Genomic DNA, 228,554 nt, shown 5'->3' with positions numbered 1-228,554 from the left:
CTGCCCCGCCAAGGCGGAACGGCGGCGGCGTACTGACATCTGCAGCGGCGTACTCGACCGGCCACAACGCTGAGCACAAGGAGAGCAGCACAGCGACCAAGGTCACCACGACAGCCACGCGGCGCCACGACAGTGACAGGGTCCGACCGTCGGGGAAGCAGAAGACTGCCCAGGTCAGCGCAGCGAGCGTGACCGCCAACGGCCAGACACCGATCCACCCCCACCACGAAGCGCCGTGGACCGTGGCGTCGTGTGCTGCCTGACGCCCGAGGAACACCACGCTCTCAAGCACCCCCACAACGGCGAAGAGCAGCGCCTCGCGGTGATGGTGCCGCACCAGCAAGGTCCACGCCGCCACGCATCCGAAAGCGAGAGCGAGGAGGCCGTTGTGCAGGTTCGCCAACCACAGGCCACGCGCGGCACCGGCGGCGACCAAGGCGACGACAGTGCCAAGAACCAACAGTGGTGCCAGAAGTTCCGCCGGGCGGTCACGGACGGATCGATCTGTGCTCACCCATCCATCGTTGCGCACTGAGCGCTTCCCACCGCACAGGGGAAACCCTGGAATCCGCGCCGAACGCATCTCCAGGGTCATCCCCGGAGCGGGAGGGGTACGAAGATGCCGACGCTGGTGGCCCACCCAACCGAGAGGAACGCCGTCATGACCACCTCGACACCAGCGCCGACCATCGCCATTGCCGATCCCAGTCCGGTTGACCGACTGCTCGACGCATCCTTGCTGCTCGCGCCCCTGGCCTACCTGGTCGTGGACAGCTGCTACGCCGTCCGCGGATGGGACGACGGTATGACCGCCGCGCTGCACATCGTCGCCGCCGGTCTGTACGGGCTCGCCGCACTCAAGCTGGTCAGCCTCACCTCCGGGCGCACCCAGGCTGCGCTCCTGGTGATCGCGGTGCTTGGGGTCATCGGCAACGCCGGCGTCGGCGAGAACACCCTCCACATCGCAACCGGAGGCAACGACCTCTTCGACGAGCACGGACCTGCGAACCTGTTCAAGGCAATGGGCTTCTTCTTTCCCCTCACCTTCTTGGTCACGGCCGTCGCGCTACGACGACGTACCCCTGCATGGTGGTCACCGCTGCTTGCCCTCGGGGCCGTGCTCTTTCCCGCTGCGCACGTCACCAACACCGGGTGGCTCGCGGTCACGGACGCGGTTGTCATGCTTCTCGCGTTGGGAGCCTGCGCACGCGTCATCGACGACCCCCAGGACTAGAACGGAATCAACGGCGCCCACGAGAAGGTGCAGCTCGACGACGACATCGACATCGACGCACCCACCGACCGGCAAGTTGCACTTTCAAGCATCGTTGTGGTCTGCGCCACTGTCCGCTAGACCTGTGTTTGACGGAGCGCCCAGGATCCCTCACTTACGCAGTCGAGTGTTTCCGGGCGCTTCGTCGACTACCTGGGACCTCGCGTTCTGATCGTGCAGCAGGCTCTGATTCAGGCCGAGGCCAGCCACTTGTCCGGCCCGAAGACCTCGTAGTGGATGTCGTCTTCGCCAACGTGCCGCTCAATCAGGGTGCGGCGTACGGACTCCATGAAGGGCAGCGGACCGCACAGGTACACCTGCGCGTCTGCTGGGATCTTCACCAGCCCGAGGTCGACCCGACCGGCGCTGAGGACGTCTCGGGTCGGCCGTACGCCGAGGTCCTCGTACCAGCGGTGCAGCGTGGCAGAGGGCAACGCAGCCACGAGTTCCTTCAGCTCCTGGCGGTGCGCGTGCCGGGCAGGCGAACGGTCGGCATGCAGGACCAGCACCTGACGCTTCGAACCGGTGCCGGCCAGGTAGTGCAGGATGCCGATGATCGGGGTGATGCCGATGCCGGCAGAGATCAACACCAGCGGGTCCTCGGAGTCCTGCAGGACCAGGTCGCCGAAGGGCGCCGACACCGAGATCTCGTCCCCCTCGAAGAGCTCCTGATGCAGGAAGTTGGACACCTCACCTGCCGGCACGGTGGCGCCATCGTCGCTTCGCCGTGCTGGGACTGCCTTGACCGAGATCCTCCATTCGCTGGCGTCCGGAGCGTGGGTGAGGCTGTACTGCCGAATCTGACGGGCGCCGTCGGGCAGGGTCACCTGCACGGAGACGTACTGGCCCGGACGGGACTCCGGCAGCGGGCTGCCGTCGGCGGTCCCGAGGACGAAGGACACCGTGTCGGGTGACTCCTGAAGGCGACTCCGTAGAACCAGCGTGCGCCAGACAGCACCGTCCGCCACGCCCGTCTCGGCGTACAACCGCTTCTCGATCGTGACCAGCGCACCGGCCATGTGCCAGTAGACCTCGTCCCAGGCGGAGGCGACCTCGGGGGTGACTGCGTCGCCGAGCACCTCCACGATGGCGGCGAAGAGGTGCTCGTGGACGATCGGGTACTGGTCCTCGGTGATGCCGAGGGAGGCGTGTTTGTGCGCGATGCGCCCCAGCACGTCGAGCGGGTCGCGTCCGTCATCGGCCACCAGGAGCGTCGCGTAGGCGGCGATCGCACCCGCAAGCGCGCTCTGTTGGTCCCCCTGGGCCTGGTTGCCCCGATTGAACAGGTCGCGCTCGAGCTCAGGATGGGCAGCGAACATTCGCTTGTAGAAGATCGGGGTGATGTCGCCGACGGCGGCACCGATGACGGGCAGCGTGGCCTTGACGACCTGGGCGGACCTGGTGGACAGCATGGGGCTCCGTGGGGTTTGTCGGGAAGCGTGAACGGATGCGCGGTCGCAAAGGGACGGCGTCATGTCCCTCACTGGAACACCCGCCGTCTGGCCCAGGTCAGTGCCAAAGGTCCCCAACAGGCTGCGATACGTCCTGCGCCGTGCAGTTCCACGCCGTGCTACGGAGCGCGTCCTACCGCCGCCACAGCCCGGACTCCGTCGCCGATCTGACGCCCGCGCGCCGCCCTATGACAGCCGGCTCGCGGGTCAGGCTTTGGTGACTCGGTCTCGGGCGATCTCAGCGGCCGACTCAGCGGACGTGATCATCATGGTGACGAAGTCGGCGATCAGTTGCTCCTTGTCGAGCTTCAACTGGCCGCCGACGAAGCTGATCATCAGCTCGATGAAGCCCCCGGAAAGCACGGAGGCGACGACATCGATGTAGGTGTCCTCCTCGGGCCAAGGCGCGAAGCTGTCCCGGGCCATGGCGGCCAGCAGGTCGGCGGTGGAGCGCATGATGGCCAGTCGGCGCTGCATGAGCGGTTCGCTTCCGAGCGCTTCCATGAACGCGAAGCGTGCCCTGCGCGGGTCACGCGTGAACTCCTCGACCAGCGCGCTCATCGCTGCGGTCGCTCGGTCCGGGAGGGTGCGGCCGGCTTCGGCGATGGCTGCGAACGCTGCCGTCATCGCCTCTTCGACGAGTTCGTCGAAAAGTGCCACGGCGAGGGCGTCGAGGTCGGTGAAGCTCTCGTAGAAGAAGCGTGAGGACAGCCCGGCCTCGCGGCAGACGCCACGCACGGTGGTGTTCGCCCACCCCTCGCCACCGATCAGCGCAAGGCCTGCGGCCATCAGTCGCGAACGTCGTTCCGCCTGTCGGTCGCTTGCGGAGACCCCGCCGTAGACACCGCTTGTCGTCTGGGTCACGTCGCTCCTCCCGCTGGTGGCAAGCCGTTGACAAAGTATCGCACCTTCGGAGACGATCGTATCCGGATACGTGCGTATCCGCACTTGGCAGTGTCGCCGAAGGAGTCATCATGACGCTCACCCAGGAGCAGCCCATCTCCCTCGCCCGAGAGTGGGGTCTCCACGAGCCGCTGCTCACCGAGCACGACCTGTCCGACATCCAGGTCGACGGCACGATTCCCAAGGACCTGGACGGGACGCTCTACCGGATCGGCCCGGGCAAGCTCCAGGTCGGCACCACGCTCCTGGACAACATCTTCGACGGCGACGGCATGATCAGCCGGTTCAGCATCCAGAACGGACGGGTCGACTTCCGCAACCGCTACGTCCGCACGCAGCACTTCCAGCACGGCCAGACCTCGGACCGGGTCAACTACCGCGGGATTGGAGCGATGCGCCCAGGCGGTCCGCTGGCGAACTTCCTGCGCCTCCCGGCGAACGTGGCCAACACCAACGTGATCCTGACCGGCGACGAACTCCTGGCGCTGTGGGAGATCGGGAAACCGCACCGGGTGGACCCCGACACCCTGGAGACGCTCGGCACCGAGGACTTCGACGGCACCTTGAAGTGGCTGGGCGCGTTCTCGGCCCACCCGAAGTGGGATCCGCACACGCAGGAGATGTTCAACTTCGGGCTCGACGTCCTGCCGTATCCGCAGATCCGCTGCTACCGCCGCAAGCGCGGCCGTCCGTTGGAGCAGTTCGCCACCGTCCCCATGCTCGACCTGCCTTGGAACCACGACATGGCGCTGACCGAGAACCACCTGGTCTTCGTGCTGGACCCGATCATGCCGAACCTGCGCAAGCTCGCCCTGTCACGCACGTCGTACCTGGACGCCCTGGACTACAAACCGCAGAAGGCCACCCGCTTCGTGCTGGTCCCGAGGAACGGCGGAAAGCCCCGCATCGTCGAGCACGACGCACTCATGCACTTCCACGTGACCAACGCCTACGAGGAGAACGGCGACATCGTCGTCGACCTCGTCAATTTCGGCCCCGATGCCTGGGACCGCCTCAAGGTCAACATCGGCGACGCCCGCAACGAGCACCCCTACCCCGAGAACAGGCTCACCCGCTACCGAATCACGCCCACCGGCCGAGTCATCGAACAGCAGCTCATCGACGGCACCGGCGAGTTCCCGCAGTACGACTGGCGATTGACCACGCGGCGCCACCGCTACAGCTACCTGAGCGGCTACAGCGCATCCATGCAGGACGGCAGCATCGTCAAGGTCGACAACGACACCGGGGCGGTCTCGAGCCACGTCGTCCCCGGCCACTCGTTGGGCGAGGCGCTCTTCGTGCCCCGCTCCCCCGATGCGGCCGAGGACGACGGCTGGCTCCTCGCGATGGCCCACGACAAAGCCGAGTCGCGCTCCAAGCTGCTCGTGCTCGACGCCCGCGACCCCGAGAAGAATGCGATAGCGACCATGCACCTGCCCTTCAACGTCCCGCTTGGCTTCCACGGCATGTTCACCCGTCGGCCGGTGAAGGCATGAGTGCGCCGACGCTGTCGTTCGGGATCGACGCCCCGGTGGCCGAGGTCATGTCGACGATGCGGGCGATGCGCAAGCTCAAGCCCGACCCGGTGCCCGAAGAACTCCTGGTCCAGCTCGTCGAGGCGGCCACTTGGGCACCGAGCGGGAGCAACGCCCAGGCCTACAGCTTCGTGGTCGTGACCGACCGGCAGAAGATGGCCGAGCTCGCCCGCCTCTGGGACGTGGTGGCCAACTTCTACCTCGGCACCGCCGGTAAGGCCGTGCCCGACAGCATGACCGAGGCGACGTACGAACGCATGCGCGAGGCGCTCCGCTTTCAGCGCGACCACTTCGCCGAAACGCCCGCGGTGATCGTCCCCTGCTACGACCTCGGCCCGTGGAGTCGCAAGGTCATGCGCAATGTCACTGAGCTCCGCAAGGCCACCTTCGAGCTGGGGCCTCGCCGCGCGATCAGCGTCGGACGCAACTACCACCACTTCAGCTCGATGGGAGCCGCGGCCAGCGTCTACCCCGGCGTGCAGAACCTACTGCTGACCGCTCGCGCCCTCGGACTCGGCGCCACCATGACCACCTGGCACCAGCTCATCGAAGACGAGTTCAAACAAGTCCTCGACATCCCATCCCACGTCCAGACCTTCGCCATCATCCCAGTCGGCTACCCGCGCGGGAACTTCGGTCCGGTCTCCCGCAAACCCGCAGCCGAGTCCATCCGATGGAACCACTGGGAGGCATAGAGCGCCCGCCTGCCACCCGCGTCATAGCGCCGCGATTCAGCGTCTCGAGAACTACGGGCATCAAGGCGACTTCCTGCGTTCGCCCACGAAACACCAATAGCCAGCCCTACGCTCCCGAGCGACTGCACAACTACTCTTGGGAGGCGACTTCGCCGTGACGCAGCTTTCGAACTACCCCGGTACGTGGATCAGCATCTTCACCCTGGGCATCGCCCGGGCAAGCTGGATTTCCTCGACCAACAAGACGCTGGGCCGTGGAGGCGCTGGCTTCCTCTTCGCCTGGTTCTTCATGGCGTTCGCGCAGTACGGCGTGACTGGCCGACTCAACGAGGCACTGGCCGCGGCGGGCTCGGCGCACCGCGAGTCACCGATCCTCGTCTTCCTGCTGACGGGCTTCCCGTTCATCGGCTCCAAGAAGCGCCTGCGTCGCGCGACGTCGTTCTACAACGACGCCCAGGCTGTCCGCAGCACCGGAGCCCCTGCTCCGGCCTGAACCGAGGAACGCACTCCGCGTCGGGCACACTGCACGAGTGTCCGACCCGCTGCGCAACCTGCTCGCCGCGCCGCCCGACCTCCCGGTCACCGCGGGCCTGGCTGCCCTCGACGAGACACTTCGTACGCGCGGAGTCGCGGTCGTCCAGGCACCGCCCGGTACCGGCAAGACGACCTTGGTGCCGCCTGCGGTTGCCGGGGTCGTCGCCGGACGGGTCGTCGTCACGCAGCCCAGCCGCATCGCGGCCCGGGCTGCTGCCCGTCGGCTGGCGCACCTGCTGGGCGAACCGGTTGGGGAGACGGTCGGATACTCCGTACGCGGAGACCGGCGCACCAGTCGGCGTACACGGGTCGAGGTCGTCACCACTGGCCTGCTGCTCCGGCGGATCCAGCACGATCCCGAGCTGGCCGGCGTCGGGGCCGTCGTACTCGACGAAGTGCACGAACGCCACCTCGATGCCGACCTGACCCTGGCGCTGCTGGTCGACGTACGGGCCAATCTGCGTGAGGACCTTGCCCTGGTGGCGATGTCGGCCACCATCGAGGCCGAGCGGACGGCCGCCCTGCTCGGTGGGAGCGGCGCTCCGGTGATCCGCGTCCCGGGTGCGCTTCACCCGGTCCAGGCTGTGTGGTGCCCGGTGCCTGCGGGAGTACGCCGTACCGACGACCGAGGAATCACCCCGGCCCTCCACGACCACGTCGCGGCGACGGTACGGCGCGCGCTCGCCGAGCACGAGGGTGACGTCCTGGTCTTCGTGCCCGGTGTCGCGGAGGTCGACGCGACGGTACGACGCCTCGCCGGCGTGGACGCGGACGTGCACGCCCTGCACGGACGGCTGTCCGGCGCCGAGCAGGACCGTGCGCTCAGCGAAGGGCCGCGCCGACGGGTGATTGTCTCGACCGCGGTCGCCGAGTCGTCGCTGACGGTGCCCGGGGTACGGGTCGTGGTGGATGCCGGATTCTCGCGCGAGCCACGTACCGACCACCGTCGCGGACTGGCTTCTCTCGTCACCGTCGCGGTCAGCCGGGCAGCGGCCGAGCAGCGGGCGGGACGGGCCGGGCGGCTGGGGCCGGGCGCCGTACTGCGTTGTTGGTCCGAGGCGGAGCACGCGCACCTGGCTGCTCACCCGGAGCCCGAGATCGCGACCGCCGACCTGACGGCCTTCGCCCTGGAGGTGGCGTGCTGGGGCAGTCACGACGTGCGCGACCTGGCGCTGCTCGACCAGCCACCGGCGCACGCGCTGTCGACAGCCAACGCGGTGCTGGTGGACCTGGGGGCGATGACCGAGGACGGGAGAGCGACCTCGCGCGGGCGGCTGATCGCCGGCGTACCGGCCGATCCCAGGCTGGCCCGTGCCCTCATCGACGGGGCCGGTCTCGTCGGGACGCGGCGGGCCGCAGAGGTGGTCGCGATGCTGAGCGAGGACGTGCGCGCTCCCGGCGGCGACCTGGTTGCTGCGCTCCGGTCACTGCGCTCTGACCAGCGGGCGGGCTCGTGGCGCAGCCAGGTCACCCGGCTGGAGAAGATCGTGGAGAAGGACGGCACCCCCGGCGGCCGGAAAGGGGCGTCGGACGCCCGAGCTCTCACCGATGACGTCGCGGTCGGGCTGGTGGTGGCCCTGGCGCATCCGGACCGGATTGCGCGCAAGCGCTCCGGTACGTCGAGCTACCTGATGGCGGGCGGTACGGGCGCGGCACTCGATCCGCGTGCCCCGGGCCCCTTGGCCGGACTCGAGTGGCTCGCGATCGGGGACGCGGATCGGCGGCCGGGGGAACGTGAAGCCCGGATCCGAGCGGCGGCCCCGCTCACCGAGGACCTCGCGCTCGAGGCGGCGGCGTCCCTGTGGACCGAGGTGGACGAGGTCACCTGGACGGGCGGGCGGGTGGTGGCTCGCCGACGTACGTTGCTCGGCTCGATCGAGCTCAGCTCCGTCCCGCTCAGCGATCCACCGGCGCAGGCCGTGAGCGATGCGATCCGAGAAGCCGTGGCGAACGAGGGAATCGCCCTCTTCTCCTGGTCGGAGGCAGCCACGGCGTTGCGCGCCCGCCTCGACTTCCTGCACCGCGCGCTCAGCGACCCGTGGCCCGACGTGAGCGACGTGGCGCTGACGCAGAACCTCCAGGCGTGGCTCGGTCCGCAGCTCGCGCGGGTCCGCTCGGCGCAGGACCTTCGTCGTATCGACATCGTTGCCGCGCTGCGGGCGACGGTGCCGTGGCCGCAGGCGGGCAGGCTCAACGACCTGGCTCCCGAGCGCGTGGAGGTCCCCAGTGGGTCGAGCGTGCGGATCGACTACTCGCAGGAGCAACCGGTGCTCGCCGTACGGCTGCAGGAGGTGTTCGGCTGGACGGCAGTGCCCGTCCTCGCCGACGGCCGGGTCCCGCTCCTGCTGCACCTGCTCTCCCCCGCGCGACGTCCCGCAGCGGTCACGGCAGACCTGGAGTCCTTCTGGGACAACGGGTACCCGGGCGTGCGTGCTGACCTGCGCGGGCGCTATCCGAAGCACTCGTGGCCCGAGGATCCTCGCAACGCGCCAGCGACCGCACGGACGAACAGGCCTCGGCCGCGAAGCTGAGTGCTGGCGCTGGCTCCTGCCAAGGCGCCGCAGCGCAAGGTCAGATCAGCGTGCCGACGTCGTTGCGCACGATGTTGTCGAGAGCGCGTTCGGCGACGGCGGCGATCGTCATCGACGGGTTGCACCCGGCGGTCGTTCCCGGGATCAACGCACCGTCCAGGACGTAGAGCCCCCGCTGACCCAGCACGCGGCCGTCGAGGTCGCAGGTCGTACCCATCGAGGCACCGCCGAGCGGGTGCCAGGTGCTGGGTACGACGAGGTGCGTGTCCAGCACCGGACCCGTGAGCCCGGCGGTCGCGCGGATCCGCTGCCCGATCCGTCGGTGAACTGCGGTGTCGCCGTTCGCCGGCCAGTCGAGGACGGCACGACCGGTCAGGTCGTCGTACCGGAACTGTCCGCGGCCCTCGCTGACGCCGAATCCGACGAGCATCGTGGCGACGTTGGTCGCCAGCGGCACCGGCGGGATCGACGCCTGGATGATCGTGTTGGCCAGCGCCGGGTCGGCCCATTCCTTCGAGCCGTAGACGACCGGGCCACCCTGGGCTGCGCCGAAGTTGTCGATCAGATCGGTCCAGACGTAGATGCGGTCACCGTTGGTGCCCCAGTCGGTGCCGAGCTCGTCGGGCAGGTCAGTGACGGTCCCGCGGGCCCGAGCCTCGACGAGCAGCCGAGTCGTGTTCATGGTGCCGGCGGCCATGATCAGCGCACCGGTGGTCATCTCGATCCGCTCGAGGACCTTGCCGGACTCGTCGGTCCGGTTGACGGTGAGCACCCACGACCCGTCTGCCGACCGGGCGACCCCGGTGACCTCGTGCAGGGTCCGGACCGTGACGTTGCCGGTCGCGATGGCACTGTCGATGTAGGTGACGTCGACGCTGTGCTTGCCGCCGTTGTTCACACCCATGGCGCCCGCGCCGTTGGTGTACGCCGGCGTCATCTCGCCACGGAGCTCGGCGAGCGCATAGTCCCAGTCGATCGGCATCGGGATCTTCTCGACGCTGAACCCGGCCCTCTCCGCTTGCCGCTTGAACACGCGCGGCGCCTTGTAGTTGGGGGTGTTGACCAGCTCGTCGGGCGCAGTCTCGACCTGCAGCATCTGCGCGACCCGGGGGTAGTAGGTCCGGTCCATGAGCTCGTAGTCGAGACCCCCGGGCATGACCTGCTCGAAGACCTGGGCGGCAGGCTGCAGCGTCATGCCCTGGTAGACGAGTGAGCCGCCACCCACACCCGCGGCACACATGGCGAGCATGTTCTTGCCGAGGACCGGCTCGACGAGTCCGACGTACGGACTCACGTCGAGCAGGCCGCCCGTCGCCGGCCCCAGGGCGCCACCGAGCAGTCGCAGCGTGGCCTGCACCGCTTCCGGCGTGGTGCCGTGCCAGAGGAGCTTCTTGTCGGGCGCGAGCACGTTGGGGAACGTGATCGAGTTCGGCCCGGTGCGCCACCAGCGGCCGCGCTCGAGCACGGTGACAGGAACGCCCGCCTGGCTGAGCCGCAGCGCGCTCACGCCGCCACCGAAGCCGGACCCGACGACGATGACGCGGTGTCGCTCCTGGACGACGGGCACCGACCCTTCGGCTGCGCGGGCCGGGGCGACCGAACCCGTCGTGGCGGCCACGGCTGCAGCCACGGCACCGGTGAGGAAGGTACGACGAGAGGGGTGCATGGAGTCTCCGATGGAGGAGTAGCGGCATGGGAGCACGCTGAGTGTCATTCGGTGACCTGAGTGACACTCAGTGCCAGCACAGGCTAGGGCATGTCCCTGCCGAGCACCACGACCCGCCGGTACGGTGACCCCCATGTCCGAGCCCGCCGACTCCACCCTGCGCACCTTCGCGCGCGGCGCGATCCGGGGCCACGTGCTCGAGCAGGCGTGGTTGTTGTTCGCCGAGCACGGGTTCGATCAGGTCACCGTCGAACAGATCGCCACCGCCTCGGGCATGTCGCGACGCACGTTCTTCCGCTACTTCCCGAGCAAGGATGCGCTGCTCGGCGAGTTCCTTGCCGACGTCGGTCAGCAACTCGCCGACCAGATCGAAGCCCAGCCCGCCGAACAGCCAGCTTGGACCGCCCTGAGCGTGGTGCTGGTTGACCTGGCTCGCGTCGCGGACGACTCCCCCAGCCTGGCTGCCCAGGTCCTGGACATGCTCAAGCCCGCCTCCACCCGGGCCTTCGTCGAGCAGCGCCGCCAGCGCTGGATCGACTTGTTCGCTCCCCTGGTCGGCGCCCGGCACCCCGACCTCACACCGATGGCGCAGGTGGCCATTGCCGCCTGCGCGGTCGCCTGCCTGGATGCGGCGCAGGAGCACTGGCGCGCCAACCCCGGCAGCTCCTACGCGGACTACCTGGACGAGGCGCTGCGATCGATGGCGCCAGTACTGCCCTGACACCAGCCAGTTCCCCAGTCTGTCCTGGGTGAGGCTGCAATCCGCCGCGTCTGCACTAGGTCGGAACCGCACGCACATGCCTGCGGGCTGGCTGCTGGGACAGCCGCCGGGTCGATCGCCCACCGCGGCCTGACGTCTCAGCCCGGTTGGGCGGAATCGGCGTCCGGAACGGCCTGGACTGCGCCATTTCTGCCCAACCGGCGGAGTGCGATCACCGTCATAAGGAGGACCGCACGGATCTGCCTCTGTCGGCGGTATTGAGGAGTTGAGGGTCTCTCGATGTGGTGCGGGTCTGTTGGCCGCGAGTCCCTGCGCCGCCCGCCATACTTGGCGTGCGAATCGACAAAGCTGCCAAGAAGGGACGGTCCGCCCGCTGTGGCATACCCCGCTGATGATGATCGGTCGGTGCATTACACGCTCAGCGCCTTCAAACGAGCCGGGTTCGTAGGTGGCGGCAGGTTGCTGTGGCTCGACACCTCCGACGACTGGGCCACGGCACGCGATGCGCTGGCGGATGTCCTTGCGCACGAGATCTGGCCGCTCTTGGGCGAACTCGAAGACGACCACAAGCTCTACCTGCAGATCGCCGAGCCCGTCCCGGGGCCACGAGGCCCCCTCGCAGTGGTCGACGAGTGCGAGCCCGCGAAGGCGTTGACCCACCTGCTGGAGGTTCTGGCTGCCGGGCTGTATCAGCGGGGCGTGTCGGGAACGCTGCGACCAGCCAAGGACGAGAGCCACCCCTACTTCGACAACCGCTCGAAGCCCGCGCTCAGCGCGATGTTCGTGCTTCCGATCGACGTCGAGGCCTACTTCACGTCGATGCCCTACGAAGGAGGTGTACCCCGAGAGGGTTGGTGGGTCGAGGCAACGGCGACGCGAGAGGCCTTGGCGCCGATCGTCGATTGGGTGATTCAAGGCGGAACCGACTACTGGATGACCATCGACTCAGCGCAGTTCCACATCGATCCCACAACCGCGTTGGACATGCTGTGCTCGACCCTGGGGCACGGCAAGTCCAACCGACTCCGGTTTCGAGCAACGAGCGGCGACACAGCTCTGCGGCAACTGCACACCCAAGACACCGGCCTGATCATCGCGACCGAGTACGAACGCTCGGTCCCACGCGAGGACCAACTGAGCGACGTGAGAGGTCTACTCGAGGCCGTCGGCCCGCTGGCATCAGTCAGCTTCGTCAAAGGCTTGAGCACAATGCCAAACGACCGGGGCGACGTATTCGCCCGATTTTGGCCACCCGCACCGATGACAGCCAACGACAGGTACGCCCGACTCGGATTCCGTGCCCGTCATCTGCTCGCCGACCATGTCTTCGACGCGTACGTCGACCAGGTCCTTTCCACCAGCCAACTCGAGAAGACCCGCCTCGATCGCACCCACTGGACAACCGCTGACCTGGGCAACGGCTTCCACCGGGTCACTCATGTCGACCCGACAGCATGGTTCGCACCAACGGACGACATCGGCGAAGCCCTTGCTTGGAGGATGGAGCCCACGATCCTCAAACAGGCGCGATCAGAGTTCGGGCAAGCGATCATCACACCCCAACTGATCTTCGAGAACCCACCGCCGATGCCGTCCGGGTACTTCGAGGCCTTCTGCAAGACGTTCAACTTCGACCCGGATCCGTCGGCCGACAACGACCACTAATGGCCCGTTTGATGTCCGACACCGAGAGGCGTTCAGTTCCGAACGCTCGACCATGCCGCCGATCGGTCGCTCCGAGTCCAGTCCGATCAGGAGCGTGGGGTGTAACCACCAAGATGCCTGCCAGCAAGCCGCCACCAGCGAGTCAGCAAGACGCCGGCCAGCGTGGCGAGGCCGAGCACGGCCCAGGCGAACATCCTTGCGTCAGCCGCGTGGTCGCTGCGTCCGTTTGTTGCAACAGCCAGCCAAAGCAAGGCAGCAAGAAGAGCCAGCACAGCGCTGACATATCCACTCTTCATCAGCACCCGATGGTGGCCACGACGTGCGGCCGACGAGGGGCGGCGAAACGCGGACTCCTTGGCGCTCCTCGTCGCAGCGTCACCTGCGACATTCAGGAGTGTGTCCAGAAGTAGGTACCCGACGCCAGCAACCAATAACGCGGCGGCGGCCGCGACAGGGGGCCAGGTGTCCATGTCGCAAGAGTGTCATGGCGTCGTCTGCAGCCTCGGCGATCCGCACTCACACGCCGCGTTCAGCTCTGTCCTGCCGATGAGCGAGCGTGCCAACTCCCGCACCCTAGACTCGCGCGGTGCCTGACTTTCTGCCGTGTGACGATGTGTGTGGTGCGCTTGAGGAACACGTCCGGCGCTTCTTCGCGGGGCGCACGATCGAAGCCTTCACCTGGCACGCTGGTCCGATCCTCGAGCAGAACCCGCACTTTCGAGTGTTGCGCATGGCCCCGTCGACTCCCGCCGACGTGTGGGTCTATGCATCGGTCGGTGGCTGGGCCGCGACGGCCGACAAGAATTTCGGGTTGGAGTTCGTGATCTGCACAGCCAACGCGGATGACCGTGCCGTTGAACTACTGGCAATGACCGTGTTCTACCACCGTGGTGGACGTCTCGACCTCGGACACACGATGCCCATCGGCGAACCATGGCTTCCCGGCGCGACGTGTGATCACCTCTTGGTCAGTCTGCCGTACCCCTTCGGTCCGGATCTCCAGACCTGCCACGTCGGCGACCGACACGTCGAATTCCTGTGGCTCCTGCCGATCAGTGAGGCGGAGCGGTCGTTCAAGGTGGCACAGGGGGTCGAGGCCCTGGAGACTCGATTCGACGAGGCCGGGCTTCACTATTGGAAGGTCGACCGAGACTCCGTGGTCTAGGCGACCGCCCTGACCTGCTGCGCCCCGCGGTCGAGGCCGGTTGGTCGGTAGCCTCCGTGTGTGGCCGCTGACGCAACGGAATGTGACTGGCGCGCGACCGACCCCGTGACCGGCGAGTTTCGCACGCGACAGGAACGGACTGATGCCCTGGTGTTCATCGAGCGAGTGGAACTTCTCAGCCAGGTGGGGACGGGATACGCAGAAGTGTCACTCGCAGGCCGCGTGTTTCCCATGCTTGCGCTCTCGTTCAGTGGCGACAACGGCGTGGTCCATCAATTCGCGTCAGCCGAGCGCACCCTTCTCTTGCGCGGGGGCGGCTCAGTGAATGGTGATGTCGCGGTCGAGGTTCCCATCCTCGAGGGGAGTCATCCCTTCACCGGCGACTTCGTCTCTACCGCCCGGCGTGCGCGCAAGATCGTCGAGGACTTCGTCGCAGGTGTTGAGCCCGCGTCGCTTGGTCAGTGGGACGAGCTCTAGCCGGGTCCAGCAAGAGCTCACTCATGCCGCGTTTAGGCGCCGGGCCAAGCTTCGCGGAACTCGTCAAGCCAAGTGGCGAAGTCCTCGGTTCCATAGAGGTACGTGCTGGGTCCCGTCTGTGCGTCGGCGATCGCGAGAGCTGAGAGCGCGTCCTCGGTCGCTTCGTTCCATGACGCGGGGTCCGGCGCCTCATACAGACGTCTCACTACCCAGGTGCTGGCCTCCGCGGGTGATGTGGTGCCTCGGAGCAAGCCTTCTAGAACCAACTTGATCTCGTCGCGGGTTGGAATGGGCACGCTCCAGTCTCCATCACCGACGCACTGACATGCCGCCTTTCACTCTCCCACGGAAGCCGGCCGGTGGGGCTACTCGTCCGCCATGAGCGTGTTGAGAACGTCCGTGAAAGCAGGGCCTGCGTGGATGGCGATCGCGCCCGTTCCATCGATGCGGGTGAGCTGCTCGTAGCCGGACCCGTCCCACCAGTAAACGTGCGGACTGACGGGGCCGGGCGAGTCACTGAAGCCCATCACGGTGAAGTGGGCCATGCCGTTCAGAGCGGTGATGACAGAGCTGTCGCGGATCATGTGCCACACGACCTGGTGACGGTTCGGAACGCTCATCAACCATCCGAAGTCGGACACGTCCTCTCCGGTCAACTGCGTTGCGAGTCCCGGGAGAAGCAGGGCCCGGCTCCCCGTGTAGACGGAGTCGCCCAGCAGCGCGGTGAACCTTCCACCACCCGGCCCATCCAGGGTCTCGAGCCTCTCCGCTGGGAGCGCGGCCAGGTTCGCCACCCCGTGCGCCCGGATGCTCTCCCAGTTGCCGAGCCTGGCGGCGTTCTCTCGATTGAAGACCGCGACGGTCTCGGGCAGGTCGAGCGCGAGCATCTCGACGATTCCGGGGGCGAACTGACTGTGCGGGTAGTCCTCAAGAGAAGGAAGTGCATCGTCGGGATACAGGCGTGCGAATGTGCGGCTGGCGGCTTCATCACGATCGATGCCCTCGAAAGGATCCGGAGCATCCAGGCTCGCGACCACTCGGCGTACGTGCTCACGAATCAGACGGCGCCACTCTGGGCGCCGCTCGTCTGCGCACTGGGTGGCGATGTTCCAGAACCCGAACTGGCGGCCGGTGTCGTCAACGGCGTGGTCGGGGTGGATCACCACTTCGAGCCCGAGCTCGGCAAAGGCCACACGTACGAGTGAACGGAACTCGTTGGCCTCTGATGCGGTCAGGACAGTCAGTGCGTCATCGGGTTGTTCCGGTTCGACAGATCGCTTCTTGAACAGGCCCACGTCAGCTCCCGATCGTCTGATTGGCGCTGGCCGCCGACCGGCCAGTCGCACGCAGCATTGCAGAACCGGAGGGATCCCTCGGTCCGAACCGGCTGCGTCAGCGCCGGTCGAGCACGTGCGCCGTACGCGCGGTCTCGGACCTGTTCCCAGCGTTGTCGGTAGCGCGGACCCGGACAGCGATCCGGCCCTGGGTCAGGCCCACGACCGGCGACTTCCAGACGCCGTTGGTGACGGCGACGGTCCGCGGGGTCGCGACGTTCCAGGCAGCAGTGGTCGAGCTCGTCCTGACCCAGCGGCCGGTGCTCGCCTGGTAGCCGTACCAGCCGGTGCCGCGCTTCTCGATGACGCGGACGCTCACGTTCTTCACGCCGTCGCCGGAGTCGCGGGCCGTGCCGGTCAGGGTGCGCCAGGATGCGACGCGGTAGGCCGCAAGGCCCCTGGGGACGGTGATCGTGGCGGTCGGTCGGACGACATCGGTCAGCAGCACGCTCAGCGTGAGCTCGAGGGAATCGGTGAACGGCACGTCCTGCGCGTCACTCACCTCGAAGGTGACCGCGCCACCAGAACTGACGGCCGTCGGCGTACCGGAGAGGGCACCGTCCGGCGAGAGGGTCATGCCGGGCGGAAGGCTGCCGGCGGTGACGTGCCACGTATACGGGCCGAGACCGTCCTCGGCGGTCAGCTGCGCCGAGTACGGCGATCCGGTCTGGCCGCCGGGGAGTGAGGTCGTCGTGACGTGGACCGGCTTGTGGGCCACGGCGTACGTCGTACCGAACTCGGCCGGGGCAAGGAGCACGTCGCCGGAGTAGGTCGCGACCACGTCGTGGCTCCCGGGTGCCAAGGCAGACGTCTCGCAGACGGCCTCGCCCGCGACGAGAGCAACCGCTTCGCAGTCCGGGATCGTCGTCTCGCCGTCGGTGAACGCGACCGTGCCGGTCGCCGTCGCCACGGTGCTGGTGACCTCCGCAGTGAAGGTGACGCTGTCGCCGTCAACGCTGCCGCCGTCCGGGGCAGCGGTCAGTGCCGTCTCCGGAGCGGGGCGGTCGTAGGTCACCGTGACCACGCCGTCGCCGTTGCGGACACCGGTCTCGGCAACGACATCGGTCGAGGCCGGGTCAGCAAAGCCGGAGCCACCGGCGCCACCGTGGAAGGCACCACCGCCGCCTCCGCCGTAGTAGCCGCCACCGCCGCCGGCACCGCTGAAGTACGGGTTGTAGGGGCTGTATCCGCCACCGCCACCCTGGCCCGGGGCACCGGCGTCGGCCGGACCGCCGCCCGCCGTACCGAAGGCGAAGTGGGCCTCGTTGCGTCCGCCGGCGCCACCGGCCGTCGGCGAGGCACCCTGCGCCCCCGAGTCGCCGTACTCGGTCCAGACGCTCTCGACCCCGCCGTTGCCACCACTCTGGGCGGCGCCGGCTCCGTCACCACCCTGGATGTTGGATCCTCCGCCACCCCCACCGCCGGCGGCCACGAGCAGGTCACCGTCAGCGTCGAAGACGAACGAGCCGCCGCCGCCCGAGCCGAGGTAGCTCTGGCCACCGCCCGAGGCACCACCACCGCCGTACGTGGCGCCGGTCCCCGGCGATCCGGACTGGCCGACGAGAAGGTCGACGTGGTCTCCCGGCGTGACGGCGAGCGTGGCCGCCGTACGACCGCCCTTGCCGCCGTAGGAGCTGTTGTACCAACCGTTGTTCGAGCCCTGCGCGCCGTACACGTCGAGGTCGACCGACGTCACGCCCACCGGGACAGTGAAGGTGGCCGGGCCGCCGGTGTGGTCAAAGGTCACCGAGCAGGACGCCGTCGTCGACGAGCAGACCGGCGTCGGGGCGGGCAACGGGTCGGCCGAGGCCGGCGTCGCGGCCATGGCCACCAGCCCGCCCACCGTCAACGACGTGGAGACGACCAGCGCGGGCAGACGGAAAGATGACGAGCTGAGCACGGGGTCCTCCAAGGGACACCTGGGCTTCCCCAGGCGCGCGACTCGGCGGACGAGTTCCACCGGCACCTGAGTGCATCGGCCGTCAGCACCGATTCATGACCGGTACTGCTCAGTGCGTCGACGCCCGCAGCACGCAGAACTCGTTGCCCGACGGATCCGCGAAGTGCCGCCACGGCAGCTCGCCCCAGTCGAACTGCAGCTCGCGGCCGCCGTGCTCGGTGATGCCGCGGGCGACCTCGTCCTCGTCGTCGCCGGGCTCCAGCCGGACGTCGAGGTGGGTCCGGTTCTTCGCCGCCCCCTTCGGGCCCGCCTCCGCGGACAGCTCGAGCAGCGGACCGTACAGCGAGGGATGGCGCAGGCTCATCAGGCCGCTCCCCCGCACCGGAACCCAGCCGGTCAGCCACTCCCAGAACTCGACGTCCCGCTCGGCATCGGCCACCTGGAGCGTCAGGCCCGCAACCGGCCCCGTGCCGTCGTACGACGACCGCTCCTCGAGCACGCAGAAGGCATTGCCCGCGGGGTCGGTGAGCACCACCCACGGCACGTCCCCCTGGCCGACGTCCGCGGGGCTCGCCCCCAGCGAGATCAGACGCTCCACCACCGCAGCCTGCTCCGCGCCGCCGTACAGGTCGAGGTGGAGGCGTTGGGGCTCGACGGGTTGGTCGGGCACTCGCTGGAAGCAGAGGTCGAGCACCGGGCCGTCCGGCACGGCCAGCCGGGTCTCGAATCCCTCGGCCACGTCGGTCAGACGCTCGGTACCGAGCGCGGCCTCCCAGAACCGTCCGAGTGCCTGCGGGGCCGTGGCGTCGAAGACGACGTTCTCCAGGAACATGGCGCCACCGTAGGCACGCCGCTCAATCCCGCGGCTGCACCTCGGCCTCGCCGACCGGTGACTCCGCTGCCTCGGCCGCTTCGCGCGCCGCTCGCTCGGCCTCGCGGTTGAACAGGTACACCTGTCCGCAGACGGGGTACTCCGTCGGCGGCGGGACGGCCTGAGCTGCCGCTGCGCGCTTCGCCTTGCGTCGTCCGAACATGCCGTTCCTCCTCCGACGAGGGTACGGGTCTCGAGACGGTTGCTGCGCAACCTCCTCGACCAACGGGCGACGGTTGCTGCGCAACTCCTCGACCAGCGAGAGCCTTCCCGGCGGGTCGTCGCGCTGCTAGTTTCGCGAGATGGTCGAGTCTGCTGATTTCGTCGTTGTCGGTGCGGGTTCAGCAGGAGCGGTGGTGGCCGCGCGACTCTCCGAGGATCCGGCCACCCGGGTCATCCTGATCGAGGCAGGCGGTACACCGCCGCCTGCGGAGCTCATGCCCGCGGCGTGCCCGGTCCTGCAGGTGAATCCCGAGACGGACTGGATGTTCACCGCCGACGCCGGCGGGTGCGGACTGGGCCTGGACGGCGGCCGGATGATGGTGCCGCGCGGCCGGATGCTCGGTGGCTCCTCCGGCATCAACTACATGGCCTACGTCCGCGGCCACCCCGGTGACTTCGACGCGTGGGCCGAGGGCGGCGCCACCGGCTGGAGCTACGACGAGGTGCTGCCGTACTTCCGCAAGAGCGAGGGCCTCGTCGCGTCCGACGACATCACGATCGACGCCGAGGCCCACGGCACCGAGGGCCCGCTCGGGGTCGCCGTACGAGCGCCCGTCGTGGCGGGGGCCAGGGCGTTCGTCGACGCGGCCGTCGCAGCCGGCATCCCGGAAGGCGACTACAACGGCCGCGACCGCGGCGGTCCCGCGGGCCTGGTCTCGCTGCTGCAGACGACGACGCAGGCCGGCAAGCGCGCCAGCACGTACCACGCGTTCCTCGAGGGCAAGCCCGAGATCCGCCCCAACCTGATGGTGATCACGCACGCCCAGGTGACCCGGATCGTGCTCGAGGGCGAGCCGGGTGCGCTGCGCGCCACCGGGGTCGAGTACGTCGACGAGGACGGCGCCACGCAGGTCGCCGGAGCCCGCAACGAGGTGATCGTCAGCGCCGGCGCCATCGCGTCGCCGCAGCTGCTGATGGTCTCGGGCATCGGTCCGCGCGAGCACCTCGAGTCGCTCGGCGTCACCTGCCAGGTCGACGCCCCCGACGTCGGCCAGCACCTCAAGGACCACCTCCAGTTCGGGCTGTTCGTCCCCGCGCCAGGACTCGGCGTCTCGATGGTGAGCATGGGCATCGCGATGGGACCGGACGCGCTGCGTGCACCGGCCGGTCCGCTGCCCGCCGACCCGGCGGACGACGTCTCCCTTCCTCCCGAGCTGGAAGGACTCCGCGCCGAGGCGGTGCGCCAGGTCACCGAGTGGGCCACCGAGGGCACCGGCCTCGCCTCGTCCTCCCTGTACGACGCCAGCGCGTGGTTCTCCACCGGCCTCGGCGACCCGCACACCCACGACGCGCAGATCGGGCTCTTCGCGTGCGGCTACAACGCGCCCATCTGGCAGGGCGTGCTGCGGGTCGACCCGGCGACGTACTTCGCCGACCCGGAGACCACCCTCTCCCCCACCGCCGAGAGCCTGCTCGTGCTCGCCAACCCCGTGCAGCCGCACAGCGAGGGCGAGATCCTGCTGGCCAGCCCCGACGCGCGCGTCGCGCCCGACATCCGGATGAACTACTACGGCGACCCACACGACATGGCCGTGATGATCGCGGTCGTCCGCCGGACGCTCGACATCGTCGACAAGCTGCGCGAGACGCACGGCGTCGGCGACGTGCTCGTCCCGCCCTTCCTGGCCGACAAGCACGGCCACACCGCCGGCGGCGAGCTGAGCGACGCGCTGATCGAAGACCTCGCACGGCACTACTCGTTCACCGTCTACCACCACACCAGCACCTGCCGGATCGGCTCCGTCGTCGACCCGCAGCTGCGCGTGCTCGGAGTCGACGGCCTGCGCGTCGCCGACGCGAGCGTGATGCCCAACGTGGTCAGCGGCAACACGAACGCCGCGGCGATCATGATCGGCGAGAAGGCGGCCGAGGTGATCGCGAGGGAGCACGGGTTGTCGTTGGAGGAGTTCGTCGGCGCTTGACGTCCCCGTTCCCCAACCATACATTCACGTATCGGATGTATGGCTGAAGGGATTCAGGATGCAGGGCAGGACAGCGGTCGTCCTTGGCGGCAGCGTGGCAGGACTGTGTACGGCGGGCGTGCTCGCCGGGCACTTCGACGAGGTGATCGTGCTCGAGCGCGACCTGCTCCCGGCCGACGCCGAGCACCGCCGCGGCGTACCCCAGAGCAAGCACCCGCACTTCCTGCTCAACTCCGGCCGCCGCGCGATCGGCGAGATCTTCCCCGGCTTCGAGGAGTCCCTCATCGCCGCCGGCGGGATGAAGCTGATGCCGTCCATGGACGCGGCGTACTGCGAGGACGACGGCTGGGCGCCGCGGAAGTCCGGCTCGATGACCATGGTCTACAGCTCGCGCGTGCTCATCGAACGGGTGATTCGCGACAAGGTCCGCGCGGTCCAGAACATCGAGGTCCGGGAGGGGATCACGGTCACCGGACTTCGTTCGCACGACGGCGGCACCACCCACGGTCGGGTCGAGGGCGTCGAGCTCCGCACCGCCGAGGGCGAGGAGCAGTACGTCGCCGCCGACCTCGTGGTCGACTGTCAGGGCCGCGGTTCGTCGGCGATCGACTGGCTCGCCGCCGCGGGCTGGACCGCCCCGGAGGAGAACACGCTCGACGCGAAGGTCACCTACACCTCGCGCTGGTACGACCTGCCGCCCGTCGACGAGCGGCCGGCGAGCTGGTGGTGGAAGCACCTGGTCATCACCCCGACCCAGGACACCGGCGACCACCCCGAGGAGCACGAGTTCCTCAGCAACTTCTTCCCCATCGAGGGTGACCGCGCCATCGTCTGCATGGGGTCCTGGGGCATCGAGATGCCGCGCAAGGTCGACACCTTCGAGGCGTCCGTCGACCGGGTCCGGGCCACCGCCTTCGGTGACGCGATGCGCGCCTGCACGCCGACCTCCGAGGTGCACCTGACCCGGTCCACCGGCAACAAGTGGCGCCGGTTCGACCTGCTCGACGTACCCCCGATCGGGCTGCTCACGATCGGTGACTCCATCTGCGCGTTCAACCCGTTCTACGCCCAGGGCATGAGCTCGGCCGCACGATCGGCGCTGATCCTCAAGGAGATGCTGGCCTCGGGCCAGGCGCTGGACCTGGCCTTCCACGAGGACTTCCTCGCCCGACAGAAGGAGTCCCTCGACGTGCCGTGGATGCTGGCCATGGCCCGCGACCAGGCCTACGACTTCGCGACCGGCACCGAGACCGTCGCGCCGTGGCGCCGCAAGCTCGTCGCCCGGTTCAGCTGGCCGATCTTCAACGCGATCAACGCCGCCAGCCGCGAGGACCCCTATGTGGAGCAGTCGTTCGCGGAGGTGTTCAACCTCGACAAGTCGCTGAAGCAGATGATGCGTGACCCACGCTTCTGGTTCGGGATCGTCCGCTACCGGATTCGCGAGAAGCTCGGCCGGACCGTCGTACCCGCGGGCTTCGACCAACGCCAGGACCCGCCCGGCACCGACTGGTCCGACCCCGCGAACCCGGTGGAGCACGCCGGATCCACGTCCGCCCCGACAGGAGCCCTCCAGTGAGCTACACGTGCGAGTCCGCCGCCGAGAAGGTCGCGGCCGGCCTCGGGTTCGACTGCCATGACCGGAACCCGTTCGCCAGCCTGCGCAACCCGTTCGACCTCGAGAACGCCACCATGCCGTTCCTCGAGCTGCTCATCATCGGCGGCGCGATCTGGGCGCTGGTGCACGCGTGGCGCCGGTGGCGGCGCGACGGCGACCCGGTCGGCATCTCGCTGTGGTTCGCGTCGCTCGTCTACCTCGCCGTGGTGGAGCCGCCGCTCTACTTCCCGTCGTGGTTCGGGCTGGAGGAGCACGTCGGCTTCATCTTCAGCCACAACGTGTTCACGGTGCAGTTCATGTACGACCGGCTGCCGCTCTACATCGTGGCCTTCTACCCCGCGATCACGACGCTGGCCTGGGAGCTGGTACGCGCCCTGCGCGTCCTCGAACGCCGCGGCGCGGTGGCGGCCGCGCTCGCCGTCGCATTCGTGTGCCAGGTGTTCTACGAGATCTTCGACCAGCTCGGCCCGCAGCTGAAGTGGTGGGCGTGGAACATGGACAACCGGCAGATCAACCAGCCCGCGCTGGACTCCGTGCCGATGAACAGCATGCTGCTCTTCGCGTCGGTGTCGTTCGCGGCGATGGCCTGGCTGGTCATCCGCTTCGTCGGGCCGCGCGAGGGCCGCGCGTCGCTCGGCGGCGGACAGGTTGCCTGGCGCACCGTCGTGGCCGGCGTCCTCACACCCTTCGCGATGATGGTCGTCAGCGCCCCGACCGGATCGCTCCGCGGAGACGACCAGATCGACATCCAGCGCGCGATCCTCTGGGTCGAGCTCGGCATCGTCTGGGCGATCGGGATCTGGCTGCTCGTCGATGCCTTCCGCGCGATCGCCGCAGGGCAGGTCTCCCCGGTCGACTCCCCCACCTTCGCCCGGGTCTACCCGGCGATCTACCTGGGCGTGCATGTCGTGCTGTGGGTGACTGCGCTGCCGGCGTACTTCGCTGCGACCGACGGCATCACCGAGGACGGCACCCCCATCGGCAGCCTCTGGTACGTCGTCGCGTGCAGCGTGGCATCGCTCGCGATCATCGCTGCGGCTCTGCGGGCAACCGCGAAGCAACCCGCACTGGAGCCCGTGAAAGCCTGAACCCATGGCACAACACGGCTGGGGAGGTCGCCCGCCCGCGACCGAGCTCGAGGCGCGGCAACGGATCGTGGACGCGACCGCCGCGTGCATCGACCGGGTCGGCATCCAGAAGACAACACTGTCGGACGTCGCCGCCGAGCTCGGCGTGATCCGGCAGACCGTCTACCGGTACTTCCCGAAGCTCAGCGACATCGTCGCGGAAGTGGCCGCCCAGGGCGCGGAGACCTTCGTCGACCAGATGGTCGAGCACCTGCAGGGCTCCGCGAGCCCGGCCGAAGCCGTCGTCGAGGGGATCCTCTTCTCGGTGCGCACGATCCCCACCGAACCGCGCCTCAGCCTGCTGCTCCAGATCAGCGACGAGGGTGCGTTCGGCCGGGGTGCGACCTCCGCGCTCGCCGTGCAGTACGGCGCCGAGATGCTGCACCGGTTCCCGGTGGACTGGAGCGAGGCCGGCCTCGGCGAGGACGACCTCGAGGGGCTGGCCGAACTGATCATGCGACTGCTGACCTCGCTGCTGGAGAACCCGACCCAGCCGGCGCGGAGCGATGACGAGCTGCGCGGCTGGTTGCGGAAGTGGATAGCCCCGGCGCTGGCCGTTCGGCCGCCGATCAGTTGATGATCTCGCCGCGCTCGTCAGCGCGCAGCACCGCGAGCCGTTCGCGCCACCCCTGCAGGGCTTCAGGTGTCAGGCGGGTCCAGTCGGTGACCTCGCCGATCACCCGGAGCGGGTCGCTGCTGCGGTACGACCGGGTCGGGTTGCCGGGGAACTTCTTGTCGGTCACGTTCGGGTCGTTCTCGAACGGCCCGGTCGGCTCCACGGCGTACACCCGTGGAGCGGCGTCGCCGGGCGCGAGCTCGGCCGCGAGGCCGGCGCCGTCGACGAGCGCGGTGAAGTAGATGTGGTTCATCACCACCTCGGGCCGGTAGTTCGACCGGAAGCCCGCGGTGAGCAGGTCACCGTCGCGCAGGTCTGCCTTCGTGCCGTGGAAGAACGGCCCCTCGTCCAGCACCTCGGTCACCGATCCAGCCTAGACGGGTCTCGAGACGGTTGCTGCGCAACCTCCTCGACCAACGGACGGGCCCTAGGGTGAGCGCATGCCGTCGTACACCGAGCAGGGCAAGGCCTTCGACCGGGACATGAACTACATCCCGGACCGGATCACCCTGGACCCCGGGCACTCGCAGGACCCGTACGGCGGCGCCGAGCTCGACGCACCGACCTGGCCGGCGGAGCCGGGTCGCTACCGGCTCGTGGCAGCAGCAGCGTGCCCGTGGGCGAACCGCTCGATCATCGTGCGCAAGCTGCTCGGGTTGGAGGACGTCATCTCCCTCGGCCTGACCGGGCCGACGCACGACGAGCGCAGCTGGACGTTCGACCTCGACCCCGGCGGCGTGGACCCGGTGCTCGGGTACGAGCGGCTGCAGCAGGCCTACTTCGCGCGGTACGCCGACTACCCGCGCGGCATCACCGTGCCCGCCGTCGTCGACATCGCCACGAAGGCCGTGGTCACCAACGACTTCCCGTGGATCACCCACGACCTCTACTTCGAGTGGCGCGAGTGGCACCGCCCCGACGCCCCGAACCTCTGGCCGGACGACGTCCGCGAGGAGATGGAGACCGTGATGAAGCGGATCTTCACCGAGGTCAACAACGGCGTGTACCGATGCGGGTTCGCCGGTTCGCAGGAGGCGTACGACGCGGCGTACGAGCGGCTCTTCGACGCGCTCGACTGGCTCGAGGAACGGCTCACCGACCGGCGTTTCCTGATGGGCGAAGCGATCACCGAGGCCGACGTACGACTGTTCACGACGCTGGTCCGGTTCGACCCCGTCTACCACGGCCACTTCAAGTGCAACCGCAACAAGCTGATCGAGATGCCGGCGCTGTGGGGCTATGCGCGCGACCTGTTCCAGACGCCCGGGTTCGGCGAGACGATCGACTTCGAGCAGATCAAGCGGCACTACTACGTCGTGCACGAGGACATCAACCCGACGGGGATCGTGCCGCTCGGGCCGGATCTCTCCAACTGGCAGACCCCGCACGGGCGCGAGCGCGTCTGACCCGCTCGCGCCCGGACACTCAGGCCGCGACCGGTACGTCGTCCTCGCGCCACGCCTTGCCCGCCCGCGGCGCGTTGTAGGCGTCCTCGTCCAGGATGCCCTCCCGCTTGGCGACCAGGGTCGGCACCAGCGCCTGCCCGGCGACGTTGACCGCCGTACGACCCATGTCGAGGATCGGGTCGATGGCAAGCAGCAGGCCGACCCCCGCCAGCGGCAGGCCGAGCGTGGAGAGCGTCAGGGTCAGCATCACCGTGGCGCCGGTGACTCCGGCGGTGGCCGCCGAGCCGATCACGGACACGAAGGCGATCAGCAGGTAGTCGGTCAGGCCCAGGTCGACACCGAAGAACTGCGCGACGAAGATCGCCGAGATCGCCGGGTAGATCGACGCGCAACCGTCCATCTTGGTGGTCGCCCCGAGCGGCACGGCGAACGAGGCGTAGGCACGCGGAACACCCAGGTTGCGCTCGGTGACGGACTGCGTGACCGGCATGGTGCCGACCGAGGAACGCGACACGAACGCCAGCGAGATCGCCGGCCAGGCGCCGGAGAAGAACTGCTTGACCGACAGCCCGTTGGACCGCAGCAGGACCGGATAGACCACGAACACGACGAGCGCCAGGCCGCCGTAGATCGCGGCCGAGAAGGTGGCCAGCGAGCCGAGGGCGTCCCAGCCGTACGACGCCACCGCGTTCCCCAGCAGGCCGACCGTGGCGATCGGCGCCAACAGGATGATCCACCAGAGCACCTTCTGGACGATCGCGAGCGCCGACCGGACGAACACGAGGAACGGCTCGGCCGCGTCGCCGACCTTGAGCGTGGCGATGCCGATGGCGATGGCCACGACGAGGATCTGCAGCACGTTGAAGGACAGTCCGACCGAGCCGTCGCCGCCAGCACTGGCCTGGAGACCGAGCACGTTGTCCGGAACCAGCCCGGTGAGGAAGTCGAGCCACGAGCCGGTGCGGCTGGGATCGGCGGCCGCGTCGGCAGAGACACTGGTGTGGTTGCCCGGCTGGAGCACCAGCCCCAGCACGATGCCGATCGTGACAGCGATCAACGCGGTGATGGCGAACCAGACCAGTGTCTTCCACGCCAGTCGCGCGGCCCCGGTGACCTCACGCAGGTTGGCGATGGAGGCCACGATCGCCAGGAAGACCAACGGCGGTACGACGGTGCGCAACAGCGTCACGAACGTGTCGCCGACCGTGGTCAGCGTCTCGGTCAGCCAGTTCGGGTCGACCTCGCCGGTCGCGGCGTCGGTGCCGTCGGCCCCGATGGAGCGCGCGACGAGGCCGAGGACCACGCCGAGCGCGAGGCCGAGCAGGACCTGGACGCCGAACGACGGGAGCCGGTCGCGCCAGGTGGCGGGCTCGGCAGTGCGGGTGGAGCTCATGGGGACATGCCTTTCGATGCGGCCGCGCGGCGCACCTGTGGCACACCGCGGCCGACTGTGGATCGAGGAGGATCGGTGGAGTCGGTGGGGACGAGAGGAGGAGTGCCCGCCGGTCAGGTGGGCTCTGCGCACGCCGAGAGGGCGCGGGTCCTCAACGACAGCGGGTGCTCTTCGTCCGCTGGAGGTCCACCACGAGGCGTCGGGTCAGCGACTCACCCTCGGTCCACGGCTCACTGCACACACTGGGGCGAACCGGCGTCGTACCGGGGATATTCCGTTGGCCGTCTGACGTTTTTCACACAGGTCTGGCCACACACTTGTGGTTCGAACACTTGTTCGATAGGATGGACGCATGTCCTCCACCGCCGCACTCGACAAGGCCGCTGCTGCGGTCGAGAGCGCCGCGGAGCTGGCTCAGACCCAGTGGGACGACCTCGCTGGTGCGGACGCCCCAGAGGCCGCGGCCAGGATCGCCCAGGCGAAGGCGATGCTCGACGCGGCCATGCTCGGCGTCACTGCGCGGCTCGAGGAGACGCACGAACCGGAGAAGCTCGGCTGGGCCTCGACGAAGGACTTCCTCACCCACGTCACCGGCGGCCACAAGGGTGCGGGCGGCGGCCTGGTGCGCGCGGTCGACCAGCTGCGCGACCTGCCGGCGGTCGGCGATGCCCTCAAGGTGGGCGCCATCTCGCTCACCCAGGCGCGCGCCATCGGAAGCAAGGTGACCACGCTCCCCCGAGTGCCGAAGTTCCGCACCGCCGTTGCCGACCGGATGCTCGATCTCGTCCACACGAACGGGTACGACGCCACCGACCTCCAGGTCGCGTTCGGCGACGTCGCTCGGGAGCTCGATGTCGACGGCACCCTGATCAAGGACGACCGGTCCCGGGAGCGGCAGGAGCGCGCAGCACATCTCGCGCGCCACCTCGGCTTCTCCCAGGACGGAATCGGCGGCGAGTACCTCCGTGGCTACGGCAGCGAGGAGGAGTCCGAGCTGATCAAGTCAGTCCTGATGCCGCTCGCGGCACCGGTCACCACCGAGCCGGGCGCGTGCGGTGGCGTTCCCACCGACCCGAACGCACCGTTGCTCGACGAGAACGGCCACCCCACGGGCACCCGCTGCCCCGACCCGACGTGCGCCCACGACGGCAAGGACCCCCGCGACCACGGACGCCGGTTCTGGGACGCGCTCGTCGAGGCCTGCCGCCGGCTCCAGTCGACCGACCAGCTCCCCCACGACCACGGCGCCAGCGCCCGGATCATCGTGACCATCGACCAGGAGAGCCTGCGCCAGAAGGTGATCGACGCCGGCCTGGCCCGCGACGGCAGCCTTCCGTCCGACCAGCGGCTCTCGGCGAACGCCGTACGACGCCTCGCTTGCGACGCCGAGATCATCCCCGCCGTCCTCGGGTCCGACGGCCAGATCCTCGACGTCGGCCGCGCCCGCCGTCTCGTCACGCCGGCGATCTGGCTCGCTCTGGTCCTGCGCGACCGCCACTGCGCGTTCCCCGGCTGCACCCGGCTGCCCATTGCCTGCGACGCGCACCACGTCGTCCACTGGGCCGACGGCGGGGCCACCAGCCTCGACAACCTGATGCTGATCTGCCGCAAGCACCACACGCTCGTCCACAACACTCCGTGGACCGTCCGCATCGATCCCGCCACCGGGAGACCGGTCTGGACCCGACCACCACCGATCGATCTGCGAGACCGGCTCCGCTACTCACCACCACGGACCGCCGAGGAGATCGCCGCTGCCTACGAGGCAGATCGAGCAGCTGGGCGACCACCACCACGAGCCGCCTGATCGCGGTCACCGCTGACGACCGCCGTACCCGCCTTCCTCACCCTAGGATCGCGGCATGGCCGACGAGCCCCCGAACTGGCAGAACTACCCGGCACCGAGCGACGAACCGCCTGCCGGCCAGCTCGCCGAGCCGCCCGCCGACACGCCACCCATCTCGTTGTACCCACCGGGCGGCAGCTTCCCGGTCTACCACGCACCCACCGAGCAACGTCGGGTACGACGCCGGATCGGCGCGCTGCTGACGACGGGCGCAATCGTGGTCGGTGGAGCGGGGTTCGCGGTCTGGACGGCCGTCGATGCGATGAGGGGTGAGGACCAGCCGGCGACGTCGACCCACACCGTGACCGAGCCCGACATCGATGTCGACGTCGAGGTCAACAGCTCGGGCGCGACGAACCTGCTCACGGCCGCCGGCATCGCCGACCTGAACGCCGCCCTTCGTGCGGAGACCGGTTCGACGAGGGTGTTCGAGGTGGCGATCTTCCGCAACACCGCTGTCGTGACCGTCCCGGACCAGGACGCCCCCGACGGCGCCCGCGTCTACCAGTGGGACGGGACCCTGACGGCGCTGGCGGAATCGATGTCGGTCCGCAAGCCGTTCGACTTCACCAAGGTGAAGGGCGACGTGCTGGCCCGGCTCTGTGGCGACTCCTCGGAGCAGTGCACCGTCGTCGTGGGAAGGCCGCTCGGCGGCGACAAGGCCTGGCTCACGGTCGTCGGCAGTGAGGGACCGAAGCGGACCGACCTCAGCGGCAATCCGGTCTGATCAACCGCCGGCAAAGGCCCTCTCGAAGGAGCGGAGCCGGACGCTGTGCAGACCCAGGATGCCGAGCAGCACGACGAGGTGGACCGCGAACGCGACCAGGAGGACCACGTCCTCCGCCTCTCGCACGACCGTCACCACCACCGCCACCAGCAGGACGGCAGCCTCGGCGGCGGTCCAGAGCACTGACACGATCGACATCCGGCCGCGGAACAGCGTGAACGCGGCGAGCACCGCGAAGAGCACGTGCACGACAGGCGGCCCGAAGTCGGCGTCGGAGGAGAGGGCGAGGACCCCGAACAGGGCCTCGAAGGCGAGGCCGACAGCGAGCGCGACACCGGCCAGCTTGTACGACGTCGCGATCGGCGTCACCGGGACGTACCGCGAGTCGTCGGCTGTCTCCTGCTCATCCGTCTCGACCACCTCGACCACCCCAGGAGACACCTCGTCGCCCGGGAACCCCCACTGCAGCTGGTGAAACTCCTGGTTCATCCAGGCATCGTCGAGCCCGACGCCCGTGACCCGGCCGAACACCGCCAGCATCCCGTCCTCGGTGAACTGCTCCTCGTCAAGCGCCGTCTCCTCCGGCCACGGCTCCCCCGACGACTCCACGGTCTCGCCCTCGTGGACGAGGCGCTCGCGCACCCGGTCGCCGTCGCGCAGGTGCAGCAGGTGGAAGTCCGCCGTGCTCCCGAGCACGATCCCCGCCATCCGCGCACCGAGCTGCACGGCAACGGCCTCCACCGACTCGACCAGCCGCGGATCCGCGCACGCGAAGAGCAACTGGCCGTGACGTACGGCGACGTGCGGCTGCTCCTCAGAGAGCGCCTCGTCGCCAGTCGTCGTGCGACCCGTGGTGGTGATCCCGATCCGGGCAAGGTCCTCCAGCCCGATGCCGGTCAGCGCAGCAACGGCGCAGTCGTGGCCCATCAGAACGAGCTGCCGTCGACCTCGTTGAACAGCTGGTCCCCGCCCGCCAGCAGGTCGAGCATCGGCCCGACCTTCGGCAGCTCGTGGGTGAAGAAGTACCGGCCCGCGGCGCGCTTGCCGTCGTAGAACTCCCCCGTCCTGCCGTGCGCCGCCAGCAGCTGCTCAAGCCAGATCCAGGCGACGACGACGTGGCCTGCGGCCTCGAGTCCGGCGGTCGCGTTGGCCAACGCCGCGCGCGGTTCGCCCGACTCCCACGCCGACGCGACCGCCTGCACCAGGCTCTCCACCGCACCCGACAACCGGAACGCGTACTCCCTCAGCGTCGGGTCACCCGCGTCGCCGGCCAGCCCGATGGTCGCGTCGATGGCTTCCCGCAGCACGAGCAGGCCGCGGCCGCCGTCCAGCATGAGCTTGCGGCCGATCAGGTCCTGGGCCTGGATGCCGTGGGTGCCCTCGTGGATCGGGTTGAGCCGGTTGTCGCGGTAGAGCTGCTCGACGCCGTACTCCCGCGTGTAGCCGTAGCCCCCGTGCACCTGGATCGCCAGGTCGTTCGCCGCCAGGCACCACTGCGACGGCCAGCTCTTCACGATCGGGGTGAGTACGTCGAGCAGCGCGCCCGCGCGCGCCCGGGCCTCGTCGTCCGGGTGGGTCCGCTGGTCGTCCAGCAGCAGTGCCGCCTTCAACGTCAGGGCCAGCCCGCCCTCGACGTACGACTTCGAGGCCAGCAGCATGCGGCGTACGTCGGCGTGCTCGATGATCGCGACCGGTGCGGCCGCCGGGTCCTTGGCGCCGAGCGGCCGTCCCTGCACGCGTTCGCGGGCGTAGGCGAGGGCGCGGCGGTAGCCGGTGTAGCCGAGAGCGACGGCGCCCGCACCGACGCCGACACGTGCCTCGTTCATCATGTGGAACATCACCGCAAGGCCGCGACCCTCGTCGCCGACCAGCTCGCCGACCGCACCCGACTGACCGGCCGGCTGGTGCCGGCCCTCGCCGAAGTTGAGGACCGTATTGACCGTGCCGCGGTAGCCCATCTTGTGGTTGATGCCGGCCAACGTGACGTCGTTGCGCTCCCCGCGACTGCCGTCCTCGCCCACCACGAACTTCGGCGTCGCGAAGAGGGACAGGCCCTTCACACCCGGCGGAGCGCCCTCGATCCGGGCCAGGACGAGGTGGACGATGTTGTCGCCCATCTCGTGGTCGCCGCCGGAGATCCACATCTTGTTACCGAAGACCCGGAACGTGCCGTCGGGCTGGCGCACGGCGCGGGTCGCGATGTCGGCCAGGGACGAGCCGGCCTGCGGTTCGGACAGGCACATCGTCCCGAACCACCGGCCGTCCAGCATCGGCGGCACGAAGCGCTGCACCTGCTCCGGCGTCGCGTGCGCGAGCAACAGGTTGGCGTTGGCCATCGTCAGCATCGCGTACCCGGCGGTCGCCGTGTTGGCGGCGGCGAACCACGCGAAGCACGCCTGCTGGATGACGTACGGCACCTGCACGCCCCCGACCTCGGCATCCATCGCCGCCGAGATCAACCCGGCGTCGGCGAACGCCCGCAGCGCGGTCGCCACCTCCGGGATGATCGTCACCGTCTCGCCGTCGAACTGCGGCTCCTGCTCGTCACTCGTCGCGTTGTGCGGCGCGAAGTACTCCGCCGCCAGCGACGACGCCAGGTCGAGCACGGCGTCGAAGGTCTCGCGGCTGTGCTCGGCGAACCGCTCTCGGTTCGCGAGGGCGGCGACGTCCAGCCATTCGTGGAGCAGGAAGTCGAGGTCACGGCGCGAGAGCAGCAGGTCCGGGTGCACGACACCAGCCTGCCCGACCGGAGTTGGTCGGGTGAGAGTGACCTCTGGGTCACTCTCACCCACCCAACTCGGCGTGAACCTCTGGCATGCTCGCGCCATGCCGAACTTCGCCGACTTCAACATGGGCATCTACCTCACCGGGCTGAGTGGCCAGAAGCCGCCGTATCCCGTGACCTTCGCGGAGCTCGAGGCACAGGCGAAGGAGCTCCTCGACCCCGTTCTCTTCGACTACGTCGTCGGCGGCGCGGGCGACGAGGTCACGCAGCGGGGCAACGTCACGGCCTTCGAGCGCTGGGGCGTCGTACCCCGGATGCTGTCGGGCGCCGTCGAGCGCGACCTGTCGGTCGAGCTGTTCGGCCGGACCTACCCCACGCCGCTGCTGATGGCGCCGATCGGCGTCGTCGGCATCATGCACGACAGCCAGCACGGCGACGTCGAGGTCGCGAAGGCAGCGGCCGCGACCGGCGTACCGATGGTGGCCTCGACCCTGACCCAGGACCCGATGGAGGACGTCGCCGCAGCACTCGGCGAGACCCCCGGTTTCTACCAGCTCTACACGCCCAACGACCGCGAGCTCGCGGAGAGCTTCGTACGACGGGCCGAGGCGGCCGGCTACGCGGGCATCGTCGTCACCCTCGACACCTGGACCCTGGGCTGGCGGCCCCGCGACCTGCAGCACGCCGCGATGCCGCAACTGCAGGGACTCTGCCTCGCCAACTACTTCTCCGACCCGGTGTTCCGCAGCTGGTTGGAGAAGACGCCCGAGGAGGACCCGGCGGCTGCCACGTTCGCGTGGGCGCTCACCTTCGGCAACCCGGCGATGTCGTGGGACGACCTGGCCTGGCTGCGGGGTCTCACTGACCTGCCGCTGCTGCTGAAGGGCATCTGCCACCCCGACGACGTACGACGCGCGCGGGATGGCGGTGTCGACGGCATCTACTGCTCCAACCACGGTGGTCGCCAGGCCGCCAGCGCGCCGGCGCTCGGCTTCCTCCCCGGCGTGGTCACTGCGGCCGAGGGGATGCCAGTGATCTTCGACTCCGGTGTGCGCACCGGGGTCGACGTGGTGAAGGCGCTCGCGCTCGGCGCGACCGCAGTCGCCGTCGGCCGTCCCTACGGCTGGGGCGTCACGGTGGGCGGTGCCGCCGGCGCAGAGCACGTGCTCCGCTGCCTGCTCGCCGAGGCCGACCTGACGATGGGGCTCAACGGCTACCGCTCGATCGCGGAGCTCACGCCCGACGTACTCGTGCGCGTGCCCTGAGCGTCAGGCCTCTCAGGCGTCGGGGCTGAGCAGCGCGTCGACGTTCGGCAGGGCCTGGAACGTCGAGACCGTGCCCGCGTCAGCGAGCTCACGGGCGGCGTCGAGGAATCCGCTCCACGCCGTCTTCGCGAGCGTGCCGCCGACACTGATCCGGCGGATGCCCAGGTCCGCCGCCTCGGCGACCGTGATGAACGGGGCGTTGATCAGCAGGTTGACCGGCTTCGGAGCCACCGCCGCCACGACGGCCTTGATGTCCTCGATCCGTTCGATCCGCGGGGCGTAGAGGCAGTCGGCGCCCGCGTCGGCGTACGCACGAAGCCTGCGGATCGTCTCCTCGATGTCGGGGCGCCCGGCGACGAAACCCTCCGACCGACCCGTGAGCACGACGCCGGTCCCGGACTCGTCGATCGCCTGACGCGCCGCGCGGATCCGCTCCACGGAGAGGTCGAAGTCGAACAGGGGCTCGTCGGCGTCCATCGAGGAGTCCTCGATCGAGAGCCCGGCGATCCCGGTCGCGGCCGCCAGCTTCACGTTCGCCGCAACGCCTTCCGGCTCGACCGCGAAACCGCCCTGGAAGTCCGCGTTCACGGGGATCGTGACCGCGCCGGCGATCGCGCGGAGGTGGTCGAGCGCCTGCTCGAGGGAGAGCTCGTTGTCAGCGAGGCCCAGGGTCCAGGCGGCTCCCGCACTGGTCGTGGCCAGCGCCGGGAATCCCAGCTGCTCGAGCACCCGGGCGCTGCCGATGTCCCACGGGTTCGGCATCACGAAGCAGCCGGAGGCGTGCAGGTCGCGGAAGGCGAGGACCCGTTCGTCGTACGCGCTCATCGCACACCCCACGCATAGGTCTGCTTGCGCAGCTTCAGGTAGACGTGGGTCTCGGTGGACACGACACCCTTGATGGTGCGGATCCGCCGGGACACGATCTCGAGCAGGTGGTCGTCGCTCTCGCAGACGACCTCGACGAGCAGGTCGTAGGACCCGGCCGTGATCACGACGTAGTCGATCTCGTCAATCGCGGCGAGCGCGTCGGCGATCGGTTCGAGCTGGCCGGTCGCCTTGATGCCGATCATCGCCTGGCGGGCGAACCCCATCTCGGTGGGATCGGTGACCGCCACGACCTGGACCACGCCGCCGTCGACGAGGCGCTGCACGCGTTGGCGCACGGCCGCCTCGGAGAGCCCGACGGCCTTGCCGATGGAGGCGTACGAACGGCGGCCGTCCTCCTGGAGCTCGGCGATGATCGCCTTCGAGACGTCGTCCAGCACGACCGAGCGGGATTTGTTCACGAGCACGATCCTCACAGGGTTCAGGCACCCCACGCAACATGCAGGTGCGGATTTCGTTGCGTTCGTGTCAACTGACCACGGAATCCCTTGTCACTGGTTCCTTGTCGTGCCACGATGCGCAGAACTTGATCGGAGGTGGCAGGCGTTGGTCTCACCCCAGCTGAGTCGCAGGACGATGCTGCGCGGCGGTTCCGGGCTGCTGCTCGGCGCGGGCGGGCTCGCGGCCCTCCCCCTGTTCGGGACGCCGGACCGCAAGCAGGATCCCTCGCAGTGCACGACCCGCGACCTGTCGGAGTCCGACAAGCGCCTCATCGTGTCCAACTGGCCCGGCTACCTCGACGAGGACGACGGCGAGTACACCTCGACCCTCACCGACTTCCAGAAGGCGATGGGCATCGAGGTCAGCTACACCGCCGACGTCAACGACAACCTCGAGTTCTTCGCCAAGGTCGTCAACCAGCTCGGCTCGTGCCAGTCCTCGAAGCGCGACCTGTTCATGCTCACCGACTGGATGGCCGCGCGGATGATCCAGGTCGGGTGGATCCAGCCGCTGGACAAGGCGAAGGTCCCCAACCTGCACGCGAACCTGATCGACTCCCTCGCCGGCGTCGGCTGGGACCCCGACCGCACCTACTCCGCGCCCTGGCAGAGCGGACTCACCGGCATCGCCTACAACAAGTCGAAGGTCAAGGAGGTCCGCTCCTTCTCCGAGCTGCTCAGCCGCCCCGACCTCAAGGGCCGGGTCTCCCTGCTCACCGAGATGCGCGACACCATGGGCCTGATCATGCTCGCGGAAGGCGCCGACCCCGCGAAGTTCACCGACCGCGACTGGGACACCGCCCTCGAGCGGCTGCGCAAGGCCCGCGGGGACGGACAGATCCGGGCCTTCACCGGCAACGAGTACATCCAGGACCTCGCTGCCGGCAACGTCGTGGCCTGCGAGGCCTGGTCCGGTGACGTCGCCGCGGCCGAGGACGAGAACCTCGTGTTCGTCACGCCCGAAGAGGGCCAGATGATCTGGGCCGACAACATGCTGGTGCCGAACCTCGCCACCCACAAGGGCAACGCCGAGAAGTGGATCAACTACTACTACGAGCCCGAAGTTGCGGCGAAGCTCGCGGCGTACGTCTGGTACATCTGCCCGGTCAAGGGCGCCCAGGAGGCGATGGAGAAGGTCGACCCGAGCCTCGTCGACAACCCGCTGATCTTCCCGACCGCCGAGTCGCTGGCCACCACGCACTCGTTCATGGCCCTCGAGGAGTTCCAGATCCGCGCCTACGAAGGAGAATTCGCCGATGTCATTGGCGGCTGACAGCTCGCGGAGCCTCCGGCTCACCGCGCTCACCAAGGAGTTCAGCACCTTCACGGCGGTGAAGGCCCTCGACCTGGAGATCCCCGCAGGGAAGTTCTTCGCCCTGCTCGGCCCGTCGGGGTGCGGGAAGACCACCACCCTGCGCATGGTGGCCGGCCTCGACGTACCGACCTCGGGCACGATCCACCTCGGCGACGACGAGATCACCTACGCGAAGCCGTACCGCCGCCCGGTCAACACCGTCTTCCAGAACTACGCCCTGTTCCCGCACCTCGACATCCACGAGAACGTCGCCTTCGGCCTGCGGCGACGCAAGGCCAAGGACGTCGACGAGCAGGTCAGGGCCATGCTGGAGCTCGTCGAGCTCGAAGGTCAGGCCCGCAAGAAGCCGCCGATGCTCTCGGGTGGCCAACAGCAGCGGGTGGCCCTGGCCCGGGCGTTGATCAACCGGCCCGAGGTGCTGCTCCTCGACGAACCCCTCGGCGCGCTGGACCTCAAGCTGCGCCGCGGGATGCAGATCGAGATCAAGCGGATCCAGACCGAGGTCGGCCTCACCTTCGTGCACGTCACGCACGACCAGGAAGAAGCGATGACGATGGCCGACACGATCGCGGTCATGAACAGCGGCGAGATCGAGCAGATGGGGTCGCCTGCCGAGCTCTACGAGAACCCGCGCACCACCTTCGTCGCCAACTTCCTCGGCCAGTCCAACCTGATCGCCGGCACGGTGAGCAACGCCGGCAGCGACGTGGTGAAGGTCGACATGCAGGGCACCCAGGTCTCGATCCCCGCCGACCGGGCCCACGTGACGAGCGGCCCGGGCTGGGTCGGCATCCGGCCGGAGAAGGTCCTCATCGCTCCCGAGGGCGAACCGATCGACGCACCCGGCAACCACATGCAGGGCGGTGTGGTCACCGACGTGAGCTTCGTGGGGGTCAGCACCCAGTACCTCGTCCGGATGCCGTGGGGCCAGGAGCTGATGTCCTTCGAGCAGAACACCGGGGCGCGCGGCATCATCCCCCGGGGCACGGCGGTCGACGTGTCGTGGCGCCCAGAGTTCTCCTTCCTGCTGCCCGCGAGCCAGGACGTCAACGCCGGCGCGGTGGAGGAGTCCTGATGCGGAGGGGGCGGTTCACCGGCTACTGGTTGATGCTGCCGGCCGTCGTCTGGCTCGGGTTGTTCTTCGTCATCCCGTTCCTGTCGCTCCTCGCGACCAGCCTCTACGACCCCGAGGGCTCGGTCCTGACGGGGTACGACGTCACGTACCGCTTCGCGAACTTCACCGATGCGCTCGGGGAGTTCTGGCAACCGCTCTGGCGCTCCCTCTGGTACGCCGGTGTGGCGACGGCGATCTGCCTGGTGCTCGGCTACCTGCTCGCCTACGCCATCGCCTTCAAGTCCGGACGGTGGCGCACCCTGCTGCTGGTGCTGGTGATCGCGCCGTTCTTCACCAGCTTCCTGGTCCGCACGCTGTCGTGGAAGCTGATCCTGGCCGACGACGGGTTCATCGTGGACGCGCTGCAGACGGTGCACCTGATGGGCGAGGACGGCCGGCTGCTGGCCACGCCCGTGGCCGTCATCGCCGGTCTGGTCTACAACTTCCTGCCCTTCATGGTGCTCCCCCTCTACGCCAGCCTGGAGAAGATCGACGGCCGGCTCATCGAGGCAGCCGGCGACCTCTACGCCTCCCCGACACGCGGGTTCCTCAAGGTGACCCTGCCGCTGTCGATGCCGGGAGTGGTCGCCGGAACCCTGCTCACCTTCATCCCCGCAGCCGGCGACTACATCAACGCCCGGCTGCTCGGCAGCCCCAACCAGCGGATGGTCGGCAACGTCATCCAGGACCTGTTCACCAGCACCGGCGACTACGCGGCGGCCGGCGCACTCTCGGTGATCCTGATGGTCATCATCGTGGCGATGGTGATGGTCTACATCCGCAAGGCCGGGACGGAGGAGCTGTTGTGAACCACCCCACAAAACCACTCGCTGCGCTCGCGCTTTCGCAGGGACCCCGATGACCGGGCTGCAACGGGCCGGGCGGTGGATCGGCGACCACCTCGTGATGGCCGCGGGGATCCTCGTCCTCGTCTACATGTTCGTGCCGATCGCCGTCGTGATGCTGATGAGCTTCAACGACAACAGCGACTCACGGAACGTCTACGCGTTCCGGAGCTTCACGCTCGACAACTGGGCCAACCCCTGCAAGCCCGACGGCATGTGCGACGCGGTGCTGCGCAGCGTCGAGATCGGGCTGCTCGCCACCGTCGTCGCCACCCTCCTCGGGACGCTCGCGGCCTTCGCCCTCGTGCGGCACAGCTTTGCCGGCCGCTCGGCGATCAACACGATCATCTTCCTGCCCATGGCCTCCCCCGAGATCGTGATGGGCTCCTCACTGCTGGCGCTCTTCGTGTCCGCCGGCTTCGGCGGGCGCCTCGGGTTCTGGACCATCTTCATCGCCCACGTGATGTTCTGCCTGTCCTTCGTCATCGTGACGGTCAAGGCACGCCTGGCCGGACTGGACGAGAACCTCGAGCAGGCCGCGATGGACCTCTACGCCAACGAGTCGACGACGTTCTGGCGGATCACGTTCCCGCTGGTCTTCCCCGGCATCGCGGCCGCGGCCCTGCTGAGCTTCTCGCTCTCCTTCGACGACTTCATCATCACGAACCTCAATGCCGGCCAGACCGTCACCTTCCCGATGTTCGTCTGGGGCGTCTCCCAACGCGGCATCCCGATGCAGGTCAACGTGGTCGGCACCGCGATGTTCCTGATCTCGATGTTCCTGGTGCTCGGCAACATGCTCGCCACCCGCAAGCGCAAGCTCGTCGAGTAGTGGGGTGATGCCGGGAATCTCCCCACGGGACTCCCGGCACCCCGTCCCCTACAGGAGCTCGAGCGCTCCGGTCAGCACGCTGCGGAGCTTCTGCTCGATCTCGTCGAAGTGCTCCTGGCCGCAGATCAACGGCGGCGAGAGCTGGATGACCGGGTCGCCGCGGTCGTCGGCGCGGCAGTAGATGCCGGCGTCGTACAAGGCCTTGGAGAGGTAGCCGCGCAGCAGGCGCTCGGCCTCCTCGTCGTTGAAGGTCTCCTTGGTCGCCTTGTCCTTGACGAGCTCGATGCCGTAGAAGAAGCCGTCGCCGCGGACGTCGCCGACGATGGGCAGGTCGAGCAGCTTCTCCAGGGTCGCCCGGAAGTCACCCTCACGGGCACGGACGCCCTCGTTGATGCCCTCGGTCTCGAAGATCTCGAGGTTCTTCAGCGCGACCGCGGTGGAGACGGGGTGGCCGCCGAAGGTGTAGCCGTGGGCGAACATCTCCGCGCCGTGGGCGAACGGCTCGTACAGGCGGTCGCTGGCGATCATCGCGCCGAGCGGGGCGTAGCCGGAGGTGATGCCCTTCGCGCAGGTGATGATGTCGGGCTGGTAGCCGTAGCGCTCGGCGCCGAACATGTGGCCCAGTCGCCCGAACGCGCAGATCACCTCGTCGGAGACCAGCAGGACGTCGTACTGGTCGCAGACCTCGCGGACCCGCTGGAAGTAGCCGGGGGGTGGTGGGAAGCAGCCGCCGGCGTTCTGCACCGGCTCGAGGAAGACCGCGGCCACCGAGTCGGGACCTTCGTTCTCGATCTGTACGGCGATCTGGTCCGCCGCCCAGCGCCCGAACGCCTCGGGGTCGCCACCGTCGGCCTGGAACCGGTCGGGCGCGCGGTAGAAGTTGGTGTTCGGCACCCGGAAGGTGGACGGGACCAGGGGTTCGAACTGCTGCTTGAGTCCGGGCAGGCCGGTGATCGAGAGCGCGCCGTGGGTGGTGCCGTGATAGGCGATGGTCCGCGAGATCACCTTGTGCTTCATCGGCTTGCCGACGAGCTTGAAGTAGTTCTTGGCGAGCTTCCAGGCCGACTCGACCGCCTCGCCGCCACCGGAGGTGAAGAAGACCCGGTTGAGGTCACCGGGGGCGTACGACGCGACCTTCGCCGCCAGCTCGATGGCGGTGGGGTGCGCGTAGGACCACAGCGGGAAGAACGCCAGCTCGGAGGCCTGCTTCGCGGCGACCTCGGCCAGGTCCGTGCGCCCGTGCCCGAGCTGGCTGACGAACAGTCCGCCGAGCGCGTCGAGGTACTTCCGCCCGTGGGCGTCCCAGATGTACGCGCCGTCGCCCCGCACGATCACCGGCACCTCGGCCGTGTCGTACGACGACATGCGGGTGAAGTGCATCCAGAGGTGGTCGCGCGCGGACTTCTGGAGGGCTGCGTGCTGTTCGGAGTCGTGGGCCACCCGCTCATCTTGACCCGTTCATCCGCTGCGAGCAAGTGAATCCGTCGCCAGTTCACCTGATGGCAACGGATTTCGTTGTTCGAGTGCTTCCGAACTGCCGGGATGCTGGCTAGGCTCCCGGCCATGACCCCCCTGCGGAACCTGATCAACGGTGAGCTCGTCGACGCGGCCTCCGGCGCCACCTACGACGTCGTCAACCCGTCCACCGGGGCTGCGTACGCCACCGCGCCGGCCAGCAACGCCGAGGACGTCGACCGCGCCATGCGCGCCGCCGACGCCGCGTTCGAGACGTGGGGCGACACGACGCCACGCGAGCGCCAGGAGGCGCTGCTGCGGATGGCGCAGGCACTGGAGGACCGGGCCGACGAGTTCGTCCGGGTCGAGTGCGAGAACACCGGCAAGCCGATCGGCCTCACTGCCGAGGAGGAGCTGCCGCCCGCCGTCGACGAGCTCCGCTTCTTCGCCGGTGCGGCGCGGGTGCTCGAGGGCCGCAGCGCGGGCGAGTACCTCAAGGACCACACCTCCTGGATCCGCCGCGAACCGATCGGTGTGGTCGCCCAGGTGACCCCGTGGAACTACCCGCTGATGATGGCCATCTGGAAGATCGCACCGGCGCTCGCCGCCGGCAACACGGTGGTCCTCAAGCCCAGCGACACCACCCCGGCCAGCACGGTCCTGCTCGCGGAGCTCGCGAGCGAGTTCCTGCCGCCGGGCACCCTCAACGTCGTCTGCGGCAACCGCGACACCGGTCGCGCCCTGGTCGAGCACCCGACCCCGCAGCTGGTCGCGATCACCGGCTCCGTGCGGGCCGGGACGGAGGTCGCCGCCTCCGCGGCAACGGACCTCAAGCGGGTGCACCTCGAGCTCGGCGGCAAGGCCCCGGTCGTCATCTTCGACGACGCCGACCTCGCCGCTGCCGCGGAGTCGATCGCCACCGCCGGCTACTTCAACGCCGGCCAGGACTGCACCGCCGCGACCCGGGTCCTGGTCGCCGACGGAGTCCACGACGAGTTCGTGGCGGCCCTCGCCGAGCAGGCCAGGAACACCCGCACCGGCATGCCCGACGACCCCGACGTCCTCTACGGAGCACTGAACAACCCCGACCAGCTCGCCCGGGTCGCCGGCACGGTCGACCGGCTCCCCGACCATGCCGCGATCGCCGCCGGCGGTGCCCGCGCCACCGTCCTCGGCGGCGAGGGCGGCTACTTCTACGAGCCCACCGTCGTCTCCGGCCTGCGCCAGGACGACGAGGCGATCCAGCAGGAGATCTTCGGTCCGGTCATCACCATCCAGCGGTTCAGCGACGAGGGCGAGGCGCTCCGCTTCGCCAACGGCGTCCAGTACGGCCTCTCCTCCAGTGTCTGGACCAGGGACCACGGCCGCGCGCTGCGGATGTCGCGCAAGCTCGACTTCGGCGTGGTCTGGATCAACACCCACATCCCCTTCGTCTCCGAGATGCCGCACGGCGGCTTCAAGCACTCCGGCTACGGCAAGGACCTCTCGATGTACGGGCTCGAGGACTACACGCGCATCAAGCACGTCATGTCGTACATCGGTGAGTGACATGAGGATCCTGCTGGTCGGGGCCGGCGGCGTCGGTGGTGCGTTCACCGCGATCGCGGCCCGTCGCGACTTCTTCGAGACCGTCGTCATCGCCGACTACGACCCGGCTCGGGCCGCGACGGCCGCCGCCACCGACGATCGGTACGTCGCCGCGCAGGTCGACGCGTCCTCGGCGGAATCGGTGACGGCGTTGTGCCGCACCCACCGGATCACGCACGTGATGAACGCCGTCGACCCGGTCTTCGCCATGAGCATCTTCAACGGCGCGTTCGCCGCCGGTGCCGACTACCTCGACATGGCGATGTCGTTGTCGAAGCCACACCCCGAGTCGCCGTACGAGAAGACGGGGGTGAAGCTCGGCGACGAGCAGTTCGCCGTGGCCGGGGACTGGGAGGCCGCCGGCCGGCTCGCCCTCGTCGGGATGGGCGTCGAGCCCGGCCTGTCCGACGTGTTCGCGCGGTACGCCGCCGACCACCTCTTCGCCGAGATCGACGAGCTCGGCACCCGCGACGGCGCGAACCTCGTGGTGACCGACGAGGCCGGCAACGAGATCTTCGCGCCGTCCTTCTCGATGTGGACCACCATCGAGGAGTGCCTCAACCCGCCGGTCATCTGGCAGGACGGCGGCTGGCACACCACCGCGCCGTTCAGCGAACCGGAGGTCTTCGACTTCCCCGAGGGCATCGGGCCGGTCGAGTGCGTCAACGTGGAGCACGAGGAAGTGCTCCTGATGCCGCGCTGGATCGACTGCAGGCGAGCAACCTTCAAGTACGGGCTCGGCGAGGAGCTCATCACCATCCTCAAGGTGCTGCATGCCCTCGGCCTGGACCGCACCGAGAAGGTGCGGGTGAAAGGGGTCGAGGTCAGCCCGCGCGACGTGGTCGCTGCCGTGCTCCCCGACCCGGCCACGGTGGGACCCCGGATGACGGGCAAGACCTGCGCGGGGCTCTGGGTCACGGGCACCGGCAAGGACGCCGACGGCAACCCGACGGGTCCTCGGTCGACGTACCTCTTCCACGTGGTCGACAACGAGCAGACGATGGCCGAGTACGGCCACCAGTGCGTCGTCTGGCAGACCGCGATCAACCCGGTCATCGCCCTCGAGCTGCTGGCAACCGGCGTGTGGCAGGGCGCCGGCGTGCTGGGGCCGGAGGCGTTCGACGCCGTGCCCTTCCTCGACCTGCTCACTGCCTACGGATCGCCGTGGGGCCAGCGGGAGCAATGACCACGCATCCCGCCCACGCACGGGCCGACGCGGCGGCCCCGCGACCACTGTGGCTCGACACCCCGCTCCGGCCGGAGGCACGCCCGTCCGTGGGTGACGAGGTCGTCGACCTCCTCGTGATCGGCGGCGGATTCACCGGGCTCTGGACGGCGCTGCGCGCGAAGGAGCGCGACCCCGACCGGTCGGTCCTCCTCGTCGAACGGGACCGGATCGCCGAGCACGCGACCGGCCGCAATGGCGGGTTCTGCGAGGCCAGCCTGACCCACGGGCCAGCCAACGGGAAGGATCGCTGGCCCGACGAGTACGACGTCCTGGACCGCCTCGGTCAGGAGAACCTCGACCAGATCGAGGAGACCGTACGACGCCACGGCATCGACTGTGACTTCCGCCGGTCCGGGCAGCTCGAGGTGGCCACCCGACCGCACGAGGTCGCCCAGCTCGAGCCCGACGTGGGGGGCTTCCTCGACGCGGACGCCGTACGAACGCTGCTCGACTCCCCCACCTACCTCGCCGGGCGACTCGACGCGGACGGCTGCGCGATGGTCGACCCGGCCCGACTGGCCTGGGGCCTCGCCGACGCGGCCGAGTCCCTTGGTGTCCGGATCGCCGAGAACACCGCGGTCACCCGAATGCGCCGCCGGGGCGACCTGGTCGAGGTCCGCACCGCCCACGGGACGATCCGCGCCCGACAGGTCGCGCTCGCGACCAACGTCTTCACCTCGCTGTTGCGCCGCCTCGGCCAGCGGGTCGTCCCGGTCTACGACCACGTGCTCGCGACCGAGGCGCTGTCGCCGGAACAGCTGGCGTCGCTCGGCTGGAGCGAGCGGTTCGGTGTGGCCGACAGCGGCAACCTCTTCCACTACTACCGGCTCACCGAGGACAACCGGATCCTGTGGGGCGGCTACGACGCCGTCTACCACTTCGGCAAGGGTGTCGACGCTCGCCACGAGCAACGACCGGAAACCCACCGGTTGCTGGCCGAGCACTTCTTCACGACCTTCCCCCAGCTCGACGGACTGGGCTTCTCCCACCGTTGGGGAGGCGTGATCGACACCTGCTCGCGGTTCTGCGCCTTCTTCGGCCTGACCCGCAAGGGACACGTGGCCTATGCCACCGGCTTCACCGGCCTGGGCGTGGGCGCCTCCCGGTTCGCCGCCGACGTGATGCTCGACCTGCTCGAGGGTCGTCCCACCGAGCGCACCCGGCTGGCCATGGTGCGCGAGAAGCCGACGCCCTTCCCGCCCGAGCCCTTCGCCTGGGTCGGGATCCAGCTCACCCGATGGGCGTCGGCCCGCGCCGACGTGACCGGACGACGCAATCTGTGGCTGCGCACCCTCGACCGCTGGGGCCTGGGCTTCGACTCCTGAGGAAGCATCCACGGGTTCGCCCATTTCGCCTCCACGTGGTCTGGACCGGGACTACCGTCCGACCTGAAGGGGGCCTCGGTGATGATGCGACTTCTCGCGCGCTTGTTGGCAGCAGTTCTGTTCCTGACCCTTGCGGTCGACGCCAGTGCAGCGGAGGCGGCGACCCGTCCGTCGGCGCCACGGTCGGTCCGGGCGACACCGTTGAACCTGGCGGTCAAGGTCACCTGGGCTGCTCCGTCGTCGAACGGCGGCGCCAGCATCGACCAGTACGCCGTCCAGCGACGCACCAGTACGACGGCGTCGTGGGTGACCGTGAAGCGCACGTCGGCCTCGGCGCGGTCCTGGACCAGCACCGGGCTGACCAACGGCAGGAAGTACTACTTCCGGGTCCTCGCCCACAACCGGCGCGGGTACGGCACGGCCAGCGCGACCGTCAGCGCGACACCGCGGACCGTGCCGTCATCACCGCGCGACCCCGCTGCGACCACCCGCCTCCTGAGCTTCAGCTTCACGTGGACCGGGTCGGCCAACAACGGGGGCGCCGTGATCGACTCCTACCTCACTGAGATCTCCACCGACGGCGCGACCTGGACCACGCCGAAGATCTGGAAGCCGGGCAACCCGGCGCCCTTGTTCACTGGCCTCATCGCGGGCAAGGAGTACTACTTCCGAGTCCGCGCCCACAACGCCGCCGGGTACAGCGTCGGGACGAACGCAGGCCCCTATCGCGCCTACCTCGCGCCCAGCCCGGTCACCGGGCTCGACGCAGTCAGTGGCAACAGCCAGGTCGCGCTGACCTGGGTCAAACCAGTCTCTGGTGCCGAACAAGGCCTTCCCGCTCCCTCGCTCTACAAGATCGAGAAGAGCAGCAACAACGGACCGTGGACCGAGGTCGGCACGACGAGCAACACGTTCTTCACCGCCACCGGTCTCTACAACGGAACGACGTACGACTTCCGCGTCAGCGCACGTTCGTCGTCGTCGAACCTCGGGTACGGACCGGCCGACACGGCCTCGGCGACGCCGACCGGCCCGCCCACCGTGCCGCAGAACATCGTCCTCGGCTGGGACGAGATCAGCGGGCAGAACCGACTCAGCTGGGACGCACCACTGAACGACGGCGGCCCAGAACTCGTTCGCTACGAGGCCCAGCACTGGAATGAGGGCACTCCACTCCCGTACGACGTGACGAATCTCCTTCCCGACGCCACGAGCGCACCAGCTCCCTTCGCCGAGACCGACACGATGCACATCCGGGCCTGCAACGCCCTCGGCTGCGGCCCCTGGTCAGCTGACATCGGCCCGATCCCCGGCGGCGTCCAGAACGCCAGCGCCACGGACACGAGCGATGGCACGGCGGCGAGCGTGACGCTCGACTGGGACCTGCCGGCCAATGATGCGGTGGCCCCGCCGACGTCGTACACGGTCTCCCGCAGCACGGACGACGGCCTCATCTGGACGGTGCTCGGCCCGACCACCGAAACGACATTCGTCGATGACACAGCGGACTACGGGACCACCTACAAGTACCGGGTCGTCGCGAACGGCGCCAACGGCTCAGGCACCTGGGTGTTCACCGAGGTGACCACCCAACCGTCCTACGTCCTCGACACGTCGACGACGGCGCTCCAGGTGACCGAGGGCGGCGACAACACCTTCCAGGTGACCCTCGACCCGGTCGTCCAGGCCGACACCGTGATCACGGTGTCGTCGTCGAACCCCTTGGCTGCTTCCACCGATCCGACAGTGACGATTCCCATGGGGTCGTCGTCAGCGAACGTGACGATCGACGGGGTCCCTGACCTGAACCTGACCAACGAGTCCGTCACGATCACGCTCCAGTACGGCACCCAGACGAAGCAGGTCACGGTCACCGTGAACGACGACGACACCCAGGCGATCGTCGTGGACGACTCCACCGTGACCGTCACGGAAGGCGGCAGCCAGATCGTCGGCGTGTCCCTCGCGTTCAAGCCGACCGGCACCGTCACCGTCAACGTCGGGTCTGACGACACCGACACCGCCACGGTCTCGCCCAGCTTCGTGACGTTCACACCGGGGAACTACAACGTCCCTCAGTCGGTGACCATCAACGGTGTGGCAGCCGGTCTCGCCGCGATCTCCCTGACGTCGACCGGCGTGACGACCACAACCGTCGACGTCACCGTGGAGAGTCCCTAGCTACGGCGCAGCTTGCGTCGTACCCACGCCAAGGGGACCAGGCAGAACGGCAACCCGAGTCCCAGCAGGATCAGGGGCAACCCCAGCGACCGGCTGTAGAGCTCGTCGCCACGGAGGGTTGCGGTGACCGTGTCGCCGACCTCGTTGTCACCCGAGCCCTGGATCGGGCCGGTGTGCACGACGCCGTCGTGGGTCCAGCGGGCAGTGCAGTACTGCGACGACCTCTTGTAACCCACGTCGAGGTCGCAGCTCAGCACCTCGGCCTCGACCTTCTCGCCAAACTGTCGCTGCCCGAGCAGCCACAGTCCGGATCCCACCAGCACCAGCGGGATGATCATGATCGCGGCGACGAGGATGTTCACCACGATCTTCATCGGGAGCGATTCGGGAGGGCGCTGCACCTCGGTCATCCACCGAGCATGGCACCGCCGTCGCGGGCCGGGAATGGCGCGAACGGACTAGTTCGGACCCTTGGACTCCGGGTCATCTAGCATGATCGCGATCCCCATGACGACGTCTCCCTCGCGACCGCGCCAGCGCAGGCTGCTGCTCGCCGTGGACGCCCCGTCGCTGCTGCACCGCAACCACCACGCGCGGGCCCACACCCGGCTCGCGGACCGTTCCGGCCGTCCCGCGTGGGCGCTGCACGGGATGCTGCGCCAGATCATCGAGTCCATCGACGGGTTCGCGCCCGACGCCGTGATCTTCGGGCTCGACGACCGCACCGCCTCGCTGCGCCGCGACTTCTACCCCGACTACAAGGCCGGCCGCGCGGAGAAGGACGACCAGCTCGTCGAGCAGCTCGACCGGGCGGGCGCCCTGCTGGACGCCCTCGGCCTGGCCACGCTCACTCCCCCGGGGCTCGAGGCCGACGACGTCAACGCGTCCGCGGCCACCTGGGCCGAGGCGAACGACTGGAACTGCGTCATCATCACGTCCGACCGTGACGCCTTCGCCCACATCAGTGACCACACCTCGATCCTGCGGCTCATCGACGGCGGCATCAACGGGTCGCCGCTGCTCACCCCCAGCCGCCTCAAGATCATGTACGGCGTCGCGGCGGAGAACTATCTCGAGTACGCCGCGTTGCGGGGCGATGCCAGTGACAACCTGCCCGGTGTCACGGGAATCGGCGAGAAGTCGGCGTCCGCTCTGCTCTCCTACATGGGCTCCATGCAGGCGGTGTGGGCCGACATCGAGCACAACGAGGGCGCGGCCCTGCTCGCGGCGTTCGACAGCTGGGCCGAGGAGACGGGTGCCCGCCGGATCGGCGCCGGCCTGCTCAAGCGCCTCACCGCCGAGGGCGCACGTGAGCGGTTCGAGTTCAACGTCCGGATCATGTCCGGGCGCACCGACCTCGACCTCGGCCTCACCCCGGACATCCCGGGCACGCCCGGCCTGCTGCCCCTCGACATCGATCGCGTCGCCCGCGTCGTCGGCCACCTCAACATGGAGGCGACCACCGAGCTCGCGCTCCGCGTGCTGACCGGCATCCCCGCATCCGCTGGGCGATGATGGCCCGGTGACCGAGGACGCACCCGCGCAGGGACTCACGGAGGTGCTCGCGCGGCGCTTCCTCACCACCGACGCCGCCCGGAGCGAGAAGGTCGACCGCTGGCACGGCCGCGGGCGTCGTACCGCCCGGGAGAACATCGCCGACCTCGTCGACGAGGGATCCTTCGTCGAGTACGGCCGTTTCGTGACCGCCGCACAGGAGACCCGCCGGCCGCTCGCCGAGCTGGTCGTCGAGGCACCGGCGGACGGGATCATCGGCGGCACCGCGACCATCGACGGCCACCCGTGCGCGGTGCTGTCGTACGACTACCTGGTGATGGCCGGCACCCAGGGCATGCGCGGGCACCGCAAGTCGGACCGGTTGATCGAGCTGATCGGCCGGATGGGCCTGCCGACGGTCTTCTTCACCGAGGGCGGCGGCGGTCGTCCCGGCGACACCGACCTGCCGCTCGTCTCCGCGCTCGACGTCGGGTCGTTCGCGCTGTGGGGTGAGCTCCAGGGCGTGGTCCCGCGGATCGCGGTCGTCTCCGGCCGGTGCTTCGCCGGCAACGCCGTGCTGGCCGGGTGTGCCGACCTGCGGATCGCCACCCCGGACGCGAACCTCGGCATGGCCGGCCCCGCGATGATCGCCGGCGGCGGCCTCGGCCAGTTCGCCGCTGAGGAGATCGGGCCGGTCGACGAGCAGTTCGCCAACGGTGTCCTGGACGTGGTCGTCGACGACGAGGCCGAGGCCGTCGACGTCGTACGACGCCTGCTCTCCTGCCTCCGCGGTCCCCTCACCGACGGGGCCGGTGAGGATGCCGGGGACCAGGACACCCTGCGCACGCTGCTGCCCGAGAACGACCGCGAGGGGTTCGACGTCCGCCCGGTCGTCGAGACCCTCGCGGATGCGGACACGCTGACCTGGCTGCGCGAGGGCTGGGCGCCCGAGCTGGTGACCGCGATCGGACGCATCGGTGGCATCCCGGCTGGCTTCGTCGCCAACCAGTCGACCCACCTGGCCGGTGCCCTGACCGCGGATGCGTCGGCGAAGGCCGCCGACTTCCTGGAGCTGTGCGAGCGCTGGGAGCTGCCGGTGGTCTCGCTGGTCGACACCCCGGGCTTCATGGTCGGACCCGAAGCCGAACGCACCGGGCTGGTGCGCCATGCGTCGCGGATGGTGACGGCCGGTGCGGTACTGACGGTTCCGCTCATCGGCGTCGTGCTGCGCCGCGGCTACGGTCTCGGCGCCCAGGCGATGCTGGGCGGCAGCACCCACCGACCGCTGCTGACTGTCGCGTGGCCCGGCGCGCACCTCGGCGCGATGGGGCTGGAGGGCGCCGTCCGCCTGGCGATGGCGCACGAGCTGGCCGCGCTGCCGGAGGGCGAGCGGGAGGCCACCGTCGCCGAGCACACTGCCCAGCTCCGCGAGCACGCGAAGGCGCTGAATGCCGCGCGGATGTTCGAGATCGACGACGTGATCGACCCCGCGGAGACCCGCGCGCTCATCGTCGCGACCCTGCAGCGGGCCACCGCGCGCCGCTGACCAACCTCAGCGGTCAGACTCGGCAGCTCTGGTCACCACGGACCCGCCGGCGTCAGACTCGGACCACGTTTCACCTGCCGCCTTGAACTCGGCCTCGAGATCCAGGGCCTTGCGGGCGGCATCGATCCGCCCGTCCCATGCCGTCCGCACGACTGCTTGTTCCGGGTCGGCGAGAGTGTCGTACGACAGTTCGCCGGCGAGAACCCGCTCAATGTCCCGATGGCTCATGTCGCGTCCTCCAGTCCTACTTGTCGAGCTTCTTCTTCAGGAACCAGGCGCCCAGACCGATTGCGGCCGCACCCGCCGCGATCGTGCCCGGCCGGTTCTGCCAACGCGTGTACTCGTCGGCGACCTGCGGCCAGGCCTCGCCGATCACCGCAGCGGCGTCCTCGGGCGTCGCCTTGAGGCCCTCGACCGACACGGGCGTGCCGAAGACCATCCGGACCTTGCGCGGCAGTGGCCAGCGCCGCTTCTCGGTGCCGGTGATGGTGGTCGGGATCAGCGGGGCTCCGGCCTCGATCGCGAGCCGGGCGGCACCACGCTTCGGCGCACCGAGGCCCTCCTCACGGACCCGGGTGCCCTCGGGGAACAGGGCGAGCGCATCACCACGGGCGAGGATCGCGCGGGCGGTCTCGAGGGCTTCCTCGTCGGACGAGCCACGACGGACAGGGAAGGCGCCGAGGCGCAGGAAGATGCCGGCGAGCGGGCCCTCGAAGTGCTCGGCCTTGCCCATGAAGTGCACCGGGCGGCGCAGCACGATCGCCACGAAGAACGGGTCCCAGAAGCTCTTGTGGTTGGGCACGATCACGACCGGCCCCTTCTTGGGGACGTTCTCCTTGCCGGTCGCGGTGAACCCGCACACGATCCGCAGGATCAGCGCCGCGGTGTACTTCACGACCAGGTAGAGCGGTCCGCTCACACCCTTCTCGCGCGCGATCCGGTGGGCTTCTTCGTTCGTCGTCGGCACGAGTGCCATCTTGGCGCGGGCGACCCGATCCGGGAAGTGGCTCGCCGCACGACCGCTCACGAACGGCTCAGTGGATGAGCTCCTGCCAGTTCGCGGGTACGCCGCCGCGCGGGCCCGGCGCGGGCTGGTCCTCGGGGTGCGCGGTCGGTGCCGCGAGCGGCGGGCCGTCGTAGTAGTCCTCGGCCACGTAGTCCCAGAACCAGTCCTCCCCCGGCTCGAAGGTCTGGACCAGCTGGTGACCGGTCTGCTTGAAGTGGGCGGTCGCGTGCTGCCCCGGCGAGGAGTCGCAGCAGCCGACGTGTCCGCAGGCGGCGCACCGGCGCAGGTGCACCCACCAGCCGCCGGCCGCTGTGCACTCCTGGCAGCCGGGCCCGCTCGGTGCTGCGTCGACGTCGATGGCCGGGTTCTGGTCGCTGGTCACAGCGCGACGCTAACGGGGCTCGCGCGTCGACACCAGCCCTTCCGCCGAGCGCCTACGCTCGACCTGTGGAGCCCCTCGGCCAGTACCCCGACCCCATCCACGTGGTCGCGCACCTCAGCGACCCGCACCTGCTCGCCACCTCGCTGCAGTACGGCGTCGTCGACACCGCCGCCCACCTGGAGCTCGCTTTGGCGCGGCTCTCCCGCCTGCCGATGCCGCCACAGGCGCTGGTGTTCACGGGTGACCTCGCGGACAAGGCCGAGCCGGCGGCGTACCGGAAGCTGCGCGAGGTCGTGGAGCCGGCGGCCGCGGCCCTGGGCGCCGAGGTCGTGTGGGTGATGGGCAACCACGACGAACGAGAGGCCTACTCCCGCGAGCTGTTCGGGGACGAGAGCGACGCGCCCCAGGACCGCGTCCACGACATCGCCGGCCTGCGCATCGTCGCCCTCGACACGAGCGTCCCGGGCTGGCACCACGGCGAGCTCTCGGACGACCAGCTCGTCTGGCTGGCCGACGTCCTCGCCGAGCCGGCGCCGCACGGCACCCTGCTCGCGATGCACCACGCGCCCATCCCGGTGCCGATGCTGCGCCTGGCCGAGCTGATCGAGCTGCACGACCAGGAACGGCTCGCAGCGGTGGTCGCCGGCTCCGACGTACGAGGGATCCTCGGCGGCCACTTCCATTTCACGTCGTTCTCCACCTTCGCCGGCGTCCCGGTCTCGGTCGCCTCGGCGACCTGCTACACCTCCGACATCGCGCCCGACCAGCGGCTGCTCTCCGGCGTCGACGCCCACCAGGCCTTCACGATGCTCCACCTGTACGACGACCGCGTGGTCCACTCCGTCGTACCGGCTTCCGACGGCCTGGAGGTCAGCGGTCACGGCCTGGACATGCTCGCGCCGTTCAACGCGATGACGGCCGCGGAACGGTTCGACATGGTGTCGCGCAAGGACTCACTGCTCAACAAGCCACCGGGCTAGGGGTCTCCACCGGTCGTGCTCACCAGGTCCGGCGCACCGGCATCCCGGCCACGCGGTCCCGAGCGGCGCCGATCCTGCGACCGGACAGCTCGTCCCAGCGCAACCGGAGCCACCGCACGTCGTCCCGGCGCACCCAGCGGGGCGGACCGGGCGTGTGGCGTTCGCTCTCGGAGCGCTCGTCGTCGGACACGAGCTCGCCCTGACCGCGAACCACGACGGACCATCCGTGCCATCGCTCGTAGTCGACCTGGTCGACCTCGAACAGGAGCGACGCGCCGTCGCCGTACTGGTCGATCAGCGAGCCCGTTGCCGTCCGCACCAGGATGGCGTCATCGACCGCGACGTAGTTGACGGGCAGGATCTCGGCGCCCCGCGGGCCGTCCGGCAGGACCAGTCGGCCGAAGACGCCGGCACGGAGCAGCTCCTCGCACTCCGGCGCAGTGAGCTCGGTGATCGTCGACATGCTTCGATCCTGACGTCCCGGACCGCGGCCCGGGAGGGCCGAAGGTCCTCGATCCGCGGTCAGGAGGTCAGGTCGTCAGCGCCGCGGCACCGACCAGGTCAACGTCGTACCCCGCCCGGCCCCGGAGTCGACGGCCAGCGTCCCGCCCCGTTGCAGGGCCCGGATCCGGATGTTGGCCAGGCCGCTCTCGGCGCCGGTCGACTCCATGCCCTTGCCGTTGTCCCTGACGGTGAGCACCACCTGGTCGCCGACGGCGACGATGACCGAGATCGCCGTCGCCTCGGCGTGACGGCTGGCGTTGGACAGGCCCTCGGCCAGGACGGCCAGCAGGTCGGGCGCCAGCTCCGGGGGCACGAGGGTCCGGACCGGACCCTCGAACCGCAGGGTCGGCTTGAACTTCAGCGTCGACGAGGCGCGTTCGACGAGCCGGGTGACCTCGGCCTGGATGTCACCTGCCGTGTCGAGCGAGCTCAGGCCGAAGATCGCGCGGCGGATGTCCTTGATGGTGGCGTCCAGGTCGTCGACGGCCTGCTCGAGACGGGCGGCCACCTCCGGGCGTTCGACGAGGCGGGTGGCGCCCTGGAGTCCGAGACCGACGGCGAAGAGTCGCTGGATGACCAGGTCGTGGAGGTCACGACCGATCCGGTCGCGGTCCTCGAAGACCGCGAGGCGACGCTGCTCGTCGCGTGCCTCGCTCAGCTGCATGGTCAGGGCCGCCTGCTCGGCGTACGACGTCACGAGCTGGGTGTCGAGCAGGTAGTAGCGGTCCTCGTTCTGGGTGGACCAGGCCAGGGACAGCGTGCCGTGGACGGCCGCCGATGGCGAGAAGGGGACCGCGAGGAGCGGGCCGATCTCCGGCAGGCCGGGGATGCCGGCGGCGCCGCCGGCCTCGGTGATGTCCTCGATCGCGCAACACTCGCCCTTCTCCAGGGCGCCCTGCGCAGCGACGTCGGCCGCCGGCAGGGAGGCGAGTGCCTCGCCCGAGAACGCCATCCCGGCGATCGCGACGACCTGCTGGTCACCGTCCGGGCCGTCGACGAGGATCCACGCGGCATCGGCCCTCCCGACCTCGCGCGCCTGCTCGACGACCGCGGCATAGGCATCGTCCACCGACTCCGGGTCCGCGACCGCAGCCGCGATCGCAGCCGTCGCCCGGGACCAGGTCTCCCGGGTGGTCGTCTCCTCGTAGAGGCGGGCGTTCTCGATGGCGACGCCGGCTGCGGCGGCCAGGGCGACGACCACTTCCTCGTCCTCGACGGTGAAGTCGCCCCCGCCCACCTTCTCGGTCAGGTAGAGGTTGCCGAACACGCGGTCCCGGATCCGCACGGGGACCCCGAGAAACGAGCTCATCGGTGGGTGGTTCTCCGGGAAGCCGTATGACGACGGGTGCTCGGCGATGTCGTGCAGGCGCAGCGGCTCGGGTCGATCGATGATCAGGCCGAGCAGTCCGTGCCCGGTCGGCAGCTCGCCGATCACGGCGGCCATGTCGTCGGAGATGCCGTGGTGGATGAAGGTGCGCAGTCGCCGTCGCCGGCCCGCGCTCAGCACCCCGAGCGCGGCGTACTCCGCATCGACCAGGCGGCTGGCGATCGCCACGATCCGCGACAGGACGCCGTCGAGGCTCAGGTCAGCCGAGATCGTGACCACGGCGTCGAGGAGCAGCTGCAGTCGCGCCTGCTGGTCGAGAGCACCGTGCATGCGGTCGAGCACGGCGCGCACCAGGTCCTCGAACTCGACGCGATCGAGGTCGAGATCGACTCTCGCCGGCTCCTCGCGACTCTCGCCGGCCACACCCATGACTCCCCCATCTCATCCGAGACTCCGTCTTTCACGCTAGCAGCGCCGCAGGGCGCAAGAGGCCGAAAGACCCGAACCTCAAGGACCCACGGACCTGTCCGGCAGCCACCACGGCGGCGAGGATCGAGACGTCCCCGAAAGAGGTGGTTCCCGTGCAGATCGCTGACCGACACCCAGGAAGGCTCGTCGTCCTCAGTGATGAGGAGTGCTGGCAACTGGTGCGCAGCAGTCCGATCGGCCGGGTCGCGTGGGCGGGCAGCGAGGGTGTGTCCGTCCTCCCTGTGAACTTTGCGGCGGAGGGCGACACGCTCGTCCTCCGCACCACCGCCTACTCCCAGATGGCCCGCGAGTGCGCGGACCGGGACGTCGCGTTCGAGGTGGACCAGATCGACGAGGAGCACCACAGCGGCTGGAGCGTCCTGCTCCGTGGCCGCTGCGAGCGTCAGGAACGGGTCGGCGACGGCCCGGCACCCTGGGTCACCGGTCCCCGTGTCCTGGGGCTGCGGATCGTGGTGCGCTCGGTGACGGGCCGCCGGCTGCAGCCCCCCGTGTCGTCGAGCTGAGCAGGCCGGGGGGCCTGCTCAGCTCGGCAGCATCTCGCCGACCGCTTGATTCGCCGGGTACGCCGGCGCCTCCTGACCTCACCCTGACCACCGTCCCCCCTCATCCCCGGAGAAGCCGATGAAAGCCGCCGTCGTCCACAAGTTCACCGCTCCACTCACGCTCGAGGACCGCCCCGTCCCGACCCCCGGCCCCGGGGAGGTCTTGGTCCGGATCGAGGCCAGCGGCCTGTGCCACACCGACATCCACGCCGCGCACGGCGACTGGCCGGTCAAGCCCTCACCGCCGTTCGTGCCGGGTCACGAAGGCGTCGGCGTCGTCGAGGCACTCGGCGACGGCGTCGTCGAACGCGCCATCGGGGACCGGGTCGCCCTGCCCTGGCTGGGCCACGCCTGCGGCCACTGCGACCACTGCATCAGTGGCTGGGAGACGCTGTGCGAGGAGCAGCGCAACACCGGCTACTCGTTCGACGGGGCCTTCGCGGAGTACGCCGTCGCGGACGCGAAGTACGTCGTCCCGGTGCCCGATGGCGTCACCAGCTTCGACGCCGCGCCCCTCGCCTGCGCGGGCGTGACGACGTACAAGGCCGTCAAGGTCGCGCGGATCAGACCGGCCGAGCGGGTCGCCGTCTTCGGCATCGGTGGCCTGGGCCACCTCACCGTCCAGTACGCGCGCCTGGTCGGCGGCACCGTCATCGCCGTCGACGTCGACGACACCAAGCTCGACATGGCCCGGGACCTCGGCGCCGACCACGTCGTGAACGCCCGGACGACCGACCCGGTGGCCGCCATCGAGGCGCTCGGAGGAGCGGACGTGGCGATCGTCCTCGCGGCGTCGCCGTCGGTCTTCGAGCAGGCCTTCACGTCGTTGCGCCGCGGAGGGCGCCTGGTCTGCGTGGCTCTGCCTCCGGAGGCCGAGGGGCCGATGGCGTTGCCGATCTTCCCCACGGTGCTCAAGGGCATCTCGGTCATCGGCTCGATCGTCGGCAGTCGCCAGGACCTGGCCGAGGTCTTCGAGCTGCACGCCCGGGGCCGGACCCGGGTGATCGCCGAGTCCCGGAAGCTCGACGAGGTCAACGACGCGATGGCGGACGTGCTCGCCGGCCGAACGACCGCACGGATCGTCTTCGAGTTCTGAGCTCGTGATGAGCCAGCGGCACACCTTGACCGCCGAGCTGCACCGTGGTCTGCCGGACGGCGGCCAGATGGCGCCCGCGGAACAGCCGTGGACACCGTGGTGCGACCTGCGGGAGACGCACTCCGGGGTGGTGCTGTTCCTGGGCGATCGTGCCTACAAGTTCAAGAAGCCGGTGGGCCTGGGCTTCCTCGACTTCCGCGAGGTCGACCAGCGACGATCCGTGTGTGGTCGCGAGGTCGAGCTGAACCGCCGGATGGCTCCGGACGTCTACCTCGGCGTGGGCAGTCTCGACGATCCCTCGGGGGTGTCCGAGCCCGTGGTGGTGATGCGCCGGCTGCCGGAGCAGTACCGGCTCTCGAGCCGCGTCCGGAGCGCCGCCAACATCGGGCCCGACCTGACCCGGATCGCTCGGGTGATCGCCGGCTTCCACGCTGGCGCGTCGAGCAGCCCCGCCATCGAGCAGGCCGGCACGGTCGCGGCGCTCCGGCGCCGCTGGGAGGCCAACCTGTCCGAGTCCGCCCAGTTCCGTGACACCTTCATCAACCCCGGCGTCCTGGACGAGATCACCTCACTCGTCCGCCGGTATCTCGACGGACGCGAGGCCCTGTTCGAGGATCGCATCGCCCGCGGCGCCATCATCGACGGGCACGGCGACCTGACCCCTGACGACGTCTTCTGCCTGCCGGACGGACCGCGCCTGCTCGACTGCCTGGAGTTCGACGACCAGCTCCGGTACGTCGACCGGCTCGATGACGTCTCCTTCCTCGCCATGGGGCTCGAGGCGCTGGGAGCCGGCGACGCCGGCCGCCAGCTGGTGGCCGTCTGGGCCGCGCTCCTGGACGATCCCGCTCCGGTCTCGCTGATGAACCACTTCATCGCCTACCGGGCCTTCGTCCGCGCCAAGGTCGCGTGCCTCCGCGCCGCGCAGACCGGTGCAGACCACCCGCCGGAGGTCGACCTGTTCGCGAAGATCGCGCTGAGCCACCTGCGGGCGGGCGCGGTCAAGCTGGTCCTCGTGGGAGGCCCGCCGGGGTGCGGCAAGTCGACCCTCGCCGGTGCGATCGCGGACCGTCTCGGCATGGTGACCATCAGCAGCGATCGCGTGCGCAAGGAGCTGTCCGGCGTCGATCCCTCGGTGTCGGCCGCAGCGCCGGTGGGTCACGGCATCTACGACGCCGAGCACACCGCAGCGACCTACCGCGAGCTCCTGCGGAGGGCGGAGCTGCTCCTGCGGCGCGGCGAGTCCGTCGTGCTGGACGCTTCCTGGACCCGGGCGAACGAGCGACAGCAGGCACTGTCGATGGCGTCCGACGTGTCGGTCGATGTGGTGGAGCTCCGCTGCGACGTCGATCCTGCGACGGCAGTGGCGAGGATCGGCAACAGGCGCGGCATCTCGGACGCCGACGAACACGTCGCCGCCGAGCTGCGCCGCGAGGCCGACCCGTGGCCCGCGAGTCGGGTGATCGACACGACCGGGTCCATCGACGAGTGTGCGGCGCTGGCGTGCGCCCTCATCAGGCCCCACGCGGTGCGCTGAGGCCGGTCACTCACGAAGACCCGATCCGGGTCACTCCGGGGTCGGGTTGTTCTTCACTGCGTAGATCGCGGCCTGGGTCCGGCTGGACATACCGAGCTTGGCGAGCAGCGACGAGACGTAGTTCTTGATCGTCTTCTCGGCCAGGAAGAGCTCCTGGGCGATCTGCCGGTTGGTGAGGCCCTTCCCGATCAGGTCCAGGACCCGCAGCTCCTGCTCGGTCAGCGACTCGAGCTCCTTGTTGACCGGCGGCCCGGTGCGGATCCGCTCCAGCACCTGCGCCGTCACCGACGGGTCGAGGGTCGACTGGCCGGCGGCCACGCGCCGCACGATGTCGAGCAGGTCGTTGCCGCGGACCTGCTTGAGGACGTATCCGGCTGCCCCGGCCATGATCGCGGAGAAGAGCGCGTCGTCGTCGTCGTACGACGTCAGGATGAGCGCCTTGATCGATGGATCCTGCGAGCGGATGTCACGGCACACATCGATGCCGGAGCCGTCGGGCAGGCGCCCGTCGAGGATCGCGACGTCGGGCCGCAACGCGGGGATCCGGCTGGTCGCCTCCCGGGCGGAGTCGGACTCGCCGACCACCACGATGTCGCCCTCGCTCTCGAGGAGGTCGCGGATCCCGCGCCGGATCATCTCGTGGTCGTCGAGGAGATAGACGCGTATCGGCTGGGTGTCCGCGGTCGGTGCTTCGCTCACGTTCCCAACGTAGCCGCGATCCATGGGCCTCGCGCGAGGACGGTGTTCCTGTCAGGAAAGGACCTTCGACCCTGCCCGGTCCCCGAGTGCGCAGGAACAGTGGTGCAGGAAGAGCAGGAGGACACCATGACGACGCGAGCCAACCCGCGCACCGAGACCGCACCCATGGCGGTGATCGAGCGTCTCGTCGAGCTGGCGTGCCTGGCTCCCAGCGTCCACAACACCCAGCCCTGGCGGTGGGAGTACGACGGCCGCGCCATCACGCTGCGGGCCGACCCGGACCGGCGGCTGGTGACGTCGGACCCCCGGGGCCGCAACCTGACGATCAGCTGCGGGGCTGCCCTGCACCACCTCCGGTTCGCCGCGCAGGCACTCGGCTGGGAACCTGTCGTCGAACACCTGCCCCCGGGCGATGAGACCGTGCTCGCCCGGGTGTTCGTCGCACGCACGGCACATCATCCGCCACTGCCGGCTGACATCGAGCTGATGCGCGCCCGCTGCACCGACCGCCGCCGCTTCACCGCTTGGCCGGTGCCCGAGGACCAGCTCGCGGCGCTCTGCCGGATCGCCACGGCGTGGACAGTCGATGCCGTGGCGGTGACCGACAACGCGGACCGGTTCCGCCTCGAGCTGCTGGCGAACCAGGCACTGACCGCCCTGGAGATCGACCCCGAACGGCTCGAGGAGCAGGAGAGCTGGATCGACCGCCCGGGCGACGAGGGCATCCCCAGCGACCTGCTCCCCGACCACCCCGACCCTCTGCACCCGCGGGGACGGTTCCGCCTCGGGGTCCTCGAGGACACCCGTCTGGTGATCCACAGCGGCGACCGGGTGATCGCGCTCGGTGCCGGCTCCGACGACGTGGGCAGCTGGCTCCGCGTCGGGGAGGCACTCAGTGCCCTGTGGCTGGAGGCCACGCGCGCAGGCATGTCGGTGGTGCCGATGACCCAGCCGATCGAGGTCGAGAGCACCCGCCGCGAGATCGGGCGGACGCTGCTCGCGGGTGCGTTCGAGCCGCTGTTGCTGGTCCGCGTGGGCTGGCAGGTGATCGGGCGACGAGCGCTGCCCCGCACCGCTCGTCGTCCGCTGGACGAGGTCCTCTCGCGCTGACCTGAGCATTCCCGGGGGCCAAAGGTCCCGAGGGAAGGGGCATTCGGGCCGTGGGGCCGGTCGGCCGGTCACTCCTAGCGTGAAACGCGACAGCCCGACCAGCCAGGAGCTCCTGTGGACCCGACCGACATCGCGCGGTGGCAGTTCGCCATCACGACCGTCTATCACTTCCTGTTCGTCCCGATCACGATCGGCCTGTCGGCGATCATCGCCGGCTACGAGATCAACTGGCTGCGCACCCGCGACGAACGGTGGCTCCGGCTCACGAAGTTCTTCGGCAAGCTCTTCCTCATCAACGTGGCGATCGGTGTCGTCACGGGCATCGTCCAGGAGTTCCAGTTCGGGATGAACTGGAGCGACTACTCGCGCTTCGTGGGCGACGTCTTCGGCGCCCCGCTCGCGATCGAGGGCCTGCTCGCCTTCTTCCTCGAGTCCACGTTCCTCGGACTGTGGATCTTCGGCTGGGACCGGCTGCCGGAGAAGCTGCACGCGGCGTGCATGGTGCTGTTCCACATCGGCACCCTGCTGTCGTCGTACTTCATCCTGGCGGCGAACTCGTGGATGCAGAACCCCGTCGGCTTCGCCTACAACCCGGACACGGGCCGCGCCGAGATGAACGACTTCGCGGCGGTCATGTTCAACAAGGTCCAGCTCGTGACGTTCCCCCACGTGATGCTGTCGGCGTACATGACCGGCGCCGCCTTCGTCGTCGGCATCGCCCTGTGGCACCTGCAGCGCGCGAAGAAGGACACCGATCGCGCGATGTACCGCACCGCCGTGCGCACCGGTGCGGGGATCGTGCTGCTCGCCGCGCTCGGCGTCATCGTCAGCGGTGACTTCCAGGGCAAGATCATGACCGAGGTCCAGCCGATGAAGATGGCGGCGGCCGAGGGCCTCTACGACACCGAGAAGCCCGCCGACTTCTCGATCTTCCAGCTCGGCACGCTGGACGGCGAGAAGGAGACCTTCGGGATCAAGATCCCGGGGATGCTCTCCTTCCTCGCGACCGGCACCCCCGGCGGCGAGGTCGAGGGGATCAACGACCTCCGGGAGCGCTACCAGGAGCAGTACGGCACCGACCCCGGCGCGGCGTACTACTCCCCCGGCGACTACACGCCGGTCATCCCGCTGACCTACTGGACCTTCCGGCTGATGATGGGCCTCGGCATGGCCGGCGCCGTCGTCGCCACCTGGATCCTGTGGGTGACCCGCGGCGGCCGGTCCCCGCAAGGACGTGCCGTCCTCACGGCCGCCGTGGCACTGCCCTTCCTGCCGCTGTTCGCCAACTCGTTCGGCTGGATCTTCACCGAGATGGGTCGCCAGCCCTGGGCGGTCTTCGGCCTGATGACGACCGAGCACTCCGTCTCGCCCGGCCTGAGCACCACCGAGGCGTGGATCTCGCTGCTCACCCTGACCGCGGTGTACGGCGTCCTGGCCGTCGTCGAGCTGCGACTCCTGTTCACCTGGATCGCCAAGGGAGCCGACGAGCTGCCCTCGCCCGACGAAGCGGCCGACACCGGCGACGACCGCCCGCTCGCCTTCGCCTACTGACCCGAGGACATCACCATGGAACTCACCACCATCTGGTTCATCCTGATCGCCGTCCTGTGGATCGGGTACTTCACTCTCGAGGGCTTCGACTTCGGGGTCGGCATGCTGCTGCCGGTCCTGGCCCGCGACGACACCGAGCGCCGGGTCATGATCAACACCATCGGCCCCGTCTGGGACGGCAACGAGGTGTGGCTGCTGGTCGCCGGCGGCGCCACGTTCGCCGCGTTCCCCGAGTGGTACGCCACCTTGTTCAGCGGGTTCTACCTGCCCCTGCTGCTGATTCTCGTCGCACTGATCTTCCGGGGGCTCGCCTTCGAGTACCGCGCCAAGCGCGACGACGACGGCTGGCGTGCCCGCTGGGACCTGGCCATCATCGTCGGCTCGTTCGTCCCGTCCCTGTTGTGGGGAGTGGCGTTCGCGAACATCCTGCGCGGCGTCCCGATCGACAGCGACCTCGAGTACGCCGGCGGGTTCTTCAACCTGTTGAACCCGTACGCGCTGCTCGGCGGTCTCACCATGCTCGGCCTCTTCCTGACCCACGGCGCGCTCTTCATCGCGTTGAAGACCGATGGCGAGATCCGCCACCGCGCCCGCCGCCTCGCCGTACCTGCAGTGGCCGTGACGGCACTGCTCGCCGTGGTCTTCCTCGGATGGACCCAGCAGCAGACCGGCACCGTCAGCTCCGCCATCGCCTTCGGAGCGGCCGCGGTGTGCCTCGTCAGCGCCGGTCTCTTCGCGCAGGCCCGACGGGAGGGCTGGGCCTTCCTGGGCACCTTCCTCGCGATCGGCCTCGCCGTTGCCGGCCTGTTCCTGGCCCTGTTCCCCGACGTCATGCCGAGCACGCTGGCCGGCGGGACGAGCCTGACCACGACCAACGCGGCCGCGACGTCGTACACGCTGCGGATCATGACGATCGTGGCCGTGGTCTTCACGCCGGTCGTCCTCGCCTACCAGTCGTGGACCTACTGGGTGTTCCGCAAGCGCATCGCCGTGCACCACATCCCGACTGCTGTCCCGGCGACCACGCCGGTCCGATGAGGCCGAGCGACCCGCGGGTACGGCGGCTGCTGGCCCCGGCTCGCGGGAGCCTCAGCGGCGTCGTCGCCGCCGGCGTGGTCGGGGGCGGGCTGGTCATCGTGCAGGCCTGGGTGGTCACCGGCGTGGTGATCGCCGTGCTGCGTGACCAACCGTTGCTCGGCTGGGCACTCGCCACGGTGGGTCTCCTCGCCCTGCGCGGCCTCGTCGGAGCCGTGAGCGACCTGTTCGCCGCGCGCGCCGCAATGGTGGTGGCGACGGTGCTGCGCCACCGCCTGGTCCGCGCGACCCTGGACCGGCCCCGCGGATCGAGCACCGACGTGTCCCCGGGCGAGGTCGCGGTGCTCGCCACGCGCGGAGTGGCCGCCGCCGAGCCCTACCTGACCCGCTACGTCCCTGCGTTGGTCGTCGCGACCGTGCTTCCACCGCTGACGGTGGTGGCCATCGCCACCCAGGACCTGCTGAGCGCCCTGATCGTCGTCTGCACCCTGCCGCTGGTGCCGGTGTTCGGTGCGCTGGTCGGGCTCGCCACGCGCGACCGCGCCGAGGAACAGTGGCAGGCGATGGCCTCGCTGTCGGGCCACTTCCTCGACGTCGTCCGCGGGCTGCCGACCCTGGTCGCGCATCGGCGGGCCCGGGCCCAGTCGGCGCGGATCGCCGAGGTGACCGACCGTTATCGCCGTGCCTCGCTGCGCACGCTGCGCATCGCCTTCGCGTCCTCGGCCGTGCTCGAGCTGGTCGCGACCCTGTCGGTCGCCCTGGTCGCCGTCACGGTCGGCGTCCGGCTGGCGTCGGGCTCGCTCGGCCTGCACACCGCGCTCGTCGTACTGCTCCTGGCGCCTGAGGCGTTCTGGCCGCTGCGCCGCGTCGGCGCCGAGTTCCACGCTGCCGCCGAAGGCGCTGCCACCTTCGCAGCCGCTCACGAGCTGCTCGACGCCCCGGAGGGCGCACGGACCGATGTGGCCGCACCGCGCGGGGTCCCGCTGCTGCTGGACCGGGTCACCCTCACCTTCCCCGGGCGCACCGTGCCGGCCGTGCACGACGTGTCCGCCCTGATCCCCGCCCGTGGCGTCACGACGCTGACCGGCCCGTCGGGGTGCGGGAAGTCGACGCTGCTGGCCGCGATCGCCGGCCTGCTCCCCCTCGACTCGGGACTGGTCGCGTCCGGTGGCCACGCCGTCGGCGGACCGGCCTGGCAGGCCCAGGTCGCCTGGCTGCCCCAGCAGCCCCAGTTCCTCACCGGCTCCATCGCCGACAACCTCCGCCTGGCCCGCCCGGATGCAACCGACGACGACCTGTGGACCGTCCTGCGCGAGGTCGCCCTGGAGGTGCGGATCCGCGAGCTGCCCGGCGGACTCGCAGCGCCTCTCGGCGAGGACGGCACAACCCTGTCCGCGGGCGAGCGGGCGCGGCTCGCTCTTGCGCGTGTCGTGCTGGCCGACCGGCCATGGGTGCTGCTGGACGAGCCCACGGCCCACCTCGACGAGCTGACCGAACAGGTCATCGCCGACACGATCGTGGCGCTGGGGCGCCGTAGCGGCGTGATCGTGGTGGCGCACCAGCCCCGTCTGGTCGCGCTCGCCGATCATCGGATCGCCCTCCCTGCGGCGGTCCCTGTCCCCGCCGGCGCGCCCGTGGCGCGAGGTGCATCCGCCGGCAACCCGGCGTCGGCGGTCCCGCGGCCGTCCGACCTTCCGTCTGGCACGCCCCCTCCCCTGCGCGAGGAACGCACCCGGTTCGCCGGGGCGACCGTCCTGGGCGCCCTGGCCTCGGCGTCCGGCGTCGCGCTCACCGCCACCGCGGGCTGGCTGATCGTGCAGGCCTCGACCCGACCCGCCGTCCTGACGTTGCTGGTCGCCGTCGTCGGCGTACGCGCCTTCGGCCTGGCCCGCCCGGTCCTGCGGTACGTCGAACGCCTCCGCGCGCACGATGCCGCACTGCGGCTGCTCGCCCGCCGCCGGGTCGAGGTGTACGACGCCCTGGTGCCGCTGGTGCCGGGCCGACTGGGACGGCGGCGGGGAGACCTGCTCAGCTCGGTCGTCGACGACGTCGACAGCGTCGTGGACCGGCAGCTCCGGGTCCGGATGCCCCTCGTGCAGTTCGTCCTGGTCGCCCTCGGCGCCATGTCGATCGCCGCGCTGCTCCACCCGGCAAGCGGCCTGGTCATCGGCGCGTTCTCGCTGCTCGCTGGCGCGGCGCACCTGCTGGCCCGCCGCGGGTCGCGCACGTCGGAGCGCGAGCTTGTCGGGCTGCGGGCGGAGCTGTCACGCGAAGTCGTCGAGGCCGTCCAGGTGGCCGACGAGCTGCGGATGTGGCAGCGGATCCTGCCCACTGTTGACGCCATTGCCCTGACCAGCTCCCGGATCGGCGCGACCGCGACGGTGGCCGCCGGCTGGCTGGCTGCCGCGCGGGCTCTGGTGCTGCTCGCTGGCGGCTTCGCGATGGCCGCGATCGCGACGCTGACCGTCGACGAGGTCGCCTCAGGCGACCTGTCCGGACCGGTCATGGCGCTGCTGGTCCTGCTTCCCCTCGCTCTCCTCGAGGTCGCCCTGCCCTGCGCCGAGGCCGGCGTCCTCGCGACCCGTACGAAGGCGGCGAGCGCACGACTCGAAGCCCTCGAGCGGACCGAGCCGGCCGTGCTGGACATCCCGGGCCTGGCGTCGCCGCGCGCGAACGACGTCACCGTGCGCGACCTCAGCGCACGATGGGACCTGCGCGCACCGCTCACCAGTCCGGTGTCGTTCGACCTCAGCCAGGGCGAGAGGGTGGCCGTGGTCGGCGCCTCCGGATCCGGCAAGAGCACCCTCGCCGCGGTGTTGCTGCGGTTCCTGGATCCCACTGCGGGGGAAGCACGTGTGGGTGGGTCGCTCACGACGTACGTCGGGCTCGATGACATCCGACGCCGGGTCGGCCTCGTCGACGACCATCCCCACGTCTTCGCGACGACCCTGGTCGAGAACGTGCGACTGGCGAGACCCGGAGCGAGTGACGTCGAGGTCGAGCACGCACTCCGTCGGGCGCACCTGGGTGACTGGCTCGACACCCTGCCCGACGGCCTCGACACCTGGCTGGGCGAGGGCCATGCCTCGGTCTCCGGTGGCGAACGGGCCCGGCTCGGGATCGCCCGGTCCCTGCTCGCTGACCAGCCCGTGCTGGTGCTCGACGAGCCGACCGCACACCTCGACCACGCCACCGCGGTGGCGCTCGCCGAGGAGGTCCTGGGCGGTGACCGGACCAGGTCGGTGCTGTGGATCACGCACGGCACGGCGGGCCTGGACCTGGTGGACCGCACCGTCACCCTCCAGCCCCGGACGAACAACGAAGGGGCCGAAGGTCCCGACACTTCTGGGGCCTCGGCCCGTGCCGGATCGAGGCTGCTCGGGCGGAAGGTGGAGTCATGAAGACGACCATCGATCCCAGCAGCATCGTCGTCGCGACCGACGGCTCCGACGACGCCCATCGCGCAGTGCACTGGGCTGCCGAACAGGCCTACCTGGAGCGGCGACCGCTGGCCGTGGTGACCGCGATCGGCACGCCCGGGGTCCCTGCGATCGCGTGGGCAGGCATGGGTGCCGCCTACGCCTACCAGCCCCACGAGCTCGTCGAGTACGGCCGGGTGGTGGCCGACCAGGCTCTCGCCCTGGTACGCCGACTGCGGCCGGGACTGCGGGCCGAGGCAACCGTGCTGACCGGTGACCCGCGGCAGGCGCTCGTCGACCTGTCGAGCAACGTCCACCTCCTCGTCCTGGGCTCCCGCGGCCGTGGCGCGTTCAGGAGCAAGGTGCTGGGCTCGGTCAGCGCCGCGGTGAGCCGCGACGCGAGCTGTCCCGTCATCGTCTGCCGCCCTGTCTCCTCGGACCGGACGCCCGACCAGGGCGTCCTGGTCGGAGCGGACGGCACCCCGGAGTCCCTGCCCGTCATCGAGTTCGCCTTCCACCAGGCCTCGTTGCTGGGACTCCCGCTGACCGTGGTCCATTGCGTCGGTCCCGAGATCGGCGTCGCTGCCGGCGTCGTCGGGGAGAGCTCCCCGGCACGCAGCTGGGAGGAACACCGCCTCCTGCTCTCCGAGAGCGTCGCCGGCATGTCCACCAAGTTCCCCGAGGTCGACGTCGACCTCCGCCTGGCGAGCGGGATCGCGGAGGTGTACCTGGCCCGGAACACCGGCGCCTGGAACCTCGTGGTCGTGGGCCGGCACCCGGTCGACACCGTCTTCCAGTTCCTCACCGGCGCGGTGGCGACCGCCGTGGTCGAACGGGCCCACACCACCGTCGCCGTCGTCCCGCAGTCCGAACCCCGTCCCGAGAGCTGAGGGATCGAGATGAAGCGCACGATCCGACCGGGCAGCATCGTCGTTGCCGCCGACGGTTCCAAGCACGCCGAGCGCGCTGTCGTCTGGGCAGCCGAACAGGCCCATCTCGAACGTCGACCGCTGGTCGTGGTCACTGCCGACGGAGAGAACGTCCACCGGATCAACCACGACGCCGTTCGTCTGACGACCGTCACGGTCCCCGGGCTCGACGTGGTCGCGCTGACGGCTGCCGGTGATCCGCGAGCCATCCTGGTCGAGCTGTCGCGCGAGGCACACCTGATGGTCATGGGCTCCCGCGGTCGCGGAGCCGTCAAGAGCATGCTTCTCGGCTCCGTCGCCGCCACGGTGAGCAAGCTCGCCATGTGCCCGGTGATCGTGTGCCGGCCGCACGCCGACGGCCACCGCGGTCGCGGCGTCCTGGTCGCAGCGGACGGAACCGCCGAGTCGCGCGCCGTCATCGAGTTCGCCTTCGAGATGGCCTCGATGCGCCGCATGCCCCTGACCGTCGTCCACTGCATCTGGGACGTGGTCGCGGCGGTGGCAGGAGAACGGAACGTCTCCCTCGAAGCAGCCGACCTCGGCGTCGGTGACGACCCGCACCGCCTGCTCGCGGAGTCGATCGCCGGCTTCGCGGAGAAGTATCCCGACGTCCCCATCTCCCTCCGGGTCACCCACGGACTGGTCGACGACGTGATCGGGGGTCACACCGCCGCCTGGGACCTCGTCGTGGTGGGCCGGCATCCGCTGGACACCGTCAGTCGACTGGTCAAGGGCTCGATCGCCACCGCGGTCGTGGAGCGCGCGCACACCACGGTCAGCGTCGTACCCGAGGAACGGGAGAGCAGCGTCCGATGAAGGCCGGCGCCGACCGCAGTGCTCTCGTGGTCTACGAGTCGATGTTCGACAACACCGCCCACGTGGCCGAGGCGATCGCACGCGGGTTGGAGCGCGCCGGGTTCGAGGCCCACGCCGTGCCCGTCACTTCGCTGGCCGCTTCCGGCCCGATGAAGGTCGACCTGCTCGCCGTCGGCGCTCCGACCCACACCTTCACGCTGAGCCGCCGAGAGACCAGGGTCGACGCCGCGCGCAGGGGAGCACCCTCGGGCAGGGTCGCCATCGGGCTGCGTGACTGGATCGCCGGCGTGACCCCCGGCCGGTTCGGCACGGAGCGCGTGGTGGTCTTCGACACGCGGGTCACCCGCGTCCGTCGACTCCGCCTCGCGGCTGGCGTGACCGCCGCCCGCCTGCTGCGCCGCCGCGGCTTCCGGCTGCTGCGCAAGCCGGTCGCCTTCATGGTCGACGAGACCAGCGGGCCCCTTCGCGAGGGTGAGGTCGCCCGCGCCGAGCGCTGGGGCCAGATGATGGGCGCGGCCTGCCGCGACGACCTCGCCGCCGCCTGACTCGCCAGCTGGCTACAGGTACATCCCGTCACCCGCGGCGGGCTCTGCCGACGGGTCCTTCGCGCCGTCGGCGGAGGCCGGTTCGACGGTCAGCTTGCCGCCGAACTTCTCGGCCAGCTGCCGGGCGAAGAAGTTGCTGGCCTCCATCACGTCGGTCAGGGACGACTCCAGGGTGCCCTTGTTGAGCGCGAGTCCGGAGACGGCGTCCTCGAAGACGACCGCCTTCTCGGTCCAGTAGACGCGGGAGTGCAGCAGCCGCTGGTTGATCTCGTTGAGGAAGTCGAGCAGGTCCGGGGTCTTCTCGACCTCGGTGACGGCGATCGACCAGACCCGCACCGCGGGCCGCTCGTCGGGACCAACGACACGGACCGTGTAGGCGCAGTCCTTGTGGCGGAACGGGAAGCCGCCCTGGTCGTCGCGGCTCAGGGACTCGTTGCCCGTGAACTCCTCCAGCAGGCGCTCGACGTACGCGTCGACCATGTCGCGGCTCATGCAGCGACCCTACTCAGGCCGTTGGTCGAGGAGGTTGCGCAGCAACCGTCTCGAGACCATTTCACCAGGGGGACGGCGCGTAGTCCTTCACGAAGCAGCCGAACATGTCCTCGCCGGCCTCGCCGCGCACGATCGGGTCGTAGACGCGGGCCGCACCGTCAACCAGGTCGAGCGGCGCGTGCCAGCCCTCGGCGGCGATCCGCAGCTTCTCCTGGTGCGGGCGCTCGTCGGTGATCCAGCCGGTGTCAACGGCCGTCATCAGGATCTGGTCGGTCTCGAACATCTCCCCCGCACTGGTGCGGGTCATCATGTTCAGCGCGGCCTTGGCCATGTTGGTGTGCGGGTGGCCGGGACCCTTGTAGCGCCGGGAGAACTGGCCCTCCATGGCCGACACGTTCACGACGTACGCGCGACGGGCGCCCGCTGCCACGGCCGCCCGCATCGAGGGCCGCAGGCGCGAGACCAGCAGGAACGGCGCGATCGAGTTGCAGAACTGCACCTCGAGCAGCTCCAGCGGGTCGACCTCGTCGACGACCTGGGTCCACGAGTTGTTGGTCTGGGTGTCGGGCAGCAGGCCGCCCGCGTCGACCGCGGTGCCGGCGAGGTGCCGCTCCAGCGAGGCGTGCCCGGCCGAGAGGGCCAGCGACGTCAGCGACGCAGCGTTCTGCGCGGCCATGGCGGCCTCGACCGACTCCCCGTCGTGGTGCGCCACGGCGTGCGCCTCGAGCGCACCCGCGATGGCCGCCGGGTGCGCTTCGGAGATCCGGTCGAAGGTCACCATCTCCGGCAGCTCGCGCCCCAGCGGTGCCTGGACAGGCGCGAGCTCGCCCTCGACCAGGTGCGAGTAGGAGCCCGGTGAGCGTCGTACCGTCTGGCAGGCGTTGTTGATCAGGATGTCGAGCGGACCGTCGGCCGCGACGTCCTCGGTCAGCGCGATCACCTGCGTGGGGTCGCGCAGGTCGATGCCCACGACCTTCAGCCGGTGCAGCCAGTCGTCGGCGTCCTCCATCGAGGCGAAGCGCCGTACGGCGTCCTTCGGGAACCGGGTCGTGATCGTGGTGTGCGCGCCGTCGCGGAGCAGGCGCAGCGCGATGTACATGCCGATCTTCGCGCGGCCACCCGTCAGCAACGCCCGCTTGCCGGTGAGGTCGGTGCGCTGGTCCCGCTTGGCGTGGCTCATGGCCGCGCAGTCGGGGCACAGCCAGTGGTAGAACGCGTCGACCAGGGTGAAGTCCTGCTTGCAGATGTAGCAGCCACGCGCCTTGAGCAGCTCGCCGGCGAAGGCGCCCTTCGCGGTCGAGACCAGCGGGATGCCGGCGGTCTCGTCGTCGATCCGCATCGCGGAACCGGTCGCGGTGGACTCGATGATCGCGCGGTCGGCCGCGGCCTCGGCCTCGCGCTTCAGCAGGCGGCGGGTCTGCTTGAGCGCCTTGTACATGTGCGACGCCGCGCGCTTGACCGTCGTCACGTCCGGGTGCTCGGGCGGCAGCTGGTGGAGCTGCTTGAGCACCTTGACGGTGATGGCGAGCTCGTCGGGGTCGATCCGTTCCACCGGCGAATCGTACGGGCGCGGTTGCCTCAGCCCATCATCTCCGCACCCGTGCGCACCGCGTCCCGGATCCGGGAGTAGGTCCCGCAGCGGCACACGTTGCGGATCGCGTCGAGGTCGTCCTCGGTGATCGCGCGGTCCTCCGCGCGGACCCGGTTGACCAGCGCCACCGCCGCCATGATCTGACCGGGCTGGCAGTAGCCGCACTGGGCGACGTCGTGCTCCAGCCAGGCCTCCTGCATCGGGTGCAGGCCGTCACCGTCGACGGTGTCGGCCAGGCCCTCGATCGTGGTGATCTCGTCATCCGCGCCGATCGCGCCGACCGGGACCGAGCACGGGTTGAACGCCTTGCCGTTGATGTGGGACGTGCAGGCCTTGCAGACGTTGATCCCGCAGCCGTACTTCGGGCCGGTCACACCGAGGACGTCGCGCAGGACCCAGAGGATCCGGACGTCGTCCTCGACCTCGACGGTGACGGTCTCGCCATTGAGCTTGAAGGTGTGCGTGGTCATCGGTGCACCTCAGGACGTGTAGGAGAGGCCGTCGGTCGGCGACTGCGGGACGGACGGGATGAACGGCTTCGGCTCGAAGTGCAGCGGGTCGTGGAAGTTGATGGGGAACTCCGTCGGCATCTTCCCCGTGGCCCGTGCGTAAGCGCAGGCCACGGCCGCCATCGACGCGGCGACGCCCGCCTCACCCACTCCCCCGGGCACCTTGCTCTCCGAGTCGAGGACCTCGCACTGGAAATCGAAGGGCGTGTTCCACTGCCTCGTGTACGCCGAGTTGTCCCAGCTCGCCTCGAGGAAGTGCCCGTCGACCAGGTGGTTGCCGTAGGTCAGCGCCTGCGCCATCCCGTCCATGAAGCCGCCCATCATCTGGGCCTTGATGCCGAGGGGGTTGATGACCACGCCGGCGTCGATCACCACGACCGCCTTGGTGACCCGCGGGCCGGTGACGGCGTCGCGGACCTTGCGGTTGACGGTCTCGGGCCGGCAGTCGATCTCGACCAGGACGGCGGTCGCGCCCTTGTACTCCTTGTGGATCGCGATCCCCTGGGCCGTGCCGGCCGGCATCGCCCGGCCCCACTCACCGAGCTCGGCTGCCCGGTTCAGCACCCGTTTCACGACGCGGCTCTTGAGGTACGAGCGCCGGAACGCGACCGGGTCCTGCTTGAGCCGTTTCGCGAGCTGGTCGACCATCAGCTCGTTGGCCGTGGCCACGTCGGGCGAGTAGATGTTGCGCACCGAGCTGGTGTTGAACCTGTCGGGCGCCGGCTTGGGCTCGTTGAGCAGCTGCGTGATGACGCCGAAGTTGTACGGCAGCTCCTGAGTCAGCATGAACACCGTCTCCGAGAAGCCCAGGTTGCCGAGCCCGGTCGGCAGCGCCGACACCTCTGCGGTCAGCCGTTCGCCGAGACCGTGGCGGAAGTCGGTCGGGACCGCGGTGTGCCGCTGCTCGAAGCTGATCACGCTGCCGAGCAGCACGGTCGCCCGGATCCGGGAGACGGCCATCGGGTGCACCCTGCCCTGGCGGGGTTCGTCGGCGCGGTGCCACATCAGCTTCACCGGCGCACCGAACGCCTTCGATGCCCGCGCCGCCTCGATCGCGCCGTCGCTGAACAGCTTGCGCCCGAACGAGCCGCCGCCCTGGACCACGTTGACGCTGACCTGCTTCTGGAACAGCCCGAGGATCTTCGCGATCTTCGACTGCGCGTCGATGGGTGACTTCAGGCCCGCCCAGATGGTCGCGGAGTCAGCCCGGACGTCGGCGATCGCACAGTTCGGCTCGAGCGCCGAACCGCTGCGGAAGTGGAAGACGAAGTCGCCGTCCAGGGTCGCGGCACCGGCCTTGGGCACGACCAGCGGCAGCTGGGCGGCACGCAGCTCCTTGAGGATGTCCGGGGCCGACTTGCCCGCGACCGGGCCGGCGTTCCACTCGACGTCGAGGGCCCGCACGGCGTCGATGCACTGACCGAAGGTCCGCGCGCGCACGGCCACGCCGGTCTCGATGATCGCCACGTGGGTCACCCCCGCCATCGCCTTGACGGCGGCCTCGTTGCGGATCGACTTCGCCGTGCCGTTGAGGTCGGGCGCCCGGCACACCATGGTCGGCAGCGCGTCCGGGACGGCGATGTCCATCGCGAACTGCTTGCGGCCGGTCACCGCGTCGAGTGCGTCGATCCGGCGCTGCGGCGTGCCGACCACGGTCCGCTCGGCGGCCGCCTTGAGCGTGACCTTCACCTGCCGGGTCGTCGGAGCAGCGGCCGCGGTGGCGACGTCGCCGTACGTCACCGAAGAACCGTCGGGCGCCGAGATGACGCCGCCCTTCGCGACCAGCGAGGTGAGCAGGGCGCCGAGCTGGATCGCAGCGGCCTCGAGCAGGGCCTTGCGCGCGACGGCGGCAGCCACCCGGATCGGGGTGTACATCGAGATGATCGTGTTCGACCCGCCGGTGAGCTGGTTGAACAGCAGCTCCGGGCGCGCCGGGGCGAGGGTGACGTGCACCCGGTCCAGCGGCAGGTCCAGCTCCTCGGCGATCAACATGGCGACCGCCGTCGTGATGCCCTGGCCGACCTCCATCCTGGGCAGCGCGAAGTGGGCATCACCCTGCTCGTCGATCCGGATCCCGACGTGGTTGGCCGTGGGCAGAGTGCAGTGCACCAGGAAGTCGTTGAGGTCGTAGAGCTCAGGAATCTGTGGCACCGACGGGATGGGTACGGCGCTCGCCGGACTCGCCCCGAGCGCCAGGTCGGCCATCACCATCAGGCTGGTGCCCCCGACGACGTACCCGACGAAGGACCGCCTGCTCAGCCTCGCGGCAGGCTCGCGCCCTGCTTGTTTCCCCATGTTCGCCCCCAAGATGTGACGGTTGTCACTGCAGCATGGCGAAGCAAGATTGGTCAACGGTTGGTCCGGTCGGCCACGACGGAATTCTCTGATCCGTTCCGTGCCTGCCGATGGGTCACGTACCCCGTCGACAGAAGTGGAGCGGACCGTGGCCGGACGCCTCGCTCGGGCAGCACTGCCCGCCGTGGCCTTCGGCGTCGCCTTCACCCTGTCCATCCTGATCGGTCGCGCGACGCGCGTGGAGGGCAGCGAAGTCTCCCTGGTCTGGCCCGCCGCCGCCGTCGCCGTGCTGTGGGGCCTGCACATCCGGACCCTGCCGCGCGCCGCCGCCGTGGCCCACGCAGCCCTGTTCGCACTGCTGACTCTCGTGGTCACCCGGGTCACGGGCGCCGCATGGGATCTCTCCGCGTGGTTCGTCCTGGTCAACGCCGGGCTCGCGGGGGTGGCGACGGCCGTCCTGGGTCGCGGCGGCGGACCGGTGGCCCTGCGCGATCCGACCGACCTGCGTCGACTCGTGGTGGCAGTGGGCGCCGGGACGCTCGTTGCCGCAGCGCTGGCGACCGCCTTCTTCGTCCATGCCGGGCAGGAAGACCCGCCTCGGACCTTCGCGCTGTTCGCTGTCCGCAACGGGGTCACCGCGCTCGCCGGTGTGGCCCTGGTGATGCGGCTCAAGGAAGCCACCTGGCGCTGGCCACGCCCCTCCCCGGCCCAGCTGCTGGAGGGACTCGTCTGCCTCGTCGTGACGGTCGCGATCTTCGGCCGGGTCTACTGGTTCAACCCGGGGTTGCCGACCGCCTTCGCCGTCATGCTGCCGGCGATGTGGATCGCGTTGCGCTACCCGACCACGACGAGCACCCTCTTCCTCTCGGCAGCGGGCGCATCGATCGTGTGGGCAACCCTGCTCGACCGCGGCGCCCTGACCGGCATCGAGCCGCACGTGCAGGCGTTGCTGGCCCAGGGCATGGTCGGCAGCCTGACCATGGTGGTGCTGTCACTGGCGCTGTTCCGTGACTCCCGCGACGGGTTGATCGTGCAGCTCGAAGCAGCCCGCCGACGGGCTGGTGAGGAAGCCGGCCTGCTCGCCGACGTGCTCGGTGCCGCGTCCGAGCTCTCCATCATCGGCACCGACCCCGAGGGCCGGATCACGGTGTTCAACGTCGGTGCGGAACGCATGCTCGGCTGGAGCTGCGCCGCCATGATCGGGCAGACCCCGGCCGTGCTCCACGATCCCCGCGAGCTGGCCGACCGGGCGGACCAGCTCGGCATCGAGCCGGGGTTCGAGGTCCTCATCCACGACGTGGCGCCGGGATCCTCGGACGAGCGCGAGTGGACCTACGTCCGCCGCGACGGCAGCACGCTGCCGGTGAGCCTCACCGTGAGCGCGATGCGGATCGTCGACGGCAGGCCCAGCGGCTACATCGGCATCGCGACCGACATCACCGCCCGCAAGCAGTCCGAGGCCGAGCTCCATCACCTGGCCTCGCACGATCCCCTGACCGGGCTCGCCAACCGCACCCTGCTCACGCACCGGCTCGAGGAGGCGCTCACGCGTCGTCCAGCACCCAGGATCGGGCTGATCTTCCTCGACCTCGACGGCTTCAAGCAGGTCAACGACAGCTGGGGACACAGCGAGGGCGACGGAGTGCTGATCCGGGTCGCCGAGCGGCTCCGCGCCGCCGTGCGCCCCGACGACACGGTCGCCCGGATCGGGGGCGACGAGTTCGCCGTCCTGTGCCTCGGCGTCGGCAGCCGGAATGATCTCGAGGCCCTCGCCGAACGGATCCGGCTCGAGGTGCGGCAGCCCTATCCGCTGGAGTCCGGCGAGCAGTTCACCGGGATCAGCGGCAGCATCGGCGTCGCCCTCGCCGACCGTGGTTGCACCGCCACGACCCTCCTCAAGCACGCCGACCACCTGATGTACCGGTCGAAGCAGGGAGGCAAGGACTGCGTGACGCTCGATGGCGAGCCAGCGACGCTCACCTGAGTCGACCTGCGAACGTCGCAACTCCTCTGATCCGGGGCCCGCGTGTCGATGGGGCAACCAGATCCATCGACAGAAGGAGAGCGACCGTGGCTCGTCGCGCCGTCTGGACGGCCCTGCCCGTCCTGGGATTCGCGATCGCCTACGCCCTCGCGATCCTCGCGGGCCGCACGACCCGTGTCGAGGGCAGTGAGATCTCGCTGATCTGGCCCGCCGCGGCCGTCGCGGCGCTCTGGGCCCTGCACACGCGCTCCCTTCGTCCCCGCCTCGCCGCCGCGCACTGGACCGTGCTCGCCCTGGTGACCTTCGGTGCCACGTTCCTCACGGGAGCCCCGGTCGGCCTCGCGGCGTGGTTCGTCGTCGTCAACGTCGCGCTCGCCGGCGTCATCGTCGCGGTCCTGGGACACGACGACCGGCCGATCACGTTGAGCGACCCCACCGATCTCGGTCGCCTGGTGGTCGCGGTTGCTGCCGGCACGGTCGTCTCCGCGACCCTGGCCGTCGGCTACTTCGCAGCCACGGGGCACGACCAGCTCTTCGACACCTTCGCCCTGTTCGCCGTCCGCAACGGCGTCACCGCCCTGGCCGGGGTCGCCGTCGCGCTCCGACTCCGGAGCGCGCAGTGGTCGTGGTCGACGCCGACCGGTCTCCGGCTGGCGGAGACCTGCGCGTGCATCGCGGTGACGGTTCTGGTCTTCGGCAGGGTGTTCTGGTTCAACCCCGGCCTGCCCACCGCCTTCGCCACCATGTTGCCGGCGATGTGGATCTCGTTGCGCTACTCGACCACGACGAGCACCCTGTTCCTCGTCGCGGCCGGAACGTCCGTCGTGTGGCCGACACTGCTGGACCTGGGCGCGCTCAAGGGCATCGCGCCCACGGAGCAGGCGCTGCTCGCCCAGGGCATGGTCGGCTGCCTGACCTTCGTCGTCCTGACACTGGCGCTGTTCCGTGACTCCCGCAACGCGTTGATCGCCGAGCTCCGCCGCCTCGCCCTGCACGACCCGCTCACGGGGCTGGCCAACCGCACCCTTCTCCTGCAGAGCCTCGACGCCCAGCTCGTGCAGCCCCGGGTGCCACCGGAGGCGGTCGGCGTGATCTATCTCGACCTCGACGGCTTCAAGCGGGTCAACGACGCGTGGGGCCACCGGGAGGGCGACCTGCTCCTCGACGAGATGGCGAGCCGGATCTCCGCCGCTGTACGCCCTTCCGACCTGGTGGCGCGCCTGGGAGGCGACGAGTTCGTCGTCGCGTGCTCCGCGATCTCGGGAACCCACGAGCTCCATGAACTCGCCGAGCGCATCAGGGGTCGCATCGCCGAGCCCTACGGCTCCAGCGCCGACGCCCCGTTCGACCGGATCACGGCGAGCGTCGGCTACGCGCTGTCGGACGATCGCAGCACTGCGAAGTCACTGATCGTCGCGGCCGACCGCGCGATGTACGACGCGAAGAGCGCCGGGCGGAACCAGACGGCAGCAAGCCGGGCCGACCTGCTCCGCAGTCGCTGAGGTCTTGCGCAGGTCCTGCGCAGTCGCTGAGGACTTGCGCAGTCGCTGAGGACTTGCGCAGTCGCTGAGGAGTCCGTCAGCCGCCGATGGCCTGGGCGACCATGGCCACGGCGCCGGCGGGGACGCCGGCACTGTAGTAATAGCCCTGCACCTCGTCGCACCCACGCTCGCGCAGGTAGCGCTCCTGGGCCTCGGTCTCGACACCCTCCGCCACGACCGTCATCCCGAGGGCGTGCGCCATCACGATGATGGCGTCAACGATCGCGGCGTTGTGGTCGGCGCTCGCGATCTCCTGCACGAAGGAGCGGTCGATCTTGATCTTGTCGATGGGGAACTTCGTCAGGTACGCGAGGCTGCTGTAGCCGCAGCCGAAGTCGTCGATGACGATGGTGATGCCGAGGGCACGCAACGACTCCAGCATGGCGACAGCGTCACCGTGGTCGTCGATCAGCAGGCCCTCGGTGATCTCCACCTCGAGCTGCGAGGGCTCGATACCCGAACGCTCGAGGGCGTCGGCGATCTCGTCGAGCCAGGCGGTTCCACGCATCTGACGCGGCGAGACGTTGACGGCCATGCGCAGGGACCGGCCCATCTGGACCTGGAGTGCGGCCAGCGCAGCACACGCCGTCCGGAGGACCCAGCCACCCAGGGGCGTGATCATGCCGCCGTCCTCGGCGACCGGGATGAAGCGGTCCGGCCCGACCGGGCCCAGCGTGGGGCTCGTCCAGCGAGCCAGGGCCTCGAGTCCCACCACCTGGCCGGATGCGAGATCCACCTGCGGCTGGTAGGCAAGCGACAGCTCGCCCTGGTCGAGCTGGTCGAGTGCCTGGCGCAGCGCGGCCGAGAGCGCCAGCCGGTCGCTGTTCTCCTCCAGCATCCGGGGCTCGAACCACTGGACGTTGTTCCGCCCCGCGGCCTTCGCCTGGTACATCGCGATGTCGGCGTGCTTGAGCAGCTCGGAAGGAGTCGCCCCGTCGAGCGGGAAGCGGGTGCCGCCGAGGCTGCCCGTCACCGCGAGCTCGTAGCCGTGCACGACCACCGGCGCGAGCACGTCGGCCATCAGGTCGGTCAGTCGCCGGTCCATCTGAGCGCCGGGCTCGACGTCGTGGAAGACGATCACGAACTCGTCGCCACCGAGCCGGGCGACGAGGTCGTCGGTCCGGGTCCGGGTCCGCGCCTGCAGCCGCTCGGCGACGACCAGCAGCAGCTCGTCGCCGATGTGGTGGCCCAGCGAGTCGTTGATCCGCTTGAAGTGGTCCAGGTCGAGCAGGACCAGCACCAGCTCCAGCGAGGAACGGGCGGTCCTCTCCAGTGCCTCGTCGAGATGACGGATGAGCAGCGCGCGGTTGGCCAGGTTCGTCAGGCTGTCGTGGGTGGCCATGTGCTCCATCCGCTCGCGGGCCTCGACCCGGTGCGAGATGTCGTAGGCCACGGCGAGGAACCCGGTGGTCTCGCCGTCCTCGGACTCCAGGGGCACGATCGCTTCCTGGACGGGGATCAGCTCGCCCTCCTTGCGGCGGTAGATCCACTCGATGTCGTCACCGCCCGCGTCTCCGAGGCGGAGTGCACCGTCGCTGTAGGTCTGGCGCGGCGCACCGTCGATGACGCTCAACGAGGTGTCGATCAGCTCATCGGCCTGATAGCCGAGCAAGGACTCCGCCGCCGGGTTCGCGGTCACGATCCGGCCGTGCCGGTCGGTCGCGATGATGCTGAACGGGATGGTGTCGAGGATCGAACGGCGCAGCACGTCGTGCCGGGCCGCGTTCTCGGCGGCCTGCCCGCGCAAACGCTCGGTGATGTCGATGACGGAGGCGAGGACGAAGCGTTCGCCGTCGATCACGATCGGGTTGAGCCCGATCTCGACCCGCATCTCGGTACCGTCCTTGCGCAGGCCGTAGAGCTCACGCCCCACCCCCATGCCGCGCCGATCGGGGTTCGCGAAGTACGCATCGCGTTCTCCGTCGTGGTGGCTGCGGAACCGGGTCGGGATGAGGTCCTCGATGCGGAGCTCGAGCAGCTCCTCGCGCGTGTAGCCGAAGGAGCGCTCGGCCTCGGAGTTGACGACCACGAGGCAGCCACGATCGTTGACGACGATCATGGCGCTGGGTGCGGCCTCGATGACCAGGCGGAGCCGGTCCTCGCTGTCGATCCCGGTCGCGGGCGCCGCGTCCTCTGTTCGGGAGCCCATGCGTCCCTCCATCCCGTCAGGGGCCGATGGTCCCGTCGACCGTCAGCCTGATGGTCCCTTCGGCCGGATGGCGCGGGTTCGGAGCAAGTCGGGACCTTCGTCCTGTCACTGTCTGTCGATCGACCAGAACACCGCCATACCCGCTCGTGCGGGGCTCCGTTCGTCCTAACGTCGTAGCCATGACGACATCTGGGCGCCTTGGGCTCCAACGCACCGTGGGAGTGCTGATCTTCGGCACCGCCTCCGCTGGCGCCGGTCTGCTGTGGTGGTCGGTCTCCGACACCGACGACAAGGCTCCGGAGTCCACGGACGGCATCGTCCTCGGCGCCTGGCACCTCCTCTACGACAACGAGATCCCGGCCCTGACCACGCTCGCGGCAGCGGCCGGCCTCGCTCTCCTGTTCGCCGCGGGCGTCGCCCTGCTCGAGCGCCGGATCACCAACCGGGCCCGGCGCAGTGACGACGCCGGACGGCTCCCCCTGTCACCGCGTCACGTGATGGCCCAGACCCGCGGCCAGTTCCACGGTGAGGCCACCTTGACGGTGTTGGTGCCGGCCCACAACGAGGGGCAGTGCATCGCGGACACGCTGGCCTCGCTGTTCGAGCAGTCCTACCCGCCGAAGAGGGTGATCGTCGTCGCCGACAACTGCACCGACGACACCATTGCCGTGGCTGTTCGCGCCGGCGCCGAGGTGATCGAGAGCCGCGACAACGTCCACAAGAAGGCCGGTGCGCTGAACCAGGCGCTCGCCCAGGTGCTGCCTGGCCAGGGAGAGAACGACCTCGTCATGGTCATGGACGCGGACACGTCCCTCGACGCCGGCTTCCTCGAGGCCGTCGTACGACGGATGAGCGGGGACCGCGCGCTGATGGCGATCGGCGGCATGTTCTACGGCGAGGACGGCAAGGGACTGATCGGCCAGTTCCAGCGCAACGAGTACACCCGCTACGCCCGCGACCTGCGACGCCGCCGCGGCCGGGTCTTCGTGCTCACCGGCACCGCGACGGCCTTCCGTCCGCGGGCCCTGCGCACCATCGCCGAGGAGCGCGGAAAAATGCTGCCCGGCGTGCCCGGCGACGTCTACGACACCCTGGTGCTGACCGAGGACAACGAGATCACCCTGGCCCTCAAGACGCTGGGCGGGCTGATCGTCTCACCGGCCGAGTGCACCGTCGTCACCGAGGTGATGCCCACCTGGCGCGGGTTGTGGGTCCAGCGTCTGCGCTGGCAGCGCGGCGCCCTGGAGAACCTCGGCACCTACGGCATGCGGCCAGCGACCTTCCGCTACTGGGCCCAGCAGCTCGGCATCGGCTACGGCGTGATCGCGCTGCTGGCCTACCTGCTGATGATGACCCTGATGACCCTGTCCTTCGACGCGTGGGTCTGGTTCCCGTTCTGGCTCGGAACCGGCCTGGTCTTCACCGCCGAGCGGATCCTCACCGTGTGGCGGGGAGGTTGGCGGGCCCGCCTCCTGGCGGCCACCTTGTTCCCTGAGCTCTTCTACGCCCTGTTCCTCGACATCGTCTACCTCAAGGGCATCGTGGACATGTCGGTGGGCCGGACCGCCACCTGGCAGGAAGTCGTCCAGACGCCCACGCGCCGAAAGGTGGCTGCCTGATGAGCATCCCCGTCCTGCCCCTGGGAATCCTGTTCCCCGAGGCCCTCGTGCGCTCGCACCCGTTCGCGATCCTCGCGGCGTTCGTGGCGATCAACACGGTCATCTACGTGACCCTCACCGTGGCCAAGGCCATGCCGAAGATCTACTTCGGTGACTACCGCCGGCGCCGCTACGAGCGCGCCGAGACCCGCAGCATCTACCCCGACGGGACCCGCTGAGCCGACGACGGCAGTGGCCCGGCCCCCGAGAGGACCGGGCCACCTTCTTCACCTGGCCGAGGCCTCCGCGAGCAGCTTGATCAGCTCGGGCATGCCACCGGCCCACTGGAAGCTGAGGGCGGTCGGCGGGGACACCGCCGAGATCCGCTCCCGGCCCACGACCTGGGCGACACCGCCGTTCTCGACCGCGGGGATGGCGAGTGCCTTCTGGTCCTTGAGGAACGCACCGGCCTGCGCCTCGTCATCGAAGTACGTCACCACGACGTCGGCGTCGATCTTGTCGGCCTCCTCCCAGCTCAGCTCGTAGTAGAACCCGCCGTCCGAGGTGTCGAGCTCCGCGATGCTCGGGGCGACGTCGAAGCCGAGCTTGGTCAGGATCGCCAGGCGCGGGTCGAGCTCGGTGTACGGCGAGATCGTGTTCGGACCCGGGTAGAGCGCGGCGATCGTCTTGTCGGCGAACTCCGGGTGCTTCTTCGCCTCGTCCGCGAGGAAGGTGTCGATGTCGGCGAGGATCTTGTCACCGTGCTCGCTGCGTCCCAGCGCCGACGCGGTGATCTTGATGGTGTCCTGCCACGTCGTCGTCCAGGCGGCCTCGGGGTAGGCGACCGTCGGGGCGATCTCGTTGAGCTTGTCGAACTGCTCCTCGGTGATGCCGGAGTACGGCGCGAGGATCAGGTCCGGCTTCGCGGCGATGAACTCGTCGTAGGGCACCGTCGAGCCGGAGCCGTCGTCGGGCAGCAGCGTCGGGTGGTCGACGCCCTTGGCGTCGTACGCCTCCTCGACCCAGGGCAGCAGGTTGCCCTTGCCGACGGTCCAGAGCTGCTCGGCGATCGCGACCGGGTAGACGCCCGAGGCGATGGCGGCCTCGGTGGAGCCCCAGCCCCAGGTCGCGACGCGCTTCGGCTCTTCCTTGATCTCGGTCTCACCGAAGGCGTGCTTGATGGTGATCGGGAAGCTGTCGGTGACCTCCAGCGTGGTGGTGCCGGCGTCCTTGTCGTCACTCTCCTGGCCGCACGCGGCGAGGGTCAGAACGGTGGCCAGACCTGCGACGAGCGCAGTGGTCCGGCGGAAGGCACGTGTACGCACGTGTCTCTCCTCAATCTCGGGGTTAGGTGAGCCAAACCTAACCTACGCGCAGATCGAGTCTGCCTCGGGTCCGGCCCCTGGGCACCACGAGTGGCCCACCGGTCACCGGATCGGCGATCACCTCGGCCTCCAGACCGAACGCGTCGCGCACCGAGTCCACCGTCAGTACGTCGCGGGGCGCGCCCTGGGCCGCGATCCTCCCCCCGCTCATCACCACCATGTGGTCGGCGTAGCGGGCGGCGTAATTGAGCTCGTGCAGCACCATCACGACGGTCGTGCCGCGCTCCGCGTTGAGGTCGCTGAGCAGGTCGAGCAGCTCGAGCTGGTGGGTGACGTCGAGGTACGTCGTCGGTTCGTCCAGCAGGACGGCGTCGGTCTCCTGGGCGAGCACCATGGCGATCCAGACACGCTGCCGTTGTCCGCCGGAGAGTTCCTCCAGCCGGCGCTCGGCGAGGTCGGCCACGCCGGTGGCCTCCAGCGAACGCATCACGATCTGGTCGTCCTGGCTGCTGTGGCGACCGAACCAGCCCTGGTGCGGGAAGCGGCCGCGGCCGACGAGCTCGGCGACACGGACCCCGTCGGGGGCGATCGACGACTGGGGCAGCACGCCCACCAGCCGCGCGAGGTCACGACGCGACAGGCCGCCGATGTCCTGGCCGTCGATGGACACCCGGCCGCCCGAGAGCGGGTGGAGCCGGGCCAGGCCGCGCAGCAGCGTCGACTTGCCACAGGCGTTGGGCCCCACGATGGCCGTCACCTTGCCGGGAGGGAGCGCGAGATCGAGGTCCTCGATGACGGGGTGTCCCCGGTAGCCGAGGGACACGCCCTCTGCCGTGATGGAGGTGCTCATGCACTCGCCTTTCGATCGCTTCGGGCCAACAGCCACAGGAGGTACGGCGCCCCGACGAGCCCGGTCACGATGCCGACCGGTGCGGTGAGGCCGGGCAACGCGTACTGCCCCACCACGTCGGAGACCATCGTCAACGTCGCGCCGACGACCGCCGAGGCCACCAGGGCCGGGCCACCGTCATCGACCAGGCGCCGCGCGATCGCCGGGGAGACCAGGGCCACGAAGGCCACCGGTCCGGCGACTGCCGTCGCCAGCGCCACCAGCCCGACGCCGATCAGCAGGGCCAGCAGGCGCGCACGGGTCGGCCCCAGGCCGAGCCCCTGGGCATGCTCGTCGCCGAGCGCCAGGGCGCGCTGCTCGCGCGCGATCGGGACGGTGAGCAGGACCAGGACGAGCACGCCGAGCGTGAGGACACCGAGGGTGCCGTCGCGGACGTCCGCCACGCTGCCCACGGTCCACAGCAGCACCGTCCCGGCCTCGCGCAGCTCGGCCTCCGCGAGCCGCCAGGAGATCAGCGAGCCGCAGAGATAGGCAATGCCGACACCGACCAGCACGAAGCGGATGCCGTGCAGTCCGTTGCGCCAGGCCAGCACCCAGATCGCGACCGCGGCGCCGAGCGCGCCCGCGAAGGCTGCGAGGTTGACCGAGGTGCCCGCGGCGCCGTACCCGACGACGGCGGTGACGGCCCCGAGGGACGCACCGCCGGAGATGCCGAGGATGTCGGGGCTGGCGAGGTTGTTGCGCAGGGTCGACTGGAACAGCGCACCCGCCAGCCCGAAGGCAATGCCCGCGACGATCGCCGCCGTCGCGCGGGGCAGTCGGAGCTCACGGACGACGAGGAGGTCGAACCGGTCCCCCACGCCGAACAGGGCAGGCAACGATCGCTCGGGCGGCACGCCCGCTGCGCCGAGGCCGAAGGTGATCAGCAGCAGGCTCAGGCAGGTGGCGACACCCACGGCGACCACGACGAGGGTGCGCACCCGGTGGCGGCGGCGGATCCGGGCGATCGTGCCCAGGTCGAGAGTGCGTGCCTGGGCGGTCACGGTCAGTGGGGTGGTCACAGCCCGGCCACCCGTCGGCCGCGGGCCACGGCGATCAGCACCGGTGCACCGATGATGGCCGCGACGACGCCCGCCTCGAGCTCGTCGGCCTTGACCAGGCGCCCGATGATGTCGGCGGCCAGCAGCATCACCGGCCCGAGCAGCGCACACAGCGGGACGGTCCACCGGTAGTCCGTGCCGATCAGGCGACGGGCGGCGTGCGGGACGGCGAGGCCGACCAGCGCGATCGGACCGGCGAGGGCCGTGGCGGCGCCGGCGAGGCAGATGATCGCGATGCCCGTGATCGCCCGGGTGGTGCCGACGCTCTGGCCGAGGGCTGCGGCGACGTCGTCCCCGAGTGCGAGCCCGTTGAGGCGGTGCGCGACGAACAGCGCGATGGCCGCACCCACGAGGATGAACGGCCACAGGACCGCGACGGCGGCCAGGTCGCGGCCGGTGAGCGCGCCGACCGACCAGTACCGCAGGCTGTTGAGTGCGTCGACGTCGCGGAACAGGACGAGGTTCGAGATCGGCGTGAGCAACGCGGTGAGCGTCGCACCGGCCAGTGCGAGCTGCACCGGTCGGCCGTGACCGATCGCGAAGACGGCGACCGCGGCGACGGCGGCACCGAGGAAGGCGAACCACACGGCGCCCAGGGGCGACATGACGCCGAAGGCGGTGGCGGCCACGACGATGCCGAGTCCCGCGCCCGCGTTGAGACCGAGCAGGCCCGGGTCGGCCAGCGGGTTGCGGGTGATCCCCTGGCTCAGGACGCCCGCCAGCCCGAGGGCGGCGCCGGCCAGCAGCGCGATGATCGTGCGCGGCACCCGCTGTCCGCGGATCACGGCGTGGTCGACGTTGCCGACGACCGGATCGGTCAGCGCGCGCCAGGACTCCCCGAGCGCGACTTCACGAACACCCAGCGCGAGGCTGAGCACCACCCCGGCGAGCAGGAGCACCAGCGCGCCCCCGAGGACCAGCACGCGTCGCGAGCTCCCGAGGGCCACCAGGGCACGCTCCGGCACACGCGCCGGGGCGTCGACCAAGGTTTGCATAACCTAATAATCTCACACCGGTCCGCACGCTCCTGCCGGTGCACCCCGCCCCAGGCTCAGCTCGCCGGTGCGGTCTCCTTCGTCGCTGCCGCGCCCGACGCTCGCGCGGCCGCGGAGTACAGCCAGCCGTAGAACGCCAGCAATGCCAGCCAGGACGCGATCACGACGCCGTACATCACGGCCCAGAGCCAGACCGGGACGTCCGGCTTCCGCTCACGCTGGAGCATGAACGGCTCGTGCACGAAGGCGGCGTCGGCGCCGTCCTCGACCTGGACCAGTCCCGCCGCGGGACCGTCGATCGCGAGGTCGGCCGGCATGTGCAGCGGGATCGAGACCATGGTCGTGGGCGCGAGGTGCAGGCGGACCAGCACCTTCCAGTCGCCGTACAGCGGCAGCGGGTCCGTGCTGCGGAACTCGCCGTCGGTGCCGGTGGGCTCCATCGCGATGCTGAGCATGCCGTTGCCGGGGACGTTCCCGTCGTTCTCGTGCTTGCCCTGGTAGGCCAGCGCCGAGATCCAGACGGCGTCGTCCGCGGCATCGACCGGATCGGTGCGCACGGTGACGACGGACCGGCAGCCCTCGGTGCCGATGCAGTTGTCGTCGTAGGAGACCCGCCCCGAGATGACGTCGGTGCCCTCGACCGGTTGGTACGTCGTCCGGCAGTCGTCGCCGTCGCACTCCTTGACCACCTTGACCTCACCGGCACTGGTCGGCGGGGCGAAGACGGCCATCAGCACGACGAACGCGAGCACTCCGGCGGTGCCGAGCCAACGGCCGGACGCCGCACGGGACTCCTGCACCGGCGCGAAGGTGCCGGGCAGCTCGGCGATCCGCTCGACGTGCCGCGCGAACGACCAGCCGAGAAGACCGCCACCGGCGGCGGCGATGCCGCCGACCGTCAGCATCAACGGCATCTGCTGCGTCTCGGGCGGCAGCGGATAGGGCATGAAGAAGTCCATCCACCACCACTCGGTCGCCAGGCCGACCGTGCCCGCGAGCACTCCGGCGGCGCCCGCGAAGATCGGACCCCGGTTCCGCACGACGAGCGCCAGCAGCTCGATGCACAGCGCCGGTCCGAGGAAGAGCAGCCAGTGGGCGCGGTGGATGTCGGGGACCGGCAGCGTCATCGCGAAGATGAGCAGGCGCACGACCGTGTAGGTCAGCCAGGTCACCAGGGCGCCGCCGGGCCCGAAGAAGAGCCGGCCGGCCACGAAGATCCAGCCGGTCAGGAAGCCGGAGATGATGAACAGGGTCGCGGCGGGGAACTGCGGGACGCCGAGGTCGAACTCCATCAGGAACGCCATCGGGATGATGCAGATGCCGATCACGATGGTCATGAGCAGGCGGGTCGCCCAGGCCCCGCGGTCGGCGATGACCGACTCCGGCGCCTCGCGGCGCACGGGCGGCAGGATCTTGCCGAACAGGCGCAGGCCACCGGTGGCGAGGCCACCGAAGCGGAGCCAGGTGCGGGCCGGCGCGTGACCCACCTGCGCTGCCTCTGCGAACAGCAGGGGAACGGACAGGATGCAGGTGACGGCGCCGCCGATCATCATCACGTGGGTGGGCCCCCACTCGGTGACGTCCTGGCCGAACAGGCGGTGCCACACGTCGTCGGCAGGGAAGCCCGCAGCGGCGATCAGGCCCGCCCCGAGAAGCACCAGCGTGCCCATGGGGACCCGCCACTTCGGTGTCAGCGCGAAGGTACGACGCGGCAACGGGTCCTTGGCCAGACCCGCAGAGATCACGCCCGCTGCCAGGAAGAAGAAGATGCCGAACATGATCGGGAAGTGCGACGGGTTCGCCAGCGGCCCCTCGTCGCGGCCGTTCTGCATGTGGATCGGGACGTCCCAGTAGACGCCGAACGCGCAGGAGAGCAGAGCGGCCACCGCCAGGTAGCCGGGCAGGCCAGCCCACCGGGGAAGCCCGTCGATGGCTGAGACCCGGTCGGCCAGGCGCCCGATGATCGTCGACTTCCCGTCGCGTTCTCGCATCAGGAAGATCCCGATCGGGATGTAGATGACGGCGAAGGCCGCGGCCGCGATCAGGACCTGGTCGAGCGCGGCTCCGCCCGCGGGGGGAGCTTCTTCAACGGCGAGGAACATGTTCTGACGTTACTGCTCGTCACAGGTACCTGAACAGTGAACCGCCCGTGGTCCAGCCCCCGATCTGTCCTCAGCCGATCAGGATGCGCAGGCCGATCGTGATCAGGATCAGGCCACCGACCACGGTCGCCCAGCGCCCGAGCCGCTCCCCCACCCGGGCACCGATGAAGACGGCCGCGAGCGCCAGCACGAAGGTGACGACACCGATCAACAGGACCGCCGGTGCGACGTCGACCTCCAGCACCCCGAAGGTGACGCCGACGGCTGCGGCATCGATCGAGGTGGCGATGGCCAGCGGCAGGACCGAGCGCACCGTCACGATCGGGGTGGTGTGGTCCTCGGCATCGTCCCCGAAGGACTCCCACAGCATCTTGGCGCCGATCAGGCTGAGCAGGCCGAACGCGATCCACGGCGTCGCGGTCTCGACGGCATCGGCGAACCAGAAGGCCAGCACCCAGCCGAGCACCGGCATCAGCGCCTGGAACAGCCCGAACATGCCGGCCATCAGCACGGCGTCACGCCACCGCGGGCGGCGCAGCCGGAGTCCCTCGGCGAGCGACACGGCCACCGCGTCCATGGCCAGCGCAAAGGCGAGGACGACGAGCTCGAGGGTGGTCATCGAAGATTCCGTTTCCTGCTGGACAGGCCGCTCAGGGCCAAAAACATAGGCGCCGGGCCGCGACCTCTGGGGGGGGCGGTCGCGGCCCGACGGCGTCCATCATGTCATACCAATGGTTCTCCGGGGCCATCCGGGGCAGGACCGCACCCGGGTGTCTCGATCACTCCCAGAAGACCCGATCGACCACCGCGCGAGCCCGGCGCGTGATGCGCAGGTAGTCGTCCAGGACCCGGTCCGTCTCGTCCAGCTGATAGCCGAGGATCCCCGCCATCGCACGCCGCTCGAGCGTCGCGCGAGGGAACTGGTCCCCCGCCCTGCCGCGCGCGAGAAGGAGCCCGTTGCGCACCCGGGAGGCCATCCGCCACGACGTCGCGAGGGTCTCCGCGTCCTCGTGGGTGAGCAGGTCGGCGTCGGCGGCCGCGGCCAGTGCCGCGAGGGTCTGCGCCGTGCGCAGCCCCTCGACCTGCGCACCGTGGCGCAGCTGCAACAGCTGCACCGTCCACTCGATGTCGGCGAGTCCGCCACGGCCGAGCTTGAAGTGCAGGGTCGGGTCGGCGTTGCGCGGCAGTCGCTCCTTGTCGACACGGCCCTTGATCCGCCGGACCTCCACGACGTCGTCGTCGCTCAGGCCCTGCTCGGGGTAGCGCAACGGGTCGATGAGCGCCGTGAAGCGCTCACGCAGCACCGGGTCACCCACCACCGCGTCCGCACGGAGCAACGCCTGCGCCTCCCACACGTGCGACCACTTCGCGTAGTAGGCGGCGTACGACTCGAGGGTCCGCACCAGCGCCCCCTGACGGCCCTCGGGGCGCAGGTCGGCATCGACCACGAGCGCCGGGTCGGGGCCCGGCGCACCCAGCGCCCGTCGTACCTCTTCGGCAACGGCACGCGCGTAGGAGCCGGCCTGGTGCGCATCGGCGCCGTCGACGGGGTCGTGGACGAACAGGACGTCGGCGTCGCTGCCGTAGGACAGCTCGAAACCGCCGTACCGGCCCATCGCGACGATCGCCATCCGGGTCGGCGCGGACTCGAGGTGGCGCTGGCGACGGACGGTCTGACCCGCCACTTCCAGGGTCACCTCGAGCGTGGCGTCGGTGAGCCGGGACAGCGCGAAGCCGACCTCGTCGACCGTGACCAGACCGAGGACGTCACCGGCCGCGATCCGCAACAGCTCGCGTCGTCGTACGGCGCGCACGGCCCGCACCGCCTTGTCCCCCTCCTGGCGGCCGGCGGTCGCGAGCATCTCCTCGGTGAGTGCGTCCGAGCCCAGCGGCCGGAGGTCGCCGGCGAGCAGACGCACCCCGGCAGGCTCGCGCTCGAGCAGGTCGGTGCAGTAGCGGGAGGTCGCGAGCAGGTGGGCCAGGCGCTCGGCGACCTCGCCCTCGTCGCGGAGCGTGGAGAGGTACCAGGGTGTCCGGCCGAGCGCCTCGCTGATCCGCCGGAAGCCGAACAGTCCCCCGTCGGGATCGGGGCACTCGGCGAACCACTGCAGCATCGCCGGCAGCAGGGTGCGCTGGATGGCGGAGGTACGGCTGACCCCCGCCGTCAGCGCCTCCAGGTTGCGCAACGCGGCCTCCGCGTCGGCGTACCCCAGGGCCGTCAACCGGGCGCCCGCTGCTTCCGAGGACAGGCGGACCTCGTCGGACCCGATCCGGGCCACGGCGCTCAACAGGGGCCGGTAGAAGATCTTCTGGTGCAGCCGGCTGACCTCGCGGCGGTAGCCCTGCCACGTCTCGTCGAGCCGCTTCTCCGACTCCTTGAGAAAGCCCAGGCTGCGGCCGAGGCGCCGCATCGACGGGGCGTCGGAGGGTACGACGTGCGTGCGCTGCATCCGGTGCAGCTGGATGCGGTGCTCCAGCTGCCGCAGGAAGCCGTAGGCGCGATGGAGCGCCTCACCGTCCTCCCGCCCGACGTAGCCACCACGGCTCAGCTCGGCCAGCGCGCTCAACGTGGTGGAGGGCCGGATCCGTTCGTCGGCGCGACCATGGACCAGCTGCAGCAGCTGGACGGCGAACTCGACGTCGCGCAGGCCGCCGGCGCCGAGCTTCAGCTGGCGCTCCGCCTCCTTCGCCGGGATGTGCTCGAGGACCCGTCGACGCATGGCACGGGCGGCGTCGACGAAGCCCTCCCGGTCCGCCGCCGACCACACCATCGGGGCGACCATGTCGACGAACGCCTGTCCGAGGGCGAGGTCGCCGGCGACCGGTCGGGCCTTGAGCAGCGCCTGGAACTCCCACTGCTCGGCCCAGCGCTCGTAGTAGCTCTGGTGGCTGGCCAGGGTCCGGCTCAGCGGACCGGCCTTGCCCTCCGGGCGCAGCGCCGCGTCCACCGGCCAGATGGTGCCCTCGGCCGTGTGCTGCGAGCAGACCTGCATCAGCTGGGCCGCGAGCCGGGACGCGATCCTGCCGCTGGCCGCGACGACGGCATCGTCCGCGTCCGGGTCGGTCGGGGCGTGCAGGAAGATCACGTCGACGTCGGAGACGTAGTTCAGCTCGTGGCCGCCGCACTTGCCCATCGCGATCACGCCGAGACGCACGGTGGCGCACTCGGGGCCGATCCGTTGGCGGGCCACGGCAAGCGCGGCGTCCAGGGTCCCCGCGGCGAGGTCCGAGAGCTCCGCGGCCGCGTCGTCGACGCCGAGGTGGTGGGTGAGGTCGCGGGACGCGAGGCGCAGCAGCTGGCGGCGGTACTCGACACGCAGCGCGTCCACGGCTTCGTTGTCAGGCGCGGTCGCGACCGGCACCGGATTGGCCGCGTCGGCGCCCACCGCAGCCAGCAGCGACGCCCGCATCGCCCATGCCGCCGGGCGGGTCGACCCCAGGTCGGGATCGGTGAGCTCGAGCCACTGCTCGGGGTGATGGCACAGGTGATCGGCCAGTGCGGTGCTCGCACCGAGCACGCAGAGCAGCCGCATCGCCGTACCCTCGTCGTCGCGGAGGGCGGTCAACAGCGCGGCCCGGTCCTCGACCGCGTCGGCGAGGCGGCACAACGCGGCGAGGGCCGCATCGGGGTCGGCGGTCTGGCCGAGGAACGCCAGCAGGTCGGCCGCATCCATGCCGAGCTCTTCGAGCTCCACGACAGCGCGGTCGAGGTCCACGAACCCCAGCCGCAGCAGGTCGCTGCGGCTGGTCCGGCGGTGGTCAGCCGGCGTCATGGGTCACAGCACGGGCAACATGCGGTCGCGCTCGAAGGCGGAGACCTGGCCGCGGTACTCGTCCCACTCGGCCCGCTTGTTGCGCAGGAAGAAGTCGAAGACCTGCTCCCCCAGCGTCTCGGCCAGCAGCTCGGAGCTCTCCGCGATGCTGATCGCTTCGTTGAGGTTCTTCGGGAGCGGCTGGATCCCGAGGCTGCGTCGCTCGCGCTCGGTCAGGGCCCACACGTCGTCCTCGGCCTCGCGCGGCATCTCGTAGCCGTTCTCGATGCCCTTGAGCCCGGCAGCGAGGACCGCGGCGTAGGCGAGGTACGGGTTGCACGCCGAGTCCAGGCTGCGCAGCTCGATGCGGGTCGACTGGCCCTTCAACGGCTTGTACATCGGGACCCGGATCATCGCCGAGCGGTTGTTGTGCCCCCAGCAGATGTACGACGGCGCCTCGCTGCCGAACATCATCCGCTTGTAGGAGTTGACCCACTGGTTGGTGACCACGCTGATCTCGCTGGCGTGCTGCAGCACCCCGGCGATGAACTGGCGGCCGGTCTTCGACAGCTGGTACTCGGCGCCGGCCTCGTAGAAGGCGTTCTGGTCGCCCTCGAAGAGGGAGAGGTGCGTGTGCATGCCCGAGCCCGGGTGCTCGGTGAACGGCTTCGGCATGAAGGTCGCCCACAGGCCCTGGCTCAGCGCGACCTCCCGGATGACCGCACGGAAGGTCATGATGTTGTCGGCCGTGGTGAGCGCGTCGGCGTACCGCAGGTCGATCTCCTGCTGGCCGGGACCGGCTTCGTGGTGGCTGAACTCCACCGAGATGCCCATCGCCTCGAGCATCGTGATCGCTTCGCGGCGGAAGTCCGAGCCGTGCGAGTGGGCGGCGTGGTCGAAGTACCCGCTGCGGTCCATCGGGACCGGCTCCTCGCCCGGCTGCGGCTCTCCCTTGAACAGGTAGAACTCGATCTCGGGGTGCGTGTAGAACGTGAAGCCCTGCTCGGCGGCCCGGCCCAGGGTCCGCTTGAGGACGTTGCGGGGATCGGCGTACGACGCCGACCCGTCCGGCATCACGATGTCGCAGAACATCCGGGCCGTCGACGGGCCCTCGCTGCTGCGCCACGGCAGGATCTGGAACGTCGTCGGGTCCGGGAGCGCGAGCATGTCGGACTCGTAGACGCGGGCGAAGCCCTCGATCGCCGAGCCGTCGAAGCCGATGCCCTCGGAGAAGGCGCCTTCGAGCTCTGCGGGCGCAACGGCGACCGACTTGAGAGACCCGAGCACGTCGGTGAACCACAACCGCACGAACCGGACGTCGCGCTCTTCGAGTGCGCGCAGAACGAAGTCTTCTTGCTTACCCATGGCGCCAGCGTAGGGGGCGATGTCGGCGAGGCTCGACCGGAGCCGAAAACACGTGCGAACACTGGGTGGTTCCGGACCATGGCGCCGGCCCCGAAGCAGGTCTACCGTCGAAGGTGACGACCCGTTCGAGGGCCGCACGAGAAAGGAAATGCCATGGCCACCACCCACCCGCGGGAGCACCTCACGCACGACATGCGCGAAGAGCTCCACGACCTCGCGAACTTCTCCAGCATCGACGCCGATCGACAGGGACGAGTAGCCCTCTGGGCGACCTTCACCGTGCTCTCGATCGTGTGGGGGCTGGACATGATGTTCGCCTTCATGACCGACACCTGGGACAGCTACGTCTCGGTGTGGGCCAACAACTTCCTGCCGGGCGACGCGAGCGACGCGACGATGTGGATCGGTGCCCTCACCGTTGCCCTCGGCGTGCTCCTCGCGGCAGCGCCGCACTTCGGCGCCGACGTCCTCGGCATCTGGCTGGTCGTGCTGGCCATCAACGTGTTCAGCGTCGACGACCTCGCCCACCTGGGCGTCGGCATGCTCGCTCTCGCGTTCTGCTGCTTCGCACTGGCCCGGATGGCACGCGGGAACCACAAGCGCGAGGCATAGCCCCGCAGCACCCGCGGACGACGGGGGCCCCGGCCCCCGTCGTCGTGGCGGCTCGTGCGCCCGGTCCCCTGCGATACTTCGCCTGTGTTGACTCGGCGACCCACCTTGGCTGCAACGGCAGTCGTGGTCGCGCTCGGCGCCCTGACCGGCTGCTCCGAGGACCCCGGTTCGGAGGTGGGTGACCTCGTCCAGGCCGACGCAGCCGCGGTGACGGGGCTCGAGGCCGACGTGCGGCTGCCCGTCGGCGTACTCCACCTGAAGGCGACCGCCGCCCTGACGTCCGTGCCGGCCACCGACGCCCTCGACCTGGACGACGACCTCGTCGCGACCGATGACCTCCGCTACCTGGGCGTCGCCTGGGAGCTCGGCGACGAGGCCACGGTTCCCCCTCCTGCCGGGCCGCTGCTGGCAGGCTCGAACCCCGTCGCGACCCTGTCGCTCGTGGACGGCGACCAGCGCTACGACCTGGGAAAGATCCGTCAGGCAGACGCCGTCTTCATCGCCGTGCCCGCAGCCCTTCCCGCGGACGGTCACCTCGAGGTCCTGTACGACGGCGTGGTCCAGCAGGTCGCGCTCGACGACCTGACGGTCGACCCCGGCGCCGCCTCCGCCCTGTACGACGACGCGCCGGCCGAGACGCCCGAACAGGACTGCGCCGTGCGCCGTCCCGAGCCGGGGGTCTCGCTCGATCACGTCTGTGGCGCGCTCCTGGTGGCGATGCCGTACGTGCCGGACGCGGGGTGGGCTCCCGCAGGCACCATCTGGGCGGCGGTGCGACTCGAGACCCGCCTGTTGGGCGCGACCGTCGGAAGGCACGCCGACGCGGCGACGTACGTCGCGACAGGCGGAGAGGTGACCGCAACCCTGGCCGGGCAGGCTCCGACCGCGGCCATCGCTGCGCCCGCCTCGGATCCGGGCGACACCGGCGCGTGGCTGGTCTGGCCGATGCCCGAGGGGGCGGCGGACCTGGTGATCAGCGGCCGCTACCCCGCCGAGCGGACCGCGGGCAGCACGACGCAACCAGCAACCCGCGAGTTCACGACGTCGCGGGTCATCAAGCTCCCGCGCTGACCGGATCGGGCCCGGTCACTCCTCACGTGACCTCGCGTCAGTCCTTGGGGACGTTCTCGAGCTCGGCCAACCAGGCGGCGGGACTGGCGTCCGACGGCATCCGCCAGTCGCCGCGAGGTGACATGGTGCCGCCGGCGCTGACCTTGGGACCGTTGGGTAGCGCCGAGCGCTTGAACTGGCTGCTGAAGAACCGCTTGGTGAAGACCTCCAGCCACTTGCGCACGGTCGCCAGGTCGTACGACGCCCGGCGCTCCTCGGGGAAGCCCGGGGGCCACTCCCCTGCGGACTGGTCGTGCCAGGCGTGCCACGCGAGGAAGGCGATCTTGCTGGGCCGGTAGCCGCGCCGGATCACGTGGTAGAGCGTGAAGTCCTGCAAGGCGTAGGGGCCGACGGAGTCCTCGGTCGCCTGGGGCTTCTTGCCGTCCTCGACCGGGATCAGCTCGGGGGTGATCTCCTGCTCGAGGATCTGCTGGAGCACCAGGTCCGCGTCGTCGTCGTAGTGCCTGCCGTCGTGGAGCTGGTCGGTGTCGATCACCCAACGGATCAGGTGCTGGACCAGCGTCTTCGGGACGCCCGCGTTGACGTTGTAGTGCGACATCTGGTCGCCGACACCGTAGGTGCACCACCCCAGCGCGAGCTCGGACAGGTCACCGGTGCCGAGCACGATGCCGCCGCGGTGGTTGGCGAGCCGGAAGAGGTAGTCGGTGCGCAGGCCGGCCTGCACGTTCTCGAAGGTGATGTCGTAGGTCGGCGCCCCGTCGCTGAACGGGTGGTCCAGGTCCTCGAGCATCTGCCTCGCGGCGGGCTTGATGTCGAGCTCCGCGAACGTGCAGCCCAGCGCCGTCGCGAGTCGGGTGGCGTAGGACTTCGTCGTGTCCCCGGTCGCGAAGCCCGGCATCGTGAAGGCGTGGATGTCGCTGCGCGGCCGCCCCAGCCGGTCCATCGCCTTGGCGGCGACGATCAGCGCGTGCGTCGAGTCGAGACCGCCGCTGACGCCGATCACGATCTTCGGCTGACCGATCGCCCGGAGTCGCTGCTCGAGGCCGGAGACCTGGATGTTGTAGGCCTCGTAGCAGTCGAGCGCGAGCCGGGCCGGGTCGTCGGGGACGAACGGGTAGCGATCGACCTTGCGGCGAAGGCCGATGTCGCCGGCGGGCGGGTCGAGGGTGAACTCGATGACGTCGTAGTCACCGGTCTCGACCCTCGCCTGGTGACGATTGTCATTGAAGGTGCCCTGGCGCTGGCGTTCCTGACGCAACCGGTCGAGGTCGACATCAACGACCGTGCGACGCGGGCCGTCCGGGAACCTCTCGCTCTCCCCGAGCAGGTCGCCCATCTCGTAGACCATCGTCTGGCCGTCCCAGGACAGGTCCGTCGTGGACTCGCCCTGACCCGCGGCTGCGTAGATGTAGGCCGCGTTGCAACGGGCACTGGCGCTGCGGGCCAGCAGGTGCCGGTCCTCAGCGCGGGCGATGGTGATCGGGCTCCCCGAAAGATTGACCAGCACGGTCGCACCGGCGAGCGATGCGTAGGCGCTCGGCGGGATGGGAACCCACATGTCCTCGCAGATCTCCACGTTGATCGCCAGACCGGGCACGTCGACCGCATCGAAGATCAAGTCGCGACCGAACGGCACGTCAGAACCGCCCAGTGCGATGGTCTCGCCACGCTGGTCCTCGCCCGAGGCGAACCAGCGGGCCTCGTAGAACTCGCGATAGGTAGGCAGGAATGACTTCGGCGCGACGCCGAGGATGCTGCCGCGATGGATCACCACACCACAGTTGAAGAGCCGGTTGCCCTTGCGCAGCGGCGCACCGACGACGATCACCGGCAGCAGGTCCCGGCTCGCCTCGACGATCTCCGCGACGGCGCCGTACACCGCGTCCAGGAGCACGTCCTGCAGGAACAGGTCGTCGACGGCGTACCCGGTCAGGCCCAGCTCGGGGAACACCGCCACGGCCACGCCCTCGTCGTGGCAGGCCTTCGCCTGTTCGATGGTGCGGGCAGCGTTGGTCGCGGGGTCTGCGATGGCCACCGGAAGGGTGACCGCGGCGACCCGGGCGAACCCGTGGGCATAGGCCGAGTAGAAGTCCACGATGGGAGTCTAGGGAGTGCCGTGTCCCACGCGATGCTGGTTGCTTTCAGCGCACACCGGGCGCCGCCCCATCGGGCAGGTGGCATTGCCCTTGCACGTGCACCTCGTCTGCGGCCGCAGTCACCGCGCGTCGGCAATTCTGGGACCATGGCCGGCGCCCGACAGGGAGCCGAGGCCGTCAAGGCCGAGGCGTCCCATGCCCTCGATGACGGCCGCCGTCGTGCCGCCGGCGGATCGCGGCCCGCCGTCGGCGGCAGCGCCGGCGCCGTACTCGCCCTTCAGCGCAACGCAGGCAACGCTGCTGTCGCTGCCCTGATGGCGGCCAAGGGCAAGGGGCCCAGCGAACGGGCCGTGGTCGAGATCGATGGCGCGCTCAGGGAGATCAAGAAGGACGAGCCGTCCATCGACGTGGTGGAGACGGGACTCAAACAGGCCAAGTCCCTCGGCGTGCCGGTCGATCTGGAAGGACCCAAGCCGCCCGCCTCGGCACTCGCGGTGACCAAGACCGGTTTCGGACCGGGCTCGGTGGCGGCCAAGAAGCCCGTGCCGCCGCCCAAGAGGGTGCCGGCAGTCCCGGCTGCGGCCAAGGCCGGCGCCGCGAAGCCGAAGGTGGCCGGCGGCGCACCCGCAGCCAAGGCCGCCGGGCCCGTTGCGACGGGGGCTGGCGGTGCAGTGGGGGCCGCAGCTCCCGCGCCGATCGCTGCCGACATGCTCCTCCAGCCGCCCGTCGCACCCGTTGGTACGCGGCCGGAGGAGGATCCGGCGTTCGTGCGGGTCACCGGCGGAGTGAAGGGCGTGGCGAAGGACAAGAAGTCCCACCCGACGGCCGCCTCGAAGGCGCAGGAGGCCCAGGGCGCCGCGCTGGCACCGACCGACGACATCGCCGGCCAGGCCAAAGCGGCCAAGGTCGACAAGATGGACTCCCAGCAGGCCGGGACCTTCGACAAGAAGGCGTTCATCGCGGCCGTCAAGACCGCGATCGAGGCGAAGGCACCCAAGACCCTGAAGGAGGCCTGCGACCCGTCCGCCAGCAAGGCGGGCGAGGTCAAGGGTGAGGTCAAGGGCATGGTCGGCCAGGGCAAGGACGACGCCGCCCACGACATCGAGGCGTCGACCGAGGCGGCTCCTGACCAGTCCAAGGCAGTCGCCAAGCCCGTGACGCCGATGTCCCCGGAGAATCCGGGCGCCGCCCCGGCGATCCCGGCGGACGGCGCGGTGCCCAAGCCGGCGCCTGCCGAGCAGACCAACCTCGAAGCGGGCAAGCACCAGGCCGACCAGGAGATGGCCGACGCGAACGTCACCGACGAGCAGCTCGCGAAGTCCAACGAGCCGGAGTTCGAGGGTGCGCTGGCGGACAAGCAGAAGGCAGCACAGCATGCCAAGACCGCCCCGGCTGAGTACCGCCAGGAGGAGCGGGCCACCCTCGCCCAGGGCCACGAGCAGGCACAGGCCGACACCAAGGCCGGGGTCGCGGGGATGCAGGGCGCCAAGGGCGCCGCCATGGCGAAGCTGATGGCTGCGAAGGGCACGACCAAGTCGAAGGACGAGCAGAAGCGCGCCGAGGTCACCAACAAGATCCAGGGCATCTTCACCGCCACCGAGGCGGACGTGAAGAAGACTCTGGAGGGCATCGACCCGAAGGTGGATGCGGCGTTCGAGAAGGGCGAGGCAGGAGCCAAGCAGGCGTTCGAGTCGTACGTCTCGGCCAAGATGTCGGCGTACAAGGCGGACCGATACGGCGGTTGGCTGGGCGGCCTGCGCTGGGCCAAGGACAAGCTGCTCGGGATGCCCGACAAGGTCAACGAGTTCTACGCGGCCGGCCGCGAGATCTACCTCAAGCAGATGGACGGCGTGATCGCCAACGTCGCCGACATCGTGGGCAACGACCTGAAGGCGGCCAAGGAGCGCATCGCCAAGGGACGCGGTGAGATCGCGGCCTACGTCAAGACTCTCTCGCCGGACCTGCGGAAGGTCGGCTCGGAGGCGGCCAAGGAGATCGGCGAGAAGTTCGAACAGCTCGAGTCGGACGTCGACAACAAGCAGAACGAGGTCGTCGAGTCGCTCGCGACCAAGTACGTCGAGGCGCGCAAGGGCCTCGACGAGCGGATCGAGGCACTCCAGGCCGAGAACAAGGGCCTGGTCGACAAGGCGATCGGCGCCATCAAGGCCGTCATCAACACCATCCGCGAACTGGTCACGATGCTGAAGAACACCCTGGCCCGCGCTGCCGCCGCGATCGGCGACATCATCAAGGACCCGGTCGGATTCCTCGGCAACCTGATCGGTGCGATCAAGGGCGGCATCAACAAGTTCTTCGCCAACATCGGCACCCACCTCAAGAAGGGGTTGATGGGTTGGCTGTTCGGCCAGCTCGGCGAGGCCGGCATCGAGATCCCCGACACCTTCGACGTCAAGGGCATCATCAAGCTCCTCGCCTCGATCTTCGGCCTCACCTGGGCCAACATCCGCAACCGGATCGCCAAGCAGATCGGCGAGAAGGCGATGGCGGCCATCGAGAAGGGCGTCGACATCTTCCAGAAGATCGCCAGCGGCGGCATCGGCGCGATCTGGGAGATGTTGCTGGAGAAGCTCGGCGACATCAAGAACATGATCATGGAGCAGATCCAGGACTTCGTGATCACCAAGATCATCACCGCCGGCATCACCTGGCTGGTCTCACTGCTCAACCCGGCCGCCGCGTTCATCAAGGCCTGCAAGCTGATCTACGACGTGGTCATGTTCTTCGTCAACAACGCCTCCCGGATCATGAAGTTCGTCAACACCGTCATCGACGGAGTCGTCGACATCGCGAAGGGCAACGTGTCCTCGGTGGTCAACAAGATCGAGGACGCGCTCGGCCAGATGGTGCCGATCCTGATCGGCTTCATCGCCAGCGTGCTCGGCATCGGCGGCATCGGCGAGAAGATCAAGTCGATCATCCAGGCCCTCCAGAAGCCCTTCAACAAGGCGATCGACTTCGTGATCAAGCAGGGCCTCAAGCTCGCCGGTCCGGTCATCCGCGGCCTGAAGGGGATCGGCGCGAAGGTCAAGGGCAAGGTCGCCGCCGGCAAGGCCTGGGTCAAGGGCAAGGCAGCCGCCGGCAAGAACTGGGTCAAGGACAAGGCGGCAGCCGCCGGTGCGGGGCTGAGGAAGCTCAAGGACCGGATGCTCGGCATCACCTTCCGGCAGGAGTTCGATGCGGACGGCGAGAAGCACTCGGTCTACTCCAGGAAGGGCGCCCCCAACGTCCTCTACACGGCCTCCACCCCCACCCCGAGCGCGACCGCCGCGCCGACACCCACCGTCAAGGACATCGACCGTCAGTACCGCGCGACGATCGACGACTACGTGGCGACCGTGAAGCGGATCGAGACCGATCCGACTGCCAAGGGCCGGGCGGAAGCGTTGAAGACCCGAGCCGACCAGCTCTTTCACCAGTTGGTCGACGCAACCAGGGCCCACTTCACCACCAAGGCTGGCGGGACCAAGGGGAAGGATCCCGGGAGGAGCGCGCCCGGAATCAGTCCGCCCACCGTCGGCAAGCACGGCGCGAAGCCGCCCAGCAACCGCGGCGGACACTGGCTGCACTGGACCGAGTCCGAGCACGTGATCCCGTTCGCCGTGGGCAAGCAGGTCTGGGCGGCGCTGGAGCAGTACATGCCGTGGCGCGGTTCGCGAGCGGACAACCAGCAGACCACGATCATGATTTACGAGCGTGCCGCGCGCATCAAGACATCGGCCGACAACGCGATGAGCTCCACGGTCAAGAAGTTGCTGCTCAACTCCGGCTTGATCGAACGCATCCGCCGAGGTCGGACCACGGGAGCGGTCGGCCTTTCTGACGCGGACGCCACGGACGCGATCGCCCAGATCCAGGGCGCGGTGGACTACGCCCGCAAGGACGCTGTCGGCCGCACCAACCGCGCCATCCAGGACGAGAACCAGATGACTGAACCCGGCAAGAGCAAGACCAACAGCCAGCGCCGCGGCAACGAGCCACCGAGCCCCGGACCTGGGGCCGTTGCCGCCGCAGCGCAGCAGCAGTTCGACGACATCATGCGGCTGGTGCGCGAGGAGGTCCTGCACGAAGCCGGCGTCGAGGCGAAGGCCGAGCGGATCATGAACAAGCCGCCGACCCGACGATGAGTCGCCGCGCGTGCACCGGTCTGTCCTGCCATGAGCATTGCGAGCAGCCACATCCAGCCCTGCCTGTGGTTCGACGACACCCTCGAGGAAGCCGCGCGCTTCTACACCGGCATCTTCCCGAACTCCTCGATCGGTCACCTGAGCCGCTACTCCGAGGGCAGCCCCGGCGAGCCGGGAACCGTGATGGCGGGCGAGTTCACCCTCGACGGGTTGACCTTCCGCGGGATCAACGGCGGGCCGGCGTTCCCGTTCACCGAGGCGGTCTCGTTCTCCGTCACGTGCCGCGACCAGTCCGAGGTCGACTACTACTGGGACTCGCTGGTCGACGGCGGCGTCGAGTCGGTCTGCGGCTGGCTCAAGGACCGCTACGGCCTGTCCTGGCAGATCGTCCCGGCCCGGCTCTACGAGCTCGTGACCGATCCGGATCCGTCCCGCGCGGCCGCCGCGACGCAGGCGATGCTCGGCATGCGACGGATCGTCGTGAACGACCTCGAGGCCGCTGCGGACTCCGCCGGATCGTCCCCTTCGGCCGGGTGATCCAACACACAGCGCGCGGACGGACTCGACGCGACTAGCCTCATCGTTGTCCTTCAACGAACGTGGACCCAGACTGGGCCGCGAGTCCGAAGAAAGCGAGCTCGACGATGAGCAGCACCCCCGAAGAAACCGCTCCGTACGGCGGCGCCCCCGCGGCACCGGCCATCAAGCGGATCCGTACCCACCACGTGCGCGAGATGAAGCAGCGCGGCGAGCGGATCTCCATGCTGACCAGCTACGACCAGCTGACCGCGCAGATCTTCGACGAGGCGGGCATCGAGCTCCTCCTCGTCGGCGACAGCGCGTCCAACAACGTCCTCGGCAACTCGACGTCGCTGCCGATCACGGTCGACGAGCTGATCCCGCTCACCCGTGCGGTGAGCCGCTCGGTCTCCCGCGCGATGGTCGTCGGCGACCTGCCGTTCGGCTCGTACCAGGCCTCGCCCGAGCAGGGCTATCTCACCGCCGTCCGCTTCATGAAGGAGGGCGGCGCGCACTGCGTGAAGCTCGAAGGCGGCGTCGAGATGGCACCCCAGATCGAGAAGATGGTCCAGGGCGGCATCCCCGTGATGGCCCACATCGGCTTCACCCCGCAGTCCGAGCACACCCTCGGCGGCTACCGCGTGCAGGGCCGGGGCGAGGCAGCCGAGCGCGTGATGCGCGACGCCCTCGCCGTCCAGGAGGCGGGCGCGTTCGCCGTCGTGATGGAAATGGTTCCGGGCGACGTCGCCGCCGAGGTCACCGCCAAGCTCGAGATCTCCACGATCGGCATCGGCGCCGGCAACCAGTGCGACGGCCAGGTGCTCGTCTGGCAGGACGCCTTCGGCCTGCGGACCGGCAAGCTCCCCCGCTTCGTCAAGCAGTACGCCGACATCCGCTCGACGTTGCTCGACGCTGCCCGTGCCTACGACTCCGAGGTCAAGGACGGGAGCTTCCCCGCCCCCGAGCACACCTTCTGATCGCGCCGGAGGCGGCGTACGGTCAGGGCATGCGTCCTCGGGTCGTCGTCCTGCCCTGTTTCCTGCTGCTGCTCGCGGTCACCCTCAGTCCGATCGGACCACCGGTCCGGGCCGAGGCACCCGACCGGGTCCAGGCCGCTGCCGGCTTCCGCGTCGACGTCATCGCGTCCGGGCTCGACCATCCCTGGGAGGTCCAGCAGCTGCCGACCGGCCAGCTGCTGGTGACCCAGCGGACCCGCCGCACGCTGACGGTGATCAACCCCGCGAACGGCCGGAAGCGCAACCTGCAGTTCCCGAGCGCGAGCGTGTGGGCGTCCGGCGAGACGGGCCTGCTCGGACTCGAGATCGACCCGCGGTTCACGGACAACCGTCGGATCTACACCTGCTCGGGTTGGCAGAAGTCCGATGGTTCCCACGACATCCGCGTGATCGCGTGGCGGCTCGACACCGGACTGACCCGGGCCGTGCTCGACGAGGTCCTCGTGTCCGGGATCCCGTCCGTCACGGGCAGGCACGGGGGTTGTCGTCTCCTGATCGCTCACAGTGGTGCGCTGGTGATCGGTACGGGTGATGCCGCTGTCGGGACGAACCCGCAGGACCTGAACTCACTGGGCGGCAAGGTCCTGCGGGTCAGCCGCTTCACCGGGCGTCCGGTGCCCGGGAACCACTGGTACGGCAGCACCGGGAATCGCCGTTCCGTCCTCAGCTACGGGCACCGCAACGTCCAGGCCCTCGCGCAACGAGCCGATGGTTCGCTGTGGGCCGTCGAGCACGGCACCGACCGCGACGACGAGATCAACGTGATCGGCAACGGTCGCAACTACGGCTGGAACCCCGTCCCCGGCTACAACGAGACTCGCCCGATGACCGACTTCTCGCTGCCCGGCGCGCAGGTCGCGGCGCGGTGGAGGTCCGGCTACCCGACGATTGCCCCGTCCGGCGCGGACTTCGTGGCGGGGGCCGCCTGGGGTTCCTACCGCAACGCCCTCGCCGTCGCGGTGCTCAAGGGCCAGCGGCTGATGTTCGTGAAGTTCGACTCGGACGGTCGGCTGGTCTGGACCCGTTCACCGACGGAGCTGCGTCGGTACGGCCGTCTGCGCGACGTGACAGCCACAGCGGCCCACTCCCTGCTCGTCACGACCGACAACGGCAGCGGCCAGGACGTCGTGCTCCGCATCAGGCCGCCGGCCTGATCGAGTTGGTCAGGTGAGAGTGACCCAGGGGTCACTCTCACCCACCCAACTCAGGCTGCGGGGACGCCCAGCAGACGGAGGTCACGCGCGACCCGGTCAGGTTCGTCCCTCAGTTCGCGTGCGGTGCAGCGGACGACGACCCGGTTCGGCGAGGTGAGGGCACGCTGCCGAGCGAGGTCGTCCTCCCAGCTCTCCACGTCCATGTGGAAGGCGCCATCCACCTCGAGGTCGAGGATGCGTCCGTCGGCCAAGCGCCACTGGCAGTCGGTGAAGCGCACCCGTCCAGAAGAGTCTCGCCGCCGCACCTGCCTTATTGGCAGCGCCAGTCCGAACTGCTTGCACATCCGCCGCACGTCGATCTCGGCCACCGAGTGCGCCCCGCCCGCAATCTCGCGCAGCGCTCGGCGGAAACGGTCGGCGCCGCGCAGGGGGCGAAGACGATCGATCCACTCGAGCAGGAGGTCTGGCGACGACAGGCGCTGTTGAACAGTCGCAGCAAGCACCCCTTCTGCCGTTCTGGTCGACCCTTGAGCAGCAGCAAAGCGCAGCATCGCCGGCTCGATTCGGCACCGGGGAAGGCCAGTCCCCGGTCGCCTCCACTCCTCGAGCGGCCTACGGGTACGGGCGAAGCGGATCCCCTGATGCCCAGCGCCGACGCCGGCGTCGGCGCGCACCAGGATCGTGACGTCGTCGCGATACCAGTTCCGCAGGCCCGCAACCTCGGCCGCGGTGAGATCTCCGACCAGCGCGCCGGGGCCCCCGTGGAGGACTCCCAGCCACATCAGCTGCTCACGGGACAGCTCCCCGGTCGTCGTACCGATGACTGTCGGCGTGTGCGCCACCCAGCGTTCGGTGTCGATGCGATGGCGGATCGCCCAACGGTCGACGCCGAGCTCGGCGAGCTGGGCTCGCGTCAGCAGTCCACACTGAGCTGCGGCGCGGCGCTTCCAGTTCTCCAAGGACATGGCGAAGAGCCTGCCCGGATCTGAGTTGCGACGTGGCGCTCCTCCACAGCCCCGAGTCGTGTGGTTGAGGGTGACCCACAAGTCACTCTCAACCACACGACTCCGCGTCAGGCGAGACCGCGGCGGGCGAGCAGCGGCTCGATCGGCGCCGGGCGGCCCCGCCACTCCTCGTAGGATTCGAGCGGGTCGCGAGTGCCGCCGATGCCGATCACGTGGCGTCGGTAGAGGTCGCCGTTCTCGCGGGTGAGTCCGCCGTTCTCCTTGAACCACGCGACAGTGTCGGCGTCGAGCAGCTCGCTCCAGATGTAGGAGTAGTACGCCGAGGCGTAGCCCGAGCTGAAGCTGTGGGCGAAGTACGACGTCGCGTACCGCGGCGGCACTGCCGCGTTGTCCAGCCCGACGGCTGCCAGCGCCTGCTGCTCGAATGCGGCCACGGCATCCGGGTCGGTCGGGACCTCGTCGGGTGCGAGCTCGTGCCAGGCGAGGTCGAGCAGCGCGGCCGCGAGGTACTCGCTGGTGCCGAAGCCCTCGTTGAACGTCTCCGCGGCCACGATCCGGGCCACCACGTCGGCCGGGATCGGCTCACCGGTCTCGTGGTGGAGGGCGTAGCTGGCGAGCACGTCGGGCCACAGGATCCACATCTCGTTGACCTGGGACGGGTACTCGACGAAGTCGCGGAACACCGCGGTGCCCGAGAATTTCGGATAGGTGGCGCGGGCGAGCAGGCCGTGCAGCGCGTGCCCGAACTCGTGGAACAGCGTGCGGGTCTCGTCCCAGGTGAGCAGCGTGGCCTGTCCCGCCGCCGGCTTGGGGACGTTGAGGTTGTTGACCACGACGGCGCTGTCGACGCCGAGCAGCTCGGACTGGCTGACGAAGCTGCTCATCCAGGCCCCGCCGCGCTTGGAGTCGCGCGTGTAGAGGTCGAGCAGGTAGAGCCCGATCGGTGTGCCGTCCTGGCTGACCTCGAAGAGCCGGACGTCGGGGTGGTAGCCCGGCAGGTCGGGGCGCTCGACGAAGGTCAGTCCGTAGAGCCGCTCGGCGGCGAAGAAGACGCCGTCGCGCAGGACCCGCTCGGCCTCGAACCACGGGCGCAGCGCGGCCAGGTCGACGTCGTACTGGGCGGAGCGGACCTTCTCGGCGTAGAACGCCCAGTCGGCGGCCTCGACCGCGAACCCGGCCTCCGCGGAGAGGGCTTCCTGCTCGCGACGAGCGTTGCGGGCAGCCGGTGCGGCCAGGCGTTCGAGCAGGGAGCGGACCGCTTTCGGGGTGCCGGCGGTGTTGTCGGCGGTCACGACGGCGGCGTGGTTGTCGAAGCCGAGGAGTCGGGCGCGCTCGGCCCGCAGTCGCAGGATGTCCAGCGCGATCGCGCGGGTGTCATGCGCACCGCCCCGGCTCCCCCGCGCGCGCTGCGCCTCGGACAGCCGGCGCCGTACGTCGCGACCGGTGAGCGCTGCCAGGTGCGGGTGGGCCGTCGGGAGAACCAGCGTGAGGAGGTACTTCCCCGTGAGCCCCCGGGCCTCTGCGGCGGCGGCCGCGGCCGAGATCTCGCCGTGGGTCAGGCCGTCGAGGTCGGCGACGTCGTCGATGACGACGGCCAGGTCGTTGCTGTCGGCCTGCAGTGCGAGCTCGAAAGCCGTCTCCTTGCTGGAGATCTCCTCGTTGAGCGCGCGCAGTCGCTGCTTCTCGTCATCTCCCAGGGCAGCACCGGCCAGGCGGAACTCGATGATGTAGCGCTCGACGAGGTACGACGCCTCCGGGGCCAGGCTGCTCCGCTGACCCTCGACCACCTGCAACCGCGCCCACAGATCGGCGTCGAGCAGGATCGCGTCGCTGTGCGCCGCCAGCCGCGGAGCGAACTCGGCGCGGACGGCGTCGACCGCAGGGCTCGAGTCGGCGCTGGCCTTGTTGGAGAAGACCCGGAGCACCCGGGTCAGTCCGATCCCGCTGCGTTCCAGCGGCACGAGGGTGTTGTCGAAGGTGGCCGCGTCCGGGTTGCCCGTGATGGCCGCGATCGCCCGGAGCTGGTCCGCCATCGCGACCTCGAGCGCAGGCCCGTAGTCGCCGTCGGAGATGTCCGCGAAGCGCGGCAGCTGGTGCGGGAGATCGCTTGTTCCGAGAAGTGCTTCCGAGGTCACCAGATCACTCTAGGTGTGATGTCCAGCGGGGTCGTCCATCACATCCGGGGGCCGGATCGGTGCTGCGGGACCTGTGGCACGATCCGGGCATGCACGCCGACGATGCTCACGTCCGCTCGCGCAGGAACCTCAAGCACCAGCGGGTCTCGCGTGTCGAGGTCGAGGGGCCGGTGTGGTTCATGGCCCCGACGGTCACCAAGACCGCGCTGCGCATCGGCGCCTTCAGCTACTTCGTGGGTGGCGTCATCGACTCCTGTGCCGAGATCGGTCGCTACTGCTCGGTGGCGGCAGGCGTCCGGATCGGGGAGCCCGACCACCCGACGAGCTGGATGTCGACCTCGCCGTTCCAGTACGACGAGGGCCGCTTCGGCTGGCATCCGGACGCAGCGGACGGCGTCGCGGTCGCCCCGCACGACTTCCCCCGCGGACCGGCGGTCATCGGCAACGACGTGTGGATCGGCGCCAACGCCATGATCCTGCGCGGTGTCACGATCGGCGACGGAGCGGTCGTCGCCGCCGGTGCCGTCGTGACCAAGGACGTGCCGCCGTACTCGATCGTGGGCGGCGTGCCTGCCCGGGTGTTGCGGCCCCGGTTCGACCAGGACCTGGTCGAGGAGCTGCTCGACGTCCAGTGGTGGCGGTTCAGCCCCAACCAGCTGGCCGGCCTTCCGTACGACGACCCGCGGGCTGCCGTCGCCGAGCTCCGACGCCGAATCGACGAGGGCCTGACGCCGTACGACGGCGAGTGGCGCGTCTACGAGGCGGAGACCGACCGAGCGCCGGAGCCAGCACCCGCCGCGCCGCCCGGAAGGCGGCGGTGGCGCGACGCCGTCCGACGGCACTGATCAGGCAGTCGGCTCCGCGGCAGCTGCCTCGACCGTCGGCGCGGCAGCGGGTTCGGGAGCGGGTTCGGGAGCCGGTTCGGGAGCCGGTTCGGGAGCCGACTCGGCCGGGGGTGCGGCCGCGGGCTCGACACTCGGCGCGGGGGGCTCCTGCGCGGCGGGCTCCAGGGCAGCGGTCGGTTCCGGTGCCGGCGCCTCGGCAGGCGGGTCGACCGGAGCGGGCTCCGGCTCGGTGGACGGCTCGGGGTCCACGGTGTCCGCCGACCCACCGGGGTCGCCCGGATCACTGGGATCGACGGTTCCGTCACCGTCGGGAGGACCCGGGTCGACAGGAGGCGGAGCCGCTTCCTCGCCGGGTGCACCGTCACCGGAGGCAGCCTTCGTCGCCGTACCACGCAACCGCGCCGCGGGCTCCAGGCGAGCGCAGTCACAGATCTCGGCGAGGTCCTCGGGGATCGGGAACGTGCCCGGGATCGGGAGGAACACGGGCAGCGTCGCCATCTCGTCGGCGTACACGGAGGCCAGCTGCAGCACCGTCGCCGCGAATCCCGGCGTGTGGTGGTAGCTCCCGAGTGCCTCGGTCAGGACCTTCCGGTCGGCCAGGTCCCGACCGCCGGCACACAGCACGACCGCTGCAGCGAGTGAGGCGTCGTCGACGTCCTGCGGGTTCCGGACGTCGTCACCGTCCGCGTCGACCGCCACCGCGGCCCAGGTGGCCGGCAACAGGCCGAACGGCCCGACGGGCGCGTCCCACCTCAGGTCGTGGTCGATCTGGCCGGCATCGGTGTCGTCGATCGTGCCGCGGCCGCCCTTGCCGTCGAGCGACGGACCGACGATGGCAGGCGTGACCAGGCCGTTCACGTCGACCTTGTGGGACGCCGACTCGCCGAGGCCGTGGTTCGACTCGATCCGCGCGATCGCGGCGAGGGTCAGCCAGTCCAGGTGACAGTCGGCCGTCAGGTTGATGATCGCGGCAGCGCGCTGATAGGCGGCCGAGGTACCGAGGGGGGCATCGAGCAGGGCACCCGGGTAGCGCGCGGCGAGCGGCGCGCGTCGTACGAGGGCAATCGGCTGCACGAAGGCGGGGGCAGGTTCGACCGCGGCCGGGACCTCGGCCTCGACCTCCGGGACCGATGTGGTCGGGGCTGCCGGGGCAGCGGCGGGTGTTGTGTCCGGGGACGTGATCTGGTTGACCAGACCGGTCTGCGCGACCACGACGGCGAGCACGGCAACGAGCACAGCAGCGAACCCAGCGACGGCCATTCTGCCCGGCCACCGTGACGCACGGTGCCTTCGCCGCTGGATGAGCTTGGTGGCGACCCCCATAGTCACCCTCCTCGGTCCGGTCGGAGACATCCCAGCGTGCGCCTGATTCGGCCGTCACGCACCCGTTTCGCCGAGATCTGCCCCTTCGGCCTTCGTTCTTTCCCCTTCGGCGCCGACGAGCGCGGCATGTGCGGGGATCACCCGACGGTCGCCGGGACGCTGGATGAGAAGATGCGCGGGTGGCTGAGCTGACCTTCCGAACGGGAACGATGGACGCCGGGAAGTCGACCCTCGCCCTGCAGACCAACCACAACCACGCCGCTCGTGGGCGGATCGGTCGGCTGTTCACCTCGCACGACCGGGCCGGAGCCGCGAAGGTCTCGTCCCGGCTCGGCCTGACCGCCGACGCCCTCGAGGTCGCGCCCGGCTTCGACTTCTGGCGCTACACCGTCGACGCCCTGACGCAGGGAGCCCGGATCGACTACTTCATCTGCGACGAGGCGCAGTTCTACACCTCCGAGCAGGTCGACCAGCTGGCCAAGGTCGTCGACGAGCTGCAGATCGACGTCTTCTGCTTTGGCATCCTCACCGACTTCCGCACCCGCCTGTTCCCCGGCTCCGCCCGACTGGTCGAGATCGCCGATCGCACCGAGGTGCTCCAGGTGGAGGCCCTGTGCTGGTGCGGTCGGCGGGCCACCCACAACGCCCGCACCGAGAACGGCGTGATGGTCACCGAGGGCGAGGTCATCGTCGTCGGCGATGTCGAAGGCGACACCCCGACCCATGTGCACGACGACGTGGACGACGAGGTGGACGTGGCCTACGAGGTGCTGTGCCGCCAGCACCACCGGCGCGGGTTGACCGCGGCGCGGGCGCGGGCCGTCAGCCTCTCCCCCGAGCCGCTGCCCTTCCTGTAGCCGCAGCCAAGGCGTCGAGTAGCCGCGAGTAGCCGCGAGCGCCCGCGAGCGCCGTGTCGGGACGCCTCACTCGTCCTCGAGGCTGGTGCCCACGGGCAACGAGAAGCCGCCCGCCATCAACTCGTCGAAACCGCCGAGGTCAGGCACCACCTGAACGCACGTGTCGGCGCTGACCTCGCAGGCAAGCAACTCGACCGGCCCCGTCCCTGACCGGCTGGCGATGACCGCGACCCGATCGTTGTCGAGCCACTCGTAGCCCGAGGCGAAAACACGGTCATCGACGCCGATCTCCAACCTCTTCCCCGTCATCGTGTCGTAGACCCGCAGCTCGTCGGCGTCGAAAGTGACGCGGCTGCCATCCGGCGAGAGCATGGCCACGCTGCCTGCGACCCCGTCGATCACGACGGGAGCCGTGGCATCGCGCTCGACCAGGTAGCGGTCGTCGCCGGACCACACGAGCGCCCCGTTCTCGACGGCCAGCAGCTCGGCACCGGATTCCGAGGATCCGATCTGCCACTGGTCGCCGCTCTCGACATCGATCACGTCGTACTTACCGTCCCGCTCGACGTAGAGCGCACCGGAGTCCAGGGCCACCACTCGGGTGTCCTTGCCGACTGGCACGGAGCGCACCCGACGATCGAGGCTCTGGTCGTGGACGACGGCCCGTACACCGCCCGGTGTCGGCTCCAGCCATGCGACTTGCCCGGTCTCGGTGTCCGACACCAGATGCGGGGTGGCCTGCGTCTGGCCGATGGGTCGCACTTCTCCACCGATCACCGACCACACGTTCGCGGCGTCGTCGACGGTCACGAATCCCACGCGGGTCCGCACGTGGGCACGGACCAGGTGCCCGACGTCGACGCTGCCCACTGGCGTGTGGAGCTCCTCACCGACGCCCCAGCTCATGCCGGAACCGTCGACGGGCACGCCGGTCCAGCGCGTGCGATCGTCGGCCCCATCGCCCGACCCGCTGGCGAGCACGGCGACTCCGCTGCCCAGGACCGCGACGGCGGCGAGGCTGGCAACACCCATGACAGCCCGGCGACGTCGTACAACACGGTCACCGGCGGCGGTGACCGCATCGAGATCGAGCGCCGCGAAGTCGGCGTCTGCGGCGCGGTCCATCAAGGTCTTCAGCTTCTCGGTCATGCCAGCACTCCTTCGGAGGTGACCAGGTCGTGGATGTCGAGCTCATCGCCCATCAGGTCGCGGAGCTTGGTGAGCCCGGCCGAGGTCTGGCTCTTGACCGTGCCGACGGCGCAACCGAGCACCTCGGCGGTCTGCCGTTCGGTGAGGTCCTCGTAGAAGCGCAGCACGATGACGGCCCGCTGCCGTGGCGGCAGCTGGGCAAGCGCCTGCATCAGCGAATGCCGTACGTCCAGCGCGTCGGCGTGACCACCCGTGGCCCGGTCTGGCACTGCACCGGTCGCCCGTTCGCCGTTCCAGCTCCGCTTGCGGAACCACGTGATCGCGGTGGTCGTGATCGCCTTGCGGGTGTAGGCCTCGGCATTCGCCGGGTCCCGCAGCCGCGGCCACGCGACGTACGTCTTCGTAAGCGCCTCCTGCACCAGGTCCTGCGCCAGGCCGACATCACCCACCATCAGGTAGGCCGCACGCTGCAGGGCCGACGAGCGCGCGGCGACGAACTCCGCGAAGGCTGCTCGATCGCGTGCCATGGTTGACTCCGGTTCCTCGGGGCGCCGTGTCGCGCCGGTCAACCTCCCAGACGACTCGAGCGGCCGAAAGGTTCGGTCAGTCCAGGAGGACCGGGATCAGCATCTCGTCGGGCGTGAGCGATCCGTGCATGCCGATCAGCTTGGACTCGTAGGGGAATCCCTCGGTCGACAGCACCGCGAAGTCACCCCGGCACGCAACGACCACGTCGCCGATGCGAGGCAGGACCGACGGGTCGACCGGACCGAACCAGCCGCGGGTGATCGCCTCGCCGCGCGTCATCACCTCGGCCCGCTCGCCCAGCACGGACCGCCAGGTGGCGACGACGTCGGGGACGGCGCCACCGCTGCAATAGAGGTGGCGGAACCGCGCCTCACCGCCGACCAGGGCGACCCCCGAGCGGAGGTCGTCGTTGTTGTTCACGTCGATCCGCTCGCTGGCTGGGACGTCGACCATGCCGTGGTCGGCGATCACCAGGAGCCGACGGTCTGGCGGGAGCGCGTCCCGCAGCTGCTCGGCCTCGTGGTCGATCATCGCCAGCTGCTGCAACCACTGGCTCGACGCGACCCCCCAACGGTGACCGGTCCAGTCCAGGTCGCCGTCGTAGACATAGGTCAAGGTCGGCTGCCGCGGAGCCGGGCGGGACGCAGCCACCACGGCCGCGATCCGCTCGCCGACCCGGTCGACGCCGACGTAGTCGGCGCCACGGTGTGCGGCGACGGTCAGGCCGCTGCCGTTGAACTCACGCTTGTTGACGACGGTGACCCGCACGCCGGCGTACTGCAGCGACGTGAACGCCGTCTGGTGCGGCTGCCACTGGACCGGGTCCACGTCGCGGTCCCACAGCAGCGCGTTCAGCAGCTCGTTCGTGCCCGGGACGCGAGTCGTGAAGCCGATCAGACCGTGGGCGCCCGGCGTCAGGCCGGTGCCGAGCGACGTCAATGAGGTCGTGGTGGTCGAGGGCACGCCTGCCGTCATCGGCGAGGAGCCCGCCAGCAGCGAGGAGAGGTACGGCGCAGCATGGGCGTAGCGCTCGAGCAGGCGGGCGCCGAGGCCGTCGATGAGGAACACGACGTACGACGCCGCGTCCGGAAGGGTCAGCCCGGTCGGGGCCGGGCCGAGGGGGCTGCCGAGCGCGTGCGCCGCGGCCGGTACGACGTCGCCCAGTGAGCGCACGCCGTACGCCGGCTCGCAGAAGCCCTCCACGCCCGTCTGCTCCACGACCACCGCGATCTCAGCCCCGGGTCAACGCGGAGAGCGACGCAGCGAAGGAGAGGAGTCCCCCGACCGCGTCGTTGCCGTCGGCGGCGGCCGACACCCGGAGCGAGAAGTCGTCGGAGGAGAGGCTGCCCGTGTAGCCGTGGTCGGCATCGCACTGCGGGTCGGCACAGCCGGCCGGCTCCAGGTCGACCCGGCTCACCGCGCCCCAGCCGATCGTCAGCACGGCCTCGGCCGGCGGCGTGGGGCCCGCGGTCGGGTTGGTCGTCATCCGGGTCACCACGACCGACGCGACCGCCCGGAGACTCACGGCCTCGGTCGACGTCGAAGTGTAGGGCTCGGGCAGCAGGTCGTCACCGGCGTGCTCGTCGGTGTGCGCGAGGATCAGCCGGCTCGGCGTGAGGACCACGACCGTCTGGTGCCGCCGGACCTCGTCCCGCTCGAAGGTCGGCTCGTGGTGGACGTAGTACGACACGACCGCTTCGCCACCCAGGGCGCCGGTCACGGCGTCGGCGACCACCTCGGGGTAGTAACCGGTGCGGTTGATCGCAGTCTGGAGATCGGCGATCCGGTCCGGTTCGTCGCCACCGCGAAGACGTGCATTCGGCATGCACGCATCCTCGCACGGCCGCCCGACGCCCCGTGTCGGCGCCTGCTGCCTCAATCCGGGATGGTGGACTCCAGGTCGGGCATCCGTCGTACCAGCGAGTCCGGGCGCGGGTCCTTGATCGTCGCGACCCGTGCGGTCGCGGTCAGCGTCTGCGCGCCTTCGACGCCCGCCAGCACGAGGGTGAGCTCCAGGGAGCTGACGTTCGGCAGGTCGTTCTTCAGCGCGGCGACCCGGGTGATCAGGTCCTCGACCGCGGCGACGTCGACGGCGTCGGCGCCGCGGTAGCCGAACAGCAGCGGCGAGCTCTTCACCTCGCGCACCATGGAGGCCACCTCGTGCTGACCCAGCGGCGGAATCCGGTAGGACCAGTCGCCGAGGAGCTCGATCACCGGACCGGAGATGCCGAAGGAGACGACCGGCCCGAACAACGGGTCCTCGAACGAGCGGATGGCGACCGGGACGCCCGGAGGTGCGCTGCGCTGGACCACGAACCGGCCCATCGTCGGGTCGATCAGCTGGGTCAGCGTCTCCCACGCGTCCCGCATGTCGTCGGCGTCGCTGATGTTGCGCCACACGTGCGTCTGGTCGGGTCGCTCGCGCAGCGAGTCCAGCGTCGACTTCAGGACGACGTCCCAGCCGAGGTCCTCGCCGGCCACGACCGCGGCGGCCGAGTCGGCGACCGGGCGGGTGGGCCACAGGTCGATCCCGTAGTGGCCCAGCAGCTCGGTGACGAGCAGCTGGTCGAGCTCGATCTCACGGTCCCCGGCCTCGTCGCCGGCTGCCCGGAGCACCCCGTCGACCAGCTTTCGCGCGGCGGGCAGGTCCACCTCGCCCGCCTCGGCGGCCGGACCGTCCGGCGCGTGCAGCCAGACGGCGTACTCGACGACACGGGCGAGCGCGCGGACCGCCGCCTCGACCGCGGGGTACGACGGAACCGAGCCACGTCCGGCAGAGGAACCGGCCACGTCGGGCACGCGCAGCAGCTCGGGGATGCCCTCGGCACCGAGGAACGAGGAGACCAGCGGCTTGTCGGACTGTTCGCCCACGGCGGCCAGGACGTTCGCGACCTCTTCGCCGGTGACGTCGAGCGGCGGGATGTAGACCGCGATCACCGAGTCGACGTCGGGGTCGTCGATCGCGTTGTCGAGGGCGTCCTCGAAGTCCTCCGCAGTGGCGGACGCACCGAGGGCGACGGAGCGGTTGACCACGAGACCGACAGCGGAGGCCGCGTCGGCGGCGAGCAGGCCGAGTGCGTCGGAGTTGCCCACGATGGCGACCCGGCGTCCGCGAGGAAGGGGCTGGTGGGCGAGCAGCTGGGCGACGTCGAACATGTCGTCGAGGGTGTCGACCTGGATCACGCCGGCCTGGCGGAACATCGCGTCCACCGCGGCCTGGGGCGCACCGATGCGTCGTACGGCGTGGCCCATGGGCACACCCTGGGTGGTGCGCCCGGAGCGCACCGCCACGATCGGCTTGCGCTGGGAGACCCGGCGCGCGATCCGCGAGAACTTGCGCGGGTTACCGATCGACTCGAGGTACATCATCACGACCTCGGTGGCGTCGTCCTCCTCCCAGTACTGCAGGAGGTCGTTGCCCGAGACGTCGGCACGGTTGCCCGCGCTGACGAAGGTCGAGATGCCGAGGCCACGGTTCTTGACCTTCTCGAGGATCGCCGAGCCCAGCGCACCCGACTGGCAGAAGAAGCCGGCACGACCGCGGGTCGGCATGACCGACGAGAGGGACGCGTTGACCTGGACCGTCGGGTCGGTGTTGATGACACCCAGGCAGTTGGGTCCGATCAGGCGCAGGCCGTAGGAGCGGCAGAGCCCGGCGAGGTGCCGCTGACGCTTGCGACCCTCCTCCCCCGTCTCCGCGAAGCCGGAGGAGATCACGATCAGGCCGTGCACGCCCTTGTTGGCGCAGTCGAGCACGACGTCGGTGACCGCATCGGCGGGCACCGCGACGATCGCGACGTCGACGTCGTCGGGGATCTCGTTGACGTTCTTGTAGGCCGGCATGCCCGAGACCGCGGGTGCGCTCGGGTTCACGACGTAGACCCGGCCGGTGAAATTGGCGGTCACCAGGTTGCGGACCAGCACCTGGCCGATCGTGTCCTGGCGGCGACTGGCGCCGATGATCGCGACCGACTTGGGGTGGAAGAAGCGCTGGATGGAGGCCGCCTCCGCGGCGTGCTCGCGATCGCGCATCACCCCGATGGCCGTGTCGGTCGGGTCGATCGGGAACTCGAGGGTGATCACGCCGTCGTGGTAGCCGCTGGCCACCCGGTAGCCGGCGTCACGGAAGGTGTGGATCATCCGGCTGTTGTCGGGCAGCACCTCGGCGGTGAAGCGCTCGACCCCTCGCTCGCGACCAGCCTGGGCGAGGTGCTCGAGCAACAGCTGCGCGATGCCACGTCCCTGGTGCCCGTCCTCCACGAGGAAGGCAACCTCGGCCTCGTTGTCAGCCACGACGTCGTACCGACCGACGGCGATCATGCGCTCCTGCAGGATCATCACCAGCGCGACGCGGTCCCGGTGGTCGACGTGCGTGAACCGTCGTACGTCGCGGTCCGAGAGGACCGGCATCGGCGAGAAGAACCGGTAGTACTTCGACTCGTCGGACACCCGCGCGTAGAACTCGACCATCAGGTCTTCGTCGTCGGGCCGGATCGGGCGGATGTGCGCCGTACGCCCGTCACGGAGCAGTACGTCGCCCTCCCAGTGCGCGGGCGGTGCCTGAATCTCCTCGGTCGGGGTCGGGTCGCCAGCGCTCACGGAAGAAATCTATCGGTCGGACCCCCGTCCCGGGGTCCCGGTGGTCGAGGAGGTTGCGCAGCAACCGGGTCCCGTTGGTCGAGGAGGTTGCGCAGCAACCGTCTCGAGACCCCTACCGGCGTACGCGGAACCTCAGGTGGAGGACCCGGTTGCCCTGGACGACCACGTGCGGGTCCTCCAGGAGGTGCTGGGTCTCGATCGGTCCGAAGTACCTCCGGCCCGACCCGAACACCACCGGGACGACGTCCATGGCGACCTCGTCGACCAGCCCGAGCGCGACCGCCTGGCCGCCGACGTCGCCCGCGCAGACCGCGACGACGCCGTCCCCGGCGCGGTCCCGGGCCTCGGCCACGGCCGCCCCGATGTCGTCGAAGAACGGCACGTCCTTCTCCGGGTGCCAGCCCTCCGGCTTGGGCCGGTGGGACACGACGACCAGGTGCTCGCCCGCCGGGGGCTGGGCCTCCCAGCCGTTCGTCTGGTCGAACAGGCGGCGACCCATGATCGTCGCGCCGATCGAGTCCCACATCGGGCGGGTGTAGTCGTAGGAGGCCTGCGACATCTTCATGTCCATGAAGTCCAGCGGCACGTCGCCGTTGAAGTACCAGTCGAACAGCGGTCCGACCTCGTCGTTGTCGTCGGCGATGAACCCGTCCGCCGAGACCACTGCGTGCGTCATCACGGTTGCCATGTCGGGACAGACCGGACCACCTCCCCGGATTCATCGGGCCACCCGTGAGAATGACCCGCATGGCACGTCGTACGAAGCAGGAACCCCTTCCGGAGGACTTCGAGGAGCACATCCTCGACACCGACATCGGTGACGAGATGCAGTCGTCCTTCCTGGAGTACGCCTACTCCGTCATCTACTCCCGGGCCCTGCCCGACGCGCGCGACGGCCTCAAGCCGGTCCAGCGCCGGATCTACTACACGATGAACGACATGGGCCTGCGGCCCGACCGCGGCCATTCCAAGTGCGCGCGCATCGTCGGTGAGGTGATGGGTCGCCTGCACCCGCACGGCGACACGGCCATCTACGACGCCCTGGTCCGTACGGCGCAACCGTGGTCGATGCGGCTGCCGATGGTCGACGGCCACGGCAACTTCGGGTCGCCGGGTGGCGAGGACCCGCCGGCGGCGATGCGGTACACCGAGGCCCGGATGGCGCCCGCCGCGGTCGCGATGACGGACTCGATCGACGAGGACACCGTCGACTTCAAGCCCAACTACGACAGCCGCGAGTACGAACCGACCGTCCTGCCCTCCGCCATCCCGAACCTCGTCGTCAACGGCACGACCGGCATCGCGGTCGGCATGGCGACCAACATGGCCCCGCACAACCTGATCGAGGTCGTGCAGGCGCTGCGCCACCTGATCGTGCACCCGAAGACCGACCTCGACGGGATCATGCGGTTCATCCCGGGTCCCGATCTCCCGACGGGCGGCAAGATCGTCGGGCTCGACGGCGTCCGCGACGCCTACGAGACCGGCCGCGGCGTCTTCAAGATGCGCGCCACCGCGCGGATCGAGACCATCGGTCGCCGCAAGGGCATCGTCGTGACGGAGCTGCCCTTCAACATCGGCACCGAGAAGGTCATGGAGCGGATCAAGGTCCTGGTCCAGACCAAGAAGATCCAGGGCATCGCCGACATGAAGGACCTCACCGACCGGTCGCACGGCCTGCGCCTGGTCATCGAGGTCAAGAACGGCTTCGTCCCCGAAGCCCTGCTCGAGCAGCTCTACAAGCAGACGCCGATGGAGGAGTCCTTCGGCATCAACAACGTCGCGCTCGTCGACGGGCAGCCCCGCACGCTCGGGCTGAAGGAGCTGCTCGAGGTCTTCCTCGAGCACCGCTACGAGGTCGTCCGCCGTCGTTCGCAGTTCCGCCGCAACAAGAAGGCCGCGCGCCTGCACCTGGTCGACGGCCTGCTGCTCGCGCTGATCGACATCGACGAGGTCATCCAGCTGATCCGCACCAGCGACGACGCCGCAACCGCACGCGAGCGCCTGATGAGCGTCTTCGACCTCTCCGACGCCCAGGCCGAGTACATCCTCGAGATGCAGCTGCGCCGCCTCACCCGCTTCTCCCGGATCGACCTGGAGAAGGAGCAGTCGGAGCTGCGCAAGGAGATCGAGGAGCTCGACGCGATCCTCGCCGACGAGGGCCTGCTGAAGAAGGTCGTCTCCAACGAGCTGGCCGAGATCGCCAAGACCTTCGGCACCCCCCGTCGTACCGTCCTGCTCGAGTCGGCCGGCTCGACCGCGATCACCGCAGCGGCCGCACCGCTGGAGGTGGCGGACGAGCCCTGCTTCGCGCTGCTGTCCTCGACCGGCCTGCTGGCCCGCACCACCAACGCCGAGGACATCGGCACCGGCGGCGGTCGCGCCAACCACGACGTGATCGTCTCCGCCATCCGTACGACGGCCCGCGCCGACGTGGGTGTGCTGACCTCGACCGGGCGGCTGCTCCGGCTCGGCGTCCTGGACCTTCCCGCGATCCCGCCGTCCGCCAACGAGCCGAACCTCTCGGGCGGCCTGCCGCTCACCGAGGTCCTCGACCTTGCGCCCGGAGAGCGGGCACTGGCGCTGACCTCGCTGGCCACCGAAGGGCCCGGACTGGCGCTCGGCACGAAGCAGGGTGTCGTGAAGCGGGTCAACCCCGAGGTCATCAGCAAGGACGAGTGGGACGTCATCCGCCTCGCGGACGGCGACGAGGTCGTCGGCGCCGTCGAGCTGGTCAGCGGCTCCGAAGAGCTCTGCTTCATCACCACAGACGCCCAACTCCTGCACTTCGGCGCCGCGGGGGTCCGTCCGCAGGGACGCTCCGGCGGCGGCATGGCCGGCGTGAAGCTCACGTCCGGCGAGAGCGTCGCGTGGTTCGGAGTCCTCGACCTCGCCTCCCCCGCCGTGGTCGTCACGTCCTCCGGCTCGTCGACCGCACTGCCCGGCACCGAGCCGGGTGCGGTCAAGGTGACCGACTTTGCCGAGTACCCCGCCAAGGGCCGCGCCACCGGCGGCGTGCGTTGCCACCGGTTCCTCAAGGGCGAGGACACCCTCGTCTTCGCCTGGGCCGGTACGGCGCCCGCCCGCGCCGCCGCCGCCAGCGGGGCTCCGATCGACCTGCCCGCAGCCATCGGCCGCCGCGACGGATCGGGCGTGCCCGGAAGCCAGGCAGTCGCCGCCGCGGCAGGGCCGCTGTCGGCCATCCTGACCGCGAGCCTGACCTCCGATGTGTCAGGGTGATGCCATGACGATCGGACGCACCCGAGTGGCCGCCGCGCTGCTCACTGGCCTGTTCGCGGTGACCGGCCTCGCCGCCTGTTCAGGTGACGAGCCCAAGGCCGGCGCGGACTGGTCCGACGCCGGCGCCAAGGCGAAGAAGCTCCTCGACGAGACCAGCGGCATCGAGCTGTCCATCTCCACCGGCGACGACCCCGGTGTCGACTACCTCTCGGCGGCGAGCGGGACGATCACCGCCGAGCCTCCTGCGTTCGAGGGCACGGCCAACGGCAACGTCTCGGGCATTCCGGTCACGGGCGTCCCGGTGATCTCGGTCGGCGGCACGATGTACATCAACCACGCCCTCCTCGGCGGCTGGAGCGACCGCTTCCAGCCCGAGGACCTCTGCGCTCCCGATCCGGCGCTGCTCCTGGACCCCGACTCGGGTGTCTCCTCGGTGCTGACCAGCACCGAGGACGTCTCCGCCGGCAAGACCGAGCGCGGCGGCAAGGACAACAAGGAGACGTTCAGCACCTACACCGGGAAGGCCACGGGCGACTCGATCCGCGGGATCCTGCCCTGCGCCGAAGGTGACGCGTTCGATGCGACGTACCGCGTCGACGACAAGGGCTATCTCCGCTCCGCGCGGCTGACCGGGGTCTTCTTCCCCGACTCCGACGAGGTCACCTACACGATCGACGTCACTGAGTACGACGTCACCAAGGACATCTCCGCACCGGAATGACCGGCATGACCGGAATGAGCAGGGACCGGCTTCTCCTCACCTTCTGCGCGGTCGCAGTCGCGTTCGCAGCGGTCGACACCTACGTCGTCGTCCTCGCCCTGCCGGACATGATGGCCGGCGTCGGCATCCCCATCGACGAGCTGCAGCGCGCAGCACCGATCGTCTCCGGCTTCCTGCTCGGGTACGTCGCCATGCTGCCGCTGATCGGCCGGATCGCCGACCTGCGTGGCCAGGTGCCGGTGCTGGTGATGTCGCTGGTGCTGTTCTCGATCGGCTCGCTGGTCACCGCCGTGTCGTACGACCTGCCGAGCATGGTCGCCGGTCGTTTCCTGCAGGGCGTCGGCGGCGGCGGCCTGGTGCCCGCGACGATGTCACTGGTCGCCGCGCTGTACCCGATCGAGCGCCGCGGCCTGCCGCTCGGCCTCGTCTCCGCGGTCCAGGAGTTCGGCAGCGTGCTCGGACCGTTGTTCGGCGCACTCGTGCTGTCCTTCACCTCCTGGCGCGGGATCTTCGCGATCAACCTCGCCGGCGGCGTGCTCCTCGTCCTGGTCGTCACCGCCCTGGCTCGCCCGGTGGTTGAGGTGCGAGCGCCAGCGAGCCTCGAAACCCCCGGGCCACCTCACACAGGCAAGCCCGGAGGTTTCGAGGCTCGCTTCGCTCGCACCTCAACCACCGGGGTCCTCACCGCCGTCCTCCTGGCCACCACCCTCGTCGCCGGCGTGATCACCTTCCTCGAACCCGCCTCCATCCAGCGCGACCTGACGTGGGGCCAGCTCTTCATCCCGTACACCGACGGCGGCAGCCGGTGGATCACCCCGATCGGCCTGATCACCATCGGCGCGTTCGTCGCCTTCCTGCTCGCCTGCTGGTTCCTCCCCCGGCCCCTGGTCGACCTGCGCAACTGGTTCGGGCACCTGCTGGCCGCCGACCTGCTGGGCGCCGGCCTGCTCGCCGCGGCCCTCGGCGGGATCGTGCTGGCGTTCGCGACCGCCGACCCGGAGGTCGCGGTCTTCTCCCCGCAGGGGCCGTGGTTCCTCGTCGGCTCGGCCCTGGCCGTCGTCCTGCTGCTGGTGCACCTGCGGCGCGCCGATGACCCGATCGTGCCGCGCGGCGCGTTGCGGGCGACGCCCGCGTGGGGTGCGCTGGTGGTCAGCTTCCTCGTCGGCTGGGCGCTGATCGCAGCGCTCGTCGACATCCCGCTGTTCGCTCGCACCACCACGCAACCGGACTCCCAGCTCGGCGCCGCCCTGGTCCTGCTCCGGTTCCTGGCAGCCCTGCCGTTCGGCGCCATCGTCGGCGGCTGGCTGCTGCGCCGCCTCAATGCCGGCGTGCTGACCGCGATCGGCATGGCTGCGGCGGGTGGCTCGTTCCTCGCGATGGCGCAGTGGGACGCCACCAGCCTCGACGGCTTCGGCTCGAACGTGCCGCTGGTGATCGGCGGCTTCGGCTTCGGCCTCGCACTGGCACCCGTCAACGCCGCGATCCTCGCCAACACCGACGACGACTCCCACGGCCTGGCGAGCGCGCTGGTCGTGGTGGCCCGGATGATCGGCATGCTGGTCGGCATCTCGGCGCTGACCACCATAGGCCTGCGTCGTCTCTACGCGACCCAGGCAGCCGATCCGTCACTCGGCATCCGCGAGCTCGGCATCGTCCAGGAGCACGCCGTGTTCGTGGGCGCCGGCGTGGCGGCGTTCGGGGCCGCCGTACTCGCACTGATCCTGTTTGCCCGTGCGGGTACTCGCGAAGTGGACACCGCGGAAGTGCTCCGAACGGCCGGATAGGCTGGTCCCATGGGCAATTTCGATGACCTGTTGAAGGCCAATCGCGATTTCGCGGACCAGTTCAAGTTCAGCGGTTTCGACGGCAAGGCCCATGCTGGTGTCGCGATCGTGACCTGCATGGACTCCCGGATCGACCCGCTGAAGATGCTCGGCCTGAAGTACGGCGACGCGAAGATCTTCCGCAACCCGGGTGGCCGTGTGACCGAGGCTGCGCTCGAGGCGCTGGTCCTGGGCGTGCACCTGCTCAACGTCGACCGGATCCTGGTGATCCCCCACACCCGCTGCGCGATGGCCTCCTCCTCGGAGGCGGAGATCCAGGCGAAGATCGGCGAGGCGACCGGCCAGGACGTGTCGTGGCACCGGTTCCACGTGATCGAGGACCAGAAGATCGCGCTGGCCGACGACGTCCGCAAGGTCCGGTCACACCCACTGATCCCGGAGGCCATCGAGGTCGGCGGCTTCATCTACGACGTCGACACCGGCCTGCTGACCCAGCAGGTCTGAGCCCGGGCTGGCCAGGGGCCGGTTCAGGCGTCGAGCAGCGCGCGGAGCCGCTTGTCGACCAGCGCGCCCGTCAGCTCGTCGAGGCGGGACCGCAGTTCGGCCAGCGTGCCGATCGAGCCGAGCAGGTCGAGCAACGTCCCGGTGTCGGCCACCGGGTCCGCGACCGGGTGGTCCATCAGCAGCGGGCAGTCCACCGCCCCGCCGTCCGGCTCGGGCGGCAGGTCCGGCAGCCAGCAGCCGACCTCGAGCGCCAGCGTCGCGCGCTGGCCGACGCCCGTGACCCGGGGGTCGACGTACCAGAACAGGTCGCCGACCTGCAGCCGCAGGTGACCGCGCCGAGCCTTGGCTCCGCGCGCCTTCAGCACCTTGACCACCGCGGCGCGTGTGTCGGAGACCGTCATGGGGCCACTCTCACGCGTCGAGCGATTCCATGTCGACCTCGTACGCACCCTGGACGATGAACTCCTTGCGCGGAGCGACGTCACTGCCCATGAGCAGCTCGAACACCTCGGCCGACACGGCAGCGTCGTCGACCGTCAGCCGCCGGAGGGTACGACGACGGGGGTCCATCGTGGTCTCCGCCAGCTGGTCGGCGTCCATCTCGCCGAGACCCTTGTAGCGCTGCACCGGGTCCTTCCAGCGGATGTTCTTCTTCTTGAGCTCGGCGAGCTTCCGCTGCAGCTCGGGGTCCGAGAACGTGTAGACGTACTTCTCCTGGCCCTTCTTCGGGTTGGAGATCTCGATCCGGTGCAGCGGCGGGACGGCGGTGTAGACGCGGCCCTCGGCGACCAGGTCGGGCATGTACTTGAAGAACAGGGTCGCCAGCAGGCACCGGATGTGGGCGCCGTCGGAGTCGGCGTCCGCCATGAAGATGATCCGGCCGTAGCGCCGGGCCTCGAGGTCGAACGTCCGGCCCGATCCGGCGCCGACGACCTGGATGATCGAGGCACACTCGGTGTTCTTCAGCATGTCGCCGACCGAGGCCTTCTGGACGTTGAGGATCTTGCCCCGGATCGGCAGCAGCGCCTGGAACTCCGCGTTGCGGGCCAGCTTCGCCGTACCGAGGGCGGAGTCACCCTCGACGATGAAGAGCTCGGTGCGCTCGTTGTCGTTGGCGCGGCAGTCGGCCAGCTTGGACGGCAGCGAGGACGACTCGAGCGCGTTCTTCCGGCGCTGGGTCTCCTTGTGCTGGCGTGCGGCGATGCGGGTCTTCGAGGCACCGACGACCTTCTCCATGAGGAGCTTGGCCTGGGCCTTCTCGAGGCGTTTGGTCGAGGTCAGGAACTCCTTGAGCTGCTGCGCCACGACCTTGCTCACCACCGCCTTCGCCGCGGGGGTGCCGAGGATCTCCTTGGTCTGGCCCTCGAACTGTGGCTCGGCCAGGCGCACCGTGACGACCGCCGTCATCCCCTCGAGGATGTCGTCCTTGACCACGTTGTCGTCGTTGACCTTGAGCGCCTTGGTGGCGCGCATCGCCTCGTTGAACGTCTTGGTCAGCGCGGCCTCGAAGCCGGCGACGTGGGTTCCGCCCTTGGGCGTCGCGATCACGTTGACGAACGACTTGACCTCGGTGTCGTAGCCGGTGCCCCACCGCGCGGCGACGTCGACGACCAGCTCGCGCTCGACGTCCTGCGGGCTCATGTGGCCCTTGTCGTCGAGCATCGGCACCGTCTCGGTGAAGGTGTCGCTGCCCTGCAGGCGGAGTACGTCGGTGATGGCCTCGTCGTGCGCCAGGAACTCGCAGAACTCGCCGATGCCGCCGTCGTGGCGGAACCGTTCCTCGGTGTGCTCGGACGTGCGCTGGTCGCGGATGACGAGCTCGAGGCCGGGCACGATGAAGGAGGTCTGCCGGGCACGACCGATCAGGCCGTCGAGCAGGAACTCCGAGTCCCTGGTGAAGATCTGGCGGTCCGGCCAGAACCGGATCCGGGTGCCCGACTTGCCCTTGGCGACGCGGCCTCCCTTGCGGGTCAGACCCGTTGCCGGGGTGAACGCGGCGTCCGGACCCTCGCCGGCGAAGGTGCCGGGGGCGCCGCGCTGGAAGCTCATCCCCTGGGTGGCCGGGGAACGGTCGACGTCGATGTCCATCCGGCTCGACAACGCATTGACCACGGACAGGCCGACGCCGTGCAGGCCACCCGTGGCGGCGTACGACGACCCGCCGAACTTGCCGCCCGCGTGGAGCTTGGTCGCGACCAGCTCGACGCCGGTCAGCCCGCTCTTGGGCTCCTTGTCCGTCGGGATGCCGCGCCCGTCGTCGTACACCTCGACGGAGCCGTCGGCCAGCAGGGTGACCTCGACCTTGTGGGCGGCGCCCGCGAGCGCCTCGTCCACGCCGTTGTCGATGATCTCCCAGAGGCAGTGCATCAACCCGCGGGTGTCGGTGGAGCCGATGTACATCCCCGGACGCTTCCGCACGGCCTCGAGGCCCTCAAGGACCAGCAGATGCGCTGCGTTGTACGTGTTGTCGGCGATGACCTTCTCCTCGGTGAAACGTTGATCAATGCGGGATGAGGGTACGAATCTACCGGCGACACGCCGGAGTCCGGTGCAGGCACACGGACTCCGGCGGCGGGACGATGACAGGCACCGGCAACGCGGCCGGACGGATCAGGAAACCCTGATCGATCGGATGATCACAGGCATGTTTCAAGCGGTGGAAAATCGAACAGTGAACCCCCGTCAGGTGGTTGTATGAAGTTCCACGCAAGTGGAATGAACCACACCCAGACGGGAATCTTTGATCCAGTCGCTACGTTGATCACGTCGACACCCGATAGGGGTGAAGACGAAGAAAGAGAGGCCGAGATGACAACTATCGTTGCTCCCAGCGCCCCGCTCACCGCGGAGGATCGCTGCGACCGTTGTGGTGCCCAGGCCTACCTCCGCGTAGAACTCACCTCGGGTGGCGAACTGCTCTTCTGTGCCCACCACGCTCGCGAGCACGGTGACAAGCTCAAGGAGATCGCGGCGAACGTCCACGACGAGACCCACAAGCTGACCACGAAACCGGCCTTCGCCGACGACTGAGTCGACGTTCCACCACAGAGCCCCGGACCCACGGCCCGGGGTTCTGTGCATTTCACGGGCCGGGCATTTCACGGGCCGGGCCACCCACCAAGGCCAACCTTGGTTAGGTTAGCCTTTCCTGTGTGAAGAGAACTCTTGCCCTCGCGCTCGCGAGCGTGCTCACGCTCGGCACCGCCGCGTGCAGCTCCGACATCGCCGACAGCTCCGACGCCAAGGACGCCAAGGTCCCCGACCGGCCCTGGGAGTTCACCGACGGCTCCGGCGAGGTCGTCAAGCTCGACAAGGCGCCGACCCGGATCATCGCCCACGGCGCCGAGGCCGCCGCGCTGATGGCGTACGGCATCAAGCCGGTCGGGATCTACGCCGACGAGCCGGTCACGACCGACCCGAACCTCAAGGACCTGGACCTCACCGGGATCGAGATCCTCGGCGAGGAGTGGGGCTCGATCGACGTCGCCAAGGCCTCGACCCTCACCCCGGACCTGATCGTCGCGGACTGGTGGCCGGCCGAGAAGGCCCACTCGGGCTTCGAGGACGGCGTGAAGGCCAAGAGCAAGAAGCTCGCCGAGCTCGCTCCCGTCGTCGGTGCGTCCCAGGGTGACTCGATCCTCGACCTCGCCGAGGGCTACGAGGACCTCGCCGAGAGCCTCGGTGCGGACGTCGAGAACTCCCAGGGCAGCAAGGACAAGGCGGCCTTCGAGAAGTCGCGCGACGCGTTCATCGCGGCGATGGAGGACAAGGACTTCACCGCCCTCGCGGTGTCCCCCGCCAGCGACCTGCTCTACGTCGCCAACCCCGAGTACGCACCTGAGCTGCTCGACTTCGACCGGTGGGGCCTCGACATCGTCGAGCCCGACTCCCCCGACAAGGGCTTCCCGTACTGGGAGAACCTGAGCTGGGAGAAGGCCGACAAGTACCAGCCCGACGTGCTGATGTTCGACAGCCGCAGCATCATCACGGACAAGAAGACCGTGCAGGACCAGCCCACGTGGAACTCCATCCGCGCGGCCAAGGCCGGCCAGATCGTCGAGTGGCCCGGCTTCTGGCTCCACACCTACGGCCACTACGCCGTGGCTCTCGACAAGCTGACCGAGGAGCTCTCCGGCCTCGACGACTTGATCGGTGACTGACCAGCTGGTGGCCACCGCCACCGTGGCGCCGGGTGGGGTCAGCCCCGCCCGGCGTCCGGGCGCTCTCGCGACCGGGCTGCTCGTCCTCGGTGCGCTGGTCCTGCTGACCGCCTTCCTCAGCGTCACCCAGGGCTCGCGGTCCATCGGACTCACCGAGGTCATCGATGCGCTGCGCCACTTCACGGCCGTCAGCACTGACGTCAGCACTGACGACACCGTCACGACGCAGCTGCGCGTGCCGCGCACGATCCTCGGCGTCCTCGTCGGCGCGGCGCTCGGCGTCTCCGGAGCCGTCCTGCAGGGCCTGACCCGCAACGCGCTGGCCGACCCCTCGATCATGGGCATCGAGGCGGGCGCCGCCCTCGCCGTGGTCGTGGGGATCACCGTCCTCGGCGTGACCGGCATCCAGCTCCACGTCGTGCTCGCCTTCATCGGTGCCCTGGCTGCCACCGCTCTCGTGTACGCCGTCGGCTCGCTCGGCCGCGACGGCGCGACGCCGGTCAAGATGGCGCTCGCCGGCGCCGCGATCACCGCTGGACTGATGGCCGTCACGACCGTCCTGCTGCTCACCGACCTGCAGGCGCAGCAGGAGTACCGCTTCTGGCAGGTCGGCTCCCTGGCCGGCCGCTACGCGCCGATCGTCACCGGCGTCGCGCCGGTCCTGGTCGTCGGGCTGGTCGTGGGCGTCCTCTGCGGACGCCCGCTCAATGCCCTCGCGCTCGGCGATGACGCCGCCCGCGGACTCGGCGTCTCCCTGACCCGTACCCGGATCGGCCTGTTCACGGTCGTCGCGGTCCTCTGCGGCGCCGCCACCGCGGCGTGCGGCCCGATCGTCTTCGTCGGTCTCGTCGTGCCTCACGTAGCCCGGGCGATCTGCGGTCCGGACTACCGCTGGATCCTGCCGTACTCACTGCTCCTCGGCCCGCTCCTGCTCCTCGGCGCCGACATCCTCGGCCGGGTCATGGGCGGCGACGGCGAGCTGCAGGTGGGTGTCGTCCTGGGCATGCTCGGTGCACCGTTCTTCATCCTGCTGGTCCGCTACAGCCGGCTGGCCGAGCTGTGACCACCTCACAGCGTTCTTCGTCTCCCACCGCGGCAGCCACCGCGGTCGTCGTACGACGGCACCGGCTGTCGCGGCATCGGCGGGCCGCCGTCGTACCGGCCGCGCTGCTCGCCGTGGCGCTGCTGCTGGCCCTGCTCACGCTGTGCTGCGGGTCGGTCCGGCTGACCTTCGGCCAGGTGCTCGGATCACTGCTCGGCACCGGCGACAACGCGGCGGTCGACTTCATCGTCCAGGACCTGGCCGTCCCGCAGGTCAAGGCGGCGATCGGGGTGGGCCTCGCGCTCGGCGCGGCCGGCACGATCTTCCAGCAGCTGCTGCGGAACCCGCTGGCGTCTCCCGACTTCGTCGGGATCTCGGCCGGCGCGAGCGTGTTCGCCGTCGCGGGCCTCGCCGTCCCGGCACTGTCCGGCCTGAGCATCCCGGTGCTCGCACTGACCGGCGCCCTGGTCTTCGCCAGCGCGATGTACCTGCTCGCGTGGCGCGACGGCGTGTCCGGCTACCGGTTCATCCTGATCGGCATCGGGATGTCCGCCTTCGCCACCAGCATCACCGGCTACCTGCTGACCCGGACCTCGCTCACCGAGGCGCGCGAAGCCCTGCACTGGCTCACCGGGTCCATCGGCCAGGCCGGCGACACCGAGAACAACGTGCTCCTGGTGTGCCTGTTGCTGCTCGCGCCCACCGTGCCCGTCCTGCAACGGATGCTGCGCAACGTCGAGCTCGGTGACGACACCGCGCGCGGCCTCGGCACCCGCCTCGAGCCCACCCGGCTGATCCTGCTCGGCGTCGGGGTCCTCCTGACCGCGCTGGCCACTGCCGTCGCCGGACCCATCGCGTTCGTCGCGCTGGTCGCCGGTCCCGTCGCCGACCGCCTGCTCGGCCCGGCCCGCGGCGGCATCGTGGCAGCCGGTGCCGTGGGCGCGATCCTGTGCCTGGTAGCCGATTACGTCGCCGTGCAGGTGCTGCCCGTGGAGATGCCGACCGGTGTCGTCACCGGAGCCGTCGGCGCGCCGTACCTGTTGTGGCTGCTGGCCACCACCAACCGGAGAGGAGTGGGCGGATGACCGCGCCCATGACCGAGACCATGACGGAGACCATGACCGAGACCACCGCCGCCGAACGAACCGCCGCGCGCCTGGTGGCCCGCGGCCTCGCTCTCGGGTACGACGACCGGACGGTCGTGCACGACCTCGACCTCGACATCCTCGACGGCCGGGTCACCGCCATCGTGGGCGCCAACGCGTGCGGCAAGTCGACCCTGCTGCGTGGGCTCGCCCGGTTGCTCCGGCCGCGGACCGGCGAGGTGCTGCTCGACGGCTCCCCGATCCTCGACCGGGGCTCGCGGGAGGTCGCCCGCATCCTGGGGCTGCTCCCCCAGACACCCGTTGCACCCGACGGCATCACGGTCGGCGACCTGGTCTCGCGGGGCCGCCACCCGCACCAGGGCTGGTTCCGGCACTGGTCTGCCCAGGACGACGAGGCGGTGGCCGCCGCACTGGACGCCACCGACACGGCATCGCTCGTCGCCCGCCCGCTCCACGAGCTCTCCGGCGGCCAGCGCCAGCGGGTCTGGGTCGCCATGGCGCTGGCGCAGGAGACCGACCTGCTGCTGCTCGACGAGCCGACGACCTTCCTCGACATCGCTCATCAGGTCGACCTGCTGCGTCTGCTGCGCACGCTCAACCGGGAGACCGGCCGCACGATCGTGACCGTGCTGCACGACCTCAACCTCGCGTGCCGCTACAGCGACCACCTCGTGGTGATGTGCGACGGCGAGATCCTGGCCGAAGGCGCACCGGGCGAGGTCGTCACCGCTGCGCTCGTCGAGCGGGCGTTCGGGCTGGGTTGTGTCGTCGTACCCGACCCCGTCGCCGGCACCCCCATGATCGTGCCCTCCGGGGACTGACCGGGGCCTACCGGTTTTCCTGTTCACGGGGCCGTCGCGCGACATCCACCCGGTGCACACTGGACGCCCACCCGCGCCCTGTCGCATGGTCCCGTGCGACTGCCCCTCATCCGACTGTCCTTCGCCACCACGCTGATCGCCGGCACCCTTGTCGCAGGCCTGACCCACCACGCATCCACCCACCCGCTGGTCCCCGTGACACACGGCTTCCCCGTCTCGGCGTCGACACAGGCGGCCGTCGCCGTAGCGGCCGTCGAGCCGGTCCGCGTGGACGCGCGAGTGCTCTGGGTCCAGGACGGCGACACGGTCGTCGTACGGCTCCCCAGCGGCGCGGTGCGCTACGTCCGGATCCTCGGCATGGACACCCCGGAGACGATCCAGGGCCAGCACGAGTGCGGCGGCTCCACCGCGTCGAGGCGGATGAAGGCACTCCTGCCACGCGGCACCGGGATCGCGATGCGGGCCGACCCCGACCAGCCCCGCATCGACAGGTACCACCGACTGCTGCGCTACGTGCGCAGGTCGTCCGACCGGTTGGACCTGTCGGAGGCCCAGCTCACCCGCGGCCTGGCCGAGGTCTACGTCTACCGCAACGGAACGTTCGAGAAGCGCGCTGCCTACGAGCAGGTGGAACGGTCCGCCCGGCTTGCCCGCCTCGGCATCTGGGGCCACTGCTGAGCCGAACGTACGACCGCCCCGTGTCCGACGAATCGGATACGGGGCGGTCGTGGTGCTCGGCGTGCGGTCAGTCGAGGTAGTCGCGCAGGACCTGCGAGCGCGACGGGTGGCGCAGCTTCGACATCGTCTTCGACTCGATCTGGCGGATCCGCTCACGGGTCACGCCGTAGACCTTGCCGATCTCATCGAGCGTCTTCGGCTGGCCGTCGGTCAGGCCGAAGCGCATCGACACGACGCCCGCTTCACGCTCGGAGAGCGTGTCGAGGACGGCGTGCAGCTGCTCCTGCAGGAGCGTGAACGAGACCGCGTCGGCCGGGACGATCGCCTCGGAGTCCTCGATCAGGTCACCGAACTCCGAGTCGCCGTCCTCACCCAGGGGGGTGTGCAGCGAGATCGGCTCACGGCCGTACTTCTGGACCTCGACGACCTTCTCCGGGGTCATGTCGAGCTCCTTGGCGAGCTCTTCCGGAGTGGGCTCGCGACCGAGGTCCTGCAGCATCTGGCGCTGGACACGGGCGAGCTTGTTGATGACCTCGACCATGTGGACCGGGATCCGGATGGTGCGGGCCTGGTCGGCCATGGCGCGGGTGATCGCCTGACGGATCCACCACGTGGCGTACGTCGAGAACTTGTAGCCCTTGGTGTAGTCGAACTTCTCGACCGCGCGGATCAGACCGAGGTTGCCCTCCTGGATCAGGTCCAGGAACAGCATGCCGCGGCCGGTGTAGCGCTTGGCGAGCGAGACGACGAGACGCAGGTTGGCCTCGAGGAGGTGGTTCTTGGCGCGGCGGCCGTCCTCGGAGATCCACTCGAGCTCTTCGGTCATCTTCGGGCTGATCTTGCCGCCCTTGCCGAGCTTCTCCTCGGAGAAGAGGCCGGCCTCGATCCGCTTGGCGAGCTCGACCTCCATCTCCGCGTTGAGGAGGGGGACCTTGCCGATCTGCTTGAGGTAGTCCTTGACCGGGTCGGCGGTCGCGCCGGCGGCCATCACCTGCTGGGCAGGCTCGTCGGTCTCGTCGGCCGAGGAAACGATGAAGGACGCGGTCTTCTCGTCCTCCTTGATCGTCGGGTCGGCGACGACATCCTTCTCGAACTGGTCGTCCGGGATGTCGGGAAGGATCTTCTTGCCGTCAGGGCCGACCGCTGGAACAGCGGCGGCGTCGACGACCTCCGCGGCCTTCGCGGGCGCAGCCTTCTTGGCAGCAGCCTTCTTCGCCGGAGCGGCAGCAGCCGCGGCAGGCGCAGCCGGGGCGGCCGGCTTGGCCGGCGCCGCCTTCTTGGCGGCGGTGACCGTGGCAGACGGCTTGCGGGCAGCAGCAGCAACTGCACGCTGCTCGACGGGCGAGCCGAGCGACACCGCGATCCCGAGACCGGACAGGTGGCCCATCAGGCCCTTCAGGTGGGCGGGGGCGACATCAGCGGCCGCGCAGGCCTGACGAACGTCCTCCGCGGCGACACTTCCCGAGGGTGCGCCGCGATCAATCAGCGCGACGATCGACGGGTGCGTGAGCACGGCGGGCGGGACCGAACGATGGTTCGAAGACACGAACACCTCTCGATTCAAACGGAACTTGGGCGCGGCGAGGCCCGGAGGCGTCAAGACCGCTTCGTCATTCTGCCACGGGTCCGGGCGCCGGCTGACATGCGGGGCCTTGCGAGCCCCGCACGTCGGGTCATTCGCCGGACGTCGGATCGATGATCGTCCCCACCTTGCTGACGTCGTTGCACGGAAATCCGCCAGCCTCGGCGTGCTCGCGGACAGCTGCTTCGTCTTCGGCGATGTACACGCAGAAGATCTTGTCGTCGGTCACGTAGCTCTGCAGCCACTGGGCCCGGCCGCCCATGCCGGCCAGGACGGCGTTGGACTTGCCGGAGATGGCGTGGAGCTCGTCGGCCGAGAGCTGGCCGGCGCCGGGGAGTTCGCGTTCGATGACGTACTTGGGCATGTCAGTTCTCCTTGGTCGTGGATCCGGGTCGAATCCCTGACCTCCGACGCTAGGAGCGGCGGCCCGTCCGCTCATCGGGCAGAGCACCCATCTTCGGGAGCTCAGGGATGGGTCGTTCGACCCATCAACCCGTTGTCATAGGCGTACGCCGTCGCGGCCGTGCGCGTGGCGCTGCCCGTCTTGGCGAAGATGTTCGACAGGTGGCGCGCCACCGTCTTGGGGCTGAGCACGAGCACCTCGGAGATCTCCCGGTTGCTCTTGCCCGAGGCGAGCAGCCTGATCACCTCGACCTCCCGCGCCGTCAGGCCGGCCGGCGCCGTACCCCTCGTCTCGGGTGCCAGCACACCGAGACGCTCGAAGCAGGCCCGCGCGGCCGCATCCTCGCGATCGGCTGCGTCGACGTCCCCGCACGCCGCGTAGGCCCGGGCGAGCAGCATCCTCGTGCGCGCCGCCTCGTACGGCACCTCGAGCCGGGTCCACTCGTTGAACGCCATCCGCAACGAGGCGAGGGCTTCCATCACCCGCCCGCCCGCGAGCTGGACCGCGCCGGTGCAACGATGACCCTCGGCCGCGAGCCCTGCGCTCTCGAACAGGGCTGCGGTCTGGCCCACCTCGGCTGCCGACCGCTCGGCGAGCTCGAGGTCGCCGTGCGCGAGCGCGATCTCGGCCTGGGCGGCGTACAGGGGCGCGCGCTCGAGGCGACTCCCGCCCGACCCGGCGATGGCTGCCGCGACGGAGGCGACGGCGTCCGCGCACCGTCCCTCGGCGAGGCGGAGCAGCGCGATCCCCGGCTGGGGGTCGCGGCCGTGGTCGTGGGCTTGGCGGTAGGCCTGCTCCGCGCCGGCCAGATCGCCCCGGACCCGGCGTACCTCGCCGACCTCGTAGTAGGCGTCCGCGACCGCGAAGACGTCGATCCCGACCATGTCCTCGCACGCCCCCAGCGCTTCGGCCTCGGCCCCGGCCCAGTCGCCCTTGCTCTGCAGCACCTGAGCGCGATGCACCCGGCAGACACCCGGGAACAGCGACGCCAGCGGGAGCGGTTCGGTCCAGCGCCGCGTCGCCTCGGTCCATTCCGTGGCGCGGCGCAGGTCGCGCAGCTCGTTGCAGGCGTCCATCAGTCCGCAGTAGATGGCGCCCGTCCACAACGGACTGAGCTCGTCGGAGAGCGCCGCCAGCATCGCCTCGTCGAGCAGTGCCAGTCCTTCGGCCACCCGCGCCTGCTTGATCCGGATCCGGCCCTCGAAGAACACGCCCAGCGCGACCAGGGTCGCGTCGTCGTACCTGGTGCCGAGGTCCTGGAGGCGCTTGGCGCTGGCGTACGCCGCATCGAGGTCGGACCCGGTGAGCCCGGCGGTGCCGAGGTAGAGCGGGTACCCGTGGGCAGCGGACTCCGGCAGGTCCTCCAGCAGCCGGTTTGCCCGGCTCACCCACCCGGCACTCTGGGCCGGCTCACCCACGAGCCGCGTGTGGATCGAGAGCAGCACGGCGGTCCGGACCGCCGCCTCGCCGTCACCGAGCTCGACGTGCAGCCGGTGGGCCTCGGCGTAGAGCCGGATCGATTCCCCCATCAGCCCCAGCCACCAGGCGGACTCCGCCCGGCCCTCGATCACCGCACCGGTGCGGTCGGGCAGCGCGGCATAGGCGTCGTACGCCGCTTGCCAGTCCCGACGCTGGCGAAGCTCCTCGGCGAGCGCGATGCTGGACACGGGCTTCCCCCTTTTCCGAGAGTGTGACCGGAAAAGGGTGCGGGGACCAGCCCTACTGGACCTCGTCGCGCTGCAGCACGAAGACGTACGGCGCGGAGCCGCGCAGGTCCATCACGCCGAGCAACGTGTCGGCGTCCACCCGGCGGAAGACGTCGATGATCGGCAGGTGGTCGTAGACCATGCCGGCGCTGACGACGCCGCGGTACTCGACGGCCCGGAGCCGCGCCCGGTGCTTCTTCGTCTGCAGGGCGGCCTTGAGCGCGCCGACGGCGCCCTGGGAGCGATCGACCACGGCCGCCGGGATCCGGGGCGCGACACCGAGGGGCATCTTGCGGGGCTCGACGGCGAAGATCTCGCCTCCCCGGTTCCGGAAGAGCAGCGGATGGACGTGGTCGACGTCGTCGAACTGCTTGCCGTACCAGCCCGATGCCTCGAGCAACCCGTCCATCGGGTGACCGGTCCGCAGCTCCCGGCCGCGGTAACGGCCAGTGAGCTCTGCACACGTCACGGCGGGCAGCGCGTCGAAGAAGGCGAGCGCCGTCTCCGGGTCCGTCCCCTGCTCGAGCACGGCGAGCTCCGCGACGGCGTTCATGCGGGCAGGCGCAGCGCGCCGGGGGCGGTGGCGGGAACGGCGGGCGCCTTCGGGGTCACCGCGGCAATGCGCTGGTACGACGCCCCCAGGTCGGGCCGTGCGTCCTGCTCACCCTTGTTGGGCCAGAACGCCATCGCCCGCTCGGCCTGGGCCGTGATCGTGAGCGAGGGGTTCACCCCCAGGTTCGCGGTGATCGCACTGCCGTCGGCGATGTGCAGGCCGGGGTAGCCGTAGACGCGCTGGTAGGGGTCGATCACGCCGGTCTCCCGCGAGACGCCGATGGTGCAACCGCCGATGTAGTGCGCCGTGGCCGGGATGTTGAAGATGTCGGTGGCGACGTTGCCGGGATCGGCGTCGGCCGCGGCGGCGTACTCGCGAGCGATCTCGTGGGCCAGGGGGATCCAGTCGGGGTTCGGCTCGCCGGTCCCCTGCTTCGTCTTGAGCTGGCCACCCTTGAGGAACGAGGTGAGCGAGTTGTCGACCGACTGCATCACCAACAGGATCACGGACCGCTCGGACGCGCGCCGCAGGTCCAGCGACCGCAGCATGACGAGCGGGTGCAGGACGGCGCTCAGCAGGAACCTCATGAAGCGGAACGCGCCACCGTCGACCATCGGCACGGTCTGCGCGAACATCGAGTTCTGGCCCTTGCCGTAGGTGCAGACCTCGACGTGGGTCTGCGGCTCGGGGTGTATCGAGGAGGTGATGGCGACGCCCTGGGCGAAGTCGTCACGGCTCCTGCTCTGCACGCCGATGATCGCCTCGGAGTTGCTGCGGGTCAGCTCGCCCAGGCGCGGGGACAGCTCGGGCAGGGTGCCGTCGTCGCGCAGCTTGTGGAGCAGCTTCTGGGTGCCGAGGGCGGCCGCCGCGAAGACGACCTGCTGGGCGGTGAAGGTACGCCGGCCCTTGCGCAGCCTGCCGTTGGACCGCTCCGTCTCGACGACATATCCGTCGCCGTCCTTGCGGACCGACGTCACGGTCGTGAGCGCGTGGACCTCGGCACCGTTCTGCTCGGCGAGGTAGAGGTAGTTCTTGCCCGTGGTGTTCTTCGCGTTGTGCTTGCAGCCCGTGAAGCACTCCGAGCAGTGGATGCAACCAGCCCGGCGCGGACCGGCGCCACCGAAGTAGGGGTCCTCGACCTCCTGGCCCTCGTTGCCCTCGTTGAAGAAGACGCCGACCTGCGTCCTGTGGAACGTGTCGGCCACGCCGCGGTCCCGTGCGACCTGCAGCAGCAGGTCGTCCTTGGGGCCGGTGCGGGGGTTCTCCACGACGCCGAGCATCCGCTTGGCCTGGTCGTAGTACGGCGCCAGCTCGTCGTGCCAGTCAGTGATGTGGGCCCAGGCCTTGTCGTCGTAGAACGCGGGCAACGGCTCGTAGAGCGTGTTGCCGTAGATGAGTGACCCACCGCCGACGCCGGAGCCGCTGAAGACCAGGCACTTGCCGAGGACGCTGATCCGCTGCGGGCCGGTCAGCCCGAGCCGCGGCGCCCAGATCGACTTGCGCAGGTTCCAGTTGGACTTCGGGAAGTCCTCGGCGTTCCAGCGTCGGCCGGCCTCGAGCACACCGACCCGGTAGCCCTTCTCGGTCAGGCGCAGGGCCGTCACGCTGCCGCCGAAACCGGAGCCGACGACGAGGACGTCGTAGTCCCACTTGGTGCCACTGCTCATCAGGAAACCGCCTCGTAGTCAGCAGGGTCGAACTTCGCCTGCGCCTTGTACTGGATCCCGAGCCGGGGCCAGTTCGTCGTGATGCGTCCGCTCGCGGTGCGGTACCAGGACGAGCACTGGGTCCAGACGCTGTCCTTGAGCTGCGCCTGGATGCGCTCGTCGTACTGCTGCTCGACCTCGGGCCGCAGGGCGAGAGGACGCGCCACCTTCGCCAGGTGGGCGACGTAGTTGCCGAGGTAGGCCGCCTGCGCCTCGAGGAAGTAGATGATCGAGCCGCCACCGGTGTTGGTGTTGGGGCCGTACATGATGAACAGGTTCGGGAAGTGCGGGACGGTCATGCCGTAGTAGGCACGCGCCCCGCTGCCGGCCCACACGTCGTGCAGGTCGCGGCCGTCGTCGCCCTTGATCGACATCGGCGCGAGGAACTCGGTCGCCTTGAAGCCGGTCCCCCACACGATGGCGTCGACCTCGTGCTCACGGCCGTCGGCGGTCACGACGGCGTTGGGCGTGATCGCAGTGATCGGCTCGGTGACGACGTCGACGTTCGGCTGCGCGAGGGCAGGCAGGTAGTTGTCGGAGAACAGGACGCGCTTGCAGCCCATCGTGTAGTCCGGCCACACCTTCTCGAACAAGCCGGCCTTCGCCTTGGTCTGCTGGCGCATGTGGCGCTTCGACCTCGCCTTGAGCACCGCGGCGAGTGGGCGGGAGTAGACCCACGCGATGCTGAGGGCCTCGACGGCGCCGTACCAGGTCAGCCGCTCGGCACGCTCGGTGACGGGCAGCTTCTCGAACACCCGGTGGTGCCGCTCGCTGAACTCCCGGTCCGGGCGCGGGAGGATGTGCGGTCCGGTGCGCTGGAACAGCGCCAGGTGCCCGACCTGCTTCTGGAGCTCCGGGACGAACTGGACCGCACTGGCGCCGGTGCCGATCACCGCGACCCGCTTGCCCGTCATGTCGACCTCGTGGTCCCACTCGGCGGAGTGGAAGCTCTCGCCGGCGAACGAGTCGGCGCCGGCGATGTCCGGGATCGAGGGTCGCGACAGCTGGCCGACCGCGGAGACGAGCACATCGACCACGACGGCCTCACCGGTGCTCAGCTCGACCGTCCACTTCCCCGAGTCCTGGTCGAACGCTGCGCCGGTCACCTCGGTCCCGAACCGGATGTGGCGGCGGACGTCGTACTTGTCGGCGACGTGGCGGATGTAGTCGAGGATCGCGGGCTGCCGGGAGAACCGGTGCGGCCAACGCGGGTTGGGCTCGAAGGAGTAGGAGTAGAACGGCGACGGGACGTCACAGGCCGCACCCGGATAGGTGTTCTCGCGCCACACTCCCCCGACGTCGTCGGCCTTCTCGAGCACGACGATGTCGTCGAAGCCCTGCTTCTTCAGCTCGATCACGGCGGCCAGGCCACCGAATCCGGTGCCGATGACGGCAACAGACGGGATCATCTTGGACATCAGGCTTCCTTGCGTTGTGCCGCGTCGGCGAGGACAAGCCGGGCGCAGGTGGCGGGGTCGTCGTTGAACGGCAGGTGGCCGCAGCCGGGGAGGTCGACGTGGCGGGCGAACGGCAAGGCGGCACGGGCACGAGCGCTCTGCGTGCGATGGATGAGTACGACGTCACGGGTGCCCCACGCGACGGTGACCGGGATGTCGGGCAGCGAGCCCGGGTCGTCGTCGGGACCGAGCAGGTAGCGGCCGAAGTCCTTGCGGGCGGCGGGGAACGCGACGCCGGCCGCGAGCCCTGCCAGGTCGGCCCGGGCCACATCGGGATCCACGCGGCTCGGGTGACCGAAGAATCCACTCAGCAGGGCGATCCGGCCCGCCCGGTGGTCGACCAGCCGCCCCAGTGCGGGGCCGGCGACCTTGCCGGCGGAGCGCATGCCGGTGAGCATGGCCTGGGTCCAGCGCAGGCCGGGCTGGCCCCAGAAGCCGACCGGGGCGAACGCTGTCACACCCGAGGCAACACCTCGGCGGCCGAGCTCGAGGGCGACACCGCCGCCCATGGAGCTGCCGACCAGGTGGGGACGGTCGATGCCGTTGTCGGCGAGCCACCCGGCCAGCCAGTCGGCGTACCCGGTCGGTCCGGGACGGACTCCGTCGACGAGCGGCGAGGCACCGAAGCCGGGCAGGTCGATCGCGATCGTCTCGTGCTCCTCGGACAGGCGGTCGAGGACGGGCTCGAAGCACTGCCAGCGGCTGCCGATGCCGTGCACCAGCACGATCGGGCTGCCGGAGCCGCGCCGGTCGTGGGAGATCGTCGTCATCGCAGGTCCAGCCCGAGCGCGTCGACGGCGAGCGCCGAGCAGTGGTCGACGAACTCCTCGCGCGAGGTGTGGCGCACGCCCTCGCTCCAGGCGAGGAACAACGAGAAGATCGCGGCGGAGAAGCCGATCAGGGTCCAGCCGCCCGCGCCGCGCAGCTCATCGGCGCGCTCCGGGAAGACCTGCGCCACCACGGTCAGCACGAACTCCGGCATGGCCGCCTGTGATCGCGGACGCAGGGTGTTGTCGGCCGCCGACTCGCGGAACAGGATGCGGCCGAGCCGCGGGTCCTGCTCGAAGAGGGCGACGGCGGTGTCGAAACCGGTACGGATGGCGCCCGTCAGGTCCTCGCCCTCCGCGGCCGCGGTGACGGCCGCGAGGATCGGCTCACGGATCCGGTCGACGGTCTCGTCGTAGACCGCTTCCAGGAGCTCCTCGCGAGTGGCGAACAGCTCGTAGAAGTAGCGCGGACCGACGGCAGCCTCGCGGCACGCGGCACGCATCGTCAGCGCCGCGACACCCTGGGTGCCCAGCAGCTCGATGCCCGCCTCGACCAGTCGGTGCCGGCGGTCCGCCTCGCGGGCGTCGGGTGTCTGGCCCTGCCAGAGGCGCCCCGCAGGGGCGTCCGTCTCGGCATCGGTCGGGGTCGTCGCAGTGGACATGCGCCGAACATACAGGAATCAAGCGATTCCCGGAAGCAGGTGATTCCTGTTTTTACTTCGCGGCCTTGGCGGCGGCTTTGACTTCCTTCTTGTGGTCGCGCACCTTCTGCAGCGACACCGGGTCCACGACGTCGGCCACGGACCGGAAGCCGTCGAGCGCGTAGTCCCCCGCCGCCTTCTCCCACCCGGTCGGGCGTACGTCGAGCTGCTTGGCCACCAGCGCGACGAAGATCTTGACCTTCTGCGCCCCGAAGCCGGGCAGTGCCTGGATCCGCTTGGCCAGGTCCTTGCCGTCGGTGGCCTCCGTCCAGATGCGGGAGGCGTCGCCGTCGTACTCCTCGACCACGATGCGGGCCAGCTCCTGCAGCCGCGCGGCCATCGAACCGGGGAACCGGTGGATCGCCGGGGTCGTCGAGCAGAGCGCCGCGAACTCCTCGGGGTCGGCGGCCGCGATCGCTGCCGGGTCGAACGGGCCGAACCGGCTGACGACCTTCTGCGGGCCGGCGAAGGCGTGCTCCATCGGGTACTGCTGGTCCAGCATCATCCCGACCAGCAGGGCGAAGGGGTTTGTCGACAGCAGCTCGTCGGCGTCCGGGTTGTCGGTGATGTGGATGGCCATGGCCTCATCATTCCCTGCGTGCGGTGAACGGGGTGGAGCGCTCCGGGTCGCGGGCTGCGGCGGACCAGCTGTGTCCGGCCCACCCGCCAGGCCGCTCAGGCTGGAGAGGGCACCCCGACGCCCCGGCGAAGGCGAACCCACCGGCCTGCCGCCACCAGCCCGAACCCGACCAGGAAGATGGCCAGCGTGACCAGTCCGTAGTCCCACGGGAACTCGTCGGAGACTCCCGCGTCGTCGCGCCAGTCCTTCAGGAAGTCAGGCATCAGATAGAGGTTCTGGTAGCTGAAGGCCCACAGGTACGCGATGGAGTACGCGACGTTGGCAGCGAGGTGGGACTTGAGGAAGTAGCCGACCGGGAACGCGACCAGCAACGTGACGACGGCGATCATGACGCGGTCCCGGCCGTCGCGACCGTCGCCGACCGATGGGCGGGCGCGAACATCAGGTACACGGTGAGGACGGTCAACAAGATGCTGACCCCGACCATGATCCGGATGCCGGCCGGGATGCCTTCCACGAACAAGGCGGGCAGCCCGGTGGCAGTGTTGAGCACGACGGCCCCGGCGGCGATCCGGGCGGCGCGAGCATTGCCGCGCCAGGCCAGGACCACCGCAACGAGGCCGATCACACCCAGCACCGTTCCGATGGCGAGGATGAAGAGCGGGGGCCCGGGGTCCCCGTCGGGGGCAGGGAAGAGCACGCTCGGGATCGCGGCAACGCTCATCAGTCCGGCGAGGCCGTAGCCCCACTTCTGTCGGGTGGTGATGTCCATGATGACTCCTTGGGAGGGGATGAGGCCTCCACCTTGAGCGCGCCACCCTTCCCGCGGGGCGGCAGCGGTTCCCGATCATGTTCCCGCACCCTCCCGCCCCACGGGAATGATTTCCCGGGTCAACCGGACCGAACCACGGTCATGATGAGCACATGACGCTGCGGATCGTGATCGCCGACGACCACCCGGTCGTGCGCAGCGGCCTGCGAGCTCTTCTCGCGACGATCGATGGCCTCGAGGTCGTCGGCGAGGCAGCCGACGGACAGGCCACCGTTCGCGAGGTGCAGCTGCTCCGGCCGGACGTGGTCCTGATGGACGTGCGGATGCCGGGTTTCGACGGCATCGAGGCCACCCGGCAGATCCGGCAGAGCGTGCCGGAGACCGCGGTGCTGATCCTCACGATGTACCACGACGACGCCACCGTGTTCACTGCGATGCAGGCCGGCGCCCAGGGCTACCTGCTCAAGGGCGCCGAACAGGACGAGATCGTGGGCGCGCTCCGCGCCGTCGTCGCCGGGCAGGCCATCTTCGGCCCCGGCGTGGCGGCACGAGTCCTGGCGCACTTCAGCGCAGCACCGCCCGCTCCGACCTCCTCGCCGTTCCCCGAGCTCACCGACCGCGAACGGCAGATCCTGGCCCTGCTCGCGTCGGGACGACGTACGGGGGCGATCGCTCAGGAGCTGTACCTGTCTCCCAAGACGGTCAGCAACCAGCTGACCGGCATCTTCGCCAAGCTCCAGGTCTCGGATCGGGCATCAGCGATCACCCGAGCCCGCGAAGGGGGCCTCGGAACGTGATCAGCGACGCCGAGGTCATCGGCATCGTGGTCCTGGCTGCCAGCTGCTGCGTCAGCGGACTCGCGCTGATCTGGCTTCGCCGGGCGCGAGCCAGCGGTGCGTGCCTGTTCCTCGGCGGCGCGATGTTCCTGGCTGGCGCCCTGGCTCTCGCCAACGGCGACACGCAGGTCGCGCTGCTGACGACGGGCGCCGTCCTCCTCCTGCCGCTGGCTCTGACGTGCTACCCACGAGTCGAGCTGCACCATCCGGTCGACGTCGCGGCCCTCGTCGTCGTCAGCGGCGCCGGCGTGGTCGCGGTCGCAGGACCAGCGGTGTCCGGATCAGGCGCGCGCGCCGACTTCCTCCTCGCAGCGGGGATCGTGGTGGTGTGCGTCCTCGTCCTGCACACCTGGTGGAAGGTGGAGCGAGCCGAGGGGGACGAACGACGCGCACTGGTGTGGATGACGCTCAGCGTCGGCGTCGGTGTCGTCAGCCTCTTCGTCGTCGCATTCACCAACGACGGTGCCGGCGAACCCGGCGACCGCCTCCAGGTGGCCTTCGCAACCTGCTACGCGCTGTTCGGCCTGATCGGCCCTGCCCTGTACGTCGGGCTGCGCCGTCCCGAGATCGTGGACGTGCGCGGCCTGGTCGTGCGCGGCGTCGTGCTCCTGACGGCGGTCGTCCTCTACATGGCGATCTACGCCACCGCGCAGGGAGCGCTCGAGGTGCTCGGCGACCGGGTGCCGTCGGTGGGGACGATGGCGTTCCTGGCAGCGCTCGCCGCGATCACCTTCCACCCGTTCCAGGTCGCGATGCGCGGTGTCATCGACGAGCTCCTCTTCGGCACCCGTCCGGACCCCCTGGGCGCCGCGAGCCACGTCGCCGCGAACATCGGCGACGACCCGGAGCTGGCCCTGCAAGCGATTCGGGAAGCACTGGTGCTGCCTCATGCCGAGCTCCGCGTCGACGGCAGGACGATCGCCAGCTCGGGCGCCGCCGTCCCCCACACCCGCGCGCTGCCCCTCCCCCTGGGAGCGGATCACGTCGGCGAGCTCGTGCTCGGGTTGCGCGCCGGCGACCTGGGCCTGACGGCCGACGACACCCGGGTGCTCCGGCTGGCCACCCCGCTGCTCGCCCAGACGCTGCGCGCGCTCGCACTCGCCGAGGATCTCCAGGAGTCGCGGGAGCAGACCATCACCGCCATCGAGGAGGAGCGCCGCCGCCTCCGTCGCGACCTCCACGACGGCCTCGGCCCGCGTCTGTCCGGCATCGCCTTCACCTCCGACGCCGTGCGGAACTCGATGCGCCACGACCCCGATGCGGCCGAGGAGCTGCTGCGCACCCTGCGCGCGGAAACGGTCAACGCCATCGGGGAGATCCGGCGCCTCGCCTACGCCATGCGCCCGCCGGCGCTCGACGAGCTCGGACTGGTGCCGGCACTGATCCAGCAAGCAGGCTCCTTGCGTACGGCGGACGGCCGGGCGTTCAGCGTGACGATCGACGCCGCGATTCCGCCGCTCACCGCGGCCGTCGAGGTGGCGGCGTACCGGATCCTGGTCGAAGGACTGACCAACGCTGCCCGGCACAGTGGCTCGGACGTGGCCCGCGCGGCGCTCTCCCTGGTCGGTGACGCATTGCTGCTCGAAGTGCAGGACTCCGGGCGATCCGACGCCGCGTGGGTGACCGGGGTCGGAGTCTCATCGATGCGTGAGCGCGCCGCGGAGCTCGGCGGGACGCTGGAGGCCGGGCCGACGGGAGACGGGGGCTTCGTCCGCGCGGTGCTGCCCCTCAACCTGCTCAATCTGCCGGGTCGCTGACCTGCCGGGCCACGATCGATGCCAGGCCGGGCCACAGCACGTCCATCAGCTGCTCGACCACGACGTCGATCGTCGTGTCCGCGTGGCGTCGCCACCACTTCGCGGTCTGCTCGGCGGCACCCGAGATCGCGTGCGCATAGGCCACGGCTGAGTCCTCGGCGAGGCCCGGGGCTGCCGAGCGGACGAGGGCGGCGATCACCTCGACGGTCTGGTAGCGGAACGCCGCGGACAGGTCGGCGACCGATCCCGATGCGGCAGCTCCACCGCCGAAGAGCACGTCCCACTTGGAACCACCGTCGCGGACGAACGTGAAGTAGGCCCGGAAGCCGGCACGCAGCTGGTCCTCGGCGGCGTCGTACTCCCCCGCGGCCGCGACCACCGCGTTGTCGAGCACCTCCCGGGCAGCCCGGACGCACTCGAGGTAGATCTCGTCCTTGTCGGCGAAGTACTTGTAGATCAGGGTTCGAGTCACGCCCGCTGCCGCGGCGATGTCGTCGACGGCCGTCCCCTGGACGCCGAGACGCGCGAACACGTCCTCGGCGACGGCGAGGAGCTGGGCACGGCGAGCCTCCGGCGCCAGGCGCCGTCGGGGTCCGTGGTCGTCGGTCGAACGGGGACGAGAACTCACGACCTGAGCCTAGGGCGTGCCCTTGCGTCAGGCCTTCCAGTCGAGGAACACCCCAGCCGCGGCCACGGCCACGAACCACCAGACGAAGGCGAACACACCGAGGGGGACCAGCCGCTGCGGGACCGGCGTCCACCACGCGAAGCAGGACAGGAGCATCACCAGCCAGGTCAGCAACAGGACGACAGCGACCCAGACCGGGACCAGCCAGAAGGCCACGCCGTAGAGGAAGCCCGCGGAGACGACCAGACCCAGGCCGATGAACGGGCCTGACGAGATCTGCCTGCCCGTGGCAGGGTCGATGACCACCGGACGGATCCGGCGGCGACGGGAGTACGGCACCTACTGACCGACCTTCACTCGGGCTCGACGTCGTCGTTCCAGACCGGGTCCTCGTCCCAGGCCTCCGTGCGCTCGGCGGCCTTCTCGAGCGCACGCGATGCCTCGGCCTCCGTGTCGTACGGTCCGAGCCGATCCTTGTTGGGGCACCCTTCGGTGCCTTCGACGGTGTGGTGGGTGAGGCAGAACCAGTACGCCATGGAGAAAAACTACCGCGCGGTGACGATGGGGTCATGTCCTGCAACATCCGTGTTACCGAACGTGAGTAAGGTCCGAGGATGAGCACGATGTTCGAGGGGTACGGAACCAACGGACCGGCCTACGACGAGATGTTCGACGGCGCCCAACTGCGCCCGCCGTACCTCCGGATGCGCGACTCGCTCGACAAGATGAGCACGCCCGAGCTGATCAGCCGCGTCGAGGCGCTGCAGGCCAGCTATCTCGACCAGGGCATCACCTTCGACATCGGCGGCGAAGAGCGCGCCATGCCGCTCGACATCCTGCCGCGCGTGATCGAGATGGACACGTGGTCGGTGATCGAGAAGGGCCTGCAGCAACGGGTCCAGGCGCTCGAGATGCTCCTTGCTGACGTGTACGACGCCGGCAACGTCTTCGACGACGGAGTGATCCCGCGGGCCGTGATCACGACCAGCTCCCACTTCCACCGGCAGGCGGCGGGCGTCCGCCCGGCCAACGGGGTGCGGGTGCACGTCGCGGGGATCGACCTGATCCGCGACAACCTCGGCGAGTTCCGGGTGCTCGAGGACAACGTACGGGTGCCGTCGGGCGTGTCGTACGTGATGACCAGTCGGCGCGCGATCTCCGCCGCGCTGCCCGAGACCATCACGCAGCACCGGATCCGGCCGGTCGCCAGCTATCCGCAGCGGCTGCTCGCCGCACTGCGCGCTGCGGCACCAGCGGGCGTGGCGGACCCGACGGTCGTCGTACTGACTCCGGGCGTCTACAACGGCGCCTACTTCGAGCACACCCTGCTGGCACGGACGATGGGCGTCGAGCTGGTCGAGGGGCGCGACCTGGTCTGCAAGCGCGGCGAGGTGATGATGCGCACCACCAAGGGGCTGGCCCCGGTGCACGTCATCTATCGCCGCATCGACGACGAGTTCCTCGACCCGGTGCACTTCCGCGCCGACTCGATGCTCGGCTGTCCCGGCCTGATCGACGCGGCCCGTGCCGGCAACGTGACGCTGGCCAACGCGGTCGGCAACGGGGTCGCGGACGACAAACTCGTCTACACCTACATGCCCGACATCATTCGCTACTATCTGCGCGAGGAGCCGGTGATCCGCAACGTCGACACCTGGCGCTGCGGTGACGCCGCGGCTCGCGAGGAGGTGCTCGACCGGATCGACGAGCTGGTCGTGAAGCCCGTCGACGGGTCCGGTGGCAAGGGCATCGTGATCGGGCCGCGCGCGACGCGCGCCGAGCTCGACGAGCTGCGCGCCAAGGTGATCGAGGATCCCCGCGCGTGGATCGCCCAGCCGGTGGTGCAGCTGTCGACCGTGCCGACCTTCGTCGACGGCGAGCTCGGTCCGCGCCACGTCGACCTGCGACCGTTCGCGGTCAACGACGGGAACCGCGTGTGGGTGCTGCCCGGCGGGCTCACCCGGGTGGCGCTCGGCAAGGGCGAGCTGATCGTGAACTCCTCGCGCGGCGGCGGCACCAAGGACACCTGGGTGCTGGCGGGTCCGACGAGCGCCGAGCAGGCGCAGTCCGCTCCTCCGACGGAGACCCCGACGCAGACGCAGTCCCAGGCACAGGGTCACGTGCAGTCACAGTCCCAGTCGCAGGGGGTGGAGTGATGCTGAGCCGGATCGCCGAGTCGCTCTTCTGGATCGGCCGCTACATCGAGCGGGCCGACGACACCGCCCGGATCCTCGACGTGCAGTCCCAGCTGCTGCTCGAGGACGGATCGGTCGACGAGACCCAGACCTGCCGCGACCTGCTGGCCTGCATGGGCGTCGAGGCGGACATCGCGGCCGAGTTCGGGGTCGACGTCCGCGGCCCGGTGACCATCGAGCAGGTGCTGCGGCTGCTCGCCTACGACCCGCAGTGCCCCAACTCGATCGCGGCCATCCTGTCCTCGGCGCGCGAGTCCGCCCGCGGTGCACGCGAGACGCTGACCGTGCCGCTGTGGGAGGTCATCAACACCACCTGGCGCCCGATCCCCTCGGGGCACTTCGAGACCCTCCGGCCGCCGTACGTCTTCCAGTGGGTGCGCGAACGCGCGGCACTGATCACCGGTACTGCCGACGCCACCATGACCCGCGACGAGAGCTGGCAGTTCATCATGCTCGGGCGCAGCATCGAGCGCGCCGACATGACCTCCCGCCTGGTGGCCACCACGGCGCTGTCGAGCGCCGCCGACCGGTGGACGTCCGCGCTGCGCGCGTCGGGGGCGTACGACGCGTTCCTGCGCACCTATCGCGGGATCGAGACCGACCGGGCTGCAGCGGAGTTCCTGTTGCTGGACCGGCTGTTCCCGCGGTCGGTGGTGTTCGCGCTCAACCGCGCCGAGCACGCGCTGGACAACATCGGTGGCGACCCGCACCGCGCCGGCTTCCAGGACGAGGCGCACCGGTTGATCGGCCGGATCCGCGCGGAGCTGGAGTACCGCTCGCTGGCGGACCTGATCGCCGACGTACCCGACGAGATGGAGCGGCTGCAACGCACCTGTGCCGCGGCCACCGACGCGATCAGCCACCGCTACTTCGCCGGCGCCGAAGCCGTGGCCTGGAAGGGAGTCGGAGTATGAGCATGCAACTACGGATCGTGCACACCTCGAAGTACGAGTACGACGGCCGGGCCGCCGCGTCCTACAACCAGGCCCGGATGACACCGGTGACCACGCCCGAGCAGATCGTCGTGCACAACCGGCTCGAGGTGACCCCGAAGCCGTGGACCTCCACGTCCACCGACTACTTCGGCTGCCAGGTGACGGCGTTCGAGGTGGTCGACCCCCACGACGTCATGACGGTGACGGCGACCTCGACGGTGCAGGTGAACCGCACCGGCTCCCCCGTCGCCACGACCCCCTGGTCGTCGTACTCCGAACGCGAGGTGAGCGACCGCTGGACGGAGTTCCTCGTCCTCAACGACCTCGTCGCACCGCCGGACGACTTCGCCCAGCAGGTCGCGGCGATCGGCGCCGCGTCCGCGATGCCGGGCTTCGCCGCCCTCGAGGTCTGCCGCCTGGTGCACGAGCAGATCGACTTCCTGCCGGGCTCCACCGACGTCGAATCACCCGCCGCGGAGGCGTGGCAGCAGCGTGCCGGCGTCATCCAGGACATGGTCCACCTGACCATCGGCGCCCTGCGCACGCTCGGCATCCCCGCGCGCTACGTCTCCGGCTACGTCCACCCCGTCGAGGACCCGGTCATCGGCGAGACCGTCGCCGGTGACTCGCACGCCTGGGTCGAGTGGTGGGACGACGGCTGGCAGGGCTTCGACCCGGGCACCAACGCAGCGCCCGGAAACCGGTACGTCGCCATCGGCCACGGCCGTGACTACACCGACGTCCCGCCACTGCGCGGGATCTACTCGGGCGCGAAGACGGCCAAGCTCGACGTGCTCGTCGAGGTCACCCGGATCAGCTGACCCGGGACGAAAGGCCCGGGTTCCGGCATTCGCCGGTTGCTTTGGTGAATCCTCTCTAATGTCGTCGGCATGAACCGACGCTTCGCTGCAGCCCTGGCCGCTGTCGCCCTCTCCATGCCCGTGACCGTGGCGCTTGCCCCCGCAGCCGATGCGGCCGGCACCTACTACTCCAGCTGCACCAAGCTCGCCAAGGTCTACCCCCACGGGGTGGCGAAGAGCGCGACCGCTGCCGCCCGCCAGGTGCGAGCCGGATACGGGCGCCCGTCCACGACCACACGCGCCAAGAAGGTCTACTGGGCGAACTACAAGCGCCTCGATCGCGACCGCGACGGCACCGCCTGCGAGCGCTGACCGGGCCCGAGGCTGGACCTCAGCCGACCCGTCCCGCGCTCCGCTCGACACGCAGGACGTCGTACTCGTGCTCGGGGTCGCCCGTCATCACCGCAGCCAGCCGCAGGTGCGGAAGCGCTTCGTCGTACTTCGACTGGCGCTCGAGCGAACGCCCGAGGGTGTGCCGTGACCAGGTGTCCGTCGGGTCCTCCTCCACGAGCGTCGTGAGCTCGGCGGTGGCCTTCGCGAGGTGCGCGCTCTGGAAGAACGCCCACGCCCGGAGCGACCGCAGCCCGCGGTTGGCAGGCTCCTCGACCAGAGCCGGTTCGAGCACCTCGAGCGCCTCACGCGGTGCGTTGCGGCTGAGCAGGTCGTGAGCAGTCCGGTACGCCGACGCGTGCTCGCGGGTCGCGCCCGGCCTCCACCCATCAATAGGGGCCATCACGGGCGCCTGAAGACGGATCTCGCTCATGGCCGTACCAACCGTCCGCGGGATGCGGTTGTTCCCCGGGGCCGGTGGTTGAGGTGCGAGCGAAGCGCGCCTCGAAACCCTCGGAACGCCCCCGCACCACTAGGGTGACCAACGGACGGGCTGGTCGGGCGACCGCGTGATCTCCGCCGTGAGGCGACAGGTCCCGAGGAAAGTCCGGGCTCCACAGAGCAGGGTGGTGGGTAACACCCACCCGGGGTGACCCGCGGGAAAGTGCCACAGAAAACAGACCGCCGCCGCTCTCCGGAGCAGCGGTAAGGGTGAAACGGTGGGGCAAGAGCCCACCAGTGCCTCGGGTGACCGGGGCAGCTAGGCAAACCCCACCCGGAGCAAGACCAGACAGCACGCGTTCGAGGGCTGCTCGCCCGAGCGTGCGGGTAGGTTGCTGGAGGCTGTCGGCAACGGCAGCCGTAGATGGATGGTCGCCGGCTCGAAAGAGTCACAGAACCCGGCTTACAGACCAGCCCGTCCACCAAACCCCGCATGTGCGGGATCTTTTCCCTTCGCAGGCGAGCCGCCCCTGTTCGGGCCGACCACCCCGATAGCGTCCGCGGGTGGCCAGTTCCCGCCGATCCAGCGCTCGTCGACGCAGCGCGTCCCCGCGCCGGGGCGGGTCACGACAGCCACAGCGGCCGCTGCCAGCCGCCGGTCCGGGCGAGCGGCTGTGGGTGCTCGACGTCCCCTACGGGACCCAGGTCGATGGCGCCACCTGGCACTCAGCCGTCAAGACCCACCTGTACGTCGGGCGCGCGTTGCCCGCACACCTCGCGCCGTACTCGCCGGGCCCGTACACGCTCGGTCGGTTCATCGAGAACAACCTGAATCCCGAGAGCCCGACGCCCGGCCCCGAGGCGACCGAGGAGCTCGAGCCGCGGAGGATCCAGTTCGAGGCAGCCGATGCGATCGCGGCGCGCGCCGCGGCGGGCGGACGGCAGTTCCTGCTGGCCGACGAGCCCGGCGTGGGCAAGACGATCGCGGCAGTCCTCGGAGCGACGGCGGTGGGCGACCTCCGCGGTGCGCGACGCGTGCTCGTCATCGCCGACCGGCCCGCCGCGATCACGATCGGCCACTGGTGCCGCACGATCACGGCACTGGGGCATGGCGGTCTGGAATGGGTGGTGATCACGTGGGACCGGCTGGACAAGGTCACGGACCACACGTGGGACGTGATCATCGCGGACGAGGCCCACGCGCTGCGCCGTACGACGACGAAGCGGTGGAAGCTCTGGGCGCGGATCTCCGGTCACGGGAAGCCGCACGACAAGGCACCGTTCGTCATCGCGACGACGGCGACGCCCGGACACACCCCGCTCGAGCTGCCGTACCTGGCTCCGGCCTATGCGCAGGTGCTCGGCGAGTCGATGAAGGAGTGGACCTCGGCGACGCAACCCGGTGCCCTGTTCGCCACGGCGCTCGAACGCCACGGCGTCGCGGTGGAGCACGGACGCTACGGCGCGACCTGGACCACCGATCCGGCGCGACGCGCCGCAGACCTGAAGCTGGTGCGCAGCTGGCTCGATGAGGAGCGGCCCCCGGCGATGCTGCACCGCGCGGCTCCATGGGGGCCGGTGCCGATCTCCGGCATGCCGGTGGCGCTGACGCCGGCCGAGCGGACGGCGTACGAGGCCCAGTGGGGAGAGTTCTGTCGTGAGATGGACATCGCCCGGCACGGCCGGAACGTCGCGAAGGGCCGCGCCGCGCTGCTTCGCTTCCGGCAGAAGGCCGGGCTGATCCGCGTCGACTCGACGGTTGCCTGGATCGCCCAGCAGGTCCAGGCCGAGCGACAGGTGGCGTGCTCGGTCGAGTTCGTGGGGACAGCCGCCGACCCGATCACCGACCGACTCCGCGACTCCGGCATCGAGGTGGCCACGATCTATGGCCGCGACCGGTTCGATCCCGAGGCCGAGCGGCTGCGGTTCCAGACCGGGCAGGCGAAGGTCTGCGTCTTCACCACGGTCGCCTCGATCAGCCTGCACGCCGGCGAGACCCTCGCCGACGGCCGACAGGCGAGCACCGAGCCCCGCGTCGGCGTCTTCCACCAGGCCCGCTTCTCGGGCATCGCGGGACGGCAGGTGACCGGACGCACCCACCGTGACCACCAGGTCTCGCCGTGGCACATCGCGTACGCCGAGGGCACCGTCGAGGAGCAGGTCGGCAAGGTGATGGTGGAGCGGATCGCCGCGGCCTCCGACACGGTGGGCAGCGACACCACTGGCCTGGCCGACCTCGCCCAGCTCCTCGGAGCCGACTGGCTGCCGACCACGACGCTGACCGAGGACGGCGCCTGACATACTACGAACCGGTCAGCCTCGAAAGAGTCTGGCTTCGCGGACGTGGTGTAGTCGCAGCACGCTTCCCTTCCAGGGAAGGGGTCGAGGTTCAAATCCTCGCGTCCGCTCCACAGGCAGAGAGTCAGCGGCTCGTCAGCTCGTCCTCCTGATTCCGACCCTCAGGGCTGGAACAAGGAGGAGATGCGCGACCTTGCTGATGTGAAGTCCGTCCGCTGCGCGACCCCGTCGTCCCAGAGGCGCAATCACCTTCCTGGTGTCGAGGGCGCGGCCGCCCCTCGAACGCACGAGCGCGCTCGCCTGCGTCGCAAAGTGGCGCATCTTGTCGTCGTCGTGGTCCGTCGCCCTCGCGTCGACGCCGGGGCTGGCGACCATCAGGACCGGGGTGGGAGCGACCCGCTCGACCAGTGCCTGGATCGAGCTGAGGAACGCGGGCAGCTCGTTCGGCGTGGAGCGACAACAGTCATTGCTGCCCACCGAAACGGCGATCACGTCGAACGTGCCCGGGTCGAGATCTCCCAGCTGATCGAGCAGGTCGGACGCAACTGCTCCGCCCACCGCGCGCACGGTGCAATTGCGGCCGATGAGACGGTCGTACGCCCGGAACCGCGCGAGATGACTGTCGCCCAGAAGCAATACGGACATCCCCGCTCCTTCGTCTGTTTGGAGCAGTTTGCCCCAAGGGGCGGACAGAGGGGCGCGACAGGGCCGAGCTGGGGACATGGGGGCGCGCTGAGGACTAGCGTGCCGACATGTTGACCAAGTGCTGGCGGCTCCTGCTCGGTACGCGAGTGACGCCGCCCGAGCCGACCGAAACACGCTTCCTGCATCCGGAACGCCGCGACTACAGGCTCGGGGTCCTGTGGACGCTTCTGCTCGGCGCTCTGCTCGCTCTCAACGAGACCAACGGGCTGGCTCGTGGGTTCGTCGCCGGAGGCGAGGCGGCGATGGACTTCGGTGCCCTGTCGGGCCTCCGGTTCGAGAGCGTCTGGGACTTCTGGGCCCTCCCGATGGCCGCGGAGGACCTCACGGCCTGGAACCGGCTGTTGCGGTTCTTCATCGTGCTCGACTTCGGCTTCATCGCGGTCTACACGCTGCTCCTGCGCAGGATCGTGCGCGCAGGCTTCGTGCCGGCGGGATGGCGCGGACTCCTCGACGGCGCCGTCGTGGCCCTCTGCACCTTCGACGTGCTCGAGAACGTCGTCATGGTCATCGCCGGGAACCAGCGGGTCAACGAGGGCCCTGCGGGCGGCTACGAGCCGTGGCCTCTCCTCTGGCTGCTCACAGCCCTCAAGTGGAGCGCGCTCGCCGTCGTACTCGGATCGTTCGTGATCATGCTGATCTCGAAGGACCGGGGCGAGGTCGTGAAGCCGTGGCGGACCGCGCTCTGGGTGCAGCGGTACTCCCTGTTCGCCTTCCTCCCGGTCGCTGCCCTCGCCTGCCTGCCGGTCCCGAAGGTCGGGGACCAGGTCCCGGACATCGAGCGACGGTGGCTCGACGGTCACGAGACGTCGCACCTCGTGTGGGCAGTGGTGGCGACCCTGGTCGTGATCGCGCCCGCCATCTTCTTCCTCGGGCGCCTCCGTGCGGACTGCGCATTCAAACGGTCCTGTGACGAGGCGACGGACGGCCGCGGTTGGCCGTGGTACTACCCCAAGGGCGAGCCGCGCGAGGCGCACCTGTGGCACTGGCTGATCGCACCGGCGATCGTCTCGGCCCTGTTCGGCCTCGCAAAGATCCGCGACTGGCCGACCGACGGGAAGCGCCTCGTCGTCTTCTGCCTCATCACGGTGTCCGTGCCTGTCGCGTCCTGCGTCGTGCGATGGCACTTCCAGAAGCGGGCGAAGAAGACCCACTACAAGGGGCCTGCCGCACGGCAGGAGACTGCCACCACCGATCCCGAGCACGTGATGGCCGTCGGTGACGCGCTGGCCATAGCGGCGGTGGCCGCCGTGGGCCTTGGCATGATGCGCGCCTGGATCGGGCTGCTCGCTGTCGGCGTCTCGACGGAGGACATCGATGTGCCCTGGCAGCTGTGGCTGGCGACACCGCTGGCTGTCGCCGCCGCGGTGGTGCCGTGGTTCCTCGCCGGGCCGGTGCTGAAGCGCCTCGACATCGCCGAACCAGCGACCGGGAAGGAATCGCAGCTCGCGGTCTGGGCGACTCCGACCGCCCCGCTGTACGAGGACCAGGACACCGGAAGGACCAGGGTCACCGGCGACAACAGTCAGTGGATCCGTGTCCTCCTGCTCGCCGGATCCGGCGGTGCCTTCGGATGGATGGCCTTCAACCCCATCGGTTGGGCTTCCGCTCTCGGTGTCGTCGCGTCCGTGACCCTGGCTCTCGGCGCGGCGATGATGCTGCTCGGCGTGGTCGTCGCCTACTCCCAGGAGAGCCGACCACCCGAGATCCTGCTCGTCGTCCCGAGGCCCTGGCTGACCGCCACGCCGATCGTGCCGTTCATCGTGATCGGCCTCGTCACCACTGCCCTGATCGGCTCGCCGACCTTCGTCCACGGCATCGACCAGGACAAGCAGGAGTACCGGGCGGTGCCCCCTCGTCCAACACTCGCCGAGGCCTTCACGACCTGGGCCGACAACCCCTCGCCCTGTGTCGCTCCCGATGCGATCACGGTGACGATCGACGGCAAGGAGAAGGCGTTCGACGCCCGACCGATGCTGATCCTGGCCGCCGAGGGCGGCGGGATCCGCGCGACGTACTGGACGGCGCAGGGACTCGAGGAGGTCGCGGACGCCGGAGGGACCTGTGGCCAGAAGATGACGCTCTTCTCCACCGGCGCCAGTGGCGGTTCCCTCGGGCTCACCGTCGGTCGGTACGACGACGAGCCCCTGGCAACCATCGATGCCATCCGCGGCCCGGACTCACTCGGCGCCGGGGCCGTCGCTCTCGTGACCGGGGACCTGCTCGCCTCGACGACGGGCATCCGGATCGGCGCTCCGGCGGCCGACACGGACCCGGACGGCACCGACCGCGCCGCCACCATGCAGGAGGTCTGGGTGGAGGCGTGGGACGAGGCGGGCACCGGCGACGGCCCCGCCGATCACCGATTCATCGAGGAGGACGACTCGGCGCTGGACACCGTGACCGGTCACCTCGTCCTGACCTCGACCGACTCGTACGACGGGTGCCGGGCGTTGTGGAGCCAGATCGACCTGTCTCCGCCGGAGATGAGCGCCGCACCATCGATGACCGAGACCAGCAACGCACCGGGTTGCGGCACCGGTGGGGCCGGGCCGAACAGCTACGACGTCCTCGGCTCCTTCGGGGCCACCGAGGCGACGACCCTCGACGCCGACGACCACTGCGTCGGCAACGTCAGCGCCCTGACGGCCGGCCTGGTCTCCGGGCGATTCCCGTACGTGACGCCCTCGGCGGTGGTGGGGCCCTGCGGCGAGCTGACCGAGACACCCCTGGTCGACGGTGGGATCACCGACAACACGGGACTCGGCACGGTCATCGACCTGGCGTCGCAGTGGGGGCCGCTCGTCCGGGCCCACAACGACGAGGTGCTCGCCGCCGGCACGGGCTCGTTGATCCTGCCGATGGTCGTCTACCTCGACAACGGCCCTGCGACGAGCTTCGGCATCGACCAGCGCGGCGGGTCGATCGCCGAGAGCCTGATCCCGTTGTGGGCCATCAGCGCTGCCGCCACCCGGCAGGCTCCGACGAGTGCACTGCTGCGGCAGGGTGCCGACGCCGCGGAGCGGTTCCTGTGCTCAGAGCCGAGCGTCGTCGCCCCGGTCGCCGACCCCACGCCGTGCCAGCAGCTGCTCCAGCAGCAGACGCCCGAGCCGCAGGTCTTCGTGGTGCACCAGGCGACGCAACCGACCCTGTCGGCCCCACTCGGGTGGGTGCTGTCCGACGCGAGCGTCGAGGATCTCGTGTCCGACATGGCGGAAGCCCGGTCCACGGGCTGCCCGACCGACGCGAGTGCCTCGACCGAACCCGCCGATCCCGTTTGCGTCGACGGTCATGGCACCCTCTTCGACCTCCGCAAGCGGCTGGAGTCGTTCCGGGAGGAGTAGCTCTCCGGAAAACGGCCAGCGCCCTGGTTGGCCGGCGGCAAATCCTTCATCCGGACCCTTTACGTGACGGGCGTCACACAGGCAAGATCAAGTCGCCGCAACAAGCGGCGCTGTTCTCGACCCACCCTTACCCGGGTTTCTCCCAGGGAGCATCATGAAAAACAGCAGGTTCTCGCGGCGGCCAATGCGCGCAGCCGCCGTCGTCTCCACTCTCGCACTGGCCGCCGTTGCTCTGGCCGGCACAGGCGGGCCAGGAGCGACATCAGCGGCCCCCGCGAACGCGCCCACCGGCGCAAGCGCATCCGACGACGTCTACATCAACTACGTCGCTCCACGAGCTGATCGCTCCGTTGCCGACGACGTGAAGATCGACAAGAAGACCGGCAAGATCTCCACCAAGAAGTACGGCAGCGACGCCCTGGCGCGCGCCTATGAGGTCGACCGGAAGAACGCCCGGGGCAACCCGGTCACCGCTCGGCAGCTCGCCAGGCTGGAGGCCAAGGCCCTGAAGACGGGCAAGAGCCCGAAGGCGATCAAGGGCTCCAAGACCCAACAGACCGCGAAGCTGCTCACGATCCTGGTGGACTTCAACCCAGCCGCGAACGACGACTTCACCGGCGTCATGGTGCCGGAGACGGTCTTCGAGAGCCGCACGTGTGTCGCCGGCGACGTGCAGAACGGCCCGGTGCACAACAACATCCCGAACCCGGCGAACGCCTCGCACCCGGACAACAACTCGATGTGGGTGCCGGACTTCTCGTCCCAGCACTACAACAACATGCTCTACACCAAGACGGGCATCACGCAGCGGGTGCGCACCGACCTGACCGGCCCTGACGGTCAACCCGGCTTCGACATCTCCGGCTACACGATGAAGAACATGTACGAAGAGATGTCCAAGGGCGCCTACACCGTGAGTGGCTCGGCAACTCCATGGGTCCAGGTCCCGCACTCCGAGGCCTGGTACTCCGCCTCCCGGTGCTACCTCGACAACGGCGTGTGGACGGCCCCGATCCCGCAGGCGAACTCCGGTCACCCGGACAACCCCGGCGGCGTCCAGACGATGGCCAAGGACGCGATCAACACCCTGGCCGCGACGCAGCCCAACTTCCCGTGGGCGGACTACGACCTCGAGGACCAGGGCGACATCGACGGTGACGGCAACGTGCTCGAGCCCGACGGCGTCGTGGACCACCTCGTGCTGGTGCACGCTGGTGAGGACAAGTCCGGTGGCGGCGGCGCGCAGGGCATCTACTCCATCTGGGCGCACTCCTCCACCGTGGTTCCGGGCTACGACATCCCCGGAACCGACATGAAGGTCGCGAACTACATCGTCCAGCCGGAGGACTCCGGCGTCGGCGTGTTCGCCCACGAGTACGGCCACGACCTCGGTCTTCCGGACCTGTACGACATCAGCGGTGCCGGCGAGTCCGACATCGACTTCTGGGACCTGATGAGCTCCGGTTCGCACTCCGGCCCGATCTTCCAGTCGCTGCCCACCCACATGGGTCTCTGGGACAAGTGGGTTCTCGGCTGGGCCGACCCGCTCCAGCTCAACCCGGGCGACCCAGAGCGCGACGTGATCGTCGGCCAGACCTCACGCACCCCGAAGGGCACCAAGGACGGCGTCAAGGTCAACCTGCCGCCGAAGGTGATCACCCTGGCGCAGCCGCACAGTGGCGACAGCATGTGGTACACCGACGCGGACCAGGCCTGGGCGGACAACCGTCTGACCCGGGACATCGCCGTACCCAACAATGCTGACGCACGCTTCAACGTGTGGAACAACTACGTCCTCGAAGAGGACTGGGACTACGGCTTCGTCGAGGTGTCCACTGATGGTGGAACCACCTGGAGCGAGCAGAAGGTCTACACCGGCGACGACGTCGAGGTGTCGACACCGGACGGGTACTCCGACCCGAACGGCCGGATGCACGACTTCGGCGACAAGTTGTACGGTCTCACCGGCGACAGCGAGGGCTGGCGTCTCGACTACGTGAAGCTCGGTGCCTTCGCAGGCCAGAACATCAAGCTGCGCCTGCGTGTGACCACCGACGAAGCGTTCCAGGAGCGCGGCTGGTTCGCGGACGACTTCTCCGTGACCGGCGGCGGAGCCACCACCTGGAGCGACGACGCGGAGACGGACGGCGACTGGACGGCGACGGTGGGCTCGTTCACCGACACCACCGGCGCCGGCTGGCACCGTGACTCCGGTACGTCGACCCGCACGCAGTACTACCTGATCGAGTGGCGCAACTACGACGGCTTCGACAAGGGCCTCCAGTACGCCTACGACTCCAGCTACAGCCACGACGCGTGGAAGGTGGAGAAGATCAAGTACAACGCGCCGGGCATGCTGGTCTGGTACCGCGACACGACGTACGACAACTACAACGCCATCACGGCGAACACGACCGCCCTGCCCAGCGCAGGCTCGAAGGGCGGCCTGCTCCTGGTCGACAGCCACTACGACCCGTTCCGTCGGACCGGAGTTGCTGCCGAAAAGGACCCGAGCACGCTGAACAACATGCCCGGACGTCCGCAGTCCTCGAACATCGCCTTCGGCCTGGTCCCGACCAAGCCGTTCCGTGAGTGCTTCGAGCTGCTGCCGGCCGAGCCGTTCAGCGAGTACTGCACGGACATCGCCGCTCAGGCACCGGTGAGCACCTTCACCGACGAACGGACGTGGTACCCGGGCATCGAGATCCGCGGCAGCAGCGTGTTCTTCCGGGACATCGACGCCTCGGTCGTCGTGCCCTCGGCAGGCAACGCGCCGTACTCGACCAGGGTCGTGGACGCCAACGGCAACCCGTTGCCGGCGTACTACGGGCTGGACCTGGGCATCAACAGCCTTCTGGGCACCGGTAATCCGGACGACGAGGGCGTCTCCTTCCACACCAAATTCCAGGTGCTGGAGGTGAAGAGCGGCAACACGGCGGCGAAGATCCACATCGTGCCGCCGACCCCCTAGCCGTCCGGGGGAACCACGCAGGCTGCCGACGCCAGGACTTGTCCGGGCGTCGGCAGCCCGCGTTTTGCTGAAGGAGGCCGAGGCGTCCGCGCACGACCGAGGATCAGCCCGCGAAGGTTGCGAACGTCCAGTGGTTGCCGTCCGGGTCAGCAATCGTGAAGTCGCGCGACAGGTAGTCCGTCTGGTCGACGATCTCGTGCACCACTGCCGCACCCAGCCCGCGTGCGCGCGCAAGTACGGCGTCCGGACTCGCCGTCACCACGTGCAACGAAGCCGTGCCGGGTCGGCACGGAGTGGAACGCTCCCCCGTGCTGGAGAGCAGGACCCGCCCACCCTCGGGCCAGTCCAGCTGACAGTGGTGGATCGTGTCCGCGTCCTCACCGGGGATCAGCAGGTCCTCGGTGAAACCGAGAGCAAGCAGCCATTCGAGCAGCACCCGTGCGTCATCGCTGACGACGCTCGCCCAGACGCTCTGCTGTCGTACCCCGCTCGTCCGGACACTCATGTCGCCACCGTACGTGCCGTCGGGTCAGGGGGGCTTCACGACGCATTCGAGGAAGTACGACCGGCGACCACCGCAACCATCTAAGGTCGTCGCGACGGAGGGAGCGGCATGTCGATGCTGCGCGCGATCGCGGCCACAGCCGCGGCACTGTTGTGCGGACTGATCTCGCTGACGGCGTGTGGGGGCAACGATGACGACCCTTCGGCGACGGCGCCCGGTGAGTGCCAGACCTCGGAGCTCGAACTGCCGGGCGTCCAGCCCGCCAGCAGCCCGCAACAGGCGGTCCGGGACCTGCTGGTGCTGAAGGTGCCGGGCGGCGAGTCCGACGACAGCCTGATGGAGATCACCGACGTCGTCGACCTCACGGTCGACCGTGCGCGCGTGGACGTGACCATCGGGAGCTGGGACGGCGGCTACGAGGTGGAGCATGAGGACGACGGGTGGGTCGTGGTCGCAGGCATCAGCTGTGGCGAGCCACTGGCGTGCTCCGACTTCGTCGACCCGGACACGGGCGACGCGTACAGCGCGGCACTCTGCGCCGAGTCGTCGAACTGACGGCCACCACTTGCGGCGCGACAGACGTGCCCGCAACTGACGCTACGGTCGGTTCATGATCACCGGTAGCCACCTCATGCTGTTCAGCCGCGACCCCGAGGCGGACCGCACCTTCTTCGCCGAGGTGCTCGGGCAACCGCACGTGGATGCCGGGGGCGGCTGGCTGATCTTCAAGCTGCCGCCCGCCGAGGTGGCCATGCATCCTGCCGACGGACCTGCCGACGGACCTCCCGGGCAGGAGCTGTACCTGCTTTGTGACGACGTGGCGGGAACCGTCGCCGAGCTGCGGGCCAAGGGCGTCGAGTTCACCCAGGAGATCTCTGACGAGCGCTGGGGCCGGGTCACCCGGTTCCGCCTGCCCGGTGGAGCCGAGGTCGGGCTGTACGAGCCACACCATCCACTGGCGATCGACCTGTAGGCCGGCCGGTCAGTGAGAGTCAGGCGGTCACGTGCAGGGCCGGCAGTTCCGCGATGTATCCCGCCGAGTGACTCTGCATCGCCTGGACGATGGTTTCACGCACGCCCGGTTGGTACCAGAAGTCGTCCGGCACTGTGAAGGAAGCGGACGCAACCTGCATCGCGAACGAGGCGGAGGGACTGGCGGTCCAGAGGAAGTCCTTCGGCGGGATCGATCCGGAAACCAGGAACGCGCCCAGGTTCACCGTCAGGCTCTTGGTGCCATCTGGCCCCATGCGCTGGTCGGCGAGCGCGACCGAGAAGCCGCCTGTAGTGGCAGAGACGGCGTGGCCGGTCACGATCGACCAAGGTCCGGCCGAGTCGGTCGACGTCGTCCGGAGCGCGGCGAGCGAGGCCTTCACCACGGCGAGCTCGTCCGACGGGACAGTGTCTGAGAGCACCTCGAGCACGACCTGATCGGGCTGCAGTGTGCTCGCCGAGGTGGGGTGGGGCTTGAAGTCAAGGTACGGCTTCTCAATGCCGACTTGCTCGAGCATGTCGCCGACAGAGCCGTAGTAGCCGGAGGGATCGACCTTGGGGTCGTGACCGAAATTCTGCACGGCCTGCAACTGCGCGTACCCCAGAAGGTAGAGCAGGTTGGTCTTCTGCTCCGCTTCCATGCTGTTGGTGAAAGCCATCAACGTGTTTCCGACGACTGATGCGCTGGCTGTGTTGTCCGGCTGTCCGAGCGTTGTTGACATGGAAGTCTCCTCGAGCGACTTGATGGGGGGAGCTCCATCTCAGCACCGATCGAGCCCCTGCGTAGAGGAAATGGCGGCAAAGGCGCTCAACAAGGTCGAGCATTCCGGCCACGGTGGGCGCTCCGCAGGTTTACCTTGGCACCCTCGGGCTCCCACTCCCCCCAACTGCAGTACTCCCATGAGTGGCTGCGCGCGGGAGTCGCGATCCCCGCCGCGACGGCGCGGACCTATCGACCGGTCGCAGCAGATGCCGGCAAGACGCTCAGCGTCCGGGTCACCGCCCGCAACCTCGACAAGATCGGAACCTCGACCTCGGCATCGACCGCGATCGTGAAGTGGGTGTCCACCGTGACCGCCAGGTCGGCGTACAACCGACTGAAGCGGAAGCTGGTATTGACCGTTCGGGTCACCGTCCCCGGCCTCGCGAATCCCGGTGGGACCGTCACCGTCAAGAAGGGCTCGCGCACGATCAAGTCAGGCGTCGCAGTCCGCAACGGCATCGCGATCATCACGATCCTGCGGACCGTCGGACGTGACGCTCAGAAGGCCCAGCGCTGGTTCGCCTGACCGCCGCAGTTCCAGATCAACAACTGGGTGCTGTTGCCCGTGCCGCCGCCGTGGGCGTCCAGGCAGTAGCCGGTGTGGTCGTTGCGGATCGTCTGGTCCGACTTCAGCGTCCACTTCTGCCGCGGATTGGTGGTGCTGCAGGTCTGCGTGACCACCTTGGTGCCGGCGGTCGTACCGTCGTTCTGCAGCCCCAGGCACAGGTTGCCCCCAAGGTGCGAGCTGATCGCTTTCGAGCTCAGGGTGTAGGTCCAGTTCTGGTTGCCCTGGCCATTGCAGTCGTAGATGGCGACGACGGTGCCGGAGCTGGTCGACGAGTTCGGGACGTCGACGCAACGCTTGGACGGCATCCCGCCGATGTTGAACCCGCGGCGCGGCGGCTGGTAGGCGCCGTCGTACGTCGACGCGAAGGTCATGTTCGGCTCGCCGAGGGAGTTCTTGCCCCAGGCGTACGACGGCATGCACCAGCCGTCCTGGACGGCACCGGCGTTGTAGGCCTGGCGCAGGCAGTTGCGCAGCGCGAGCTGACCCCAGTAGTTGGGGTGCAGTGACTCCTGGATGAAGAAGTTGGTGTTCGCGGTGGAGAGCGTGTGGATCTGGTTGATCCACTCCTCACCGTTCGGGACATCGGCGCTGTCCCAAGGGCTGGAGTAGCCCAGGTCCTCGGCCAGGGTGACACCGCGCTGGCACAGCTTGTGGTTGTCCATCGCGTGGTCCAGGTGCAAGCGCTTGATGTTGGTGAGGCCCGAGTCATCGGCAGCGCCCCAGATCGCCCCGTTGATGACGGGCATCGCCGTGTCGTTCGCCCAGTCGAGGTCGGAGCGCCAGAAGCCACAGCCACCGGTGCTCTGCGCAGTCGTGCCCCAGTCGCCGTACCGCGCCTCGGTCGAGCGCTCGATCGGCATCGGGTAGTTCTGCAACAGGAGCGTCCACTGCGAGGACGTGTAGCCCGCCTGCTCCATGGCGATCTTGATCCGGACCAGGGCGTCCTTGATCGCCGTCCGCTGGGTGGTGACGTTGGCCGCAGTGAACTTGGAGGTGACGCTGTTGTCGTCCTGGCAGTAGTCCGGGCTGGTGCGTGTGGACGTCAGCCAGTCGGTGACGCACTGCTGGATGATGTCGGCGAACCCGAAGTTGTTCCCGCCGATGCTGACCGCGACGACCTTCACGTTGTGGGTCTTGGCGAACTCACGCAGCAGGCCGGTCTGGCCCCAGTTGCCGTCGGTGTCGGCGTACTGGTCGAGGCCAGGCTTGAAGGTGTCGCCGTCCCAGTGCGTGGTCGTGGTGGCGCCTGAACAGGCCAGGTTGTGGCTGCCGACGCCGCCACCGATGTGGACCTCGGCCGACTTCGACCGGTGACACCGGTCAACGCTCTCGGCAGTGTCACCGGCGTTGTCGTAGTACGCCGACGAGCCCAACGCGTCGATGCGGTATTCGTCGGTACCGCCGGTGTTTCCGGCCCAGCGGCCAGCCTCGCCCGAGATGTAGGAGTCACCCACCGAGACGACGTACGGCGTCCCGTCACCCGGGCCGTCGGCGACCGCCACGCCTCCCGACGTCACCACACCTGCGGCGCTGACCACGCCGCAGGCCACCAACATCGCAGCACCAGCTGCTGTCGACTTCACTCGCATGGATCCCCCTTTGCCGACCCACAGCATCGAGGCGCCCCGAGGGGGTTGCAATGGACGACCGTGAGGATGGCACGGAATGCGAGCCGGTCGGCTCAGAGGTCTCGCCGGTACCTCGTCGGAGTCGTCCCGAACCACCGCTGGGCCGACCTGTTCAGCGACGCCTGCTCGGAGTACCCCAGCATCCGGGCGACCTGGCCGAGCTGGAGCATCGGCTCGGCGAGGTAGCGCTCCGCGAGGTTGCGTCGCTGCCGGTCGAGTACGGCGGCGAAGCTGGTGCCGTCGCCCTCGAGCTGTCGCTGGAGAGTGCGCCGGTGCATGAGGAGCTCCGCGGCGACGATCTCCGCCGTGCAGTGACCCGTCGGCAGGAGCCGCTGGACCAGCTCCTCGACCCGGTCGACGAACGAACCGCCCCGCGGCAGGACCTGGCTCTCGAGGTACTTCGTCGCGATGCGACGTGTCTCGTCGTCCGCATTGCCCAGCGGCCGGTCGGCGATCTCCTCCTCGACCTCGAACCCGCACCACGACTGCCCGAAGGCGACCGGGCACTCGAGCGTGGCTGCGTACGACGCGTCCGACCCGAGCTGCTGGTGCAGGAAGGAGACTGATGAGTACGACGCGTCCGGACCGCCGAGCAGGCGCACGATCCGCGCGCCGTTGGCCATGCTGAGCTCGTAGCCCTGGCGCAGCACTGGTAGTCCGAGCTCCGACATCCGGTAGTCGAACCGCACCCGCTCCCCCGCACGACGCGGCACCATCGCGAGGTGCAGGGCCGGCGAGTGGACGTAGAAGTAGCGCGCGATCGAGCCGAACGCCTCGGCGACGGTCGCGGAGTTACGGGCGATGACCGCGATCGGGCCAAGGATCGCCAAGCCCTGCCACTGCGACATCCGCATCCCGAAGTCGGGGCAGTCCAGCTCCTCGGCGGAGGTGGCGAGCAGGCGGACGAACGGGTCGACGGGCACGAACGTGTCGTCCTGGTGCTCGATCCCGAAGGGGATCCCGAACCGGGCCAGCAACGCCTCGGGGTCGCCGCCCAGCTCCCGGACCAGGTCGACGTACCCCCACATGTTCGTGGCCCGGATCAAGCTGCCCACGCGTCCTCCATCCCGTCCACAAATGACAAAAGTATGGCGCGCTCTGTCAATACGCAGGTGACGCCGGTCACCGATGCTCGTGTCATCCCCGGAGACGACCCCGGACCCGACCACGAGGAGCACCCACCATGATCGACAGCCACGTCGACGTCCTGATCATCGGAGCAGGCCTGTCCGGCATCGGAACCGCCTGCCAGATCACCCGGGCCTTCCCCGACAAGTCCATCGCCGTCATCGAGCGCCGCGAGCGACTCGGCGGCACGTGGGACCTGTTCCGCTACCCGGGCATCCGGTCCGACTCCGACATGTTCACCTTCGGCTACCAGTGGCGCCCCTGGACCGACACGAAGGTCCTCGCCCCCGGCGCCTCGATCCGCGACTACATCGCCGACACCGCAGTCGAGTACGGCATCGACGAGAGGATCCGCTACGGCCTGAAGATCCTCTCCGCCGACTGGTCGAGCGCAGACGCACGATGGACCGTCACCGCTCTCCACGAGGCCACCGGCGAGGAGCGCACCCTCACCTGCTCCTTCCTGGTGAACTGCGCCGGCTACTACAACTACGACAACGGCCACGCGCCCACGTTCCCGGGCGCCGAGCGGTTCGAGGGCCAGACCGTCCACCCGCAGTTCTGGCCCGAGGAGCTCGACTACACGGGCAAGAAGGTCGTCGTCATCGGAAGCGGCGCGACGGCGGTGACGCTCGTGCCCTCGATGGCCCCGACCGCCGGTCACGTGACCATGCTCCAGCGCTCGCCGTCGTACGTCATGTCGGTGCCGGCCGAGGACAAGATCTCGCCGTTCCTCGACAGGTTCCTTCCGTCGTCTGCGGTCTACTGGATGGCCCGCAAGCGCAACATCGGCATCCAGCGCGGCCTCTACCTCGCCTGCGGCCGGTGGCCGAACCTGATGCGTCGGGTCCTGCTGTCGCAGGTCCGCCGCAACATCGGTCCGGACGTCGACATGGCCCACTTCACGCCGTCGTACAAGCCCTGGGACGAGCGCCTCTGCGCGGTGCCGAACGGTGACCTGTTCAAGGCGCTGCGGTCCGGCGAGGCCTCGGTCGTCACCGGTCACATCGAGACCTTCACCGAGAAGGGCATCCGGCTCACGTCCGGTGAGGAGCTGGAGGCAGACGTGATCGTCACCGCCACCGGACTCGAGGTCAAGGTGATGGGCGGCCTCACGTTCACCGTCGACGGTGAGGTCCGCGACGTGCGCGACCAGATGACCTACAAGGCCGTCATGGTCGAGGACCTTCCCAACATGGCCTGGGTCTTCGGCTACACCAACGCTCCCTGGACGCTGAAGTCCGACCTGGTCGCCCGGTACCTGATCCGGTTGTTCCAGCACATGGAGGAGAACGGCCACGACATCGTCGTACCGGTCGACAGCGACGACTCCGCCCTCGACGACGGGATCATGGACTCGCTGCAGTCCGGCTACGTCCAGCGCGCCAAGGACAACATGCCGCGCCAGGGCAGGCACGGTGCCTGGAAGGTGCTCATGCACTACGGCCAGGACACCCGCATGATGCTCGAGGACCCGATCGACGACGGGCTGCTCGAGTTCCGGCGCGCGGAGGTCCAGCTCGAGCGGGCGTCGGCATGAGGCGTACGACGACCTTCCCCAGCGGCCGGGACACCTGTACGGCGACGCACGTCACCGCACGCGACGACGGCCTCGTCGGCCCGGGCGGTCGGCCGTGCGTCGTGATGGCGCACGGGTTCGGCGGGACGGTCGACACCGGCCTGGTCGGGTACGCCGAGGGGCTGGCCGGCGCCGGTCTCGATGTCCTCGCCTTCGACTACCGCGGGTTCGGCCACTCGGGCGGCGCCACTCGTCAGCGGGTCTCCTACCGCCGCCAGCGCGCGGACTACCACGCTGCGATCCGCGCGGCCCGCGATCTCCCCGGGGTCGACCCGGAGCGGATCGTGCTCTGGGGGACGTCGTACTCGGGCGGACACGTGTTCCCCGTTGCCGTGCGGGACGGGCGCATCGCTGCGGTGGTGTCGATGACACCGGCCGTGGACGGAACCGCCGCCCTGCTCACGCTGGTGCGGCACGCAGGTGTCCGTCCGCTGGCGCGACTGGTCGCGCACGGCCTGCGCGACCTCGGTCGCGCGCTGGTCGGCCGTCCGGCGCACTTCGTGCCGATCGTGGCGGAGCCCGGCGACCTCGGGTTCATCACCTCCCCCGGCTCGCTCGCCGGCTACGCGTCCGCGGCCGGTCCCACCTGGCGCAACGCCGTCACCGCACGCTCGGCCCTCGAGGTGGCCCTCAACCGACCGATCCGGTTCGCCGCACGGCTCCGGTCTCCCCTGCTGGTCCAGGTCGGCGAGCTCGACACGGTGGCTCCGCCCACGGCGGCACACCGCGCGGCCAGCAAGGCCGGCCAGCACGCCTCGGTCCGCACCTATCCGGTCGGCCACTTCGACGTCTACGACGGCGCGGGCCTGGCGGCCGCCCTGGCCGACCAGATCACGTTCCTCCACGAGCACCTCAGCACGACCCACCCCACCCCAGAGAAGGCGATCCACGCATGAGCACCTACGACGTCCGCAACAAGGTCGCACTGGTCACCGGCGCCGCACGCGGCATCGGCTACGAGACCGCCCGCCAGCTGGCGGCCCGCGGAGCACAGGTCGTCGTCGTCGACCTCGACCAGGACGCGGCCACCAAGGCCGCAGCAACGATCGGCGACAGCGCCCTCGGCCTCGGTGCCGACGTGACCGACAGCGCGGCCATGGAAGCGGTCGTGGCGCGGACGGTGGAGCAGTTCGGGCGGTTGGACATCGTGGTCGCCAACGCAGGCATCGGGCCGCGTGCCTCGACGGTCAACACGATGGACCCCGCCGTCTTCGAGCGGGTGCTCGAGGTCAACGTGCTCGGCGTCTACCGCACGGTGCACGCGGCTTTGCCCGAGGTGATCCGCAACGAGGGCCACGTGGTCGTGGTGGCGTCGATCTACGCCTTCATCAACGGCATCCTGATGGCGCCGTACGCGATGTCGAAGGCAGCAGTGGAGCAGTTCGGCCGCGCCCTGCGCGCCGAGCTCGCCCAGCACGGCGCATCGGCCACGGTGGCCTACTTCGGCTACATCGACACCGACCTGGTCCGGGACCTGACGGCCGACCCGATCGCGCACCGCCTGGAGGAGAAGTTCCCCACCTTCCTGCGCCGCCGGCTCCAGCCGTCGCAGGCCGGCGCCACGATCGTCGCCGGCATCGAGGCGCGGGCGCCGCAGGTGATCGCTCCGAAGCGATGGTCCGTCTACTCCCAGCTGCGTGGGTTGATCAATCCGCTGCTCGACGCGCGCATCACCAACGACGACGGCGTGCAGGAAATCCTCCGGGACGCGGAGGCCTCAGTCCGCCTTGCCGCCGTGCGTTGATCCAGGGCTGCGGACGTGCAGGCACGCTCACACGGTGACGACGATCTTGCCGCGTGCGTGCTCGACCTCGAGGTGACGGATGGCCTCGGCGGCCTCGGCGAACGGGTAGGCACGGTCGATCACCGGGCGGAGCTCACCGCGGCTGACCATGTCGACGAGCTCGGCCAATCGTTTCCCATCCGGCTGGGCCATCGGGATCTGCACGCGCAGGCCGAGCAGGCGTCCGAAGAGGCCGCCCCTGGCCATCAGCCCGACCGGACCGAGGAGTCGGCCGTCACCCGGATTGCCCCCACCGGACAGCACGAGCGTGCCGCCCGGAGCGACGACGCGGCGCAGGTCACGGAGCCCGCGGTTCCCGACCAGGTCGAGCACGACGTCGTACCTCTCGCCGGCGCGGGTGAAGTCCTCGAGGGTGTAGTCGAAGACCTTGGCGGCCCCGAGCGACGCCACGAGATCGGCGTTGCGGGTGCTGCAGACGCCGTCGACGGTGGCCCCGCGCGCGACGGCCAGCTGTACGGCGAACGTGCCCACCCCGCCCGAGGCCCCGACCACCAGGACGCGGTGACCCGGCCGCACCGCTCCCGCAGTCAGGCAGAGGTCGGCGGTCGTCGCGGCCAGCGGCAGCGCAGCGGCATCCTGGAAGGACAGACCCTCGGGCTTCCGCGCCAGGCAGGCCTGCGGTACGACGGCGTACTCCGCGAACGTCGCCTCGTCCTCGCCAAGGACCTCGTCGCCGACCTGCCACCCGACGACGCCCGACCCGACGGCCTCGATGGTCCCGGCGAAGTCGCGGCCACGGATGGGCTCACGCGGAGACTTGCGAGCAAAGATCTTGCGGTCCATGAGCCGAGCGACCGTCGGTTCACCCCGCATGATGTGCCAGTCCGCCGCATTGACCGAGGCCGCCGCGATCCGCACGAGCACCTCGTCCGCCGCCGGCTCGGGGCGATCCACCTCCGCCAACCGGAGCACCTCGGACGTGCCGTAGACATCCTGCACCAGCGCCAACATTGGGTTCTCCTCAGCCGAAGAGCCGGCGAACCCGGCTGTCGCTCCGACGCTAGGTCGCGCGGTGACGAGCGCGCATCGGGATCGTCCCTGACCCGACCCCGGGACACCCCTACTGCGAACCCGAGGCGTTGAGCCGTCCAGAGATCGGTTCGAGCAGAGCGATCAGCTCGTCGAGCTCGGACCTCTGCAACCGGTCGTAGGGAGCCTCGGCAAGGGCATCGGTGAGCGACTCGATCCGGCCCTTGGTCGCGCGGCCCGCCTCGGTCAGGTGGCCGGTCGCGTCGAGGAGGCCGCGTTCCCGCAGACCGGCCATCACCTCGGCCAGCTGGTCCGGCGGAAGGTGGTGGATCCGGCCGAACGACTCCGCGGGATGGATGCCGCTGGCGAGCGCGCTCAACACGTGGGCCTCGACCCCGCCGACCTGCTCGGCCACCAGTGCGACGACATGGCCGTCCCCGCGGTGCTCGCGCAACATGTTGGCCGCGTGCCAGAGCCGAGCCACGGGCTCCTCGGGCATCGGAAGCGAGCGCAGCCCGGCGTACATGACTCTTCCCTCGACCGGGGCGCTGACCGAGGCCTTGGCGAGGAGCTCGGCCGCACGCACGAGACCGGGTGTCTCGACAAGGTCACCGAGGATGCGCCGGAGCGCCGCCACGCAGCCTCGCTCACGGGCGGCGTGCGCCGCCTCCGGCGTGGTCGTCTCCCAGACCTTCGGCAGGTGCCGGGACACCTCACCGTCGGCGAAGCTGTAGAACGCCGCGTCGACCACCTCGGCCGGCACCCGACCGAGCGGGGCGGAACGACCCGCGAAGTACCCGTCCCAGTAGTTGCTGAACCCGAGCTCCGCCATCGCCTCATTGGGCTCCTCCGAGAAGAAGTTGACCAACGAGATCGGCTCGGTGAGGTCGTAGAGGCGGCGTGCGACCGGCTGTGGATGCTCCATCTGTTGACATCTCCTTCTCGGCGACCGCCCTCGTGGGCAGCCTCTCACCACCTCCACGAACAACGGGAGCGCAGTTCGACAACCGTGGCGGAGCCGGATCCCGCTGAATCACCTTTGACTTCAAGTACTTGAAGTTCCTACGGTCGTTCAGGTGACCGCATCGACCAGACAGCGCAGCTACACGATCAAGGAAGCCGCAGCCCTCACCGGCCTGCCGGCCAGCACCCTGCGGTACTACGAGTCCATCGGCGTGATCTCGCCGATCAGCCGGGGCGCGAGCAGCAAGCACCGCGTCTACGACGAGGACGACCTGGACCAGCTGACGCGGATCGCATGCCTCGCGGCCACGGGACTCTCCGTCAGCGACATGCGGCAGTACGTCGCCAACAGCAGGCTCGGTCCGGAAGCGGCGGCGGACCAGATCGCCCTGCTGACCGCTCAGGACGCCCGCCTCCGCAAGGAGGCCGAGCACCTCGCCCTGCGACAGCAGTACGTCCGGCTGAAGATCGACTACTGGCAGGCGATCGACGCGGACGACGAGGACAAGGCCGGCCTCGTCGCCCAGCGGGCCGAGAAGCTCGCGGACGCACTGAAACAGACGAAGCGCCCCTGAGCTCCCACGATTCCACCCCAAGGAGAAACCCCATGAAGGTCAACGCCTACGCAGCACCCGCCGCAGGCGAGCCGCTCGCGCCCACCACCATCGAGCGGCGAGCAGTCGGAGCCGACGACGTCCTCATCCAGATCGAGTTCGCCGGCATCTGTCACTCCGACATCCACACCGTCAACGGAGACTGGGGGCCGCAGCCCTACCCGGTCGTGCCGGGCCACGAGATCGTCGGGATCGTCACCGAAGTCGGCCCCGACGTGACCAGCCACCAGGTCGGCGACCGGGTGGGCGTCGGCTGCATGGTCAACGCGTGCCGCGAGTGCATCAACTGCCGGCGCGGCGACGAGCAGTACTGCCTCAACGGGATGGTCGGCACGTATGCCGCCACCGACAGGGACGGCACCACCACCCAGGGCGGCTACTCCACCCACGTCGTCGTCGACTCCCACTTCGTCCTGTCGATCCCCGCGGGCATGGACCCGGCCGCCGCCGCTCCCCTCCTCTGCGCGGGCATCACCACCTACACCCCGCTGCGCCACTGGGACGCCGGACCGGGCACCAGGGTGGCCGTCGTCGGCCTCGGTGGTCTGGGCCACGTGGGGGTCAAGATCGCCCACGCCCTGGGAGCCGAGGTCACCGTGCTCTCGCAGTCGCTGAAGAAGCAGGAGGACGGGCTGAAGCTCGGGGCCGACCACTACTACGCGACGTCGGACCCCGACACCTTCGCGGCGCTCGCGGGCAGCTTCGACCTGATCATCAACACCGTCAGTGCCGCCGTCGACGTGAACGCCTACCTCGGCCTGCTCGCCGTCGACGGCACCCTGGTCAACGTCGGCGCACCGCCGGAGCCGATGTCGGTCAACGCGATGTCACTCATCGGCGGCCGCCGCTCCCTGGCCGGCTCGATGATCGGCGGCATCGCGATCACCCAGGAGATGCTCGAGTTCTGCGCCGAGCACGGCATCGCGTCCGAGATCGAGGTCATCGCCGCCGACCAGGTCAACGAGGCGTACGAACGGGTGCTCGCCTCCGACGTCCGCTACCGCTTCGTCATCGACGCGAGCAGCCTGGCCTGATTGCTGACCGACTGGAGGAGCAGCGCGCCCGGGTGCATCCCGTCCTTTTGGGTACGCAGGCAAGGTAACCGCCCCTGGTCCCAACGAGGAGGAGACACCCGTGGCACACCTGATCCAGTCCCTGACCAGCACGGCGAGGTCCGTGATCACCCTTCCGGTGCAGGTCGCGAAGACCGTGGCAGTGCCGGTGCTCCGGCGGGTCGGCGGACACGAGGAGGAGCCGGAGCCGTCGCGACCGACGGGCCGGGTCGAGCCGGCTCCACCGCCCGTGCGTCGTACGGCGGAGGCGGCCGTGGCCCGCGAGCGCGCAGCGGAGCCCTCAGCCGCGGACACGACGGACACGGAGGATCCTGAGGACCGCTACGAGGAGTACGACGAGGCCGTCGAGCTCTCCGGGAACGCGGCGCCGGTCGACGGCGCCGGCTCGGACAGCGGCGGCGGACTCGGCGGGGGGCTCAGGGACGAGTCGTGATCGGCGCCAGGAGGCAGTCGACGACGTCCATCAGCTCGGTGCACCCCTCGGCCGGCTCGCTCGGAGACGGTGTCGGCGAAGGGGTGTCCGAGGGCTTCGGCGTGGACGACGGCTTCGGGGTCCGGGCCGGGGGCTTCGGCTTCGAGTCCTGCTTCACCGGGATCGCGGAGGGCTCGTCCGCCGGAGCTTCCTCCGCGACGGCCTCGACTGCGCCCGCGGTCGCGTCGCCGGCTGCGTCCTCGGACGGGGTCGGGGACGGACTCAGCTCGGGGGTGGCCGTCTCGACCTCGGCCGAGGGCTGGACCTCGGAGTCGGTGGAGCTCTCCGACGGCGCTGGCCCCCTCTTGTCCGTCGCTGCGGTGCCGCCGACGCCGGCGATGCTGAACGCCCACGCCACAGCGAGTACGGCCAGGACCGCGGCGACCGCGCCGCGCACCAACCAGGTCTTGCTCATCTGCATGCCCATGTCGTCCCCATGTCGTCCCCATGTCCGAGTTGAGACCTCGATGGTACGACGTCGGGGCGGCGGCGACCCGAGCGGTCAGGGTCCGCCGATGATGCGGTCGACGACCGCCTGTGACACCGAGTGGTACGTCGGGCGGGCGGTCGCGTAGATCTCCCGGGCCCGAGCGAGGCCACGATCGGTGGCGGCGAGCTTCTCGTAGACGCGTCGGATGTAGAGCGCCCGGCCGTGCCGGGTCAGGAACACGGCCAGCGCCTCGTCGACGGCAGGCTCGTCGAACACGTGGCCTGACGCGACGGCGAGCTCGAGCCAGGCGGTGGCGATCTCGATGTTCCCGCTCGTGCTGAAGCCGAACTGGCTGTCAACCGCAACGAGCACGTCGTGGCCGATGTCGAGCGGCAGCGCCCGGATGAAGTGCACCCACTGCTGGCTCACCCACTCTCCCGTGGTCGCGACGAGCTCAGGCAGCTTGCCCGCCCCTCCCGTCACCAGCGCGGCCACCTGCTCGTCGACCCGGTCGAACGCATCGGAGGCGAACTCGGGCGCGTTGTCGGGGACGCCGGGGCCATGCACCCAGGCCTCCAGCTGCAGGTCCTCGGCAGAGACGCCGGCGGGCTCCAGCAGCTCGTTCACGAGGTGGTCGAGGAACGTCCTGGTGTCCATCGACTCGAACGCGAAGTGGTCGAAGTAGTCGCGCAGGAACTCGTCGAAACGCACCCGGCCGACCTTCGACTCGATCAGGCGCAGGAAGAGCGAGCCCTTCTCGTACGGAATCTTGGCGGGCCCGTCGTCCGGGTCCCGGCCCGCCATGTCGAGCTCGAGCCACGTGTCGCGGGGAGCCTCGTCCGCAACGGCACGCGCGAGCTCCTGCCGGCCGAGCCGCAGGATCATGGCGGTGTACGCGGCGCCGTACAGCTCCTCGTCGATCCGGGTCTCGAAGTAGACCGTGAAGCCCTCGTTGAGCCAGATGTCGTTCCAGGTCGAGTTCGTGACGAGGTTGCCCGACCAGGAGTGGGCGAGCTCGTGGGCGATCAGGGTCACCAGCGAGCGGTCGCCGGCGAGGATGGTCGGCGTCGCGAACGTGAGGCGGGGGTTCTCCATGCCGCCGTACGGGAAGCTCGGCGGGAGCACGAGGATGTCGTAGCGGCCCCAGCGGTAGGGACCGTAGAGCCGTTCGGCCGCCTCGATCATCTGCTCGGTGTCGGCGAACTCCCACGCCGCCCCCTCGACGACCGACGGCTCCGCGTAGACGCCGCTGCGGCTGCCGAGCTCACGGAACTCGAGGTCGCCGACCGCGAGGGCGATGAGGTACGACGGCACGGGCTGCGGCATCGCAAAGGTGTAGGTCCCGTCGGTCCGCTCGACCGGGTTCTCCGCGCTCATCAGCGCGAGCAGGTCCGCGGGCACCCGGACCGTGGCGTCGTAGGTGACCCGGACCGCCGGGCTGTCCTGGCACGGGATCCAGGTGCGGGCCAGGATCGGCTGGGACTGCGTGAACAGGAACGGCTTGCCGGACGCCGTCTGCTCGGGCTCCAGCCACTGCACGGCACGCGCCTCGGGGCTCGTGGCGTAGTGCACGACCACCCGGTCCGCCGTACCGACGTGGATCGTCAGCGCACTGCCCAGGACGGAGTCGTGCGCACCGAGCACGAAGGTCAGGTCGGCTCCGTCGGCCCCGGTCACGCGATCGATGGCGAGCTGCCACGTGTCGAGCACCAGCTCGGTGGCATCGGGGGTGCGGCGCTCGAGGTCGAACGCCGCGCTCCCGGTCAGGAGCCGCGTCGCGAAGTCGACGGTGAGGTCGAGCGCGATGTGGGTGACCACGACCTCGTTGGGCCGGGAACGGGAGTGGGGATCGGGGGTGAAGGACCGAGGCACCGCACCAACCTAGCCTCGTGACCGTGCAGCACAATCGTCCCCATGGATGAATTCCGCTACGGCAAGGCACCCAGTTGGCCGAAGTTCGTCATCGGGCTTCCGGTGGCCGCCTTGCTGGTCATCGGCGGCGGCTACCTCGCGCTGGTCTCGTGGGGAGTGATCGGTGGCGAGGAGTCGAAGTCGCTGAGCGTGATCGGTCCGCTGGTCGCCGGGCTCGGGGTGGCGCTGGGATTCGTCTGCCTGCGCCCCCGGCCCTGAGGCGAAAAACACGAAACCCCGGTGCCGAAGCACCGGGGTTTCGCTATCTGAAAGTCAGACGGGGCGAACGTTCTCCGCCTGCGGACCCTTCGGGCCCTGCGCAGCGTCGAACTCGACCTGCTGGTTCTCCTCGAGCGACTTGTAGCCGTCACCCTGGATAGCCGAGAAGTGGACGAAGACGTCCGGGCTGCCGTCGGCCGGGGCGATGAAGCCGAAGCCCTTCTCGCTGTTGAACCACTTGACGGTTCCCTGAGCCATGATGTTTCTCCTTGTTGTGTAAAGCAGGAACATCCAGACTAGAACGCTCCTTACACCGAACCGTAGTGCAGAGGTGGCAAAGCGCAAGGATCGGCATGCACCAAAACGTGACAGGATCTTCCGTCCGCCGTACGCAGCCGCCGAAAACCGTCGTCCCGAACGGCGGTAGCGTTCGACCTCATGAACGCCATTGCTGCACCCGATCCAGCCGTCCGGACCGCCGCCGCTGAGCGCCTGGCAGGGCTCGCGACGCCCGCCGGAGCCCTGGGGCGCCTCGGCGACCTCGGCGTCTGGCTCTCGGCCACACAGGGCGTCTGCCCGCCCGCGCCGCTCGACAACGTCCGCCTGGTGATCTTCGCCGGCGACCACGGCGTCGCGCAGCACGGCGTCTCGGCCTATCCCCCCGCCATCACCCCGTTGATGGTGCGCACGTTCGTCCTGGGCAAGGCCGGCGTCTCCGCCCTGGCCGGTGCCCACGGCGTGCAGGTACGGGTGCTCGACATCAGCGTGGACGACGACCTCGAGGGCGTGCCCGCTGACGTCCAGTCGCACAAGGTCCGCCGCAGCAGCGGCGCGATCCACCTCGAGGACGCGTTGAGCGCCGACGAGACGACCCGCGCGATCGAGACCGGGCGCGCCGTCGCCCGCGAGGAGATCGCGGCCGGCGCCCAGCTCCTGCTGTCCGGCGACATGGGGATCGGCAACACCACGCCGGCGTCGGCGATGGTCGCCGCCGCCCTCGGCCTCCCGGCCGTCGAGGTGACCGGTCGCGGAACCGGCGTCGACGACGCAGCCCTCGCCCACAAGCAGGACCTCGTACAGCAGGCGCTCGACCGTGCCGGCTCCCGGCTCGACGACCCGCTCCAGACGCTCCAGGCCGTCAGCAGCGCCGACCTGGCTGCCACCGTCGGCTACCTCCTCGAAGCGGCCGAGAGCGGCGTCCCGGTGCTCCTGGACGGCCTCATGTCGGTCGCCTGCGCCCTGACCGCGGACCGCATCGCCCCCGGTGCCGCTGCGTGGTTCGCTGCCGGCCACCGGTCCACAGAGCCGGCCCAGACCCTCGCCCTCGAGAAGCTCGGCCTCGAGCCCGTCCTGGACCTCGGCATGCGCCTCGGCGAGGGCTCCGGCGCCGTCGCCGCCGTCCCGGTCCTCCGCTCGGCCGCTGCCCTTCTCCGCGACGTCGCCCTGCTGGCCGACCTGATGCCGCCGGAGTGAGCGTCGCCCTCGTCGGCCGCAGCCTCCGGCTCGCCCTCGGCACCCTCACTGCCCTGCGGGTGCCGGCCGTCCTGCGGGTGACACCAGCGGACGCCACCGGCGCGATGCTGGTGGCGCCACTGGCCGTGCTGCCGCTCGGCGTCGGGGTCGCCCTGATCGTGTGGAGCGGCGACCGGCTCGGCCTGCCCGCCCTCGCTGTCGCGTTCGCGGCGCTCGCCCTGCTGGCCGTGGGCAGCCGCGCCCTGCACCTCGACGGCTTGTCCGACGTCGCCGACGGCCTCACGTCGTCGTACGACCCCGAACGCTCGCTGGCCGTCATGAAGAGCGGTACGGCGGGCCCGGCCGGTGTCGCGGCCCTGGTGCTCGTGCTCGGTGCACAGGCCGCCGGGCTGACCTGGTTCGTGGGCGGGGGCGAACCGCTGCGCTCCGCCCTGATCGCCGGGGCGGCCGTGTGCGCCTCCCGCGCCGCGCTGTGGATCACCTGCTCCACGCTGGCGCCACCGGCTCGCGAGGATGGCCTCGGCGTCACCTTCACCCGCCGGATCCCGGTCGCAGTCAGCGTGGTCGGCTGGGTCGGTCTTGCCGCGCTCGCTGCCTTGGTCGACCCGGTCCGCGGGCCGGTGACCGTCGCGATCGCCGGTCTTGCCGTCGTCGCGCTGACCGCACACACGATCAGGCGCTTCGGCGGCGTCACCGGTGACGTGTTCGGCGCCGGGATCGAGGTGGCGCTCGCGGTGCTGCTGGTGGGCCTGGCCGCCGCTCTCTAGAGCTTCAGCACCCGGCCCGAGATGACCAGGTGCACCTCGTCGCAGGCGGTCGCGACGCCCTGGTTGACGATGCCGAGCAGGTCGCGGAACAGCCGACCCGACCGGTGAGCCGGTACGACGCCGAGGCCGACCTCGTTCGTCACGAGGACCACGTCCACCGACGCCTCGGCGAGCGCGGCTGCCAGCTCGGTGACCCGTTCACCGACGACCAGCTCGGCGTCGCCGATGGGTCGCTCCCACAGGTCGGCCTTGTCCGCGATGGTCGTCAGCCAGGTGCCGAGGCAGTCCACGAGCACCGGAGTGGTCGCGGCCCGGAGCACGCCGGCCACGTCGTTGGTCTCCTCGGTGGTCCAGGAGTCGGGGCGGCGGACGCGGTGCGCGGTGATCCGCTGGACCCAGTCGGCGTCGTCGTACACCGGACCGGCGGCGACGTAGGTGACGGCCGGGGCATCTCCCACCAGGTGCTCGGCGTGCACCGACTTGCCCGAGCGGACTCCCCCAGTGACCAGAATCTTCACGTGCCCTCCTCAGCCGACGGTGAACGCGACCTTACGGGCCACGAGGTCTGCGGTGGCAAGGGTTGCCTCCACCTCTTCGCCGAGCGGCAGCGCATGCTGCGCGGTGACCGGCGCCTCGACCCCGACGTCGGCGAGCAGCACGACGCCTGTCTTCGGGTCGTCGTCGCGAAGGCTCGTGATGACGCCGTCGAACTTCTCGCCCACCCGGCCGGACAGCACCGCCGCCTCGAGCAGGTCGAGCACGGAGCGTTCGTAGGACCCGGCGCGTCGCGCGGAGTCCTGGAGGGTCTTCGGCAGGCCCGGCAGCGCGTCGGTGACCCACTGCGGGACCGGCTCTCCGGCGCAGATCGCGAGGCAGACCTCGCCGGCGTAGCGATCACCCAGTCGCCGCAGCGGCGCCGTGACGTGGGCGTACTCGGCGGCGATCGCCGAGTGCAACGTCTGCTCGGGGAGCTCGCCGTCGAAGGCGGCGTACCCGCTGCCCCGCAGGAGACGGGTGCAGGCCACGACCATCGCCTGGTGCGCTGACTTCGCGGGATCGAGGGACCGGATGAACGCGGGATAGTCCATCGACTTGGGCCAGTCGATGCGCAGGCCGTGCGCAACGCGACGCAGCCGCGCGACGTCGCGGGGATCGGCCGGCGGCAGCGTGCGCAGCATCCCGACCTTCGCGCCGACCATCAGCGAGGCGGCGGAGATGCCGGTCAGCAGGGAGATCTGGGCGTTCCACTCCTCGACGGGCAGCTGCTTGCGGAACGACAGCTCGAAGCCGTCGGGGGTCTCGTCGATCTCCTGCTCGGGCAGCGGCAGCGAGATGCCGCCGCGGTCCAGCTCCTGCTGCTGGCGGAGCAGCCCGACCTCCTTGAGCAGGAGGAGCACCTCGCCAGCCGAGCCGTCATCGAGGGCCGCCTGCGCCTCGACGTACGACAGACGCGCGGTCGAGCGCACCAGCGCGCGCTCGACGTGGACCTTCGTCGGGGTGCCGGCCCCGTCGACATCGATGGTCCACAGCAGCGCGGGAGCGGTCTGGTCGGGCAGCAGCGAGGCCGCGCCCTCCGAGAGGGCCGGCGGGTGCAGCGGGATGCGCGTGCCGGCGCCGTACAGCGTCTCCCCGCGCCGGTGCGCCTCCAGGTCGATCGGGTCGCCGGGCTTCACGAAGGCCGCCACGTCAGCGATCGCGTAGTGCACGACGAAGCCATCCCCTGCGCGCTCGATGTGCAGCGCCTGGTCCAGGTCCATCGAGCCAGCGGGATCGATGGTGATGAAGGGCAGGTCGGTCCGGTCCAGCTCCGGGAGCACGACGTCCGTCGCTGCCCGCTCGGCAGCGCTGGTCACGTCGGCGGGAAACTCACCGGGCAGCTCGAGTTGCTTCGCGATCTCCTCGAGCCCCTGCAGCAGGGCGGGAGAGGTTGCCTTGACCCGGACCACGACGTTGCTCGGCATGAGCCCGACACTATCCAAGCCCTATCCTTGCGCCCGTGCTGATCCTGCTGCCGCCGAGTGAGGGCAAGTCCGTGCCGACCCGGGGCAAGGCGCTCGATCTCGCCTCCCTCTCGTCGCCCGAGCTGACGTCAGCGCGCAACGAGGTCCTCGAGGCGCTCGTCGCGCTGTGCCGCGACGACCCGGACAAGGCCGCGACCGTGTTGGGCCTCTCGCCGGGACAGCTGGACCTGATCGACCGCAATGCCGACCTGGTGGCCGCACCGACGGCCCGCGCGGACCGGATCTACACCGGCGTCCTCTACGACGCACTCGACGTGGAGACGCTGTCGGCCGCCGGGAAGCGGCGTGCGACGAGCCGGGTGGCCGTGGCCTCCAGCCTCTTCGGGATGGTGCGCTTCGGCGACCGGATCCCGTCGTACCGCCTCTCGGGCGACGCGTCGCTCCCGCCCGTCGGGCCGGTCGCCGCGATCTGGCGCGAAGCGCTGCCGCCGGTGATGACCGCAGCCCTCGGCCGTGGGCTGCTGGTCGACCTGCGTTCGGGGATGTACGCGAACTTTTGGCGCCCCGCGCCCGACCTCGCCCGCCGGGTCGCGACCGTGCGGGTGCTGCACGAGCACAACGGCACCCGCAAGGTGGTCAGCCACTTCAACAAGGCCACCAAGGGCCGGATCGTCCGTGAGCTGCTGGAGGACGGCGCCGATCCGCGCACCCCAGCCGCCCTCGCCGCGACGCTGGAACGCCTCGGGTGGACCGTCGAGATCGGAGCGCCCGGGAAGGCCGGCACCCAGCTCGACGTGGTGGTCAGCGAGCTGTAGCGCGCAAGCTCAACGCACCTGACGAACAGGTCGTCCTGCCGGCGAAATCACGACAGGATCGTCAGGTACGACGCGCGCCGCTCGCCTCGTGTCGACGATCCGCGGTCACCAGCGGCCGGTGTCGAGCAACGTCCGCCGACCAGCGGGCAGTGCGTTGAAGAACCGCATCGAGCCCTTCTGCTCCCCCGTCGCGAGGTCCTCGTAGAACGAGAGCACGGACACCGCGGCCGGGGACAGCTCCATCCGGAAGAGCGACTCCAGCGGGGCGTCGACGGCGTGGGCGACCAGGGTCTTGATGGGCGTCACGTGGCTGACCAGGACGACGGTCTTGCCTGCGTGCTTCGCCAGCAGTCGGTCCAGCGCTTCGAGCACGCGCGCCTGGACGGTCACGAAGGACTCGCCGCCCGGGGGCGAGGCGGCCATGTCGGCGAACCAGGACTCCAGACCGTCCTTGTCCTTCTCAGCGACCTCGGTGAACGTCATGCCGTCCCACTCGCCGAACTCCATCTCGGCGAAGCCGGGCTCCTCCTCGACAGGGAGGCCCAGCTTCTCGGCGATGATCTCTGCGGATTCGCGGGTGCGTCGGACGGGCGAGGAGACGACGGCGCTGATGTGCTCGCGCAGCTCGGTGAGCCACTCGGCGGCTTCGGCGATCTGGGCACGGCCCTCGTCGGACAGGGCCGGGTTGTCGCCGCCCAGGCCTCCGGAGAACCGGCGTCCGGTGGTGTGCGGTGTGACGCCGTGGCGGACCAGGACGATCGTGGTCGGGCTGCCCATGCCGGGCGGCAGCGACGGCGCTTTCGCGGCCGGCGACTCCAGCTCCTCGACCAGCGACTCGGGCTCGTCGGCGATCCCGTCACCTGCTTCGACAGCAACGGTGACGACAGCCGGTTCGACCGCCGCCGTGACACCGGACCGCGTGCCGTCGAGCGCCTGGTTGGCGAGGCGGTCCGCGTGACTGTTCTGCTCCCGCGGGACCCAGGTGTAGACGGTTCCTGCCGGCGCGAGGGCCAGCGCCTCGTCGGCGAGCGCCCGCATGTCGGGGTGCTTGATCTTCCAGCGGCCGGCCATCTGCTCCACGACCAGCTTGGAGTCCATCCGGACCTCGACGGCCGCGTCGGGCGTGAACTCCGCAGCGAGCCTGAGGCCGGCGATCAGGCCGGAGTACTCGGCGACGTTGTTGGTCGCGAACCCGATCGTCGCGCCGTCCTCAGCAAGGACCTCGCCGGTCAGGCCGTCCTTGAGGACCGCGCCGTACGCCGCCGCGCCGGGGTTGCCGCGGGAGCCGCCGTCGGCCTCGATGAGGACGGTACGACGACCCGCTCCGGTCACGAGAGGCCGCTCTCCGACGTCCGCACCAGGATCCGCTGGCACTCCTGGCAGCGCACGACCGTGTCCGCGGGGGTCCCGCGGATGACCTGCAGCTCAGCCGCGTCGAGGCGGATCTGGCAGCCGCCGCAGGCGCGCTGGCGCAGCTCCGAGGCACCGATGCCGCCCTGGTTGGCGCGCAGCTTCTCGTAGAGCGCGAGCAGGTCGTCGGGGATCTCGGCGACAATGGCGGCGCGACCGGCACTCACGGTGGCGATCTCGGTGTCGAGCTCGGCGCCCCGGGCGTCGCGGGTCGCGGTCAGCTCGCCGAGGCGGGTGTCGAGCGTCTCGATGGCGGCAGTGAGCTCGGCGAGCGCGGACTGCGCCTCCTCGAGCTGCTCCATGACCTCGAGCTCCTCGTCCTCGAGCACCGTGATCCGGCGCTCGAGGGTGTCGAGCTCGTGCTGCATGCGCTCGAGGTCCTTGGGGTTGGCGATCGCACCCGAGTCCATCCGGTCCCGGTCGCGCTTGCGGCGGACCTTGACCGTCTCGACGTCGGCGTCGGCCTTGGCCTGCGCCACGGAGAGGTCGTCGACGACGATCCGCTGGTCGCGCATCCGGCCGTCGACGTCGGAGCGCTTGCCGAGGAGCTCGGCGATCTCCGCACCCTCGGCAGGGTGGCTGCGCTGGTGGCGGAGCTGGTCGATCTGGGCGTCCAGCGCCTGCAGGTCGAGCAGGCGCAATTGGGCGGTGGGTTCGGCCTTCATCGGGTGCTCATCGGTGCGCTCACAGGTGCATTGTCCAAGGGTCGGTGACGATCGTGCTCACCCGGGTCTCCACGGCGTCTCCCAGCGCCTCGACCAGGCGTTGCTCGACGACCGGCAACCACGTCGATTCGGCTGCCCAGTGGGCGATGTCGACCAGCGCGGGTCCGCCCTTCTCGAGGAACTCCGCGGCCGGGTGGTGGCGCAGGTCGCTGGTGACGTAGGCATCCACGTCGAGCCCCGCCACCCGGTCGAGCAGGAAGTCACCGGCCCCGCCGCAGACGGCGACGCGCTTGATCGGGCGCTCCGGATCCCCGGCGATCCGGACCCCGTGCGACGTGGCGGGGAGTGCCTTCGCAACCGACTCGGCGAACTCCGTCAGCGTCACCTGCGCGACGGTGCCGATCCGGCCGGTGCCCGTCGCGGCGAGACCGTTGTCGGCGAGCTGGACGACGTCGTACGCCGGCTCCTCGTAGGGGTGCGCGGCCAGCATCGCGCGGACCACGGCCGTCCGCAGCGAGTGCGCGAGGACCACCTCGATCCGGACCTCCTCGACCGTCTCGAGGTCGCCCACGGTGCCGATCATCGGGTTGGCGCCGTCGAGCGGGCGGAACCGGCCCTGGCCGGGCGCGCTGGTGAAGGAGGCGAAGTCGTAGTCGCCGATCCGGCCGGCGCCGGCCTCGGCGATCGCGGCTCGGACAGGGGCGGCGGCATCGACGGGCACGAACACGGTGAGCTTGTCGAGCTGCTCGGAGGTGGCCGGGATGATCGGCGCCAGGTCCGTCAGGCCCAGGGCGAGGGCGAGGGACTCGGACACTCCCCCGACGGCCTGGTCGGCGTTCGTGTGGGCCGTCAGCAGGGCGCAGTCGGCCTTCGCGAGCGTGTGCAGGGTGCGGCCCTTGGGCGTGGTCGCGGCGAAACCGGTGACGCCCTTGAGGAACAGCGGGTGGTGCACGACCAGCAGGTCGGCCTTCCACTCCGCCGCCTCGGCCGCGACGGCCGGCGTCGGGTCGACCGCGAAGAGCACCTTCTTCACGGATTGGTCCGGGTCGCCGTACACGAGGCCGACGGCGTCCCAGCTGTCCGCGGTCGAGGGCGGGTACCAGCCGTGGATCAGGTCGGTGACGTCCTGGAGCGTGGGCATGGACGTCAGGCTACTGGGGTCCTGCTGGGGTTGCCGTGGGCGCCGGGACGGAAGCCGGCGCGGGATTGATACCCTGCGGGAGCCAGTCGACCTCCACGGAAGTGCGAAGTGTGGAAGTCAGGGAACCCGGTGAGAGTCCGGGACTGACGCGCAGCGGTATGGGTGACGGGCGGAGCACCGAGAAATCGGTACAGCCACTGGATCTTCGGGTCCGGGAAGGCGCTCCGCACCGGAGGATCCCGAGTCCGAAGACCTGCTGGCCCTTGCGACAACCGTCGCGAGGTCACCAAAGAATTTGCAGCGAATCTGCAGGGGCGACGCGACGAGCCCCCGGACCTCGAAGGACCGCACCGCCATGGCCACGAACCGCAGCCGGCCGGACCGCTGCCCGGGCATCGTGCACCCGTGGCTCGCCGAGGACGGGGGCCTGGTCCGGATCCGGATCCCCGGTGGACGCGTCTCGCTGACCGCGCTGCAGGCGCTGGTCGCCGTTGCCGAGGAGTACGGCGACGGACGGGTGCGGCTCACGGCGCGCGCCAACCTCCAGGTCCGGGCGATGCCGGTGGACGGTGATTCCGGTGATCGGCTGGCCGAACCTGCACTCGTCGCCCTCGAGGCCACCGGCCTGCTGCCGTCCCGGGAGCACGACCGGATCCGCAACGTCCTCGTCTCCCCGCAGACCGGGATCTCCGGCGGTCGCGCCGACCTGCGCCCCGTGGTGGCCGCGCTCGACGCGCTGCTGCTCGGCGACCCCACCCTGGCCGGGTTGCCCGGCCGCTTCCTCTTCACCCTCGACGACGGCCGTGGTGACCTCGCCGACCGACACCGCGACCTCGGCCTCGTCGCTCTCTCCGCAGACACGGTGCAGCTCCGTGTCGGCACCGGCTTCGGCGCGGTCGTCCCACTGGTCGACGCGGCCGCCGCGATCGGTGACCTCGCCCGGCTCTTCCTCGCCGCCCGCGGCGAGGGCCCCGAGGCGCCGTGGCACGTGACCGAGCTTCCCGAACCCCTGACTGACCCGGTCGCGCCCGCGCCCGGCGCCGACATCACCAGCGCACCCCTCGCCTTCGGCCCCGTGGCCGGCGGCGAGCACGTGCAGGTGGACGAGACCGGCATCGATGCCAGCATGGTCGCGTCCATGCTCGCGTCACGGAACGGCCGGGGCGACCTGGTCGTCGTGACGCCGTGGCACGGTGTGCTGATCCCTGAGGAGAACCGCAATGAGTGAGATCGACCTGGCCCTGAGTGCCCTGACCGCGCCGCCGCGCCGTTACGAGTACATCGCCGACGGCCCCGCGATCTACGTCGACTCGTTCGCGACCATCCGCCGCGAGTCCGACCTGACCGGCATCCCCGCCGAGGCCGAGAAGGTCGCGGTCCGGATGATCCACGGGAGCGGCCAGACCGACCTCGTGCGCGACCTCGTGATCCACCCGGGACTCGTGTCCGCTGCCCGCACCGCGTTGGCGTCCGGCGCACCGATCCTCTGCGACGCCCGAATGGTGGCGATGGGCATCACCGCCGGCCGGCTGCCCGCCGACAACCCGGTGCACTGCTTCCTGACGGACTCCCGCACTCCTGAGCTCGCGAAGGCATGGTCGACCACCCGCACCGCGGCGGCCGTCTCCCTGTGGGAGCCGCTGCTCGAAGGCGCCGTCGTCGCCATCGGCAACGCCCCGACGGCGCTCTTCCACCTGCTCGAGATGATCCTCGACGGTGGCCCCCGCCCCGCTGCGATCGTCGGCTGCCCGGTCGGCTTCATCGGCGCGGCCGAGTCGAAGGACGCACTGGCGTCGTTCGCCGCCGACCACGGCATCGACATCCCGTTCGTCACCGTCCGCGGCCGCCGCGGTGGTTCCGCGATGGCCTCGTCGGCCGTCAACGCACTGGCGCAGGAGGAGGAGTGACTCTCCCCGTGACCGGCAGCTTCCACGTCGTCGGCATCGGCCCGGGTGATCCGGAGCTGATCACCCGCAAGGCCGAGCGCCTCATCGGCGCCGCCGCCGTCGTCGCGTTCCACGCCGGCGTCACGAAGCAGTCGCACGCCCGCCGGATCGCGGCTCACCTGATCCCGGCCGACGCCGTCGAGGAGGAGCTGCGCTACCCCGTCACCACGGGCAGCACCGACCATCCCGGTGGGTACGTCGGCGCGCTGGCCGACTTCTACGACGAGTGCGAGGAGCGGCTCGCCGCGCACCTCGACGCGGGTCGTGACGTCGTACTGCTGGCGGAGGGGGACCCGCTCTTCTACGGCTCCTCGATGTACCTGCTGGACCGGTTCCGCGACCGCTTCGAGACCGAGGTCGTCCCCGGTATCCCCGCCTTCGCCGCCGCCACCGCGGCGATCCCGGCTCCCCTGGTCCGCCAGACCGACGTGCTGACCGTGCTGCCCGGGACCCTGCCCGAGGCCGAGCTCGCCCGACGACTGGCCGACACCGACGGCGCCGTGATCATGAAGCTCGGCCGCACCTTCCCCGCCGTCCGCTCGGCGCTGGCGCAGGCCGGTCGCCTCGACGGCGCCTGGTACGTCGAGCGCGCCTCCCAGCCCGAGCAGCGCTGGCTGCCCGTCGCCGACGTCGACGCCGACTCGGTGCCGTACTTCTCCCTCATCGTCGTGCCCGGTGACTCCGCTCATCGCCCGACCGCCTCCCGCCTGCGCTCGTTGGTTGAGGTGCGAGGAGCGCAAGCGACGAGCCTCGAAACCACCGAGACCAACGCCCCCGCCGAGCTCCTCGTCATCGGCCTCGGCCCCGGCCCCGACGGCTGGCTCACCCCCGAGGCGTCCGCCGCACTCGCCGACGTGCAGCACGTCGTCGGCTACGCGCCCTACGTCAACCGCGTCCCCCAACGCGCCGGCCTGACCCGGCACGCGTCGGGCAACACCGTCGAGGTGGACCGGGCCCGACTCGCGCTCGACCTCGCGCTGTCCGGCGAGCGGGTCGCGGTCGTCTCCGGCGGCGACGCCGGGGTCTTCGGCATGGCGGCGGCGGTGTTCGAGGCGGCGGCCGACCCGGCCCACCCCGAGCACGCAACCGTGCCCGTCCGTGTCCTGCCCGGCGTCAGCGCCGTCCAGGCCGTGGCCGCGCGCGCCGGTGCCCCCATCGGTGCCGACTTCGCCATCGTCAGCCTGTCGGACCGGCTGAAGCCCTGGGCCGTCGTCGAGAAGCGCCTGCGGGCGATCGCCGACGCCGACCTGGTCCTCGGCATCTACAACCCCGCTTCGCGGTCGCGGCGCGAACAGGTCGTGGAGACGCAGAAGATCCTGCTCGAGCACCGCTCCCCCGACACCGTCGTGATCGTCGGCCGGGACGTCGGCCGTTCCGAGGAGTCGATCGTCGTGACCACCCTGGGCGAGCTCGACACCGACTCGATCGACATGAAGTGCCTGCTGATCATCGGCGCCTCGTCCACCCGTGTGGAGCCCAACGGCTCGGTCTGGACACCCCGATGGGTGGAGTGAACGTCACCGTCGTCGGGATGGGCGCGGACGGGTGGGACGGGCTTCCCGCGTCCTCGCGGGCGCTCGTCGAGGACGCCGACGTACTGCTCGGTGGCGAACGCCACCTCGAGCTGGTGCACACGATCGAAGGCCAGGAGCGGCACGCGTGGCCGCGTCCGATGACCTCGCTGCCCACCTTCCTCGAGCAGTACGACGGGCTCCGCATCGTCGCGCTGGCCTCCGGTGACCCGCTCGTCTCCGGCATCGGCACCACCCTGATCCGCCTGCTCGGCACCGACGCGGTGACCGTGGTCCCTGCGGTGTCCTCCGTGTCGCTGGCCCGCGCCCGGATGGGCTGGTCGGCCGAGGAGTCAGCCGTCGTGACGCTGGTCGGCCGCGACCCGGCGGCCCTGCGCCGCGAGTTCGCTCCGGGCCACCGGCTGATCGTGTTGTCCTCCGACGAGTCCACACCGTTGACGGTCGCCGCCGACCTGCGCGACGCCGGCTACGGCCGGAGCCTGCTCACCGTGCTCGGCGACCTCGGCGACTCGCGCGAGAGCCGCACCGAGTTCCACGCCGGCCAGACCGCGATGCCCGTCGACCTGCCGCGGCTCAACGTGGTCGCGGTCGAGGTCCGGGGACCCGGCAAGGGCAGCGGGGTCGTGTCCTGGGCGCCCGGACTGCCCGACGACGCCTTCGAGCACGACGGCCAGATCACCAAGCGCGACGTCCGGGCGAGCGCCCTGTCCCGGCTTGCGCCGCGACCCGGCGCGCTGCTCTGGGACGTCGGTGCCGGCGCCGGATCCGTGGCGATCGAGTGGCTGCGGGCGCATCCGCTCACCGCCGCCGTCGCGATCGAGGCGAGCTCCGAACGCGCTGCGCGGATCGGCCGCAACGCCACCGCGCTGGGTGTTCCTCGCCTGAAGGTCGTGGTCGGCACAGCACCGGAATCGCTGGCCGGACTCGCGCAGCCCGACGCGATCTTCGTCGGCGGCGGCGCGACCGCGCCGGACCTGCTCGACCTGTGCCGCGAGGCGCTGGGCCCGGGCGGTCGGCTCGTCGTCCACGGCGTCACGCTGGAGACCGAGTCGCTCCTGGTCGACGCCTTCCATCAGTACGGCGGCGAGCTCACCCGCCTCTCCGTCGAGCACGTCACCCCGCTGGGCGGCCGGTTCACCGGCTGGACCCCGGCCCGCGCCGTCGTCCAGTGGACGTGGGAGAAGGCATGACCATCCACTTCGTGGGCGCCGGTCCCGGCGCCGCCGACCTGATCACCCTGCGCGCTGCCTCGATGCTGGCCGGCGCCGACGTGGTGCTCTACCCCGGCACCTACATCGATGCCGCCGTCCTTTCGCACTGCCGGGAGGACGCCAACCTGGTCGACACCCAGGAGCTGGACCTCGACGCGATCACGGCCGTGATGGTCGATGCGAACGTGGCCGACCTCGACGTCGTACGACTGACGTCGGGAGACCCGTCGCTCTACTCCGCGCTCCACGAGCAGACCCGGCGTCTCGACGCCGCGGGGGTGCCGTGGGACGTGACGCCCGGCGTTCCGGCGTACGCCGCCGCGGCCGCGATCGTCGGCCGGGAGCTGACCGTGCCGCTGGTCGCGCAGTCGGTCGTGCTGACCCGGACCCAGGCGCGCTCCACCGCGATGCCCGAGACCGAGTCGCTGGCCGCGTTCGCCGCCACCGGCGCGACGCTCGTGCTGCACCTCGCGATCACCCGTACCCGTGAGCTGATGGCCGAGATCGAGCCGTTCTACGGAGCGTCCTGTCCCGTGGCGGTCGTCTCCCGCGCCTCCCAGCCCGAGGAGCAGGTGCTTCGTGGCACCGTCGGCCAGATCGCCGACCTGGTCGAGGAAGCCGGGCTCCGGCAGGCCGCGGTGATCCTCGTCGGACCGGCCCTGGCGTCGGGCTCCGGCGCGGAGTCGTACCTCTACTCGACCGAGCGCGTCCAGCGAAAGGCACGTCTCACATGACCCATGCCCCCAAGATCAGACACTTCCCGTTCACGGCTGTCGTCGGGGCAGGCGGTCCCGAGGGTCCGGACCCGATGGCGCTCGCCCTCATCCTGACCACCATCGCCCCCGACGTCGGTGGCGTGCTCGTGCGCGGCGAGAAGGGCACCGCGAAGTCCACGATCGTGCGCGCCCTCGCGGCCGTGCTGCCGCCCATCGACGTCATCGCCGGCGACCGGTTCTCGTCCGACCCGCACGACCCCGACTCCTCGCCCGACGGCCCGTTCGCCGCGAACGCCCCCGTCGAGACCCGCCCCGTGCGGCTGGTGGAGCTGCCCGTCGGCGCGACCGAGGACCGGGTGCTCGGCTCGCTCCACCTCGAGCGGGCCCTGACCGAGGGCAAGGCCGAGTACGAGCCCGGCCTGCTGGCCCGCGCGCACCGCGGCATCCTGTACGTCGACGAGGTCAACCTGCTGCACGACCACCTCGTCGACCTGCTGCTCGACGCCGCCGCCATGGGCCGTTCGACGGTCGAGCGCGACGGTGTCTCCGTCGAGCACGCCGCGCGCTTCGTGCTCGTCGGCACCATGAACCCCGAAGAGGGCGAGCTCCGCCCGCAGCTGCTCGACCGGTTCGGCCTGACCGTCGAGGTCGCCGCCCCGCGGGTCCCCGCGCTGCGGGCCGAGGTGGTCCGCCGACGGATGGCGTACGACGCCGACCCGGCGGCGTTCTCCGCGCGGTACGCCGCTTCGGAACAAGCCCTGCGCGACCGGATCTCGCTGGCGCAGGAGCTGGTCGGCGCGGTCCGGTTGACCGACGCCGCGCTGCTCAAGATCGCCGAGGTGTGCGCTGCCTTCGACGTCGACGGCCTGCGCGCCGACATCGTCACCGCCCGCACCGCCGTCGCCCACGCCGCGTGGTCCGGTCGCGACGAGGTCAACCTCGCCGACATCCGGGTCGCTGCCACCCTCGCGCTCCCCCACCGCCGGCGCCGCAAGCCGTTCGATGCCCCCGGCCTCGACGAGGACCTGCTCGACCAGGTGCTCGGTGACGAGGAGCTGCCGCCGGAGGACCCGACCGACCCCGAGGACCCGACCGATCCGACCGATCCCCCCAGCCAGGAGGACGGGCCGGAGGACGGGCCGGAGGACGGCCCCGGCGAGACCGAGGGTCCCGAGGCCACTGACGACGGCTCGTCGTCGGAGACCGACGCACCCGAGCCCGTCGACCAGGACGTCCCGGCGCCCAGCGACCTGAGCTCACCGACCGACAAGGGCACGGGCTCCACCAGCCTCAGCGGCACCACGTCGACGTACCGCACCCGGCTGCTGACGGTCCGCGGCGTCGGCACGGGCACGGCCGGACGCCGCAGCCGCGCCCGCACCACGAGCGGCCGCCGGATCGGCGCCACCATCCCCACCGGGCAGGGCGGCGCCGTGCACCTGACGGAGACGATCCGGGCCGCCGCGCCGCACCAGTTCGCCCGCGGCCGCGTCGACGGTCGTCTGCTGCTGCGCGCGATGGACCTGCGGATCGCCGTACGCGAGGGACGGGAGTCCAACCTCGTGCTGTTCTGCGTCGATGCCTCCGGCTCGATGGCGGCGCGACGGCGGATGGAGCAGGTCAAGACCGCCGTCCTCAGCCTGCTGCTCGACGCGTACCAGCGCCGCGACAAGGTCGGCCTGATCACCTTCCGTGGCCAGGGCGCCGAGGTCGCCCTGCCGCCGACCCACTCGGTCGATGCTGCCGCCACCCGGCTCGAGGAGCTGCCGGCCGGCGGACGTACCCCGCTCGCCGAGGGTCTGCTCGAAGCCGCCCACCTGCTCGCCGTCGAGAAGACCCGCGACCCGCAGCGACGCCCACTGCTCGTCGTCGTCACCGACGGTCGCGCCACCGCCGGCGCCGACGCCGTCGCGCGGTCCCGGATGGCCGCTGCGCTGCTCGCCGAAACCGGCGTCACCAGCGTCGTCATCGACTGCGAGAGCGGCCCGATGCGCCTCGGCCTGGCGGCCACGCTCGCCGAGCACCTCGGCGCGGAGCACGTGCCGATCGGCGAGGTCAGCGCGGAGGACCTGATCTCCGCTGCCCGGAGCTGGGCCGCATGAGCACCCCCACGATCGCGGCCGGGACCGCCCTGAGCGCCGAGCTGTACGACGTCATCGCGCGCCGTCGCGACGTCCGCGCCGAGTTCACCGGCGAACCCGTCGACGACGACGTGCTGCTGCGGGTCCTCGGCGCCGCCCACCGCGCCCCGAGCGTCGGCATGAGCCAGCCGTGGGACTTCGTGGTCGTGCGGGATGCGGGACTTCGTCGTACCTTCCGCGACCACGTCGCGAATGAGCGAGACACGTTCGCCGCCTCGTTGCCCCCGGAGCGTCGTACGACCTTCGACAAGATCAAGGTCGAGGGCATCTGCGAGTCCACGATGGGGGTCGTGGTCACCCACGACCAGAGCCGGGGCGGGCAGCACGTCCTCGGGCGCCACGCGATCGCTGACGCCGGGCTCTACTCCACGGTCCTCGCCATCCAGAACCTCTGGCTCGCCGCGACCGCCGAGGGCCTCGGCGTCGGCTGGGTGTCCTTCTACCGCGAGCCGTTCCTGGGCGAGCTGCTCGGCATCCCCGAGCACGTCCGTCCGATCGCCTGGCTGTGCCTGGGCACGGTGAGCCACCTCGAGACCGTCCCGGACCTCGAACGGCACGGGTGGCGCAACCGCCGTCCGCTCGCCGACGCCATCCACGACAACGTTTGGAGCGACCGTGCCTGAAGGCCAGCCACTCGTCATCCCCGACGACGGACTCACCACCCGCCAACGCCGCAACCGGCCGCTGGTGATGGTGCACACCGGCGACGGCAAGGGGAAGTCCACCGCCGCGTTCGGCCTGGCGATCCGCTCGTGGAACCAGGGCTGGAACGTCGGCGTCTTCCAGTTCGTGAAGTCCGCGAAGTGGCGCATCGGTGAGCAGACCGTGCTCGAACGCCTCGGCACGCTGCACGAGGAGACCGGCGAAGGTGGCCCGGTCACCTGGCACAAGATGGGCTCGGGCTGGTCCTGGTCGCGCAAGGAGGGCACGGCCGAGGACCACGCGGCCGACGCCGTCGAGGGCTGGGCCGAGATCAAGCGGGCCCTGGCCGAGGAACGGCACGACCTCTACGTGCTCGACGAGTTCACCTACCCGATCAACTGGGGCTGGATCGACGTCGACGACGTCGTGGAGACCCTGGCCAACCGGCCGGGACGGCAGTACGTCGTGATCACCGGCCGCCGTGCCGACCCGAAGCTGGTCGAGGTCGCCGACCTCGTCACCGAGATGACCAAGATCAAGCACCCGATGGACGCGGGCCAGAAGGGCCAGCGGGGCATCGAGTGGTGAGCCTGTGATCGAGCTGCCGCGCTTCGTCGTCGCTGCCCCGGCCACCGGCCAGGGCAAGACGACGGTCGCCACCGGCCTGATGGCGGCGCTGTTGCACGCCGGGCACGTGGTGAGCGGTCACAAGGTGGGGCCCGACTACATCGACCCCGGCTACCACGCCCTCGCGTGTGGCCGCCCCGGTCGCAACCTGGACCCCCACCTCGTCGGCGAATCCCTGGTCGCCCCGCTGCTCCTGCACGGCGCTGCTGTCCCGGTCCCGGCGGACGTGGCCGTGATCGAGGGCGTGATGGGCCTGTACGACGGCCGGATCGGCGGCGACGGCTTCTCCTCCACCGCCCACGTGGCCCGGCTGACCGGCTCGCCGGTCGTGCTGGTCGTCGACATCTCGAGGTCGTCGCGGTCGATCGGAGCCGTCGTCCACGGCATGGCGACGTGGGACCCGACGATCCAGATAGCGGGCGTGATCCTGAACCAGGCCGGGTCAGCAAGGCATGCTGAGGAGGTGCGCTCCTCCATCTCGGTGCCGGTGCTCGGCGTGATCCCGCGCAACCCGGACATCGCCACCCCCTCCCGCCACCTGGGCCTGGTGACGGCAGCGGAGCGGGGTGAGTCGGCGGAGGTGGTTGCCCGGCTGGCCGAGGTCGTGACCGAGCACGTCGACCTCGACGCGGTGCTCGAGATCGCCCGCTCCGCGCCTCCGATCGACGCCGAACCCTGGTCCCCTTCGGTGGTTGAGGTGCGAGGAGCGCAAGCGACGAGCCTCGAAACCCCCGCAGCCTCGACGCCTGGGCGACCCGTCGTCGCCGTCGCCGCCGGCCGCGCCTTCACCTTCCAGTACGCCGAGACGGCCGAGCTCCTCGAAGCGGCCGGCTGCGAGGTCGTCCCGTTCGACCCGGCCCTCGACACGAGGCTTCCGGAGGGCACCGCCGGCCTGTACCTCGGCGGCGGCTTCCCCGAGGTCCATGCGAAGGACCTGACCGACAACACCGCGCTGCGGGACGAGATCCGCACGGCCGTGGCCGACGGCCTGCCGACGGTCGCCGAGTGCGCCGGGCTGCTGTACCTGTGCCGCACGCTCGACGACGTCCCGATGGCCGGCGTGATCGACGCGGACGCCGCCATGAACGAGCGGCTCACCCTGCGCTACCCCGTCGCCACGGGCGTGGCCGACACCCTGCTGACCCGCGTCGGTGAGCAGGTCACCGGGCACGAGTTCCACCGCACCCAGGTCGCGCCGACCGCCGGCCCCACGGCAGCGTGGGAGGTCGACGGCGACGCGGTCGGCTTCGCGTCCGACACTCTGCACGCGTCGTACCTGCACACCCACTGGGCAGGACATCCCCAGCTCGCCGCACGGTTCGCGGCCGCCGTACACGAGAGGCACGCCGGTGGATGACCCGCTGCGCCACCACGGCGACTCCGAGGCCCGCGAGGCCGAGCTCGACTTCGCGGTCAACGTCTACGCCGGCGCGCGCCCGGACTGGCTCGACGCGGCGCTGCGGGCCTCGCTCGATGACGTCGGCACCTACCCCAGCGCCGATCGCGCCCAGGCAGCGGTCGCGGCCCTGCACCGGCGCCCGGTCGACAACGTCCTGGTCACCGCCGGCGCCGCCGAGGCCTTCACCCTCATCGCCCGGCTGCGGCCGTGGGGGTGCCCCGTCGTCGTGCACCCCCAGTTCACCGAGCCGCACGCCGCCCTCGAGCAGGCCGGGCACCGCGTCACGTCCGTCGAGCTGCCGTCGCCGTTCGAGCTGGACCCGGCGCTCATTCCCGAGGAAGCCGACCTCGTCGTGATCGGCAACCCGACCAACCCGACGGGGGCCTTGCACCCCGCCTCGACGATCCGCTCGCTGCTGCGACGCGGCCGGGTCGTGGTGGTCGACGAGGCGTTCATGGACTGCGACCCCGACGAGGCCGAGTCGCTGGCCGGTCTCCGTGTCGGCGGGCTCGTCGTGGTCCGCTCCCTCACCAAGCACTGGGGCATCCCCGGCATCCGCGCCGGCTACCTCGTCGGCGACGCGATGGTCGTCGCCGGCCTGGCCCTGAACCAGGCCCCCTGGTCCGTCGGTACGACGGCCGCAGCCGCCGTCCTGGCCTGCACCTCACCCGAGGCGGTCGTCGAGAGCCGTCGCCGGGCCGAGGAGATCCGTGACTGGCGCGAGCACCTCGAGAAGGGCCTGGCCGACCTCGGCGTCCACCACCTCCCGTCCGCCGCCTCCTTCGTGCTCGCCCAGGTCGGCGACGGCGTCCACGAACGCCTCCGCGCCGCCGGCATCGCCGTACGACGGGCCGACACCTTCCCCGGCCTCGACGGCTCGTGGGTACGGATCGCCGTCCGCCCGCCGGACGTCACCGACCAGCTCCTCGCCCACCTGCGCACCAAGTTCGTCGAGTAGCGGCGCCAAGTTCGTCGAGTAGCGGCGAGCGCCAGGCCGCCCATGTTCGTCGAGTAGCGGGGAGCGCCAGCGAGCCGCGTATCGAGACGCCCACCGCTGGTCGAGGAGGTTGCGCAGCAACCGTCTCGAGACCATCCACTGTCCACGAACTCTCCACAACCCAAGTGGAGACTTTCCCCAGTCCACAGGCAGGTTTGCGCCGCGCACCTCGTGATCCAATACAGGTATGGAGCAGGGGAACAGCGAACTGACCGGACGGCATGAAGGCCGCCCGGTCAGCACGTTGCTGTCCCGGCTCAGCGGTCGCGTGAAGGCGCGCGAGGAGTCACTGGTCGAGGAGTGGACCGACCTGGTGACCTGGGCCAACGAGCACACCGTCACCACCCCGGAGCAGGCAGCGACCATCATCGACGGCGTCATCGACACGGGTGTCCCGATCGCCGGCGACGGTGCACCGCTGGTGTCTGAGTTCGCATTGATGGAAGTCGTCGCGGTGTTGGGCAGGTCCCCCGACGGTGGACGTGCGTATGTGGGGGGGATCATCGAGTGCGCCTGGCGGCTGCCCGGCATCTACGCCGCGGTGATCGAGGGCAGGTTGGCGCCGTGGCGTGCCGAACGGATCGCCGACCTCACCCGGTCGCTGAACGTCGAGGCCGCTGCCTTCGTCGACCGGCAGCTCGCCGCGGTCGGTGGTGTCGGGTGGGCCCAGCTCGACCGCCTCGTGACTGAAGCCATCCTGCGGTTCGACCCCGAACGCGCCGAGCACGAGCGCCAAGCCGCCGCCGACCGCCGGCACTTCGACTTCGACGACATCGACTCCAACGGACAAGTCGAGTCCCACAGCCTGCTGGACGGCGCCGATGCCCACGACCTCGACCAGGCGCTCACCCGCCGCGCGATCGTCCGAGGCAAGCTGGGTGACACCGATTCGTTCGACGTCCGCAAGTCCAAGGCAGCCGGCGACCTCGCTCGCCAAGACCTGTCCCTGGACCTGCTCTTCGCGGACGAGGAAACCGGCGAAGTCATCGCCCAGTCGCCAGGTCGGAAGGTCGTCCTGAACGTCCACATCACCAACACCGCCCTCAACGACGAGCCCGCGAACCCGTTCGCGAAGCCCGCCGCCAATCCGGTGGGGCGGTGGGCCGACAAGCAGGTCCCGATCTCCACCGCGCAGATCAAGGAATGGCTCCGCGCAAGAGACACCACCGTCATCGTCCGCCCCGTGGTCGACCTCAACGATTGCATCCCGGTCGACTCCTACGAGATCCCCGACCGCATCCGCCGCCGCGTCGAGCTCAGGGATCACACCTGCCGGTTCCCCGGCTGCCCGAAACAAGCCACGCGCTGCGATCTGGATCATGCGCAACCGCATGGGCAGGGTGGCGTGACCTGTCCCTGCAATTTGGTTGCCCTGTGTCGACGACATCACCGCGCCAAGACCTTCTCCCGGTGGCGCTACATGATCGTCCTGCCCGGGTACTACCTGTGGACCAGCCCCCACGGCCGACACTTCCTCGTCGGACCCGACGGCACCCGCGCCCTCGACCCACCCCGCACCGTCGACCCCGACGAATAGCTCCCCTGTCGCGCACCCCGCCCACCAGCGGGGCCTGCGCCATGCCCGGGTATGGAGGACAACTCCGTCGCTAGGTAGTCGAGGGCGTCCGCAGCTGCGTGACTGCAAGCACCGCGCCCCCACCCAGCAGGAGCAGCGCCAGCGCCCCGCAGCCAATGGACGCGTTGAACCTCCGCGTGTTGGCGGCGTAGCACGCGGCCGCGACCTCGTCGTGGAAGGCTTGAGTGTGCTCGCCGCCCGGGCCGTCGCTGTTGTCATTGAGCCCCGCATCCCACGGAGCGATGCTGCAGCTGGCCTCGCCGGACGATCCGCCGTCATCGATGTCTGATGCGCTGATGCTCACAGTCGGGTTGTCGAACCACAGGACGACCGCGACCAGAAAGGACACCGCCGCCCCCACGAAGAGGGCCACCAGTACTCGTCGGCTCCGCACGCGGCGACCCTATGCGGCCCAGACGCTCTCCACCGGCGCCACCCACACACGAACGCCAGCACACCTTCGGCAAACGCATTCGCCACCCGTGCGGCCGAACTAGGTTGTGTCGATGCAGAAGCGTCGCCACTCGAGAGCACGGCCCACAAGCCTCCTCGTCGGCTCCTTCGCAGCGGCCCTGGTCCTCGGTGCTTGCGCGGGTCCGGAGAACTCGGTGGAGGACTTGCCGGGCGTCGTGACCGTGGCGGTGACCGAAGGCGACGGCGACGACCTCGGATCCCCGCCCGATCTCGTCGCGGTGACGATGGACCACGACGCCACGACGAACGAGATCGGACAGGTCCTGGCCGCGTTGGACGACGAGCTCGCGGACGAGTCCGTCGCAACGGTCAGCATCACCCTCGAGGGCACTCCCTCCGCGACCCTGACGATCGGGACGACGACGATGCGGACCAGTGAGACCACCTCCGCGCTGGTGGCCGCGGTTGCCGAGCCGGGCGCCGAGGCGATCGAGATCGACGACTTCGGCGAGGGCATGACCGTCCGCCTGGATCTTCGCGAGGGTGGTCTCGACCGCGTGAGTGCTGTGGTCGCGCAGTACTGGACGCGACTCGAACCCACCACCGACGCCATGACCGATGCCACCTTGATCGTCCAGTCAGACGGGTTCCGCATCATCCGTGGGAAGGGGCCCGCCGAGCCGCTCCTCGCGAGGATCGCTGTGGCCCAGCAGGTGAACCGAGAACAACCGCTCACCGGAGTCTCGATCGGCGACAGTGCGCTGGAGCTTCGGGTGAGGTCCGACGCGGAGGCGGCCGCCGTACGAGGAATTCTTCGGCGGATCCCCAGCAAGGTCGGAACGGTCCGCGTCGTGAAGGAGTCAGTCGACCTCTCCGGAGCGACGGGGACTCTTCTCGAGAACGCTCGGCGCGTGGTGAACAAGGTCCGGCACGACGACGCGTTCGGGTCTGCCCGCATCCGGAACGGCGAGCTGCAGATCGGCGCTTCCACCATTGACGACGCCATGACCCTCGACAGCTACTTGGACGGCGGCATCGATCCCCTTCACCTGCCGATTGCGCTCCGCTACGTGCTCAGCGACGGCAGCGACTTCGGGAAGCGTGCCGGCGCCCGGTTCCGTCTCCACGCGCCCACGCGGCTGGCGGAACAACCCCAGTGGGCGCGGTTCTCCGTCACGCAGGAGATGCAGAGGACCGTCGTGACGGTCCATGCCCGCGCCGGAGTGTCCTACCGTGACGCAGCCGCCGGGCTGGCCGCGATCCACGCGGACGAGTCCACGATCATCTGGACCGACACCCGCCCGTCCATCACCCTGACCCCGGCCGGACCCGACGGGCGCGAGGTCACGACAAAGGGAGAGGCCACCGCGGAGGATCAAGCACAGATCGCTGACGGATGGGCGAAGGGCGTGTCGTAGCCCCGGACAAGGTCGGACACAATCGGGTGATGACGACGGCCCTCAGCTACGACGCCGTGGGACAGACCCACGTGGCCGACGAACGCTGGACCTCCGCGCCCGAGGGCTACCGCAGGCACGAGCAGACGACCCGCCTCGGTGACGGCGAACAACTGTGGACAGAGGCGTCGACAGCGGTCATGCAGTGGTCGGTCAAGACCCGCAGCGGCTTCGCGGTCCTGTCCGAGCCGGGCGAGGACCTGCGCGTCAGGCAGGGCCAGGACCGCACCCTGGTCGCCTCGCTCGGTCTGCTCAAGCTGTGGGAGCCGGTCACGGTCGTCGCGATCATCGATGAACCGAACCGCTGTGGCTTCGCGTACGGCACGCGCGACGGACACCCCGTTTCGGGCGAGGAAGCGTTCATCGTCCACCGCACGCCGGACGGTGCGGTCTGGCTGACGCTGCGTTCCCTCACGCGTCCGGCCAAGGGCACCTGGCGCTTCGCCTTTCCGGCCGCGCTGGTCGCTCAGCGCTGGTACCGCTTCCGCTACGCGCGGTCTCTCCGGACCCTGCCCACACCAGCGTGATCGAGGCAGTACCCGTCCGGGCGGCGATCCCACTGTCCGCGCCGCGTCAGGATGCCCTAAAGTCCGTGGTGTAGGTCCAGGAAGCCGGTGAGAGTCCGGCACAGTCGCGCTACTGTGACATCGCACCTGATCGGCGCGGTGGAGTCAGACCCGAGGGCCTTCACCTCAACCGAACCGAGCAGGGACGCAGAATCCCTGAGGAGGACACATGTCTCAGATCACCGCCACCCCCACCGCAGGCTCCGTCGCAGTCCCGGTGGTCCCGCTGCTGAAGCTCGGGACGTGGGTCGTCTTCTTCGGCCTCCTCGCGATGCTCGCGATCTTCTTCGTCAGCAGCGACCAGGGTGCTGTCTCGCTCTTCGCCGGCAACGGCGTTCACGAGTGGGTGCACGACGCGCGTCACCTCCTCGGCTACCCCTGCCACTGAGCACGTGAGCACCGCCTCTAAGGACAAGTCTGTCCTCACCCCGGGCGCCTTCCTGATCCGCGGCCTCGCCGCCGGGCTCATTGCGGGCCTGCTGGCCTTCATCGTGGCGTTCGCCTTCGGTGAGCCGTACGTCGACGACGCGATCGCCCTCGAAGAGGCCGCTGCCGCACAGGCACCGGCCGACGAGCACCCGGCCGACCACGCCGACGAGGACGAAGCCGGCATGGTCGAGATCTCCCGCGACAACCAGAAGAGCTGGGGCCTGCTGACCGGCACCCTTGCGATCGGCACCGCGCTCGGCGGCCTGGTCGCGCTCGCGACCGCAGCGGTCGTGGGTCGCCTCGGCAACCTGTCGGCCCGCGGATCCACCGCGCTGGTCGCACTGATCGGCTTCGTCGCGATCGCGCTCGTCCCGTTCACGAAGTACCCCGCCACGCCTCCTGCCGTCGGCAGCGGCGAGACCATCGGCGGCCGTACGGCGTCGTACTTCGCCCTGCAGCTGGTCTCGGTCCTGGCGGCCATCGCCATGGTCGTGGTGGCCAACAAGCTGCGTGGCCGGTTCGAGGCCTGGACCGCGGCCACGATCGCGGCACTCGGGTACGTCGTCATCGTTGCGGTGACCGCGTTCCTGCTGCCGACCGTCAACGAGATCGGCAGCTTCCCGGCGGACACGCTGTGGTACTTCCGCCGTTCGTCGCTGATCGTCCTCGCCACCCTGTGGGCCACCATCGGCGTGATCCTGGTGGCGCTCGTCGGTCGCCTGCACGACCGCGCGATCGCGGACGCCAACCGGCGCCAGCTCGCAGCCAGCATCTGATCGGGACCGGGATGTTCAGCACCGCCGTCGGGCTGGTGCTCGGCTTCGCCGCGGATCGGCTCCTCGCCGACCCGCGGCGCGGCCATCCGGTCGCCGGCTTCGGCCAGGCGGCCGCCGCGCTGGAGAAACGCGTCTGGCGCGACGACCGCGCCACGGGCGTCGGGTACGTCGCCGTGCTGGTCGGCGGTACGACGGCCATCGGTGTCGCGGCCGATCGGGCCACCCGCCGACACCCGATCCCCCACACCCTGCTGACCGCAGCGGCCACCTGGGCCGTCCTCGGCGGTACCTCGCTGGACCGTGAAGCGGCAGCGGTCAGCGGACTCCTCGCCGACGACCTGCTCGTCGACGCGCGGGTCCAGCTCACCCACCTCGTCGGCCGCGACACCTCGCAGCTCGAGGAGCCGGAGATCGTGCGAGCGACCCTCGAGTCGCTCGCGGAGAACACGTCCGACGCCGTCGTCGCACCCCTCGTGTGGGGAGCCGTGGCCGGCGTACCCGGCCTGCTCGGCTACCGCGCCGCCAACACCCTCGACGCCATGGTCGGCCACCGCAGCGCCCGCCACGAACGGTTCGGCTGGGCAGCGGCCCGCCTGGACGACGTGCTCAACCTCCCCGGGGCACGCCTGACCGCACTGCTCGCCGTCGCACTGGGCGCAGACCACGCCGGCGCCTGGCGGGCCTGGCAGCGCGACGCTGCCGGGCACCCCAGCCCCAACGCAGGCCCGGTGGAGGCATCCTTTGCCGGCGCCCTCGGGATCCGGCTGGGTGGCACCAACGACTACGCCGGTCGCATCGAGCACCGTGCGGTGATGGGCGACGGCCCACCGCCGACGCGGGCCGACCTGGACCGGGCGCGCACCCTGGCTCGACGCATAGGGTGGGCCGCAGCAGCGACCGCTGCAGGCGTGGCGGTCGCCACGCGCTCACGGAACCGGCAGGCACGATGAACCAGTTGCTGCACCAGACCACCGCGCTGCTCACCGGCACGCCGCTGCTCCAGACGCCGCGCGCCGCGCTCGCGCGCTTCGCCCGCTCCGTGACGGACTCCCCCAGCCCGCTCGACGGACGCACCGTGCTCATCACTGGTGCGAGCTCCGGCATCGGCGAGGCGACGGCGTACGCCGCGGCCCGTCGCGGCGCACACGTGCTGCTGGCCGCGCGCCGAACGGAGGAGCTCGAGCGGGTCCGGCACCAGGTCATCGAGGAGGGTGGACGCGCGAGCACCTACGTCGCCGACCTGACCGACGGCGACCAGGTGGACGCGCTCGTCGAGCAGTTGCTCGCGGAGCACGGCGCCGTCGACTACGTCGTCAACAACGCAGGGCACTCCATCCGGCGCTCGCTCGAGCACACCCACGGCCGGCTCCACGACTTCGAACGGATGATGGCGGTGAACTACTTCGGTCCCGTGCGCCTGACGATGGGCCTGCTCCCGGCCATGCGCGAGCAGCACTTCGGGCACGTCGTCAACATCGTCACCTGGGGCAACCAGATCCGGGCGCCGAAGTTCGCGCCGTACATCGCCTCGAAGACCGCGCTCGACGTGTTCGGCCGGATCCTGGCGCGGGAGGCATTCTTCGACAACGTCACCTGCACCAACATGCGCGTCGCGATCGTGCGCACCCCGATGATCGGCCCCACGGCTGCCTACGAGGGCCGCGGCGAGAGCGCCGAGGAGTGCGCCGACCGCGTCGTGCGTGCCCTGGAGGACCGTCCGGTCACCGTCGACGGCGCGTTCGGGACCTTCTACGCCGCCTTCAACGTGGTGGCGCCACGGCTCTCGGACCTGGTGATGGCGGTCGCGCACCGACGCGAGCCGGACTCCGCAGCTGCGCTCAGGACAGTGCAGTCGCGAAGTTGACCTGAAGTTTCCGGGACTGATCGAGAACTCGACGTATCAGCAGGTCCCGTTTCCTACTCCGAGGTGGGTCAGTCACACCCCCTCGGAAAGGAACCTGACATGCATCTCCAACCCCCCAACGCCCTCACCCGGGCTGTCCCTCTGGGCTTGATCGCCCTCGCCCTCGGCGCGGCCTCGACGGTCGCCGCCATCGGTGACCCGGGCGTGAGCCCACAGCACTACACCGACGAGCTCGCTCCCGGTGGCTCGGTCACGATCACCAAGACGGTGGAGACGCCGCCGATCCCGCCGAACCCCGACATCGTCTTCCTGGCGGACACCACCACCAGCATGACCGCGAGCATCGGGAACGTGCAGAGCAACGCCAACAGCATCGTCAGCCAGATCCTCGCGGCCCAGCCGACGGCCCAGTTCGCCGTCGCCGACTACAAGGACACCGCCGACGCGACCGGGCACTTCCTGCTCCGGCAGCAGCTGACCGGCAATGCCGCCGACGTCACCGCCGGAATCGGCGAGTGGACTCCCCTGTCGGGTGGTGGCAGCGACGCCGCGGAGGACTGGATCGGTGCACTCGCCGACATCCCGGGCGCCGTCGACTTCCGTGACGGCGGCACGCCGATCGTGGTGATGTTCGGCGACTCGACCAGCCACGACCCATCGGCCGGCGCCACACTGGGCTCCGCGACCGCGGACCTGCAGGCAGCGGGCATCCGGGTCATCGCGATCTCGGTCCCCGGCACCGACGGCTACCTCTGGGACGGCCTGAACACGACCGGCCAGGCGTCGTACGTCACCTCACAGACGGGCGGCACCCTCACCAACGCCAACCCGGACGAGGTCTCCGACGTGATCCTCAGCCAGCTGCAGAACCTGCCGGCCGAGGTCACCCACGAGGTCACCTGCGACGCCGGTGTGACGGCCACGCTGACGCCTGCTTCCCAGACCGTCACCAGCGGCGCCACGACCTCCTTCGAGGAGACCATCACGCTCGCCGCAGACGCACCTCAGGGTGAGACCGTGTCGTGCACGGTCTCGTTCAAGGTCAACGGCGAGGTCCCCGGGCCGGCATTCGTGCAGACCGTGGACATCGAGGTGTCGGACGTGACGCCGCCCGTGGTCACGGTCGAGAGCAAGGTCGTCGAGGCGACCGGTCCTGACGGTGCAGTCGTCGACTACGACGCGAGCGCCGTGGACAACGTCGACGGCCCGCTCACGCCGACCTGCGAGCCCCCGTCGGGATCGCAGTTCGCGCTCGGCACGACCGCGGTCGACTGCGAGGCCACCGATGCAGCCGGCAACACCGGGTACGGCTCCGGCACGATCGAGGTGGTCGACACGACCCCGCCGACCGTCACCTGCACCGAGTCGACCAACCCGGGCCTCCACGTTCCCTTCGCCGGCAACACCCGCCCGAACCCGCAGGGCCAGAACCAGGACGGCTTCTACCGGCTCGACGCGACCGACATCGTCGACACCGACCCGGACGTCTACCTGCGCGACACCGGCAGTGGCCACGTGTGGGGGCCGTTCGCGAGCGGTCAGCGGATCAAGTACACGGAGTCGAAGTCCGGCCCCACCCAGAAGACCCTGGGCGACAGCGACATCCTGCACCTGACGGGTACCGGTGACGCCGAGCTGTACGCCGTGGACTTCTCGGGCAACGTCGCCGCACCGGTGGACTGCCTGGTCCCGGCACCGCCGAAGTAGCAGCAGCACCTCCAAGGACCGGTCCTGCCGGCGTGGCCTCCGGGTCAGGCTGGCAGGGCCGGTCCCTGCGTCCCGATGATCTCCTCGCTGTTGCGACCGACCCAGCGCAGCAGCGGCACCATCACGTCGGCCAGCTCCTCGCCCCGCGGGGTCAGGCTGTAGTCGACGCGCGGCGGCATGACGGGCTTCTGGTCGCGATCGACCAGTCCGTCGGCCTCGAGGGTCTTGAGGGTCTGGGCGAGCATCTTCTCGCTGATCCCCTGGGCCCGGCGGCGCAGCTCGCTCCACCGCTGGGGACCGTCGGTCAGCGAGACCAGGACCAGGACGCCCCACTTGCTGGTCACGTGGTCCAGCAGCACCCGGCTCGAGCACGCGGCGGGGAAGACGCCGTCCGGGAACATCTCGAAGACCGACTCCGACACCTTACTTACCGTCATGCCAGTACCTTACTTCAAAGTGCGTACTAACCAATGGGAAGTAACTCCACGCAGGGCAGGTTGAGGCCGACATCACCGTTCCTCCACCGAAAGGCACCACGATGTCCAGCAAGTCCCTCGTCGTCACAGGAGCCACCGGCCAGCTCGGCCGCCTCGTCATCGAGTCCCTCCTCGAGAAGGGCGTCCCCGCCGACCAGGTCGTCGCCACCGCCCGCGACACCTCCCGGCTCGACGACCTCGCCGCGCGAGGCGTGCAGGTCCGTCACGCCGACTACAGCGACCCGGCCTCGCTCAAGGAGGCCTTCGCCGGCGCGGACCGCGTCCTGCTCGTCTCCAGCAGTGAGGTCGGCCAGCGCCTGGCCCAGCACCAGAACGTCATCGACGCAGCGAAGGACGCCGGCGTCGACCTGCTCGCCTACACGAGCATCGCGAACGGCGACCGCAGCGGCCTCGCGCTCGCTGCCGAGCACGTGGCCACCGAGCAGGCGATCGCCGGTTCCGGCCTGGCCCACACGTTCCTGCGCAACAGCTGGTACCTCGAGAACTACACCGGCCAGCTGCCGACGTACCTCGAGCACGGCGTCGTGCTCGGCGCGGCCGGTGAGGGTCGCGTCAGCGCCGCCAGCCGCGCCGACTTCGCGGAGGCCGCAGCCGCGGTCCTGCTCACCGAGGAGCCGAAGCAGGTCTACGAGCTCGGTGGGGCCGCGTTCACCCTGCCCGAGCTTGCCGCGACCGTCACCGAGGTGACCGGCAAGGAGGTCTCCTACAACGACCTGCCGGCCGACGCCCTCACCGAGGTGCTCGTCGGCGCCGGCCTGCCCGAGCAGTACGCCGCGATCCTCGCCGACGCCGACCAGGGCCTGGGCCGGGGCGAGCTGTACGTCGAGACCACCGACCTCGAGGCACTCCTGGGCCGTCCGGCGACGACCTTGACGGAAGCCTTGACGGAGGCATTGCGCGCAGCCTGACCCGGGTGGTTCCCGTCGGATGGGGGTACTGCACCGCCATGACGACCGACGACGAGCACGTCCGCCCCGGCGGCGTCGACGACCTGACCATCGAGGGCCTCGGAAACATCTCTGAGGCCCTCGAGGCGGTCGAGATCGCCCGCGGCCACCTCTACGCCTTCCACCGGCTCAGCGGCACCGCCGACCTCACCCTCGGCAAGGGCGTCGAGCAGCTGCGGGACGCCGGTCACACCGAGCTGGCCGACCGCTTCGAGGAGGAGCTGGTCGGCCGCAACGTGCTGCACGGCCGCTGGACCTTCCAGGTCGTCGAGGAGTACGACGACGGGTACTACGCCGCGTTCCGACGCCTCGAGCAGCAGGCCCGCGACACCCTCGTCGGCGGACGTCGCCACCTCTACGAGGCGGAGATGAAGGAGGACCGGCGCACCCACGGCCGCGCGGGCCACGAGCGCCGTCCCTGAGGGTCCGCTACGGCTGGATCGAGCGGACCCAGCTCAGCACGGCATCGACCTCGTGCACGGTCGCGACGCCGTCGGGCCCGCCCGCCCGTCGTACGACGACCACGGGGATGCCGAGCTCGGCGGCAGCCTCCATCTTCGGCCAGGTGTGGGCACCCCCCGAGTCCTTGGTGACCAGCACGTCGCGGTCGACCATCAGGGCCCGCTCGCCGTCGAGCGTGTACGGCCCGCGAGACGTCAGCAGTTCCCACGGCTCGGGCAGCTCGACGTCGGGGACGTCGACGACCCGGGCCAGCACGTGGAGGTCCCGCAGCTTCGGGACGAACCGCGCCAGCTCCTGCCGTCCGACGGTGAGGAACGGCCGGTGGCCGAGCTCGCCCGCGACGATCGCGGCCTCTTCGTGGGTGTCGACCCAGATCCACGAAGGCGTCGCGCGGTCGCCCCAGCCCGGTCGTTCGAGGCGCAGCAGCGGCGTGCCCTCGGCAGCACAGGCCGCTGCGGCGTTCCTCGACATGCCGGCGGCGAACGGGTGCGTGGCGTCCACGACGACGTCGTACTCCGCCAGCGCGGAGCGCAGGCCCTCGACGCCACCGAAGCCGCCGATGCGGACCTCTCCCACCGGCAACCGGGGACGCGCGACCCGACCCGCGAGCGACGACACGACGTCCACGCCGTCGGCCACCAGGGCCTCGGCGAGGTCGCGCGCCTCGCCCGTCCCGCCGAGCAGCAACACCCTCATGCCAGTCCTCCTGTGACCACCGGCAGGGCCGGGACCCCGTCGCCTGCGAGCGCGAGCAGGGCGTCGAGGTCGAGGTGCTCCTCGACGAGGTCGCCGAGCAGGTCCAGGCGCCGGGCCCTCGCCTCCGGGAACGACGCGGTCGACTCGATGCCGAGCGCCTCCGTGAGGTAGGCACCACGAGCGGTGTCGTCCTCGAGGCTGCCGTGCACCATCGTGCCGGTCACCGAGCCACGCGTGCGCTCCCCCGTGATCCGTCCGTGGTGGATCTCGTAGCCGGCCGGTTCGTGCAGGCGCAGCGTCTTCACCGCGTCGAACCTCGTGACGAGGTCGAGCAGGCCGAGGCCCTCGACGACCGCCCCCGCGGAACCCTCGACACCGTCCGGATCGGTGATCGTGGTGCCGAGCATCTGACAGCCACCACAGATGCCGAGCACCGGCCGACCGGCGGCGGCGTGCTTGAGGATCGCGGTGTCCAGACCTCGGGAGCGCAGCCACGCGAGGTCAGCGATGGTCGAGCGGGTGCCCGGAAGCACCACCAGATCGGCGTCCGCGAGCCGCGACGGGTCGGACACGAAGCTGACGTCGAGCCCCGGCTCGAGGCCGAGCGCGTCGACATCGGTGAAGTTGCTGATCCGCGGGAGTCGGACGACGGCCACCTTCAACGCGCCGTCCACGGGCGCGCGGCGGCCCTGCAGGTCGAGCGCGTCCTCGGAGTCCAGCCAGAGGTCGGGATGCCACGGCAGGACGCCGTACGTCGGCCGACCGGTGCGTCGTTGGAGGTCCTCAAGACCCGGGCGCAGCAGGTCGACGTCGCCACGGAACCGGTTGACCAGGAACCCGGCGATGAGCCGCTGGTCCTCAGGTGACAGCAGCGCCAGGGTCCCGAACGCCGAGGCGAACCAGCCGCCGCGATCGATGTCGCCGACGACGACGGTCGGGACCGTGCCGTGCTGCGCGAGGCCCATGTTGACGTAGTCGCTGGAGCGCAGGTTGATCTCCGTCGGGCTGCCCGCGCCCTCGGCGACGACCAGGTCGAACCGCGACCGCAGGTCGTCGAACGCCGCGAACGCGCTCTCGGCCAGCCGCTGACGCCCGGTCTGCCAGTCGCGGGCGGACACCTCGCCGTCGGGCTGGCCCATCCGGATGACGTGGCTGCGGCGGTCGCTGCCCGGCTTGAGCAGCACCGGGTTCATCGCGACCTCGGGCACGACCCCCGCGGCGAGCGCCTGCACCCACTGGGCGCGGCCGATCTCGCCCGGCGTGCCGTCGGGTGAGGTGACGACCATCGAGTTGTTCGACATGTTCTGCGCCTTGTACGGCGCCACGGAGATGCCGCGACGCGCGAACGCCCGGCACAGGCCGGTCACCACGACGCTCTTGCCGGCGTCGGACGTCATGCCGGCGACGAGCAGGGCTTTCGGTGATCGAGGAGGTTGCGCAGCAACCGTCACGAGATTCACTGGCGCCGGCCCCGGAAGACCCGCGGCGCCAGCGACGGCGGTACGGCGCCGCCCTCGCGCACCCAGTCCACGACCTCGTCGGTGGTCGCCTCCGAGAGCACACCGCCGAGCCAGGTGTCCTTGGGACGCCGCCCGCCTGGGAAGTACGTGAAGTCGCGCACGAGCACCACGTTGCTGCGGTCGCACTCGTCGAGACAGTCGACGACCCGCACCCGGATCCGCGGCCCGCGTCGGCCGGCGGGGTCGTCCAGCGCCTCGATCGCGTCGCGCTGGGCGGAGTGGTCGATCGCGGGGTGCTTCTTCGTCGTACCGCAGCAGCAGTCGCGGCAGAGCAGCACGTCGCGATCAGGCAGCGCCATCGGAGTCCTCCAGCGGCAGGTCCGGCGCCCGGATCAGGAACAGGTCCATCACCCAGCCAGCCTCGGCCTTCGCCTCGGTCCGCGCCTCGACCAGCGCCGTGCGCACGGCCCCGACCCGACCACTGACGAGACGCTCCCCCACACCGCCGAGGTTGGCGCCCCACCAGATGTGCCAGTCGTCGAACCCGTCGAGATCCACGCCCGAGGTGAGCATCACGACGAGGTTCTTCTGCCCCGAGGTGACGTCGTGGCGCAGGCGCCGGGCGGTCGTGACGTGCACCGGCTTGCCGACCTGGTGCAGGACGATCCGGTGCCGTGCGGCCAGCACCTGCGGCGCGCTGATGCCGGGGAGGACGTCGTACGACAGGTCGATCTTCTCGGCCAGCTCCTCGACGATCCGGATCGTGCCGTCATAGAGGGACGGGTCGCCCCACACGAGGAAGGCGGCGACGCCCCCACGCGACTCGAGCACGTCGCGGTACGCCGCCAGGCGGGCGTCGTACCAGTCGGCGACGGCGCCTTCGTAGCCCGCGCGGTCCAGGCCCGGGGAACGGTCCCGTTCCGGATCGCGTACGACGACCAGCTCGACGCCGTACGCCTCACACACGGCGCGCCGCACGTCCAGCAGCGAGTCCGACTCGCCCTTCTGGACCGCCAGCGCGTAGTCACAGCCCCGGAGCGCCTCGGCGACCTCGGGGGTGACGTGCTGCGGCCCCATCCCGAAGCCGAGGATCCTGACCTTCATCGGTCTTCCAGGTCACCTTCGACGTCGAGATAGGCCTGCTGCAGCGCGGCCAGGATCTCCGGGTCCGGCTCGGCCCACAGGCCGCGGTCCTTCGCCTCGTGGAGTCGCTCGACGATGCTGCGCAGCGCCCAGGGGTTCGACTTGCGCAGGAACTCCTGGTTCGTCTCGTCGAGGACGTACTCCTTGGCCAGCGACTCGTACATCCAGTCGTGGACGACCCCGGCGGTGGCGTCGAAGCCGAAGAGGTAGTCGACGGTGGCCGCGAGCTCGAAGGCGCCCTTGTAGCCGTGACGCTGCATCGCGCCGATCCAGCGCGGGTTGACCACCCGCGCCCGGAAGACGCGGTTGGTCTCCTCCTGCAGCGTTCGCGTGCGTACGGCGTCCGGCGTGGTCGAGTCGCCGACGTACGCCTTCGGGTTGGTGCCCGAGAGCGCACGCACGGTGGCGACCATGCCGCCGTGGTACTGGAAGTAGTCGTCGCTGTCCGCGATGTCGTGCTCGCGGGTGTCGATGTTCTTCGCGGCGACCTTGATCCGCTTGTAGTTGCTGCGCATGTCGTCCGCGGCCGGGACGCCGTCCAGCCCACGGCCGTAGGCGAAGCCGCCCCACGCCGTGTAGACCTCGGCGAGGTCGGCGTCGTCGCGCCAGGTGCCCGACTCGACGGCCTGCAGGATGCCCGCGCCGTAGGACCCCGGCTTGGAGCCGAAGATCCGCGTGGTCGCGCGCCGCTCGTCGCCGTGCTCGGCCAGGTCGGCCTGGGCGTGCGCGCGCACGAAGTTCTGGTCAGCCGGCTCGTCGAGCGCCGCCACCAGCTTCACCGCGTCGTCGAGCATCGCGACGACGTGCGGGAACGCGTCCCGGAAGAACCCGGAGATCCGCACGGTGACGTCGATGCGCGGACGCCCCAGCTCCTCCAGGGGAATCACTGTCAGGTCATGGACCCGCTTGGAGGCCTCGTCCCACTCCGGCCGGACGCCGAGGAGCGCCAGGACCTCGGCGATGTCGTCGCCGGAGGTCCGCATGGCCGACGTACCCCAGACGGACAGGCCGACCGACTCGGGGTAGCTGCCCTCGTCGTCGAGGTAGCGCTGGATGAGCGAGTCGGCCATCGCCTGGCCGGTCTGCCACGCCAGTCGCGACGGAACCGCCCGCGGGTCGACGGTGTAGAAGTTGCGGCCGGTCGGCAGCACGTTGACCAGCCCGCGCAACGGCGAACCGGACGGGCCGGCCGGCACGAAGCCACCGTTGAGCGCGTGCAGGGTGTTGTCGAGCTCGTCGGTGGTGCGCGCGAGCCGCGGGACGACCTCGGTCGCGGCGAAGGTCAGGACCTGGCGCACCTCGGGCGAGGTGGTCAGGTCGGCGACCCGCGCCGGGTCCCAGCCCGCCTTGTCCATCGCCTCGACCAGCTCGCGGGCTTCGGCCTCGACGCGGTCGACGTCGGTGGTGGGCGCGTCGACGGCCAGTCCGAGCGCGGACCGCAGCCCGGGCACCGACTGGGCCTGTCCGCCCCAGACCTGGGAGGCGCGCAGGATCGCGAGGACCAGGTTGACCCGGGCCTCGCCCTCCGGCGCCTGGCCGAGGACGTGCAGGCCGTCGCGGATCTGGGAGTCCTTGATCTCGCACAGCCAGCCGTCGACGTGCAGCAGGAAGTCGTCGAACTGCTCGTCGTCCGGTCGCTCCTCGAGCCCGAGGTCCCGGTGCATCTCGGCGGCGTGCATGAGCTGCCAGATCTCGCCGCGGATGGCCGCGAGCTTGCCCGGGTCCATCGCGGAGATCTTGTCGTACTCCTCGAGCAGGCCCTCGAGCCGCGCGATGTCGCCGTAGCTCTCGGCGCGCGCCATCGGCGGCACCAGGTGGTCGATGATCGTCGCGTGCGCACGGCGCTTGGCCTGCGCGCCCTCGCCCGGGTCGTTGACCAGGAACGGGTAGATCAGCGGCATGCTGCCGATCGCCGCGTCGGTCGCACACGAGGCCGACAGCGCCGCGTTCTTGCCGGGCAGCCACTCCATCGAGCCGTGCTTGCCGAGGTGGATGATGGCGTGGGCGCCGAAGCCTCCCCTGTCGACGGCACTGCGGACCCAGCGGTACGCCGCCAGGTAGTGGTGGCTCGGAGCCAGGTCCGGGTCGTGGTAGATCGCGACGGGGTTCTCGCCGAAGCCGCGGGGCGGCTGGATCATCAGCACGATGTTGCCGGCCCGCAGCGTGGCCAGCACGATCTCGCCGGCGTCGTTGACGAACAATGAGCCGGGCGACTCGCCCCACGCCTCGACCATCGCGTCGCGCAGGTCGGCCGGGACGTCGGTCGTCCAGGCGTCGTAGTCGGCCTTGTTGATCCGCACGTGCGCGTCGGTCAGCTGCGCCTGGGTCAGCCACTCCTCGTCCTGGCCACCCGCCGCGATGAGCGCGTGGATCAGGGCGTCACCGGCCTCGGTGTCGTCCTCCATCGCCATGACCCGCGTGACGACGTTGTCGGACCCGAGGTCGTAACCCTGCTCAGCGAGGAGACGCAGCAGGCGGACGGTCGACACCGGGGTGTCGAGGCCGACCGCGTTGCCGATGCGTGCGTGCTTGGTCGGGTAGGCGCTGAGCATCAGCGCGAGACGCTTCTCGCTCTGCGGCACGGAGCGCAGGCGGGCGTAGTTGACCGCGAGGCCGGCGACGCGCGCGGAGCGCTCCGCGTCCGCGACGTACGACGGCAGGCCGGCCGGGTCGTTGGGGTCGATCTCCTTGAAGGAGAACGGCACGGTGCTGATCCGGCCGTCGAACTCGGGAATCGCGACCTGGTTGGCGTAGTCCAGCGGGGTGACCCCGTCGTCCGACTCCTCCCACTCCTCACGGCTGCTGGTCAGGCACAGGCCCTGCAGGACCGGGATGTCGAGCGCGGCGATCCGCTCCACGTCCCACGTCTCGTCGTCTCCTCCGGCGCTGACAGCGGCCGGCGTGCTGCCACCGGCGGCCAGGACCGTGACGACCAGCGCGTCCAGGTCACCCAGGGCCGTGAACAGCTCGTCCGGCGCCGCGCGCAGCGAGCCCGCGAAGACCGGCACACCCACAGCCTGTCCGGTCGCGTCGATCGCGTCGCACAGGGCGTGCACGAAGTCGGTGTTCCCGCTCGCGTGGTGCGCCCGGTAGAACAACACCCCGACCCTCGCGACGTGCCCGGTGGTTGAGGTGCGAGCGTCAGCGAGCCTCGAAACCCCCGGGCGCTCGAGGATCCCCCACGCCGGGATCACCTCCGGCGCCTCGAAGCCCTCACCGGTCAGCAACACGGTGTCGGACAGGAAGGCATGCAGCTGAGCGAGGTTCCGCGGACCACCCTCGGCGAGGTAGCGGTGCGCCTCGGCGGCGACGCCGACCGGGACGGTCGAGGTCTCCATCAGCTCCGCGCTCGGGGTGAGCTCGCCGCCGAGCACCACGAGCGGACGCCCGGTGCCGCGCAACGCGGCCAGCTCGGCGTCGTACTGCTGCGGGGAGCCGAGCAGGCGCAACACGACCAGGTCGGCATTCCCTGCGAGCTCGACGAGAGCACCGAGGTCGGAGCGGCTGGGGTTGGCCCAGCCGTAGTCCGCACCACTCGACCGGGCAGACAGCAGGTCGGTGTCGGACGTGGACAGGAGTGCGATGCGCACGGTTCCTCCTCGGGGTTCGCGCCCCTCGATCGGTGGCTGATGTCCGCAGCCAGTGTCTGGCTCACCCGCGCCGATCTGCTCGGCTGGGATCACAGTGGCGGAACCGCCCCGGTCTCGCACCGGGTTCCTGTGCCGCGGACATGTGGGTGCTCAGCCTACGGTGGTCCCGTGGTCACACAGCAGTCGCCCGGCATCCAGGTCGCCGTACACGGACACCCGAACGCAGACACCCTCCTCCTGTGGCATCCGGGAGTGCGTACCGACCCCGAGGCGGTGGCGGCGCTCGCGAGCCGGATCGCCACCCGGGCGAAGGTCCGCGTCGTCGTACCGACGTGGACCGACGGGGGTGATCTGCTGCGTTCGGTCCGCTATGCCCGCGAGTCCTCGGTGCACCCGCCGGACGGCCTCTCGGTCGTCGGGTACGGCGAAGCGGGCATCGCGGCGCTGAGCCTGGCCCTGAACCAGCGACGGCTCGGCATCGGGCTCGTGCGCGCGACGTGCGTCGACGGCGGACCCGACCTCACCGACCCGATCAGCGGACAGCCGCTGGTTGCGGCTGCGTCGCCGGTGACGACCGAGGTCGACGTGATCGACTCGGCTGACGCGGGCTCCTCGGCCTGGGCGGTGGACACCGTCGACGCGTGGAAGAGCGCCGGATGGGCGGCCTCGCTCGTGCCGGCCGCTCAGTTCACCTGGCGGGTCAACCCGTCCCAGTAAGGGGCGCGCAGCTTGAACTTCTGCAGCTTGCCGGTCGCCGTGCGGGCCAGCTCGTCGCGGAACTCCACCGACGTCGGCGCCTTGTAGCCAGCGAGCCGGTCCTTGCACCAGCGGATCAGCTCGGCCTCCATCTCGGGGCCGGGCGTCGCATCGGCACCGAGCACGACGAGTGCCTTGATCGTCTCGCCCCACTTCTCACTGGGGACGCCGATCACGGCGACCTCCGCGACCGCCGGGTGTGAGAACAGGGTGTCCTCGACCTCGATCGAGGTGACGTTCTCGCCGCCGGTGATGATCACGTCCTTCTTGCGGTCCGCGATCGTCAGGTAGCCGTCGTCACCGAGGTACCCGCCGTCGCCGGTGTGGAACCAGCCGTCCTTCAGCGCGGCGGCCGACTCCTCCGGCTGCTCCCAGTACCCCTCGAGCACGACGTTCGACCGGGCCAGCACCTCGCCGGCACCCTCCTCGGACTCGTCGGTCCTCAGTCGTACGCCGATCGCCGGTGCACCGGCCCGGGTGAGCTTCGTCGCCCGCTCCTCGGCCGAGAGGTCGTCCCACTCGGCGCGGGTGCGGTTGAAGGTCAGCAGCGGTGAGGTCTCGGTGAGGCCGTAGATCTGGATGAACTCCCACCCGAGCTCCTCCTGGACCCGGATCACCGTCTTCGTCGGCGGTGGGGCGCCGGCCATGATGATCCGCACCCGGTCGCGTCCGGGGATCTCGCCCTCCCACGTCTGCGCCGCTTCGAGCACGGCGGCCGCGACCGCCGGGGCAGCACACATCACGGTGACACCGTGATCCCGCACCCGGCGCAGGATCTCCGCGCCGTCGACCTTGCGCAGCACGATGTGCTGGGCCCCGATCCCGGTCATCGCGAACGGCATCCCCCAGCCGTTCGCGTGGAACATCGGCAACGTGTGCAGGTAGACGTCGCGATCGCTGATCTGCGCGTGCAGCCCGAAGGTGAGCGCGTTGACCCAGATGTTGCGGTGGGTGATCTGGACGCCCTTGGGTCGTGCCGTCGTACCGGAGGTGTAGTTGATGGTGGCGGTCGCGGCCTCGTCGTACTCCCAGGGCTGCGGCTCCACGCCCGGCGCAGCGTAGAGCGCGTCGTCGTCGCCGATCACGAACTTCTGCTCGCAGGTCACCCCGGCGAGCGACTCCTCGAGCTCGGGGTCGACGTACAGCACCCGGGCGCCCGAGTGCTCCACGATGTACTGCACCTCGTCGGGACTCAGCCGGAAGTTCACGGGCACCAGCACCCGTCCCCACCCGCTCACCCCGAAGAACGACGTCAGCAGGCGGCTGCTGTTGTGGCTGACGATCGCCACCCGGTCACCCACACCGATGCCGAGCTCGTCCAGCTTCGCCGCCTGCCGGCGCGCGAGCGCCCCCACCTGGGCATAGGTCAGCCCGCCCTGACTGGGCGCCGGCTGGTCCGGCTCGTCCACGACGCCGACCCGATCGCCGTACACCGCCGTGGCGCGGTCGAGGAAGTCGTTGACGCTGAACGGGACGAACACGGGTGCCTCCAGAGGTGCCGGGACGTGATGACGACCACCTTAGGAGAGCGCCCGTGTCCCCGTCTCACTTCGAGGGGCGACCGCCTCGGCGGGGCCCCGCGACCAGCCAGGCACCGGCAAGGCTGCAGAGCCCGCCCAGCGCGGCCAGGAGCAGGAGGTGCGCAGGGGGTCCAGTTCTGGGCAGGGCCTCGTCGGCGCCACGTGCGCCCGCCGGAGGCTGCTCCTCGGAGATACCGCCGACCTGTCCCGGCGGCTGCTCACCGGGTGGTTCCTCGCCCGGGGGTACGTCGGCAGGGCAGACGGACCTGCTGATCTGGTGCGCCTGCTCGCCCTTGGTGGCATAGCGGACCGCCACCGACTTGAAGTGAGCGTCGGAGAACGCGAACGGGAATGCCCCGGCGAAGCCCTTGCCCTCCAGGGCGTTCTCGCTGACCACGACGATGTGCGAGAACACTTCGGCTGCATTGGGCTTGCGGACGTACTTGCACACGACCACCTTCTGACCCTTGGCCGCTGCTGCAACGGGCGCACTGCCAGGAGGAGCTTCCGCACCCGCCTGGGCCGGTACGGCGACGACGGTGGCGGCCAGGACGAGGCCCGGCACGACGAGAGCAAGGCGACGGAGAATTGCCGTCGCACGCGACGAGGACGTTCGTCCTCGGAGGGATGGGCTGGACACTGTGAACCCCCATGCTGCGCGGGTGGCGACCCGCGCCCTTGGTGACTGGTCAGGCTCTGGTTCCGCAAAACCAGAAACGGAGCGCCCGCGGGGGTCCTCGCACCTGTCGTGCGAGGCTCCGCTGGCACTCCCTCTTCCGGTTGGCCCCTCCGCCGAGTCGGCGGGAACAACCACCGCGCCGTCAGTACCCGAGAACGCGTCATTCACACCGGTCGGGCTCGTTCTGCAATACCGTGCCGCCATGTACCTCGAACTGGTCAGCGACCACCGGCGCCGCCGCTTCAGGCGAATCCTGCTGACCTGGTTCGCCACCTTCTGCACCTGCGGCTACCTGTTCCCGTGGGCCGTCGCCACCACTCGAGGCAAGGCGAACGCCGACACGATCGGCCTGATCAACTTCGCCTTCGGCTGGACCGTCATCGGCTGGTTCGTGGCGCTGGGCCACGCCTGCAAGGGCCACCGCCTGGCAGGCCTGCGCATCACCGACTGACGCGGGTGCGCAGGAAGTGGGCGCAGAGGGGATCGAACCCCCGACCATCCGCGTGTAAGGCGGACGCTCTACCGCTGAGCTATACGCCCCAGAAACCGCCTCAGCCTAGCGAAGGCGCCCCCTCACCCCCGAAACGGCGACCGTGGGTGTCGGCGCTCGTTCCTAGGGTGGCATCGAACCGACCTCGGAGAAGGAGACCTGACATGGACATCGTGCTCATCGCCGGCATGTGGCTCGACGGATCGGCCTGGGACGCCGTCGTCCCCGAGCTGGAACAGCTGGGCCACCGCCCGATCGCACTGACCCTGCCGGGGCAGGGCGACGGCAACACCGAGGCGACGTACGACGACCAGGTGGCCGCCGTCGTCGCCGCGGTCGACGCTGCTGACGGCCCGGCACTGGTGGTCGGCCACTCGGCCGCGTGCTCGCTCGCGTGGGCCGCGGCCGACGCGCGACCGGAGAACGTCGCTCACGTCGCACTGATCGGTGGCATGCCCAACTCCGACGGCGACAAGTACTTCGGCCACTTCGAGCCCGTCGACGGCGTCGTGCCCTTCCCGGGCTGGGAGCCGTTCGCGGGCCCCGACTCCGACGACATGTCCGAGGAGCTGAAGGCGACGGTGGCGGCGAGCGCGGTCGCGGTGCCGGCGGCCGTCACCCAGGGCATCGTCAGCCTCACCGACGAGCGCCGCCACGACGTCCCCGTGACCCTGGTCTGCCCCGAGTTCTCGCCCGCCGAGGCGAAGGAGTGGCTCGACGCCGGCGACATCCCCGAGCTCGCGAAGGTCAGCCGCCTGGACTACGCCGACATCGACTCCGGCCACTGGCCGATGTTCACCAGGCCCACCGAGCTGGCAAGGATCCTCGCCGACTGCACCGCGTGACCGACCGGCCCAAGTCTTGTCGCCAAAGTCTTGTCGCCAGACCACTCGAGTCTTGCCGCCAGGCCACGGGAAGTCTTGCCGCCAGACCAACTGAGGCTCTACGAACGACAACCGCGCGGCTGGCAGCGTGTCGGGAGGCGTCGACGGCGAGCTTGCTCGCCCGGATCTACGCCGGAGACACGCTCAGCCCAAAAATGAGCTGAACCGCCGGAGTCTCGGGTCTCCAGCGGTTCAACAAGATGAACTCTAACCGTCGATCCGGGGTCTTCCAACACATCTCGGCGGATTTCGTTGAAAATGATCCGAAATGACTACGTGAACCGTCCGGATGGTCTACTCGCCGGCCGCGCTGCGCAGCGCGACGAGCAGTTCGTCGAGGTTGCGGGCGTCCGGCTTGCGGTGATGGACGGCCCAGGTGAGGCGCCCGTCGAGGTCGACGACGTACGTCGACCGCTGCGGGCAGCCGGACGCCTCGTCGAGGACGTTGTAGGCGCGGGCGACCTCGCCGTGCGGCCAGAAGTCGCTCAACAGGCCGAAGTTCAGGCCGTCGGCGTCGCTGAAGGCACGCAGCGCGTAGACCGGGTCACAGGAGATCGCGAGGATCTCGGTGTCGAAGGTCAAGAACTCGTCCAGGCGTGCCCGGATGCCACCCATCTCCCCCGTGCACACCCCGCTGAAGGCGTACGGGTAGAAGACCAGCGCCACCGCCTTCTTCCCGCGGTACGACGCCAGGGAGATGTCCTGGCCGAACTGGTCGCGCAGGGTGAAGTCGGGGGCGAGACCACCGAGCGCAATGCCCTCCGCAGCGCTGGGAGCCCCGTCGGCCGCGGGCCTCACTCCTGCGACTCGTGAGCGGCCAGCTCGCGCTTCAGCACCTTGCCGGTGGCGTTGCGGGGCAGCTCGTCGAGGAAGACGATCTCGCGGGGCACCTTGTAGCGGGCGAGGTTGGCCTTCACCAGGTCCTTGAGCTCGGACTCGGTGACCGGTTCGGTGCCCGGCACCCGGACCACGAAGGCGCGCAGGCGCTTGCCGAACTCGGGGTCCTCGACGCCGATCGCTGCGACCTCGGCCACCCGGTCGTGACCGGCCAGGCAGTCCTCGACCTCCTTGGGGAAGACGTTCTCGCCGCCGGAGACGATCATCTCGTCGTCACGGCCCTCGACGTAGAGGCGACCCTCGGCGTCGAACCGGCCGACGTCGCCGGAGGACATCAGTCCGCCGATGATCTCCTTGCCGCCACCACCGGTGTAGCCCTCGATCTGCAGGTCGTTGCCGACGAAGATCCGCCCGGACTGACCGGTGGGGACCTCGTTGCCGTCGCCGTCGAGGATCCGGACGACGGTGGCGTGCGGAAGCCGACCCGCACAACCCGGCGCCTCGCGCAGGTCCTGGGGCGAGGCGATCGAGGCCCACGCGATCTCGGTCGATCCGTAGATGGAGTACAGGTTGTCGCCGTACCGGTCCATCCACTCCGTCGGCAGGTCGCCGGGCAGGGCAGACCCCGACGAGGCCACGGCCTTGAGGTTCGGGAGCGGGTACTGGTCCAGGGTGGCCTCGGGCAGCGCGAGGATCCGCTGCAGCATCACGGGGATCACTGCGAAGGAGTCGCAGTCCTCGTCGTGCAGGACCTTGAGAGCGGACTCGGGGTCGAACTTGCGGGTCAGCACGAGCGTGGTGCCGAGCATCATCGCGAGCTGGTAGTGCGCGAATCCCCAGGTGTGGAACAGCGGAGCGGCGACGTGGCACTTCCAGCCGCTGCGCAGCGGCATCCGCGACAGGATCGAGACGGCGGCCGGGATGCCGCCCTGCGGACGCGGGGCACCCTTGGGGGTTCCGGTCGTGCCCGAGGTCAGGATGATGGTGCGCCCGTTGCGGCCCGACGGGGTCAGGTCGCCGGTCCTCCCTGCGGCGGTCGACGCAGCGATCATGCCCTCGAGGCTGTTCTCGCCGGGCTCGCCGTCGATCCAGCCGAGGACGCTCTCCTCGATGTCGGCGCCGGCCAGCAGCGCGGTGAACTCCTCGTCGTGGATGACGACCCGCGGCTTCTCGCGAGCGAGCACGTCGGCCAGCTGCGGCCCGGCGAAGGCGGTGTTGAGGTAGAGCACGTCGGCGCCGAGCTTGCTGACGGCGATCGAGGCCTCGATGAATCCACGGTGGTTGCGACACATGACGGCCACGCCGTCGCCCGACTTCACACCGCGCGCCTGCAGGCCGTAGGCCAGTGCGTTGGTGCGGGTCTGCACCTCCGACCAGGTCAGCGCGCCGCGCTCGTCGATGATCGCGGTGTCGTGCGGTCGGCGCAGCGCGATGGTCTTGAACCCACCCGCCGGCGTGGTGCTCCACTGACGCAGGGCGTTGACCATGCCGGCGAGGACCACCGGCGAGTAGGGCCGGACGATGCCTGAGTCCGTGAGGATCTTCAGGCTGGTGCGGGCTCCCTTGATGCGCGTCGTGAGCTTCTGCATGTACCTATTGTCAGGCGATCGTCTTGGGTGCGACGAGGCGGGTCGCGCCCCAGTCCTTGCTGACGGTCGCGGCCGACGTCTGCGACAGCCCCGCGATCGGAGCAGCCTCGGCGATGTCGGCGGCATCGACAGCACCCGGCCTCCCGATCTTCGGGGTCAGCAGCCAGATCACGCCGCCGCCGACGAGATCGGTCAACGAGTCGACGAGACCGTCGACGAGGTCACCGTCGTCGCTGCGCCACCACAGCAGGACGGCGTCGACCACGTTGCCGTAGTCCCCGTCCACGAGGTCGCCGTCGATGGCGTCCTCGAGCGCCAGACGCAGCGCGTCGTCGGTGTCGTTGTCCCAGCCAAGTTCCTGAACCACCATCCCCGGACTGAGACCCATGCGCTCTGCGGGTCCGGTCGGGGTGGTGCCGCCGGCGGCGGTCGAAGTCACGGTGAGTCCTCCAGGTTGGGGCAGTTCAAGGGGTACGACGAAGGCCCGCATCGCGCGGGTTGGGGAACAGTCCAGCGGAGTCAGGCACTGCGGCGCAACCCTGCGCCACGGAACGGACTCAAAGACCCACTACTCCCGAGTAGATTTTCTGGTCACCTGATAGGTGCCACGATGGGGTCCGTGACCTCCGACACCCCCGATGCCACGCCGTCCGGCACCACCCCCGCCGACCGCGTGGTCACGTCACCCACCGTCATCCACGAGGGCCTGCCGACCCAGCTGCCCGACATCGATCCGGACGAGACCCAGGACTGGATCGAGTCGTTCAACGCGCTGATCGACGAACGCGGCCGCGAGCGCGCCCGCTACGTCATGCTGCGCCTGCTGGAACGAGCCCGTGAAGCACAGGTCGGGGTGCCGGCCCTGCGGAGCACCGACTACATCAACTCCATCCCGCCGGAGCGGGAGCCGTGGTTCCCGGGCGACGAGGACGCCGAGCGCCGGATCCGGGCGTTCATCCGCTGGAACGCCGCGGTGATGGTGTCCAGCGCCAACCGCAAGGGTCTCGAGGTCGGCGGCCACATCGCGACCTACCAGTCGAGCGCCAGCCTCTACGAAGTCGGTTTCAACCACTTCTTCCGCGGCAAGGACGCCCCGGCGGTCAAGGGCGCAGGTGGCGGCGACCAGCTCTTCATCCAGGGCCACGCCTCCCCCGGCATCTACGCCCGCGCGTTCCTCGAGGGCCGGTTGTCCGAGGAGCAGCTGTACCGGTTCCGCCAGGAGGTGCAGCACGGCGCCGGCGCCGGCCTGCCGTCGTACCCGCACCCGCGGCTGATGTCGGACTTCTGGGAGTTCCCGACCGTGTCCATGGGCCTGACCGGGATCAACTCCATCTACCAGGCCCGCTTCAACCGCTACCTCCAGAACCGCGGCATCCGCGACACCAGCGACCAGCACGTGTGGGCGTTCCTCGGTGACGGCGAGATGGCCGAGCCCGAGTCGCTGGGTGCGATCCGGATCGCGGCACGCGAGGAGCTCGACAACCTCACGTGGGTCATCAACTGCAACCTGCAGCAGCTCGACGGCCCGGTCACCGGCAACGGCAAGATCATCCAGGAGCTCGAGGCCAACTTCCGCGGCGCCGGCTGGAACGTCATCAAGGTCGTCTGGGGCCGCGAGTGGGACGCACTGCTGGCCCGCGACGTCGACGGCGTCCTGGTCAACAAGATGAACTCCACGCCCGACGGCGCCTTCCAGACCTTCTCGGTCGAGAGCGGCGCCTACAACCGCGAGCACTTCTTCGGCCCGGACCCGCGGCTGCGCGCGATGGTCGAGCACATGAGCGACCGGCAGATCGAGAAGCTGCCGCGCGGTGGCCACGACTACCGCAAGGTGTACGCCGCCTTCGACTCCGCGACCAAGCACGTCGGCCAGCCGACGGTGATCCTGGCGCACACGGTGAAGGGCTGGACGATCGACGCCCTCGAGGGCAAGAACGCCACGCACCAGATGAAGAAGCTCACCAAGGACGACCTCAAGAAGTTCCGCGACCGGCTCTACCTGCCGATCAGCGACCGGGACCTCGAGACGTCCTACGAGGCAACGGGTGGCGCACCGTTCTTCCACCCCGGGGCGGACTCCCCCGAGATCGAGTACATGCTCGAGCGTCGGCGCCAGCTCGGTGGCTCGATGCCGAGGCGCGAGGACCGTTCGAAGCTGCTGACCCTCCCGGGTGACTCGGTCTACACCGAGCTCAAGAAGGGCGCCGGCAAGAACAAGGTCGCCACCACGATGGCCGCGGTGCGGTTGCTCAAGGACTGGATGAAGGACCCCGGCATCGGTCAGCGGATCGTGCCGATCGCGCCCGACGAGTACCGCACGTTCGGCATGGACGCGATGTTCCCGTCGGCCAAGGTCTACGACCCGCACGGCCAGACCTACGAGTCCGTCGACCGCAACATGCTGCTGCAGTACAAGATGTCGCCGCAGGGCCAGATGCTGCACGAGGGCATCTCCGAGGCCGGCGCGATGGCGTCCGCAACGGCAGCCGGGTCGTCGTACTCCACCCACGGCGAGCCGATGATCCCGTTCTACATCTTCTACTCGATGTTCGGGTTCCAGCGCACGGGCGACTCGATCTGGGCGATGGCGGACCAGCTGGCGCGCGGCTTCCTGATCGGTGCGACCGCCGGCCGCACCACGCTGACCGGCGAGGGCCTGCAGCACGCCGACGGTCACTCGCCGCTGCTGGCCGCGACGAACCCCGCTGTCGTCCACTACGACCCGGCCTTCGCCTACGAGGTCGGTCACGTCATGCGGGCCGGCCTGGAGCGGATGTACGGCGCCAGTGAGGCGCACCCGCGCGGCGAGGACGTCATCTACTACGTCACCGTCTACAACGAGCCGGTCCCGCAGCCGGCTGAGCCCGAGGGACTTGACGTCGCCGCCCTGCTCAAGGGGATGTACCAGGTCTCGGCGCCGGACGCCGGTGCAGAAGGACCCCGGGTCCGCCTGCTCGCGTCGGGCGTCGGCTTCCCGTGGATCGACGACGCCCGCCGGATCCTCGCCGACGACTGGGGTGTCCAGTCCGAGACCTGGTCGGTCACCTCGTGGAACGAGCTGGCCCGCGACGGCGTCGCGACCGACAAGTGGAACCTCCTCAACCCGCAGGAGGCGCACCGCACGGCGTACGTCACCGAGGCGCTCGGCAGCGGCCACGGCCCTGTGGTCGCGGTGTCGGACTACATGACCGCGGTGCCGCTGCAGATCGCCCGCTGGGTGCCGGAGGACTACCGCGTGCTCGGTGCGGACGGCTTCGGCTTCGCCGACACCCGACCCGCTGCCCGACGGTTCTTCCAGATCGACGCCGAGTCGGTCGTCGTGCAGGCGCTCGCTGCGCTGGCCGACGCCGGAGAGATCGACCCGGCGCGGGTCAAGGAAGCCCTGGACCGCTACCGGATCGCCGACCCGACGTCAGTCGCCGGCGTCCTCCAGGAGGGCGGCGACGCCTGAGTCGCCGGACCGGTCCTCACGCCGTGGTGAGGGCCGGGTCCACCTCGACGGTCGCCAGGGCCGTCGCCGGGCTCGACATGCCTGACTTCAGCATTCGGCGGAAGCGTGCCCGGTTGTACGTCGCCGGCTCGGTCGTGGCGATGAAGTCGTCGAGGATCCGGGCGAACTCGTCCGGGTGGTCCTTGTGCGGGAAGTGGCCGGCGTCGGCCAGCACCTCGACGCGCATCTCGGGCGCCAGGGCCGCAGCGTTGCTGGCGTGTCGCACCGGGATGACCTGGTCGTCCCGGCCCCAGACCACGGCCATCGGGATGGCCTCGGTCAGGTAGGCCCGGTCCGACATGGTGACGATCTGGCCGCGCCAGTCGATCACCGCGCGCACCAGGTGGCGGATCGCGAAGCGGGTGCGCCGGTCCTTCCACGACTCGAGGATGTCGGCCGCCTCGGCGAGGTCGCGGGTGTACTTGCGCACAGGCCCGGCGCCGTGTGCGGCCGCCGAACGGAGCGCGAACGTCTCGAGGTGCCGGATGCCGGGCAGCGTGAGCACGCCCATCACCGGGAACCAGCCGGGTGCCTGGATGAGCTTGATGAGCGGCGTGACCTCCGGCCCCAGCCCGCCGGTCGCCACCAGCATCATCCGCTGGGTGCGCTCGGGGAACTGGTAGCCGAACTGCATGGCGACGCCACCACCGAAGCTGTGGCCGACGACGGTGACCTTGTCGATGCCGAGCACGGTCAGCAGGTCCCGCATGCCGTTCGCGTAACCGCCGAGCGTGTAGTCGGCTCGGGGCTTGTCGGAGACGCCGTGCCCCAGCAGGTCGGGGGCGATCACGGTGTACTTCTTCGCCAGCTCGTCGACGACGGGGAGCCACGTCGTGTGGTCACACCCCAGGCCGTGCAGGAGCAGCAGCGCGGGGCCGCTCCCCGCCTTGATGAACGCGCGTTTCTTGCCGTGCAGGGTGAAGAACTGCACCTCGTGTCCCGACCGATCCGTCATCGCGCCCTCCCTCGCCGACAGGTACTGCAGGTGGTCCACGATTCAACCACGGGGCCTCCGGCCGGATGTGACGGTCCGGTTAACAAAGCCACCCCCCTAGGCTGGGCACATGTCCCCCACCGGCCCCGGCGCGCGGGCAAGCGCGACCCAGCAGTTGCGTGCAGCCACCGGGTCCCTCGGGACGGCTGCGATCGCCCGCATGGAGGCCGACCGGCCGTGGTTCCGGGAGATGAGTGCCGAGGACCGGTCCTGGGTGGGCATGATCGTCCAGGCCGGCGTGAAGAGCTTCGTGGACTGGTTCGCTGACGGCGGCGGGACCGACATCGGCGACGACGACGTCGTCATCGAGGTCTTCGGCGTGGCGCCGCGCGCCATGGCCGGTGTGGTCGACCTGCACCAGACCGTCGACCTGATCAAGCTGACCATCGACGAGGTCGAGGCCAACATCTTCCGCCTGGTCGAGCCAGAGGTGCAGGAGGAGATCCACGCGGCGGTCCTTCGCTACGGGCGCGAGATCGCGTTCGCGACCGCCGAGGTCTACGCCCGGGCCGCCGAGGTCCGCGGTCGCTGGGACGCGCGCCTGGAAGCACTCGCGGTCGACGCCGTCCTGCGCGCCGAGACCGACGAGTCGGTGCTCTCCCGTGCGAGCGCCGTCGGCTGGTCGTCCCGTGGCGAGGTTGCCGTGGTCGTGGGCACCGCGCCCGTCGAGGCGTCCGGTCAGCAGACCGGCGTCTTCGAGGAAGTACGGCGAGCCGCCAAGGAAGGTGGCCTGGACGCCCTCAGCGCCGTGCAGGGACACCTGCTCGTGGTGATCCTCGGCGGGGTCAAGGCGCCGGAGACCGATGCGGGCCGGATCGTGCACCTGTTCGGCGACGGTGCCGTCGTCGTGGGTCCCGTCGCGGCCGACCTCTCCCACGCCCACCTGTCGGCGAGCGTTGCTCTGGGCGCGCTGCGGGCGGCCGTCGGCTGGCCGCACGCCCCCCGACCCGTATCGGCCCATGACCTCCTGCCCGAGCGCATCCTCGCCGGTGACGACACGGCCCGGCTCGAGGCCATCGACCAGATCTACGCGCCGCTGAACGACGCGCGCGGTGAGCTCGTCGAGACCCTCGTCGCGTACTTCGCCAACGGCGGAGGCATCGAGGCGACCTCGCGCGCCCTGTTCGTGCACGCCAACACCGTGCGCTACCGCCTGGGCCAGATCGGCGACCTCACCGGGCTGACGCCGTCTGTTCCTCGCGACGCCCTCGTCCTGCAATTGGCGCTGGTGCTGGGCCGGCAGGCCGGTTCGTGACGTCCCGTTCACGCAACTTGTAGGAGTCCTACAAGTGGGGGCAACGAGATTCGTGGGCGGCGCAGGCGCACCCGGTTGGGTCCGGCAGGCACGCTGGACTCGTGCTCGTCATCGTCGCCCCCGGACAAGGGGCCCAGACTCCCGGATTCCTCACTCCCTGGTTGGAGGACCCGGTCTTCGAGTCGCGCCTGAACTGGCTCTCGACCGTCGCCGGGCTCGACCTGGCCCACTACGGCACGGCCGCCGACGCGGACACCATCCGGGACACGAAGATCGCGCAGCCGCTGCTGGTCGCGTCCGGCCTGGTCTCGGCCCTGCAGCTGTACCCCCACCCCGCCGACGCGTTCGGCCACCTCGGCGCCGTGACCGGCCACAGCGTGGGTGAGATCACCGCCGCGGTCGGCGCAGGTGTCATCACCGCCGAGCAGGCGATGGTGCTGGTCCGCGAACGAGGCCAGGCCATGGCCGACGCCTCCGCGGTCACGCCGACCGGCATGACCGCGATCCTCGGTGGCGACCGGGACGAGGTGCTGGCCGCGCTCACGCAGCGCGGCCTCACCCCGGCCAACGACAACGGCCCCGGCCAGATCGTCGCGGCCGGCACCCTCGAACAGCTCGAGGACCTCGCCGCCCACGCTCCCAAGGGTGCTCGCCTGCGGCCCCTGGCCGTGGCCGGTGCCTTCCACTCGGCCCACATGGCACCCGCGGTCGACCACGTCGCGCACCTGGCAGGGTCGGTCTCGACGCACGATCCACGCACCCGCTTCCTCTCGAACTCGGACGGCACCGTCGTCCACGACGGCCGCGAGGTGCTGAGCCGGATCGTCGGCCAGATCGCCCGTCCGGTCCGCTGGGACCTCTGCCTCGAGTCGATGGTCGACCTCGGCATCACCGGCTTCCTCGAGATGCCGCCCGCCGGCACGCTCACCGGGATCGCGAAGCGCTACTTCCGCAACCGCGGCCTCGACGTCGAGACCTTCTCGTTGAACGGCCCCGAGCAGCTCGACGAGGCCCGGGCCTTCTGCAAGCAGCACGGCGACCCGTCGACGATCCTGAGCTCCGAAGCCGTGTCGGCATGAGCGCCCTCAACGTCGAGACGGGACCGGCGCACGCCGCCATCCTCGGTGTCGGTGCCTACCGTCCCTCGCGCCTGGTTCCGAACGCCGACGTCGTCGACGCCATCGACTCCAGCGACGAGTGGATCCAGCAGCGCTCGGGCATCCGCACCCGCCGGTTCGCCGACGAGTCCGAGACCGTCATCTCGATGGCCGTCGGGGCTTCTCGCGGCGCCGTGGAGAGTGCCGGCATCGACATGCGCCAGATCGACTGCGTGATCGTCGCGACCGTGAGCCACCTGCTGCAGACCCCGTCGGCGGCCACAGCGATCGCCCACGAGCTCGGCACCGACCAGGCCGCCGCCTTCGACATCTCCGCCGCGTGCGCCGGCTTCTGCCACGGCGTCGCCCTCGCCAACGACATGGTGCGCGGCGGCAGCGCGCGCTACGCGCTGGTCATCGGTGTCGAGAAGCTCTCGGACATCACCGACCCCACCGACCGCGGCACGGCCTTCATCTTCGCCGATGGCGCGGGTGCAGTCGTCATCGGTCCGTCCGAGACCCCCGGGATCGGTCCGGTGGTCTGGGGCTCTGACGGCGAGCACTACGACCACATCCGCACCCCCGACCTGAGTGATCTGGTCGCCTCGGACCAGCCTCACATGCCGTACCTCTCGATGAAGGGCAGCGAGGTCTTCCGCTGGGCGTCGTTCGCGATGGCCAAGGTGGCCCAGCAGGCGCTCGACCGCGCCGGCATCACCGTCGACCAGCTCAACTGCTTCGTCCCGCACCAGGCGAACAACCGGATCACCGACACCATGGCCCGCGCCATGAAGCTGCCGCCGACGGTCCGGATCGCGCGCGACATCATCGATGCCGGCAACACCTCCGCGGCCTCGGTCCCGATGGCCCTGCACCGGATGATCGAGGAGGGCGACGCGCGCTCCGGCGACACCGCCCTGCTGATCGCCTTCGGCGCGGGCCTGTCGTACGCCGCGCAGGTCGTCGTGGTTCCCTGATCCAGCGTCCGCAGTTCCACAGCACCACCAGCCCAACCAATCAGCCCAACCAATCAGTACTGGAGAAAAAATGAGCACCGAAGAGATCCGCGCCGCCCTCGCCGACATCGTCAACGAGGTCGCCGGCATCCCCGCCGACGACGTGCAGCTCGACAAGTCCTTCAGCGACGACCTCGACGTCGACTCGCTGTCGATGGTGGAGGTCGTGGTGGAGGCCGAGGAGAAGTTCGGCGTCACCATCCCCGACGACGAGGTCAAGAACCTCAAGACCGTCGGCGACGCCGTCGCCTTCATCGAGCGCAACCGCGCGGCCTGAACCGGACGGTGAACAGAGCCATGTCGCGCACACGCGTCGTCGTCACCGGGTTGGGCACCACCAACCCGCTCGGTGGCGACGTCGCCAGCACCTGGGAGGGTTTCCTCGCCGGTCGTTCAGGGGTACGCCAGCTCGGTGAGCTGGCTGAGGGCCTGCCCGTCACCATCGGAGCGCCCGTCGCTGTCGACCCGGCCGAGGTCCTCGACCGAGTCGTGGCCCGCCGTCTGGACCGGTCCTCGCAGTTCGCCCTCGTGGCGGCGCTCGAGGCCTGGGCCGACTCAGGGCTGGACGTGGCCATGGAGGCCGGCAACGTCGACGGCGACCGCTTCGGCGTCGCCTTCGCGTCCGGCATCGGCGGCGTCAACACGCTGCTCTCCAACTACGACGCGCTGCGCGACAAGGGGGTACGACGGGTCTCCCCGATCGCTGTGCCCATGCTGATGGCGAACGCTCCTGCCGCCACCGTCAGCCTCAAGCTCGGAGCCCGTGGCCCGGTGAACACCCCGGTGTCCGCCTGCGCCTCGGGCAACGAAGCGATCTCGTTGGCGGCCGACCAGATCCGCCTCGGGCGGGTCGACGTCGCGATCGCCGGCGGCACGGAGGCGGCGATCCACCCGCTGCCGATGGCTGCCTTCGCCAACATGATGGCTCTGTCGAAGAACCAGGGTGACCCCACCACGGTCTCCCGGCCCTTCGACCTGGCGCGCGACGGGTTCGTGCTCGGTGAGGGTGCCGGGGCGCTCGTGCTCGAGTCCCTCGAGCACGCCCAGGCGCGTGGAGCCCGGATCTACGCCGAGGTCCTCGGCACCGGCATCACTGCCGATGCCCACGACATCGCCCAGCCTGACCCCGCTGGTCGCGGTGGCGCTCGCGCCATCCGGCTCGCGATCCAGGATGCCGACATCTCCCCTGCCAACATCGCGCACGTCAACGCCCATGCGACCTCGACCCCTCAGGGTGACGTCGCCGAATCGCTGATGCTGCACGCCGTCATCGGTGCCCACGCGAGCGATCTGGTCGTCACCAGCACGAAGTCGATGACCGGCCACCTGCTCGGCGGTGCCGGCGCCCTCGAAGGCGTGGCGACCGTCCTGGCACTGCACCACCGGCTGTCCCCGCCGACCATCAACCTGGACAACCAGGACCCGAAGGTCGAGCTGGACATCGCGACGAAGCCCACGGACCTCCCGCTCGGTGACATCGCGGCGCTGAACAACTCGTTCGGTTTCGGTGGCGCCAACGTCGCCGTGCTCTTCGGCACCTTCAGCTGACGACGGCCACCCCTTGACTCGGGATCGCTGGAGCCCTCCCCTCCGGCGGTCCTGAACTCAAAACCAAACCGACCCGGGTGCTCCCAGCACCCGGGTCGATCTGGTTCTCGTCGGTGGTTCAGACGACCTGGTGCAGCCAGCGGACAGGAGCACCCTCGCCGGCGTGCCGGAAGGTCTCGAGCTCGTCGTCCCACGGCTTGCCGAGCAGCTTGTCGATCTCGTTCTCGAGGGTGACCTCGCCGAGCGCTGCGCGCACGACGGAGGCCTTGAGCCGGTCCTCGGGGATCATGATGTCGCCGTGGATGCCCGTGACGGCGTGGAAGACGCCGAGGTCGGGGGTGTAGGAGTAGCGGGCGCCTTCGGTCGAGGGCGTCGGCTCCTCGGTCACCTCGAAGCGCAGGTGGTTCCAGCCGCGCAGCGCAGACGCCATCTCGGCCGCGGAGCCAGCCTTGCCGGCCCACGAGAACTCGCACCGGTAGCTGCCGGACTGAGCCGACTGGGGGGTCCAGTTCGGGTTCACGGCAACGCCAAGAACACCGCCCACGGCCCATTCGATGTGAGGGCACAGCGCGGACGGCGCAGAGTGGACGTAGAACACGCCCCTGGTTGCACTCATGCTTCCGGTCACCACGAACTCCTCGACTCCTACCTCCGGCGCGAGTTACGCCTTCCCCAGCGGTCTCTCTTCGAAGGTGATCGGTCTCGGAACTGATGGACTCCGTCAGTTGAGTGACACGTGTGTAGTTGTGATGACCATTGTGACCCATGGGGCGCCGCTACACCAGAGTTTCGGTGCGTGTCCTCACCTACGCCGAACCCTGCCCGAGTGTCATCAGCTCGTCCAGCACCTGGTGGGCGATGCCGAGCCCGCCCAGATGGCTCTCGCCGTCGATCGTGGTCATGGTGGCGTTGGGGAGCCGATCGACGCAGTGCTGCCCGTGGCGGAACGGCACGATGTGGTCGTCGTCGCCGTGCCACCAGCGCACCGGCACGTCGACATCGGCCAGGGCAAAACCCCAGTCACGGGTGAACAGCACCAGGTCCGAGATCGGTGCCGAGGTCTGGAAACGGCTCCCGTTGAGCAGGTCGTCGAGGAACATCGCCTTGAACTCCGGGCGGCCGAGCAAGGTCTTGTCCCCCGCCGGCTGCACAGCGGCGTAGAGGTCCAGCCCGGGGCCGGCGAGGGGTCGTACGGCGCGGATGGCACCGGTGAGGGCAACGCCGAGTGGCACCCGGGTCGCTGCGAGCAGCGGCGCGGCGTGCACCGCCAGCTGGATGATCCCGCCCGCCGCGGCGTCGGGTCCACGGGTCGGGGCCACGCCACCGAGCACCCCGACACCCGCGACCCGGTGCGCCAGCCCGGCACCTGCTGCCAGTGCGTAGGGTCCCCCGCCCGACAGTCCGATCACCCGGACCTGGTCCACCGCCAACGCGTCGAGGAGCAGCTCGAGGTCCTCGGCCCAGTCGAGGAGGTTCGGATAGAGGTACGGCGAGGACGAGCCGATCCCGGGTCGGTCGATGCCGATGATCCGCAGGCCGGCCTCCATGGCGTAGCTGCGTGCGTCGATGGGGATCTGACGGCGGGCTCCCGGGGTCCCGTGCATCCACACCAGTGCTGGCCCGCGCGGGGAGCCGTACTCGGCAAAGCTGAGTCGCCGCCCGTCGCGGACCGCGACACTGCCTTCGAGCGTGGGACGCCTGGGTTGCACACCGTTGCGCCCGCGGAGACTCATGCCCCGGATTCTGGCAGGTCCCCGGCGTCGGGGCGGCAGTGTCCTAAGGTTCGACCATGACAGTGGGGGGAACGGGGTCGGCGCCGAAGCAGGCGCCCGGCCGACGTAGGGCCGAGCCGGTCAAGACCGTTCGTTCCCGATCGCTCGGCTCCCTGGGCGCACCGCGCCTCCCCCGCCCGTCGTTCCAGTCGAAGACCTGGCGCATCGCGTTGATCTCCGTGGCCCTGTTGATGCTCATCGGCTGGTTCGCGTGGTACGCCGCGACGCCCGAGGACCTGCCCACCGACGACAAGACGATGAGCGGCAGCGGCGTGGTCGACACCCCGCTCTACGTCGGTATGTTCAGCGCGCCGGACGACTTCGGACGCACGCTGCGCATCTCCGGGGTCCACGTCCACGCCACCACCAGTGCCGACCTCGAGATCACGCCCCTGCTGTGCCGCCGCGGCACCGTCGGTGTCACCACGCAGCCCGAACAGTTCTGCGCCGACCTGGTCAACCCCGAGGGCGAGCGGATGGTTGGCGGGGACTCGATCGTGCTCAAGATCGTCTCGAAGGTGGCGGTCGTCGCCGTGATCGACCAGATCCGTGTCGCCTATCGCGAGGACGTCCGCTGGGACACGCAGCCGGCCGGACACCAGCAGGCCATCGTCGCGGTCAACGGCCGCCCGGTCGAGACCGGGACGGACGATGAGGCCGCGACCGAGTAGGACTCAGCTCCGGTCGACGCGCTTCTCGAGCGACTCGGCCCGGTCCGCCGCGTCGGTGTCTTCGTCGGCGTCGATCGCGTTGGTCTTGTGGAACCAGGTCAGCGCCTCGTTCAACCGGCCTGCGTGCTCGAGCGTGTCAGCGTAGGCATAGCGCAACCGGACGACCCAGGGCTCACGGCCCTTGTGGTTCAGCGGGGACACCTCGAGCGTGCGCAGGGCTGCATCCATCTGACCGAGGTCACGACGGGCGCCTGCCTCGACGATGGTCATCTCGGCCTTGGCAGGGGCAGCGAACCTCACGACCGACGGGCTCTTCGCGAGCTCGAGAGCCCGGGTGGGGTTGCCCAGGGCACGGTGACAGTCCGCCATGATCGGGAGGTACGCCGTCGCGCCGTTCATCCGCTTCGCGGCACGCAGCTCCGACAGCGCCTCGGCGTAGTGCCCGGCGGCGTACGCAGCCTCGCCGACTGCTTCACGAACCACCGCGAGACGCGGAGCCCGCGCCTTCGCAGCCAGGGCGTGCTGGTAGGCCACTTCCGGCTCGTCGTCGATGAGCCGGCCAGCAGCAGCCAGGTGACGCGCAACCCGGGAGCCCAGCTTGTCGGGCAGGTCCTTCAGGTGCACGCGCACCGAGGCGTCGAGCTCCATGCCGTTGATGTCGTCGGGCAGCGGCGGACCGTCGTAGGTCGCCTGGTCGACGCGCGGTACAGCGCTCCGCTCAGGCGTACGACGCGGTCCACCCGTGCGATCCGACGGCTTGCCCGAGCGCTCAGCGGGCTTGCCAGAGCGATCCGACGGCTTGCCACGGCCCTGGGTACTGCGGTCGTAGGGCGCGCGGTCCCGGTCCGAGCCGGCGCCACTCCTGGCGCCACTGGTTCCACGGGACGAGGTGCCCTTGCGGGGAGCGGCGCCCTCACGGGGGCCACCCTTCTTCGGCGCGTCATCGCGCCGTCCACGCTGGTCTGCCACGGCAGTCTCCTGGTGTCGAATCGCTATTGAAAAGTGTTGGGTACAAAACAGAGTAGAGGCCACCCGAGGGTGGCCTCTACCTGAATGTATGTCCGGCGGCGTCCTACTCTCCCACAGCCTCTCGGTTGCAGTACCATCGGCGCTGGCAGGCTTAACTTCCGGGTTCGGGATGGGACCGGGTGTTTCCCTGCCGCTATGGCCGCCGTAACTCTATTAACCCTCTGTTCGGGGTGCCCGTGTGGTGTGGGAGTTCTCCCCGTGTAGGGGTGGACTCCTTGACCTGGGGCCCCTGTGTCGGGG

At 70.0% G+C, this 228,554-nt stretch carries 206 protein-coding genes, 2 tRNA genes, 1 rRNA gene, 1 other RNA gene and 3 riboswitches (1 of these 213 running past the window's edge); of the genes, 114 read left to right on the top strand and 96 right to left on the bottom strand.

Features of this window, described 5'->3' with window-relative positions; translation table 11 throughout:
* On the bottom strand, positions 1-514 hold the 5' portion of the coding sequence (locus ASD84_RS25770; RefSeq protein WP_235531110.1) for a helix-turn-helix transcriptional regulator. The gene continues 503 nt to the left of window position 1, outside the view; only the first 514 of its 1,017 coding nucleotides appear in the window; the start codon lies at positions 512-514; its stop codon lies beyond the left edge, outside the window.
* 147 nt (positions 515-661) lie between these two features.
* Between ASD84_RS25770 and ASD84_RS13370 the strand changes: the two genes are divergently transcribed.
* Positions 662-1,234, top strand: a complete 573-nt coding sequence (locus ASD84_RS13370) for a hypothetical protein (protein ID WP_056711334.1) — start codon at positions 662-664, stop codon at positions 1,232-1,234.
* A gap of 230 nt (positions 1,235-1,464) precedes the next feature.
* Here ASD84_RS13370 and ASD84_RS13365 read toward each other — a convergent pair whose 3' ends face one another.
* The gene (locus ASD84_RS13365; protein WP_056711332.1) at positions 1,465-2,685 is read right to left on the bottom strand and encodes a globin domain-containing protein; all 1,221 of its coding nucleotides are present in this window, start codon (positions 2,683-2,685) and stop codon (positions 1,465-1,467) included.
* Between the two features lie 246 nt (positions 2,686-2,931).
* Entirely contained in the window at positions 2,932-3,588 is a 657-nt protein-coding gene (locus ASD84_RS13360; protein WP_156391913.1) for a TetR/AcrR family transcriptional regulator, read from the bottom strand.
* Between the two features lie 110 nt (positions 3,589-3,698).
* Here ASD84_RS13360 and ASD84_RS13355 point away from each other — a divergent pair, with 110 nt between their 5' ends.
* The 4 genes from ASD84_RS13355 (at position 3,699) to hrpB (ending at position 8,925) form a co-directional block, all read left to right on the top strand.
* Complete coding sequence (locus tag ASD84_RS13355; RefSeq protein WP_056711328.1) at positions 3,699-5,126, top strand: carotenoid oxygenase family protein; 1,428 nt, start codon at positions 3,699-3,701, stop codon at positions 5,124-5,126.
* Entirely contained in the window at positions 5,123-5,860 is a 738-nt protein-coding gene (locus ASD84_RS13350; RefSeq protein WP_200954568.1) for a nitroreductase family protein, read from the top strand. The genes ASD84_RS13355 and ASD84_RS13350 overlap by 4 nt, the downstream gene beginning before the upstream one ends.
* Positions 5,861-6,014: 154 nt before the next feature.
* The gene (locus tag ASD84_RS13345; protein WP_156391911.1) at positions 6,015-6,353 is read left to right on the top strand and encodes a hypothetical protein; all 339 of its coding nucleotides are present in this window, start codon (positions 6,015-6,017) and stop codon (positions 6,351-6,353) included.
* 37 nt (positions 6,354-6,390) lie between these two features.
* Complete coding sequence (hrpB, locus tag ASD84_RS13340) at positions 6,391-8,925, top strand: ATP-dependent helicase HrpB (RefSeq protein WP_235531109.1); 2,535 nt, start codon at positions 6,391-6,393, stop codon at positions 8,923-8,925.
* Between the two features lie 40 nt (positions 8,926-8,965).
* Here the strand turns inward: hrpB and ASD84_RS13335 are convergent, their stop codons facing one another.
* Positions 8,966-10,591 (bottom strand): GMC oxidoreductase, encoded by a 1,626-nt coding sequence (locus ASD84_RS13335; RefSeq protein ID WP_082573588.1) that lies wholly within the window; start codon positions 10,589-10,591, stop codon positions 8,966-8,968.
* 133 nt (positions 10,592-10,724) lie between these two features.
* Here ASD84_RS13335 and ASD84_RS13330 point away from each other — a divergent pair, with 133 nt between their 5' ends.
* Together ASD84_RS13330 and ASD84_RS13325 are read left to right on the top strand one after the other, a co-directional pair.
* Positions 10,725-11,312, top strand: coding sequence for a TetR family transcriptional regulator (locus ASD84_RS13330; RefSeq protein ID WP_056711325.1), 588 nt, complete (start codon positions 10,725-10,727; stop codon positions 11,310-11,312).
* Between the two features lie 405 nt (positions 11,313-11,717).
* Positions 11,718-12,977 (top strand): hypothetical protein, encoded by a 1,260-nt coding sequence (locus ASD84_RS13325; RefSeq protein ID WP_156391909.1) that lies wholly within the window; start codon positions 11,718-11,720, stop codon positions 12,975-12,977.
* An 86-nt stretch (positions 12,978-13,063) separates the two neighbouring features.
* Here ASD84_RS13325 and ASD84_RS25115 read toward each other — a convergent pair whose 3' ends face one another.
* A complete protein-coding gene (locus ASD84_RS25115) occupies positions 13,064-13,447 on the bottom strand; it encodes a hypothetical protein (RefSeq protein ID WP_156391907.1) in 384 nt (127 codons plus the stop codon).
* A 116-nt stretch (positions 13,448-13,563) separates the two neighbouring features.
* Here ASD84_RS25115 and ASD84_RS13320 point away from each other — a divergent pair, with 116 nt between their 5' ends.
* Both ASD84_RS13320 and ASD84_RS13315 read left to right on the top strand, forming a co-directional pair.
* A complete protein-coding gene (locus ASD84_RS13320) occupies positions 13,564-14,142 on the top strand; it encodes a suppressor of fused domain protein (RefSeq protein WP_156391905.1) in 579 nt (192 codons plus the stop codon).
* Positions 14,143-14,202: 60 nt separating this feature from the next.
* Positions 14,203-14,619: a hypothetical protein gene (locus tag ASD84_RS13315; protein ID WP_056711320.1), complete on the top strand. Its 417-nt coding sequence runs from the start codon at positions 14,203-14,205 to the stop codon at positions 14,617-14,619.
* A gap of 365 nt (positions 14,620-14,984) precedes the next feature.
* Here ASD84_RS13315 and ASD84_RS13305 read toward each other — a convergent pair whose 3' ends face one another.
* The 4 genes from ASD84_RS13305 to ASD84_RS13285 form a co-directional block, all read right to left on the bottom strand.
* Positions 14,985-15,914, bottom strand: coding sequence for a hypothetical protein (locus ASD84_RS13305; protein ID WP_156391903.1), 930 nt, complete (start codon positions 15,912-15,914; stop codon positions 14,985-14,987).
* A 97-nt stretch (positions 15,915-16,011) separates the two neighbouring features.
* Positions 16,012-17,853 carry an Ig-like domain repeat protein gene (locus ASD84_RS13300; RefSeq protein WP_082573471.1) on the bottom strand — a complete coding sequence of 614 codons (1,842 nt, stop codon included), beginning with the start codon at positions 17,851-17,853 and terminating at the stop codon, positions 16,012-16,014.
* Between the two features lie 109 nt (positions 17,854-17,962).
* Positions 17,963-18,685, bottom strand: coding sequence for a VOC family protein (locus ASD84_RS13290; protein ID WP_056711312.1), 723 nt, complete (start codon positions 18,683-18,685; stop codon positions 17,963-17,965).
* A 22-nt stretch (positions 18,686-18,707) separates the two neighbouring features.
* Positions 18,708-18,887, bottom strand: coding sequence for a hypothetical protein (locus ASD84_RS13285; RefSeq protein ID WP_056711310.1), 180 nt, complete (start codon positions 18,885-18,887; stop codon positions 18,708-18,710).
* Between the two features lie 139 nt (positions 18,888-19,026).
* On the opposite strand from ASD84_RS13285, the gene ASD84_RS13280 reads away from it, so the two are divergent.
* From ASD84_RS13280 to ASD84_RS13265, 4 genes are read left to right on the top strand one after another with little or no spacing between them, the layout of a single operon-like run.
* Positions 19,027-20,868: a GMC family oxidoreductase gene (locus tag ASD84_RS13280; RefSeq protein ID WP_082573469.1), complete on the top strand. Its 1,842-nt coding sequence runs from the start codon at positions 19,027-19,029 to the stop codon at positions 20,866-20,868.
* Positions 20,869-20,926: 58 nt separating this feature from the next.
* Complete coding sequence (locus tag ASD84_RS13275; protein WP_056711306.1) at positions 20,927-22,444, top strand: FAD-dependent oxidoreductase; 1,518 nt, start codon at positions 20,927-20,929, stop codon at positions 22,442-22,444.
* Positions 22,441-23,571, top strand: a complete 1,131-nt coding sequence (locus tag ASD84_RS13270) for a hypothetical protein (protein WP_056711304.1) — start codon at positions 22,441-22,443, stop codon at positions 23,569-23,571. Before ASD84_RS13275 ends, ASD84_RS13270 begins: the two co-directional genes overlap by 4 nt.
* A gap of 4 nt (positions 23,572-23,575) precedes the next feature.
* On the top strand, positions 23,576-24,187 hold the full coding sequence (locus ASD84_RS13265; protein ID WP_056711302.1) for a TetR/AcrR family transcriptional regulator: 612 nt from the start codon (positions 23,576-23,578) through the stop codon (positions 24,185-24,187).
* Here the strand turns inward: ASD84_RS13265 and arr are convergent.
* Positions 24,180-24,590 carry an NAD(+)--rifampin ADP-ribosyltransferase gene (gene arr / locus ASD84_RS13260; protein WP_056711300.1) on the bottom strand — a complete coding sequence of 137 codons (411 nt, stop codon included), beginning with the start codon at positions 24,588-24,590 and terminating at the stop codon, positions 24,180-24,182. The two genes, ASD84_RS13265 and arr, sit on opposite strands and share 8 nt — an antisense overlap.
* A 76-nt stretch (positions 24,591-24,666) precedes the next feature.
* Between arr and ASD84_RS13255 the strand changes: the two genes are divergently transcribed.
* Positions 24,667-25,632, top strand: coding sequence for a glutathione S-transferase family protein (locus ASD84_RS13255; protein ID WP_056711298.1), 966 nt, complete (start codon positions 24,667-24,669; stop codon positions 25,630-25,632).
* A gap of 19 nt (positions 25,633-25,651) precedes the next feature.
* Here the strand turns inward: ASD84_RS13255 and ASD84_RS13250 are convergent, their stop codons facing one another.
* Positions 25,652-27,025 carry a dicarboxylate/amino acid:cation symporter gene (locus ASD84_RS13250; RefSeq protein ID WP_056711296.1) on the bottom strand — a complete coding sequence of 458 codons (1,374 nt, stop codon included), beginning with the start codon at positions 27,023-27,025 and terminating at the stop codon, positions 25,652-25,654.
* A gap of 352 nt (positions 27,026-27,377) precedes the next feature.
* Between ASD84_RS13250 and ASD84_RS13245 the strand changes: the two genes are divergently transcribed.
* Both ASD84_RS13245 and ASD84_RS13240 read left to right on the top strand, forming a co-directional pair.
* Positions 27,378-28,832 (top strand): HNH endonuclease signature motif containing protein, encoded by a 1,455-nt coding sequence (locus ASD84_RS13245; RefSeq protein WP_056711294.1) that lies wholly within the window; start codon positions 27,378-27,380, stop codon positions 28,830-28,832.
* 55 nt (positions 28,833-28,887) lie between these two features.
* Positions 28,888-29,598 carry a hypothetical protein gene (locus ASD84_RS13240; RefSeq protein WP_056711292.1) on the top strand — a complete coding sequence of 237 codons (711 nt, stop codon included), beginning with the start codon at positions 28,888-28,890 and terminating at the stop codon, positions 29,596-29,598.
* Here ASD84_RS13240 and ASD84_RS13235 read toward each other — a convergent pair whose 3' ends face one another.
* Positions 29,599-30,525, bottom strand: a complete 927-nt coding sequence (locus tag ASD84_RS13235) for a hypothetical protein (RefSeq protein ID WP_056711290.1) — start codon at positions 30,523-30,525, stop codon at positions 29,599-29,601.
* A complete protein-coding gene (locus ASD84_RS13230) occupies positions 30,525-32,327 on the bottom strand; it encodes an acyl-CoA dehydrogenase (protein ID WP_235531108.1) in 1,803 nt (600 codons plus the stop codon). Before ASD84_RS13230 ends, ASD84_RS13235 begins: the two co-directional genes overlap by 1 nt.
* 97 nt (positions 32,328-32,424) lie before the next feature.
* Between ASD84_RS13230 and ASD84_RS13225 the strand changes: the two genes are divergently transcribed.
* Positions 32,425-33,588: an alpha-hydroxy-acid oxidizing protein gene (locus tag ASD84_RS13225; protein ID WP_056712171.1), complete on the top strand. Its 1,164-nt coding sequence runs from the start codon at positions 32,425-32,427 to the stop codon at positions 33,586-33,588.
* Between the two features lie 12 nt (positions 33,589-33,600).
* On the opposite strand, the gene ASD84_RS13220 is transcribed toward ASD84_RS13225, so the two are convergent.
* Positions 33,601-34,413, bottom strand: a complete 813-nt coding sequence (locus ASD84_RS13220) for an isocitrate lyase/PEP mutase family protein (RefSeq protein ID WP_056711288.1) — start codon at positions 34,411-34,413, stop codon at positions 33,601-33,603.
* Positions 34,410-34,850: an Lrp/AsnC family transcriptional regulator gene (locus tag ASD84_RS13215; RefSeq protein WP_414858598.1), complete on the bottom strand. Its 441-nt coding sequence runs from the start codon at positions 34,848-34,850 to the stop codon at positions 34,410-34,412. Before ASD84_RS13215 ends, ASD84_RS13220 begins: the two co-directional genes overlap by 4 nt.
* 169 nt (positions 34,851-35,019) lie before the next feature.
* Between ASD84_RS13215 and ASD84_RS13210 the strand changes: the two genes are divergently transcribed.
* Genes ASD84_RS13210 through ASD84_RS13195 form a run of 4 tightly spaced genes read left to right on the top strand, consistent with a single transcriptional unit; the run spans position 35,020 to position 39,019 of the window.
* On the top strand, positions 35,020-36,186 hold the full coding sequence (locus ASD84_RS13210; protein ID WP_056711286.1) for a spermidine/putrescine ABC transporter substrate-binding protein: 1,167 nt from the start codon (positions 35,020-35,022) through the stop codon (positions 36,184-36,186).
* Positions 36,170-37,303, top strand: a complete 1,134-nt coding sequence (locus ASD84_RS13205) for an ABC transporter ATP-binding protein (RefSeq protein WP_056711285.1) — start codon at positions 36,170-36,172, stop codon at positions 37,301-37,303. The genes ASD84_RS13210 and ASD84_RS13205 overlap by 17 nt, the downstream gene beginning before the upstream one ends.
* Positions 37,303-38,151: an ABC transporter permease gene (locus tag ASD84_RS13200; RefSeq protein ID WP_056711283.1), complete on the top strand. Its 849-nt coding sequence runs from the start codon at positions 37,303-37,305 to the stop codon at positions 38,149-38,151. The genes ASD84_RS13205 and ASD84_RS13200 overlap by 1 nt, the downstream gene beginning before the upstream one ends.
* 49 nt (positions 38,152-38,200) lie before the next feature.
* Positions 38,201-39,019 (top strand): ABC transporter permease, encoded by an 819-nt coding sequence (locus ASD84_RS13195; RefSeq protein ID WP_056711282.1) that lies wholly within the window; start codon positions 38,201-38,203, stop codon positions 39,017-39,019.
* A gap of 48 nt (positions 39,020-39,067) precedes the next feature.
* Here ASD84_RS13195 and ASD84_RS13190 read toward each other — a convergent pair whose 3' ends face one another.
* Positions 39,068-40,459, bottom strand: a complete 1,392-nt coding sequence (locus tag ASD84_RS13190; RefSeq protein WP_056711280.1) for an aspartate aminotransferase family protein — start codon at positions 40,457-40,459, stop codon at positions 39,068-39,070.
* 123 nt (positions 40,460-40,582) lie between these two features.
* On the opposite strand from ASD84_RS13190, the gene ASD84_RS13185 reads away from it, so the two are divergent.
* The 4 genes from ASD84_RS13185 (at position 40,583) to ASD84_RS13170 (ending at position 46,795) form a co-directional block, all read left to right on the top strand.
* Positions 40,583-42,022 (top strand): aminobutyraldehyde dehydrogenase, encoded by a 1,440-nt coding sequence (locus tag ASD84_RS13185; RefSeq protein WP_056711278.1) that lies wholly within the window; start codon positions 40,583-40,585, stop codon positions 42,020-42,022.
* A 1-nt stretch (position 42,023) separates the two neighbouring features.
* On the top strand, positions 42,024-43,247 hold the full coding sequence (locus ASD84_RS13180; protein ID WP_056711277.1) for a saccharopine dehydrogenase family protein: 1,224 nt from the start codon (positions 42,024-42,026) through the stop codon (positions 43,245-43,247).
* On the top strand, positions 43,244-44,614 hold the full coding sequence (locus tag ASD84_RS13175) for an NAD(P)/FAD-dependent oxidoreductase (RefSeq protein WP_056711275.1): 1,371 nt from the start codon (positions 43,244-43,246) through the stop codon (positions 44,612-44,614). Before ASD84_RS13180 ends, ASD84_RS13175 begins: the two co-directional genes overlap by 4 nt.
* Positions 44,615-44,695: 81 nt before the next feature.
* A complete protein-coding gene (locus ASD84_RS13170) occupies positions 44,696-46,795 on the top strand; it encodes a fibronectin type III domain-containing protein (RefSeq protein ID WP_235531131.1) in 2,100 nt (699 codons plus the stop codon).
* Here the strand turns inward: ASD84_RS13170 and ASD84_RS13165 are convergent.
* Positions 46,792-47,205, bottom strand: coding sequence for a hypothetical protein (locus ASD84_RS13165; RefSeq protein WP_156391901.1), 414 nt, complete (start codon positions 47,203-47,205; stop codon positions 46,792-46,794). The genes ASD84_RS13170 and ASD84_RS13165 overlap by 4 nt on opposite strands.
* A 97-nt stretch (positions 47,206-47,302) precedes the next feature.
* On the opposite strand from ASD84_RS13165, the gene ASD84_RS13160 reads away from it, so the two are divergent.
* Together ASD84_RS13160 and ASD84_RS13155 are read left to right on the top strand one after the other, a co-directional pair.
* The gene (locus ASD84_RS13160) at positions 47,303-48,310 is read left to right on the top strand and encodes a 5'-3' exonuclease H3TH domain-containing protein (RefSeq protein WP_082573582.1); all 1,008 of its coding nucleotides are present in this window, start codon (positions 47,303-47,305) and stop codon (positions 48,308-48,310) included.
* 7 nt (positions 48,311-48,317) lie between these two features.
* Complete coding sequence (locus tag ASD84_RS13155) at positions 48,318-49,835, top strand: acyl-CoA carboxylase subunit beta (RefSeq protein WP_056711268.1); 1,518 nt, start codon at positions 48,318-48,320, stop codon at positions 49,833-49,835.
* A 6-nt stretch (positions 49,836-49,841) separates the two neighbouring features.
* Here ASD84_RS13155 and ASD84_RS13150 read toward each other — a convergent pair whose 3' ends face one another.
* The 3 genes from ASD84_RS13150 to ASD84_RS13140 are packed head-to-tail and all read right to left on the bottom strand — an operon-like array spanning position 49,842 to position 51,223.
* Positions 49,842-50,063: a hypothetical protein gene (locus ASD84_RS13150; RefSeq protein ID WP_056711266.1), complete on the bottom strand. Its 222-nt coding sequence runs from the start codon at positions 50,061-50,063 to the stop codon at positions 49,842-49,844.
* A gap of 16 nt (positions 50,064-50,079) precedes the next feature.
* Positions 50,080-50,862: a lysophospholipid acyltransferase family protein gene (locus ASD84_RS13145; protein WP_056711264.1), complete on the bottom strand. Its 783-nt coding sequence runs from the start codon at positions 50,860-50,862 to the stop codon at positions 50,080-50,082.
* A gap of 7 nt (positions 50,863-50,869) precedes the next feature.
* Positions 50,870-51,223 (bottom strand): UBP-type zinc finger domain-containing protein, encoded by a 354-nt coding sequence (locus ASD84_RS13140; protein WP_056711263.1) that lies wholly within the window; start codon positions 51,221-51,223, stop codon positions 50,870-50,872.
* A gap of 65 nt (positions 51,224-51,288) precedes the next feature.
* On the opposite strand from ASD84_RS13140, the gene ASD84_RS13135 reads away from it, so the two are divergent.
* A complete protein-coding gene (locus tag ASD84_RS13135; RefSeq protein WP_056711260.1) occupies positions 51,289-52,203 on the top strand; it encodes a metallophosphoesterase in 915 nt (304 codons plus the stop codon).
* A gap of 19 nt (positions 52,204-52,222) precedes the next feature.
* On the opposite strand, the gene ASD84_RS13130 is transcribed toward ASD84_RS13135, so the two are convergent.
* A complete protein-coding gene (locus ASD84_RS13130; RefSeq protein WP_056711258.1) occupies positions 52,223-52,666 on the bottom strand; it encodes a pyridoxamine 5'-phosphate oxidase family protein in 444 nt (147 codons plus the stop codon).
* Positions 52,667-52,741: 75 nt separating this feature from the next.
* Entirely contained in the window at positions 52,742-54,463 is a 1,722-nt protein-coding gene (locus ASD84_RS13125) for a GAF domain-containing protein (protein WP_056711257.1), read from the bottom strand.
* Between the two features lie 143 nt (positions 54,464-54,606).
* On the opposite strand from ASD84_RS13125, the gene ASD84_RS25325 reads away from it, so the two are divergent.
* The 3 genes from ASD84_RS25325 to ASD84_RS13110 all read left to right on the top strand — a co-directional run bounded on the left by ASD84_RS25325 (position 54,607) and on the right by ASD84_RS13110 (position 57,698).
* Positions 54,607-55,026, top strand: coding sequence for a pyridoxamine 5'-phosphate oxidase family protein (locus tag ASD84_RS25325; protein ID WP_321164033.1), 420 nt, complete (start codon positions 54,607-54,609; stop codon positions 55,024-55,026).
* A gap of 118 nt (positions 55,027-55,144) precedes the next feature.
* Complete coding sequence (adhP, locus tag ASD84_RS13115) at positions 55,145-56,161, top strand: alcohol dehydrogenase AdhP (protein WP_056711253.1); 1,017 nt, start codon at positions 55,145-55,147, stop codon at positions 56,159-56,161.
* A 7-nt stretch (positions 56,162-56,168) separates the two neighbouring features.
* Positions 56,169-57,698 (top strand): AAA family ATPase, encoded by a 1,530-nt coding sequence (locus ASD84_RS13110; RefSeq protein ID WP_200954567.1) that lies wholly within the window; start codon positions 56,169-56,171, stop codon positions 57,696-57,698.
* A gap of 30 nt (positions 57,699-57,728) precedes the next feature.
* Here ASD84_RS13110 and ASD84_RS13105 read toward each other — a convergent pair whose 3' ends face one another.
* On the bottom strand, positions 57,729-58,397 hold the full coding sequence (locus tag ASD84_RS13105; RefSeq protein ID WP_414858595.1) for a response regulator: 669 nt from the start codon (positions 58,395-58,397) through the stop codon (positions 57,729-57,731).
* A 126-nt stretch (positions 58,398-58,523) separates the two neighbouring features.
* Here ASD84_RS13105 and ASD84_RS13100 point away from each other — a divergent pair, with 126 nt between their 5' ends.
* The 7 genes from ASD84_RS13100 to ASD84_RS13070 all read left to right on the top strand — a co-directional run bounded on the left by ASD84_RS13100 (position 58,524) and on the right by ASD84_RS13070 (position 67,802).
* Positions 58,524-59,507, top strand: a complete 984-nt coding sequence (locus tag ASD84_RS13100) for an Acg family FMN-binding oxidoreductase (protein ID WP_156391899.1) — start codon at positions 58,524-58,526, stop codon at positions 59,505-59,507.
* Between the two features lie 114 nt (positions 59,508-59,621).
* Positions 59,622-61,058 (top strand): cytochrome ubiquinol oxidase subunit I, encoded by a 1,437-nt coding sequence (locus ASD84_RS13095; RefSeq protein WP_056711248.1) that lies wholly within the window; start codon positions 59,622-59,624, stop codon positions 61,056-61,058.
* A gap of 15 nt (positions 61,059-61,073) precedes the next feature.
* Positions 61,074-62,096, top strand: a complete 1,023-nt coding sequence (gene cydB, locus ASD84_RS13090) for a cytochrome d ubiquinol oxidase subunit II (protein ID WP_056711246.1) — start codon at positions 61,074-61,076, stop codon at positions 62,094-62,096.
* Positions 62,093-65,494: a thiol reductant ABC exporter subunit CydD gene (gene cydD, locus ASD84_RS13085; protein WP_082573463.1), complete on the top strand. Its 3,402-nt coding sequence runs from the start codon at positions 62,093-62,095 to the stop codon at positions 65,492-65,494. The genes cydB and cydD overlap by 4 nt, the downstream gene beginning before the upstream one ends.
* Positions 65,491-66,402: a universal stress protein gene (locus ASD84_RS13080; RefSeq protein WP_056711244.1), complete on the top strand. Its 912-nt coding sequence runs from the start codon at positions 65,491-65,493 to the stop codon at positions 66,400-66,402. The genes cydD and ASD84_RS13080 overlap by 4 nt, the downstream gene beginning before the upstream one ends.
* Before the next feature lie 9 nt (positions 66,403-66,411).
* Positions 66,412-67,257, top strand: coding sequence for a universal stress protein (locus tag ASD84_RS13075; protein ID WP_056711243.1), 846 nt, complete (start codon positions 66,412-66,414; stop codon positions 67,255-67,257).
* Positions 67,254-67,802 carry a flavodoxin family protein gene (locus tag ASD84_RS13070; protein WP_056711241.1) on the top strand — a complete coding sequence of 183 codons (549 nt, stop codon included), beginning with the start codon at positions 67,254-67,256 and terminating at the stop codon, positions 67,800-67,802. Before ASD84_RS13075 ends, ASD84_RS13070 begins: the two co-directional genes overlap by 4 nt.
* A gap of 12 nt (positions 67,803-67,814) precedes the next feature.
* Here ASD84_RS13070 and ASD84_RS13065 read toward each other — a convergent pair whose 3' ends face one another.
* From ASD84_RS13065 to ASD84_RS13050, 4 genes are all read right to left on the bottom strand, one after another.
* Entirely contained in the window at positions 67,815-68,294 is a 480-nt protein-coding gene (locus ASD84_RS13065; protein WP_082573461.1) for a T3SS (YopN, CesT) and YbjN peptide-binding chaperone 1, read from the bottom strand.
* Between the two features lie 61 nt (positions 68,295-68,355).
* Positions 68,356-69,846, bottom strand: coding sequence for an SDR family NAD(P)-dependent oxidoreductase (locus ASD84_RS13060; protein ID WP_200954565.1), 1,491 nt, complete (start codon positions 69,844-69,846; stop codon positions 68,356-68,358).
* A 26-nt stretch (positions 69,847-69,872) separates the two neighbouring features.
* Complete coding sequence (locus ASD84_RS13055; protein WP_056712155.1) at positions 69,873-70,355, bottom strand: (2Fe-2S)-binding protein; 483 nt, start codon at positions 70,353-70,355, stop codon at positions 69,873-69,875.
* A 9-nt stretch (positions 70,356-70,364) separates the two neighbouring features.
* The gene (locus ASD84_RS13050) at positions 70,365-72,689 is read right to left on the bottom strand and encodes a molybdopterin cofactor-binding domain-containing protein (protein WP_056711238.1); all 2,325 of its coding nucleotides are present in this window, start codon (positions 72,687-72,689) and stop codon (positions 70,365-70,367) included.
* A 148-nt stretch (positions 72,690-72,837) separates the two neighbouring features.
* Here ASD84_RS13050 and ASD84_RS13045 point away from each other — a divergent pair, with 148 nt between their 5' ends.
* Both ASD84_RS13045 and ASD84_RS13040 read left to right on the top strand, forming a co-directional pair.
* Positions 72,838-74,673 carry a diguanylate cyclase domain-containing protein gene (locus ASD84_RS13045; protein ID WP_082573578.1) on the top strand — a complete coding sequence of 612 codons (1,836 nt, stop codon included), beginning with the start codon at positions 72,838-72,840 and terminating at the stop codon, positions 74,671-74,673.
* Between the two features lie 86 nt (positions 74,674-74,759).
* A complete protein-coding gene (locus tag ASD84_RS13040; RefSeq protein ID WP_056711234.1) occupies positions 74,760-76,175 on the top strand; it encodes a GGDEF domain-containing protein in 1,416 nt (471 codons plus the stop codon).
* A 76-nt stretch (positions 76,176-76,251) separates the two neighbouring features.
* Here ASD84_RS13040 and ASD84_RS13035 read toward each other — a convergent pair whose 3' ends face one another.
* Positions 76,252-78,363, bottom strand: coding sequence for a putative bifunctional diguanylate cyclase/phosphodiesterase (locus ASD84_RS13035; protein ID WP_056711233.1), 2,112 nt, complete (start codon positions 78,361-78,363; stop codon positions 76,252-76,254).
* 179 nt (positions 78,364-78,542) lie between these two features.
* Here ASD84_RS13035 and ASD84_RS13030 point away from each other — a divergent pair, with 179 nt between their 5' ends.
* Both ASD84_RS13030 and ASD84_RS13025 read left to right on the top strand, forming a co-directional pair.
* A complete protein-coding gene (locus tag ASD84_RS13030; RefSeq protein ID WP_056711231.1) occupies positions 78,543-79,982 on the top strand; it encodes a glycosyltransferase in 1,440 nt (479 codons plus the stop codon).
* Positions 79,982-80,200 carry a hypothetical protein gene (locus tag ASD84_RS13025; RefSeq protein ID WP_200954563.1) on the top strand — a complete coding sequence of 73 codons (219 nt, stop codon included), beginning with the start codon at positions 79,982-79,984 and terminating at the stop codon, positions 80,198-80,200. Before ASD84_RS13030 ends, ASD84_RS13025 begins: the two co-directional genes overlap by 1 nt.
* Before the next feature lie 48 nt (positions 80,201-80,248).
* Here ASD84_RS13025 and ASD84_RS13020 read toward each other — a convergent pair whose 3' ends face one another.
* The 8 genes from ASD84_RS13020 to glnA all read right to left on the bottom strand — a co-directional run bounded on the left by ASD84_RS13020 (position 80,249) and on the right by glnA (position 91,450).
* Complete coding sequence (locus ASD84_RS13020; protein ID WP_056711227.1) at positions 80,249-81,286, bottom strand: iron-siderophore ABC transporter substrate-binding protein; 1,038 nt, start codon at positions 81,284-81,286, stop codon at positions 80,249-80,251.
* Between the two features lie 37 nt (positions 81,287-81,323).
* Positions 81,324-82,136 carry an ABC transporter ATP-binding protein gene (locus ASD84_RS13015; protein WP_056711225.1) on the bottom strand — a complete coding sequence of 271 codons (813 nt, stop codon included), beginning with the start codon at positions 82,134-82,136 and terminating at the stop codon, positions 81,324-81,326.
* Positions 82,133-83,197, bottom strand: a complete 1,065-nt coding sequence (locus ASD84_RS13010; RefSeq protein WP_200954561.1) for a FecCD family ABC transporter permease — start codon at positions 83,195-83,197, stop codon at positions 82,133-82,135. The genes ASD84_RS13015 and ASD84_RS13010 overlap by 4 nt, the downstream gene beginning before the upstream one ends.
* Positions 83,194-84,231, bottom strand: a complete 1,038-nt coding sequence (locus ASD84_RS13005) for a FecCD family ABC transporter permease (RefSeq protein WP_056711223.1) — start codon at positions 84,229-84,231, stop codon at positions 83,194-83,196. The genes ASD84_RS13010 and ASD84_RS13005 overlap by 4 nt, the downstream gene beginning before the upstream one ends.
* A 56-nt stretch (positions 84,232-84,287) precedes the next feature.
* Positions 84,288-86,333, bottom strand: a complete 2,046-nt coding sequence (locus tag ASD84_RS13000; protein WP_056711220.1) for a hypothetical protein — start codon at positions 86,331-86,333, stop codon at positions 84,288-84,290.
* Between the two features lie 70 nt (positions 86,334-86,403).
* Positions 86,404-86,952 (bottom strand): manganese efflux pump MntP family protein, encoded by a 549-nt coding sequence (locus tag ASD84_RS12995; RefSeq protein WP_056711218.1) that lies wholly within the window; start codon positions 86,950-86,952, stop codon positions 86,404-86,406.
* A 160-nt stretch (positions 86,953-87,112) separates the two neighbouring features.
* Positions 87,113-90,106: a bifunctional [glutamine synthetase] adenylyltransferase/[glutamine synthetase]-adenylyl-L-tyrosine phosphorylase gene (locus ASD84_RS12990; RefSeq protein ID WP_056711217.1), complete on the bottom strand. Its 2,994-nt coding sequence runs from the start codon at positions 90,104-90,106 to the stop codon at positions 87,113-87,115.
* 3 nt (positions 90,107-90,109) lie between these two features.
* Positions 90,110-91,450, bottom strand: coding sequence for a type I glutamate--ammonia ligase (gene glnA / locus ASD84_RS12985; RefSeq protein ID WP_056711215.1), 1,341 nt, complete (start codon positions 91,448-91,450; stop codon positions 90,110-90,112).
* A gap of 153 nt (positions 91,451-91,603) precedes the next feature.
* Here glnA and ASD84_RS12980 point away from each other — a divergent pair, with 153 nt between their 5' ends.
* Both ASD84_RS12980 and ASD84_RS12975 read left to right on the top strand, forming a co-directional pair.
* The gene (locus ASD84_RS12980; RefSeq protein WP_056711213.1) at positions 91,604-92,062 is read left to right on the top strand and encodes a hypothetical protein; all 459 of its coding nucleotides are present in this window, start codon (positions 91,604-91,606) and stop codon (positions 92,060-92,062) included.
* A 105-nt stretch (positions 92,063-92,167) separates the two neighbouring features.
* A complete protein-coding gene (locus ASD84_RS12975; RefSeq protein ID WP_156391897.1) occupies positions 92,168-93,133 on the top strand; it encodes a hypothetical protein in 966 nt (321 codons plus the stop codon).
* Positions 93,134-93,170: 37 nt separating this feature from the next.
* Here the strand turns inward: ASD84_RS12975 and ASD84_RS12970 are convergent, their stop codons facing one another.
* Positions 93,171-95,228, bottom strand: a complete 2,058-nt coding sequence (locus ASD84_RS12970; RefSeq protein ID WP_056711208.1) for an NAD(+) synthase — start codon at positions 95,226-95,228, stop codon at positions 93,171-93,173.
* 147 nt (positions 95,229-95,375) lie between these two features.
* On the opposite strand from ASD84_RS12970, the gene ASD84_RS12965 reads away from it, so the two are divergent.
* The 4 genes from ASD84_RS12965 (at position 95,376) to ASD84_RS12950 (ending at position 102,063) form a co-directional block, all read left to right on the top strand.
* Positions 95,376-99,374 carry a hypothetical protein gene (locus ASD84_RS12965; protein ID WP_056711205.1) on the top strand — a complete coding sequence of 1,333 codons (3,999 nt, stop codon included), beginning with the start codon at positions 95,376-95,378 and terminating at the stop codon, positions 99,372-99,374.
* A 30-nt stretch (positions 99,375-99,404) separates the two neighbouring features.
* Positions 99,405-99,911 (top strand): VOC family protein, encoded by a 507-nt coding sequence (locus tag ASD84_RS12960; RefSeq protein ID WP_056711204.1) that lies wholly within the window; start codon positions 99,405-99,407, stop codon positions 99,909-99,911.
* A gap of 107 nt (positions 99,912-100,018) precedes the next feature.
* Positions 100,019-100,870: a 3-methyl-2-oxobutanoate hydroxymethyltransferase gene (gene panB / locus ASD84_RS12955; RefSeq protein WP_056711202.1), complete on the top strand. Its 852-nt coding sequence runs from the start codon at positions 100,019-100,021 to the stop codon at positions 100,868-100,870.
* Between the two features lie 29 nt (positions 100,871-100,899).
* Positions 100,900-102,063, top strand: coding sequence for a PQQ-dependent sugar dehydrogenase (locus tag ASD84_RS12950; protein WP_056711201.1), 1,164 nt, complete (start codon positions 100,900-100,902; stop codon positions 102,061-102,063).
* A gap of 50 nt (positions 102,064-102,113) precedes the next feature.
* On the opposite strand, the gene ASD84_RS12945 is transcribed toward ASD84_RS12950, so the two are convergent.
* On the bottom strand, positions 102,114-103,028 hold the full coding sequence (locus ASD84_RS12945; protein WP_056711199.1) for a hypothetical protein: 915 nt from the start codon (positions 103,026-103,028) through the stop codon (positions 102,114-102,116).
* A gap of 107 nt (positions 103,029-103,135) precedes the next feature.
* Entirely contained in the window at positions 103,136-105,163 is a 2,028-nt protein-coding gene (locus ASD84_RS12940) for a M3 family metallopeptidase (RefSeq protein ID WP_200954559.1), read from the bottom strand.
* An 89-nt stretch (positions 105,164-105,252) separates the two neighbouring features.
* On the opposite strand from ASD84_RS12940, the gene ASD84_RS26105 reads away from it, so the two are divergent.
* The gene (locus tag ASD84_RS26105; RefSeq protein WP_056914053.1) at positions 105,253-106,008 is read left to right on the top strand and encodes a CatB-related O-acetyltransferase; all 756 of its coding nucleotides are present in this window, start codon (positions 105,253-105,255) and stop codon (positions 106,006-106,008) included.
* Here the strand turns inward: ASD84_RS26105 and ASD84_RS12930 are convergent, their stop codons facing one another.
* On the bottom strand, positions 106,009-107,268 hold the full coding sequence (locus ASD84_RS12930; protein WP_056711195.1) for a hypothetical protein: 1,260 nt from the start codon (positions 107,266-107,268) through the stop codon (positions 106,009-106,011).
* Between the two features lie 242 nt (positions 107,269-107,510).
* Here ASD84_RS12930 and ASD84_RS12925 point away from each other — a divergent pair, with 242 nt between their 5' ends.
* A complete protein-coding gene (locus ASD84_RS12925; protein WP_056711193.1) occupies positions 107,511-108,188 on the top strand; it encodes a thymidine kinase in 678 nt (225 codons plus the stop codon).
* A gap of 66 nt (positions 108,189-108,254) precedes the next feature.
* Here the strand turns inward: ASD84_RS12925 and ASD84_RS12920 are convergent, their stop codons facing one another.
* The 6 genes from ASD84_RS12920 to ASD84_RS12895 all read right to left on the bottom strand — a co-directional run bounded on the left by ASD84_RS12920 (position 108,255) and on the right by ASD84_RS12895 (position 115,140).
* Positions 108,255-109,337, bottom strand: a complete 1,083-nt coding sequence (locus ASD84_RS12920) for a hypothetical protein (RefSeq protein ID WP_056711191.1) — start codon at positions 109,335-109,337, stop codon at positions 108,255-108,257.
* A complete protein-coding gene (locus ASD84_RS12915) occupies positions 109,334-109,864 on the bottom strand; it encodes a SigE family RNA polymerase sigma factor (protein ID WP_056711190.1) in 531 nt (176 codons plus the stop codon). The genes ASD84_RS12920 and ASD84_RS12915 overlap by 4 nt, the downstream gene beginning before the upstream one ends.
* 76 nt (positions 109,865-109,940) lie before the next feature.
* Positions 109,941-111,068: an alkaline phosphatase family protein gene (locus tag ASD84_RS12910; RefSeq protein ID WP_056712145.1), complete on the bottom strand. Its 1,128-nt coding sequence runs from the start codon at positions 111,066-111,068 to the stop codon at positions 109,941-109,943.
* 28 nt (positions 111,069-111,096) lie between these two features.
* A complete protein-coding gene (locus tag ASD84_RS12905) occupies positions 111,097-111,690 on the bottom strand; it encodes a DUF5998 family protein (RefSeq protein WP_056711188.1) in 594 nt (197 codons plus the stop codon).
* 50 nt (positions 111,691-111,740) lie between these two features.
* Positions 111,741-114,464: a GNAT family N-acetyltransferase gene (locus ASD84_RS12900; RefSeq protein WP_235531104.1), complete on the bottom strand. Its 2,724-nt coding sequence runs from the start codon at positions 114,462-114,464 to the stop codon at positions 111,741-111,743.
* Between the two features lie 112 nt (positions 114,465-114,576).
* Complete coding sequence (locus ASD84_RS12895) at positions 114,577-115,140, bottom strand: dihydrofolate reductase family protein (RefSeq protein ID WP_235531103.1); 564 nt, start codon at positions 115,138-115,140, stop codon at positions 114,577-114,579.
* A 71-nt stretch (positions 115,141-115,211) separates the two neighbouring features.
* Here ASD84_RS12895 and ASD84_RS12890 point away from each other — a divergent pair, with 71 nt between their 5' ends.
* Genes ASD84_RS12890 through ASD84_RS12875 form a run of 4 tightly spaced genes read left to right on the top strand, consistent with a single transcriptional unit; the run spans position 115,212 to position 120,713 of the window.
* On the top strand, positions 115,212-117,704 hold the full coding sequence (locus ASD84_RS12890; protein WP_056711185.1) for a DNA topoisomerase (ATP-hydrolyzing) subunit A: 2,493 nt from the start codon (positions 115,212-115,214) through the stop codon (positions 117,702-117,704).
* A gap of 4 nt (positions 117,705-117,708) precedes the next feature.
* Entirely contained in the window at positions 117,709-118,425 is a 717-nt protein-coding gene (locus ASD84_RS12885) for an LppX_LprAFG lipoprotein (RefSeq protein WP_056711182.1), read from the top strand.
* The gene (locus ASD84_RS12880; RefSeq protein WP_235531102.1) at positions 118,422-120,209 is read left to right on the top strand and encodes an MFS transporter; all 1,788 of its coding nucleotides are present in this window, start codon (positions 118,422-118,424) and stop codon (positions 120,207-120,209) included. The genes ASD84_RS12885 and ASD84_RS12880 overlap by 4 nt, the downstream gene beginning before the upstream one ends.
* 9 nt (positions 120,210-120,218) lie before the next feature.
* Positions 120,219-120,713, top strand: a complete 495-nt coding sequence (locus tag ASD84_RS12875; protein ID WP_056711180.1) for a beta-class carbonic anhydrase — start codon at positions 120,219-120,221, stop codon at positions 120,711-120,713.
* Between the two features lie 23 nt (positions 120,714-120,736).
* On the opposite strand, the gene ASD84_RS12870 is transcribed toward ASD84_RS12875, so the two are convergent.
* Entirely contained in the window at positions 120,737-121,114 is a 378-nt protein-coding gene (locus ASD84_RS12870; RefSeq protein ID WP_056711178.1) for a hypothetical protein, read from the bottom strand.
* A gap of 10 nt (positions 121,115-121,124) precedes the next feature.
* Entirely contained in the window at positions 121,125-123,218 is a 2,094-nt protein-coding gene (locus ASD84_RS12865) for a DNA gyrase/topoisomerase IV subunit B (RefSeq protein WP_056711175.1), read from the bottom strand.
* A gap of 303 nt (positions 123,219-123,521) precedes the next feature.
* Here ASD84_RS12865 and ASD84_RS12860 point away from each other — a divergent pair, with 303 nt between their 5' ends.
* The 6 genes from ASD84_RS12860 (at position 123,522) to ASD84_RS12835 (ending at position 128,520) form a co-directional block, all read left to right on the top strand.
* A complete protein-coding gene (locus ASD84_RS12860; RefSeq protein ID WP_056711173.1) occupies positions 123,522-123,743 on the top strand; it encodes a hypothetical protein in 222 nt (73 codons plus the stop codon).
* 122 nt (positions 123,744-123,865) lie between these two features.
* Entirely contained in the window at positions 123,866-124,873 is a 1,008-nt protein-coding gene (locus ASD84_RS12855; protein ID WP_156391895.1) for an ABC transporter substrate-binding protein, read from the top strand.
* A complete protein-coding gene (locus ASD84_RS12850) occupies positions 124,866-125,936 on the top strand; it encodes a FecCD family ABC transporter permease (protein ID WP_235531101.1) in 1,071 nt (356 codons plus the stop codon). The genes ASD84_RS12855 and ASD84_RS12850 overlap by 8 nt, the downstream gene beginning before the upstream one ends.
* Positions 125,933-127,000, top strand: coding sequence for a FecCD family ABC transporter permease (locus tag ASD84_RS12845; RefSeq protein ID WP_056711170.1), 1,068 nt, complete (start codon positions 125,933-125,935; stop codon positions 126,998-127,000). The genes ASD84_RS12850 and ASD84_RS12845 overlap by 4 nt, the downstream gene beginning before the upstream one ends.
* Positions 127,001-127,032: 32 nt before the next feature.
* Entirely contained in the window at positions 127,033-127,842 is an 810-nt protein-coding gene (locus ASD84_RS12840) for an ABC transporter ATP-binding protein (RefSeq protein WP_056712133.1), read from the top strand.
* Between the two features lie 93 nt (positions 127,843-127,935).
* A complete protein-coding gene (locus tag ASD84_RS12835; protein WP_056711168.1) occupies positions 127,936-128,520 on the top strand; it encodes a thermonuclease family protein in 585 nt (194 codons plus the stop codon).
* Positions 128,521-128,587: 67 nt separating this feature from the next.
* Here the strand turns inward: ASD84_RS12835 and ASD84_RS12830 are convergent, their stop codons facing one another.
* From ASD84_RS12830 to ASD84_RS12780, 11 genes are all read right to left on the bottom strand, one after another.
* Positions 128,588-130,066, bottom strand: a complete 1,479-nt coding sequence (locus ASD84_RS12830) for an RNA polymerase sigma factor (protein WP_414858594.1) — start codon at positions 130,064-130,066, stop codon at positions 128,588-128,590.
* 127 nt (positions 130,067-130,193) lie between these two features.
* Positions 130,194-130,466 carry a DUF4242 domain-containing protein gene (locus ASD84_RS12825; protein ID WP_056711163.1) on the bottom strand — a complete coding sequence of 91 codons (273 nt, stop codon included), beginning with the start codon at positions 130,464-130,466 and terminating at the stop codon, positions 130,194-130,196.
* A 101-nt stretch (positions 130,467-130,567) separates the two neighbouring features.
* Positions 130,568-132,172, bottom strand: coding sequence for a helix-turn-helix domain-containing protein (locus ASD84_RS26100; RefSeq protein WP_056711161.1), 1,605 nt, complete (start codon positions 132,170-132,172; stop codon positions 130,568-130,570).
* Between the two features lie 52 nt (positions 132,173-132,224).
* On the bottom strand, positions 132,225-132,764 hold the full coding sequence (locus tag ASD84_RS12815; RefSeq protein WP_056711159.1) for a DUF4334 domain-containing protein: 540 nt from the start codon (positions 132,762-132,764) through the stop codon (positions 132,225-132,227).
* Complete coding sequence (locus ASD84_RS12810) at positions 132,761-134,431, bottom strand: GMC oxidoreductase (protein ID WP_056711157.1); 1,671 nt, start codon at positions 134,429-134,431, stop codon at positions 132,761-132,763. Before ASD84_RS12810 ends, ASD84_RS12815 begins: the two co-directional genes overlap by 4 nt.
* On the bottom strand, positions 134,431-135,888 hold the full coding sequence (locus ASD84_RS12805; protein WP_200954557.1) for a flavin-containing monooxygenase: 1,458 nt from the start codon (positions 135,886-135,888) through the stop codon (positions 134,431-134,433). Before ASD84_RS12805 ends, ASD84_RS12810 begins: the two co-directional genes overlap by 1 nt.
* Positions 135,888-136,697, bottom strand: coding sequence for an alpha/beta fold hydrolase (locus ASD84_RS12800; RefSeq protein WP_056711155.1), 810 nt, complete (start codon positions 136,695-136,697; stop codon positions 135,888-135,890). The genes ASD84_RS12805 and ASD84_RS12800 overlap by 1 nt, the downstream gene beginning before the upstream one ends.
* Complete coding sequence (locus ASD84_RS12795; protein WP_056711153.1) at positions 136,694-137,356, bottom strand: TetR/AcrR family transcriptional regulator; 663 nt, start codon at positions 137,354-137,356, stop codon at positions 136,694-136,696. Before ASD84_RS12795 ends, ASD84_RS12800 begins: the two co-directional genes overlap by 4 nt.
* 52 nt (positions 137,357-137,408) lie before the next feature.
* A complete protein-coding gene (locus tag ASD84_RS12790) occupies positions 137,409-137,975 on the bottom strand; it encodes an HhH-GPD-type base excision DNA repair protein (protein WP_056711151.1) in 567 nt (188 codons plus the stop codon).
* 95 nt (positions 137,976-138,070) lie between these two features.
* Positions 138,071-138,364: a hypothetical protein gene (locus tag ASD84_RS12785; protein ID WP_056711149.1), complete on the bottom strand. Its 294-nt coding sequence runs from the start codon at positions 138,362-138,364 to the stop codon at positions 138,071-138,073.
* A complete protein-coding gene (locus ASD84_RS12780) occupies positions 138,361-138,747 on the bottom strand; it encodes a hypothetical protein (protein WP_056711147.1) in 387 nt (128 codons plus the stop codon). The genes ASD84_RS12785 and ASD84_RS12780 overlap by 4 nt, the downstream gene beginning before the upstream one ends.
* A gap of 152 nt (positions 138,748-138,899) precedes the next feature.
* Here ASD84_RS12780 and ASD84_RS12775 point away from each other — a divergent pair, with 152 nt between their 5' ends.
* The gene (locus ASD84_RS12775; protein WP_056711145.1) at positions 138,900-139,544 is read left to right on the top strand and encodes a response regulator transcription factor; all 645 of its coding nucleotides are present in this window, start codon (positions 138,900-138,902) and stop codon (positions 139,542-139,544) included.
* On the top strand, positions 139,541-141,340 hold the full coding sequence (locus ASD84_RS12770) for a sensor histidine kinase (protein WP_056711143.1): 1,800 nt from the start codon (positions 139,541-139,543) through the stop codon (positions 141,338-141,340). The genes ASD84_RS12775 and ASD84_RS12770 overlap by 4 nt, the downstream gene beginning before the upstream one ends.
* Here ASD84_RS12770 and ASD84_RS12765 read toward each other — a convergent pair.
* Genes ASD84_RS12765 through ASD84_RS12755 form a run of 3 tightly spaced genes read right to left on the bottom strand, consistent with a single transcriptional unit; the run spans position 141,321 to position 142,504 of the window.
* Positions 141,321-141,968 (bottom strand): TetR/AcrR family transcriptional regulator, encoded by a 648-nt coding sequence (locus ASD84_RS12765; protein ID WP_056711141.1) that lies wholly within the window; start codon positions 141,966-141,968, stop codon positions 141,321-141,323. The genes ASD84_RS12770 and ASD84_RS12765 overlap by 20 nt on opposite strands.
* Positions 141,969-141,995: 27 nt before the next feature.
* Positions 141,996-142,307, bottom strand: a complete 312-nt coding sequence (locus ASD84_RS12760; RefSeq protein ID WP_056711137.1) for a hypothetical protein — start codon at positions 142,305-142,307, stop codon at positions 141,996-141,998.
* Between the two features lie 14 nt (positions 142,308-142,321).
* Positions 142,322-142,504 carry a hypothetical protein gene (locus ASD84_RS12755; RefSeq protein ID WP_056711135.1) on the bottom strand — a complete coding sequence of 61 codons (183 nt, stop codon included), beginning with the start codon at positions 142,502-142,504 and terminating at the stop codon, positions 142,322-142,324.
* A gap of 78 nt (positions 142,505-142,582) precedes the next feature.
* Between ASD84_RS12755 and ASD84_RS12750 the strand changes: the two genes are divergently transcribed.
* The 4 genes from ASD84_RS12750 to ASD84_RS12735 all read left to right on the top strand — a co-directional run bounded on the left by ASD84_RS12750 (position 142,583) and on the right by ASD84_RS12735 (position 146,270).
* Complete coding sequence (locus tag ASD84_RS12750; protein ID WP_082573453.1) at positions 142,583-144,124, top strand: circularly permuted type 2 ATP-grasp protein; 1,542 nt, start codon at positions 142,583-142,585, stop codon at positions 144,122-144,124.
* Positions 144,124-145,077, top strand: coding sequence for an alpha-E domain-containing protein (locus ASD84_RS12745; RefSeq protein ID WP_056711131.1), 954 nt, complete (start codon positions 144,124-144,126; stop codon positions 145,075-145,077). The genes ASD84_RS12750 and ASD84_RS12745 overlap by 1 nt, the downstream gene beginning before the upstream one ends.
* Positions 145,074-145,919 (top strand): transglutaminase family protein, encoded by an 846-nt coding sequence (locus ASD84_RS12740; RefSeq protein WP_056914052.1) that lies wholly within the window; start codon positions 145,074-145,076, stop codon positions 145,917-145,919. The genes ASD84_RS12745 and ASD84_RS12740 overlap by 4 nt, the downstream gene beginning before the upstream one ends.
* Positions 145,920-145,988: 69 nt before the next feature.
* Positions 145,989-146,270, top strand: a complete 282-nt coding sequence (locus ASD84_RS12735) for an excalibur calcium-binding domain-containing protein (RefSeq protein WP_056711127.1) — start codon at positions 145,989-145,991, stop codon at positions 146,268-146,270.
* 19 nt (positions 146,271-146,289) lie between these two features.
* Here ASD84_RS12735 and ASD84_RS12730 read toward each other — a convergent pair whose 3' ends face one another.
* Positions 146,290-146,721: a tetratricopeptide repeat protein gene (locus ASD84_RS12730; RefSeq protein WP_082573451.1), complete on the bottom strand. Its 432-nt coding sequence runs from the start codon at positions 146,719-146,721 to the stop codon at positions 146,290-146,292.
* A 116-nt stretch (positions 146,722-146,837) separates the two neighbouring features.
* On the opposite strand from ASD84_RS12730, the gene rnpB reads away from it, so the two are divergent.
* The 3 genes from rnpB (at position 146,838) to ASD84_RS12720 (ending at position 149,140) form a co-directional block, all read left to right on the top strand.
* An RNA gene (gene rnpB, locus ASD84_RS15310) (RNase P RNA component class A) lies at positions 146,838-147,211 on the top strand.
* A gap of 82 nt (positions 147,212-147,293) precedes the next feature.
* Complete coding sequence (locus ASD84_RS12725; protein WP_056711125.1) at positions 147,294-149,027, top strand: helicase; 1,734 nt, start codon at positions 147,294-147,296, stop codon at positions 149,025-149,027.
* Positions 149,028-149,066: 39 nt separating this feature from the next.
* Positions 149,067-149,140 (top strand) — tRNA-Gly (locus ASD84_RS12720).
* Between the two features lie 22 nt (positions 149,141-149,162).
* On the opposite strand, the gene ASD84_RS12715 is transcribed toward ASD84_RS12720, so the two are convergent.
* Complete coding sequence (locus ASD84_RS12715; RefSeq protein ID WP_056711123.1) at positions 149,163-149,672, bottom strand: SGNH/GDSL hydrolase family protein; 510 nt, start codon at positions 149,670-149,672, stop codon at positions 149,163-149,165.
* A gap of 107 nt (positions 149,673-149,779) precedes the next feature.
* Here ASD84_RS12715 and ASD84_RS12710 point away from each other — a divergent pair, with 107 nt between their 5' ends.
* Both ASD84_RS12710 and ASD84_RS12705 read left to right on the top strand, forming a co-directional pair.
* Positions 149,780-153,073, top strand: a complete 3,294-nt coding sequence (locus ASD84_RS12710) for a hypothetical protein (RefSeq protein ID WP_056711120.1) — start codon at positions 149,780-149,782, stop codon at positions 153,071-153,073.
* Positions 153,074-153,257: 184 nt separating this feature from the next.
* Entirely contained in the window at positions 153,258-156,044 is a 2,787-nt protein-coding gene (locus ASD84_RS12705; RefSeq protein ID WP_200954555.1) for an immune inhibitor A domain-containing protein, read from the top strand.
* Positions 156,045-156,147: 103 nt separating this feature from the next.
* Here the strand turns inward: ASD84_RS12705 and ASD84_RS12700 are convergent, their stop codons facing one another.
* Positions 156,148-156,549, bottom strand: a complete 402-nt coding sequence (locus ASD84_RS12700; protein WP_056914051.1) for a VOC family protein — start codon at positions 156,547-156,549, stop codon at positions 156,148-156,150.
* Between the two features lie 108 nt (positions 156,550-156,657).
* Between ASD84_RS12700 and ASD84_RS12695 the strand changes: the two genes are divergently transcribed.
* Together ASD84_RS12695 and ASD84_RS12690 are read left to right on the top strand one after the other, a co-directional pair.
* On the top strand, positions 156,658-157,104 hold the full coding sequence (locus ASD84_RS12695) for a hypothetical protein (RefSeq protein WP_056711114.1): 447 nt from the start codon (positions 156,658-156,660) through the stop codon (positions 157,102-157,104).
* 55 nt (positions 157,105-157,159) lie between these two features.
* Positions 157,160-157,522 carry a VOC family protein gene (locus ASD84_RS12690; protein WP_056711112.1) on the top strand — a complete coding sequence of 121 codons (363 nt, stop codon included), beginning with the start codon at positions 157,160-157,162 and terminating at the stop codon, positions 157,520-157,522.
* Positions 157,523-157,541: 19 nt separating this feature from the next.
* Here ASD84_RS12690 and ASD84_RS12685 read toward each other — a convergent pair whose 3' ends face one another.
* Entirely contained in the window at positions 157,542-158,261 is a 720-nt protein-coding gene (locus tag ASD84_RS12685) for a hypothetical protein (RefSeq protein ID WP_156391891.1), read from the bottom strand.
* A 135-nt stretch (positions 158,262-158,396) separates the two neighbouring features.
* On the opposite strand from ASD84_RS12685, the gene ASD84_RS12680 reads away from it, so the two are divergent.
* On the top strand, positions 158,397-158,828 hold the full coding sequence (locus ASD84_RS12680) for an Ig-like domain repeat protein (protein WP_056711108.1): 432 nt from the start codon (positions 158,397-158,399) through the stop codon (positions 158,826-158,828).
* On the opposite strand, the gene ASD84_RS12675 is transcribed toward ASD84_RS12680, so the two are convergent.
* Positions 158,801-160,459 carry a ricin-type beta-trefoil lectin domain protein gene (locus ASD84_RS12675; protein ID WP_200954553.1) on the bottom strand — a complete coding sequence of 553 codons (1,659 nt, stop codon included), beginning with the start codon at positions 160,457-160,459 and terminating at the stop codon, positions 158,801-158,803. The two genes, ASD84_RS12680 and ASD84_RS12675, sit on opposite strands and share 28 nt — an antisense overlap.
* A 92-nt stretch (positions 160,460-160,551) precedes the next feature.
* A complete protein-coding gene (locus ASD84_RS12670; RefSeq protein ID WP_056711105.1) occupies positions 160,552-161,553 on the bottom strand; it encodes an AraC family transcriptional regulator in 1,002 nt (333 codons plus the stop codon).
* Between the two features lie 128 nt (positions 161,554-161,681).
* Between ASD84_RS12670 and ASD84_RS12665 the strand changes: the two genes are divergently transcribed.
* From ASD84_RS12665 to ASD84_RS12655, 3 genes are read left to right on the top strand one after another with little or no spacing between them, the layout of a single operon-like run.
* Complete coding sequence (locus ASD84_RS12665; RefSeq protein WP_056711103.1) at positions 161,682-163,166, top strand: flavin-containing monooxygenase; 1,485 nt, start codon at positions 161,682-161,684, stop codon at positions 163,164-163,166.
* Positions 163,163-164,101, top strand: a complete 939-nt coding sequence (locus ASD84_RS12660) for an alpha/beta hydrolase (RefSeq protein ID WP_056711101.1) — start codon at positions 163,163-163,165, stop codon at positions 164,099-164,101. The genes ASD84_RS12665 and ASD84_RS12660 overlap by 4 nt, the downstream gene beginning before the upstream one ends.
* Positions 164,098-164,949: a short-chain dehydrogenase/reductase gene (locus tag ASD84_RS12655; RefSeq protein ID WP_056711099.1), complete on the top strand. Its 852-nt coding sequence runs from the start codon at positions 164,098-164,100 to the stop codon at positions 164,947-164,949. The genes ASD84_RS12660 and ASD84_RS12655 overlap by 4 nt, the downstream gene beginning before the upstream one ends.
* A gap of 27 nt (positions 164,950-164,976) precedes the next feature.
* On the opposite strand, the gene ASD84_RS12650 is transcribed toward ASD84_RS12655, so the two are convergent.
* Both ASD84_RS12650 and ASD84_RS12645 read right to left on the bottom strand, forming a co-directional pair.
* Complete coding sequence (locus ASD84_RS12650) at positions 164,977-165,960, bottom strand: NAD(P)-dependent alcohol dehydrogenase (protein WP_056711097.1); 984 nt, start codon at positions 165,958-165,960, stop codon at positions 164,977-164,979.
* A gap of 109 nt (positions 165,961-166,069) precedes the next feature.
* On the bottom strand, positions 166,070-166,903 hold the full coding sequence (locus tag ASD84_RS12645) for an SCO6745 family protein (protein ID WP_056711095.1): 834 nt from the start codon (positions 166,901-166,903) through the stop codon (positions 166,070-166,072).
* A 151-nt stretch (positions 166,904-167,054) separates the two neighbouring features.
* Here ASD84_RS12645 and ASD84_RS12640 point away from each other — a divergent pair, with 151 nt between their 5' ends.
* From ASD84_RS12640 to ASD84_RS12630, 3 genes are all read left to right on the top strand, one after another.
* On the top strand, positions 167,055-167,516 hold the full coding sequence (locus tag ASD84_RS12640) for a MerR family transcriptional regulator (RefSeq protein WP_056711093.1): 462 nt from the start codon (positions 167,055-167,057) through the stop codon (positions 167,514-167,516).
* 32 nt (positions 167,517-167,548) lie between these two features.
* The gene (locus tag ASD84_RS12635; RefSeq protein ID WP_056711091.1) at positions 167,549-168,589 is read left to right on the top strand and encodes an NAD(P)-dependent alcohol dehydrogenase; all 1,041 of its coding nucleotides are present in this window, start codon (positions 167,549-167,551) and stop codon (positions 168,587-168,589) included.
* Positions 168,590-168,689: 100 nt separating this feature from the next.
* On the top strand, positions 168,690-169,061 hold the full coding sequence (locus ASD84_RS12630; RefSeq protein ID WP_056711089.1) for a hypothetical protein: 372 nt from the start codon (positions 168,690-168,692) through the stop codon (positions 169,059-169,061).
* Here ASD84_RS12630 and ASD84_RS12625 read toward each other — a convergent pair.
* Together ASD84_RS12625 and ASD84_RS12620 are read right to left on the bottom strand one after the other, a co-directional pair.
* The gene (locus tag ASD84_RS12625; protein WP_162251531.1) at positions 169,045-169,521 is read right to left on the bottom strand and encodes a hypothetical protein; all 477 of its coding nucleotides are present in this window, start codon (positions 169,519-169,521) and stop codon (positions 169,045-169,047) included. The two genes, ASD84_RS12630 and ASD84_RS12625, sit on opposite strands and share 17 nt — an antisense overlap.
* A gap of 81 nt (positions 169,522-169,602) precedes the next feature.
* Positions 169,603-171,402, bottom strand: a complete 1,800-nt coding sequence (locus tag ASD84_RS12620; RefSeq protein ID WP_056711084.1) for a M1 family metallopeptidase — start codon at positions 171,400-171,402, stop codon at positions 169,603-169,605.
* 42 nt (positions 171,403-171,444) lie between these two features.
* Between ASD84_RS12620 and ASD84_RS12615 the strand changes: the two genes are divergently transcribed.
* Complete coding sequence (locus ASD84_RS12615; protein WP_056711082.1) at positions 171,445-171,660, top strand: hypothetical protein; 216 nt, start codon at positions 171,445-171,447, stop codon at positions 171,658-171,660.
* Between the two features lie 54 nt (positions 171,661-171,714).
* Here the strand turns inward: ASD84_RS12615 and ASD84_RS12610 are convergent, their stop codons facing one another.
* On the bottom strand, positions 171,715-171,918 hold the full coding sequence (locus ASD84_RS12610; RefSeq protein WP_056711080.1) for a cold-shock protein: 204 nt from the start codon (positions 171,916-171,918) through the stop codon (positions 171,715-171,717).
* A 180-nt stretch (positions 171,919-172,098) separates the two neighbouring features.
* Here ASD84_RS12610 and cobT point away from each other — a divergent pair, with 180 nt between their 5' ends.
* Positions 172,099-173,133, top strand: coding sequence for a nicotinate-nucleotide--dimethylbenzimidazole phosphoribosyltransferase (gene cobT / locus ASD84_RS12605; RefSeq protein WP_056711078.1), 1,035 nt, complete (start codon positions 172,099-172,101; stop codon positions 173,131-173,133).
* Entirely contained in the window at positions 173,130-173,900 is a 771-nt protein-coding gene (locus ASD84_RS12600; protein ID WP_056711075.1) for an adenosylcobinamide-GDP ribazoletransferase, read from the top strand. The genes cobT and ASD84_RS12600 overlap by 4 nt, the downstream gene beginning before the upstream one ends.
* On the opposite strand, the gene cobU is transcribed toward ASD84_RS12600, so the two are convergent.
* Both cobU and ASD84_RS12590 read right to left on the bottom strand, forming a co-directional pair.
* Positions 173,897-174,418 carry a bifunctional adenosylcobinamide kinase/adenosylcobinamide-phosphate guanylyltransferase gene (gene cobU, locus ASD84_RS12595; protein ID WP_056711074.1) on the bottom strand — a complete coding sequence of 174 codons (522 nt, stop codon included), beginning with the start codon at positions 174,416-174,418 and terminating at the stop codon, positions 173,897-173,899. The genes ASD84_RS12600 and cobU overlap by 4 nt on opposite strands.
* Before the next feature lie 9 nt (positions 174,419-174,427).
* Positions 174,428-175,861, bottom strand: a complete 1,434-nt coding sequence (locus ASD84_RS12590) for an RNB domain-containing ribonuclease (RefSeq protein ID WP_056711072.1) — start codon at positions 175,859-175,861, stop codon at positions 174,428-174,430.
* A gap of 35 nt (positions 175,862-175,896) precedes the next feature.
* On the opposite strand from ASD84_RS12590, the gene yaaA reads away from it, so the two are divergent.
* Positions 175,897-176,676, top strand: coding sequence for a peroxide stress protein YaaA (gene yaaA / locus ASD84_RS12585; protein WP_056711070.1), 780 nt, complete (start codon positions 175,897-175,899; stop codon positions 176,674-176,676).
* Between the two features lie 105 nt (positions 176,677-176,781).
* Here the strand turns inward: yaaA and ASD84_RS12580 are convergent, their stop codons facing one another.
* Genes ASD84_RS12580 through ASD84_RS12570 form a run of 3 tightly spaced genes read right to left on the bottom strand, consistent with a single transcriptional unit; the run spans position 176,782 to position 179,892 of the window.
* Positions 176,782-178,008 (bottom strand): bifunctional RNase H/acid phosphatase, encoded by a 1,227-nt coding sequence (locus ASD84_RS12580; RefSeq protein ID WP_056711068.1) that lies wholly within the window; start codon positions 178,006-178,008, stop codon positions 176,782-176,784.
* Positions 178,005-178,751 carry a zinc ribbon domain-containing protein gene (locus ASD84_RS12575; protein WP_056711067.1) on the bottom strand — a complete coding sequence of 249 codons (747 nt, stop codon included), beginning with the start codon at positions 178,749-178,751 and terminating at the stop codon, positions 178,005-178,007. Before ASD84_RS12575 ends, ASD84_RS12580 begins: the two co-directional genes overlap by 4 nt.
* Positions 178,752-178,770: 19 nt before the next feature.
* The gene (locus ASD84_RS12570; protein WP_056711066.1) at positions 178,771-179,892 is read right to left on the bottom strand and encodes a Nif3-like dinuclear metal center hexameric protein; all 1,122 of its coding nucleotides are present in this window, start codon (positions 179,890-179,892) and stop codon (positions 178,771-178,773) included.
* A gap of 66 nt (positions 179,893-179,958) precedes the next feature.
* Positions 179,959-180,168, top strand: a riboswitch (cobalamin riboswitch).
* 79 nt (positions 180,169-180,247) lie between these two features.
* Between ASD84_RS12570 and ASD84_RS12565 the strand changes: the two genes are divergently transcribed.
* The 11 genes from ASD84_RS12565 (at position 180,248) to ASD84_RS12515 (ending at position 192,640) form a co-directional block, all read left to right on the top strand.
* Complete coding sequence (locus tag ASD84_RS12565) at positions 180,248-181,120, top strand: nitrite reductase (protein WP_056711064.1); 873 nt, start codon at positions 180,248-180,250, stop codon at positions 181,118-181,120.
* Complete coding sequence (locus tag ASD84_RS12560) at positions 181,113-181,799, top strand: precorrin-8X methylmutase (protein ID WP_200954551.1); 687 nt, start codon at positions 181,113-181,115, stop codon at positions 181,797-181,799. Before ASD84_RS12565 ends, ASD84_RS12560 begins: the two co-directional genes overlap by 8 nt.
* Positions 181,796-183,352, top strand: coding sequence for a precorrin-3B C(17)-methyltransferase (cobJ, locus tag ASD84_RS12555; protein WP_235531100.1), 1,557 nt, complete (start codon positions 181,796-181,798; stop codon positions 183,350-183,352). Before ASD84_RS12560 ends, cobJ begins: the two co-directional genes overlap by 4 nt.
* Positions 183,340-184,560 carry a precorrin-6y C5,15-methyltransferase (decarboxylating) subunit CbiE gene (gene cbiE, locus ASD84_RS12550; RefSeq protein WP_082573449.1) on the top strand — a complete coding sequence of 407 codons (1,221 nt, stop codon included), beginning with the start codon at positions 183,340-183,342 and terminating at the stop codon, positions 184,558-184,560. The genes cobJ and cbiE overlap by 13 nt, the downstream gene beginning before the upstream one ends.
* Positions 184,557-185,315 (top strand): cobalt-precorrin-4/precorrin-4 C(11)-methyltransferase, encoded by a 759-nt coding sequence (locus tag ASD84_RS12545; protein WP_200954550.1) that lies wholly within the window; start codon positions 184,557-184,559, stop codon positions 185,313-185,315. The genes cbiE and ASD84_RS12545 overlap by 4 nt, the downstream gene beginning before the upstream one ends.
* Positions 185,312-187,399, top strand: a complete 2,088-nt coding sequence (locus tag ASD84_RS12540) for a magnesium chelatase subunit D family protein (protein WP_056711060.1) — start codon at positions 185,312-185,314, stop codon at positions 187,397-187,399. Before ASD84_RS12545 ends, ASD84_RS12540 begins: the two co-directional genes overlap by 4 nt.
* Entirely contained in the window at positions 187,396-188,061 is a 666-nt protein-coding gene (gene bluB, locus ASD84_RS12535) for a 5,6-dimethylbenzimidazole synthase (RefSeq protein ID WP_056711059.1), read from the top strand. Before ASD84_RS12540 ends, bluB begins: the two co-directional genes overlap by 4 nt.
* Positions 188,054-188,668 (top strand): cob(I)yrinic acid a,c-diamide adenosyltransferase, encoded by a 615-nt coding sequence (gene cobO, locus ASD84_RS12530; protein WP_056711057.1) that lies wholly within the window; start codon positions 188,054-188,056, stop codon positions 188,666-188,668. Before bluB ends, cobO begins: the two co-directional genes overlap by 8 nt.
* A 4-nt stretch (positions 188,669-188,672) precedes the next feature.
* A complete protein-coding gene (locus ASD84_RS26180; RefSeq protein ID WP_056711055.1) occupies positions 188,673-190,064 on the top strand; it encodes a cobyrinate a,c-diamide synthase in 1,392 nt (463 codons plus the stop codon).
* Positions 190,057-191,064 (top strand): Rv2231c family pyridoxal phosphate-dependent protein CobC, encoded by a 1,008-nt coding sequence (gene cobC, locus ASD84_RS26175; protein ID WP_056711052.1) that lies wholly within the window; start codon positions 190,057-190,059, stop codon positions 191,062-191,064. Before ASD84_RS26180 ends, cobC begins: the two co-directional genes overlap by 8 nt.
* 226 nt (positions 191,065-191,290) lie before the next feature.
* Positions 191,291-192,640, top strand: a complete 1,350-nt coding sequence (locus ASD84_RS12515) for an HNH endonuclease signature motif containing protein (RefSeq protein ID WP_056711050.1) — start codon at positions 191,291-191,293, stop codon at positions 192,638-192,640.
* A gap of 70 nt (positions 192,641-192,710) precedes the next feature.
* On the opposite strand, the gene ASD84_RS12510 is transcribed toward ASD84_RS12515, so the two are convergent.
* Positions 192,711-193,052 (bottom strand): hypothetical protein, encoded by a 342-nt coding sequence (locus tag ASD84_RS12510; RefSeq protein ID WP_056711048.1) that lies wholly within the window; start codon positions 193,050-193,052, stop codon positions 192,711-192,713.
* Positions 193,053-193,185: 133 nt separating this feature from the next.
* On the opposite strand from ASD84_RS12510, the gene ASD84_RS12505 reads away from it, so the two are divergent.
* From ASD84_RS12505 to ASD84_RS12475, 7 genes are all read left to right on the top strand, one after another.
* Positions 193,186-194,511: a hypothetical protein gene (locus ASD84_RS12505; protein WP_056711046.1), complete on the top strand. Its 1,326-nt coding sequence runs from the start codon at positions 193,186-193,188 to the stop codon at positions 194,509-194,511.
* Positions 194,512-194,540: 29 nt separating this feature from the next.
* Complete coding sequence (locus ASD84_RS12500) at positions 194,541-195,077, top strand: DUF1990 family protein (protein ID WP_056712118.1); 537 nt, start codon at positions 194,541-194,543, stop codon at positions 195,075-195,077.
* A 79-nt stretch (positions 195,078-195,156) separates the two neighbouring features.
* A riboswitch (cobalamin riboswitch) is annotated at positions 195,157-195,227 on the top strand.
* 58 nt (positions 195,228-195,285) lie between these two features.
* Positions 195,286-195,504, top strand: coding sequence for a CbtB domain-containing protein (locus tag ASD84_RS12495; RefSeq protein WP_056711044.1), 219 nt, complete (start codon positions 195,286-195,288; stop codon positions 195,502-195,504).
* Positions 195,505-195,508: 4 nt separating this feature from the next.
* Entirely contained in the window at positions 195,509-196,321 is an 813-nt protein-coding gene (locus ASD84_RS12490; protein ID WP_056711041.1) for a CbtA family protein, read from the top strand.
* An 11-nt stretch (positions 196,322-196,332) separates the two neighbouring features.
* Positions 196,333-197,271, top strand: coding sequence for a cobalamin biosynthesis protein (locus tag ASD84_RS12485; RefSeq protein ID WP_056711039.1), 939 nt, complete (start codon positions 196,333-196,335; stop codon positions 197,269-197,271).
* Positions 197,268-198,185 carry an SDR family NAD(P)-dependent oxidoreductase gene (locus ASD84_RS12480; RefSeq protein WP_056712115.1) on the top strand — a complete coding sequence of 306 codons (918 nt, stop codon included), beginning with the start codon at positions 197,268-197,270 and terminating at the stop codon, positions 198,183-198,185. The genes ASD84_RS12485 and ASD84_RS12480 overlap by 4 nt, the downstream gene beginning before the upstream one ends.
* Positions 198,186-198,284: 99 nt before the next feature.
* Positions 198,285-199,892 carry an HYR domain-containing protein gene (locus ASD84_RS12475; protein ID WP_056711037.1) on the top strand — a complete coding sequence of 536 codons (1,608 nt, stop codon included), beginning with the start codon at positions 198,285-198,287 and terminating at the stop codon, positions 199,890-199,892.
* Between the two features lie 44 nt (positions 199,893-199,936).
* On the opposite strand, the gene ASD84_RS12470 is transcribed toward ASD84_RS12475, so the two are convergent.
* On the bottom strand, positions 199,937-200,329 hold the full coding sequence (locus ASD84_RS12470) for a winged helix-turn-helix transcriptional regulator (RefSeq protein WP_056711035.1): 393 nt from the start codon (positions 200,327-200,329) through the stop codon (positions 199,937-199,939).
* Between the two features lie 101 nt (positions 200,330-200,430).
* Here ASD84_RS12470 and ASD84_RS12465 point away from each other — a divergent pair, with 101 nt between their 5' ends.
* Both ASD84_RS12465 and ASD84_RS12460 read left to right on the top strand, forming a co-directional pair.
* The gene (locus ASD84_RS12465) at positions 200,431-201,297 is read left to right on the top strand and encodes an SDR family oxidoreductase (RefSeq protein ID WP_056711033.1); all 867 of its coding nucleotides are present in this window, start codon (positions 200,431-200,433) and stop codon (positions 201,295-201,297) included.
* 38 nt (positions 201,298-201,335) lie between these two features.
* Positions 201,336-201,758: a hypothetical protein gene (locus ASD84_RS12460; RefSeq protein ID WP_056711032.1), complete on the top strand. Its 423-nt coding sequence runs from the start codon at positions 201,336-201,338 to the stop codon at positions 201,756-201,758.
* Between the two features lie 7 nt (positions 201,759-201,765).
* Here ASD84_RS12460 and ASD84_RS12455 read toward each other — a convergent pair whose 3' ends face one another.
* The 5 genes from ASD84_RS12455 to cobN are packed head-to-tail and all read right to left on the bottom strand — an operon-like array spanning position 201,766 to position 208,687.
* Positions 201,766-202,494: a cobalt-precorrin-6A reductase gene (locus ASD84_RS12455; RefSeq protein WP_056711030.1), complete on the bottom strand. Its 729-nt coding sequence runs from the start codon at positions 202,492-202,494 to the stop codon at positions 201,766-201,768.
* On the bottom strand, positions 202,491-203,945 hold the full coding sequence (locus tag ASD84_RS12450) for a cobyric acid synthase (RefSeq protein ID WP_414858597.1): 1,455 nt from the start codon (positions 203,943-203,945) through the stop codon (positions 202,491-202,493). Before ASD84_RS12450 ends, ASD84_RS12455 begins: the two co-directional genes overlap by 4 nt.
* Before the next feature lie 5 nt (positions 203,946-203,950).
* Entirely contained in the window at positions 203,951-204,313 is a 363-nt protein-coding gene (locus tag ASD84_RS12445) for a hypothetical protein (protein ID WP_056711027.1), read from the bottom strand.
* Entirely contained in the window at positions 204,300-205,058 is a 759-nt protein-coding gene (gene cobF / locus ASD84_RS12440; RefSeq protein WP_056711025.1) for a precorrin-6A synthase (deacetylating), read from the bottom strand. The genes ASD84_RS12445 and cobF overlap by 14 nt, the downstream gene beginning before the upstream one ends.
* A complete protein-coding gene (gene cobN, locus ASD84_RS12435) occupies positions 205,055-208,687 on the bottom strand; it encodes a cobaltochelatase subunit CobN (RefSeq protein ID WP_200954548.1) in 3,633 nt (1,210 codons plus the stop codon). The genes cobF and cobN overlap by 4 nt, the downstream gene beginning before the upstream one ends.
* A 29-nt stretch (positions 208,688-208,716) precedes the next feature.
* Positions 208,717-208,839, bottom strand: a riboswitch (cobalamin riboswitch).
* A gap of 16 nt (positions 208,840-208,855) precedes the next feature.
* On the opposite strand from cobN, the gene ASD84_RS12430 reads away from it, so the two are divergent.
* A complete protein-coding gene (locus ASD84_RS12430; protein ID WP_056711024.1) occupies positions 208,856-209,404 on the top strand; it encodes a hypothetical protein in 549 nt (182 codons plus the stop codon).
* On the opposite strand, the gene ASD84_RS12425 is transcribed toward ASD84_RS12430, so the two are convergent.
* Together ASD84_RS12425 and ASD84_RS12420 are read right to left on the bottom strand one after the other, a co-directional pair.
* Positions 209,371-210,924 carry an AMP-binding protein gene (locus tag ASD84_RS12425; protein WP_056711022.1) on the bottom strand — a complete coding sequence of 518 codons (1,554 nt, stop codon included), beginning with the start codon at positions 210,922-210,924 and terminating at the stop codon, positions 209,371-209,373. The two genes, ASD84_RS12430 and ASD84_RS12425, sit on opposite strands and share 34 nt — an antisense overlap.
* 64 nt (positions 210,925-210,988) lie before the next feature.
* Positions 210,989-211,528 (bottom strand): hypothetical protein, encoded by a 540-nt coding sequence (locus tag ASD84_RS12420; protein WP_056711021.1) that lies wholly within the window; start codon positions 211,526-211,528, stop codon positions 210,989-210,991.
* Between the two features lie 316 nt (positions 211,529-211,844).
* Between ASD84_RS12420 and ASD84_RS12415 the strand changes: the two genes are divergently transcribed.
* Complete coding sequence (locus ASD84_RS12415; RefSeq protein ID WP_056711019.1) at positions 211,845-212,093, top strand: superinfection immunity protein; 249 nt, start codon at positions 211,845-211,847, stop codon at positions 212,091-212,093.
* Between the two features lie 17 nt (positions 212,094-212,110).
* On the opposite strand, the gene ASD84_RS12410 is transcribed toward ASD84_RS12415, so the two are convergent.
* A tRNA-Val gene (locus ASD84_RS12410) sits at positions 212,111-212,182 on the bottom strand.
* 114 nt (positions 212,183-212,296) lie between these two features.
* Between ASD84_RS12410 and ASD84_RS12405 the strand changes: the two genes are divergently transcribed.
* Entirely contained in the window at positions 212,297-212,977 is a 681-nt protein-coding gene (locus tag ASD84_RS12405) for an alpha/beta fold hydrolase (RefSeq protein ID WP_056711017.1), read from the top strand.
* 333 nt (positions 212,978-213,310) lie between these two features.
* Here the strand turns inward: ASD84_RS12405 and ASD84_RS12400 are convergent, their stop codons facing one another.
* From ASD84_RS12400 to ASD84_RS12390, 3 genes are read right to left on the bottom strand one after another with little or no spacing between them, the layout of a single operon-like run.
* Positions 213,311-213,814: a peroxiredoxin gene (locus tag ASD84_RS12400; protein WP_082573447.1), complete on the bottom strand. Its 504-nt coding sequence runs from the start codon at positions 213,812-213,814 to the stop codon at positions 213,311-213,313.
* Positions 213,811-215,442: an AMP-binding protein gene (locus ASD84_RS12395; protein WP_056711016.1), complete on the bottom strand. Its 1,632-nt coding sequence runs from the start codon at positions 215,440-215,442 to the stop codon at positions 213,811-213,813. Before ASD84_RS12395 ends, ASD84_RS12400 begins: the two co-directional genes overlap by 4 nt.
* A 10-nt stretch (positions 215,443-215,452) precedes the next feature.
* Entirely contained in the window at positions 215,453-215,830 is a 378-nt protein-coding gene (locus tag ASD84_RS12390) for a DUF3052 domain-containing protein (protein WP_056712107.1), read from the bottom strand.
* Positions 215,831-216,115: 285 nt separating this feature from the next.
* Between ASD84_RS12390 and aceE the strand changes: the two genes are divergently transcribed.
* Positions 216,116-218,893 (top strand): pyruvate dehydrogenase (acetyl-transferring), homodimeric type, encoded by a 2,778-nt coding sequence (gene aceE, locus ASD84_RS12385; protein ID WP_056712104.1) that lies wholly within the window; start codon positions 216,116-216,118, stop codon positions 218,891-218,893.
* Between the two features lie 16 nt (positions 218,894-218,909).
* Here the strand turns inward: aceE and ASD84_RS12380 are convergent, their stop codons facing one another.
* Complete coding sequence (locus ASD84_RS12380) at positions 218,910-219,887, bottom strand: alpha/beta fold hydrolase (protein WP_056712101.1); 978 nt, start codon at positions 219,885-219,887, stop codon at positions 218,910-218,912.
* Between the two features lie 109 nt (positions 219,888-219,996).
* On the opposite strand from ASD84_RS12380, the gene ASD84_RS12375 reads away from it, so the two are divergent.
* The 5 genes from ASD84_RS12375 (at position 219,997) to ASD84_RS12355 (ending at position 224,842) form a co-directional block, all read left to right on the top strand.
* A complete protein-coding gene (locus ASD84_RS12375) occupies positions 219,997-221,181 on the top strand; it encodes a PucR family transcriptional regulator (RefSeq protein ID WP_056711013.1) in 1,185 nt (394 codons plus the stop codon).
* Positions 221,182-221,282: 101 nt separating this feature from the next.
* Positions 221,283-222,260: an ACP S-malonyltransferase gene (locus tag ASD84_RS12370; RefSeq protein WP_056711011.1), complete on the top strand. Its 978-nt coding sequence runs from the start codon at positions 221,283-221,285 to the stop codon at positions 222,258-222,260.
* Positions 222,257-223,255 (top strand): beta-ketoacyl-ACP synthase III, encoded by a 999-nt coding sequence (locus ASD84_RS12365; RefSeq protein WP_056711009.1) that lies wholly within the window; start codon positions 222,257-222,259, stop codon positions 223,253-223,255. The genes ASD84_RS12370 and ASD84_RS12365 overlap by 4 nt, the downstream gene beginning before the upstream one ends.
* A gap of 70 nt (positions 223,256-223,325) precedes the next feature.
* Entirely contained in the window at positions 223,326-223,571 is a 246-nt protein-coding gene (locus ASD84_RS12360; RefSeq protein ID WP_056711007.1) for an acyl carrier protein, read from the top strand.
* Positions 223,572-223,591: 20 nt separating this feature from the next.
* A complete protein-coding gene (locus tag ASD84_RS12355; RefSeq protein ID WP_056711005.1) occupies positions 223,592-224,842 on the top strand; it encodes a beta-ketoacyl-[acyl-carrier-protein] synthase family protein in 1,251 nt (416 codons plus the stop codon).
* A 118-nt stretch (positions 224,843-224,960) separates the two neighbouring features.
* Here ASD84_RS12355 and ASD84_RS12350 read toward each other — a convergent pair whose 3' ends face one another.
* Together ASD84_RS12350 and ASD84_RS12345 are read right to left on the bottom strand one after the other, a co-directional pair.
* The gene (locus ASD84_RS12350; RefSeq protein ID WP_056712098.1) at positions 224,961-225,458 is read right to left on the bottom strand and encodes a DUF3145 domain-containing protein; all 498 of its coding nucleotides are present in this window, start codon (positions 225,456-225,458) and stop codon (positions 224,961-224,963) included.
* 190 nt (positions 225,459-225,648) lie between these two features.
* Positions 225,649-226,575, bottom strand: coding sequence for an alpha/beta fold hydrolase (locus ASD84_RS12345; protein WP_056711003.1), 927 nt, complete (start codon positions 226,573-226,575; stop codon positions 225,649-225,651).
* A 56-nt stretch (positions 226,576-226,631) separates the two neighbouring features.
* Between ASD84_RS12345 and ASD84_RS12340 the strand changes: the two genes are divergently transcribed.
* Positions 226,632-227,285 (top strand): hypothetical protein, encoded by a 654-nt coding sequence (locus tag ASD84_RS12340; RefSeq protein ID WP_056914050.1) that lies wholly within the window; start codon positions 226,632-226,634, stop codon positions 227,283-227,285.
* 3 nt (positions 227,286-227,288) lie between these two features.
* On the opposite strand, the gene ASD84_RS12335 is transcribed toward ASD84_RS12340, so the two are convergent.
* Positions 227,289-228,254 (bottom strand): tetratricopeptide repeat protein, encoded by a 966-nt coding sequence (locus ASD84_RS12335; protein ID WP_082573441.1) that lies wholly within the window; start codon positions 228,252-228,254, stop codon positions 227,289-227,291.
* Between the two features lie 90 nt (positions 228,255-228,344).
* Positions 228,345-228,461: ribosomal RNA gene (gene rrf, locus ASD84_RS12330) — 5S ribosomal RNA — on the bottom strand.
* Between the last annotated feature and the right edge of the window lie 93 nt (positions 228,462-228,554).

It is taken from the genome of Nocardioides sp. Root682, assembly GCF_001427795.1.
Taxonomy (GTDB): domain Bacteria; phylum Actinomycetota; class Actinomycetes; order Propionibacteriales; family Nocardioidaceae; genus Nocardioides.
This window is presented reverse-complemented; position numbering and strand designations above follow the sequence as displayed.

Excerpts from the sequence above, each read along its gene's own strand:
- ASD84_RS13370 (WP_056711334.1), top strand. The coding sequence starts at position 662 with ATGACCACCTCGACACCAGCGCCGACCATCGCCATTGCCGATCCCAGT.
- ASD84_RS13365 (WP_056711332.1), bottom strand. The coding sequence starts at position 2,685 with ATGCTGTCCACCAGGTCCGCCCAGGTCGTCAAGGCCACGCTGCCCGTC.
- ASD84_RS13355 (WP_056711328.1), top strand. The coding sequence starts at position 3,699 with ATGACGCTCACCCAGGAGCAGCCCATCTCCCTCGCCCGAGAGTGGGGT.
- ASD84_RS13350 (WP_200954568.1), top strand. The coding sequence starts at position 5,123 with ATGAGTGCGCCGACGCTGTCGTTCGGGATCGACGCCCCGGTGGCCGAG.
- ASD84_RS13335 (WP_082573588.1), bottom strand. The coding sequence starts at position 10,591 with ATGCACCCCTCTCGTCGTACCTTCCTCACCGGTGCCGTGGCTGCAGCC.
- ASD84_RS13330 (WP_056711325.1), top strand. The coding sequence starts at position 10,725 with ATGTCCGAGCCCGCCGACTCCACCCTGCGCACCTTCGCGCGCGGCGCG.
- ASD84_RS25115 (WP_156391907.1), bottom strand. The coding sequence starts at position 13,447 with ATGGACACCTGGCCCCCTGTCGCGGCCGCCGCCGCGTTATTGGTTGCT.
- ASD84_RS13290 (WP_056711312.1), bottom strand. The coding sequence starts at position 18,685 with ATGTTCCTGGAGAACGTCGTCTTCGACGCCACGGCCCCGCAGGCACTC.
- ASD84_RS13285 (WP_056711310.1), bottom strand. The coding sequence starts at position 18,887 with ATGTTCGGACGACGCAAGGCGAAGCGCGCAGCGGCAGCTCAGGCCGTC.
- ASD84_RS13280 (WP_082573469.1), top strand. The coding sequence starts at position 19,027 with ATGGTCGAGTCTGCTGATTTCGTCGTTGTCGGTGCGGGTTCAGCAGGA.
- ASD84_RS13275 (WP_056711306.1), top strand. The coding sequence starts at position 20,927 with ATGCAGGGCAGGACAGCGGTCGTCCTTGGCGGCAGCGTGGCAGGACTG.
- ASD84_RS13265 (WP_056711302.1), top strand. The coding sequence starts at position 23,576 with ATGGCACAACACGGCTGGGGAGGTCGCCCGCCCGCGACCGAGCTCGAG.
- ASD84_RS13255 (WP_056711298.1), top strand. The coding sequence starts at position 24,667 with ATGCCGTCGTACACCGAGCAGGGCAAGGCCTTCGACCGGGACATGAAC.
- ASD84_RS13250 (WP_056711296.1), bottom strand. The coding sequence starts at position 27,025 with ATGAGCTCCACCCGCACTGCCGAGCCCGCCACCTGGCGCGACCGGCTC.
- ASD84_RS13245 (WP_056711294.1), top strand. The coding sequence starts at position 27,378 with ATGTCCTCCACCGCCGCACTCGACAAGGCCGCTGCTGCGGTCGAGAGC.
- ASD84_RS13240 (WP_056711292.1), top strand. The coding sequence starts at position 28,888 with ATGGCCGACGAGCCCCCGAACTGGCAGAACTACCCGGCACCGAGCGAC.
- ASD84_RS13235 (WP_056711290.1), bottom strand. The coding sequence starts at position 30,525 with ATGGGCCACGACTGCGCCGTTGCTGCGCTGACCGGCATCGGGCTGGAG.
- ASD84_RS13225 (WP_056712171.1), top strand. The coding sequence starts at position 32,425 with ATGCCGAACTTCGCCGACTTCAACATGGGCATCTACCTCACCGGGCTG.
- ASD84_RS13220 (WP_056711288.1), bottom strand. The coding sequence starts at position 34,413 with ATGAGCGCGTACGACGAACGGGTCCTCGCCTTCCGCGACCTGCACGCC.
- ASD84_RS13205 (WP_056711285.1), top strand. The coding sequence starts at position 36,170 with ATGTCATTGGCGGCTGACAGCTCGCGGAGCCTCCGGCTCACCGCGCTC.
- ASD84_RS13200 (WP_056711283.1), top strand. The coding sequence starts at position 37,303 with ATGCGGAGGGGGCGGTTCACCGGCTACTGGTTGATGCTGCCGGCCGTC.
- ASD84_RS13195 (WP_056711282.1), top strand. The coding sequence starts at position 38,201 with ATGACCGGGCTGCAACGGGCCGGGCGGTGGATCGGCGACCACCTCGTG.
- ASD84_RS13185 (WP_056711278.1), top strand. The coding sequence starts at position 40,583 with ATGACCCCCCTGCGGAACCTGATCAACGGTGAGCTCGTCGACGCGGCC.
- ASD84_RS13180 (WP_056711277.1), top strand. The coding sequence starts at position 42,024 with ATGAGGATCCTGCTGGTCGGGGCCGGCGGCGTCGGTGGTGCGTTCACC.
- ASD84_RS13175 (WP_056711275.1), top strand. The coding sequence starts at position 43,244 with ATGACCACGCATCCCGCCCACGCACGGGCCGACGCGGCGGCCCCGCGA.
- ASD84_RS13170 (WP_235531131.1), top strand. The coding sequence starts at position 44,696 with ATGATGCGACTTCTCGCGCGCTTGTTGGCAGCAGTTCTGTTCCTGACC.
- ASD84_RS13165 (WP_156391901.1), bottom strand. The coding sequence starts at position 47,205 with ATGACCGAGGTGCAGCGCCCTCCCGAATCGCTCCCGATGAAGATCGTG.
- ASD84_RS13160 (WP_082573582.1), top strand. The coding sequence starts at position 47,303 with ATGACGACGTCTCCCTCGCGACCGCGCCAGCGCAGGCTGCTGCTCGCC.
- ASD84_RS13150 (WP_056711266.1), bottom strand. The coding sequence starts at position 50,063 with ATGAGCCATCGGGACATTGAGCGGGTTCTCGCCGGCGAACTGTCGTAC.
- ASD84_RS13130 (WP_056711258.1), bottom strand. The coding sequence starts at position 52,666 with ATGTCGACGATCACCGAGCTCACTGCGCCGGAGTGCGAGGAGCTGCTC.
- ASD84_RS13125 (WP_056711257.1), bottom strand. The coding sequence starts at position 54,463 with ATGGGTGTGGCCGGCGAGAGTCGCGAGGAGCCGGCGAGAGTCGATCTC.
- adhP (WP_056711253.1), top strand. The coding sequence starts at position 55,145 with ATGAAAGCCGCCGTCGTCCACAAGTTCACCGCTCCACTCACGCTCGAG.
- ASD84_RS13110 (WP_200954567.1), top strand. The coding sequence starts at position 56,169 with ATGAGCCAGCGGCACACCTTGACCGCCGAGCTGCACCGTGGTCTGCCG.
- ASD84_RS13100 (WP_156391899.1), top strand. The coding sequence starts at position 58,524 with ATGACGACGCGAGCCAACCCGCGCACCGAGACCGCACCCATGGCGGTG.
- cydB (WP_056711246.1), top strand. The coding sequence starts at position 61,074 with ATGGAACTCACCACCATCTGGTTCATCCTGATCGCCGTCCTGTGGATC.
- cydD (WP_082573463.1), top strand. The coding sequence starts at position 62,093 with ATGAGGCCGAGCGACCCGCGGGTACGGCGGCTGCTGGCCCCGGCTCGC.
- ASD84_RS13080 (WP_056711244.1), top strand. The coding sequence starts at position 65,491 with ATGAAGACGACCATCGATCCCAGCAGCATCGTCGTCGCGACCGACGGC.
- ASD84_RS13075 (WP_056711243.1), top strand. The coding sequence starts at position 66,412 with ATGAAGCGCACGATCCGACCGGGCAGCATCGTCGTTGCCGCCGACGGT.
- ASD84_RS13070 (WP_056711241.1), top strand. The coding sequence starts at position 67,254 with ATGAAGGCCGGCGCCGACCGCAGTGCTCTCGTGGTCTACGAGTCGATG.
- ASD84_RS13065 (WP_082573461.1), bottom strand. The coding sequence starts at position 68,294 with ATGAGCCGCGACATGGTCGACGCGTACGTCGAGCGCCTGCTGGAGGAG.
- ASD84_RS13055 (WP_056712155.1), bottom strand. The coding sequence starts at position 70,355 with ATGACCACGCACACCTTCAAGCTCAATGGCGAGACCGTCACCGTCGAG.
- ASD84_RS13050 (WP_056711238.1), bottom strand. The coding sequence starts at position 72,689 with ATGGGGAAACAAGCAGGGCGCGAGCCTGCCGCGAGGCTGAGCAGGCGG.
- ASD84_RS13035 (WP_056711233.1), bottom strand. The coding sequence starts at position 78,363 with ATGGGCTCCCGAACAGAGGACGCGGCGCCCGCGACCGGGATCGACAGC.
- ASD84_RS13030 (WP_056711231.1), top strand. The coding sequence starts at position 78,543 with ATGACGACATCTGGGCGCCTTGGGCTCCAACGCACCGTGGGAGTGCTG.
- ASD84_RS13025 (WP_200954563.1), top strand. The coding sequence starts at position 79,982 with ATGAGCATCCCCGTCCTGCCCCTGGGAATCCTGTTCCCCGAGGCCCTC.
- ASD84_RS13015 (WP_056711225.1), bottom strand. The coding sequence starts at position 82,136 with ATGAGCACCTCCATCACGGCAGAGGGCGTGTCCCTCGGCTACCGGGGA.
- ASD84_RS13005 (WP_056711223.1), bottom strand. The coding sequence starts at position 84,231 with ATGCAAACCTTGGTCGACGCCCCGGCGCGTGTGCCGGAGCGTGCCCTG.
- ASD84_RS13000 (WP_056711220.1), bottom strand. The coding sequence starts at position 86,333 with ATGTTCCTCGCCGTTGAAGAAGCTCCCCCCGCGGGCGGAGCCGCGCTC.
- ASD84_RS12995 (WP_056711218.1), bottom strand. The coding sequence starts at position 86,952 with ATGACCACCCTCGAGCTCGTCGTCCTCGCCTTTGCGCTGGCCATGGAC.
- ASD84_RS12990 (WP_056711217.1), bottom strand. The coding sequence starts at position 90,106 with ATGACGCCGGCTGACCACCGCCGGACCAGCCGCAGCGACCTGCTGCGG.
- glnA (WP_056711215.1), bottom strand. The coding sequence starts at position 91,450 with ATGGGTAAGCAAGAAGACTTCGTTCTGCGCGCACTCGAAGAGCGCGAC.
- ASD84_RS12980 (WP_056711213.1), top strand. The coding sequence starts at position 91,604 with ATGGCCACCACCCACCCGCGGGAGCACCTCACGCACGACATGCGCGAA.
- ASD84_RS12965 (WP_056711205.1), top strand. The coding sequence starts at position 95,376 with ATGGCCGGCGCCCGACAGGGAGCCGAGGCCGTCAAGGCCGAGGCGTCC.
- ASD84_RS12960 (WP_056711204.1), top strand. The coding sequence starts at position 99,405 with ATGAGCATTGCGAGCAGCCACATCCAGCCCTGCCTGTGGTTCGACGAC.
- panB (WP_056711202.1), top strand. The coding sequence starts at position 100,019 with ATGAGCAGCACCCCCGAAGAAACCGCTCCGTACGGCGGCGCCCCCGCG.
- ASD84_RS12950 (WP_056711201.1), top strand. The coding sequence starts at position 100,900 with ATGCGTCCTCGGGTCGTCGTCCTGCCCTGTTTCCTGCTGCTGCTCGCG.
- ASD84_RS12945 (WP_056711199.1), bottom strand. The coding sequence starts at position 103,028 with ATGTCCTTGGAGAACTGGAAGCGCCGCGCCGCAGCTCAGTGTGGACTG.
- ASD84_RS26105 (WP_056914053.1), top strand. The coding sequence starts at position 105,253 with ATGCACGCCGACGATGCTCACGTCCGCTCGCGCAGGAACCTCAAGCAC.
- ASD84_RS12930 (WP_056711195.1), bottom strand. The coding sequence starts at position 107,268 with ATGGCCGTCGCTGGGTTCGCTGCTGTGCTCGTTGCCGTGCTCGCCGTC.
- ASD84_RS12920 (WP_056711191.1), bottom strand. The coding sequence starts at position 109,337 with ATGACCGAGAAGCTGAAGACCTTGATGGACCGCGCCGCAGACGCCGAC.
- ASD84_RS12915 (WP_056711190.1), bottom strand. The coding sequence starts at position 109,864 with ATGGCACGCGATCGAGCAGCCTTCGCGGAGTTCGTCGCCGCGCGCTCG.
- ASD84_RS12905 (WP_056711188.1), bottom strand. The coding sequence starts at position 111,690 with ATGCCGAATGCACGTCTTCGCGGTGGCGACGAACCGGACCGGATCGCC.
- ASD84_RS12895 (WP_235531103.1), bottom strand. The coding sequence starts at position 115,140 with ATGACGCACGCAGTGGTCTCGGCGGACGGGTTCATCGCCGACGACAAC.
- ASD84_RS12890 (WP_056711185.1), top strand. The coding sequence starts at position 115,212 with ATGGCACGTCGTACGAAGCAGGAACCCCTTCCGGAGGACTTCGAGGAG.
- ASD84_RS12885 (WP_056711182.1), top strand. The coding sequence starts at position 117,709 with ATGACGATCGGACGCACCCGAGTGGCCGCCGCGCTGCTCACTGGCCTG.
- ASD84_RS12880 (WP_235531102.1), top strand. The coding sequence starts at position 118,422 with ATGACCGGCATGACCGGAATGAGCAGGGACCGGCTTCTCCTCACCTTC.
- ASD84_RS12875 (WP_056711180.1), top strand. The coding sequence starts at position 120,219 with ATGGGCAATTTCGATGACCTGTTGAAGGCCAATCGCGATTTCGCGGAC.
- ASD84_RS12870 (WP_056711178.1), bottom strand. The coding sequence starts at position 121,114 with ATGACGGTCTCCGACACACGCGCCGCGGTGGTCAAGGTGCTGAAGGCG.
- ASD84_RS12860 (WP_056711173.1), top strand. The coding sequence starts at position 123,522 with ATGACAACTATCGTTGCTCCCAGCGCCCCGCTCACCGCGGAGGATCGC.
- ASD84_RS12840 (WP_056712133.1), top strand. The coding sequence starts at position 127,033 with ATGACCGAGACCACCGCCGCCGAACGAACCGCCGCGCGCCTGGTGGCC.
- ASD84_RS12825 (WP_056711163.1), bottom strand. The coding sequence starts at position 130,466 with ATGCCCAAGTACGTCATCGAACGCGAACTCCCCGGCGCCGGCCAGCTC.
- ASD84_RS12815 (WP_056711159.1), bottom strand. The coding sequence starts at position 132,764 with ATGAACGCCGTCGCGGAGCTCGCCGTGCTCGAGCAGGGGACGGACCCG.
- ASD84_RS12810 (WP_056711157.1), bottom strand. The coding sequence starts at position 134,431 with ATGAGCAGTGGCACCAAGTGGGACTACGACGTCCTCGTCGTCGGCTCC.
- ASD84_RS12805 (WP_200954557.1), bottom strand. The coding sequence starts at position 135,888 with ATGTCCAAGATGATCCCGTCTGTTGCCGTCATCGGCACCGGATTCGGT.
- ASD84_RS12800 (WP_056711155.1), bottom strand. The coding sequence starts at position 136,697 with ATGACGACGATCTCCCACGACCGGCGCGGCTCCGGCAGCCCGATCGTG.
- ASD84_RS12795 (WP_056711153.1), bottom strand. The coding sequence starts at position 137,356 with ATGTCCACTGCGACGACCCCGACCGATGCCGAGACGGACGCCCCTGCG.
- ASD84_RS12790 (WP_056711151.1), bottom strand. The coding sequence starts at position 137,975 with ATGGCCATCCACATCACCGACAACCCGGACGCCGACGAGCTGCTGTCG.
- ASD84_RS12785 (WP_056711149.1), bottom strand. The coding sequence starts at position 138,364 with ATGATCGCCGTCGTCACGTTGCTGGTCGCGTTCCCGGTCGGCTACTTC.
- ASD84_RS12780 (WP_056711147.1), bottom strand. The coding sequence starts at position 138,747 with ATGGACATCACCACCCGACAGAAGTGGGGCTACGGCCTCGCCGGACTG.
- ASD84_RS12775 (WP_056711145.1), top strand. The coding sequence starts at position 138,900 with ATGACGCTGCGGATCGTGATCGCCGACGACCACCCGGTCGTGCGCAGC.
- ASD84_RS12755 (WP_056711135.1), bottom strand. The coding sequence starts at position 142,504 with ATGGCGTACTGGTTCTGCCTCACCCACCACACCGTCGAAGGCACCGAA.
- ASD84_RS12750 (WP_082573453.1), top strand. The coding sequence starts at position 142,583 with ATGAGCACGATGTTCGAGGGGTACGGAACCAACGGACCGGCCTACGAC.
- ASD84_RS12745 (WP_056711131.1), top strand. The coding sequence starts at position 144,124 with ATGCTGAGCCGGATCGCCGAGTCGCTCTTCTGGATCGGCCGCTACATC.
- ASD84_RS12740 (WP_056914052.1), top strand. The coding sequence starts at position 145,074 with ATGAGCATGCAACTACGGATCGTGCACACCTCGAAGTACGAGTACGAC.
- ASD84_RS12735 (WP_056711127.1), top strand. The coding sequence starts at position 145,989 with ATGAACCGACGCTTCGCTGCAGCCCTGGCCGCTGTCGCCCTCTCCATG.
- ASD84_RS12730 (WP_082573451.1), bottom strand. The coding sequence starts at position 146,721 with ATGAGCGAGATCCGTCTTCAGGCGCCCGTGATGGCCCCTATTGATGGG.
- ASD84_RS12715 (WP_056711123.1), bottom strand. The coding sequence starts at position 149,672 with ATGTCCGTATTGCTTCTGGGCGACAGTCATCTCGCGCGGTTCCGGGCG.
- ASD84_RS12710 (WP_056711120.1), top strand. The coding sequence starts at position 149,780 with ATGTTGACCAAGTGCTGGCGGCTCCTGCTCGGTACGCGAGTGACGCCG.
- ASD84_RS12705 (WP_200954555.1), top strand. The coding sequence starts at position 153,258 with ATGCGCGCAGCCGCCGTCGTCTCCACTCTCGCACTGGCCGCCGTTGCT.
- ASD84_RS12700 (WP_056914051.1), bottom strand. The coding sequence starts at position 156,549 with ATGAGTGTCCGGACGAGCGGGGTACGACAGCAGAGCGTCTGGGCGAGC.
- ASD84_RS12695 (WP_056711114.1), top strand. The coding sequence starts at position 156,658 with ATGTCGATGCTGCGCGCGATCGCGGCCACAGCCGCGGCACTGTTGTGC.
- ASD84_RS12690 (WP_056711112.1), top strand. The coding sequence starts at position 157,160 with ATGATCACCGGTAGCCACCTCATGCTGTTCAGCCGCGACCCCGAGGCG.
- ASD84_RS12685 (WP_156391891.1), bottom strand. The coding sequence starts at position 158,261 with ATGTCAACAACGCTCGGACAGCCGGACAACACAGCCAGCGCATCAGTC.
- ASD84_RS12675 (WP_200954553.1), bottom strand. The coding sequence starts at position 160,459 with ATGCGAGTGAAGTCGACAGCAGCTGGTGCTGCGATGTTGGTGGCCTGC.
- ASD84_RS12665 (WP_056711103.1), top strand. The coding sequence starts at position 161,682 with ATGATCGACAGCCACGTCGACGTCCTGATCATCGGAGCAGGCCTGTCC.
- ASD84_RS12660 (WP_056711101.1), top strand. The coding sequence starts at position 163,163 with ATGAGGCGTACGACGACCTTCCCCAGCGGCCGGGACACCTGTACGGCG.
- ASD84_RS12655 (WP_056711099.1), top strand. The coding sequence starts at position 164,098 with ATGAGCACCTACGACGTCCGCAACAAGGTCGCACTGGTCACCGGCGCC.
- ASD84_RS12650 (WP_056711097.1), bottom strand. The coding sequence starts at position 165,960 with ATGTTGGCGCTGGTGCAGGATGTCTACGGCACGTCCGAGGTGCTCCGG.
- ASD84_RS12645 (WP_056711095.1), bottom strand. The coding sequence starts at position 166,903 with ATGGAGCATCCACAGCCGGTCGCACGCCGCCTCTACGACCTCACCGAG.
- ASD84_RS12635 (WP_056711091.1), top strand. The coding sequence starts at position 167,549 with ATGAAGGTCAACGCCTACGCAGCACCCGCCGCAGGCGAGCCGCTCGCG.
- ASD84_RS12625 (WP_162251531.1), bottom strand. The coding sequence starts at position 169,521 with ATGCAGATGAGCAAGACCTGGTTGGTGCGCGGCGCGGTCGCCGCGGTC.
- ASD84_RS12615 (WP_056711082.1), top strand. The coding sequence starts at position 171,445 with ATGGATGAATTCCGCTACGGCAAGGCACCCAGTTGGCCGAAGTTCGTC.
- ASD84_RS12610 (WP_056711080.1), bottom strand. The coding sequence starts at position 171,918 with ATGGCTCAGGGAACCGTCAAGTGGTTCAACAGCGAGAAGGGCTTCGGC.
- cobT (WP_056711078.1), top strand. The coding sequence starts at position 172,099 with ATGAACGCCATTGCTGCACCCGATCCAGCCGTCCGGACCGCCGCCGCT.
- ASD84_RS12590 (WP_056711072.1), bottom strand. The coding sequence starts at position 175,861 with ATGCCGAGCAACGTCGTGGTCCGGGTCAAGGCAACCTCTCCCGCCCTG.
- ASD84_RS12575 (WP_056711067.1), bottom strand. The coding sequence starts at position 178,751 with ATGAAGGCCGAACCCACCGCCCAATTGCGCCTGCTCGACCTGCAGGCG.
- ASD84_RS12570 (WP_056711066.1), bottom strand. The coding sequence starts at position 179,892 with ATGCCCACGCTCCAGGACGTCACCGACCTGATCCACGGCTGGTACCCG.
- ASD84_RS12565 (WP_056711064.1), top strand. The coding sequence starts at position 180,248 with ATGGCCACGAACCGCAGCCGGCCGGACCGCTGCCCGGGCATCGTGCAC.
- ASD84_RS12560 (WP_200954551.1), top strand. The coding sequence starts at position 181,113 with ATGAGTGAGATCGACCTGGCCCTGAGTGCCCTGACCGCGCCGCCGCGC.
- cbiE (WP_082573449.1), top strand. The coding sequence starts at position 183,340 with ATGGGTGGAGTGAACGTCACCGTCGTCGGGATGGGCGCGGACGGGTGG.
- ASD84_RS12545 (WP_200954550.1), top strand. The coding sequence starts at position 184,557 with ATGACCATCCACTTCGTGGGCGCCGGTCCCGGCGCCGCCGACCTGATC.
- ASD84_RS12540 (WP_056711060.1), top strand. The coding sequence starts at position 185,312 with ATGACCCATGCCCCCAAGATCAGACACTTCCCGTTCACGGCTGTCGTC.
- bluB (WP_056711059.1), top strand. The coding sequence starts at position 187,396 with ATGAGCACCCCCACGATCGCGGCCGGGACCGCCCTGAGCGCCGAGCTG.
- ASD84_RS12515 (WP_056711050.1), top strand. The coding sequence starts at position 191,291 with ATGGAGCAGGGGAACAGCGAACTGACCGGACGGCATGAAGGCCGCCCG.
- ASD84_RS12505 (WP_056711046.1), top strand. The coding sequence starts at position 193,186 with ATGCAGAAGCGTCGCCACTCGAGAGCACGGCCCACAAGCCTCCTCGTC.
- ASD84_RS12500 (WP_056712118.1), top strand. The coding sequence starts at position 194,541 with ATGACGACGGCCCTCAGCTACGACGCCGTGGGACAGACCCACGTGGCC.
- ASD84_RS12495 (WP_056711044.1), top strand. The coding sequence starts at position 195,286 with ATGTCTCAGATCACCGCCACCCCCACCGCAGGCTCCGTCGCAGTCCCG.
- ASD84_RS12485 (WP_056711039.1), top strand. The coding sequence starts at position 196,333 with ATGTTCAGCACCGCCGTCGGGCTGGTGCTCGGCTTCGCCGCGGATCGG.
- ASD84_RS12480 (WP_056712115.1), top strand. The coding sequence starts at position 197,268 with ATGAACCAGTTGCTGCACCAGACCACCGCGCTGCTCACCGGCACGCCG.
- ASD84_RS12475 (WP_056711037.1), top strand. The coding sequence starts at position 198,285 with ATGCATCTCCAACCCCCCAACGCCCTCACCCGGGCTGTCCCTCTGGGC.
- ASD84_RS12470 (WP_056711035.1), bottom strand. The coding sequence starts at position 200,329 with ATGACGGTAAGTAAGGTGTCGGAGTCGGTCTTCGAGATGTTCCCGGAC.
- ASD84_RS12465 (WP_056711033.1), top strand. The coding sequence starts at position 200,431 with ATGTCCAGCAAGTCCCTCGTCGTCACAGGAGCCACCGGCCAGCTCGGC.
- ASD84_RS12460 (WP_056711032.1), top strand. The coding sequence starts at position 201,336 with ATGACGACCGACGACGAGCACGTCCGCCCCGGCGGCGTCGACGACCTG.
- ASD84_RS12455 (WP_056711030.1), bottom strand. The coding sequence starts at position 202,494 with ATGAGGGTGTTGCTGCTCGGCGGGACGGGCGAGGCGCGCGACCTCGCC.
- ASD84_RS12445 (WP_056711027.1), bottom strand. The coding sequence starts at position 204,313 with ATGGCGCTGCCTGATCGCGACGTGCTGCTCTGCCGCGACTGCTGCTGC.
- cobF (WP_056711025.1), bottom strand. The coding sequence starts at position 205,058 with ATGAAGGTCAGGATCCTCGGCTTCGGGATGGGGCCGCAGCACGTCACC.
- ASD84_RS12415 (WP_056711019.1), top strand. The coding sequence starts at position 211,845 with ATGTACCTCGAACTGGTCAGCGACCACCGGCGCCGCCGCTTCAGGCGA.
- ASD84_RS12405 (WP_056711017.1), top strand. The coding sequence starts at position 212,297 with ATGGACATCGTGCTCATCGCCGGCATGTGGCTCGACGGATCGGCCTGG.
- ASD84_RS12395 (WP_056711016.1), bottom strand. The coding sequence starts at position 215,442 with ATGCAGAAGCTCACGACGCGCATCAAGGGAGCCCGCACCAGCCTGAAG.
- ASD84_RS12390 (WP_056712107.1), bottom strand. The coding sequence starts at position 215,830 with ATGGGTCTCAGTCCGGGGATGGTGGTTCAGGAACTTGGCTGGGACAAC.
- ASD84_RS12380 (WP_056712101.1), bottom strand. The coding sequence starts at position 219,887 with ATGACGGATCGGTCGGGACACGAGGTGCAGTTCTTCACCCTGCACGGC.
- ASD84_RS12375 (WP_056711013.1), top strand. The coding sequence starts at position 219,997 with ATGTCCCCCACCGGCCCCGGCGCGCGGGCAAGCGCGACCCAGCAGTTG.
- ASD84_RS12365 (WP_056711009.1), top strand. The coding sequence starts at position 222,257 with ATGAGCGCCCTCAACGTCGAGACGGGACCGGCGCACGCCGCCATCCTC.
- ASD84_RS12360 (WP_056711007.1), top strand. The coding sequence starts at position 223,326 with ATGAGCACCGAAGAGATCCGCGCCGCCCTCGCCGACATCGTCAACGAG.
- ASD84_RS12355 (WP_056711005.1), top strand. The coding sequence starts at position 223,592 with ATGTCGCGCACACGCGTCGTCGTCACCGGGTTGGGCACCACCAACCCG.
- ASD84_RS12350 (WP_056712098.1), bottom strand. The coding sequence starts at position 225,458 with ATGAGTGCAACCAGGGGCGTGTTCTACGTCCACTCTGCGCCGTCCGCG.
- ASD84_RS12345 (WP_056711003.1), bottom strand. The coding sequence starts at position 226,575 with ATGAGTCTCCGCGGGCGCAACGGTGTGCAACCCAGGCGTCCCACGCTC.
- ASD84_RS12340 (WP_056914050.1), top strand. The coding sequence starts at position 226,632 with ATGACAGTGGGGGGAACGGGGTCGGCGCCGAAGCAGGCGCCCGGCCGA.